Source organism: Lactobacillus sp. M0403 (assembly GCF_016101265.1).
GTDB classification, from domain to species: Bacteria; Bacillota; Bacilli; order Lactobacillales; family Lactobacillaceae; genus Lactobacillus; species Lactobacillus apis.
This window is the reverse complement of the sequence record NZ_JACFQV010000003.1, coordinates 1-218224: the sequence shown is the minus strand read 5'-3', so window position 1 is coordinate 218224 and position 218224 is coordinate 1. Positions and strand designations below refer to the sequence as shown.

Annotated in this window: 220 protein-coding genes, 2 tRNA genes and 1 other RNA gene; 34 read left to right on the top strand and 189 right to left on the bottom strand. The window is 36.1% G+C overall.

Annotated elements, in window-relative coordinates; genetic code table 11:
• Nucleotides 1-88: 88 nt before the first annotated feature.
• Nucleotides 89-973: a LysR family transcriptional regulator gene (locus tag H3T48_RS05680; RefSeq protein ID WP_198188831.1), complete on the top strand. Its 885-nt coding sequence runs from the start codon at nucleotides 89-91 to the stop codon at nucleotides 971-973.
• A 23-nt stretch (nucleotides 974-996) separates the two neighbouring features.
• Here H3T48_RS05680 and H3T48_RS05675 read toward each other — a convergent pair whose 3' ends face one another.
• The 28 genes from H3T48_RS05675 to H3T48_RS05540 form a co-directional block, all read right to left on the bottom strand.
• Nucleotides 997-1413 carry a GNAT family N-acetyltransferase gene (locus tag H3T48_RS05675; RefSeq protein ID WP_198188830.1) on the bottom strand — a complete coding sequence of 139 codons (417 nt, stop codon included), beginning with the start codon at nucleotides 1411-1413 and terminating at the stop codon, nucleotides 997-999.
• A gap of 512 nt (nucleotides 1414-1925) precedes the next feature.
• Entirely contained in the window at nucleotides 1926-2306 is a 381-nt protein-coding gene (locus H3T48_RS05670; protein ID WP_232349888.1) for a DUF1828 domain-containing protein, read from the bottom strand.
• Between the two features lie 23 nt (nucleotides 2307-2329).
• Entirely contained in the window at nucleotides 2330-4693 is a 2364-nt protein-coding gene (locus tag H3T48_RS05665) for an ATP-dependent RecD-like DNA helicase (RefSeq protein WP_198188829.1), read from the bottom strand.
• A complete protein-coding gene (locus H3T48_RS05660) occupies nucleotides 4686-5336 on the bottom strand; it encodes a tetratricopeptide repeat protein (RefSeq protein ID WP_198188828.1) in 651 nt (216 codons plus the stop codon). Before H3T48_RS05660 ends, H3T48_RS05665 begins: the two co-directional genes overlap by 8 nt.
• Nucleotides 5333-5992, bottom strand: coding sequence for a histidine phosphatase family protein (locus tag H3T48_RS05655; RefSeq protein WP_198188827.1), 660 nt, complete (start codon nucleotides 5990-5992; stop codon nucleotides 5333-5335). Before H3T48_RS05655 ends, H3T48_RS05660 begins: the two co-directional genes overlap by 4 nt.
• Before the next feature lie 142 nt (nucleotides 5993-6134).
• Entirely contained in the window at nucleotides 6135-7256 is a 1122-nt protein-coding gene (gene mnmA / locus H3T48_RS05650) for a tRNA 2-thiouridine(34) synthase MnmA (RefSeq protein WP_255534284.1), read from the bottom strand.
• Nucleotides 7257-7261: 5 nt separating this feature from the next.
• Nucleotides 7262-7603 carry a DUF1831 domain-containing protein gene (locus H3T48_RS05645; protein ID WP_046306739.1) on the bottom strand — a complete coding sequence of 114 codons (342 nt, stop codon included), beginning with the start codon at nucleotides 7601-7603 and terminating at the stop codon, nucleotides 7262-7264.
• Nucleotides 7604-7653: 50 nt separating this feature from the next.
• A complete protein-coding gene (locus tag H3T48_RS05640; RefSeq protein WP_198188826.1) occupies nucleotides 7654-8811 on the bottom strand; it encodes a cysteine desulfurase family protein in 1158 nt (385 codons plus the stop codon).
• Nucleotides 8812-8814: 3 nt separating this feature from the next.
• Nucleotides 8815-9510, bottom strand: coding sequence for a 5'-methylthioadenosine/adenosylhomocysteine nucleosidase (locus tag H3T48_RS05635; protein ID WP_109715422.1), 696 nt, complete (start codon nucleotides 9508-9510; stop codon nucleotides 8815-8817).
• 15 nt (nucleotides 9511-9525) lie between these two features.
• Nucleotides 9526-9885, bottom strand: coding sequence for a hypothetical protein (locus H3T48_RS05630; protein ID WP_198188825.1), 360 nt, complete (start codon nucleotides 9883-9885; stop codon nucleotides 9526-9528).
• 1 nt (nucleotide 9886) lies between these two features.
• A complete protein-coding gene (locus tag H3T48_RS05625; RefSeq protein WP_046306730.1) occupies nucleotides 9887-10450 on the bottom strand; it encodes an NUDIX hydrolase in 564 nt (187 codons plus the stop codon).
• Between the two features lie 15 nt (nucleotides 10451-10465).
• Nucleotides 10466-10672, bottom strand: coding sequence for a cold-shock protein (locus tag H3T48_RS05620; RefSeq protein WP_046306729.1), 207 nt, complete (start codon nucleotides 10670-10672; stop codon nucleotides 10466-10468).
• Nucleotides 10672-13461 (bottom strand): isoleucine--tRNA ligase, encoded by a 2790-nt coding sequence (gene ileS / locus H3T48_RS05615; protein ID WP_198188824.1) that lies wholly within the window; start codon nucleotides 13459-13461, stop codon nucleotides 10672-10674. Before ileS ends, H3T48_RS05620 begins: the two co-directional genes overlap by 1 nt.
• Nucleotides 13462-13682: 221 nt before the next feature.
• Nucleotides 13683-14462, bottom strand: coding sequence for a DivIVA domain-containing protein (locus tag H3T48_RS05610; protein WP_198188823.1), 780 nt, complete (start codon nucleotides 14460-14462; stop codon nucleotides 13683-13685).
• On the bottom strand, nucleotides 14429-15238 hold the full coding sequence (locus H3T48_RS05605) for an RNA-binding protein (protein WP_198188822.1): 810 nt from the start codon (nucleotides 15236-15238) through the stop codon (nucleotides 14429-14431). The genes H3T48_RS05610 and H3T48_RS05605 overlap by 34 nt, the downstream gene beginning before the upstream one ends.
• Nucleotides 15238-15540, bottom strand: coding sequence for a YggT family protein (locus H3T48_RS05600; RefSeq protein ID WP_198188821.1), 303 nt, complete (start codon nucleotides 15538-15540; stop codon nucleotides 15238-15240). Before H3T48_RS05600 ends, H3T48_RS05605 begins: the two co-directional genes overlap by 1 nt.
• Nucleotides 15540-15980: a cell division protein SepF gene (locus H3T48_RS05595; protein ID WP_187157865.1), complete on the bottom strand. Its 441-nt coding sequence runs from the start codon at nucleotides 15978-15980 to the stop codon at nucleotides 15540-15542. The genes H3T48_RS05600 and H3T48_RS05595 overlap by 1 nt, the downstream gene beginning before the upstream one ends.
• A 15-nt stretch (nucleotides 15981-15995) precedes the next feature.
• Nucleotides 15996-17324, bottom strand: coding sequence for a cell division protein FtsZ (ftsZ, locus tag H3T48_RS05590; RefSeq protein ID WP_198188820.1), 1329 nt, complete (start codon nucleotides 17322-17324; stop codon nucleotides 15996-15998).
• Between the two features lie 15 nt (nucleotides 17325-17339).
• Complete coding sequence (ftsA, locus tag H3T48_RS05585; protein WP_187157863.1) at nucleotides 17340-18698, bottom strand: cell division protein FtsA; 1359 nt, start codon at nucleotides 18696-18698, stop codon at nucleotides 17340-17342.
• 60 nt (nucleotides 18699-18758) lie between these two features.
• Nucleotides 18759-19610 carry a cell division protein FtsQ/DivIB gene (locus tag H3T48_RS05580; protein WP_198188819.1) on the bottom strand — a complete coding sequence of 284 codons (852 nt, stop codon included), beginning with the start codon at nucleotides 19608-19610 and terminating at the stop codon, nucleotides 18759-18761.
• A gap of 15 nt (nucleotides 19611-19625) precedes the next feature.
• Nucleotides 19626-20735, bottom strand: coding sequence for an undecaprenyldiphospho-muramoylpentapeptide beta-N-acetylglucosaminyltransferase (murG, locus tag H3T48_RS05575; protein WP_198188818.1), 1110 nt, complete (start codon nucleotides 20733-20735; stop codon nucleotides 19626-19628).
• A gap of 1 nt (nucleotide 20736) precedes the next feature.
• A complete protein-coding gene (gene murD, locus H3T48_RS05570; RefSeq protein WP_198188817.1) occupies nucleotides 20737-22116 on the bottom strand; it encodes a UDP-N-acetylmuramoyl-L-alanine--D-glutamate ligase in 1380 nt (459 codons plus the stop codon).
• Nucleotides 22117-22122: 6 nt separating this feature from the next.
• A complete protein-coding gene (mraY, locus tag H3T48_RS05565; protein WP_232349887.1) occupies nucleotides 22123-23085 on the bottom strand; it encodes a phospho-N-acetylmuramoyl-pentapeptide-transferase in 963 nt (320 codons plus the stop codon).
• Nucleotides 23086-23092: 7 nt separating this feature from the next.
• Nucleotides 23093-25258, bottom strand: a complete 2166-nt coding sequence (locus H3T48_RS05560) for a penicillin-binding protein (protein ID WP_198188816.1) — start codon at nucleotides 25256-25258, stop codon at nucleotides 23093-23095.
• Nucleotides 25258-25620 (bottom strand): cell division protein FtsL, encoded by a 363-nt coding sequence (ftsL, locus tag H3T48_RS05555; RefSeq protein ID WP_122035005.1) that lies wholly within the window; start codon nucleotides 25618-25620, stop codon nucleotides 25258-25260. Before ftsL ends, H3T48_RS05560 begins: the two co-directional genes overlap by 1 nt.
• 13 nt (nucleotides 25621-25633) lie before the next feature.
• Nucleotides 25634-26581 (bottom strand): 16S rRNA (cytosine(1402)-N(4))-methyltransferase RsmH, encoded by a 948-nt coding sequence (rsmH, locus tag H3T48_RS05550; RefSeq protein WP_198188815.1) that lies wholly within the window; start codon nucleotides 26579-26581, stop codon nucleotides 25634-25636.
• A gap of 8 nt (nucleotides 26582-26589) precedes the next feature.
• Nucleotides 26590-27021 carry a division/cell wall cluster transcriptional repressor MraZ gene (mraZ, locus tag H3T48_RS05545; protein WP_122035003.1) on the bottom strand — a complete coding sequence of 144 codons (432 nt, stop codon included), beginning with the start codon at nucleotides 27019-27021 and terminating at the stop codon, nucleotides 26590-26592.
• 172 nt (nucleotides 27022-27193) lie between these two features.
• Nucleotides 27194-27520, bottom strand: a complete 327-nt coding sequence (locus H3T48_RS05540) for a DUF3397 domain-containing protein (protein ID WP_122035001.1) — start codon at nucleotides 27518-27520, stop codon at nucleotides 27194-27196.
• A gap of 102 nt (nucleotides 27521-27622) precedes the next feature.
• Between H3T48_RS05540 and H3T48_RS05535 the strand changes: the two genes are divergently transcribed.
• Nucleotides 27623-27754 (top strand): DUF4044 domain-containing protein, encoded by a 132-nt coding sequence (locus H3T48_RS05535; RefSeq protein WP_122035000.1) that lies wholly within the window; start codon nucleotides 27623-27625, stop codon nucleotides 27752-27754.
• Between the two features lie 44 nt (nucleotides 27755-27798).
• Here H3T48_RS05535 and mreD read toward each other — a convergent pair whose 3' ends face one another.
• From mreD to ezrA, 10 genes are all read right to left on the bottom strand, one after another.
• Complete coding sequence (gene mreD, locus H3T48_RS05530) at nucleotides 27799-28332, bottom strand: rod shape-determining protein MreD (RefSeq protein WP_122034998.1); 534 nt, start codon at nucleotides 28330-28332, stop codon at nucleotides 27799-27801.
• Nucleotides 28332-29180, bottom strand: a complete 849-nt coding sequence (gene mreC / locus H3T48_RS05525; RefSeq protein ID WP_198188814.1) for a rod shape-determining protein MreC — start codon at nucleotides 29178-29180, stop codon at nucleotides 28332-28334. The genes mreD and mreC overlap by 1 nt, the downstream gene beginning before the upstream one ends.
• A 51-nt stretch (nucleotides 29181-29231) precedes the next feature.
• Complete coding sequence (locus tag H3T48_RS05520) at nucleotides 29232-30236, bottom strand: rod shape-determining protein (protein ID WP_187157856.1); 1005 nt, start codon at nucleotides 30234-30236, stop codon at nucleotides 29232-29234.
• 97 nt (nucleotides 30237-30333) lie between these two features.
• Complete coding sequence (locus H3T48_RS05515; RefSeq protein WP_046306698.1) at nucleotides 30334-30957, bottom strand: RadC family protein; 624 nt, start codon at nucleotides 30955-30957, stop codon at nucleotides 30334-30336.
• Between the two features lie 38 nt (nucleotides 30958-30995).
• Nucleotides 30996-31673: an HAD family phosphatase gene (locus H3T48_RS05510; RefSeq protein ID WP_198188813.1), complete on the bottom strand. Its 678-nt coding sequence runs from the start codon at nucleotides 31671-31673 to the stop codon at nucleotides 30996-30998.
• Complete coding sequence (locus tag H3T48_RS05505) at nucleotides 31663-32937, bottom strand: folylpolyglutamate synthase/dihydrofolate synthase family protein (RefSeq protein ID WP_198188812.1); 1275 nt, start codon at nucleotides 32935-32937, stop codon at nucleotides 31663-31665. Before H3T48_RS05505 ends, H3T48_RS05510 begins: the two co-directional genes overlap by 11 nt.
• Before the next feature lie 2 nt (nucleotides 32938-32939).
• On the bottom strand, nucleotides 32940-35579 hold the full coding sequence (locus tag H3T48_RS05500) for a valine--tRNA ligase (protein ID WP_198188811.1): 2640 nt from the start codon (nucleotides 35577-35579) through the stop codon (nucleotides 32940-32942).
• A gap of 278 nt (nucleotides 35580-35857) precedes the next feature.
• Nucleotides 35858-37075, bottom strand: coding sequence for a tRNA uracil 4-sulfurtransferase ThiI (thiI, locus tag H3T48_RS05495; RefSeq protein ID WP_046306689.1), 1218 nt, complete (start codon nucleotides 37073-37075; stop codon nucleotides 35858-35860).
• A gap of 6 nt (nucleotides 37076-37081) precedes the next feature.
• Entirely contained in the window at nucleotides 37082-38239 is a 1158-nt protein-coding gene (locus H3T48_RS05490) for a cysteine desulfurase family protein (RefSeq protein ID WP_074425725.1), read from the bottom strand.
• Nucleotides 38240-38453: 214 nt separating this feature from the next.
• On the bottom strand, nucleotides 38454-40169 hold the full coding sequence (ezrA, locus tag H3T48_RS05485) for a septation ring formation regulator EzrA (RefSeq protein ID WP_198188810.1): 1716 nt from the start codon (nucleotides 40167-40169) through the stop codon (nucleotides 38454-38456).
• Between the two features lie 420 nt (nucleotides 40170-40589).
• Between ezrA and rpsD the strand changes: the two genes are divergently transcribed.
• The 3 genes from rpsD (at nucleotide 40590) to H3T48_RS05470 (ending at nucleotide 43049) form a co-directional block, all read left to right on the top strand.
• On the top strand, nucleotides 40590-41201 hold the full coding sequence (rpsD, locus tag H3T48_RS05480; protein WP_046306681.1) for a 30S ribosomal protein S4: 612 nt from the start codon (nucleotides 40590-40592) through the stop codon (nucleotides 41199-41201).
• A gap of 73 nt (nucleotides 41202-41274) precedes the next feature.
• Nucleotides 41275-41745 (top strand): YueI family protein, encoded by a 471-nt coding sequence (locus H3T48_RS05475; protein WP_046306679.1) that lies wholly within the window; start codon nucleotides 41275-41277, stop codon nucleotides 41743-41745.
• Nucleotides 41745-43049: a replication-associated recombination protein A gene (locus H3T48_RS05470; protein WP_198188809.1), complete on the top strand. Its 1305-nt coding sequence runs from the start codon at nucleotides 41745-41747 to the stop codon at nucleotides 43047-43049. The genes H3T48_RS05475 and H3T48_RS05470 overlap by 1 nt, the downstream gene beginning before the upstream one ends.
• Before the next feature lie 69 nt (nucleotides 43050-43118).
• Here the strand turns inward: H3T48_RS05470 and H3T48_RS05465 are convergent, their stop codons facing one another.
• A complete protein-coding gene (locus H3T48_RS05465) occupies nucleotides 43119-53336 on the bottom strand; it encodes an SLAP domain-containing protein (protein WP_198188808.1) in 10218 nt (3405 codons plus the stop codon).
• Nucleotides 53337-54313: 977 nt separating this feature from the next.
• On the opposite strand from H3T48_RS05465, the gene H3T48_RS05460 reads away from it, so the two are divergent.
• The gene (locus tag H3T48_RS05460) at nucleotides 54314-54766 is read left to right on the top strand and encodes a universal stress protein (RefSeq protein ID WP_198188807.1); all 453 of its coding nucleotides are present in this window, start codon (nucleotides 54314-54316) and stop codon (nucleotides 54764-54766) included.
• Between the two features lie 56 nt (nucleotides 54767-54822).
• On the opposite strand, the gene H3T48_RS05455 is transcribed toward H3T48_RS05460, so the two are convergent.
• The 18 genes from H3T48_RS05455 to H3T48_RS05370 all read right to left on the bottom strand — a co-directional run bounded on the left by H3T48_RS05455 (nucleotide 54823) and on the right by H3T48_RS05370 (nucleotide 68811).
• Nucleotides 54823-56016 carry an FtsW/RodA/SpoVE family cell cycle protein gene (locus tag H3T48_RS05455; RefSeq protein ID WP_187157848.1) on the bottom strand — a complete coding sequence of 398 codons (1194 nt, stop codon included), beginning with the start codon at nucleotides 56014-56016 and terminating at the stop codon, nucleotides 54823-54825.
• Between the two features lie 16 nt (nucleotides 56017-56032).
• On the bottom strand, nucleotides 56033-56263 hold the full coding sequence (locus tag H3T48_RS05450) for a DUF2969 family protein (protein ID WP_046306667.1): 231 nt from the start codon (nucleotides 56261-56263) through the stop codon (nucleotides 56033-56035).
• Between the two features lie 8 nt (nucleotides 56264-56271).
• Nucleotides 56272-56565 carry a membrane protein insertion efficiency factor YidD gene (yidD, locus tag H3T48_RS05445; protein ID WP_187157847.1) on the bottom strand — a complete coding sequence of 98 codons (294 nt, stop codon included), beginning with the start codon at nucleotides 56563-56565 and terminating at the stop codon, nucleotides 56272-56274.
• An 18-nt stretch (nucleotides 56566-56583) separates the two neighbouring features.
• A complete protein-coding gene (locus tag H3T48_RS05440) occupies nucleotides 56584-57573 on the bottom strand; it encodes a rod shape-determining protein (protein WP_046306663.1) in 990 nt (329 codons plus the stop codon).
• Nucleotides 57574-57655: 82 nt separating this feature from the next.
• Nucleotides 57656-57886 (bottom strand): DUF1146 family protein, encoded by a 231-nt coding sequence (locus H3T48_RS05435; RefSeq protein ID WP_046306660.1) that lies wholly within the window; start codon nucleotides 57884-57886, stop codon nucleotides 57656-57658.
• 71 nt (nucleotides 57887-57957) lie between these two features.
• Nucleotides 57958-58395, bottom strand: a complete 438-nt coding sequence (locus H3T48_RS05430) for a F0F1 ATP synthase subunit epsilon (RefSeq protein WP_046306658.1) — start codon at nucleotides 58393-58395, stop codon at nucleotides 57958-57960.
• A gap of 11 nt (nucleotides 58396-58406) precedes the next feature.
• The gene (gene atpD / locus H3T48_RS05425; RefSeq protein ID WP_109715392.1) at nucleotides 58407-59846 is read right to left on the bottom strand and encodes a F0F1 ATP synthase subunit beta; all 1440 of its coding nucleotides are present in this window, start codon (nucleotides 59844-59846) and stop codon (nucleotides 58407-58409) included.
• Nucleotides 59847-59870: 24 nt separating this feature from the next.
• On the bottom strand, nucleotides 59871-60833 hold the full coding sequence (locus H3T48_RS05420) for a F0F1 ATP synthase subunit gamma (protein ID WP_074425480.1): 963 nt from the start codon (nucleotides 60831-60833) through the stop codon (nucleotides 59871-59873).
• A 10-nt stretch (nucleotides 60834-60843) separates the two neighbouring features.
• Nucleotides 60844-62355, bottom strand: a complete 1512-nt coding sequence (atpA, locus tag H3T48_RS05415) for a F0F1 ATP synthase subunit alpha (RefSeq protein WP_198188806.1) — start codon at nucleotides 62353-62355, stop codon at nucleotides 60844-60846.
• A 14-nt stretch (nucleotides 62356-62369) separates the two neighbouring features.
• Nucleotides 62370-62918, bottom strand: coding sequence for an ATP synthase F1 subunit delta (gene atpH, locus H3T48_RS05410; RefSeq protein ID WP_198188805.1), 549 nt, complete (start codon nucleotides 62916-62918; stop codon nucleotides 62370-62372).
• Complete coding sequence (gene atpF / locus H3T48_RS05405; protein ID WP_046306647.1) at nucleotides 62918-63430, bottom strand: F0F1 ATP synthase subunit B; 513 nt, start codon at nucleotides 63428-63430, stop codon at nucleotides 62918-62920. The genes atpH and atpF overlap by 1 nt, the downstream gene beginning before the upstream one ends.
• 41 nt (nucleotides 63431-63471) lie before the next feature.
• A complete protein-coding gene (gene atpE, locus H3T48_RS05400) occupies nucleotides 63472-63696 on the bottom strand; it encodes a F0F1 ATP synthase subunit C (protein WP_046306646.1) in 225 nt (74 codons plus the stop codon).
• A gap of 18 nt (nucleotides 63697-63714) precedes the next feature.
• Nucleotides 63715-64428 carry a F0F1 ATP synthase subunit A gene (atpB, locus tag H3T48_RS05395; protein WP_122034879.1) on the bottom strand — a complete coding sequence of 238 codons (714 nt, stop codon included), beginning with the start codon at nucleotides 64426-64428 and terminating at the stop codon, nucleotides 63715-63717.
• A 118-nt stretch (nucleotides 64429-64546) separates the two neighbouring features.
• The gene (gene upp, locus H3T48_RS05390) at nucleotides 64547-65176 is read right to left on the bottom strand and encodes a uracil phosphoribosyltransferase (protein WP_046306643.1); all 630 of its coding nucleotides are present in this window, start codon (nucleotides 65174-65176) and stop codon (nucleotides 64547-64549) included.
• Between the two features lie 84 nt (nucleotides 65177-65260).
• Nucleotides 65261-66265: an L-threonylcarbamoyladenylate synthase gene (locus H3T48_RS05385; RefSeq protein WP_198188804.1), complete on the bottom strand. Its 1005-nt coding sequence runs from the start codon at nucleotides 66263-66265 to the stop codon at nucleotides 65261-65263.
• Complete coding sequence (prmC, locus tag H3T48_RS05380; RefSeq protein ID WP_198188803.1) at nucleotides 66265-67113, bottom strand: peptide chain release factor N(5)-glutamine methyltransferase; 849 nt, start codon at nucleotides 67111-67113, stop codon at nucleotides 66265-66267. The genes H3T48_RS05385 and prmC overlap by 1 nt, the downstream gene beginning before the upstream one ends.
• On the bottom strand, nucleotides 67106-68194 hold the full coding sequence (gene prfA, locus H3T48_RS05375; protein ID WP_198188802.1) for a peptide chain release factor 1: 1089 nt from the start codon (nucleotides 68192-68194) through the stop codon (nucleotides 67106-67108). Before prfA ends, prmC begins: the two co-directional genes overlap by 8 nt.
• A gap of 17 nt (nucleotides 68195-68211) precedes the next feature.
• On the bottom strand, nucleotides 68212-68811 hold the full coding sequence (locus tag H3T48_RS05370; RefSeq protein WP_046306636.1) for a thymidine kinase: 600 nt from the start codon (nucleotides 68809-68811) through the stop codon (nucleotides 68212-68214).
• 147 nt (nucleotides 68812-68958) lie between these two features.
• On the opposite strand from H3T48_RS05370, the gene H3T48_RS05365 reads away from it, so the two are divergent.
• The 4 genes from H3T48_RS05365 to H3T48_RS05350 all read left to right on the top strand — a co-directional run bounded on the left by H3T48_RS05365 (nucleotide 68959) and on the right by H3T48_RS05350 (nucleotide 74707).
• On the top strand, nucleotides 68959-70311 hold the full coding sequence (locus H3T48_RS05365) for a Mur ligase family protein (protein ID WP_198188801.1): 1353 nt from the start codon (nucleotides 68959-68961) through the stop codon (nucleotides 70309-70311).
• A 208-nt stretch (nucleotides 70312-70519) separates the two neighbouring features.
• Nucleotides 70520-71347 (top strand): PRD domain-containing protein, encoded by an 828-nt coding sequence (locus H3T48_RS05360; protein WP_198188800.1) that lies wholly within the window; start codon nucleotides 70520-70522, stop codon nucleotides 71345-71347.
• A gap of 14 nt (nucleotides 71348-71361) precedes the next feature.
• Complete coding sequence (locus H3T48_RS05355; protein WP_198188799.1) at nucleotides 71362-73254, top strand: beta-glucoside-specific PTS transporter subunit IIABC; 1893 nt, start codon at nucleotides 71362-71364, stop codon at nucleotides 73252-73254.
• Nucleotides 73247-74707: a glycoside hydrolase family 1 protein gene (locus H3T48_RS05350; RefSeq protein ID WP_198188798.1), complete on the top strand. Its 1461-nt coding sequence runs from the start codon at nucleotides 73247-73249 to the stop codon at nucleotides 74705-74707. Before H3T48_RS05355 ends, H3T48_RS05350 begins: the two co-directional genes overlap by 8 nt.
• 218 nt (nucleotides 74708-74925) lie before the next feature.
• Here H3T48_RS05350 and H3T48_RS05345 read toward each other — a convergent pair whose 3' ends face one another.
• The gene (locus tag H3T48_RS05345; RefSeq protein WP_198188797.1) at nucleotides 74926-75597 is read right to left on the bottom strand and encodes a MucBP domain-containing protein; all 672 of its coding nucleotides are present in this window, start codon (nucleotides 75595-75597) and stop codon (nucleotides 74926-74928) included.
• Between the two features lie 339 nt (nucleotides 75598-75936).
• Between H3T48_RS05345 and H3T48_RS05340 the strand changes: the two genes are divergently transcribed.
• On the top strand, nucleotides 75937-76551 hold the full coding sequence (locus H3T48_RS05340) for a DUF3862 domain-containing protein (RefSeq protein ID WP_198188796.1): 615 nt from the start codon (nucleotides 75937-75939) through the stop codon (nucleotides 76549-76551).
• A 154-nt stretch (nucleotides 76552-76705) separates the two neighbouring features.
• Here H3T48_RS05340 and H3T48_RS05335 read toward each other — a convergent pair whose 3' ends face one another.
• The 7 genes from H3T48_RS05335 to H3T48_RS05305 all read right to left on the bottom strand — a co-directional run bounded on the left by H3T48_RS05335 (nucleotide 76706) and on the right by H3T48_RS05305 (nucleotide 86112).
• Nucleotides 76706-78844, bottom strand: coding sequence for an SLAP domain-containing protein (locus H3T48_RS05335; protein WP_198188795.1), 2139 nt, complete (start codon nucleotides 78842-78844; stop codon nucleotides 76706-76708).
• A gap of 322 nt (nucleotides 78845-79166) precedes the next feature.
• Nucleotides 79167-80018: a PRD domain-containing protein gene (locus H3T48_RS05330; protein ID WP_198188794.1), complete on the bottom strand. Its 852-nt coding sequence runs from the start codon at nucleotides 80016-80018 to the stop codon at nucleotides 79167-79169.
• Between the two features lie 27 nt (nucleotides 80019-80045).
• Complete coding sequence (locus H3T48_RS05325; protein ID WP_198188793.1) at nucleotides 80046-81452, bottom strand: glycoside hydrolase family 1 protein; 1407 nt, start codon at nucleotides 81450-81452, stop codon at nucleotides 80046-80048.
• Nucleotides 81453-81489: 37 nt separating this feature from the next.
• Nucleotides 81490-83421 carry a beta-glucoside-specific PTS transporter subunit IIABC gene (locus tag H3T48_RS05320; RefSeq protein WP_198188792.1) on the bottom strand — a complete coding sequence of 644 codons (1932 nt, stop codon included), beginning with the start codon at nucleotides 83419-83421 and terminating at the stop codon, nucleotides 81490-81492.
• A gap of 391 nt (nucleotides 83422-83812) precedes the next feature.
• Complete coding sequence (locus tag H3T48_RS05315; RefSeq protein WP_198188791.1) at nucleotides 83813-85426, bottom strand: ABC transporter ATP-binding protein; 1614 nt, start codon at nucleotides 85424-85426, stop codon at nucleotides 83813-83815.
• 535 nt (nucleotides 85427-85961) lie between these two features.
• A tRNA-Gln gene (locus tag H3T48_RS05310) sits at nucleotides 85962-86033 on the bottom strand.
• A 7-nt stretch (nucleotides 86034-86040) separates the two neighbouring features.
• A tRNA-Glu gene (locus tag H3T48_RS05305) sits at nucleotides 86041-86112 on the bottom strand.
• Nucleotides 86113-86341: 229 nt separating this feature from the next.
• Here H3T48_RS05305 and H3T48_RS05300 point away from each other — a divergent pair.
• Nucleotides 86342-87352, top strand: coding sequence for a serine hydrolase (locus tag H3T48_RS05300; protein WP_198188840.1), 1011 nt, complete (start codon nucleotides 86342-86344; stop codon nucleotides 87350-87352).
• A 37-nt stretch (nucleotides 87353-87389) separates the two neighbouring features.
• On the opposite strand, the gene H3T48_RS05295 is transcribed toward H3T48_RS05300, so the two are convergent.
• From H3T48_RS05295 to H3T48_RS05270, 6 genes are all read right to left on the bottom strand, one after another.
• On the bottom strand, nucleotides 87390-87563 hold the full coding sequence (locus H3T48_RS05295; protein ID WP_165775957.1) for a hypothetical protein: 174 nt from the start codon (nucleotides 87561-87563) through the stop codon (nucleotides 87390-87392).
• A 277-nt stretch (nucleotides 87564-87840) separates the two neighbouring features.
• Nucleotides 87841-89307, bottom strand: coding sequence for a hypothetical protein (locus H3T48_RS05290; RefSeq protein WP_198188790.1), 1467 nt, complete (start codon nucleotides 89305-89307; stop codon nucleotides 87841-87843).
• Nucleotides 89308-89554: 247 nt separating this feature from the next.
• The gene (locus H3T48_RS05285; RefSeq protein WP_198188789.1) at nucleotides 89555-89872 is read right to left on the bottom strand and encodes a PTS sugar transporter subunit IIB; all 318 of its coding nucleotides are present in this window, start codon (nucleotides 89870-89872) and stop codon (nucleotides 89555-89557) included.
• Nucleotides 89873-89883: 11 nt separating this feature from the next.
• Complete coding sequence (locus tag H3T48_RS05280) at nucleotides 89884-91302, bottom strand: glycoside hydrolase family 1 protein (protein WP_198188788.1); 1419 nt, start codon at nucleotides 91300-91302, stop codon at nucleotides 89884-89886.
• A gap of 2 nt (nucleotides 91303-91304) precedes the next feature.
• Nucleotides 91305-92579 carry a PTS sugar transporter subunit IIC gene (locus tag H3T48_RS05275; RefSeq protein WP_109715374.1) on the bottom strand — a complete coding sequence of 425 codons (1275 nt, stop codon included), beginning with the start codon at nucleotides 92577-92579 and terminating at the stop codon, nucleotides 91305-91307.
• A 168-nt stretch (nucleotides 92580-92747) separates the two neighbouring features.
• Nucleotides 92748-93758 (bottom strand): AraC family transcriptional regulator, encoded by a 1011-nt coding sequence (locus H3T48_RS05270; RefSeq protein ID WP_046306617.1) that lies wholly within the window; start codon nucleotides 93756-93758, stop codon nucleotides 92748-92750.
• A 149-nt stretch (nucleotides 93759-93907) separates the two neighbouring features.
• Between H3T48_RS05270 and H3T48_RS05265 the strand changes: the two genes are divergently transcribed.
• The 3 genes from H3T48_RS05265 to pgmB are packed head-to-tail and all read left to right on the top strand — an operon-like array spanning nucleotide 93908 to nucleotide 99083.
• A complete protein-coding gene (locus tag H3T48_RS05265; protein ID WP_198188787.1) occupies nucleotides 93908-95611 on the top strand; it encodes a glycoside hydrolase family 3 protein in 1704 nt (567 codons plus the stop codon).
• 15 nt (nucleotides 95612-95626) lie between these two features.
• Nucleotides 95627-98443, top strand: coding sequence for an alpha-L-rhamnosidase (locus tag H3T48_RS05260; protein ID WP_198188839.1), 2817 nt, complete (start codon nucleotides 95627-95629; stop codon nucleotides 98441-98443).
• Complete coding sequence (gene pgmB, locus H3T48_RS05255; protein WP_198188786.1) at nucleotides 98424-99083, top strand: beta-phosphoglucomutase; 660 nt, start codon at nucleotides 98424-98426, stop codon at nucleotides 99081-99083. Before H3T48_RS05260 ends, pgmB begins: the two co-directional genes overlap by 20 nt.
• Nucleotides 99084-99183: 100 nt before the next feature.
• Here the strand turns inward: pgmB and H3T48_RS05250 are convergent, their stop codons facing one another.
• The 10 genes from H3T48_RS05250 to H3T48_RS05205 all read right to left on the bottom strand — a co-directional run bounded on the left by H3T48_RS05250 (nucleotide 99184) and on the right by H3T48_RS05205 (nucleotide 110876).
• On the bottom strand, nucleotides 99184-100272 hold the full coding sequence (locus tag H3T48_RS05250) for a PTS sugar transporter subunit IIC (RefSeq protein WP_198188785.1): 1089 nt from the start codon (nucleotides 100270-100272) through the stop codon (nucleotides 99184-99186).
• 238 nt (nucleotides 100273-100510) lie between these two features.
• The gene (locus H3T48_RS05245) at nucleotides 100511-101836 is read right to left on the bottom strand and encodes a family 43 glycosylhydrolase (RefSeq protein WP_198188784.1); all 1326 of its coding nucleotides are present in this window, start codon (nucleotides 101834-101836) and stop codon (nucleotides 100511-100513) included.
• A gap of 69 nt (nucleotides 101837-101905) precedes the next feature.
• Nucleotides 101906-102745, bottom strand: a complete 840-nt coding sequence (locus H3T48_RS05240) for a PTS system mannose/fructose/sorbose family transporter subunit IID (RefSeq protein WP_232349884.1) — start codon at nucleotides 102743-102745, stop codon at nucleotides 101906-101908.
• Nucleotides 102738-103556, bottom strand: coding sequence for a PTS sugar transporter subunit IIC (locus H3T48_RS05235; RefSeq protein WP_198188783.1), 819 nt, complete (start codon nucleotides 103554-103556; stop codon nucleotides 102738-102740). Before H3T48_RS05235 ends, H3T48_RS05240 begins: the two co-directional genes overlap by 8 nt.
• Nucleotides 103557-103569: 13 nt before the next feature.
• Entirely contained in the window at nucleotides 103570-104055 is a 486-nt protein-coding gene (locus H3T48_RS05230) for a PTS sugar transporter subunit IIB (protein ID WP_198188782.1), read from the bottom strand.
• Nucleotides 104048-104458 (bottom strand): PTS sugar transporter subunit IIA, encoded by a 411-nt coding sequence (locus tag H3T48_RS05225; RefSeq protein WP_198188781.1) that lies wholly within the window; start codon nucleotides 104456-104458, stop codon nucleotides 104048-104050. The genes H3T48_RS05230 and H3T48_RS05225 overlap by 8 nt, the downstream gene beginning before the upstream one ends.
• A 118-nt stretch (nucleotides 104459-104576) precedes the next feature.
• Nucleotides 104577-107162 carry a sigma 54-interacting transcriptional regulator gene (locus tag H3T48_RS05220; protein ID WP_198188780.1) on the bottom strand — a complete coding sequence of 862 codons (2586 nt, stop codon included), beginning with the start codon at nucleotides 107160-107162 and terminating at the stop codon, nucleotides 104577-104579.
• Nucleotides 107163-107323: 161 nt separating this feature from the next.
• Nucleotides 107324-108712: an MFS transporter gene (locus H3T48_RS05215; RefSeq protein ID WP_198188779.1), complete on the bottom strand. Its 1389-nt coding sequence runs from the start codon at nucleotides 108710-108712 to the stop codon at nucleotides 107324-107326.
• Nucleotides 108713-108824: 112 nt separating this feature from the next.
• Nucleotides 108825-110171 (bottom strand): glucose-6-phosphate isomerase, encoded by a 1347-nt coding sequence (locus H3T48_RS05210; protein ID WP_046306607.1) that lies wholly within the window; start codon nucleotides 110169-110171, stop codon nucleotides 108825-108827.
• Nucleotides 110172-110252: 81 nt separating this feature from the next.
• A complete protein-coding gene (locus H3T48_RS05205; protein ID WP_046308099.1) occupies nucleotides 110253-110876 on the bottom strand; it encodes a VanZ family protein in 624 nt (207 codons plus the stop codon).
• A gap of 145 nt (nucleotides 110877-111021) precedes the next feature.
• Between H3T48_RS05205 and H3T48_RS05200 the strand changes: the two genes are divergently transcribed.
• Together H3T48_RS05200 and H3T48_RS05195 are read left to right on the top strand one after the other, a co-directional pair.
• Nucleotides 111022-113214: an LTA synthase family protein gene (locus H3T48_RS05200; RefSeq protein ID WP_198188778.1), complete on the top strand. Its 2193-nt coding sequence runs from the start codon at nucleotides 111022-111024 to the stop codon at nucleotides 113212-113214.
• 40 nt (nucleotides 113215-113254) lie between these two features.
• Nucleotides 113255-114121 carry an SPFH domain-containing protein gene (locus tag H3T48_RS05195; RefSeq protein ID WP_046306603.1) on the top strand — a complete coding sequence of 289 codons (867 nt, stop codon included), beginning with the start codon at nucleotides 113255-113257 and terminating at the stop codon, nucleotides 114119-114121.
• A 45-nt stretch (nucleotides 114122-114166) separates the two neighbouring features.
• On the opposite strand, the gene H3T48_RS05190 is transcribed toward H3T48_RS05195, so the two are convergent.
• The 7 genes from H3T48_RS05190 to glpK form a co-directional block, all read right to left on the bottom strand.
• Nucleotides 114167-115618, bottom strand: a complete 1452-nt coding sequence (locus tag H3T48_RS05190) for a HAMP domain-containing sensor histidine kinase (protein WP_198188777.1) — start codon at nucleotides 115616-115618, stop codon at nucleotides 114167-114169.
• Nucleotides 115619-115624: 6 nt separating this feature from the next.
• The gene (locus H3T48_RS05185) at nucleotides 115625-116362 is read right to left on the bottom strand and encodes a response regulator transcription factor (RefSeq protein WP_198188776.1); all 738 of its coding nucleotides are present in this window, start codon (nucleotides 116360-116362) and stop codon (nucleotides 115625-115627) included.
• Entirely contained in the window at nucleotides 116359-116754 is a 396-nt protein-coding gene (locus H3T48_RS05180) for an SdpI family protein (RefSeq protein WP_187157817.1), read from the bottom strand. The genes H3T48_RS05185 and H3T48_RS05180 overlap by 4 nt, the downstream gene beginning before the upstream one ends.
• Before the next feature lie 27 nt (nucleotides 116755-116781).
• Nucleotides 116782-117750 (bottom strand): mannose-6-phosphate isomerase, class I, encoded by a 969-nt coding sequence (gene manA, locus H3T48_RS05175; RefSeq protein WP_198188775.1) that lies wholly within the window; start codon nucleotides 117748-117750, stop codon nucleotides 116782-116784.
• Between the two features lie 419 nt (nucleotides 117751-118169).
• Nucleotides 118170-119357, bottom strand: coding sequence for an MFS transporter (locus H3T48_RS05170; protein WP_198188774.1), 1188 nt, complete (start codon nucleotides 119355-119357; stop codon nucleotides 118170-118172).
• A gap of 322 nt (nucleotides 119358-119679) precedes the next feature.
• Nucleotides 119680-121422: an FAD-dependent oxidoreductase gene (locus tag H3T48_RS05165; RefSeq protein WP_198188773.1), complete on the bottom strand. Its 1743-nt coding sequence runs from the start codon at nucleotides 121420-121422 to the stop codon at nucleotides 119680-119682.
• Nucleotides 121423-121454: 32 nt separating this feature from the next.
• Nucleotides 121455-122969, bottom strand: a complete 1515-nt coding sequence (glpK, locus tag H3T48_RS05160; RefSeq protein ID WP_187157815.1) for a glycerol kinase GlpK — start codon at nucleotides 122967-122969, stop codon at nucleotides 121455-121457.
• Nucleotides 122970-123118: 149 nt separating this feature from the next.
• On the opposite strand from glpK, the gene H3T48_RS05155 reads away from it, so the two are divergent.
• The gene (locus H3T48_RS05155) at nucleotides 123119-123997 is read left to right on the top strand and encodes a LysR family transcriptional regulator (RefSeq protein WP_198188772.1); all 879 of its coding nucleotides are present in this window, start codon (nucleotides 123119-123121) and stop codon (nucleotides 123995-123997) included.
• Between the two features lie 183 nt (nucleotides 123998-124180).
• On the opposite strand, the gene H3T48_RS05150 is transcribed toward H3T48_RS05155, so the two are convergent.
• Nucleotides 124181-124393 carry a hypothetical protein gene (locus tag H3T48_RS05150; RefSeq protein ID WP_198188771.1) on the bottom strand — a complete coding sequence of 71 codons (213 nt, stop codon included), beginning with the start codon at nucleotides 124391-124393 and terminating at the stop codon, nucleotides 124181-124183.
• Nucleotides 124381-124530 (bottom strand): hypothetical protein, encoded by a 150-nt coding sequence (locus H3T48_RS05145; protein WP_198188770.1) that lies wholly within the window; start codon nucleotides 124528-124530, stop codon nucleotides 124381-124383. The genes H3T48_RS05150 and H3T48_RS05145 overlap by 13 nt, the downstream gene beginning before the upstream one ends.
• Before the next feature lie 97 nt (nucleotides 124531-124627).
• On the opposite strand from H3T48_RS05145, the gene H3T48_RS05140 reads away from it, so the two are divergent.
• Nucleotides 124628-125647: an SLAP domain-containing protein gene (locus tag H3T48_RS05140; RefSeq protein ID WP_198188769.1), complete on the top strand. Its 1020-nt coding sequence runs from the start codon at nucleotides 124628-124630 to the stop codon at nucleotides 125645-125647.
• A gap of 767 nt (nucleotides 125648-126414) precedes the next feature.
• Here the strand turns inward: H3T48_RS05140 and H3T48_RS05135 are convergent.
• From H3T48_RS05135 to H3T48_RS04900, 49 genes are all read right to left on the bottom strand, one after another.
• On the bottom strand, nucleotides 126415-126780 hold the full coding sequence (locus tag H3T48_RS05135) for a hypothetical protein (protein ID WP_198188768.1): 366 nt from the start codon (nucleotides 126778-126780) through the stop codon (nucleotides 126415-126417).
• Between the two features lie 110 nt (nucleotides 126781-126890).
• A complete protein-coding gene (locus tag H3T48_RS05130) occupies nucleotides 126891-127409 on the bottom strand; it encodes a DUF2335 domain-containing protein (protein ID WP_198188767.1) in 519 nt (172 codons plus the stop codon).
• Nucleotides 127387-127584 carry a hypothetical protein gene (locus tag H3T48_RS05125; RefSeq protein WP_198188766.1) on the bottom strand — a complete coding sequence of 66 codons (198 nt, stop codon included), beginning with the start codon at nucleotides 127582-127584 and terminating at the stop codon, nucleotides 127387-127389. The genes H3T48_RS05130 and H3T48_RS05125 overlap by 23 nt, the downstream gene beginning before the upstream one ends.
• 403 nt (nucleotides 127585-127987) lie before the next feature.
• The gene (locus H3T48_RS05120) at nucleotides 127988-128173 is read right to left on the bottom strand and encodes a hypothetical protein (protein WP_198188765.1); all 186 of its coding nucleotides are present in this window, start codon (nucleotides 128171-128173) and stop codon (nucleotides 127988-127990) included.
• A 131-nt stretch (nucleotides 128174-128304) separates the two neighbouring features.
• The gene (locus H3T48_RS08910) at nucleotides 128305-128439 is read right to left on the bottom strand and encodes a hypothetical protein (protein ID WP_255534283.1); all 135 of its coding nucleotides are present in this window, start codon (nucleotides 128437-128439) and stop codon (nucleotides 128305-128307) included.
• 125 nt (nucleotides 128440-128564) lie between these two features.
• Nucleotides 128565-129335: a hypothetical protein gene (locus H3T48_RS05115; RefSeq protein ID WP_198188764.1), complete on the bottom strand. Its 771-nt coding sequence runs from the start codon at nucleotides 129333-129335 to the stop codon at nucleotides 128565-128567.
• Between the two features lie 83 nt (nucleotides 129336-129418).
• Nucleotides 129419-129964: a peptidoglycan recognition family protein gene (locus H3T48_RS05110; RefSeq protein WP_198188763.1), complete on the bottom strand. Its 546-nt coding sequence runs from the start codon at nucleotides 129962-129964 to the stop codon at nucleotides 129419-129421.
• Nucleotides 129964-130284: a hypothetical protein gene (locus tag H3T48_RS05105; RefSeq protein ID WP_198188762.1), complete on the bottom strand. Its 321-nt coding sequence runs from the start codon at nucleotides 130282-130284 to the stop codon at nucleotides 129964-129966. The genes H3T48_RS05110 and H3T48_RS05105 overlap by 1 nt, the downstream gene beginning before the upstream one ends.
• A 27-nt stretch (nucleotides 130285-130311) precedes the next feature.
• Nucleotides 130312-130614, bottom strand: a complete 303-nt coding sequence (locus H3T48_RS05100) for a hypothetical protein (RefSeq protein WP_198188761.1) — start codon at nucleotides 130612-130614, stop codon at nucleotides 130312-130314.
• Between the two features lie 12 nt (nucleotides 130615-130626).
• Nucleotides 130627-131016: a hypothetical protein gene (locus tag H3T48_RS05095; RefSeq protein ID WP_198188760.1), complete on the bottom strand. Its 390-nt coding sequence runs from the start codon at nucleotides 131014-131016 to the stop codon at nucleotides 130627-130629.
• Complete coding sequence (locus tag H3T48_RS05090; RefSeq protein ID WP_198188759.1) at nucleotides 130991-131143, bottom strand: XkdX family protein; 153 nt, start codon at nucleotides 131141-131143, stop codon at nucleotides 130991-130993. The genes H3T48_RS05095 and H3T48_RS05090 overlap by 26 nt, the downstream gene beginning before the upstream one ends.
• Entirely contained in the window at nucleotides 131143-131571 is a 429-nt protein-coding gene (locus H3T48_RS05085) for a hypothetical protein (RefSeq protein WP_198188758.1), read from the bottom strand. The genes H3T48_RS05090 and H3T48_RS05085 overlap by 1 nt, the downstream gene beginning before the upstream one ends.
• A 13-nt stretch (nucleotides 131572-131584) precedes the next feature.
• A complete protein-coding gene (locus tag H3T48_RS05080) occupies nucleotides 131585-131923 on the bottom strand; it encodes a hypothetical protein (protein WP_198188757.1) in 339 nt (112 codons plus the stop codon).
• Nucleotides 131924-131980: 57 nt separating this feature from the next.
• On the bottom strand, nucleotides 131981-132346 hold the full coding sequence (locus H3T48_RS05075) for a hypothetical protein (protein WP_198188756.1): 366 nt from the start codon (nucleotides 132344-132346) through the stop codon (nucleotides 131981-131983).
• A gap of 23 nt (nucleotides 132347-132369) precedes the next feature.
• The gene (locus H3T48_RS05070) at nucleotides 132370-134112 is read right to left on the bottom strand and encodes a hypothetical protein (protein ID WP_198188755.1); all 1743 of its coding nucleotides are present in this window, start codon (nucleotides 134110-134112) and stop codon (nucleotides 132370-132372) included.
• Nucleotides 134113-134126: 14 nt separating this feature from the next.
• A complete protein-coding gene (locus H3T48_RS05065) occupies nucleotides 134127-134675 on the bottom strand; it encodes a putative phage tail protein (protein ID WP_198188754.1) in 549 nt (182 codons plus the stop codon).
• Nucleotides 134668-135816, bottom strand: coding sequence for a baseplate J/gp47 family protein (locus H3T48_RS05060; RefSeq protein WP_198188753.1), 1149 nt, complete (start codon nucleotides 135814-135816; stop codon nucleotides 134668-134670). The genes H3T48_RS05065 and H3T48_RS05060 overlap by 8 nt, the downstream gene beginning before the upstream one ends.
• Nucleotides 135806-136267 carry a DUF2634 domain-containing protein gene (locus tag H3T48_RS05055; protein WP_232349883.1) on the bottom strand — a complete coding sequence of 154 codons (462 nt, stop codon included), beginning with the start codon at nucleotides 136265-136267 and terminating at the stop codon, nucleotides 135806-135808. Before H3T48_RS05055 ends, H3T48_RS05060 begins: the two co-directional genes overlap by 11 nt.
• A gap of 1 nt (nucleotide 136268) precedes the next feature.
• Nucleotides 136269-136592 carry a DUF2577 domain-containing protein gene (locus H3T48_RS05050; RefSeq protein ID WP_198188751.1) on the bottom strand — a complete coding sequence of 108 codons (324 nt, stop codon included), beginning with the start codon at nucleotides 136590-136592 and terminating at the stop codon, nucleotides 136269-136271.
• Nucleotides 136577-137626, bottom strand: coding sequence for a hypothetical protein (locus tag H3T48_RS05045; RefSeq protein ID WP_232349882.1), 1050 nt, complete (start codon nucleotides 137624-137626; stop codon nucleotides 136577-136579). The genes H3T48_RS05050 and H3T48_RS05045 overlap by 16 nt, the downstream gene beginning before the upstream one ends.
• The gene (locus H3T48_RS05040) at nucleotides 137623-138309 is read right to left on the bottom strand and encodes a hypothetical protein (RefSeq protein WP_232349881.1); all 687 of its coding nucleotides are present in this window, start codon (nucleotides 138307-138309) and stop codon (nucleotides 137623-137625) included. Before H3T48_RS05040 ends, H3T48_RS05045 begins: the two co-directional genes overlap by 4 nt.
• A gap of 20 nt (nucleotides 138310-138329) precedes the next feature.
• A complete protein-coding gene (locus H3T48_RS05035) occupies nucleotides 138330-141431 on the bottom strand; it encodes a tape measure protein (RefSeq protein ID WP_198188749.1) in 3102 nt (1033 codons plus the stop codon).
• A 205-nt stretch (nucleotides 141432-141636) separates the two neighbouring features.
• On the bottom strand, nucleotides 141637-142053 hold the full coding sequence (locus H3T48_RS05030) for a hypothetical protein (protein WP_198188748.1): 417 nt from the start codon (nucleotides 142051-142053) through the stop codon (nucleotides 141637-141639).
• Nucleotides 142054-142070: 17 nt separating this feature from the next.
• The gene (locus H3T48_RS05025) at nucleotides 142071-142559 is read right to left on the bottom strand and encodes a phage tail tube protein (protein ID WP_198188747.1); all 489 of its coding nucleotides are present in this window, start codon (nucleotides 142557-142559) and stop codon (nucleotides 142071-142073) included.
• Between the two features lie 15 nt (nucleotides 142560-142574).
• Nucleotides 142575-143996, bottom strand: coding sequence for a phage tail sheath C-terminal domain-containing protein (locus tag H3T48_RS05020; RefSeq protein WP_198188746.1), 1422 nt, complete (start codon nucleotides 143994-143996; stop codon nucleotides 142575-142577).
• A complete protein-coding gene (locus H3T48_RS05015; protein ID WP_198188745.1) occupies nucleotides 143993-144400 on the bottom strand; it encodes a DUF6838 family protein in 408 nt (135 codons plus the stop codon). Before H3T48_RS05015 ends, H3T48_RS05020 begins: the two co-directional genes overlap by 4 nt.
• On the bottom strand, nucleotides 144397-144837 hold the full coding sequence (locus H3T48_RS05010) for an HK97 gp10 family phage protein (RefSeq protein WP_198188744.1): 441 nt from the start codon (nucleotides 144835-144837) through the stop codon (nucleotides 144397-144399). The genes H3T48_RS05015 and H3T48_RS05010 overlap by 4 nt, the downstream gene beginning before the upstream one ends.
• Complete coding sequence (locus H3T48_RS05005) at nucleotides 144834-145199, bottom strand: hypothetical protein (protein WP_198188836.1); 366 nt, start codon at nucleotides 145197-145199, stop codon at nucleotides 144834-144836. Before H3T48_RS05005 ends, H3T48_RS05010 begins: the two co-directional genes overlap by 4 nt.
• On the bottom strand, nucleotides 145199-145558 hold the full coding sequence (locus H3T48_RS05000; RefSeq protein ID WP_198188743.1) for a hypothetical protein: 360 nt from the start codon (nucleotides 145556-145558) through the stop codon (nucleotides 145199-145201). Before H3T48_RS05000 ends, H3T48_RS05005 begins: the two co-directional genes overlap by 1 nt.
• Before the next feature lie 2 nt (nucleotides 145559-145560).
• Nucleotides 145561-146571, bottom strand: coding sequence for a capsid protein (locus H3T48_RS04995; protein WP_232349879.1), 1011 nt, complete (start codon nucleotides 146569-146571; stop codon nucleotides 145561-145563).
• Nucleotides 146572-146574: 3 nt separating this feature from the next.
• Complete coding sequence (locus H3T48_RS04990) at nucleotides 146575-147123, bottom strand: phage scaffolding protein (protein ID WP_198188742.1); 549 nt, start codon at nucleotides 147121-147123, stop codon at nucleotides 146575-146577.
• A gap of 112 nt (nucleotides 147124-147235) precedes the next feature.
• Complete coding sequence (locus tag H3T48_RS04985; RefSeq protein ID WP_198188741.1) at nucleotides 147236-147496, bottom strand: hypothetical protein; 261 nt, start codon at nucleotides 147494-147496, stop codon at nucleotides 147236-147238.
• On the bottom strand, nucleotides 147483-148982 hold the full coding sequence (locus tag H3T48_RS04980; protein ID WP_198188740.1) for a minor capsid protein: 1500 nt from the start codon (nucleotides 148980-148982) through the stop codon (nucleotides 147483-147485). The genes H3T48_RS04985 and H3T48_RS04980 overlap by 14 nt, the downstream gene beginning before the upstream one ends.
• Nucleotides 148960-150399: a phage portal protein gene (locus tag H3T48_RS04975; RefSeq protein WP_198188739.1), complete on the bottom strand. Its 1440-nt coding sequence runs from the start codon at nucleotides 150397-150399 to the stop codon at nucleotides 148960-148962. Before H3T48_RS04975 ends, H3T48_RS04980 begins: the two co-directional genes overlap by 23 nt.
• Nucleotides 150390-151640, bottom strand: a complete 1251-nt coding sequence (locus tag H3T48_RS04970; RefSeq protein ID WP_198188738.1) for a PBSX family phage terminase large subunit — start codon at nucleotides 151638-151640, stop codon at nucleotides 150390-150392. Before H3T48_RS04970 ends, H3T48_RS04975 begins: the two co-directional genes overlap by 10 nt.
• Entirely contained in the window at nucleotides 151624-152421 is a 798-nt protein-coding gene (locus tag H3T48_RS04965) for a terminase small subunit (RefSeq protein ID WP_370567529.1), read from the bottom strand. The genes H3T48_RS04970 and H3T48_RS04965 overlap by 17 nt, the downstream gene beginning before the upstream one ends.
• A gap of 83 nt (nucleotides 152422-152504) precedes the next feature.
• Nucleotides 152505-152993 carry a hypothetical protein gene (locus tag H3T48_RS04960; protein ID WP_198188737.1) on the bottom strand — a complete coding sequence of 163 codons (489 nt, stop codon included), beginning with the start codon at nucleotides 152991-152993 and terminating at the stop codon, nucleotides 152505-152507.
• A 39-nt stretch (nucleotides 152994-153032) separates the two neighbouring features.
• A complete protein-coding gene (locus tag H3T48_RS04955) occupies nucleotides 153033-153374 on the bottom strand; it encodes a hypothetical protein (protein WP_198188736.1) in 342 nt (113 codons plus the stop codon).
• A gap of 251 nt (nucleotides 153375-153625) precedes the next feature.
• Nucleotides 153626-153784: a hypothetical protein gene (locus H3T48_RS04950; protein ID WP_198188735.1), complete on the bottom strand. Its 159-nt coding sequence runs from the start codon at nucleotides 153782-153784 to the stop codon at nucleotides 153626-153628.
• A 126-nt stretch (nucleotides 153785-153910) separates the two neighbouring features.
• Nucleotides 153911-154300 (bottom strand): type II toxin-antitoxin system HicB family antitoxin, encoded by a 390-nt coding sequence (locus tag H3T48_RS04945; RefSeq protein ID WP_198188734.1) that lies wholly within the window; start codon nucleotides 154298-154300, stop codon nucleotides 153911-153913.
• Between the two features lie 20 nt (nucleotides 154301-154320).
• Nucleotides 154321-154536 carry a type II toxin-antitoxin system HicA family toxin gene (locus tag H3T48_RS04940; protein WP_198188733.1) on the bottom strand — a complete coding sequence of 72 codons (216 nt, stop codon included), beginning with the start codon at nucleotides 154534-154536 and terminating at the stop codon, nucleotides 154321-154323.
• 498 nt (nucleotides 154537-155034) lie between these two features.
• A complete protein-coding gene (locus tag H3T48_RS04935; protein WP_198188732.1) occupies nucleotides 155035-155514 on the bottom strand; it encodes an ArpU family phage packaging/lysis transcriptional regulator in 480 nt (159 codons plus the stop codon).
• A 31-nt stretch (nucleotides 155515-155545) separates the two neighbouring features.
• Nucleotides 155546-156031: a RusA family crossover junction endodeoxyribonuclease gene (locus tag H3T48_RS04930; RefSeq protein WP_198188731.1), complete on the bottom strand. Its 486-nt coding sequence runs from the start codon at nucleotides 156029-156031 to the stop codon at nucleotides 155546-155548.
• A 20-nt stretch (nucleotides 156032-156051) separates the two neighbouring features.
• On the bottom strand, nucleotides 156052-156282 hold the full coding sequence (locus H3T48_RS04925) for a hypothetical protein (RefSeq protein WP_198188730.1): 231 nt from the start codon (nucleotides 156280-156282) through the stop codon (nucleotides 156052-156054).
• A 14-nt stretch (nucleotides 156283-156296) separates the two neighbouring features.
• A complete protein-coding gene (ssb, locus tag H3T48_RS04920) occupies nucleotides 156297-156755 on the bottom strand; it encodes a single-stranded DNA-binding protein (protein ID WP_198188729.1) in 459 nt (152 codons plus the stop codon).
• Complete coding sequence (locus tag H3T48_RS04915; RefSeq protein WP_198188728.1) at nucleotides 156752-157534, bottom strand: DNA cytosine methyltransferase; 783 nt, start codon at nucleotides 157532-157534, stop codon at nucleotides 156752-156754. Before H3T48_RS04915 ends, ssb begins: the two co-directional genes overlap by 4 nt.
• A complete protein-coding gene (locus tag H3T48_RS04910) occupies nucleotides 157522-158004 on the bottom strand; it encodes a class I SAM-dependent methyltransferase (protein WP_198188727.1) in 483 nt (160 codons plus the stop codon). Before H3T48_RS04910 ends, H3T48_RS04915 begins: the two co-directional genes overlap by 13 nt.
• Nucleotides 158004-158189: a hypothetical protein gene (locus H3T48_RS04905; RefSeq protein ID WP_198188726.1), complete on the bottom strand. Its 186-nt coding sequence runs from the start codon at nucleotides 158187-158189 to the stop codon at nucleotides 158004-158006. The genes H3T48_RS04910 and H3T48_RS04905 overlap by 1 nt, the downstream gene beginning before the upstream one ends.
• Before the next feature lie 25 nt (nucleotides 158190-158214).
• A complete protein-coding gene (locus tag H3T48_RS04900) occupies nucleotides 158215-158400 on the bottom strand; it encodes a helix-turn-helix transcriptional regulator (RefSeq protein WP_198188725.1) in 186 nt (61 codons plus the stop codon).
• Between the two features lie 67 nt (nucleotides 158401-158467).
• Between H3T48_RS04900 and H3T48_RS04895 the strand changes: the two genes are divergently transcribed.
• Nucleotides 158468-159244: a DUF4393 domain-containing protein gene (locus tag H3T48_RS04895; protein ID WP_198188724.1), complete on the top strand. Its 777-nt coding sequence runs from the start codon at nucleotides 158468-158470 to the stop codon at nucleotides 159242-159244.
• Here H3T48_RS04895 and H3T48_RS04890 read toward each other — a convergent pair.
• From H3T48_RS04890 to H3T48_RS04860, 7 genes are all read right to left on the bottom strand, one after another.
• Nucleotides 159231-159398, bottom strand: a complete 168-nt coding sequence (locus H3T48_RS04890) for a hypothetical protein (RefSeq protein WP_198188723.1) — start codon at nucleotides 159396-159398, stop codon at nucleotides 159231-159233. The two genes, H3T48_RS04895 and H3T48_RS04890, sit on opposite strands and share 14 nt — an antisense overlap.
• Entirely contained in the window at nucleotides 159398-160174 is a 777-nt protein-coding gene (locus tag H3T48_RS04885) for a phage antirepressor (protein WP_198188722.1), read from the bottom strand. Before H3T48_RS04885 ends, H3T48_RS04890 begins: the two co-directional genes overlap by 1 nt.
• Nucleotides 160174-161061 (bottom strand): conserved phage C-terminal domain-containing protein, encoded by an 888-nt coding sequence (locus tag H3T48_RS04880; protein ID WP_198188721.1) that lies wholly within the window; start codon nucleotides 161059-161061, stop codon nucleotides 160174-160176. The genes H3T48_RS04885 and H3T48_RS04880 overlap by 1 nt, the downstream gene beginning before the upstream one ends.
• A gap of 8 nt (nucleotides 161062-161069) precedes the next feature.
• Nucleotides 161070-161912 carry an ERF family protein gene (locus H3T48_RS04875; RefSeq protein ID WP_198188720.1) on the bottom strand — a complete coding sequence of 281 codons (843 nt, stop codon included), beginning with the start codon at nucleotides 161910-161912 and terminating at the stop codon, nucleotides 161070-161072.
• Nucleotides 161912-162826 carry a DUF1351 domain-containing protein gene (locus H3T48_RS04870; RefSeq protein ID WP_198188719.1) on the bottom strand — a complete coding sequence of 305 codons (915 nt, stop codon included), beginning with the start codon at nucleotides 162824-162826 and terminating at the stop codon, nucleotides 161912-161914. Before H3T48_RS04870 ends, H3T48_RS04875 begins: the two co-directional genes overlap by 1 nt.
• 225 nt (nucleotides 162827-163051) lie before the next feature.
• Nucleotides 163052-163393: a DUF771 domain-containing protein gene (locus H3T48_RS04865; RefSeq protein WP_232349877.1), complete on the bottom strand. Its 342-nt coding sequence runs from the start codon at nucleotides 163391-163393 to the stop codon at nucleotides 163052-163054.
• Nucleotides 163393-163563 carry a helix-turn-helix transcriptional regulator gene (locus H3T48_RS04860; RefSeq protein ID WP_232349876.1) on the bottom strand — a complete coding sequence of 57 codons (171 nt, stop codon included), beginning with the start codon at nucleotides 163561-163563 and terminating at the stop codon, nucleotides 163393-163395. The genes H3T48_RS04865 and H3T48_RS04860 overlap by 1 nt, the downstream gene beginning before the upstream one ends.
• A 297-nt stretch (nucleotides 163564-163860) precedes the next feature.
• Between H3T48_RS04860 and H3T48_RS04855 the strand changes: the two genes are divergently transcribed.
• Complete coding sequence (locus H3T48_RS04855) at nucleotides 163861-164136, top strand: hypothetical protein (protein WP_198188717.1); 276 nt, start codon at nucleotides 163861-163863, stop codon at nucleotides 164134-164136.
• 31 nt (nucleotides 164137-164167) lie between these two features.
• Here the strand turns inward: H3T48_RS04855 and H3T48_RS04850 are convergent, their stop codons facing one another.
• Together H3T48_RS04850 and H3T48_RS04845 are read right to left on the bottom strand one after the other, a co-directional pair.
• Nucleotides 164168-164416 carry a hypothetical protein gene (locus H3T48_RS04850; RefSeq protein WP_198188716.1) on the bottom strand — a complete coding sequence of 83 codons (249 nt, stop codon included), beginning with the start codon at nucleotides 164414-164416 and terminating at the stop codon, nucleotides 164168-164170.
• Nucleotides 164416-164637, bottom strand: coding sequence for a transcriptional regulator (locus H3T48_RS04845; protein ID WP_198188715.1), 222 nt, complete (start codon nucleotides 164635-164637; stop codon nucleotides 164416-164418). The genes H3T48_RS04850 and H3T48_RS04845 overlap by 1 nt, the downstream gene beginning before the upstream one ends.
• A gap of 274 nt (nucleotides 164638-164911) precedes the next feature.
• Between H3T48_RS04845 and H3T48_RS04840 the strand changes: the two genes are divergently transcribed.
• From H3T48_RS04840 to H3T48_RS04820, 5 genes are all read left to right on the top strand, one after another.
• Nucleotides 164912-165262, top strand: a complete 351-nt coding sequence (locus H3T48_RS04840; RefSeq protein WP_198188714.1) for a helix-turn-helix domain-containing protein — start codon at nucleotides 164912-164914, stop codon at nucleotides 165260-165262.
• Nucleotides 165263-165670 carry a M48 family metalloprotease gene (locus H3T48_RS04835; protein WP_198188713.1) on the top strand — a complete coding sequence of 136 codons (408 nt, stop codon included), beginning with the start codon at nucleotides 165263-165265 and terminating at the stop codon, nucleotides 165668-165670. It abuts the gene before it with no gap.
• Between the two features lie 80 nt (nucleotides 165671-165750).
• Nucleotides 165751-166365, top strand: coding sequence for a hypothetical protein (locus H3T48_RS08860; protein ID WP_232349875.1), 615 nt, complete (start codon nucleotides 165751-165753; stop codon nucleotides 166363-166365).
• Between the two features lie 72 nt (nucleotides 166366-166437).
• Nucleotides 166438-166950 carry a hypothetical protein gene (locus H3T48_RS04825; protein WP_198188712.1) on the top strand — a complete coding sequence of 171 codons (513 nt, stop codon included), beginning with the start codon at nucleotides 166438-166440 and terminating at the stop codon, nucleotides 166948-166950.
• A 132-nt stretch (nucleotides 166951-167082) separates the two neighbouring features.
• Nucleotides 167083-168165, top strand: a complete 1083-nt coding sequence (locus H3T48_RS04820; protein WP_198188711.1) for a tyrosine-type recombinase/integrase — start codon at nucleotides 167083-167085, stop codon at nucleotides 168163-168165.
• Between the two features lie 103 nt (nucleotides 168166-168268).
• Here the strand turns inward: H3T48_RS04820 and ssrA are convergent.
• From ssrA to H3T48_RS04755, 13 genes are all read right to left on the bottom strand, one after another.
• Nucleotides 168269-168636: a transfer-messenger RNA gene (gene ssrA / locus H3T48_RS04815) on the bottom strand.
• A gap of 76 nt (nucleotides 168637-168712) precedes the next feature.
• Nucleotides 168713-169519: a Cof-type HAD-IIB family hydrolase gene (locus H3T48_RS04810; protein WP_198188710.1), complete on the bottom strand. Its 807-nt coding sequence runs from the start codon at nucleotides 169517-169519 to the stop codon at nucleotides 168713-168715.
• 446 nt (nucleotides 169520-169965) lie between these two features.
• A complete protein-coding gene (locus H3T48_RS04805) occupies nucleotides 169966-171150 on the bottom strand; it encodes an acetate/propionate family kinase (protein WP_198188709.1) in 1185 nt (394 codons plus the stop codon).
• 44 nt (nucleotides 171151-171194) lie between these two features.
• Nucleotides 171195-172196, bottom strand: coding sequence for a class I SAM-dependent methyltransferase (locus tag H3T48_RS04800; RefSeq protein WP_198188708.1), 1002 nt, complete (start codon nucleotides 172194-172196; stop codon nucleotides 171195-171197).
• A gap of 183 nt (nucleotides 172197-172379) precedes the next feature.
• Nucleotides 172380-172901: a ComGF family competence protein gene (locus H3T48_RS04795; RefSeq protein ID WP_198188707.1), complete on the bottom strand. Its 522-nt coding sequence runs from the start codon at nucleotides 172899-172901 to the stop codon at nucleotides 172380-172382.
• Entirely contained in the window at nucleotides 172861-173106 is a 246-nt protein-coding gene (locus H3T48_RS04790; RefSeq protein ID WP_198188706.1) for a hypothetical protein, read from the bottom strand. Before H3T48_RS04790 ends, H3T48_RS04795 begins: the two co-directional genes overlap by 41 nt.
• A gap of 16 nt (nucleotides 173107-173122) precedes the next feature.
• Complete coding sequence (locus H3T48_RS04785) at nucleotides 173123-173548, bottom strand: Tfp pilus assembly protein FimT/FimU (RefSeq protein ID WP_109715351.1); 426 nt, start codon at nucleotides 173546-173548, stop codon at nucleotides 173123-173125.
• Nucleotides 173538-173888, bottom strand: coding sequence for a competence type IV pilus major pilin ComGC (gene comGC, locus H3T48_RS04780; RefSeq protein WP_198188705.1), 351 nt, complete (start codon nucleotides 173886-173888; stop codon nucleotides 173538-173540). The genes H3T48_RS04785 and comGC overlap by 11 nt, the downstream gene beginning before the upstream one ends.
• Before the next feature lie 12 nt (nucleotides 173889-173900).
• Nucleotides 173901-174905 carry a type II secretion system F family protein gene (locus H3T48_RS04775; protein ID WP_198188704.1) on the bottom strand — a complete coding sequence of 335 codons (1005 nt, stop codon included), beginning with the start codon at nucleotides 174903-174905 and terminating at the stop codon, nucleotides 173901-173903.
• Nucleotides 174871-175845 (bottom strand): competence type IV pilus ATPase ComGA, encoded by a 975-nt coding sequence (comGA, locus tag H3T48_RS04770; protein WP_198188703.1) that lies wholly within the window; start codon nucleotides 175843-175845, stop codon nucleotides 174871-174873. The genes H3T48_RS04775 and comGA overlap by 35 nt, the downstream gene beginning before the upstream one ends.
• A 131-nt stretch (nucleotides 175846-175976) precedes the next feature.
• On the bottom strand, nucleotides 175977-177383 hold the full coding sequence (gene dcuC / locus H3T48_RS04765) for a C4-dicarboxylate transporter DcuC (protein ID WP_198188702.1): 1407 nt from the start codon (nucleotides 177381-177383) through the stop codon (nucleotides 175977-175979).
• A gap of 18 nt (nucleotides 177384-177401) precedes the next feature.
• Nucleotides 177402-178322, bottom strand: a complete 921-nt coding sequence (locus H3T48_RS04760) for a nucleoside hydrolase (protein WP_187157801.1) — start codon at nucleotides 178320-178322, stop codon at nucleotides 177402-177404.
• Nucleotides 178323-178665: 343 nt separating this feature from the next.
• On the bottom strand, nucleotides 178666-179391 hold the full coding sequence (locus tag H3T48_RS04755; RefSeq protein ID WP_198188701.1) for a YebC/PmpR family DNA-binding transcriptional regulator: 726 nt from the start codon (nucleotides 179389-179391) through the stop codon (nucleotides 178666-178668).
• Nucleotides 179392-179661: 270 nt separating this feature from the next.
• On the opposite strand from H3T48_RS04755, the gene H3T48_RS04750 reads away from it, so the two are divergent.
• The 4 genes from H3T48_RS04750 (at nucleotide 179662) to H3T48_RS04735 (ending at nucleotide 185741) form a co-directional block, all read left to right on the top strand.
• On the top strand, nucleotides 179662-181269 hold the full coding sequence (locus H3T48_RS04750; RefSeq protein WP_232349889.1) for an APC family permease: 1608 nt from the start codon (nucleotides 179662-179664) through the stop codon (nucleotides 181267-181269).
• Between the two features lie 119 nt (nucleotides 181270-181388).
• Complete coding sequence (locus tag H3T48_RS04745; protein WP_198188699.1) at nucleotides 181389-182201, top strand: Cof-type HAD-IIB family hydrolase; 813 nt, start codon at nucleotides 181389-181391, stop codon at nucleotides 182199-182201.
• A gap of 51 nt (nucleotides 182202-182252) precedes the next feature.
• Nucleotides 182253-182954, top strand: a complete 702-nt coding sequence (locus tag H3T48_RS04740) for an ABC transporter ATP-binding protein (protein WP_046306572.1) — start codon at nucleotides 182253-182255, stop codon at nucleotides 182952-182954.
• Between the two features lie 12 nt (nucleotides 182955-182966).
• Nucleotides 182967-185741 carry an FtsX-like permease family protein gene (locus tag H3T48_RS04735; protein ID WP_198188698.1) on the top strand — a complete coding sequence of 925 codons (2775 nt, stop codon included), beginning with the start codon at nucleotides 182967-182969 and terminating at the stop codon, nucleotides 185739-185741.
• A gap of 168 nt (nucleotides 185742-185909) precedes the next feature.
• Here the strand turns inward: H3T48_RS04735 and H3T48_RS04730 are convergent, their stop codons facing one another.
• From H3T48_RS04730 to H3T48_RS04710, 5 genes are all read right to left on the bottom strand, one after another.
• Nucleotides 185910-187814: a copper-translocating P-type ATPase gene (locus H3T48_RS04730; protein ID WP_198188697.1), complete on the bottom strand. Its 1905-nt coding sequence runs from the start codon at nucleotides 187812-187814 to the stop codon at nucleotides 185910-185912.
• A gap of 20 nt (nucleotides 187815-187834) precedes the next feature.
• A complete protein-coding gene (locus H3T48_RS04725) occupies nucleotides 187835-188203 on the bottom strand; it encodes a cupredoxin domain-containing protein (protein WP_122034784.1) in 369 nt (122 codons plus the stop codon).
• Nucleotides 188204-188707: 504 nt separating this feature from the next.
• The gene (locus H3T48_RS04720; protein ID WP_187157795.1) at nucleotides 188708-189490 is read right to left on the bottom strand and encodes an ABC transporter permease; all 783 of its coding nucleotides are present in this window, start codon (nucleotides 189488-189490) and stop codon (nucleotides 188708-188710) included.
• Between the two features lie 4 nt (nucleotides 189491-189494).
• A complete protein-coding gene (locus tag H3T48_RS04715; RefSeq protein WP_198188696.1) occupies nucleotides 189495-190292 on the bottom strand; it encodes an ABC-2 family transporter protein in 798 nt (265 codons plus the stop codon).
• Nucleotides 190285-191271 (bottom strand): ATP-binding cassette domain-containing protein, encoded by a 987-nt coding sequence (locus H3T48_RS04710; protein ID WP_198188695.1) that lies wholly within the window; start codon nucleotides 191269-191271, stop codon nucleotides 190285-190287. Before H3T48_RS04710 ends, H3T48_RS04715 begins: the two co-directional genes overlap by 8 nt.
• 318 nt (nucleotides 191272-191589) lie before the next feature.
• Between H3T48_RS04710 and H3T48_RS04705 the strand changes: the two genes are divergently transcribed.
• Complete coding sequence (locus H3T48_RS04705) at nucleotides 191590-192735, top strand: IMP dehydrogenase (protein WP_074425530.1); 1146 nt, start codon at nucleotides 191590-191592, stop codon at nucleotides 192733-192735.
• Nucleotides 192736-192788: 53 nt separating this feature from the next.
• On the opposite strand, the gene H3T48_RS04700 is transcribed toward H3T48_RS04705, so the two are convergent.
• From H3T48_RS04700 to murB, 12 genes are all read right to left on the bottom strand, one after another.
• Nucleotides 192789-193214 carry a MarR family winged helix-turn-helix transcriptional regulator gene (locus tag H3T48_RS04700; protein ID WP_187157792.1) on the bottom strand — a complete coding sequence of 142 codons (426 nt, stop codon included), beginning with the start codon at nucleotides 193212-193214 and terminating at the stop codon, nucleotides 192789-192791.
• A 3-nt stretch (nucleotides 193215-193217) separates the two neighbouring features.
• On the bottom strand, nucleotides 193218-194615 hold the full coding sequence (locus H3T48_RS04695; protein ID WP_074425531.1) for a DHA2 family efflux MFS transporter permease subunit: 1398 nt from the start codon (nucleotides 194613-194615) through the stop codon (nucleotides 193218-193220).
• 148 nt (nucleotides 194616-194763) lie between these two features.
• On the bottom strand, nucleotides 194764-196281 hold the full coding sequence (asp1, locus tag H3T48_RS04690; RefSeq protein WP_198188694.1) for an accessory Sec system glycosyltransferase Asp1: 1518 nt from the start codon (nucleotides 196279-196281) through the stop codon (nucleotides 194764-194766).
• Nucleotides 196282-196443: 162 nt separating this feature from the next.
• Nucleotides 196444-197964, bottom strand: coding sequence for a glycosyltransferase (locus tag H3T48_RS04685; RefSeq protein ID WP_198188693.1), 1521 nt, complete (start codon nucleotides 197962-197964; stop codon nucleotides 196444-196446).
• Nucleotides 197965-198172: 208 nt separating this feature from the next.
• Nucleotides 198173-198886 (bottom strand): hypothetical protein, encoded by a 714-nt coding sequence (locus H3T48_RS04680; protein ID WP_198188692.1) that lies wholly within the window; start codon nucleotides 198884-198886, stop codon nucleotides 198173-198175.
• Nucleotides 198887-198920: 34 nt separating this feature from the next.
• Nucleotides 198921-199358, bottom strand: coding sequence for a CopY/TcrY family copper transport repressor (locus tag H3T48_RS04675; protein WP_109715334.1), 438 nt, complete (start codon nucleotides 199356-199358; stop codon nucleotides 198921-198923).
• Between the two features lie 24 nt (nucleotides 199359-199382).
• Entirely contained in the window at nucleotides 199383-200198 is an 816-nt protein-coding gene (locus tag H3T48_RS04670) for a Cof-type HAD-IIB family hydrolase (RefSeq protein WP_109715333.1), read from the bottom strand.
• 110 nt (nucleotides 200199-200308) lie between these two features.
• Nucleotides 200309-202120 carry a glutamine--fructose-6-phosphate transaminase (isomerizing) gene (glmS, locus tag H3T48_RS04665; RefSeq protein WP_198188691.1) on the bottom strand — a complete coding sequence of 604 codons (1812 nt, stop codon included), beginning with the start codon at nucleotides 202118-202120 and terminating at the stop codon, nucleotides 200309-200311.
• Nucleotides 202121-202329: 209 nt separating this feature from the next.
• Nucleotides 202330-203682, bottom strand: coding sequence for a phosphoglucosamine mutase (gene glmM / locus H3T48_RS04660; protein WP_187157786.1), 1353 nt, complete (start codon nucleotides 203680-203682; stop codon nucleotides 202330-202332).
• A gap of 16 nt (nucleotides 203683-203698) precedes the next feature.
• Nucleotides 203699-204676 (bottom strand): YbbR-like domain-containing protein, encoded by a 978-nt coding sequence (locus H3T48_RS04655; protein ID WP_198188690.1) that lies wholly within the window; start codon nucleotides 204674-204676, stop codon nucleotides 203699-203701.
• Nucleotides 204673-205518, bottom strand: a complete 846-nt coding sequence (cdaA, locus tag H3T48_RS04650; protein WP_074425541.1) for a diadenylate cyclase CdaA — start codon at nucleotides 205516-205518, stop codon at nucleotides 204673-204675. Before cdaA ends, H3T48_RS04655 begins: the two co-directional genes overlap by 4 nt.
• A gap of 34 nt (nucleotides 205519-205552) precedes the next feature.
• Nucleotides 205553-206452 carry a UDP-N-acetylmuramate dehydrogenase gene (gene murB, locus H3T48_RS04645; RefSeq protein ID WP_198188689.1) on the bottom strand — a complete coding sequence of 300 codons (900 nt, stop codon included), beginning with the start codon at nucleotides 206450-206452 and terminating at the stop codon, nucleotides 205553-205555.
• A 99-nt stretch (nucleotides 206453-206551) separates the two neighbouring features.
• On the opposite strand from murB, the gene H3T48_RS04640 reads away from it, so the two are divergent.
• Nucleotides 206552-207085 carry a 3'-5' exonuclease gene (locus H3T48_RS04640; protein ID WP_046306542.1) on the top strand — a complete coding sequence of 178 codons (534 nt, stop codon included), beginning with the start codon at nucleotides 206552-206554 and terminating at the stop codon, nucleotides 207083-207085.
• A gap of 47 nt (nucleotides 207086-207132) precedes the next feature.
• Here H3T48_RS04640 and tsaE read toward each other — a convergent pair whose 3' ends face one another.
• From tsaE to H3T48_RS04625, 3 genes are read right to left on the bottom strand one after another with little or no spacing between them, the layout of a single operon-like run.
• Nucleotides 207133-207609, bottom strand: coding sequence for a tRNA (adenosine(37)-N6)-threonylcarbamoyltransferase complex ATPase subunit type 1 TsaE (gene tsaE, locus H3T48_RS04635; RefSeq protein ID WP_122034760.1), 477 nt, complete (start codon nucleotides 207607-207609; stop codon nucleotides 207133-207135).
• Entirely contained in the window at nucleotides 207609-208598 is a 990-nt protein-coding gene (gene pta, locus H3T48_RS04630; RefSeq protein WP_198188688.1) for a phosphate acetyltransferase, read from the bottom strand. Before pta ends, tsaE begins: the two co-directional genes overlap by 1 nt.
• An 8-nt stretch (nucleotides 208599-208606) precedes the next feature.
• On the bottom strand, nucleotides 208607-209302 hold the full coding sequence (locus tag H3T48_RS04625) for a uracil-DNA glycosylase (RefSeq protein WP_179853673.1): 696 nt from the start codon (nucleotides 209300-209302) through the stop codon (nucleotides 208607-208609).
• 201 nt (nucleotides 209303-209503) lie between these two features.
• Here H3T48_RS04625 and H3T48_RS04620 point away from each other — a divergent pair, with 201 nt between their 5' ends.
• The gene (locus tag H3T48_RS04620; RefSeq protein WP_122034756.1) at nucleotides 209504-210379 is read left to right on the top strand and encodes a Cof-type HAD-IIB family hydrolase; all 876 of its coding nucleotides are present in this window, start codon (nucleotides 209504-209506) and stop codon (nucleotides 210377-210379) included.
• Between the two features lie 10 nt (nucleotides 210380-210389).
• Entirely contained in the window at nucleotides 210390-210911 is a 522-nt protein-coding gene (locus H3T48_RS04615) for a hypothetical protein (RefSeq protein WP_046306534.1), read from the top strand.
• A gap of 131 nt (nucleotides 210912-211042) precedes the next feature.
• Here the strand turns inward: H3T48_RS04615 and H3T48_RS04610 are convergent, their stop codons facing one another.
• The 8 genes from H3T48_RS04610 to H3T48_RS04575 all read right to left on the bottom strand — a co-directional run bounded on the left by H3T48_RS04610 (nucleotide 211043) and on the right by H3T48_RS04575 (nucleotide 218135).
• Complete coding sequence (locus tag H3T48_RS04610) at nucleotides 211043-212272, bottom strand: MFS transporter (RefSeq protein WP_198188832.1); 1230 nt, start codon at nucleotides 212270-212272, stop codon at nucleotides 211043-211045.
• Nucleotides 212273-212539: 267 nt separating this feature from the next.
• Complete coding sequence (locus H3T48_RS04605; RefSeq protein WP_198188687.1) at nucleotides 212540-214108, bottom strand: ABC transporter ATP-binding protein; 1569 nt, start codon at nucleotides 214106-214108, stop codon at nucleotides 212540-212542.
• Nucleotides 214109-214265: 157 nt separating this feature from the next.
• The gene (locus tag H3T48_RS04600) at nucleotides 214266-214661 is read right to left on the bottom strand and encodes a MerR family transcriptional regulator (protein WP_074425549.1); all 396 of its coding nucleotides are present in this window, start codon (nucleotides 214659-214661) and stop codon (nucleotides 214266-214268) included.
• A 12-nt stretch (nucleotides 214662-214673) separates the two neighbouring features.
• On the bottom strand, nucleotides 214674-215528 hold the full coding sequence (locus tag H3T48_RS04595; RefSeq protein WP_198188686.1) for an aldo/keto reductase: 855 nt from the start codon (nucleotides 215526-215528) through the stop codon (nucleotides 214674-214676).
• 92 nt (nucleotides 215529-215620) lie between these two features.
• Complete coding sequence (locus H3T48_RS04590) at nucleotides 215621-216196, bottom strand: GDSL-type esterase/lipase family protein (protein ID WP_198188685.1); 576 nt, start codon at nucleotides 216194-216196, stop codon at nucleotides 215621-215623.
• A 68-nt stretch (nucleotides 216197-216264) separates the two neighbouring features.
• Entirely contained in the window at nucleotides 216265-216876 is a 612-nt protein-coding gene (locus H3T48_RS04585) for a hypothetical protein (protein WP_198188684.1), read from the bottom strand.
• A 192-nt stretch (nucleotides 216877-217068) separates the two neighbouring features.
• Nucleotides 217069-217476, bottom strand: a complete 408-nt coding sequence (locus H3T48_RS04580) for a hypothetical protein (RefSeq protein WP_198188683.1) — start codon at nucleotides 217474-217476, stop codon at nucleotides 217069-217071.
• A gap of 188 nt (nucleotides 217477-217664) precedes the next feature.
• The gene (locus H3T48_RS04575; protein WP_198188682.1) at nucleotides 217665-218135 is read right to left on the bottom strand and encodes an SLAP domain-containing protein; all 471 of its coding nucleotides are present in this window, start codon (nucleotides 218133-218135) and stop codon (nucleotides 217665-217667) included.
• Nucleotides 218136-218224 lie beyond the last annotated feature (89 nt).

Here is a 218224-nt window from a genome sequence, read left to right as displayed (position 1 = left end):
CGAGAAAGGAACTCCTTTTTCTAATGTTTTAAGAAATTAATTTAAGGAATTATTCATCCTTACACAAACTATTTTACGGTCTCAATTTATGAATTTAGATCATTTGGAAATTTTTATTGATTTAGCAGAGACACTTAACTTTCGTAAAACAGCCTATAGAAAAAATATTTCCCAACCTGCAGTATCACAGGCAATAAGTTCTATAGAAAACGAAATTGGAGTACACCTTTTTAAAAGATCTAGAAGTGGTGTCGAACTATTAGCAAAAGGAAAAATCCTCTATGAAAACATCAAGCCACTGATAAATACATACTACAAATCCATTCAAGAAGTCAGACAAAGTAATGGAGAAGACACCTTAATAACAATAGGATTAACTAATTCTCCGTATGAACAAAATTTCTTACCCGAATTACTACCCAAGTTTCAGTCTGCTCATCCACAAACTAAGATTTTTTTGCAAAATTATGACCACTTACAGCTCAAACGTCAACTTATTAATGGAGATTGTGATCTCATTTTAACTACTAAAGATGACATAACAGATATAAAGAACGTTGAGTTTAATGAAGTTATCACAGGAAGATTTTTTGCAGAAATTCCTAAAAAAAATATTCTTTCTAAACGTAAAGTTTTATCTTCCTCAGATCTTAACAGGCAAAGTGTTATTCTTTTAGATAATAATTGGTGTCCACCTGAGCAACTACGTTTGCAAGAAATTATCAGAAAAGGCAATTTATCAAACCAAATTTCTTACGTTAATAATGTTAATACTGCAAACATAATGAGTGAATCGGGACTAGGAATTACAATAGGGCCAGATTTTATTTTTGGTAATAAAAATAAATATGTTTCTTCAGTACCATTCGACTATGATGTTAAATTAGCACATGGAGCAGCGCACTTGAAAGACAACAAAAAAAGTATAGTTCAGGAATTTACTAGCTTCCTGAACTATACTCTTAATATTTAAAACTATGAAATTTAAATATAAAACTACTTTATTTCAAATTTATACAACCCAAAGCTCAGCCATTTCAGTAAATGACTGAATTTTTTTACATTAAATTTCTTTCCCGAAATTAAGATTGAGAAGGCCCCTCCATCATCAACTAGATAATTAGAAGTCTGCCTAAACCCATTTTTTTCATAAAAAGATAATCTCTTTAAGCGTTGCCTATAATTGAACGCTTTTTCATTCACTGGTTCAATGTCAATAATGATATTCTTGGGAGCAAAACGCTTTTTTAATTGAGTTAAAATTTTTGAGCCATACCCTTGATTTCTTTTGTTCGAAACTGTTGCCAAAAACATCAAATAAACTGCTTCACTGCTCTCTGCAAGAAATACTAAGCCAATAAAGTCGTGCTTGTCATAAACCGCTTCGAAATGAACTTGGCGGTGAAGTGACATTAAAACTAATTGCCATATTGAAAAGCGCTCATTTTTTGGAAAAGCGGTTAGATATAATTTTCTTACGGCAAAATAATTCTTTGTTCCCCAAACAACATTCTTAAATTCTAAAATAATATTCTAACTTCCTTTAATGCATGAACTACTCTATTAAGCATAATAAAAGCAGTTAACATCTTTTCATGAATATCAAACTGCTCTATTTTATATTAAGTTTTATTTTAAAAAGCGTCAAATGAACCATTTTTTCGTTCATACTTAATGCTATAGGAAAAAACAAAAGTAAGAAGCAAAGAAGATATTAAATTATTAAAAGTAAAGTACGACAAAAACATGTGACTATGCTTATGACTAATAACTCAAGCCAAACAATAATGTTTTCTCCAAGAATTTGAAATAGATAAATTAACCACAAAGGGTATGCAGATTGCATTTCACTTTCTAAGGTTCCTTCCCTCTCATCTATTTCAACTCCATTACTGCACGATTGAAAAGAAGATTTACTTACTGTATTAACCTAAATAAGATACGGCAACTACTAATTGGGTTAGCTTCATAATCGTTGCAATAACATTAGCTCGGCTTACTTCTTTCCAAATTTCTCCAGTATTGTAATCAAAATCAAAGCCTGCAGACTTAGCAACTTCTTCCGTCATAGCATACAATTCTTCATCACTTGCACTTGGGTCAATTTTAAACAATGTTCTACTGTCATCACCTATACGATACACATCATTACTTTTCTGGATAAAGCAGTATATTGTTTCTCCCAAAGAGTCTTTTTCACTAGTTGCAATTTCAAGTGTATCATCACTAATAAAGCAAACCTGAGTGTGATTAACTACCCAGTTTCCAATTTGATCTTTTATGATTTGCTCAATTTCTTTACTCATTATTTTTCTCCAAGCTATTTTGCTTATTGTTGAACACCTAATTTAATTCCTTGCATGCCAATCATTGGATCTATTTGACCTGAATAAATTAATTCTGAAGTTAAAACGTAATCTTCATCTTTTGGCAAGTCAGCGGTGCTACTTGCAAGATTACTATCTTCTTTTTCATCAACCACTTCTGTATTAAATTTCTTACCTAGCTGTTCACACAGTTTAGCACTTAAGCCAGTTTTACGGTCATTTCCTGGTGTATTAAAAGCCATTGCATATGCACGCGGGTCTCCAATTAACACAAGATTTTTCTCCGCTCGGGTAACGGCTGTATATAAAAGATTTCGTTTCAACATGACATAGTTTTGCATGGTCAAGCTTAAAATAACCAAGGGAAATTCAGAACCTTGTGCTTTGTGAATCGTAATCGCATAAGCTCTAGTAAGGTCAAACAGATCTTTCTTACTAAAGTTAATTTCACGTCCATCAAAATCAGCTGTCATACACTTTTGCGGAGTTTTTTCATCGATGGAGATTATTTTCCCTATTTGTCCATTGTAAATATCTTTTTCAGGGTTATTTTGCAGTTGTAGCACCCTGTCGCCAATTCGAAAAATTTCATCATGAGCTTCGAGAATTTTACTATTAGGTTTGGTTGGATTCATAATTTCCTGAATCACATTATTTAGGTTAGTTACGCCACCAGAACCTTGATACATTGCACCCAATACTTGAATATCATCCTGATCAAAACCACGTTTAAGAGCACGCTCAACAATTTGACTAACTACGTGATCAACTTCATGTGGCGGACAGGAAATGAAAGAATAATTCTTAGTTTTATTAAATAATGCGTCTTGATCCTGTCCCTCATTTATATCGTGGGCAAGCGTAATAATACTTGAATCGTCACCCTGACGGTGAATTTGCTTTAGAACAGTTGTTGGAAAAACATCTGCACTAATTAAGTCACTAAAAACATTTCCAGCACCAACTGATGGCAGCTGATCCTTGTCTCCAACAAATACAACGTGTCGTGTTTCAGCTATGCAAGAAACTAGTTCTTTAAAAAGAAACATATCAACCATCGACATTTCATCAATGATTAGAATTTCGCCGTTAAGTTCGTTGAGGTCAAGAGCATCACTATCGCCAATTCCTAGGCCCAGCATGCGGTGAATTGTTTTTGCTGTAATACCAGTTATTTCTTCCATGCGCTTTGCTGCTCGGCCAGTTGGAGCTGCCAGTAAGAATGGCGGATCACTACTATAAAGTGCTGATGCAGGAATATCAGCAAGTTCACGTAAAGCTAACAAGATACCATTAATAATAGTTGTTTTACCGGTTCCGGGTCCACCCGTTAAAATCGATATTGGATTAGTTAGAGCATTTTTTATCGCAAGTTTTTGTGTTTGGTCATATTTAATTTTTAGCTTTTTCTCAGCATTTTTTATAGCTTTGTCGATTGCCTTATCTTCGAAATGCTCACTTTCATCTTTACGATCAACTAAGTTTTTCATCATTAAAGCAATGTCATTTTCTGTTGCATAAATGTTTTGTAGTGCAGCATTCTCACCAGAAACCACAATTTTGCCTTCATGCTGCAATTCATTGACTGCATTGGCAATTGGATCAAAATGCTTAAATTGCAATAATTCGCTAGCTGACGTTAGAAGCTGTTCTAACTTGATATATGTATTTCCAGCTTGGCTAAGCTCATCCGTTAGAACCTGAAAAACTGCACCCTTAATTCTACGGGGATCATCAAGTGCTATTCCTAACCTATTTCCAATTTGATCCGCGCTTTTAAAAGCATAACCTGTCACTTCTGAAATTGCAGCATAGGGATCATTCTCTAATTTAGTTAAAGTATCACCATGATAAAGTTGGTAAAGACGTCCAGCAACCTTTTTATTTAAGCCAAATTGGGCAAGCTTAAGAACAATCTCTGAATATGAATCCATTGACTGGACCCCATTTAATAGACTATCCTTTTGCTTCTTAGTTAGTGGTAAAACTGATACTTTTTCAGGCTTTTCTTTTAAAACTGACAGTGCATCAACTCCTAAAACCGAAATAATAGAGTCGGCTGCCTTTTTACCAATTCCGGGGAATTTATTTGAACTCAAATAGCGCGTTAAACTACCCTTTTCGTGTGGGACTGATTGCTTATAGCTATCGCATCGAAATTGTAAACCAAACTTATTGTGAACAACGAGCTTCCCTTCAAAGCTATAAGTAGTATTTTCTTGAATTTCGCCAAAATTACCAGTTACTTTAATTTCCTCGCGATCATAGTCTTCCAATTTGCCAATGATTGTTACATCAAGGATTTTATATAAATCTTGATCGTTTTCGAAAACGATTCTGTTCACTTTTCCAACAAACTTAGTCATTTTTCTTTTCCGCTTCGTTAACCATTTTTAAAATTGCACCATATTGTTCCTGGGCTTGCTTAAAATATTTAGGATCTTTTTCTTTTGCATTTTTAAGATAACTAGTTGCTTTTTTACGGTCACTATCCAAAATACTAATCCCAAGCATAAAATAAACTTTTGCCGTCCTTTTGTTAGGAGAAATCTTTTCATAACAGGTACGAGCTTCGCTCAATTCACCAAGACTTAGCCAGATATCACCTAATAATTCTAGAACCTTATCATCAACTTGCTTAATCGTTAACGCATGAGCTAATGCCTTTTGTCCTTGACCAAGTTTTAAAAAAACTAGTGCTTTCTGGTATAAAACTAAATCATCATTAGGAATTTGATTAAGTAAGGTAAGAGACTTATCAAAATCACCTTGCATGTAGTAGCAAACTGCTAAATCATAGTCTAAGTCCTGTGGGTGCTTAACAAGACGTTTAGCTTGCTCAAGAAGTTGAGTTGCTTGAGCAAAACTTCCCTGCTCAATTAATTCTGTCGCTAATTTTAGATAATTTTCTGTTTTTTGTGGATTCTGATCTATTTTCTCGATTAACTTGTGTATACGCTGACTAACTGCAGCGTCCTCTTTCATACTTTTACTTTGTTTATCTGTCATAATGCATCAGTTCCTGAAGTATCCCTTTCCAAAAAGCTTGTATCATTCCACACAATTAACTTAAAGGTTGCACCTTGATCAAGTGTTTCCAAAATCGTCAAACTAGTATTACTTAATGGACCATTACACCTAACATCTTTTAATGGGTACCCTAGTAATCCCCCCATAATGGCACCCAAAGCAGCACCATGACTAACAGCAAGCACTTTATCGTCAACACCAGTAAATTGGCTGGCTTTTTCAGTAGCAAAGCTCTTTCCACGCGAAATTACATCTGGATAGTTTTCACCTTGAATGCTTTTACCATCATATTTATCAGGTCTATTCCAGATATCGTCAACCTGTTTAGGAAATTTTGCGCTCGCTTCATCAAACTTTAAGCCTTCCATTAGCCCCATGTCAAATTCACGTAGACGCTCATCTTTTTTGACACTTAAATCAGAAGATATAGCTTTTTTCACGCCATTAGCTGTATCAAAAGCACGTTTTAATGGACTAGAATAGATTCCATTGAAATTAGTTTCTTTTAAGTGATTGCCAAGTTTTTCTATATCATTTAAGCTTTCTGCTAACAATGGAGAATCACCATGTGCGCCCTGAAAACGACGCTCCAAATTCCACTCGGTTTTTCCATGTCTTACAAAATAAATCTGCATCTATTACTAGTCCTATTCTTTATTAGCATTACTTTTCTAGTTTATCATTTAATTAATATAAATGAAAAAGCAGAATCAACGGCCTGTAAATATATTTCAGAGTATAAAAAAAGAAAGAACTAAGTCTTTCTTTATAGCTATTCTAAACTAATTGTAATTTCCGCTCTTCCTGGTATGCACAGTCAATGTTGCCACCACCTAGACATTCTTCACCGTTATATAAAACTAGAGCCTGTCCAGGTGTTACTGCACGAGCTGGCTCATCGAAGTAAACAGTAGCTGAATTATTAGCAACATGATATTCAACAGTAACTGCAACATCAGGCTGGCGATAACGGAACTTTGCACTACAACGAATCTTGAAGTCACGGTCAGGCTGACCAGTGAAAAATGACATGCCGCTTGCTTCAAGCTTAGTAGCGTAAAGCAATTCACTATCATATCCTTGCTCAACAATTAATTCGTTCTTTTTCAAGTCCTTACCAACAACAAACCATGGAGCAGTTGATTGCTTAGTAGAACCTAGACCCAAGCCAGAACGCTGGCCAATAGTATAGTACATTAATCCGGCATGCTCACCGACAACGTTTCCATCAGGTGTGACCATTTTGCCAGACTTTGCCGGTAAGAACTCACTTAGAAACTTGCGGAAGTTTCTCTCTCCAATAAAGCAAATTCCAGTGGAGTCCTTCTTTTTTGCGTTAACTAAATTATTTTCAATTGCAATTTCACGTACCTGTGGCTTAGTCAAATTAGCCAATGGAAAAATCACCTTACTGATTTGTTTTTGGCTCAGTTGACTCAAAAAGTAAGTTTGATCTTTATTGCCATCTTTTGGCCGCATCATATGTGTAATACCATTTTCATCAGTAATCGTTTTTGCATAATGTCCCATTGCAATATAATCTGCATCTAAGTCCATTGCGAAATCCAAAAATGATTTAAATTTAATTTGGCTATTACACATTACGTCGGGATTAGGTGTGCGCCCCTTTTTGTATTCACTTAAAAAATATTCAAAAACACGGTGCCAATATTCTTTTTCAAAATTGATTGAATAATATGGAATACCAATTTGATCAGCTACCTTTTTGACGTCTTCATAATCTTCTGTTGCGGTACAAACACCCGCATCATCAGTGTCATCCCAGTTTTTCATAAAAACGCCAATTACATCATAGCCTTGCTTCTTAAGTAGTAATGCAGAAACAGAGGAATCAACTCCACCACTCATACCTACTACTACTCGACCCTTTTTTGCCAATTAACTCAGTCCTTTACAGCAACAATAATATTTCGCTCTTCTAAGTCTTTTAGAATATAATCTAACAGCTCCACCGTAGGTGCTAATTGTTGGTTTTTAAAAATATTAACCTTCTTAAGACCATTGCGGTCAGTCACAACCATTGTTAAATGACTCATTTCTTTGTCAATCGTCATTTTCAATTTGGTAGGAGCATTATATGGTGAATCATTATAAAGTGGATGTTCGTAATTAAAATTACCTTTAGCCGTTTTAACAAAGCCAGCGTCAATAAGCGCATACAGCTTCAAGTCAGGACTAAGTGTAAACTTACGCGTATCACCATTAATTTCTACAGTATTTGCCATAATTATACCTCACGCTTACTAATAATAAGTTAAATTAAATTAAAAAGCAACTATTTTTCTTTTTTCTGGACTTTCTGAGCAATTTTCACTAGTTGTTGAGCAAAGCTAGTAATTTCTTCATCAGTCGTATATCTACCAAATGAAATTCTAATTGACTCTAGAACACGCGGAGACTTTTTACCAAAGCATGCACATAAAACATGTGACGGTTCGAGTGAACCTGCTGTACAAGCTGAGCCACCTGAAACGGCAAAGCCAGCTAAATCAAGATTTGCTTGTAAAAGTGTTGTAGATATACCATCAATGCGCAGGTTCAAAATATGATGCGAAACATTTTCACCTAAACCTCCATTAACCTGATAAGCAATTTTTGCTTGATCAAGTTCAGTCAAAATTATTTTTTGGAAGTGATGATACTTTTCTTGCAATTTTTGCTTGTCAACTTCAGCAATTTCGCTTACAGCTTCGCCCAAACCAGCAATTCCAGGAACGTTTTCAGTACCTGCCCGTCGCTTCGTTTCCTGCTCTCCACCATAGACTAATGGTGGTAATTTCACATCAGCTTTTTCATACAAAAAGCCAAGAAACTTTGGGCCATTTATTTTATGAGCAGATGAAGATAGTAAATCGATTTTCATTTTAGCAACATCAATGTCAATGTTCCCTAATCCCTGAACCGCGTCAACATGAAAATATGCGTTACTCTTTGCGACAATTTCACCTATTTCAGCAATTGGATTAATTGTCCCTATTTCGTTATTGACTGCCATGATCGAAACTAAAATTGTTTCAGGAGTTAAGTTCTTTTTCAACTCTTCAAGTGAAATATGGCCTGTTTCATCAACATTAAGATAAACTACATCGAAGCCCTCACGTTCAAGTTGCATCATTGGCTGTAAAACAGATGGATGCTCAATCTTAGTAGTTATAATGCGCTTGCCTATATCAGATCTAGTATGAGCAGTACCGAAAATTGCCGTATTGTTACTTTCCGAACCACCAGAAGTAAAAATTATCTCGTTATCCTTAGCATTAATTGCTTTAGCAACCTTTGAACGCGCTTGGTCGACTACATGACGCGCTTTTCTTCCCAGCTCATAAGTACTAGAAGCATTACCAAAATCGTTCTTCATTTCTTCAGTAACCACATCAATTACTTTTGGAGACATCGGAGTAGTCGCTGCATTGTCTAAATAAATTTCTTCCATAAGCTATTTCACTTTGTCTAGATAGGCACAAATTAACTTTGCAGCTTTAGCGCCAACTTTTTTGGCAAACTGATCAAAATCTTCGTTTGCATTATCATTTCCATTATCCGAAATCGCACGTAACGCAATAAGGGGTTTAGCAAAATGATAAGCTACTTGAGCAAAAGCCGCACCTTCCATTTCAACACCAAGAGCATTAGCAAAATTAAGTTTAATTTCGTCCTTCTGCTTATCAGAACCGATGAAGGAATCACCAGTGACTACTAATCCTTCTTGATACGATACTCCTTCTTTATTTAAGAAGCTAATAAATTCATTTCTAGCAGATGAATCTAGTTCAAACACTGCTGGCTCACCGGGAATTTGTCCCTCTACGTAGTCCCCAGCAAGCGTATTATGAGCATCATGGTAAGCAAAAGAACTAGCTAAAACTAAATCACCTTTATGAACAGTTTGCTGTAAAGAACCTGCCGTTCCCGTCATAAAAATCAAATCAATATCTACACTACTCAATAAGCTTGCTAAGTTCATTGCAGCTTGTACTTTACCTATTCCACTCAATCCAATGTAAATTTCATTGCCGTTAACGCAAAAATGCTCGAACTGTGTAGATCCGAACATTTCTGTGCTACCAGAGTGAAAATACTTACGATAATATTCTGCCTCAATTTCCATTGGGACAATAATTGCTATCTTCATTTTCCCCTCGATTATTTATAAATGAAATAACGCTAATAATACCAAAACAATCAATACAATCACAATTAATATTGCAATGTTTAAACGCCTTTTTAGTCTTAAGCCCTTCTCTACCCAAGTCTTAGGCTGAGCTTTCTGCTTATTTTGATACTTGGAATTATTTTCATCACTAGAAGTTTGCGTTTCTCTTTGAGGTTCTCTTCTAGTTTTTGAGCTTTGCTCATCATTAAAAGGACGCTCAGTTGAGTCACGTGTAAATTCTGGATTTACATCTACTTCTTCCTCGTTATCAAAAGCCGATTTAATTGTCTTAAAAAAGCTGTTTTTCTTTTTTCGTTGATTCTTTTTTCGGTAATCAGATCGCTTTTCAGTCATTTTATTCCTTTGCGCTTGCGCCAGTTAACAACATGTTTTCCCAAACACTCATTGCGTACAACGTTTTCGCGTCAACAAGTTTACCTTGAGCAAAAAGACGCTTTAGTTCTTCCAAATTATACCAGTGACTAGTCAAAAATTCATCTGAATCTAATGGTCTTTTATCATCAAGCTTTGTCAAAGTGTCACAATAAAATAAATGTAGTTTCTCATCAGTAAAGCCAGGTGAAGAATAAAATTCGGTAATTTTTTCCCAATAATCGGCATGATAACCGCCTTCTTCATTCAGCTCGCGTTTCATTGCATCCAATGGACTCGCATCGGTCTCATCAATTAAACCAGCTGGAATTTCCAAGGTTAATTCTTTAATTGGTTCGCGCCATTGTTCAACTAGCAGCATTTCTTGCTTATCATTTACTGCAATCGCTGCAGCAGCAGGTTGATGTTTAACTACTTCTCTTGTTGCAGTTTCACCATTAGGCAATTTAATTGTTCTAACAGAGAGATCAACAATTCGCCCCGAAAAAATCTGTTTTGAAGAAATTTCAGTTTCTGTTAAATCCATTTATTCACTTTCCTATTAATTAGCTAGATATACATTCACACATTGCAAGCCATTTTTTCCTTGAGCAAGTTGGTATTTGACTTTTTGACCAACTTGAAGGCGACGATATCCTTCTTCTTTAATTGCAGTGTAAAAAACAAAATAAGATTTGTGGTTTTCGTCATCTTCAATGAATCCAAAACTACTTTTTGGATCAAATTGCTTTACTGTACCTAAACGCATTATTCTTCTAGTCCTTCTTGAGCTGTTTCTGGATAATCAGCCTTGACTATCTCAGCACAGCGTCCACAAAGCATTGGAAGGTCGTTATCCTGCCCAATGTCATTTCTAATCATTCGGCATCGTGGACAAACTTCACCCTCAGCTCGTTCAACAATGAAAGCACCATTTTGTAGTTTCTCAGCATTTTCAGGAGCTGGATCATCAGCGATAGTTAATTTAGAGACAATTAAAATCTGTCTGAAATTGGCATCTAGTGAATCTAAAACCGACTTCATTTCTTCAGTAGGATAAATCGTCACAGCTGCCTCAAATGATTTACCAATTAGCTTTTTGTCACGTGCTTCTTCTAGGACCTTTAAGACATCATCTCTTAATGACATGAACTTTTGCCATTTAGCAAGTAGCTCTTCACTATTTTCATATTCTTCAACTTCAGGCATATTCGTCAGTTGGATGTAGTCTTCTTTTTCTTTTAAGAATGACCAGATTTCTTCCATTGTGTGCGGAAGGATAGGTGTCAAAACCTTGGCTAATTTAACCGCAGCATCATATATGACCGTTTGCATTGAACGTCTTGCATGACTATTCTTGCCTTCAATGTATAAAACATCTTTTGCAAAGTCCAAGTAAAATGCTGATAAATCGTTAGAAATAAACGAAAAGATCTTTTTATAGACGTTATTGAAATCATATTTTTCATAACTTTCCAAACAGGTCTTAACAAGTTCATTCAAACGAACTTCAAGATATTGATCAATCGAATTAAGATCTTCATATGCAATACGGTCTTTTTCTGGATCAAAATCTGAAGTGTTAGCCAACATATAACGGAAAGTGTTTCTAATTTTACGGTAGCTTTCAGAAGTTTGCTGCAAAATGTCTTGGGAAACTGCTACATCTGAAGTTGCATCAACTGAAGCAACCCATAAACGAATTATCTCAGCACCCATCTTTTTAATTATATCGTTTGGTGCAATGATGTTACCAAGTGATTTAGACATTTTATGACCTTTATCATCTAAAACGAACCCTTGAGATAGGATGTTGCGATATGGGGCCTGACCAGTTGTTGCAACTGAAGTAATCAAACTAGAATTGAACCAACCACGATATTGATCACTCCCCTCAAGGTACATGTCTGCTGGAAAACGTAAATCTTCTCTTGCAGCCATTACTGCTCGATGTGAAGACCCAGAATCAAACCAAACATCTAAAATATCTGTTTCTTTTCTGAATTCTCCATTAGGAGAATGTGGAGAAGTAAATCCATCTGGTAAAAGTTCTTTAGCAGTGCGTTTATACCAAGCATTCGAACCTTCCTTGACAAAAATTTGCGCAATGTGTTCAATTGTTTCTGGAGTAACAATTGGAGTATCATCTTCTGCGTAAAAAATTGGTAGAGGAACACCCCAAGCACGTTGACGTGAAATTACCCAGTCGCCACGATCTTTGATCATGTTGTGCAAACGAACTTTACCCCATTCTGGCATAAAGTTAACCTGATCAATTTGTTCAAGAATTTGTTTACGACATTTTTCGATTGATGCAAACCATTGGGTTGTTGCACGATAGATAACTGGCTTCTTAGTTCTCCAGTCATGTGGATATGAGTGCGTGAAAAAGCTTAGTTTCAATAAGTTACCAGACTGCTTTAATTTTTCGCTGACAACTTTATTAGCATCGTCATAAAACATGCCAACTAATTCAGGGTCGGGAACTTCATCTGTATAGCAACCCTTATTATCCAAGGGACTAAAGACAGGTAAATCATAGCGTTGAGCAACATTATAGTCGTCTTCACCAAAGCCAGAAGCAGTGTGAACTAAACCAGTACCGTCAGCAGCAGTAACATGCATCGCATTCATTACCAAAACATCTTGTCCATATAGTGGATGTGAAGCAAGCATACGATCCATCTCAGAGCCTTTTACGTGTTGTACAACTTCATAATTTTCCCAATCAAGTGCTTTTGCTACTGCTTCAAGTCGATCAGTACCTACCACATATCTTTTATCGCCAACTTTGACTACTGAATAGTCAAAGCCTGGATTAACTGTGATTCCTTGATTAGCAGGTATAGTCCAAGGTGTTGTGGTCCAGATTACGAAATAAGTGTCCTTTGGGTCAATGATGCCCTTACCATCCTTAACAGGAAAAGCAACATAAATTGAAGGAGACTTTACATCGTGATATTCAACCTCGGCTTCAGCCAACGTCGACTCACTAGAAGGTGACCAGTAGACTGGCTTCTTACCCTTGTAAATGTATCCTTGTTCATACATTTTACCAAATACACGAATTTCTTCTGCTTCGTATTCAGGTTGTAAAGTAATGTATGGATGATCCCAGTCACCCATCACTCCTAAACGCTTAAAATCAGCTTTTTGTTTACTGATTTCTTTTTTAGCGTAGTCTTCACACAATTGACGGTATTCCGCACGATTCATTTTTTTGCGGTCAACGCCTTGTTTTGCTAATTGTTGCTCAATTGGCAAACCGTGTGTATCCCATCCGGGAACGTAAGGTGCGTAATAACCATCCATATTTTTAAAGCGAACAATAATATCTTTAGAAATCTTGTTTAACGCATGTCCCATGTGAATATTACCGTTGGCAAATGGAGGACCATCATGCAAGTCAAAACGAGGTTTACCCTCATTTAGTTTTAGTCTTTGTTCATATAATTTGTTTTCATCCCATTCTTTTTGCCATTCTGCTTCTCTAACGGGAAGATTTCCACGCATTTTAAATTTAGTTTTTCCTAAATTTAACGTATCCTTTACTCTCATTATTTATTCCTTTCTGCAAAAAAACCTCGTCCTGATTAGGGCGAGGTTTTATATCGTGGTACCACCTAAATTGAGCCAATTAAGCTCCACTTAAAGATTGCGTAACGTGCAATTGACGAAATAAACTGTATCACGATAGCTGATCAACCATCAAGCACTTAATACTAGTCTCACACCACCACTAGATCGCTGGATTGTCTTTCGGTTTTACTATCCGTTTATTAATCTCTTTTTTTATAATCCTCTGGAAAAACGATTGAAGTACCTGAAACTTGTACTTCAGGCCCCTCTTCATTATTCAGATCAATTGTTTCAGAATTTGAACTGTCACCAGCCATTGGCTGTGGATCATCTTCTTCATCAAAGTTTACTTCATAGTTATCATCTTTGTCAACTATTCCCGTATCCTCTTCATCGTCATCTTCATCAACAATTTCTTCTTCATCGGTTAAAGTAATTGGCTCTGCACCGTCTGGTGGATAAAAACGCTCTGTGCCAAAGTACTTATCAAGCGCCTTTTGCCAATCATCGTCATTGAGATTTTCAATTGCCTTTTGAAGCAAATCTTGAATATATGTACGATAACCAGCGACCTCTTTCTTAACTCGCTCATAATCATCTTTGATCGTATCCAATTGCTGCTTTTGGTAGTCAACATCTACTCTTGCTTGAGCAGTTTCGTTATGCGCTTGTTCTGTTGCCGTATTGATTATCTCTTGTGCACGAACGTGAGCATCAGCAAGTTGATGCTTAGCTGCTTCTTCGTTCTGCTCATATTTCGTAACTTTAGCTTGTAAGTCATTAACTTGCGTTTTTAGCCGAGCTACTTCATTTTTTAAATCAATTGTTTCATCAAGTGCATCACCATAGTCATCCACAACATGATCTAAAAAAGAATCAACTTCGCGACGATCATAGCCACTAAGTCCACGTTTTTTAAATTCCTCATTGTGAATATCCATTGGCGTTAATTTCTTTGTTTGTGTTTTTTTGTCTGCCAAAGTCTCAGCACCACCTTATATTTGCCTTTTCTCGTTGTTCTAATATCCTCAACTTTGCATCGACCAAAATGCCTTAAGCTGAGAACATCATCTACTTTTACTATTATATTAGAATCTTTGATACCATGCCAATTTAATTTAACCAAATTTGTCGAAATACTATTTTGAATTTGGCTACGGCTTTGGTTACTAATTCCTGATAAAATTGCATCAACACGAAGTGAAGTTACAACAATCGAAGTTTCACTACTATCATCTTCTGGGACTATGACATTTCTAAAGTCTATAGGTTCAACTTTAACTTTGACTCGCCCTATTCTAGTAATTTCTTTTTGAAAAAAATCAGTTAGTTCACTTTTCCCAAAAAACTGCCACTGCCCATTTCCGTCAGTAATGATATCACCAAATGTTTCAGTCTCAATTCCTGAATTGGCTAAGCTACCCAAAATGGCACTATGAGTTAATTTTTCAAACTTATTAGGATAGTTAATTGAAAATGCAGTTACACCATAATCGGACAAATCAAAATTAGTCCAGTCTACGGTTAGATAAACTCTTTTCTTCTCAGCGGCTTGATAACCACCAAAATCCTGCATAAAAAGATCATTTCCTGCAATTGTGCGTAAAATATCTCTTTGACCAGGATCCAAAAACTCAGTAAGCAATGGTTGCTGCTTAAAAAACACACTATTGAAAAAACCGGTCATTTTATCAATGACCGATTTTTCTTCAACGTCAAAATACGGATAAAATTTACTTGCTTGTCTCTTTTCCATTATGCAAAGATCCTAAACAAAATATTGAATAGCCATCCTATAGCATATTCTTGCACAAAATACAGTAATAATAAGGCTAAAAGAAATGAAAAATCTATACCAGTAGAATTTGATAACTGTTCGATTGGTCCTTTACGAAAAATACTCACATATGGATCAATGATGCGATTAATTATTTGCCCAATTGCTGAATCACGTAAAAAAGGTACCCAACTCATAATTGCATCTATAACCATCACAATACTGTATAACCAAATAATCCAATTTAGAATATTTTGTATATAATAAATTGCTACAAGCATTAACTTAAATTATCTTTCTTATCGACTAAATCGCTGATTTTCCCATTAGTTACGAATTTAGGTGGTGTTGCTAAAAAGATCTTATCACCTATACGTTGAATTTCACCATTTAGGGCATAAACCGTTCCTGTAATAAAATCAACAATTCGTCTCGAAGAAGCATCTTCCATGCGACTAAAATTGATTATTACAGCCTTGTTATTTAATAAATTTTGGGCTACATCTTTAGCATCTGAATATACACGAGGTTCATACAAAACGATCTTGCTTTTAGCAGAATTATTCCCAGACTTAATAGAAACTACCTTGTCATGATCAATTGCACCGACAGGAATACTGTTTTCATTTTCTTCCTGCTCATCAAGATATTCTTCGTTATCTAACATCTCGTCTTCATCATCAGAGACGCCAAAAAATTTACCTATTTTACTAAAAGCCATTTCTTTTACCTCCTATTAGTTTTCGCCACGGTGTCTAAAGAATGGAATGTCATCTGTATCGTCATCATCAAAAGCATTAGTTTCAATCTGAGAAATATTGCTTTGATCATCATCAAATGAACTTGGCTGTTCATTTTGCTCAACCTCGCTTGGAGTTGAACGACGATTAACTTGATTATCATTGTCTAAACCCCAAACACTTGTTGGATCAACCATTGTTCGATGCTTAGGTGCAGGTTCAACATCAGAAGCTTGATCAACAACTTGCGCTTCGCCAACTGGTTCAGCAACATTTTGGTTAGCTGGTTGGCTAGGTGCTTGCTTGTTCTGATTTGCCTTGACCTGATGACTTTGACCAGGTAATTGCTTTGAAGCCTCTTCTTCAGCCAAAGAGCTAATTCCAGTCGCAATTACAGTAACAACAACTTCATCGCCTAAGTTAGGGTTAATAGATGTACCAAAGATAATATTGACGTCATCGCCAGCAGCCTTTGAAACAATTTCAGAAGCATCTTGAGCTTCAAATAATGTTAAGTCTGGTCCACCAGTAATGTTTAGTAAGACTTGTTTTGCACCATCAATTGAAACTTCAAGAAGTGGTGAAGAAATTGCCAATTTTGTAGCTTCAACAGTTCTGTTTTCACCACTAGCACGTCCGATTCCCATCAAGGCAGCACCTTGATTTGCCATTACAGTTTTAACATCCGCAAAGTCTAAGTTTACGTAGTCAGTAGAAGTAATTAAATCAGAAATCCCCTGAACACCTTGCTTCAAGACATTATCAGCCTCTTTGAAAGCATCCATCATTGGGGTCTTCTTATCAACCATTTCCAGTAAGCGGTTATTAGCAATAATAACTAACGTATCAACATATTGCTTTAATTGGGCGATTCCTTCAGTTGCATTTTTCGAACGCTTAGGTCCTTCAAATGTAAATGGTCTAGTAACAACACCAACTGTTAATGCTCCCGTTTCACGAGCAATTTTAGCAACAACAGGAGCTGCACCAGTACCTGTACCACCACCCATTCCGGCAGTGATAAAAATCATGTCAGCACCCTTAAGTGCATCTTCTATTGTTTGCTCACTTTCTTCAGCAGCCTTTTGACCAACCTCAGGATGAGAGCCTGCTCCTAATCCTCTCGTTAGTTTTGGCCCAAGCTGAATTTTAGTTTCTGCTTTATTACTATTTAATGCTTGAACATCTGTGTTAGCAGCAACAAAGGAAACCCCTTGAACGCCGTCATCGATCATTCGATTAACAGCATTACCACCAGCGCCACCGACACCAATCACTTTGATGACAGCATTTTTATTGTCGTCTGAATCGAATGTGAAATCCATCTAATTAACCACCCTTTAATCAAAGAATTTTTTAAAGAAATTCTTTATTCCTTTTTCTTTATTTTGCGTATCTTTATTTGATTTACTTTGCGTTCTTCGTTCCCGCTTCAGTAACTCAGTTCTATTATATTCTTCTTTACCCTTTGTTTCATTACCGGTACCTGTTCTTTTTGAATTTTTATTATTTTTTTCAGGTAGCTCAGTTTTTTCTCCAAGTGTATTCTTGCCATAAATTGCACTTATTACCAAAAAGTCAATATCAGACATCCTATATGCATAATTGACAATACCATATGCAGCTGAATAAACAGGATTACGCATCCCAATTTGATCCGGTTGATAAATACGGGTTTTAATATTTAATTTTGTTGCAATAATATCATCAATTCCCTGTAGTAAACTGCTACCACCAGTAATAATAACACCACCAGGAAGTTTTAAAGCATCATGCTTAATTAAGCCCTTCTCAATCCGGTTAACTATTTGCATAATACGCGCATTAATAATCTGACTTAAGTAAACTTCATCTACCATCTGTTGCCCATTTGAGCCAACACTATTAATGGCAAACTTATTCTTCTCCGAAGCAAGCTTAGGCTCAGCATAACCGTAGTCAAGTTTAAGTTGCTCGGCATCTTTTTTGGAGGTACTTAAGACGGTTGAAATATCATTTGTAATGTCGCTACCGCCTTCAAAGTCAATATTTGCATATTTAATCTGACCATTATGAATAACAGTTGCAGTAGTTATGCCACCGCCCAAATCTAAAATAATAGAGCCAAATGTCCGTTCACTTTCATTTAAAGCAACACTTGCAATTGCTAGTGGCGTTGGAATAAAGAAATTATTTTGATAGCCTGCACGTTCAATTGCTTTTTTTATATTGTGCAATGGACTTGCAGGAGCAGTTAGTACTATACCTTGGACAGCCAACGAGTGGGCAATCATCTTTCGTGGATCGTCAACTTCATTTTTGCCATCAATTAAAAAACGGCTCGGTAAAAAAGCAATCGGTTCACGTTCACTTTTTACAGCAGACCTAATTGCAGCTCTTACGACGCGCCTAACATCATTATTGCCAACTTCTTGGCCATTATCACTAACATTGATTAAATCACTTGCAGTTTCTAGCTGTAGCATTCCAACTGGAATACCAGTTACAACCCGATAAATGTTAGCATTTGTCTTTTTACTTATTTCTTTTAGCGCATAACTGATTGCACTTGCGGTCTCATCAATATCAACGATACTACCGTGACGCATTCCCTTATTTGGAACTGCAACAGCTCCAATAACTTTTCCGGAATCAGCTACAACTGCTTTTACACTTGTAGTACCTATATCAAGTCCCACCAGTAAATTTGTGTTGTCCAAGATTAACCCCCCGTCGATGCCTTTTTGAAAATTTTAACATAAAACAATTACAAATACAGCTTATATTAAGCCATAAGCTCGCTTTTCGCTTGATGTCAGTGGGCGACTATATGCACCTACTTCTAAGTCAATCAAGCTATTTTTCTTTACTTTATTCTTTATTTCATTATAGTACTTTAATTTACTTTTGATTGTAGAAATGTTGCCAATTACTACATTTCCATCTTTCATTACAAAGATGACCTGCGATTTCCGACGGGTATTTCCACTCAATAGCTTAATTTGATCCTGGAATTCTTCAGGCAAACTATTAAATAACTGTAAATTGTTTTTTAATGAAACTTCATGGTTGTAACCAATAAAAACTGGCTTATCTTGATCTATTTTATTCCAAGAAATAAGCTGTGTACCTAGTTTACCATTTGATAGGATTTTACAATAGCCTTTTTCTTTTTTTATATAACCAATTGTTTTAAATTCAACGATATTTAAATTTAATTGATTGAAATGTTTTACTTTTATATCAACACTCTTAACTTCTGTGTATCTATTAGCTAGATCTTCATCTACATCATTCCAGTGTAGCAAATAGTCGATTACTCTATCGCTTGCCCTAATATCAGCAGTTTTAACCACTTCTTTAGCAGGTAAATCATCCGCTCCCTCAACCCTAACACTGCGAACATTTGCTAAGGGTGAAATGTAGTAGCCAAGGCAAATTAAGCAAATTATTGAGATAGTTATGATTAAGCCAAGCCTTTTAACCAACGCAGACTTACGCTCACTATGCAAATTTGAAAGTGAAGCAGAAATTTTGTTTTGGCTTTTTCTTTTTTTCTGATTAGATTGATGGTCTAAGTAGTGCGATAATTTTTCTTCCGGATCAATCTTAGTTATGCGTTTCTTGGTCAACTACCTCACCTGCTTTTATTTTTTGGCTATTTCTTCCATTACTTTAATAACCTGATCTGATGCATCTGGTACACCCAATTTCTTAGACGCTGCACTCATTTCATCAGCATATTTCTGATCTAGTAAAATATGATCAATCGAGGAAATAAAATTGTTAGGATTCAAATCATCTTCAGCAATAACTGTTGCTGCCCCAGCCTTTTCAAGATCAAGAGCGTTTTTCATTTGATGATTATGGGTAACATTGGGACTAGGAATCAAAATTGCTGGCACACCCAATGCAGTAAATTCTGCAATACTCGTTGCACCTGATCTTGAAACAACGCAAGTCATCTTGGGTAAAAGAGCTGGCATGTCCTCAACATAAGCCAGTACTTTGATGCTTGGACCATAGTTAAAGTCGGCTAACTTCTTTTGAATTTCATCATAGTAGTATGTACCTGTCACCCAGATCACTTGATACGGTTTTTTCATTAACTTGGTCAGTGATTTCAGCATAATCCGATTCAGAGCTAGTGCGCCCCTAGAACCACCGAAAACCAGTACTGTCGGTGTGTCAGGATTAAGTGCTAATTTACTTTGCAAGTCAACTTTTGTAGAAGCAAGGCCTAACACCTGTTGTGAACGAGGGTTTCCAGTTTTTACCAGTTTTTTCTTTTCGGTAAACTGAGCAGCTGCATCATCAAAGGTATAACAAATTTTATCAACATAATGACCCAAAAACTTATTTGCGACACCAACAACTGAATTAGATTCATGAATCATCGTAGGAATATTCATTTTAGCAGCAGCGTAGACCATTGCTCCGCTTACATAGCCACCCGTACCTACAACAACATCTGGCTTAAAATCAGAAATTATTGTTCTGGCCTTTTTGGTTGCCTTAATAAATAGGTTAACCGTTGTAAAGTTACTTAGTAAGTGCTTTCTAGTAAACCCCTGCAATTCAAGTGTTTTAAAGTTTACTCCAGCAGCAGGAACGATTTTTGCTTCGAGCCCTTTTTGCGTTCCGACAAACAGAATTTCGTCATCAGTTGCTAGATCACGCTCTTTAAGTCGTTCTATCAATGCCATTATTGGATAAATGTGGCCACCCGTGCCACCACCTGTAAAAATAATTCTCATTTTATTTAGTTTTCAGTTCCTTAACAAAATTTATAAAATAGTCGCCACGTTCTTCAAAAGTACGGAATTGATCCCACGATGCACATGCTGGTGAAAATAGTAAAACATCGCCCGGTTGGGTTAACTCATAGGCTTTGGGCACCGCCTCTTGTAAGCTGTTTTCAATCACAATATCAGTGATACCAGCCTTACGAGCAGCGTCTGCTAACAAGAATCTTGTTTCACCATAAAGAACAACTGCTTTTACGTGCTTTTTTAGTAATGGTACCAAGTCATCAAATGTAAATCCACGATCTAAACCTCCTGCGATCAAAACTTCTGGTTCTTGAAAAGATGGGATAGCAACTGATGCAGCCTCTATATTAGTGGATTTAGAATCATTATAAATCTTTCGACCATCAAGTGTCATGACATACTGTAAGCGGTGTTTAGCACCGGTAAAAGTTGCCAAGACTGCTTGAATGTCTTCATTTTCTGCCCCCATGATTTTAGCGATAGCAATTGCCACTAAGGCATTTTGTTGGTTATGGATTCCAGGCAGCTTCATTTGCTTAGTTGCCATAATCTTTTCGTTTTGATTCTGCAAATATCCGTCAGCGATAAAGTAATCTGCTGTTTCATCTTTTTCTGAGAAAGTTTGTATTTTGGCCTTGGTAATTGCCTTTTCCTTTTCTAGGATGTCTTTTTGATCAAAATTGGCTAAAAAATAGTTGTCTGCTGATTGTGTTTTCGTAACATTTAACTTAGCAGCCACGTAATTGGCAAAGGTTTTATGATAATCAAGATGAACATTATCATAAATATCAATAATTGCTGCAACGCGTGGATTTATATCAGTCACACCCATCAATTGGAAGCTTGATATTTCAACAACCAGAACATCATCCTTTGTAGCCTCAGTAACAACCTCTGCAATTGGTCGCCCAATATTGCCTACCGCATATGCATGATGTCCAGTTTTTACTAAATGATGCTCCAAAATTTGTTGAGTCAACATTACCGTTGTTGTTTTACCATTAGAACCGGTAACACAGACATATGGAGCTTCACTGACATTTAACGCAACTTCCGGCTCGGTAATAATTGGTAAGTCTAGTTTGATTGCTTCCTTTACCATTGGGTTGTCATATGGAATACCTGGATTTTTAACCAAATAATCAAAGTGCTCTTTTGAAAGCAAATCAACTGGATGTTGACCACCAATAACCCTTACACCAAGCTTTTTTAATTCTTGTGCATGAGGATTTTGATCGAGATTAGCCTTATCGTTTAAAGTTAATTTTGCACCAAGCTTAAGCAACAACTCACTTACAGCAAAGCCGCTTTTTCCTAATCCTAAGACTAAAATATTTTTATTCTTATATGTCTCAATCTGCCTCATTTTGTTTTATCCCCAAATAACTAAATATAAAATACTGCCAATTAAACCAGTTAGCCAGAAAATAATATCAACTTTCCATTCGGAATAACCTAACATTTCAAAATGATGATGAATAGGTGTCATTTTGAAAATTCTCTTACCCGTTGTTTGGAAAGAAATCACTTGTAAGATTACACTAGCCGTTTCACAAACAAACACGATTCCAACTAGTAACAATGACCATGGTCTATTTAAAAAGATACTTACGGCAGCTAAACCACCACCTAGGGCGAGTGAACCAGCGTCACCCATAAAAATCTTGGCTGGTTTGTGGTTGAAAATGAAGAAAGAAATAAGTCCACCAATTACACTCATACAAAAAATCAGTACGGTAAAGTTCTTTTGCTTTAATGCTAAATATGCGTACGTCCCGTATGCAATGATTGATAAACCAGTAGCTAAACCGTCTAACCCATCAGACAGGTTAACTGCGTTTGAAAAGCCAACCAACCAGAAAATAACAAAGATTGTAAACAAAATTGCGCTTGTCACAATGCCGATAAATGGAATATAAAGACCAAATTTGAAGTTATCAGTTGCTGCAATTAGCACAATTAAAGCTGCAATTAGAATCTGCAATGTGAACTTTTGCCAAGCTTTTAAACCTAAGTTTCGCTTATAAAACAGTTTAATTCCATCATCTAGAAAGCCAATAATGCCATAACCTAATAAACTAATTACCAAAATCCAAATTAATTTATTCAAGTGGTTTTGCCAAGCAGCTACCCATATTGTTGAAATAACAGCCGAAAGCACAAAGATGACACCACCCATTGTAGGCGTTCCCGATTTTTTCTCATGCCATTTAGGGCCTTCATCACGAATTTCTTGTCCTTCATGATGACTTCTCATGAAGATAATCATCCATGGAAGAAAAATTCCTGTTAATGCTAACGAACTAACTAATGCAATAATGCTAATGATAAGCATAAAAATGCTACTCCTTTAATTTGATTTTTATTTTAGTACCTGACTTAATAGTGACACCAGGTTTCACGCTTTGCTGACTAGCTCTACCAGTGCCTTGAATATCCAACTTCACGTCAGTAAGATTTTCAAATTGACGCAATTCTTCAATTGTCCAACCATTCATTTTTGGACATTTTATTTTACCGGAAGTCAAAACAAAAATTTTGTTACCTGCTTCTAGTTTTTGTCCTTTGGCAATTGACTGCCCGCTTATTTTATCACCACTGCCTACCTTAGCAAGCTTCAAACCTACTTGACGTGCCTTCTTCTCAGCTTCTAAATATGACATTCCTTTAAAATCAGGTGTTTTAATGATTGTTGTGTCATTTACTTCGTTTTTTGACATTAAAATGACGCGTTTCATCATCGGCTTAAAAATTGAAGCTAAGATAACTTCCGCAGGCTTGCTCATCCGTCGAGGCTGCTTCACGGTTATATAAATACAATAGCGTGGGTGTTTGGCTGGGGTGACGCCAACAACAGAAAATGTATAATTATTGTCGCCCTTAAGGTAGCCTCCACCCTTAGTATTTGCAATTTGAGCAGTTCCAGTCTTGACCGCAATACTTTCGCCCTTAATGCGGTAAACAGATCCTGTTCCAATTTTCTTATTTAATACACGTTGCATATTTTCAAGAACAACTTGTGCAGTTTCTTTTGAATAAATTGGTTCACCAACGTTTTTGATTTGATAATTGGTAATTATCTTACCTTCTGAATCTGTCACTTTTTCAACAAATTGTGGCTTTACCATTTGACCTTCATTAGCCAAACTACTAAAGGCTTGCATCATCTGCATAACATTAACATTTACACCTTGACCAAAACTTGTAACAGCTTGATCAATTGGTGATTTAAAAGCAATCAGTCCTGGTTGTTCTCCTGGCAAAGTTACACCAGTATTCTGACCAATGTGAAATTCATTCAAATATTTACGCCAAGTTTTTGCACCCATTTGTTGTTCAAGATGAACAAAACCAGTATTGCTTGAGCGAGGAAAAGCCTGTGAAAATGGGATGCTTCCCCACCCATGAGTTTCCCAGTCATGAATTACTGAACCGCTAACTGTTACCGAACCAGAATTGTAGTATTGATTTGGGTGATAATTTCCACTATTAACGGCCGCAGACAAAGTTAGTACTTTAAATACAGAGCCCGGTTCATAGGTATCTTGCACCAAAATGTTCCGGTATGATTTTTCCATTCCCTTTTTTGTTTGCGGGTTAAAAGTCGGTCTTTGTGAAGCAGCCAGGACTTTACCAGTTTTCATATCTTCTACAACGGCAGTAATTGAAACTGGATTAAAATTGCTTTGAACATACGATAAGCGATTTTCAAGGTACTCTTGCAATTGTGAATCAATAGTCAAATAAACGTTATTACCATCTTTTGGTGCCTGATAGTTTTGAACACTATTTGGCGTTTGAAAATTTGAAGCATCAACTGACGAAATTTGGTAGCCATCCTTACCTGATAAAACATCATTATACCAAGCTTCAAGTCCCATTGTTCCAATCAAATCTTGGGTCTTAGTTTTTTTGTTATATTCTGGTGTAGCCAAGCCAACAATATGAGAAGCGAAATTGCCATTAGGATAGAGTCTCGATTGAGTTTCAAAAAACTTAATTCCTGGTAACTTCATCTTTTCAATTCGTTCTTTTTCTTTTCGTGTCAACCCAATACCAGCAGTTCCAAATTGAACCTGAAAAGCTGGATGCCCCGGATTTAAATACTGCAAAATCTTGTCAGCAGAAAGCGGTAGGACTTTCGCTAATTTTTCTGCAGTTTCTGCTTTATTTACAACGTATTCGGGCTTATTTTTATAATTGATCGAAGATTTATCCAAAATTGCATAAATTGTATATAGATGAGAATCCTGAGCAACCGCAAGACCATTACGATCATAAATTGTTCCGCGAGTTGCCTTTAAAACCTGATTTCTCATGTATAACTGCTCAGTTTTTTTAGTCAAGTCTTGACCGCTAACTGTTTTAGATATTCCTATATATAAAAATCTGCCCATAAATACAAGAAAAACCAAAGCTACAGCTACCTGAAGGAATCTTCCTACAGTAAAACGGTATTTGTGAGCTTTGGATTTCTGTAAATTTAAATTACTAATGTGTTTTTTCATTAGTGAATAGTCCTAATATTTTTTTCAATCAAAGTTAGCCCCTTATCTTTAGCAATCTTGTTAAGTCTTGCACTTGAGGTTAACTCGCCTAATTCCTGGTGTAAATCACTTACTTGACTTTGCTTTTTAGCAACTGCACGTTGCACACTAGTAAGTTCATGTTGAGCTGAAGTAGCAGAAATGCTTGAGGATACTAACATTGTCATCAAGCCAATTGTGATTAAGGTGCCCACGGCAAGTAAAGTCCGCTCTAGCCCATTCCAAGCAACATGGCGATGGTCAAGAACTTGTCTTTTTCTTTTTTGGGGCTCTTCTTGATTATTAGGATTAAATTCTATTTTTCTTGCTAAACTATCAGCCATTGCTATTTCCTCTTCACAATTTTTCCGCAACTCGCAACTTTGCACTGTGTGAGCGGTTATTGTTTTCCAACTCTTCTTTAGAAGCAACAATTGGTTTCCGATTGACCAGGCGAAGTGTTGGCTTCATGCTATCTGGTATCATTGGCATTCCTCTTGGTACTTCAACTTCAGAATATTTTTTAAAAATATTCTTTACGATTTTGTCTTCATCAGACTGGAAGGTAATTACACTAATTCTGCCACCGGGCTTTAAGAGCTCAATAGCCTCCTCAAGTGACTCCTGCAAAACATCAAGCTCATGGTTAACAGCCACGCGTAATGCTTGAAATGTCTTTTTAGCAGGATGTCCCCCAGTTCGACGTGCAAACGCAGGAATTGCTTCCTTAATAACCTCTACCAATTCAAAAGTTGTTTCTATTGGTCTGTTCTGTCTTCTTTCAACGATTTTACGAGCAATTTGTCGTGAATATTTTTCATCGCCAAACTTGTACAAAATATCTGCTAGCTCTTTTTGGCTGGAGTTGTTCACTAACTGATACGCATCAAGACTTTGACTTTGATCCATACGCATATCCAATCTAGCATCAAAACGATAAGAAAAACCGCGTCCTGCTTGATCAAATTGCGGAGATGAAACACCCAAATCATAGTATATACCGTCAATGCCATTTTGATAACCTAGCTCAACCAGATTCTTCTTTAAATGACTAAAATTGTCGTGCACTAACTGTAGTTTAGGGTCACTATTTGGATCTAATAAACTAGCAAAGTTCAACTGTGCTGATTTTATTGCATATTCATCTTGATCAAAACCAATAAGCGTTCCATTTTCAAGCTTGCTCAGCAAATATTTTGCATGTCCGCCACCGCCAAAAGTTGCGTCTACGTATAGACCACCGTTTTGGGGATTTAAATTTTCAATTGTTTCATGTAAGAGTACACTGGTGTGTTTGAATTCCATAGTCATTTTTATAGTTCAATATCATCCAAATCTTCTGCGATATCATCATAGTTTTCATTAGCGTCTTCACTAAATTCTTCCCAGCGTTCCTTGGCCCAAATTTCAATTCGGTCGGATACACCAACGATGACACATTCTTTAACCAAGGAAGCGTGTTCCTTCAGTGTTGTGGTCAGATTAACACGTCCTTGTTTATCAAACTCGCATTCCATTGCACCAGAGTAAAACAATCGCGTAAAACTACGCGCATTCCTCTTAGTTAATGGAAGTTTTGCTAACTTAGCTTCAATTTTTTGCCACTCATCAAGTGTGTAGCCAAAAATACAGCCTTCCATCCCACGAGTAAATACCATCTTATCACCAATTTGAGTACGCAAACGAGCGGGAATTATTAAACGCCCTTTGCTGTCAAGATTGTGATGGAATTCACCCATGAACATGGTCTAGCCCCCTTCCAAATAATAATTTACCACATTCCACCACTTTCTACCACTTTTTAGTACATTTTTTCACTTTTTTATTTTTTCACGTTTAAAAATAAAAAAAGATTGAAATCTTTTTGCAAGATTTCAATCTTTTAAGCTTATTTTGCCGGTGGTGAATTATGCCCACTTAAATCATCAAAAATAATAAACCAACATACCAAAAAATGGTATTCATAGTTAAAAAGTCCCAAATTTCTCTCATTGTTCTACCCAATGAAATGTTTTTATTTTTTATTGCCTCACTAACTGCAATAATTATTACTAAAATAAAAAACACGAAAAAGCCATATGGCAAAAATTCTGGTCTCTTTTCTTGAACGACTATCAAATGACAAGCCGCAATTAAAAAAAACGGTAAAATGTCATAGCCTCTAAATTTTGCTTTTGGAAAAAACTTATTTAGTAAGACAGCTATTACTATTCCAATGATGGGTAACACAAAGATTAAAAGCATATTTGTTCTTCCTCTACTTACTTTGTTTCTATTTTATCCTATTAGCCGTTTGAAAAAAATAATTAAGTAGAATAAAATATTGTTCAAACAGGAGGTCAACAAATGACGCGAAGACGTAAAAAGAAAAAATCAGGTTTTGAAAAGTTAACTATTTTTATGGCATGGCTAATGGCTATTATTACTTTAGCAGCTGTTGTCGTTCAGGCATTAAGCCAAATCGGCTTTTTCGAATAAAAAACGTGAGAAATGATCTCACGTTTTTTTTGTTTACAGAGAATTTAAGAACGATAATTCTCTTGCTTTACCATAAATGGAAACTCTATGGCTAACCAGTTCCAAATCCAGTACGTAAGTATAATGAAAGCAGCTGACCATAAAAGAGTCGGTAGCAAGCCTTTTATTAGCATCCCTAGTGATACTTTAGTGATGCCAGTTAGGTTAAAGAACAGCCAATTATAAACATTTAAGAAAATTGTTCCAATTAATGTAAAGATAGCTCTAGCCCAAAACAATTCTGGTAAAAAACGAGCAACTTTTTGCAAAAGCCAGCAGACACACGGCAAACTAACTGTATATACACCAATGATACCAAAGAAAAAAATATCACTTACAATGCCTGTACCGAATGCTAGCCAAAGTTCTTTTTGGTTAATATCATCAATTAATGCAACTAGCATCATACCAATTGGTAGTAATAAATTTGCTCCATTATTAAAGCCAAACAATGGGTGCAAATATAATGAAAGACTACCATTTAAAGCTAAGGTGATGAATAAAGCAAATGCTAGTGTATATTTCTTTAACGAGCTCATCAGTCCACCGTCCTCTTAATTACGGTTACTGTTGTTGGGTCATTCAATTCACCAGCAGGATCTACTTTTATCAAGTCAGATAGCCCAAAAGAATCGTGAGTTGTAGCCGCAACTTTTCCAATTAGTAAGCCTTTAGGAGAATTACCTCCCATTCCACTAGTATATATCCTAGTGCCTTGCTTTAATTTCTTACTATCAACTGCTTGAGTAAATGCCAGTGTCTTATCTCCAATAACAGTGATAATGCCATGAACCTTTTTCCCGTTAGTCGCTTCAGCTTCCACGGCGAAACGGTTAGCCGACTTATCAGTAGTTGTGATTAATTCAACCTTTGCGGAAGCTGCATCTGCTTCGACAATTCGTCCGATAACACCACCGCCAGACATTACAGCCATATTTTTACGTAAGCCAGAAGTTGTCCCTTTATTGATAACCAGGATATCTGTCCAACTATCAGGAGAACGAGATATTACTGACGCATTAACTTGATCAAAATCAGTAAGAGTTTTCTTAAGTTTTAAAGCTGACTTCAGCTGCTTATTTTCTGCTTCAAGGCTAGAATTACGCGCTTTTGTTTGCTCTAGTTCAGACACACGACTTTTTAAGTAATTATTCTCATTTTGTGTATTTAGCAGATCATTAACATTGTTGAAGCCACCAGAAATTATACCGATTGGAAAATCAACAACTCTGGCACCAACTGCAACAATATCATTGCCTAAACTTTGAATTACAAGTGGAGTATTTCTCTTGTTACGTAAACTAACAGAGCCACCAATCACTGCAAAAAGAGCAATAACAACAATACAAACTGATAATAATTTTTTATTTTGTAGAAATTTCTTCATCTGGAATGATCCCTAAAGAAAAGCCGGCAAAAATAGCCGGCTTTTAAAATTTTATCTGCGACTTCTACGCATTATTTCAATGTTTTTGAGAGATTCACCTGTTCCAACTGCAACACAGTCCAGTGGATCTTGAGCAATGAATACAGGAACTTTTGTAGCCTCAGAAATAACATCAGGTAAATTCTTAAGTAAGGCACCACCACCGGTTAAGACAATACCATGGTCGATAACATCAGCAGCAATTTCTGGTGATGTTTGTTCAAGTGTTTCTTTAATAGCAACAATAATATCTTGAACAACGTCTTGAATGGCACGTGATACATCTTCTGCCTTGATATCAACTGATTTTGGCAAACCAGTAACCAGGTCTCTACCACGAATATTAACTGACTCAATATCTTTTGCTTTTTCAACTGATGCAGATCCAATTTGAATCTTAATATCTTCAGCAGTACGTTCACCGATTAGCAAATTAAAGTTGGAATGAACATAATTTACAATAGCAGCATTGAACTTATCGCCTGCTTGACGAATTGAAGTTGAAGATACAATTCCACCAAGTGAAATGGTTGCAACATCTGTTGTTCCACCACCAATATCAACTACCATTGAACCGGTAGGATCCATTACTGGTAACCCAGCACCAATTGCAGCAGCAAATGGTTCTTCAATCACATAAGCTTCACGCGCACCAGCTACTCGAGCAGCATCAATTACTGCTCGTTTTTCTACTTCAGTTACACCAGATGGAACACAAATCATTACTGAAGGCTTAGAATTACCAACGGTCTTCTCAATAAAATACTTTAGCATTGAAGCAGTTGTATCGTAATCGGCAATAACACCATCTTTCATCGGTCTAATTGCAACGATGCTTGATGGGGTTCTACCAATCATTTCTCTGGCTTCTGAACCAACAGCGATTACTTTATTAGTATGAGTATTTTTAGCAACAACAGAAGGTTCTCTTAAAACTATCCCTTTACCTTCTATATAGACAAGTGTATTTGCTGTACCCAAGTCGATACCAATATTTTTTGCTCCTAATCCAAACACGAAAATCTCTCCTTATTACTGCAGTCTCTAAATCTTGAATCATTATAGCATAAACTCAGACTTAAAAAAGAAGCGCAGTATAAACTTTAAGACGAACTTAAAACAATTGATGCTCGCGCATGCTTAAATAGTGCCCTTTTCCAACGATAAAATGATCCAAAAAGTCGATATGTAGCATATCACTTGCGCTGTGCAACAACTTGGTCAACTCTAAATCGCTTTTTGATGGCACTAATTTGCCGCTTGGATGGTTATGAACAACAAAAACACCAGCACATGCATATATCAATGCCCAACGAAAAATTTCACGCGGATGGGCCACAGACTTATCTAGTGTGCCTCTGAACAAACATTTTTCAGCAATTATATGGTTGCTATTATCTATATAAATAGCCCACAATTCTTCTTGCTTACGATTCGCCAGCTTGTCCGTTAAATACATCCCCACTTCATTACTAGAAGTCAGCACTGCATCACGATCATAGACAGCCATCCGTAAACGCTCAAGCACCATTTCGCCCATCACTGCAACTTTATCATCACATTTGAAATCAGACAAATATTCAAGTAAATCGTCAAAGCTAACAATATTCAACTGATTTAGTCTCTTAATTAACTGATCATAATCAGTTATTCCAACTTTCTTCAGCTGGTCAAACAGCTTAGTCAAAATCACAATATCAGTGTCTATCAAATAGTGTCTGGACTTAATAAATTTCATTAAATCATTCCTTTCACTATTTAATACGCAAAAAGACGTTAAACTTTTTTCAAGAAAGCGAAAAAGTCGCTGCAAACTTCTGCAGCAATTTCTTTATCACTATCGCTTGCTGGAATTAAATCAGGTACCATTACGCACTTGATTTCGGCAGCAACAGCAGATTGTAAGCCAGCTGATGAATCTTCAAAAGCCAAAATATTATTTTGCGGTATTCCTAATTTTTTAGCAGCTAGCAGATAAATATCAGGTGCTGGTTTAGGCTTTACATGATTTTTCTTTACATCATCATAATTCAAGTGAAATTGGAAATAATTTCTAATTCCCGTCATCCATAAATTCTGCTCTACCACATCTTCAGTATTACTTGTAACGACCGCCATTGGTATCTGCTTTTCCTGAAATAAATCAAGTGCTTGTTGGACACCAGGACGTAATTTTAGCTTTCCTTCATTCGTCCACTGCCAAACCAATTCATCAGTCCGCTTAATAAAGCGATCACGTTGCTCATCACCAGAAAAGTACTTTTGGTAAAAATCCTGCATATCATTATTGGTTGAGCCAACAAGTTTGAGATATGTGTCATCTGGAATGCCCAAATTTGCTTCTTTAGCAGCTTGAATGTTAGCCTTCCAATACAAATTTTCAGAATTAACCAGCAATCCATCCATATCGAAAAGGATACCGCTAATTTCTGCATCAATACCATTAATTTTCATTTTTGGCATTCTCCTCTAAATGTAAAACTTCGCCCACCAAATAAAACGATCCTGTTACTAATAGTATATCATCTGCTTGACTTTCAAGTTTTAATTGCTTGTAGGCTGATTGCCAATTTTCGTGGTATGGATACTTCTGCACAACCCAATTTGGAAAGTCTTCTTTTTTAGCGGCACGAGGATAATCAATCGTTGTCAATTCTATTTGATCTGTTGGCTGGAATAATGAGAAAACCTCGTCTAAATCTTTATCACGCATCATCATCATTAAAATGCGAACCGTGCTATGACGAAGGCGTGCTTGCTCATGAATAAAATTAAGCAAGTTCTGCATTGCTTGAATATTGTGAGCTCCATCTAAAATGATTAATGGCTCAGACTGTAATACTTGATAACGACCAGGAATAATTGTCTGATTAATCGCCTCTTCAATTTCATCAGGCGCTAAAGGCAAATGTAAAAGCGAAAATGCTTGAACCGCGACAGCAATGTCAAAGCCCTCAACTTCTGGTCTAAGATTGAAAGATAACTTTTTATTGTTATCCCTATAACGTATTTTTGGGTCATCCGAAACGAAAAAGTCCTTACCCAATTTTCTTATTGGAGCACTTTCTTCGCGAGCTCTCTCCTCAATAATTGGCATTACTTCCTTAGGTAGATTACCTAGAACAACTGGCCGCTTGGTTTTGATAACTCCACTTTTTTCACGAGCAATATCAAGTAATGTGGGACCAATTACATCTTCGTGATCAAGTCCGACAGTTGTAATGATGCTAACTTCTGGAGTAATAACATTTGTTTTGTCATGTTCGCCGCCTATTCCAACTTCAATCACGGCATAGTCACATTTAACTTGTTCAAAGTAAACGAAGGCAATGATAACTTCATATTCAAACGTCACTAAAGCAAAACTGGGATCTTCGACTCTAATTTGGTCGAGTGCTTTTTCAACTAGATTAGTAATTCTAACCAACTCAGAATCACTAATATTTTGGCCGTTTAACTGTATTCGCTCATTAAACTCAAAAATGTACGGTGAAACAAAAAGGCCAGTCTTTTGACCGGCCTTTTGCAACAAATTACTCAAATAATAAGAAGTAGATCCTTTACCATTTGTGCCCGTAACATGAATCGTTTTCACCTGATCTTGTGGATCTCCTAATAGTTTTAAGACGCGCTTAATATAGGTTAGGTCAGCTTTTTCATGTAGTTTAGGAAGTGAATATAAGTGCTTAATCACATCTTGAGCGTTGGTAAAAAACAATTTTATTCACCCTTCTTTAATTCTTCAATTCGTTGACGTACACTTTCGAGTTGACTTTCATAGTCCGCTTTCTTAGCTTTTTCTTTAGCGATTACTTCTTCAGGTGCATGAGCAACGAAGCCTTGATTGCCTAATTTCTTAGTTGAACGATCAACTTCAGCTTGAAGATTCTTTTCTTCTTTTTCCATCCGCTTAATTTCGTCATCAACATTCACTAAGTCAGCCAATGGGATAAAGACTTGTGCACCTGAAATAACAGCAGTTTTAGCAAGTTTCGGTGCAGCAATTTGGGTCGAAATAGTCAATTCCTTTGGATGTAAGAAGTTCTTAACGTAATCTTCATTATCAGTTAAAATTCTTTCATTCTTAGCGTCTTCTAGTTGAATCATAATGTCAATTGAAGATGATAATGGCGCATTTACTTCGGTACGAATATTTCTAACTGCTTTGATAATTTCAATCAAGAAAGCCATATCATGACGCGCTTGCTCATTTTCAAACTCAGCATGTGCCTCAGGATACTTAGCCACCATAATTGACTCACCATCGTGTGGCATTGAGAGCCAAAGCTTTTCAGTTACAAATGGCATAATTGGGTGTAGTAAACGCAAGATTTGGTCAAGAATCCAAATTAAATTATCTTGTTTTCTTGCTTTTAATTCTTCATCATTACCATTCAAAGCTACTTTGGCCATTTCGATGTACCAGTCACAGAAGTCGTTCCAAATGAAGTTGTATAATTCACGACCAGCTTCACCAAATTGATAGTCATCAAATAACCGAATAACTTCACTAACGGTATGATTTAGGCAATCAAAAATCCAACCATCTGCTAAATCAAATTTAGCTTTATCTGGCATATGAGCAGGTTGTGCATCTTCTGGTAAATTCATAATTACGAATCTAGCAGCATTCCAAATCTTATTGATAAAGTTCCAAGCAGATGCAAGTTGCTTTGGATTATAACGTGTGTCTTGGCCAGGAGCTGTACCATTAAGTAAGAACCAGCGTAAGGCATCGGCACCGTATTCATCAATTACATCCATTGGGTCAACACCGTTACCCAATGACTTACTCATCTTGCGCCCTTGTTCATCCCTGATTAATCCATGTAGAACTACATCATTGAAAGGTCGCTCGTTAGTAAAGTGCAAGCTTTGGAAAATCATACGGGAAACCCAGAAAAAGATAATGTCATATCCTGTTACTAAAGCATTTGTTGGGAAATAACGTTTAAAATCTTCTGAATTTTCATCTGGCCAGCCCATCGTTGAAAATGGCCATAATGCACTTGAGAACCAGGTATCTAATACGTCAGGATCTTGGTCCCAGTTTTCAATGTCCTTTGGCGCTTCTTCACCAACGTACATTTCACCAGTCTTCTTGTTATACCAAGCTGGAATTCGGTGACCCCACCATAATTGGCGTGAAATAACCCAGTCATGAACATCTTCCATCCAATGCTCGAGTGTTTGTTCAAATCTTTTAGGTACAAAGTTAACCTTATCATTAGTTTTTTGATTTTCTAAAACCTTTTCAGCCAATGGCTTCATCTTAACAAACCATTGGGTTGATAAACGAGGTTCTACTTGAACACCGGAACGCTCGGAGTGTCCAACCGAGTGAACGATTGGCTTAACTTTAATTAGGTAACCTTGCTTCTTTAAATCCTCGACTACTGCTTTACGGCATTCGAAACGATCCATGCCTTCATATTTACCAGCATTCTCATTCATTGTACCGTCATCGTTCATTACGTTGATTCGTTCTAAATTATGACGATTACCTACAGCAAAGTCATTAGGATCATGAGCTGGTGTGATTTTTACCAAACCAGTTCCAAATTCAGGGTCAACGTGTTGATCCTCAATAATAGGAATGTGACGTCCCACTAACGGCAAAACTAATTCTTTACCAACGATGTCTTTGTAGCGTTCATCACCGTGAGCAACTGCAACAGCAGTATCACCAAACATTGTTTCAGGACGAGTAGTTGCAATTTCAACAAAACCAGAGCCGTCAGCAAATGGATATTTAATATGATAGAATGCACCTTGATCATCCTGGTGGATAACTTCGATATCACTTAAAGCCGTCTGTAATTCTGGGTCCCAGTTAATGATATATTCGCCACGGTAAATTAAACCTTCATTATATAATTGAACAAAAACGCGACGAACAGCTTTTGACAAGCCTTCATCAAGCGTAAAACGCTCACGGGAATAATCAAGTGATAAGCCTAACTTAGCCCATTGGCTCTTAATTATTCCAGCATATTCATCTTTCCAGTCCCAAACTTGCTTAACAAAGGCTTCACGTCCCATTTCATGACGATCTTTGCCTTGTTTACGCAACTTAGCTTCAACCTTAGCTTGCGTAGCAATGCCAGCATGATCCATCCCTGGCAAATACAAAGTGTCATAACCTTGCATTCTCTTATAACGAATCAAAGTATCTTGAATTGCAGTATCCCAAGCGTGACCCAAATGCAGTTTTCCAGTTACATTTGGAGGTGGGATAACAATTGAATACGGATGTGCCTTTTTGTCACCCGATGGCTTAAACAAATCTTGATCTAGCCATTTTTGATATCTGCCCTCTTCAACCTCACGGGGGTCATATTTAGGTGCTAAATCTTTCATATTTTTCCTCCCAATAAAAAAGTCCTAAACAATTTAAAAATTGTTTAGGACGATCTAATTAACCGCGGTACCACCTAAGTTAGGTAAGACTAGGTCCTACCTCTCTTAAAACATGATAACGGCAAATCACCGGACTAGCTTACTACCAGTTCAGCTAATCAGTTTTCAATCAAGCTACCAACTAATCTTCCTTCGGTCTTTCACCAACAATGGACCTTTCTCTATTTATAAGATTAGTACCTCTTGATTATTACTTTGTTGCCATTATAGCATGTTTTTTACAGTAATGCAGTATCTTCCTCAGCTTTATTAGCCAGGAATTTCTCATCTGGGTAGATTGGTGTAACTTCAATACCATCAAGCGCACGTTCTATCAAACCATCGACATCCAGTCTAGCTTCATATTCACGTGCTTTATCCATTTTCGGTTTTGTCTTTGGACGTGGTGGTGCAAAAATAGTACAGCAATCTTCAAACGGTTGAATTGACAAATCAAAAGTGCCAATTTTTTCAGCTAAACTGATAATTTCTGTCTTATCCATTGTTGCAACAGGACGAAGGACAGGTGTAGTCGTCACATCATTAATTGCAGCCATTGATTCCAATGTTTGTGAAGCAACCTGACCAACAGATTCTCCGTTAAAAATCGCTAAATCTTTACGCTTCTCACGAATCAAATCAGCAAGTCTTAACATGAAACGACGTTGAACTGTCATCAAGTAGCCCTCAGGAATTTTTTCTTTAATAGTTTCTTGAATCTCAGCAAATGGAACAGCGATGAAGTTAATTCGACCAGCATAATTTGCCAAAATTCCAGTCAACTCTTTTGCCTTATTCAAAGCCTTCTCAGTTGTGTATGGTGGACTATAAAAATGAACCATTTCAATGTCAACACCACGTTTTAATGCTAAGTAGGAAGCAACTGGAGAGTCAATTCCACCTGAAAGCATCATTACTGCTCTTCCACCCGTTCCAACCGGCATTCCGCCAGCACCATGGAGCAATTCATCAGAAATGTAAACTGCATCTTGACGAACTTCAATTCTCAAAACAATGTCGGGATGCTTCATTTCAACTTTTAAGTTGGACATGTGATCAAACAAATAGTCACCAACCATTAAATTCAATTCGTTGGTATCATAAGTGAAATGGTGATCGCTACGCTTGGTATTAACCTTAAAAGTCATCCCTTCGTGATAGGTTTCCTTCATTAAGGCTAAGGCCGTTTCCTCAATATCCTTTAAAGTCTTCTCAGTCTTAATCGTTGGGGAATAGGTTTGGATACCAAAAACCTTTTTTAAGTGTTGATCAACTTGTTTAAATGGTGCACCATTTAAAACAATATGCATGCGATCATGCTTGGGATGAATTTCGACTTGCGGAAAGTCACGCAGAACTTTAGTTACATTTCCTGCTAAGCGACCAATGAAGTCCTTCCTATTCTTTCCCTTGGTTGAAAGCTCGCCGTAGCGAATCATAATTTCCGTATATTCCATTAAAAACTACTCTCCTAAATGATTTATCTGAGCGAAGTGACGATAAATTTGATCAAAAACTTTAATAAATTCATCTGCTTCATCCAGTGTATTAGTTTCATCAAAACTCATGCGGATTGCACTTGTAGCTATTTTGTCATCAACATTCATTGCAATCAAAGTACTTGCTTCATCCACTTTAGTTGAAGCACAAGCAGACGTTGTTGAAGTATAAATATCATGATCTTCGAGCGTGTGAACGAGAGTCTCACCTCGAATGCCTTCAAGCGAAAAGCAAAGAACATGTGGCGCAAAACCAGTTGAAACTGGTGAAAAAATTGTAATGCCTGGTTTATCTTGCAAGTAATTAACAATTTTTGCCTTAATTGCCTCTTCACGTGCTGCTTTTTCAGCTTCGTCAGCCAAAATCAGACGCATTGCTTTGGCCATTGCAGCAATTGCAGGCAAATTTTCAGTACCTGAACGAAGACTCTTTTCTTGTCCCCCACCATCATGGAGCGGAGCAATCATTTTGCCTTCTTTTTTATAAAAAACACCAGTACCACGAGGGCCATGAAACTTATGTGCAGATAAACTTGAAAAATCAACACGTGGTGTAAAAACACGTGACCAAATATTTTTACCTAATGCCTGCACATTATCAACATGAAACATGATATTTGGATAATTAGATAGTAAATCACTAATCTCTTCAATTGGTTGAATGGTGCCAATTTCGTTGTTAACACCCATAATCGAAACTAAAGTCGTATCAGAATCAATTGCATTACGCAGATCATTGACATTAACTCTACCTTCTTTATCCACTGGTAACCTCGTAACATTAAAGCCTAAGTACTCTAAAGTATTAAACGCATTGGTAACAGAAGCATGTTCAACACTAGAAGTAATTAAATGCTTACCAAATTTACGTTTTTGAAAAGCTGTTCCTTTAATAGCCCAATTATTTGATTCAGTTCCACCAGAAGTAAAGAAAATTTCATCTGCTTGCGTACCCAATAGGTTAGCAATCTGTTTTCGCGAACTCTCCAATAATTGAAATGCCCGGTCACCTAATTTGTGCAAACTTGATGGATTACCCCAGATTGTTTGCGCAACCTGATCATAAGTCGCTAAAACTGAGGGATCAATTTTAGTGGTAGCACTGTTGTCAAAATATATCACAAGCTTTACTCCCTTCCAAACCCAATTGGCTTGAATGTCCATTAACTAATAAATTGTAGCTTAAATCAAATCTAGCTTCAATGCAATAATTTAAATACAAGTCGCTCATCCCTAATTCTTCCGTTTAAATTACCAAAAGAGCCTCGCTATAAAACCATTTACAAGTAAAAAGCCGTATTTAGATAAATACAGCTTTTTATTTATATCAGATTGTCTAATTGTTCTTCTTGTCAGAATAATAAAGATTCTCAAGTCGTTGATATGATCCAGGCTCGACCTTTTCAATTGCTGTTGCAATCGTATCAAGTGCATCCTTATAGTTATAATCCATACTGTAAAGTTGCATTGTTTTCTTTTGTGCCTGTTTAATTGAATCATGATTAGAGTACTTGTTTGAATATTGCAAGGTTAACTCAACTAAGTCAGCACAATTGATAATTTCATCTGCTTCTCTTTTTAGTCGTTCAACGTCGTCTGAAATCTGAATTAACTCGTTAGAAATTTTTTCCATATTAATTCTAACTTCACTCAACTCTTTTGCAACATGACCAATTTCATTAACTACTAGCGTGTACATTTGAATAAATGTATCAGGATTACCAGGTAACTTCTTACGCTCCAAACGGCGATAGACTAACGAAACTTCTTGCTTAAAGCGATTGATTGAATCATTAGCTACGTTTTCAGCATCGTAAAGCCCATCAACGTCTTGTGACATTCTCTTCTGTTCATCGCTAATTTCACGTAATCGCTCTATCATGCTGAGCCAAGAAGTCTTGATTTCGGAATAAACGCCCTTTCCATCAGCAATATTCTGAGTATCTACAGTATATTGCCGATTCATATCGTTTACTTCTTGTTCCAGTTTTCGACTTTCAGCTAGTTCGCCATGAGTTAGCTCATAGCTTTCATCGATATGCCGCAATTTTTCAACTAGCTTTTTGGATTCAGCTTGTGCATGAGCAAGTAAGCGTTGAATTTTATCTTGATTCTTTTCAACAAACGGACGAGCTTTGTATTCTAGCGTTAAAACATCATATAGGCCATCTATTTCAGACTTAATTTGCTTAAGCTCCTTCTTGAGATCTGCCATTTTTAATTCAGCTAATAACTTTTCAGCATCATCAACTTGAACACGAATTTGTTTAATTTCTTCTAAAACATTTACCTTAGTAATGCAATATTTTGAAGAAGCCATTTTTTTGTAGGTATCAGTTAGTTCACTTAACTGTTCACGAAAAACCGTGTCAAGCTCATGCTGGGCCTCGCGAACTTCAGGTAATTTTGTGCCAATCGAATTAATTGCTGCTTTTATTTTAGATAAAACGCGCTTAGCTTCAACTTGATCCCCCTGCGCAGTTAAACTTTTGGCTTCAGTAAAGTCAGTTTCAATTGCACCAAGTTCAGTTTCAATTTGATCAAGTGCAACACCATATTTAAAGGAATCGGCTAAAACCTCTTTACGCATCTCCTGGTAGCTCTTATTCAAATCATCATATTCCATTTGATTTTCGCGATTTGACTCAAGCAATTCTGTAAAAACGTCTTTTGTGTTTTTGGCATCATCATAAGTTGGCTTCATAATTTCTTGAGCCTGCTTAATATTTTTGTTTGCCTTAAAAAGCTGATAATGTGCGTTTTGCTCTGCAGCTTGCTCTAGTAATTCCTGAACTTCCGGAATTTTCTTACTAGTTGCTTGTTCATAGTTCTTACGCCATGTTGTTAAAGTTGTTAGACTCTCCCCGGCAAGATCAATCTTATCAAGCTTAGCAATATCATTGCCCAAGTCCATTTTGTCAATCTTGGTAATCATATCGTCAAGCTCAATAATTTCTCGCAATTGCCTCCGATTAATGATGAGCATAAATGCTACAATAAGAATGATAATTAAAATTGCAATTATTACAATTATGGACTGAGTTGATGTCATATTTTTCCTCCAAAACTACCCTCAATTATACCAAACTTCTTTAACGGAGTGCGGATTGATTTGAAAGAAGTTAACTATCTTAATTGAATGCTAAAATCTACCATTAATATGACCTTTTCCTGACGTTTTTAATTTATCAATATAATAATTACCAAATTGGCCTAAATTTAACTTGTTTTTTTAAAAACCGCTTAGAAACATCCGGTTTTCCTTGCTTAAATAGCCCAAGGTAGCTATAATAGACTTCGTGTAAAATATTTGCAGCTATAAGTGGCAAGAACGTCAACATCTTAATACGTTTTAGTGAACGAGTAACCGACGCTGCAAGAGGCGAAAATGAAAATTAAGATGCACGAATGCTAAACTTATACGTAACTATTTTACTCCAAAAACTGTTATCAGATTTTATTGGAGGATTTTATGTCAAGATATACAGGTCCAAGCTGGAAACGTTCCAGAAGATTAGGAATTTCACTTTCAGGCACTGGTAAAGAACTTAGTCGTCGTAACTATGCACCAGGTCAACACGGTCCTAATTCACGTGGTCGTTTATCAGAATATGGTGAACAATTACACGAAAAGCAAAAGCTACGTTGGATGTACGGCTTAAACGAACGCCAATTTAGAACTTTGTTCAAACGTGCTGGTAAGATCCGTGAAGGTGAACACGGTACTAACTTCATGATTTTACTTGAATGTCGCTTAGACAGTCTTGTTTACCGCCTAGGTTTAGCTACTACTAGAGAACAAGCTAGACAATTAGTTAACCATGGTCACATTACTGTTGATGGTAAACGTGTTGATATTCCTTCATACGACGTTAAGGTTGGCCAAGTAATCGGTCTTAGAGAAAAGTCAAAGAACTTACAACAAGTTAAAGATGCACTTGAAGCAGTTGTTTCTCGTCCATCATTTGTTACATTTGATGACAATAAACTTGAAGGTTCTCTTGTACGTCTTCCAGAACGTGATGAAATGGAACCAGAAATTAACGAAGCTTTGGTTGTTGAATACTACAACAAGTTACTTTAATTTCTTTTATTCGCAAAAGCCCTTTCCTACTTGGGAAGGGTTTTTTGTTACTTGAAAGGAAAAAATAATAACTATGTCAGATGATTTAAACACACGAGTTGCAAATGCAGCCCAGGGAATCACCCCACAAACAAAGCCTGATGAACGTAGAAGATATCTCGGTTCACTGCGAGAGCGCGTCTTTGTCAGAATGAATAACACTGAAGTTAAAGACCCTGCCCTAACCCAATTATTTTTAACGCACTTCAATGATTACACTGGATTTTCGATCCTGATTAACGGTAATTTAAATGATGAATTTTTAAATCAGGTTGAGGCACAATGTGGAAAAACAAACATTCCTTTTACGATTGTTACTAACGAGACCGCTAAAACTGGTCCTGAGGATACGGCAATTTTAGTAGTTTCAAACACAGCAATTAACAAAATGCGAATAGAAATAGCCCAAGTTTACCCGCCCGAAATTCCTAAAACTGAGTTAACTCATGATGCTAAAAAAGATAAAAATGGTTTTTGGCATCGCTTATTCCATGGAGATAAATAATGAAACCATTAGCTTATCGCATGCGTCCACGTACACTAGATGAGGTTGTGGGGCAACAGCACTTAATTGGTCCTGGAAAAATTATTAGACGAATGGTTGAAGCCAAACTGTTGTCATCCATGATTTTATATGGCCCACCAGGCATTGGAAAAACTAGTATTGCAAGTGCAATCGCTGGTTCGACTAAATATGCTTTTCGCATGCTTAATGCTGCTACTGATAGTAAAAAACAATTGGAGCAAGTAGCTGCAGAAGGTAAATTAAGTGGAACTGTTATCCTTTTACTAGATGAAATTCATCGGTTGGATAAAACTAAACAAGATTTTCTTTTGCCTTTACTTGAGTCTGGCGAAATTATTCTGATAGGTGCGACAACCGAAAATCCATACATCGCAATTTCTCCAGCGATAAGATCACGTTGCCAGATTTTTGAATTAAAACCTTTAGCTGAAGAAGATGTTAATCAAGCAATTAACCGCGCACTTAGGGATTCAGAAAATGGCTTGGGCTCATACCATGTTGAGCTTACAGATGATGCAAGAAAATTATTAATTCAAAAAGGAAATGGTGACTTACGAACCACCTTAAACGGTTTAGAGTTGGCCGTTCGCTCAACTAAGCAAGAAAAAATTGCTGCGGGTAAAAATGAAGATGACCAACTAATAATTGACCAAGAAGAAATGGCAAATTCAATTCAGATGCGCAGCCAAAACTTTGATGCAAAAGGCGATGGACATTATGACTTAGTCTCCGCCTTTCAAAAATCAATTCGCGGTTCCGATACTGATGCTGCACTGCATTATTTGGCTCGTTTAATTGAATCTGGTGACCTTATTTCAATTTGCCGCAGACTGAGTGTAATTGCATATGAAGATATTGGCCTAGCAAATCCAGCAGCTGTGCAACACGCACAGCTTGCAATACAGGCAGCACAAAGTCTAGGCTTTCCTGAAGCGAGGATTCCCCTGGCAAACGCTGTGATTGAACTTGCACTTTCACCAAAAAGCAATAGTGCAATCAGTGCAATTGATCAAGCACTAGACGATGTGAAAAGTAAAAATTACGGTCCAATTCCTGATGACCTTAAGGACACCCACTATAAAGGTGCTAAGAAACTAGGTCACGGTAAAGGATATGCATACCCTCATTCATTTGCTAATGACTGGATTGCACAACAATATCTGCCGGACAATTTAGTTGGTACGCAGTATTTCAATCCTAAAGGCAATTCTAAAATCGAAAGTGGCCTTAAGAAGCAGTACGAAATTCTACATGAAATGCAAGAAAAAGGATTAAAAAAATAAAGAGTGACACAACTGTTATTTCTAACAATTGTGCCACTTTTATTTTTGTCTAAAAGTTAACTTTCTAATTTAAAAATTAGCCTTTTTAACATATTTATTTTGAGCAACGATATAATACTTTTTGTTCTTAATAGAAATAGGATCACCATAGGTCGAAATTGAATGGTTCTTTCTCAATACCTTTTTACCTAAACGATTACCATATTTGCTATAAAGATAAGCATTATGTCTCAGCTTTAAGTTCTTACCATCGACGTTACCTGCATTAACTAGTAAACCATTTTGCAAAATATAGTAGTTAGATCCACTAATTGCTTTTTGCCCGGTTACGCTAATTATTGAGCCAGCTAGATAAATCAATTGGTTAGCACGATGACCATTTTCATCATAAAGGTATGCATTGTGCATCAACGTTTTTTCAATGGTTGTCTCGGATTCTTCCTTAGGCCCATTAGCAGATATTGCTTCAACCTTTGCAGATTGATTAGAAACAATCACTGCGACATTTAAAGCTTTAACATAACGATTTTTATCAATGATAAAGTACTTCTCGCCACGAAGTTTAACACTATCACCATAAGTTTTAATAATACTACCCTTCTTTAGAACACCAGCTTTCTTTACACGCTGTCCGAATTTGTTATAAACATAAGCATTATGCTTTAACTTTTGCTCAATTGCCAATCCGTTGCCAACAGCAACATAATATTTCTTATTGTTATCATGTGTGTCAATTAGTACATAGTATTCATTACCTGCAATAGTAACAGTACCATAAGTTGAAAGAATTGAGCCGGCACCAAGTGTAACTTTGTTAGCACGCTTTCCTGAATTATCATATAGATAAGCATTATGCATTAAGGTTACATTAGTACTTTCGCCTAAATCATTTGCTGCACCATTTTCTTTATCAGTAGTTGTTTGCTTAGGTGGATTTGCAGGGGTAGAAGTTGTATCACCATTACCGTTAGAAGTAGAATTACCTCCACCATTGTTAGAATTATCATTATTGCCATTATTTCCGTTATTGCCGTTGTTATTGTTGTTGGCACTATCTTTAATAATTTTATCAATAACAGTTGAATCTGATGATGCCTTATTAATCGCTTCAATACCATCGTCACGCTTACCGTCAACATCAGTAAGAGTATTATTTTGATCAATCTTTTTCTGAGCATCTGCTAGAAGGCGGTCGATTTCAGTCTTAATCACAGCTTTTTCATCATCAGTATAGTTATCACCATTTTCATGCTTTATCTTGTTATTATCAATTTTCTTCTTAGCATTAGTAGCAGCATCAGAAACAGCAGCTTTGGCAATTTCCCGTATTCCAGTTATTCTATTATTTGAAACTTCATCGTAAGAATTACCAGATATATATTTATATTTATCATGCTCACTGTTTGTTGAATAAATCCATGCAGAATCACCAAAGTATTTTTGGTTCTGGGCAACTGCACCTTTGTACTCAGCCTCAATATCCCTATTGGCAGAACTCTTAACTGTGTACAATGCTTGCTGCATTAATTGATCAATTGCTTGCCTTGTCATGTCAATATCATGGTTCATCTGATTGGCAATATTTTCATAAGATGCATCAGCTTGAGCATCCTGAGTAAGCACAGTGTTGATACTTCCGTGTATGCCATCAAGTCTATTTTTGAAATGATCCCTATCTGGAGGAAGTAGACTATCTATATCATTAAGCGTGTCCTTTGCTTTATTAAACATATCATTAACTTGTTCTTTGGCCATTAGCTCATTATAAGCATTGATTCCTTTGCTATACGATTGGGTTGTAGAGCCAATATTTGTTGAATGCTTAATTGTATCAATTGCATCCTGGATAGCTTGAATATTCCTTTGATAAGCAGGATTTGCTTTTTGTTCTTCAGTTAACCCATTGTATCCAGCTTCTAGACCTGTTACTTCATTTCCAGCACCCTTTAAGGCATTAGTTTGATTATAATCAAACCATTCAGAAGTATTTTGATAAGTATCAGTTAGCTTAGTACCAATTTGATTTTCGTCAGTCGGAATTTTGTTGATATCAGTTTGCTGCTCTATGCTTGCTTTTTCATTTGCATATAGGTCATCAACTATCTTGTTTAATGCTTTCTTTTGATCGGCAGTTAGTTGAGATAACCCAATAATGTTGTGAGTTGTTGCATATTTTCTTTGTAAAATATCCTCTGCCTTTGCTTTTGCAGCAGCAAGATCAGTATCTTTTTCAACATCAGCAAATCCAGGAATGTGACTACCGGAATCACTATCAGAATATCCTTGAGTTGCGTTGCTGACAATCTGATCAACATCCTTTTGGATGTCATCAATAGAGCGATCATTTCCGTTCTTATCTGTAGTTGGAACTGCATTAATCTTTGCTTTGCTCTGATCGTAAATATCTTGGAGCTTCTGCTTTTGCTTTTGTAAATCAGAGTTTACTAAACCAGAACTTTCAAGCTTTTTATCAGCTTCTGCTTTTTGCTCAAGAAGATTATTAATGGCATTTTGCTTGATTTGATAGATTTCTTCTTTATTTTGAGCTGTTTGATAAAGTTGATTAATTCCAGCTTCACCCAAGTTGGTTGAGTGTCCTTCGCTATCCAATCCCTTTTCAATAGACTGCAATTTCTTTTTAGCATTTTCGAGATCAGTTGTTGTCGGACTGCTTGGTAAAGCAACTTTACTAATTTCATCCTTGGTCTTTTGAACCAGCTGATTAAGTTGATCCTGTAAGTCAGCCTTTTGTTGATCAGTTAAATGACTTGCAACCTGACTAATACTGCCCTTATCGTTGACATATTTATCAAGAGCGGCAATTTGCTTGTTCTTTTCGCTAAGTAAATTAGCTGGAATACCGGCCTGATCTATCGCAGCTTCACCAGCTTTTTCAACTTGATCTAATTTTGCATTATCATCAGCACCATATAAGTCACTAACACCTTTTTGCATCGCGTCATTTATTGCAGCTTCATTTTTGCTTATCTCAGTTGGATCAAGACCTAAACTTGGTAATTTTGCCTTAGCAGCTTCAGCATATTCTTTCAGAGTATTAATTTGTTTGTTCTTTTCCTCGAATCTCTGAGTTAAACCTGTAATTGCATCATTACCAGCTTGTGCTGCTTGATTCATTGCACTATTTGCATCTGTTGAATTGTTTTGAGCAGCTTGAATATTTTGGGCAGCTTTATCACGCTCTGACTTAATTCGGTCTCTCATCTGATCTGCAAGACTAGGATTATCTTTAGCAATCTTATCGGCAGACTCGTTTGCCTTATTAACTGCATCCTGCAACTTAGTCAATGCATTATTAACAGATTCTGCCTTGATAATTTCATTATTAGCTTTATCCAAATCAGCATTATTCTGATTTTTAGCGTCAGCTAATTGATCTTTATTTACAGTGGAGTTAATTCTTGACTCACCAGATTGCCGAACTTGATCAAGTTTATTCTTCAGGTCATTATATTGATCTTGACCTAGCTTTTTATTAGCTAAATCTTGATCAATTTGTTGTTGTAATTTACCAATTGAGTCAGCCAAATCATTCTTAGCAGAGTCTTTAGCAGCGTTCATGTTCTTATCGTTGACGGTGTCAATGATTCCTTTCATAATGTCGTGGCCCTCATCTTGGGCTTTTTGAACGTCATCTTGGTTTTTAGCCTTATCTACCTTGGCCTTTGCCTTATCCCGCTCGCTATTAATCATGTCCGCATCTCTAGGGTCATTTTGAATGGCTCCTTTAGCATACTCATCCAAAAATGAATTTGCCTTATTTTTAACTGATTGCAGTTTAGCATCGGCTAAAGCCTGATAAATATTGTTTAGACCAGCATTTTTCTCTGTGTCAATATTTTCTGCAATAGCACCATTAACGCTTGCAACGGCATGATTATAAGCATCTTGTGCTTGCTGCTTAAACTTAGCTAACTGATCTGAAGTTAAACTTGGTAATCCATTAATTTCTGGTAGAACACCGGTATCTGTTGAGCCCTTTCCAAGAGCTTTATCAAGTTCTTTAATTGCTTGATCTCTTTGGTTACGGATATCATCTGCATCACTCTTACTTGCATTTGTGATAACATTACTAATTCCCTGCAAAGTATTATTTTTAATCTTTTCAACTGTATCACTATCATTTGCAGCGTCAATATCTTTAAGGCCTAAATCAGCTACTTCAAAAACTGCATTTTGGTCTCGTGAATCATGTAGTTTATCGCGAGCTTCAAGTGCTGTCTTTTGAATCAAATCTTTAGCAATAACTTTATCACTAGCCAACTTTGCAGCTGATTCGACATCATTAATTTTATTTAATGTATCTTGATAAATCCCAGTTAATTGATCTTTATTCGTTGTAGCATCAATTTTACTGTTTGCATCTGTTGGGATTTTATCAAGTTGACTAATTGCATCATTAAATTTATCTTTTACTTCATTTCTTTGGTCTGTCGATAATTTGCTATATATGTCACTTAAACGACTCTTGGCACTGGTAGCAGCATTAGCAATACTATTCTTAATGTCGGTTTTAGATGCGTTGAAACCATTACCTGTAGCTTCTGCAGCATCAATAGCTGATTCACCTTTTTTCTCAGCTGTGTTAGCGTCGGAAATGGCATCTGTAGAATCAATTATTGATTTAGCATTATCACGTGCAGCTGTAATGTTATTAATAGTGGTTGTCTTGGTATCATTAGTAATATCCGAAGAATTATTGATTCGCTCAACCGCCTTTTGAGCATAATCATCAAGCTTTTGCTTATTAAGAATCTTATTAACATTTACATCACTAATCACATTGTCAATTAATGACTTACCATTTTGAACGATTTCATTAAGCTGCCCATTAGTAGTGGTGTTTTTATTATTAATTCCATTAACACCGATATCATATGTAGCATCCACTTTTGCACGTAAGTCTGCTTTGTTGGCACTTGTAATCTGATCCATATTGCCAATTTGTTCTTTAACTTTATTTCGCTCAGCCATTAAAGTTGCTAAAGCTTGGTCTTTTGCAGACTGCAAGTTAGCAGAAGTTTGAATGCTTGCTAAATCATTTTTACCTTTAGCTAGTGCTGCATCTATATCATCTTTATTTGCACCTTGAATAGCAGTTTGAGCTTGATTAAAGACACTTGTAATCTGATTATAGTAGTCGTTCTTTTCTGTTACTCCTAAATTAGGATCATTAGTAATTTGACTATTTGCGGAATCGCGCGCATTTTTTAACTTCTCGATTGCGGAATTACGTTGCTTTTCTAGAGCTTGGGCGTTGATATCTGATGAAAGAGAATTAATAACAGAATTAATGGCATCAATTCCTGTTTGAGCATCATCATTAATATCAGTTACTGTATGGTCATTAGTAATAGCTTGAATTGCTTGATCATATCCTGCATCAATTTGATCCCGTTTAGCTTGAACTGTTGCAGGATCAAGTTGTTCATTCTGCTGAGCATTTGTAAGAGCCTCTTTAGCTTTAGTTTTGGCCTGTTGTAATCTACTAATTGCCTGAGCTCTAGTGGCTGTAATCTGAGCAGCACCTAAATCTTTTAGAATATTATTTTGACCTTCTTGTTTAGCCGAAGTAATATCAGAGATACTTTGAGCCGAAGTGATTTTTGCCTTTGCAGCCTGTGCATCTTGATCAATTTGATCTTCATAATATTTCTTATTTGAGGGACTGAGTTGACTATCATCAATGTTTTCAATTTTGGTTTTTGCATCATTAACTGCTGTATCAATGTCTTGAGTTGCCTTTGTTCTAGCTTCTTCTATCTCCTTATCTGCAGTGCCTCGAGCATCGCTTACAATATTCTCAATACTACTTTTAGCATTAGTTACTGTATCAGCAATTTTTGAACTATCAACCTTGTTTAAGGTATCTATACTATCTTCAGCTACCTTACTGATTTGGTCATGATATGCTTTCTTTTGTTCATCAGTTAGATTGCTTGTTTGATCAATTCTTGAATTAGCATTAGTTTGCTCTTGTCTAATCTGCTTGATAGCATCATCTAAGGAGTTGTTACGCTCACCCTTAGCTTTAGCCGAAAGTAGCAGGTTGTTCAGAGCGGCAATACCATCATTTCGTGCTGAGTCGATTGCGGTTAAACTATCTGCTTGGTCAATGCGCTGGTTATAACCAAGAGGAGTTGTTGAATTATTGAGCAACTTCTGCGCAGCTACTACGCTATCGTCAATATCATTTGCAGATAAACCAGGCAAACTACGCAATTGGGTTTCAATATCGCTTTCAGATTTAGCTAGTTTAATCTTAGAAAGCTGTCTTAAAATTGACCTCTTAGTAGCCTCCTCAGTCGTTGAGACAGTTGCGGAATCGCTGGCTTTATCAACATTAGTCAAACCATCATTTACTGTTTTCTCTATATCAGAGTTTGAGGCGATCCCTAACGAATTTTCATTAGCGGTTGCATAGCCCCAAATCTCAGCCTTTGCAGCATTTTGATCAAAAATAGTTTGTGCAGCTGCTTCTCTTTGACTAATTACATTATTATCAGCAGTTCCGTATATCGACTTTTGCTTATCATACATAGAACTTCCTGGTTTAGCAGTTGCAACTTGGGCAGCCTGATCAATTGCGTCTAATAGAGGAACCTGCTGATCCGAACTAATGCCTGAGTTCTGTACTCGCTTTTTGGCAGCTTCAGCTGCAGCATTAATTTTACTTGCTTCTTGATCAGCATTTATATCCTTAATAGCCTCCTTCCCCTTAGAACCATCAGGATCATCACCAGTGATAATGTTGTGAACTGCTTGATTATAAGAATCTTTTATTTCTGCAGTTTTATCGGCATGGTTTTTAATTTCATCTTGAGCAACAGCCTGTAAGTCCTTTAGGGCCTGAATTGTTTTGTTAACTTGATCAATTATACCTTGAGCTTCTTTTTGGTGCCCATCCACTGATACTTGATCAAGGTCTTTTTCAATGTCACCTTCCGGTTGAGCGATAGCCTGAGCGCGAGACAAACGACCAGTTAGCTTTAAGACTTCGTCCTTTTCTTCTTTACTCAAGTTAGGATCGTTTGCAAGTTTGTAAGTATCGACATAGACCTGATCAATTTTTTGCTTAAGATCGGTTTCAATACTCTCTTTATAGCCATAAGCTGCTTGATCAATCGCATTAATACCATTCTTTTCTGCTTCTGTAATATCTTTATCAGCTTGAAAAGCTTTCACAGTATTAATTGCTTTATCACGTGCAGCATTAATCGCATCTACCATGGTAGGAAATCTCTTTGACTGCAATGTGGCTTCATTATTTAAATTCGTTATTGCACTATCGCGAGATGTTTCAATCGTTGAAGAACTTTGTGCTTGGCTTACGATGTTCTTAATCGCATCAAGGGCAGCATTCTTACGATTGTTAACTTCTGTTAGCGTGTTTGAGCTTGAGGCATAAACTGAAGTTTTTTCATTATTAGTATCAATTGTTTTGGATGCAGCGGCCGCAACTTTATCTAATTGCTCATTAAAGTCTTTAACTTGAGCTTCAGATAGGTTGTTAGGTCTATGAATTTTCGCATCACTAATTGCGTCAGTAATTGCCTTAGCAGCTTGATCTTGTGCATCAGACAAAGTTAAAATATCTAAGTTTTTAATAATTGGGCGACGTCCCATAGCTACGCTTGATGGATCGTAGCTAACAAAGTTAGCATTTGGCGCTAGTTCTACAGAGTAACCCTTATCAAACTTAATCGTTTGGTCAGCGGGAATAGTAAAACTAAAGGATCCGTCATCATTTACAATTGCCGCATATTGTGTTGGTAAAGGATTCAAAGAACTGTTGCTTGAGTCTCTTATAGTGTCTTTTGTTTGCGCATATGGATTATCAATTATGTTCTTACCATTTTGATCCTTTGGAGTCCATGCTGTCTTGCTACCCATACTATCAATCAAATTAGCCATAATGTATGCTTTAGTTGCAACAGGTAGAATTAAACTAAATGGGTTTTTCAAATTTTGTGGATCTGAATCAGGACCATCAACAGCAGAATTGTAATTAATTACACTACCTGGATCACCAGAAATTGTTTGTGAACCATCAGCATTTCTAGTTATTTGAACCTTACCGGGATCAATATCCAAAAAGCCACTTGGATTGGCTGGAACAAAACTAATGTTGTTATAACCAAAATTGTTTCTATTATTAAATGCCTTTTGAATAATATCTGAAAAGATTTGATCGTAAGTCCAACCGTTTTTAATACCATCAGCCAATGATGTTTGAACGTCTGCTGGTAACTTATCAAGTGAAATATTAGCTTTAGCTGCTTGCGCCTTAATTTCTGCTAATCTATCTGCAGTTAACTTCTCTTGGCCATTAAGCAATTCAATATTATCAACTGCAATCGTGCTATCAGTTTTCCTTACAGTTAAAACGTGAAACGGTGGCAATGTTACTTTACCTAGCCCACTTTGCGTCGAACTCAAATCAAACTGTTGTCGAACATTTGTTAAGGTAATTGGCATTGTACCGATAATACTGGTATTAGGATTGGTATTACCTTGGGCATTTAAAATTAATGAAGTAGGATTATTAACAACTAGTTTTCCACCTTGAACATCTACCAATAGTATTTGACCAGTACCGCCGTTTACATATTTGCCACTTGGATCTGGCTGACCAAGAACGATATTGAAACCACCGTTTTCTATATTAGCCGTACCCTTAATAAGAACTAACGTACCAGAATAGTCACCCATATTTGAACCGTTAATGTTTAGCGAACCTCGCGGTAAAATGTTAAAGTTACCGCCATCATAAATTAGGTTTCTGTTCCACCAGTTATTGGCTATATCGCCGTTAGTGGTAATATTGACTTTCGCATCGCTATTAATATTGAAGACAGAATTACCATCATTGATAAAGATTGCACTGGACTGATCATTATCGTATGTTCCATTATAGTGATCACTACCAACTACGATGTTTAATTCACCATCAACATTTACGGCTTCATTATTCCCCCGCATGGCGATAGCCAAAGGAAGACCAGTATGCTCAGCCGCATTTGAACCTAAACCATTATTAGGAAAATAGATTCGCGGCGAAAGTGTAACCTTAGCGTCCTTAGCAATATTAACAACGTTATTGTCGCCATTCATTTCAAGCACGTTACCACCAACAGTTTTACCGGTAAAAGTCCCGCTAAAATCGATTGAGTTATTTGAACCAGTAAATTCAAATAGTTGTTGAACATCACCACTTGAAATCGTAATCCCTGGATATGGTGTATGCGTTACTTCACCGTAGTTAGTTCCTGTGAAGTAAATTTTAGTATTATTACCACAGTGAACCATTTGCGATCCATGGAAATTAACATTATTAAAGGTGATTTTTGAAAAATGACCGTCCTTGTTGTAATCATCAGTCATGATGACGCCCCAAATATCAGCACTCCATAAATCAAGATTATCGTACGTAATATCCAAGTCTTTCGTACTTCCACTATTTAATTGAAGGTGATTACCTTTCAAATCAACTTTAAATCTGGTATTACCGTTGCCACCGGATTTAACCAACATTTTTCTTCCGTAAAAGTAGAAAGCTTGTGATCCATTCTCTGGTCCGTCTGTAATATCGTTCATGACGTCAATTTCTGAAATAGACTCATTCTGAAAAGCAGCTATAAGTTCAGTAAAGCTATGGACCTGCGCTACACTAGCATCCTTAGTTTTAATTTCAGTCTTTTTAGCAGTATCTGGAACTTTAGCCGCTGGATCAGTTGGATCAACGGGTTTAGTCGTCGTACCTCCTTTACCTGAGGTGTCAGTGGTTCCACCAGTTTGATTGGTATCAGAATTACCTGTACTAGTTTGGTCCTTAGAATCAGCTGTGTCAGAACTAGGTTCTTGATTAGTACTATTTTGCTGATCAGAGCCATTTGTTGCATTAGTCTTTCCTGTCTGACTAGTTGAAGAACTTGAATTAGTAGTTGGAGGCACACTGCCATCTCTTAAAAATGAGCTTAAACCTGAATAGGTACTTACATCAACCAAGTGATTAGCATTTTGAGTGTTATCATCTTGGGAGTTAACCTTTTGACTATCAGAAGTACTCAAACTATCTGTCTTCTTGCTAACTTCTTGAGCAGCATCTACCATGTCTGCTTTAGCAGTTTGGGTATTTAGGCCAAAAAAGGTAAAGCCCAATAGCACAGAAGCAGTACCAATTGTCAATTTTCGAATTGAAAAGTGGTCCTGCTTATCTTGCATTTCCATTTTCTTTAATCTTTCATTGTTATTATTTTTCCCTAGCATGATATTCCTTTCTCAAAATCTATGTTACAACTACATTGTATGACCACTATTAATAATTTGCTAATATAGTGCTTACACTTGATATACATTTTATAAATAATGAGTTAAGTGATTTTAAAAAAGGAAAATGAGGGGATGTTTTCTGCAGACAATTACTATTATATAAAGATTTGCTGATGTGCCTCAGGATTGATGCTTAATACTTCAAATAGAAAAAAGTGCATTTCATTTGACAATTACTTGTTTTCTTAAATTATATTTAAATAGCTTAATTATGTATAAATATTAAAATAATAATAAAAACAACAGTTTAATTCATAACATTGTGATTTTTTTGCAATACTATCTGCTTATTGTTTAAATCTTGACAAATGCTGTAATGGTGGGTAGTATAATAATTGATCTGAGTTGATCGACTAGCTTAATTGTATATAGTTGACCGGTCAAACATAAGACATGCGAGATTGTAAATAACTTTTGAATCGGAATACTATTACTTAGTTAATAGGATCCATATTCATTGCGATACATCTCATTTTTTTGAACACTGCGGGTTCAACAAGCATTCTTTTGCTATATTCGGTCGACTCGGATTTCTTTAGAAATTCAGGAAGCGGTCTATTGACCGCTTTTTTATTTGGAGACTTTTATGATCTTAAAAATTGTTATTATTCTGTATTTAGCCGTGCTTCTTCTAACCGCCTTCTATCTTTGGCATAACCGAGATAGACACTTTTTGGTTTTTAGTAGTAAAAGTAATACGAATTTCCGGCCTATCATGTCTTGGACAGCAATTATTTTATTGTTGGAATGCATTATTGGGATCATCATCTTATTCCAAAGTAATAAGTATTTGAATTTGGTTACCCTACTCCTTAGTTCAATTACTATTCTAATTTTTAGCTTATTAATTAATCACGAAAATGATTAATTGGCCAAAAGTTTGGTAAAATGAATGTATAAGAGAGGTGTTTTAAATGATGAAACAATATCACCGCATACAAGTCGCCGTTGATGGATCAAAAGAAGCAGATTTAGCTTTTAAAAAAGCAATTTTACTAGCTAAGGGTAATAATGCAGGCTTAGAAATTTTACATGTCATTGATACTAGATCCTTCCAAAATGTTTCAAGCTTTGACTCCGAAATGGTTGAGCAAGTTTCAAATGATGCTAAGGAAAAGCTGCAAAAATATTACAATGATGCAAAAGAAGCGGGAATTAACGATGTTCACTTTTCAATTGAATTCGGTTCTCCTAAGGCAATCATTGCACACGACTTTCCTAAAAAGCATCAAATTGATTTAATCGTAGTTGGTGCAACTGGCTTAAATGCTGTAGAACGAATTTTAGTCGGTAGCGTAACCGAGTATGTAACCAGAACCGCAGATTGCGATGTACTAGTTTGTCGTACCGCCGAAAATCAAAGTTAAAATAAACTGGGCATGCAAAAAGCACTTCTTTTAAAAGAAGTGCTTTTTATTTTTAATTAAAAGTCGCCTGCCTGGCTAAACATATAATCTTTATTATGAAACTTCATCGATAAAATCATACCAATACCAATCATATTCCCAATTAAGGCTGAACCACCTTGGGAAATAAATGGTAATGGTATACCTGTCAACGGCAAGAGATCAATACTCATTCCTATATTTTCAAAAACATGGAACAAGATCATCATAATGACCCCGGTCGATACATATGAGTAAAATGCATTTTTGGTATCAAATGTGATACGCACCATCTGAATAATCAGGTATAAGTAAAGCAAGATAACTGCTACACTACCAACAAAACCAAATGATTCACCAATTACTGAATAAACCATATCCGAACCACGGACTGGTACGTAAACACTTAGATTTCCAAACCCATTACCAAAAATCTGTCCAGATCCAATCGCTTGCATACTCTGCCACAACTGATATGCTGCTTTAGATGTATCTGTAGATGGATTCAGCCAAGACATGATACGAGCAAATTGATACGGTTGAAAAGAATGGCTTAGAATAACCTGGCCGCCTGGTGTAGTTACCATAAAAATCACTACCACACCTATAATTGCAACTATGATAAACATTGGTGTTATTATCTTCCAAGATATTCCTGAAACAATAATTACCCCACCAACTATAGCGAAAAAGACAAGCATCGTACCAAAGTCATTTTGTAATTTCAGTAGAATTGCAATTGGTAGCATCCAACCAACTATTTTACCAATTAAAACCCAGTCATTTCGAATTGTGTGTGCGAACTTCTGATTGTGCTCTCTAACTACTCTAGCTAACATTAGAATAAACGCTGGTTTCATTACCTCGGATGGCTGAAAGGAAATTGGCCCTAGCTTAAACCAACTTTTGGCACCAGCATCAGCAGCTATACTTCGATTATAAAAGAATAAAACTGCAATCAAAAGGACAATTCCTAGACCGTAGGCATATGGTGCAATTCGAAATAACTGCTCTGCATCAAATTGAATTACAAAAACAACTATTACTAAAGAAATCAGATACCAAAGCCCTTGCATTAAAACTGCTTTTACTGGACTTCCCATATGACTTGGATCATCTATTGCAGCAAAGTAAATCGAGTATAAACCAACAGCTGCCAGAATCAGCACAGGAACAACAATGTTCCAGGCTATTTGATCATACAAATCAGTTTTATTTTGTACTTTTACCATTAATCATCACTGTCCACTATTTTTCATGTAAAGCAAAGTACGATAGCAAGTCATTGATGCTACTTTCTAACGTCTTTGCATATAGAACACTATTAGTTTTATTAGTAGTTGCACGATAACGTCCATCAATTTTTTCAATTAAACCAATAGCTTTTTTCTTCTGTGGAATGACTACTTCCCAAGTCGGATTATCTTTTCCGTTGATTTCATTAATTTCAATATTAATATTCTCTGGTTTCTTTGACATAAATACTCCTATTTCACATCAGGATGAAATTTTTTAGCAATAATTTCATCTTCATATCTCTCTGGGTGGGGGTTACGGAAAATAGTAAACTTATCAGGTACCGGATCAACCCCTCCGCGAACAAAGGGATTGCACCGCAAAATTCTGCTAATACCCATAATTAATCCTAAAAAAGGACCAAATTTGGTCAATGCATCAATCATGTAAGTTGAGCAAGTAGGATAATAACGGCAAGACTTAGGTAAAGCCGGCGAAATAAATTTCTGATAAATTTTAACTAGATAAATTAAAATCTTACGCAAACCACACCTCCAGTTGAATTAATGACGTTGATGCTTTTCGATATTTTTAAGCAAAATGCCTGTTCCCAATGCAACAGCTTCAAGAGGATGATCAGCAGTCAAAACTGGAACCTTAAGATAGTACGAAATTAGTTTATCCAAGTTCTTTAACATCGCACCACCACCAGTTAGCATAATACCACGATCAATAATGTCGGCAGATAACTCAGGCGGAGTCTTCTCTAAAACATCTTTAGTTGCTGCAATAATTGTCATTAAACCATCATGCAAAGCTTCTTGAATTTCAGGAGCAGAAACAGTTGCCTGTTTAGGAAGACCATCCACTACATCACGTCCACGAACAGTAATCGTCTGATCCTTATCCGGTTCAAACGCACTACCAATTTCAATTTTAATTTGTTCAGCTGTTCTTGAACCAATAAGCAAATTATGTTTGTTTTTAATGTAAGAAACAACAGCTTGGTTCATATGGTCTCCAGCATAGCGAAGAGATTGGCTAGTAACAATTTCACCCATTGATAAAACAGCAATATCAGTAGTACCACCACCAATATCGATAACAATGTTACCTTGTGGCTTAAAAATATCTAGCCCTGCACCAACAGCTGCAACCTTAGGTTCAAAATCAAGGTAAACCTTACCACCACCTGATTTTTCAGCTGCTTGAATAATTGCTTTCTGTTCAATTGAAGTTACTCCAGTTGGAGCACAAATCAAAATGTTGGGTTTTGACATAAAGCCCTTAACATTTAATTTTTCAATGAAGTAAGATAGCATCGCTTCTGTAATGTCAAAATCGGCAATTACCCCATTCTTTAATGGGCGAATCACACGAATGTTACCAGGCGTTCTACCTACCATTTTGTATGCTTCAGTTCCAACAGCTACTACTTTATTTGTACTTGTATTGACAGCAACTACTGATGGTTCATTCAAAACGATTCCCTTACCAGAAACGTTAATGAGCACGTTGGCTGTCCCTAAATCAATTCCTATATCTCGTGCCACGATAATCCTCCATAAATATTCATTGTACATTTTACCATAAAGAAAGCTAGTTTGCTGCACTCTTCAGGCGTTTTAACAAGTCTTAAAAGAAATTACTTAATTGTAAAGAAGTATCTATCAGCGTAATGAAAAAATTCCCCACTAAAAAGCCTAACGCAATTGCTGCAAAAATCAGTAGCAATTGCGCTTCAAAAACCTTATTAGTTCTGATGATTTTTTCGATTCTAACACTCTTCATAATTTGAAATGATAGCCCTATTGTTATCAGGTAAATAATAATACTGATCAGAGCATGAACACCAAGTTGAAACATTTAATTTCCCACTTTTCTTTAGTCAAATAAAAAACGGATACACGCTTTTGTGTATCCGTTAAACTTTAATACTATTTACCTGAATTGTAAACACTAATCCGGTTGACAGCCCTTCTCAATGCAACTTGTGCTCTTTCGAGCGATCTTTGATCATGCGTTGCTTTTGCTTCCTTCAAAGCATCTTGAGCACGCTTTCGAGCTGCTTCAGCACGAGACACATCAATCTTATTTGAACGTTCCGCACTATCAGCAATAATCGTTGCTACATTATCAGAAAACTCAAAGTAGCCACCGCTTACTGCTATGTGATTAACAACTTCATTCATCTCACGACTTCTTTTAACCCTAATTTCACCAATTGAAAGTGGAGTTAAAATAGGCAAGTGATTATACATGATTGAGCGTTGTCCATCGATTGCACGCATCTCAACAATACTACAATGATGAGAAAAAACTACGCCATCAGGTGTTACAACATTTACCATGAAAAGTTTTTCTGGATCTGCCATTTGACATCACCCTACTTTTCTAATAATGCTTTTGCTTCAGGATCACTGGCGGTTACACCCATATCTTGAGCTTTTTTCAAAACATCTTCGATAGGACCCACGCTACGGAAAGCATCTTCTGGTAAATCGTCTAAATGACCATCCAAAATCATCTTAAAGCCTTTAATTGTCTCTTTGATTGGAACATATGAACCAGGTACACCAGTAAATTGTTCAGCAACAAAGAAGTTTTGGGATAAGAAGAACTGAATCTTACGAGCACGACTAACAATTACCTTCTCTTCATCAGATAATTCATCCATACCCAACACTGAAATAATGTCTTGTAATTCGTGGTAGCGTTGCAAAATGTGCTGTACACGTGTAGCAACTTCGTAATGTTCTTGACCAACTACTTCAGGATCCAACGCACTAGAAGTTGATTCCAATGGATCAACGGCTGGATAAATACCCTGCTCAACTAAGCTACGTTCCAAGTTGGTTGTAGCATCAAGGTGAGCAAAAGTTGTAGCTGGGGCTGGGTCGGTATAGTCATCGGCAGGAACATAAACGGCTTGAATTGAAGTAATTGAACCCTTCTTAGTTGAAGTGATTCTTTCTTGCAATTGACCCATTTCAGTTGCAAGTGTTGGTTGATAACCAACGGCACTAGGCATTCTTCCTAACAGAGCTGAAACCTCAGAACCAGCTTGAGTAAACCGGAAAATGTTGTCGATAAAGAGCAAAACATCTTGTCCTTCAACATCTCTAAAGTACTCAGCTAGGGTTAATCCAGTTAAAGCTACACGCATTCTGGCACCAGGCGGCTCATTCATTTGACCAAAGACCATCGCTGTTTTGCTTAAAACACCAGATGCCTTCATTTCAAAGTAAAGGTCATTACCTTCTCGTGTTCTTTCACCAACACCAGTAAAGACCGAAATACCACCATGCTCTTGAGCAATATTGTGAATTAACTCTTGGATAATAGTAGTCTTACCAACTCCGGCACCACCAAACAAACCAACTTTACCACCACGAACATAAGGCTCAAGTAAATCAATAACCTTAATCCCTGTTTCCAGAATTTCTTGGCTGGTAGTTAATTCATCATATTTTGGTGCATTTCGATGAATACTGTTACGAGGATGATCCTTATCAAATTTTGGACCATTATCGATTGGTTCACCTAAAACGTTAAAAACACGTCCTAAGGTATCAGAACCAACAGGTACTGAAATAGGACCTCCAGTATCTTGGACCTTCATTCCGCGCCGGAGTCCGTTGGTAGATTCCATCGCGATTGTTCTTAATACACCGTCACCGAGTTCAAGTGTAACTTCAAGAACAATTGATTCATCATCCGACTTAACGACGCGCAAAGCATTGTTAATATCAGGTAGGTTTTTGTCAAGTGGAAATTTCACATCGACTACAGGGCCGATTACTTGAACAACTTCACCTTCACTCAAAACATCTACCTCCTTTTCTCTTAATTATTTCAAAGCATTTGCACCACTGACAATTTCGGTAATTTCAGTAGTGATCTCAGCTTGTCTTGCACGGTTTAATTTTGTAGTTAAACTTGAAACCAAGTCATTTACGTTATCGGTTGCACTCTGCATTGCTGTCATTGAACTAGCATGTTCTGCAGTTTTTGCATCCAGAATTGCCCCATAAATAGTTGAACGGGCATATTGAGGAATTAGTGTAGTCAACACAGTATTAATGTCTGGCTCAATATCATATTCTAGATCTCGGTGTTCTTTTGCTTCTTTAAGGCCGATATCGATATCAACAATAGGAAGCATTTTTTCAACACGAAATGCTGATGATAAAGAGTTTATGTGGTGCGTATAACAAACGTACAGCTCATCATAAACTCCGTTTAAGTACATTTTGATTGCAGTTGAAACAATTGGTAAAACTTCGTCAAAAGTTGGCACATCGGAAATTGCAGCATTTTCATAAACAACATTCAAGTTGTTTTTCTTGAAAAATTCAGCTCCTACAGAGCCAACAGCAAGAATTTTAATATCTTTATTTTCTGCTTTTGCATCTTCAGCTAAGCCCATCATATTTTTAATGACGGCACTATTATATGATCCAACAAGTCCTCGATCACCTGTAATTACAAGATAACCAGTAGACTTTACTTCTTTACGAGCTTGAACCATGTCTGAAATGACACCTAGGCCAAAAACATTTTCATAGTCAATCTTACTGATGCTGTCTTCATCGATTGCAACATTTTCTTTGTGCAAGTGGCTAACCACTTGTGCACTCATCAAACGGGAAAGAGTTTGTCGAACATGGTCATTATATACCGTATATCCTTCATCTCTTTTTTCTGTTTGATTTAGTTTTGACGCAGAAACCATTCTCATTGCTTCTGTGATTTTACCAGTTTGCTTAACTGAAGCAATTTTCTTCTTCAACTCAAGTAAAGATGCAGGCATACGCTACCTCCTATTTATTACTTGGTGAAAAACTATCTGCAAATTTAGAAATTGCAGTCTTTAACTCACTTTCATCCGGCAGTTCACCTGTCTCACGGATGTGATCCAATAAGTCTGAATGTTGACTATCAAAGTTATCATACAATTCTTTTTCAAATCGGCCGATATCTTCAACAGGAACAGAATCCAAATAGCCATGAGTTAGTGAGTATAGTAAGACAACTTGCTTTTCAACTGGAATTGGGTCATGTAATGGTTGTTTTAAAACTTCAACAACTCTACGACCACGATTTAATTTAGCCTGGGTTGCCTGATCCAAATCACTGCCAAATTGAGCGAAACTCTCTAATTCATGATAAGCTGCCAAATCAGTACGTAACGTACCAGCAACTTTTTTCATTGCTTTCATCTGAGCGCTACCACCAACACGGGAAACAGAATTACCAGCGTCAATAGCTGGACGAGTTCCTGCAAAGAACAAATCACTTTGCAAGAAAATCTGACCATCCGTAATCGAAATTACGTTGGTTGGAATATACGCTGAAATATCTCCCGCTTCAGTTTGGATAAACGGAATGGCAGTCATTGAACCTCCACCAAGTTCATCACTCAACTTCGCACTACGCTCCAACAGACGGGAATGCAGGTAGAAAACGTCACCAGGATAAGCTTCACGACCAGGCGGACGACGAAGGAGCAAAGAGAGTTCACGATAAGCAACGGCTTGTTTGGATAGGTCATCAAAAATGACTAAAACATCCTTACCGTTGTACATAAATTCTTCACCCATTGCCGTACCAGCATATGGTGCTATATAAAGCATTGGGGCCGGTTCACTTGGTCCAGCTTCGACAACAATTGTATAATCCATTGCGCCAAAGCGTTTCAAAGTTTCTACTTGCGTTCTAACAGTTGACTCCTTTTGACCAATAAAGACGTAAATACAAATTACATCTTGTCCTTTTTGATTCAAAATAGTGTCAACAGCCAAGCTTGTTTTACCAGTTTTACGGTCACCAATGATTAATTCACGCTGACCTCGACCAATTGGAACCAATGCATCGATTGCTTTGATACCAGTTTGAAGTGGTTGATTAACTGATTGTCGTTGCATAACTCCAGGTGCAGCATCTTCAATTGGACGAGTCTTAGTGGTTTTAATTTCACCAAGTCCGTCAACTGGCTGACCTAGAGGATTAACTACACGACCAATCAGTTCTTCGCCAACTGGCACACGCATGATTTCACCGGTTCTTTTTACTTGGTCACCTTCGCGAATATCATCAAAGTTACCCAAGATAATGATACCAACATCATTTGACTCAAGGTTTTGAGCAATACCATATGAACCGTTGTCAAATTCCAACAATTCATTAGATAGAACATTGTCCAATCCGTGAGCCCGGGCGATACCATCACCTATGTAAGTTACAACCCCAACCTCATTAATGTCGAGTTTGTCATCATAGTGTTCAAGCTGTTGCTTGATTAAAGAGCTAATTTCTTCTGCTTTAATGCTCAATGGTTTCACCTCTTTTAATTTTTACTAATTAACTGCGCACGAATCTTTTTCAGTTTGTTCTTTACTGAACCATCGATAACGCAATCGCCAACTTTTAGAATTACACCGCCGATTATCTCTGAATCTACTTTGTTTTCTAGGGTAACACTGGATAAACCAAATTTTTTGGCATAACTATCTCCTAGAGCACTTAATTGATCTTCATCGAGTTTAACCGCAGTTATTGCAGTTCCAACCATTATTTTTTTGCTGTCATTATACAATTTATTAAAGAAATCGATAATATCAACAAGTTCAAGAAAATGATTATAATCTAGCAGCAAATTTAAAAAAGTTTGAACTTCTGTACTGAAGCCCTGTTCAATTGCTGACAACGATTTTTTCTTTTCATCACTGTTTAAAATTGGATCACTAAAAACACTAAGGATCTGTGGATTTGTACAAACGGCTTTTCTTAATTCACATAATTCTTCTTTAACAGTATCCAAAGCGTTCTTGTCTTGCGCATAATTAAATAGCGCAGTTCCATAACGTGCAACAATTTCTTCTCTACTTAAGGCCATTATTTATTCAGCCCCTTAATAAACTGATCAACCAAATCTTTTTGATCATCAGCAGATAAGTTTTTAGCAATTACCTTTTCAGCAATTGTAACTGAAATATCAGCTACCTGCGCACGTGCTTCATCTAATGCATCTGCTTTGGCTTGTGCAGCATCTGCTTTGGCCTTTTCATGAATCGAAGCAGCGTCATCGTTAGCCTCAGCTACGATTTGACTACTTGTCTTCTGCGCATTAGCTTTTGCATCAGAGAGAATTTGTGTTGCTTCTTGTCTTGAATTTTTCAAGGCAGCTTCACGTTCATTAGCCAAAACTTCGGCTTTTTTGCGGTTGTCTGCAGCTGAATCTAAATCGCTAATTACTTTTTGCCGTCTTTTTTCCATCATTTCGGAAACTGGTCCCCAAGCATAGTGCTTAACCAAGACAAGCAAAATTGCAAAAACAATCAAATACCAAATGGTATTACCAATGTAAATATGACCTGATGAGGCTGCAAATAAAGTTTGAAATGTCATTTACTGCCCTTCTCTCTTTTCAACTTAATTACTTTTAAAAATTAAAGGAAGAGAATCAGAAAAGCAACAACAATTGCCAAAATTGGAACGGCTTCAATCAAACCAACACCGATAAACATTGTTGATCTCAAGTTACCTGCACTTTCAGGTTGACGAGCCATACTTTCGACAGTCTTAGTAATAACTTTACCGTTACCCCAAGAAGCAGCTAAAGCAGCAATACCAGCGGCTAACGCTGCAGAAATATATTTAAATGCTTGTGACATATTTAAACCTCCGAAAAATTATTCTTTTGTAACTTTCTTACCAATATAAACCATTGATAAGGTTACGAAAACATATGCCTGGATAGAGCCAATGAAGACAGAGAAACCTTGCCAAATCATCGCAAGTGGGGCAGCTAAAACCATGGTTGTAATACCAAAGCTAGGAGCTAAACTATTTCCAATCAATGTCAATAGAACTTCCCCAGCATAAATATTGCCGTATAAACGTAAAGACAAAGTCAAAAAGTTAGTTATTTCCTCAATCATATTGATTGGGAACAAAAAGCTAACTGGCTCTGCATAATTGCGCCAATAGCCACCTACGCCAAATTTTTGCATTCCAAATGTGAATGATAGAAGCAAGGTCATCATTGCAAACGACATTGTCGTTACTGGATCAGCTGTTGGTGACTTAACAAACATATTGTCACCAACTTTGACTTCTAAGAAGAGTCCCAATTGATTCATGCAAAAGATAAATAGGAACAAAACAAAAGCATAAAGTGATAGATGCTTACGTGCATCAGGATCACTGACATTATCTTTAACAATGCCATCAGTGAAATCCAATAAATATTCAATCACATTTTGCTTCTTGTTCGGTCTCAATTCAACTTTGCGCGAGAGCCAAATGCAGACGAATAAAACCACTGCAGCCATTAAAGTTGAGCCAATCATCCCAGCGAGATCAAAGTTTAAACCCAAAAATTTAAAAACAAATGATTTCTCCATTACTTCGTGACCTCCCTTCTTGTGCCCAGTTTATCGAACACTCCTACAATATTAACACCAAACAAACCTTTTGTGAAAAATTGTAAGCGAATTCCGTATACTATTTGTAAAAATATCGCTATTTAGTGCCAAACAAGCGGTCACCGGCATCACCAAGACCAGGAGTGATGTAGCCATTTGGTAATAACTTCTCATCTTCTGCTGCGGCATAAATATCTACATCAGGATTTTCTTCCTGAATAGCTTTTACGCCTTCAGGTGCAGCAACTAAAACGGCAAGTTTAATGTCCTTAACACCACGTTTTTTCAAGGCGCCAATAGCCATATTAGCTGAGCCACCAGTGGCAAGCATTGGGTCAACTACTAAACACTCACGATCTGCTACATCCTTAGGCATCTTACAGAAGTATTCGTGTGGTTCTAATGTTTCTTCATCACGGTACATCCCAATGACACCAACTTTAGCTGAAGGAATCATTTCCATCACACCATTGAGCATACCAATACCTGCACGCAAAATAGGAACAATCGTCATCTTTTTACCAGCTATTTCCTTTTGCGTTGTTTTGCCCATTGGTGTTTCAATTTCAACATCCTTTAATGGTAAATCCCTAGTAATTTCATATGTCATCAATCCGCCAATCTCACCAACAATTTGACGAAACTCATTGGAGCTTGTCTCCTTACGTCTAATGATTGTTAACTTGTGTTGAATCAACGGATGATCTAACACTGTAAATTTACCCATTCTTTTCCTCCTATAAAACAAATATACTTTCTCGCTTATTTTAATCAAAAAAGCAGAGGGTTTAAAGCCCTTTGCTTTATTTTTTTACTTTCCATGAAAATGTTTCTCAGCCGCAGCCTTATTTAAGCGGTTCATATATGCCAAGGTGGCCTCGCTGCCACTAAAGCCTTGAACATAAATTTGATCAATTGACTGCTTATCATCAAAATAGCGCAATGCACCAAATAAGTTATGATCAGCATCTACCAGATTCTTACCCAAACTGAACTTATTTTGCTCTGGTACATTCAATCCAACTAAAACAGAATCTAAAGCTGCTACGCCAGTATGCTCATTAAACTCAATTTTTGCAAAATCACTCGTGTCATCGACAATTATTACTGGTTCACTTGGAGCATAATGACGATACTTCATCCCCGGAGCCTTTGGTACACCTTGGTCTTCTACTTGCCCACTGTTAATCAAGACCTTTTCACCAAGTACTTCGCTTAGCTCTTGTGGCGTAATTTCACCAGGCCGTAAGACAACTGGCGTTTCGACGGACAAATCAATAATGGTTGATTCCAAACCTACTCTGGTTGGCCCACCATCGATTATGCCCGCAATTTTACCATTTAAATCATGATAAACGTGCTGTGCAGTGGTTGGACTTGGTTTAGTAGAAGTATTCGCAGAAGGCCCAACTATTGGATAGCCCAGTTTAGAAATCAAATCGTGTGTCAACTTATCATCTGGGCAACGAAAAGCTACAGTATCTAACCCACCAGTAACAGCTTTGGGCAAAGCATTAGGTTTAACAAAAAGCAAAATGGTCAGCGGACCCGGCCAAAAATGCTTCATTAATTTTTGCGCACGTTCAGGAATTTCTTTCGCATAATCCGAAACCATTGCTTCATCTGAAACAGTTACAATTAATGGATTATCACTAGGTCTTCCCTTGGCGGCATAAACACTCTTCACAGCCTTTTCATTAGTTGCGATAGCGCCAAGACCATAAACTGTTTCGGTCGGAAAAGCCACTAATTTACCTGCTGCTAAAAGTTTAACGGCCTCGTCAATTTGGTCTTGCTGAAAAATTTTCGTTTCCATTACTTATTCCACTTCCCAAATACCATTCGTGGTTTACTTGCCATATCATCCTTAAATTCAATTGTAAAATCAGGTAATTCTTTCGCAAATAGTTCTTGTAATTGCTGTTTTTCGCTAAAGCCAAATTCTAAGAAGAATTCTCCACCTGGATTCAAATGTTCACGTACCTGCTTGGCAAATTTTTGATAAAATGCAATACCACTTTTACCACCAAATAATGCTTCTTTAGGTTCATTTTGTAAAACATTCTGATCCATCACATCTTTTTCAGATTCTTTGATATATGGTGGATTAGAAATTATCTTATCGAACTTTTCTAATCCAATTAAAACGTTAGCTTTGCGCACAGTGACATCTAAATCATAGACTAAAAAGTTTTCTTCCGCTGTTCTTAAAGCAGCGTCTGTCACATCAGAAGCAAACAAATTTAAATCTGTGATTCCTTTTTTAGCTGCTTCTTTTGCTAAAGCAACAGTAATACAGCCTGAACCAGTACCTAAATCAAGTACGGTCTCACCGCTTTTTAATTCTTCAAGCGTCCAAGCAACTAGTTCTTCAGTTTCAAAACGCGGAATTAAAACACCTTGTTCAACTAATATCTTGTAACCATAAAACCATGAATAACCCAAAATGTATTGAGGTGAAATTCCTTTAGCAAGTTTTTTGACATCTTTTTCGGCTTGCTTAATTTGAGCGTCGGTTAGCGCCATTTCTTGTTTTAACTCAAATTCGCTTGGACTTAGTCCAAGTCTTTCAGCTAAAAGAAAATCAACGTCTTCTTGACGCTGATCAGCAGCCGTTTCGGTTGCCCAAATACTTAAGTCCTTCAAAGTAGCAATTTTAGCCATTTTGATCAGCCAACTCCTCTAATTGCTTAGTTTGGTTATATAAAATCAATGCATCAATGACTTCGTCCAACTCACCATTCATAATTCGATCTAACTTGTTGAGTGTTAAACCAATTCGGTGGTCAGTTACCCGGTTTTGCGGATAGTTATAGGTTCTAATTCTTTCAGAACGATCCCCGGTACCAACCGCATTTTTCCTCTTTTCGTCATATTGATCACGATTTTCACTTTCATAGTAATCATAAACACGTGAGGTTAAAATTTGCATTGCTTTTTCCCGGTTTTGTTGCTGACTACGTTGATCCTGCATTGCCACCACAATTCCAGTAGGCAAGTGAGTCATTCTAACAGCACTAGAGGTCTTGTTAATGTGCTGACCACCTGCACCACTAGAACGGTAAACATCAACTCTGATGTCCTTTGGATCAAGCTCAAAATCAACTTGCTCATATTCTGGCATTACAGCAACTGTTGCAGTTGAAGTATGTACTCGTCCTTGAGATTCAGTTACAGGGATACGTTGCACACGGTGAGCACCATTTTCATACTTTAATTTAGAGTAAACTTTGTCACCTGTAATCATGATTGCAACACGCTTATAGCCACCAACTTCAGTAGGTTCACTATCAACAATGGAGACTTGCCAATTTTGTCGTTCAGCATACTTTTCATACATTCTGAGTAAGTCACCAGCAAAAAGTGAAGCTTCGTCACCACCAGCTGCACCTCTGATTTCCATAATGATATCTTTATCATCATTAGGGTCTTTAGGAAGCATTAAAATTTTGATTTCGTCTTCCAAATCAACTATTTCCTGCTCTAGACCACTGTTTTCTTCTTTAGCCATTTCAACTAAATCAGAGTCGCTTTCGCTTGAAATAATTTCTTTATTGTCTGCTATTTCTTTTTTATCTGCTTTGTATTTTTGATATTTTTCTACAACATCATGTAAGTCAGATGCTTCTTTGGAAATTTCCATATACCGTTTGGTATCGTTGATAACCTCTGGATCGGCCATCATTTCTTGTAATTCATCATAATGAGCCACAAGTCCTTCAAGCTGTGCCATAATTTTATCCATATTTTATCAGTCCCTCTCTATCTTTGTTCATTTGGGTGAAAATAATGAAAACGACAAACCGGATAGTAACTTTCATCACCACCAATTTGGACCTGCTCACCTTCATAAACTGGTTTCCCTTCGTGAATACGCAAGTTCATTGTAGCCTTACGTCCACAATAGTGGCAAATGGTTTTTATTTCGTTGATTTTATCAGCAACAATCAACAGATTTTTTGACCCTTCAAATAGGTTATTCTGAAAATCATTTTTTAATCCAAAAGCCATTACTGGAATGCTTAATTCGTCAACAATTCTAGCACACTCAAAAACATGGTGCCGTTCCAAAAATTGTGCTTCATCAACAAAAACGCACGCAATTGGACCATCACCAAGCTTTTTTTCCTGATCATTGATTTTTTCGATATAAGCAAAAATATCCATGTCATGCTCAATTGGAATAGCCTTGCGATGAAGACCTATTCGTGAAGCAACAGTTCCTACCCCACTCCGATTATCTACGCCACTTGTCATCAGCACAATTTTTCGACCCTGAGCCTCATAGTTATGTGCGTCTTTCAGAATTTCAAGCGTTTTGCCACTACTCATTGTGCCGTAGTGAAAAAATAATTGTGCCATTTTTGCTCCTTTGTATAATTATATCCACCTGACTTTATCTAGTATAGATGAAAATCAAAATAAGTGCAGTTAAAATAGTAGTTAAAAACTCGTTTTCGTTTGCGTGCTATGCTATAGTTGTTACAGATTTTAAAGCGAGGGATAAACATGAATCTAAAATCTGATGTTGCCAAATTTGCCGGAAAATCAAGTTACTGGTTTCTTCACAATGTACTAAAAGGTGGAACTAGCTTCCCAGGAAAAATTGCAATGAAACTTGATCCAGATATTTTGAACACACTTGCTCAAAATTACGAAACAGTTATTGTAACCGGGACAAATGGTAAAACTATGACCACTGCATTGATAGTTGAAGCCTTACGAGAAAAATACGGCGAGGTTTTGACAAATCCGTCTGGTTCTAACATGCAGCAAGGAATTGTTACTGCTTTTTTAGCAAATAAAAAGAGCAAAGCAAAGCGCCCTATTGCTGTTTTAGAAGTTGATGAAGCCAACGTCAAAATGGTTACTAAACTAGTTAAGCCGAGTGTTTTTGTTTTAACTAATATCTTTCGTGATCAAATGGATCGCTACGGCGAAATTTATACTACCTATAATAAGATTATTGAAGGTATTAAGTTAGCTCCTGATGCAACCATCATCGCGAACGGTGATGCTAGTATTTTTTCATCAGTTGATCTGCCAAATCCTAAAATTTTTTATGGCTTCAAACTTCCGAGTGATCATTCACAAAATGATGTTAAAGCTCCAGTTAATACCGACGGTGTCCTTTGCCCTGAATGCGATCATATATTACACTACCATGACCGAATTTACGCTAACTTAGGCGATTTTTTCTGCCCCAACTGTGGCTATCGCCGTCCGGAGTTAACATATTCAGTCAGCGAGATTATCGATCAGGATCCAAATCATCTTAGCTTTCGAATGGGAACTAAAGATTATCACATCAATATTGGTGGAACATATAACATTTACAATGCCTTAGCAGCCTATTCTGTCGCACGTCATTTTGATCTTGATGATAAAGAAATTGCTAGTGCCTTTGCCAAAAACAAACGCGTTTTTGGTCGCCAAGAGTTAATTCAATACGCTGATAAGGACATTGATCTCATTTTGGTTAAAAATCCAGTTGGTCTAGACGAAGTTTTACATATGCTTAACACCGAAAAGGATGACTATTCTCTAGTTACCCTACTTAATGCTAATCACGCTGATGGAATTGATACTTCATGGATTTGGGATGGTCAGTTTGAAGATTTGAATCACGAGCAAATTAAACAAATTCTAGTTGGTGGACAGCGTTGGCATGACATGGGATTTCGCTTAGAAGTTGCTGGCTTTTCACCAGAACAAATGACTACCTGTCCGGATAACGAAGCAGTAATTGAAGAAATTGCCAAGCTTCCAACTAAAAAGGTTTACATTTTATCTACCTACACTGCCCTTCTTTCACTCCGCAAGACAATGGCAGAGAAAAAGATAATTAAGGCTGGCATGTAATTGACATAATTAACAGCTAAAAACTATTTTTGTAAAGTTTTTAAAGATAGCGCTTGCAAAAAGATGATTTTTTTGTTAACTTTAAAAGAGTTAATGATAGCGCATGTTACTGGTAATGCAGGCAAGACTACATTGATAACTAACATTTTGCTTTTTTAAGTATTAGTTATTTTTGTCGTCCTGTCTGCATTTTTTGATGGGTACAAGAATGAATAAAATTAAAAAGATACTAAATGTTAATGTTGTAATTATTGATCATGATGGAAATGAATATATTGCTTTTGGTAAAGGGATTGGCTACCACGCCAAAGTTGGCAGCGAAGTGCCTGAAGAAAAAATTAGTCGGAAGTACATTCCGGTTGATGATAACAAACAAAACGAGCTCGTTCAGTCACTACAAAAAATTCCAGCCAAGATCATTGAAACAACAACTGAAATAGTTGAATATGCAGAGCGAAGTCTGCACGAAAAGCTCGATGCAAGTATTTATTATGCTTTGTCTGACCATTTATATTTTGCAATTCAACGTTTGCAAAATAACTTATCGTTAGGCAACCGTATATATCTGGAAATGAAAACTTATTATCAGCCTGAGTTCAAAGTAGGATTACATGCACTTGATATTATCGAAGACAATTTAGGCGTAAAGTTACCTCAAGAAGAAGCTGCTAACATTGCTTTTCACATTATTAATGCTTCCAGTAAGCAGGAAAGCAGCAATGTGCTTGAAGTTTCTCGACTAATTGATAATATCTTGCAAACTCTGCGTGTTCTTTGCCACGGTAACCTCGCAACAGAAGGCTTAAATTACGAGCGCTTCGTTACTCATATTAAGTTTTTTGCTGAAAGGTATATCAGTGATCAGATGCTTTCAAATGATCCAGAATTACTAGAACAAGTGATGAATCTTTATCCTGAGGCTAGTAAAATTGCCATGAAGCTTAAGCAAACAATTGAAATTATTTATAGTAAGCCTATTACTAAGGAAGAGCTTGCTTATTTAATTATTCATATTCACCGTGTGACCATGTATTGAAAGGAAAAGAACAAATGAGAAGTAACAAAGAAGTTACCGATATGATCGTCAAAAATGTTGGCGGTCCCGATAACATTTCTAGCTTTTATCATTGTGCGACGCGAATTCGCTTCACATTAAAGGATAAAAGTAAATTTAATGCCGAATTTTTGAAGCAACAACCGGAAATCTTGGGGGCGGTTCAAGCAGGTGAAGAATCGCAAGTTATCATTGGCGCAAAAGTTGGTGAATACTTTAAACAGATTCAGAGTGATTATCACATTTCTGGTGATAGTTCTTCGGAGCCTTCAACCGATAAGGAAAAAGTTGGCTTTTTCAGAAACCTAATTAATATTATCGTTACCATTATGGCACCAATCATCACGCCATTAATTGCTGGCGGTATGTTTAAAGTGGTTATTTCACTTTTAACTACTTTTAATCTAATTTCAGTCAAGTCCCAGAACTATGCTATTTTGAGCTTTATGGCTGATGCCGTCTTTTACTTCCTGCCGATGATGCTGGCAGTTAGTGCTGCAGAACACTTTAAGACAAATAAGTTTTTGTCAATTGCTATTGCAGGTGTGCTTTTACATCCCAACTGGGCAGCGTTAGTTGCTGCAGGCAAACCAGTAACTCTGTTTGGAGCACCAATAACTTTAGCTACATACAGTAGCACTGTTATTCCAATCATTTTATGTGTTTGGATTCAATCCTACGTTGAAAAATTCGCTGAAAAAGTCTCCCCTAACGTCATTAAAACAATGCTTAAGCCACTTTTGATTTTTATCATCATGGCTCCTCTTGCTTTAATTGTAATTGGACCAATCGGTTCATGGTTAGGTGACTTATTAGCATTATTAATCAATAGTTTGAACAAATATGCTCCTTGGCTGGTTCCAACTTTAATGGGTGCTTTCTCACCTCTTCTAGTTATGGTTGGAATGCACGTCGCTCTGATGCCAATAGCATCTTTAGGTATTGCCAGTCCCGCAAGAAGCGAGAATATTCTTGGACCTGGTATGCTAGCTTCGAATATCGCTCAAGCTGGCTGTTCATTTGCCATTGCCCTAAAAGATAAACGTTCACAAAATCGCCAATTAGCACTTTCTGCTGGTGTAACTGCCCTATCAGGAATTACTGAGCCTGCTCTTTACGGTGTTACCTTAAAGTACCAACGAGCAATTTACGCAGTTATGGCAGCCGGTGGATTGGCTGGCTTTTACGCTGGTATTACTCAAGTTGTTAGATACTCATTTGGTTCACCTGGTATTTTCACCATTGTTAACTTTGTTGGTAAACCAGGTAACTTCTTAAATGCAATCATTACTGCAGTTATTGCCTTTATTTTAGGTTTTATCTTCACCTTTATACTCGCAAAAGTTGAAAAAACTGATTCAAGTGCGTCAAAAACATCAGATACATTAAATTCATCTAATACTGAAAATTACGCTGAATTTGAAGCTGTTAACGCTCCAGTTGATGGTAAAGTTATTCCTCTAGATCAAGTTAACGATGAAGTGTTCGCAAGTGGATCGCTTGGTTCAGGTCGCGGGATTGACCCTGAAACTAACCTAATTGTTTCTCCTCTAGCCGGTAAAGTTACTATGACCTATCAAACTGGTCACGCAATTGGAATCACATCAGATAATGGTAATGAATATCTGATTCATATTGGAATTAACACAGTTAACTTAAAGGGCGAAGGTTTCGACGTTCAAGTTAAAGAGCAACAAGAAGTAAAACAGGGAGATCCTTTGGTTCAAGTTGACTTTGCTAAAATTAAGCAAGCAGGATATGATCCGACTGTTTTAATAATTGCGCTCAATAAACCAGACAACCAGTTAAATTATGACTCAGTAGATCAAGTAACTGTTGATGATCGAATCTTCAGCACTAGAATTAAAGGACAAGATGATAATGAGTAAAACTTATTCGTTCCCCAGAGACTTTTTATGGGGTGGAGCAACAGCCGCTAATCAACTTGAGGGTGCCTATAATGAAGACGGTAAGGGGTTATCCACGATGGATTTACTTACTGGTGGTGATCATCAGACACCGCGAAGAATCACACGTCAAATCGAAGACAACACCCTCTACCCTAATCATATGGCCGTTGATCACTATCATCATTACAAAGAAGATGTTAAGTTATTTGCCGAAATGGGTTTCAAAACATACCGCTTTTCAATTGCTTGGTCAAGAATTTACCCTAATGGTTTAGAAAACGAGCCTAATGAAAAAGGTCTGGAATTTTACGATAGCTTAATTGCTGAATTGAAAAAATATCATATTGAGCCGTTAGTAACCATCTCACATTTTGAAAACCCCATTGGATTAACACAAGAGTTCAATGCTTGGGCCTCTCGTAAAATGATTCCCCAGTATGTTAAATTTGCTAAGACTGTAATCAAACGTTATCACAAAGATGTTAAATACTGGCTTACATTTAATGAAATCAACATGCTTGCCAAACCGCTTGGGGCGTATATGGGTGGCGGAATGTACTTAGGTGATTCAGAGGTCTTCAATAATACTGAGGAAGACTCTACCCAACTACGTTATCAAGCATTACATTATCAGTTCTTAGCGAGCGCCGAAATTGTTGATTGGGCACATCAGTATGATTCTTCATTAAAAATGGGCTGCATGATGGCCTACCGCATGATCTATCCTCTAACCAGCCATCCTGACGATGTTCGCTATGCTCAATATATGACTGAAATCAATAATTTTTACTGTGGTGACGTGCAGGTTAAGGGAAAATATCCTTACTTTGCGCAAAAGTTCTGGAATGACCACAATCTTAAGTTAGATATCACTGACGATGATTTAAAATTGTTACAAAAAGGAAAAGTTGATTTTTATACTTTTTCTTATTATCAGTCATCTACTGTCACTGTTACCCAAGACGATGCTGAAAAAGCAGCTGGTAACTTCTTTAACGGTGTTAAAAATCCATATGTTGAACGTAGTGCTTGGGGGTGGGAAATCGATCCTGTTGGCCTTCGAACAGCACTAAATCAAATATACGAACGTTATGAAATTCCACTAATGGTCGTTGAGAATGGGCTGGGAGCAGCTGATCAACTAGTTGAAAAAGATGGCCAATATACTGTCGAAGATGATTATCGGATTGATTATCTTCATGATCATATTGTTGAAATGGCTAAAGCAATTGAGGACGGCGTTAACTTAGTTGGCTACACCTCTTGGGGTTGTATTGATCTTGTATCAGCAAGTACAGGTGAAATGACTAAACGCTATGGCTTTATCTATGTTGATAAAAATGATGATGGTACTGGAACTTATAACAGATACAAAAAGAAATCATTTAATTGGTACAAAAATGTTATTGCAAGCAATGCAATAGACGATTAACAACACAAAATAAAAGAGCTTCATAATAGTTGGGCTTCAATCTGGCTATTTGGAGCTCTTTTTTCATGAGCAAATATGCTAATGGTTTGTGAAATCTGCTAATCCGGATGCAACAGAGTAATTACATTTTTGAGCAAACTAAAATACACGATTCGGTTAAATCCAAATCGTGTATTTAAATGTTATTCAGTTATACAAATATTTTGCTGCTCAACAGACTAGATACGCTTTTTAAATGCTGCAACCATTCCTAGCAATGAAACTGCAACGACAGAAATACCAGCTAATAACATCTTCAAAGAGTTAGTCTTATCAGAACCAGTTTGTGGCAAAACAGCTGGTTTAGCGGCAGGATCCTTAGTTGTTGTATTTACATTGTCACTCTTGTTCTCATCTTTTTTGGCAGTATCAGTTGAAGCTGCTGGGTCCTTCTTACCTTTGCTAGGATCCTTTTGATCAGAACTTGTACCAGGTTTTTCAATTGGGTTTTGAATTTGTCCTGAATTGTCAGTTACATTGGTCTCATTTGAACCATTGTCCTTAGTATAAATGTAGATTACCTCTTTAGGTGTGTCTTCAAAGTAACCTTCAGTTGGTCCTTGCCAATCCTTTAAAGTGTATCCAGGAATTGCCTTACGCATTGTTCCGTAGCTAACTTGTGTATGGCCGGAAATAGTTTGATCGTCAGCAATCTTATTTCCTGCTTCATCTTGATAATGAGCAACAACTGTAGCAGTTCTTCCATCGTTAACTACTGTAGAAGCAGGATTGGTAGCATCAGCTTTAACAACATTAGTTCCATTAACACCAGCAAAAGCAAATACTGCTGCAGCTGCGGCAGTCAATAAAGCAGCGCTTTTCTTGATTTTTAAGCTTTCAATTTTCTTCATAATTACTCTCCTAATAGCGTTTTCTATTCTTTAATACAATTATAATATCACAACTTGTTCCCCATACCTAGAAATTTTCTAAGTCTAATTTAAATCGGTCATTTCTTAGTTCTTTATTATTTCAGGTATGAAAAATGTTCTGTCAAAAGCCTATCACTAGTGTTTTATTTTAATCATACCGTACGTAATATGATTAAAATGACGTAGATTTAGCGGTGCAAAAAATAATATCTTCCAAAAATTTAAATATACATATATAATAGCTACGGTCATATATTTTTTATTGTCCACAACGCCAGTGACACTAAACCTATGGCATATTTTTGAAGGGAGATCTTAATGATCAAAATAAAAAAAGTACTATCAGTTGTTGGAATCAGCTTTTTAGCAATTACATTGGCTGGATGCTCTTCTAATAACAAGTCGAGCGACGCCAACACACTCACTAAGACTGAACAGCAGAAGAAAGCTTTCAAGGAAAAGTATGACGAAATTAAACTTGGAGATATTTCCGAAAAAGGCAACGGCGGTGCTTCTATTACAGAAACTACTGAGCTTTTAGGAAAGCCAAAATCTACTGAAACAACTTCAGTCAACGGACTTAAAGTTAAAACCATAGGTTGGAAAACATCAGGTGCTATACTTGTTGTCCAATTCTATAATAAAAAGGCAATCACAAAGACCATTAATAATTTTAAATGGGAAAAAGCGCCTAATAAATTAACTCTAAAAACATATAATAAAATCAAAGAAAATAGTTCTTATACCAGTTTAGTTAAAAAGTACGGTCAACCGGATACGTTAAACGATAATATCGTAATGGGTAAAAAGAACAAAGTTGCTCTTTACCAAACCAAAACCAAGTCAAAATCCGATAACAACAGTAACCGTGCCACTTTTGTTTTCTCAGACAACAAACTTATCTCAAAAACTCAAGTTGAACTGGATAAGTAATTTAAAGTATGACCAAATAAACTAGCTTTAAACTCAAAATTTGAGCATTAATAATTATTCAATCAAAAAGGTCGCATTCCAACAATTTAATTGTGGACTGTGACCTTTTAATATGCTCTAATTATTTTTTTATGACAACATTGCTTAGTAGGACTTACAAAGTTGCTTTCTTTATAAAGCTGTTCACATTTACAATGTAGTATTCCTTATTCTTTATTCTAATAGGTGAGCCATAAGTCTTTACCAGTCTGTTTTGCTTTATTTTTGTTTTTGTGCGGTTGCCATATCGATTATAAAGATATGCATTATGTTTCAAATTAGATTGCTTTGCATCAATGTTTCCCGCTGCAATATACAAACCATTTGACAGTTCATAATAGCTTCTTTTATTATTTACCTTTTTACCGACAACTTTAACTATTGATCCAGCAGTAAGAATTAAACGATTAGCGCGGGTTCCATTTTTATCATATAAATAGGCATTATGCATTAGCAGTTTTCCATCAAAAATCTGTGGTGATTTTGATGCAGTTTTCTGAGTATTTACTAGTAAGTTGCTCAATTTGACGTAGCGGTTTTTAGCAATAATGTAGTATTTAATGCCTCGAATACGTACAGGTGAACCATACGTTTTAATGCTTTGCCCCCTTTTGAGCTTGCCAGTATTGTTAGCTTTTTCTCCATATTGATTATAAAGGTAGGCGTTTTGCTTTAGCTTTCTAACAACAGGCTGAACATTACCAAATCGAACATAGTACTTCATATTGTTGTCATTTTTATCGATTACAGTATAAAAATCGCGCCCATTGATAGTCTTCTCACCATAAGTTGTAATGACTGAACCGACTCCCAAAATGACACCATTAGTACGCTTGCCAGCATCGTCGTATAAATAAGCATTATGCATCAAAGTGTATTCTTGCATGTTACTTAGATTATCTTCATTCTTATCGGCTGCTTTATCAGTGTGATCATCAGGTGCAATCTCTGGGACTGGACTTTGACCTTGTCCTGAATTAACGGTGCTTGTATTATTACTGTCATTGCCGTTTGATGATGGTACAAATTTTTTCCAAGTATAGGTGCCAGGCTTAAGTGTGCCAGCTTGAGTTTTTTGAAGTAGTTCACTACTGGTAAGCTGCGGTTCATTGTCGTTTCCCACCATACGCCATTTATCGATATAATCGCTCTTGTTGGACAACTTAGTAGGATTAGGCTGGTCCAAAGCCACCTCACTTTTTAACTTAGTTTTCGGCCCTAACACTATCGTTGTGATACCAGGAAAGAACTGAGTAATGACATTGCCATTATCCATAACTGCAACTTTTACCACAACATCATTTGCCAGCATGTTTTTCATGCTAACAACATTCGTAGTATCAAATGAACTTAAATCTAAATAATCTAGACTGAGCATAAAACTTAGCATGTCATCCATATTAGTCACTTTTTCTGTATTAAAATGACTTAAATCTAATTCGGTTAAGTTATAAGCACCATGGAACATATTTTTCATTGAAGTTACAGAACTAGTGTTAAGGTTTGATACTCCTTCAATTTTACTCAAACCAACACAACCATTGAACATGAAAGTCATATCCTGAACATTCTTTGAATTTTGTCCAAACTTACCTCCAATGTTTATCAAACCATCTTCCCCAACTGCAAACATATCAGTAAACATGTAACTCATATCTGTTACAGAGGAAGTATCCCAGCTAGACAAATTCAGTGCTTTAATTTTACTTGCGTAGAACATACCTCGCATATTAGTGACTTGGGAAGTATCTACTTTATCTAACCCACTTATTTCCGTGAGATTCACTAACCGCGTATCTTTTACATATCTAAACCAGTACTGAAAATCGCCACTCAATTTTATCTGATCTGTAAACTCGATTTTTTTGACGTTTTTTAAAATGTCTTGATCAGCAAAAGCACCGTTACTATCATTTTCACCGGTAATTGTACCCCCGTTAATCTTTAAGCAGTCATTGCTGTCATAACTCCATTTTGGACCATTTTCACCCCACGTACCACTTTTAACAATAGTCGGTTCAGTTTGAGATTTAACCTGTTCACTTTGTTTTCCTAGATTATCAGTATTTTTGCTGACCTGCTCTTGCGTATTAGAAGTGGCAGAATTACCCTTGTCTGAACTCTCTTCGCTATTTGGCTGGTTAACAGGCAAACTATCGGCTTTAATCACATTATTATTTGTAAAGAGCAATAAGCTAAGTGCAGCCACAGTTAAGCTGCTACCTAACATTGTACTTTTTCTTCTTGTACTCATATATAGCGTCCTCTGCACTAGGCACTCTTAATTATTATCTTTACAATAAACTTAGCACAAACTAAGAAAAGAACCTTTAAATTAGCCTGTGATATTAACTATTAGTAAAATAGTTAATCAGCATTCTATAAAGATATAGGACTAAAAGCTCAATAATATATGTACATCTAAGAACTTTATAAGACAATATCTGCTAAAAATGTCACCTACGTACCAAACATGATTTTTCCTGTTCTACTATTACTGATTAGAATTTATAAGTCTAAGAAAAAAACCTCTGGACATTTTTAATCCAGAGGTAATAGATAATGTTTTTAGCCAATTATACTTTTTTGCAGTTTTCTTCAACTATTTTGTGCAAATGAACCAACAAGTATATTTTTTCCTGCTTAGTGATTTTTAAAGCAAACTTTTTATTAATAAATTTATCGAAAGCATCAATAATCTCAACTTCTTTTGGCATTTTTGCAGCCAAATCCTGATAAAGTCCTTCTTTGTCTTCATCTGAAAAAAGTTTGTTTTCATAAACTCTTTCACAAAAATAATTTAAATGTGTTAAAAAGCGAGAATAAGTGAAAGTGCTTTGATCAATCTTTCCTCCGATAACCCTTTGAGTTATTTTCTCAAGGCTACTTACCAGATTAGCTATTTTCATATTCTTCTGTTGATCACTATGATCAACTTCAGCATCTACAAAATGTAATCCTATGGCTGTTGCTTCACTATCAGGTAATGAAACATGCATTTTTTTATTGATTAAATTGACAGCAAACAAGCCTACCTGATATTCATCCCTATGATGGAGCAAAACGTCAGGATAGTTGAAATTTTCACCAATATTGCCTTCTTTAAATCGCTTTACTACAAAAGAAATATGGTCAGCCAAGGATAAATAAAGGTAGTCTTTCACTTTAATGTGATATTCTTTGGCGGCAAAATCTATTATTTCCTTGACCATATTTAAATAAACTTCGTCTATTGTACTAGCCAACTGAATAAAGTTTTTTAACATTTTATTATCAGTTAAAACAAAGATTTTCTGAATCTCTTCGTTTTTAACGGGATAACCAATTGCTTTGTGATAGCCAATTCCTTTTCCCATTAGGATACATTCTGCTCCCGAATCATCTAATGCCAAAATGAGCGAATTATTTAAAACTTTTAGTACTTTCATCAGCTCACCGCCTAATTGCATATTTGTTTAGTTGGCCAGTCCATTGTTTGCAATGACTTTTTGGTACCAATAAAAACTGTCCTTGGGAATCCGACGTAAATCTTTTAAATCATCATCAGTTCTGTTTACATAGATAAAACCATAACGTTTTTTAAATCCCTGGTGAGAACTTAGTAAATCCATAACTGACCATGGACAATAGCCCACTAGATTTACTCCGTCTTGAATGGCATCATAACAAGCTTGAATATGATCTGCAAGATATTTTATGCGATATTGGTCATGAATTTTGCCATCTTGTGCCAAAATATCAGGTGTACCCAAACCATTTTCAGTAATAATCATCGGTAGACGAAACTGACGATGATATTCATTTAATACGATTCTTAACCCCATCGCATCAATTTGAGCACCATATTCTGTAGCTGACAAGTTAGGATTGGGTTCAATTTTAAAATAGCCATACAAGTTAAAATCTACATCATTTTCCCTTGTACCATATGGGTGGTTAGAATCACTTGGTAAGTAACTAGCAACGAGCGTCCGATAATAATTAACTGCTATGAAATCTGGTTTTGCATCCCTTAATACTTGAGTATCATCTTCTTGTATAGATGGGAAAATGCCAGCTTTTTTAAGATAATTAATATAATAACCGGGATACTGGCCATTACAATACATCTCTAGTGCATAATTTGTTTTAAAATTATCATTCATTTTTGCTGCCCAAACATCTAATGGTTTGCTAGAAGCCGGATAAGTCATTGTAGACGAGACTGCAGGGCCAATTTTACTGTTCGGAATTAGTTTATGACAATCTTCCATAGCGTATGCACTTGCTACAAACATATTGTAGTCCATTTGTGCTCTGACACGCTCTTTATTTTTTTCTTCAATATGATACATGTTCATGCGTTCGTCAACACGAACCATAAGGTTTTGCTCATTGAATACTTGCCAATTTTTAACTCGGTCACCAAACTCCTTAAAACATATTTGGGCATATCTTCTAAAAGCTGAAATACAAGCCCTATTTTCCCAGCCATTGTATTTTTCCACCAAAGCTAGTGGCAAATCAAAATGATATAAAGTAACAAAAGGTTTAATTCCATTTTCGATTAAACAATCAATCACTTTGTTGTAAAAGTCTATGCCTTTCTGATTCACTTTACCGTCTCCATCAGGAATAATTCTCGACCAGGCAACGGAAAAACGATAAACTTTAAGACCTAGTTCTTTCATTAAAGAAATATCTTCTCGATAATGATGATAAAAATCACTGGCTACCTTTGTATCTGCTTGTCCGGGACCAGCATGGACAAAAGAATTATAGTCTGCTACTGATTCTCCCTTACCATCTTCATTCCATCCACCTTCAATCTGAAATGCTGATGATGACGCGCCCCACAAGAAATTAGGGTCGAATTTTTTCATATTTTGCTCCTCCGATAATTATGCTTCAGACTTAATTTTATGATTTTGACAAGAGGTACAACAACTGATCGTTATTAGTAACAGCATTTTTCTTTGTTGAACCAATGGCTTCATATTCTTTTGAATTAGTAACGATAACTGTAGTTGTTATGTCATACCCTGCCTGCTCAATTTTTGAAATGTCAAATGACACTATTGGCTGCCCCTTCTTAACATGATCACCTTCTTGAGCATGCTTTTCAAAGTATTGCCCATTCAGTTTAACAGTATCAATGCCAATATGAATCATCATTTCAATTCCGTTATCCAAAATCAAACCAATTGCATGTAAAGTTGGATATATCATGCTAACTGTTGCATCAGCAGGAGCCACAATTTTTCCTACTGTAGGTTGTACAGCAATACCTTTACCCAAAGCTCCAGATGCAAAAACTTCATCTGAAACTTGTGCTAGAGGAAGTGTCTTACCCTCAACCGGAGAATTTACAAACAAATCACAATCGTTTGTAACCAAACCTTCGTCAATCGTTTTAGTAGAATTTTCGTTCTGGTTATCTGCAACCTGTTTTATTTCTTTACTATTTTTGCCTTCAGGAACTGTATCACTAGGTAAATCATTGAAACCAAATATAACCGTTAAAATACATGCTCCAGCAAATGCAATTAAGCAACCTAAAATGTAGCAAATAAATGCCTTGGTTCCTGCAGAAGCATAAACTGGAATAGTTAAAACGCCTTGATTAGCAAAAGCATTACCGTAAGAGCCACCCCAGCCCATTAAGGCACCACCTAAAGCACCACTAATTACTGCGTACACCATAGGTTTTTTCAGGGGTAAGTTAGCACCATAAATGGCCGGTTCAGTTATGCCAAATAAGGCTGTAACTGTAGCCGAAGCAGCCACAGTTTTAAGATTCTTGTTTTTGGTTTTTAAGAAAACACCTAATGCTGCACCTGCTTGCGAAAAATTAGCTGCACCCGCAAAAGCAAGTAAATTTTGGCGTCCTGTTTTAGCAACATCGTTTATACCAATCGGAATAATTGCTCTGTGAGCACCAAAAATGACCAATACGCACCAAATGCCACCGACGAAGGCACCTAGTAAAATTGGACTTAAATTCATGATGTAGTGGTATGCCCAGTTAACTGCGTTACCAATGTAAATACCAATTGGTCCAAAAATCATTAAAGTTGCAGGCACCATAATAAGTAAAGACAGCGTTGGAACCATAATGATTTTCAGAACATCTGGCATTATTCTCTTAACAAATTTTTCAACGTATGCCAATACAAAAACTGCTATGATGATGGGCACAACTGAGGAAACATAATTTGCCTTGGTAATCCCAATCCCAAATAACGTTACTGCATTCTTTCCCGTCATCAACTCTACCAAAGTGGGATAACATAGCGTTGCTCCCAGCGTCATAGCGATGTATTCATTTGTTTTGAAAACTTTGGCAGCGGATTTAGCCAAGATCACCGGCATAAAATAAAATAGTGCATCCGAGGCTGCATTCAAAATGATATAGGTATTAAATGTCTTGATATCGACATGATACATATTTAATCCAATTATTGCAGCTATAGCTAAAATACCTTTTAACATTCCCGATGCAGCAATTGCTGGAATAGTTGGTGTAAAGATGGCTGTAACCATATTTAGAATCTTTGTTCCTATGCCAACTTTTTCTTCTTGCTCATCATTTTGGGCATCAGCATTAGCCCCAAGCATCGGCATAATTTCATCATAAATCGCCTCAACTTTATTACCTAAAACGACTTGAAATTGACCGCTTGCCTCTACAACCTGAATTACTCCTTCTATACTAGACACTTCTTTTTTGTTTGCTTTAGCTTCATCCTTTAAAACAAATCTTAGTCTGGTGAAACAATGCGTCAAACCTGAGACATTTTCCTTTCCACCAACTCCGTTCAGGATTTGCAGCGCAACTTTATGGTTATCCATTACTTTTTCCTCTTTTACTAAATAAAAAAGACCAAATATGCGTAAAATAGACCAATAATTTTGGGGCATTATTTACGTACATTTGATCTTGCCTGCATTACCAGTAACACGTCAAATAAAAACTATTTTTATTTATAATCTATAAATTTAACACTACTGTTTCTTTTATGCAAGCGATTACAGGAAATAAATCATTTAAACTATTTTTTTACATTTAACATGACGTTTGTACTTATTGAGCTAATGACAGAAAAATTCGAGAAAATAAAGAAAGAGACTAATGATGCTTCTATTTAGAAAATAAAGAAAGAGACTAATGATGCTTCTATTTATAAGATAGTTAATCCCATTTTTATTCAGAATTTCGGCATTATTAAATATGATTTCATAGTTATCTTATTCTTATATTTTTAGTTTTTTCCCCAATTTCAAGGTCATGACTAATGATTATAACTAGATTAGTTTGTGCAATTTTTTCCAATAAGCATAATAAATCTGATTGCAATTCAGGGTAAATATTAGCTAGTGGCTCGTCTAATAAAAAGCAGTGCGCTTTCTTTTTCAAAATAGCAGAGTAAAGCTTTACTAATTGTATTTCACCCGTTGAAAGCTCAGTCATTTTCTTATCTAACACTTTTTTTATATTAAATTGAGAAGAGCTAAATACTTTTTGGAAATATTGATCACCAGAAATACAGTTTTCTTTACTCTCATTTACATACATATCTAAATATTCTCTTACAAGACAATTTGGAAGAATCGTATCTTGGAATAAACAGCTCATATTATCTTCTCTCAATTTTTCCTTATTTATTAAATCAATATCTATATTGTTTATTAAAATTGTTCCTTTTTTTGCTGACGTATACAGTCCAATTATCGTCCTTAAAAAAGTAGATTTTCCTATTCCATTTTTGCCTCTAATAACATAAAAACCAGGATTATTAAAAGTACATGTAAGTTCTTTTGAAAATAAAGTATTTTGTGCATCCAAACTAATATTGAAATTATGAACTTGTATATTTTCAACCTTAGGAATGACTATTGCTCCGTCTACTTCATTCCGGATAGACATCAATTGATCAATTCTCATGTATGCAACTCGAAAAGACTCAAAGTTAAACAAAATAGAAAAGATTTCATCCACTTGTCCTAATAATTGATTAAAGTATTGGAAAAGAACTGAAAAAGATCCAATTGTCATACTTCCTGATATTACGGCCAATCCGCCATTAATAAACAATATTATCTGGAAAATCAATTGTAAGACAATTTCACAAGTAGACATACCTAAATTAAGAAGAAAGTTTTTTCTTGTAATATTTAAAAGAGAAACTTTGGTCTTTTTCCATCTTCTAGATTCTATTTCTTCCCGTTTATTACCTTTAATTTCAACATATCTATTCAGCCATTCAGCAAATCCAGAAAAGTATTCATTGTAAATTCGTCTTAATTCTAAGTTTATTTTGAATATTTTTGGTTTTAAAAAAAGGTACAAAATAATATAGGCTGGTAGCAAAATCATTACTAGCAAGAAAAAGTGAGATTTAGCTTTAATAATATAAATAAAAATTATAATCGAGGAAATAATAATTGAAACGATTTGATTTACTGTTTGAAACAAGAAATTTAAGATTTCATTAGTATCTTCCGTAATTCTATCTGCAGTTTGAATAGGATCAAGTTTTAAGACTTCTAACGTATCTTTTGAATAAAGCATCTTTATTATAATATCGTTTACTTCTATGTTTATTTTTCTGAACTTTAGAATTTGAATTTTGTTTATAAAAAAAGATAAAAACAATCTTATTAGGTTTAAAACTATTATCACTATTATATTACGTATAAATGATATTCTATCAGCCTTATATACTAGTGAATTTATTAGCATACCTTCCAAAATAACATTAGATGTCTCAATACATGTATTAATAATACTCATTCCTAAAAAAAGAAAATACTCAAACTTGTCCTTGCCATTAATCTCTTTTAGAACAGCACGCATAAAATCACCTACATAATTTAATTAAAGGATAATATCTTCTAAGGATTGAACTTCTTTTTCTAATTTTATTTCAGAGCCACTACTGACTGAGTTACTCTTTTTATAATTTGGCAAAAAAATACCTTCCAAAAAACATTAAATATTTTAATATTTAATTAAAATAAAGCTAATTAAAGACTAATTGAGCGACTTTAAATTGTCAATAAATTTTTATTTATATTATGAAATCTGAAAGTATCAAAACTAGCCAGAACCCTTATAGATTCTGGCTTTTTGGTGTCTAAGTCAGATTTAAACCTACTTGTTTTACATTAACCAACTGTACCGATTTAGCTAAATATCTAAGATTAGCCCACTTGCACGTCTACTTAAAAATATAAATAACTTGTCTTGAGCTAATTATAGAAAATTCGAGAAAATAAAAAGCTAGATGATTTATTCATCTAGCTTTTTTAACTTAGACATCCTGATGGGAATTTGATAGACAAACCAGCTTTTTAATTCGTTAAAAACTTGCTGTTAAGCCATTTTTATATTGGGATATCCGGGCTCGAACCGAAACATGCAGGAACCAGAAACCTGTGCCTTACCATTTGGCTATATCCCAGTGTTAATCACCCGTACGAGAATTGAACTCGTAACTCCACCTTGAGAGGGTGGCGTCTTAACCATTTGACCAACGGGCAAAATCAACAGTAATTATTATGCTTTATACAGCCCTTGTTGTCAAGTGCTTTTGACGCATTTACACCAAAGATTTTCAGCTTAAAAATCACATATCCCCAATAGTTTTTACTTTCTGAGTTTTGATAAACTTCTTCCTAGCATAAAAATACAATTATTGTCTTTTCGCTGCAATTTTATTACTTTAATTGTATATAATAGTAGGTAAAGTATTTTATGAAGGAATTTTTTATGCTTGATTATTCAACCACACAAAATTTAATTGAATCAATGGTTTCCGAACGGATTGTTCCAGGCGTTAACTACGCTTTTATTAAAGACAAGCAAATTTTTACTTCAACAATTGGTTTTGCTAGTACATACCCCAAAGTAACTCAACTCAGTCCATTTGCCCAATATGATTTGGCAAGTCTAACTAAAGTGCTAATTACTGAAAATATTTTATTAAAGCTTTATCAAAACGATGAATTAAACTTTACTGAGCCACTTCAAGATTTTATTCCAGAGTTTCAAGACCAACGAGTTCGCCTTTTTCATCTTCTCACCCATACTAGTGGAATTCGCGGTTGGATTGAGAATCGTGACCGGCTAAACCATGATGAGTTAATACATGCAATTATTAACTTACCTGTAACTGACGAATTTGAGCATAAAATGCGGTATGCTGATACCAACTTCATTCTTCTGGGCTTAGTAATTAAAAGAATCTATGGTAAGCCTGTTCAGGAAGTTGGAGTAGATGAAATTATCAGGCCAATGAAACTCACAGAAACCACTTTTTCGCCTGATAAGGATAACTGTGTTCCAACAGCAATGGTAAACGGTTCTGTCCTTCAAGGAGTGCCTCATGACCCTAAAGCAAGACAACTTGGGAGTGATTGTGGCTCTGCTGGCCTCTTTTCTACAATGTCTGATTTAATTAAAATTTCGAAAGGTTACATTGGCTTAGACGATAATATTCTTCCATATGACCAAGAAACCGTAACTAAGCTTTTTGAGAATAAAAATCCTGCCGGTATTCAGCCACGTTCTTGGGGTTGGGACTTACGCTTTGACCCTGAATTCAATTACCCAGTTATCTTACATACAGGTTTCACTGGGACACTAATTCTCCTAGATCGAGTAAAAAAATCCGGAATGATCGTTTTAACCAACCGTGTTCATCCCACGGGACATAACCAAGTTTTTCTTGCCATGCGGGAAAAAATCATTCAGAGCTTTTTAAAAGAAAACGATCAATAAAAAACAGCTTTTTTATATAAAAAGCTGTTTTTTAGTATTAACACTTCTTCTTTGGCCAGAAGTGATAAATTAGATCAACTAAGGCTTGAGCAAACATACCGCCTGCCATCCAATACATAGCCATCATCATCTTATCAGTAAATGTAAAGTAAGCAGTAATGCCATAAACAATTACCCAAACAATCTTAAAAAACAAATTATCACACATCATAGGTAAAAACCCCTTTCATTTATTATCCAAATTATACCTTTTTTCATAGTGAAAATGGGGCTTTTTTGGGTTATTTAATGGGCTTAACTTTAAAAATCAAAAATTTATTATAATTAGTGTTATCGTTTCAAAATGTTTACATTCGTAGGCAACAAGCAAACTTTTTTCAAAAATATATTTTGCTGTTACAAGACATCATTTATTTCTAGAGTTATGTAATTTAATTAGTATTTAAACAGCAAAAAGGCTTGAAACAAGTTCAAGCCTTTTTAAATCATTAATTAAAAAATTCTGGAATTGTAACAAATGCACATGAATGTGGTGGCATTTCGAGTGTCAGTTGTCCTTCTTTAATCTCAATGTTTTCTTTCTGCAATTTAGAGCTTTCTCTTAACTGATCAATTTCTGGTTGCTTAAGATATTCTGGCTTTCCAATTTCTTCCCACTTTTTCATTGGGTTGGCATGATTGGAATCAATTCGTTCTATCCAGGCATCATATGCATTATCTTTTCCTAAATCAATTTTAACTTCTTCAGTTTCAATTGGCTCACTTGGAACATTATGGTTATATGCTAAGACTTGTAAGTCGTTACCCTTTTGTGCGGCTAATACCTCGGTAGTACTACTTTGACCACTTTCCACTTTGATTCTCTTTGTTCCTAACTCATGGAAAATTTCAAATATGCGATAAACCGGCTTTTCAACTCCATCAACTGTTTGTAAACCAAATCCACCATGAAAAACACCTGGCTTTTGAGACTGTTCTTCAAAAATATCACTAAAAGTCCAAAATGAATAACCATCAACTAAGCCATCATTATCTGCCAAAGTTTTTGCGACCATTGCAGCAGCATATGGTTCATCATGAATTGTATCGCCAAGCATAGCCGAGACATTCCACTCAGTATAATATAAAGGATAATTTTTAGACTCTTGCTTTGTTCTAGCAGTCATTTCTTTTAAAATGCCACGATGATAGTCTGTCTCTTTTCCACCTGTTTGCTTAAAAAACTCTTCAATATCCAATCCACTCTTCCATACTGGATCATCTGTTGGATAATGATGTGTAGAAACAAAGTCAAGTGGAACATTGTTTTTCTCACAAAAGTCAATCATTTCAGGAATCCAAGAATTGTATGAAGTTGCTGGCCCTCCAAACCTAAGCTTACTATCAATCTTTTTAGCTGTTCTTGCCGTCATCTCATATAGGTGGAAATAATCTTCCTGTGAGCCAGAAAAGAATAGTGGCAAATTTGGTTCATTCCAAACTTCAAAGAACCAGGTTTCTACTTCTGATTCACCATAACGATCAATGATATGCTTGATAAAACGGCTAATCAACTCTTCCCATGCTTTATCAGACTTAGGCATTGAATTATTTCCACCATAGGCAAATATTCTACCATTGCCAGACACAAGACATGAAGGCATAAAACCCAATTCCAAAAATGGTTTCATATCTATTTGAAGTAGAAAATCAATAATCTTGTCAATATTAATAAAATTATACGTGATTCCCTGAGAATTACCTTCAAAATCAAAATTTTCGATGCATACACTCATTTCATCATCAAATAAGCCATGGAAACGAACATATTTAAACCCTAGTTCATTATGCGCTTTAATTAGCTGCTCGCGATAATCTTCTCGCAAAGCGGTATATGCATGACAACTCCCTACGCACACTTCCCAGTAGTGTGGAAAATTAGTTTTTTCATTCTGCTCTACTTTGAAATTTAACATGTTTTTTCTCCTCTTATTGAGCTAATATGCTCAAATTATCGATGTATCCGTTTTCAATTGTAAATTTATTATAAAGTATGAATTTAAAAGCAGACCATATCCAAAAAACAGGAAATAGCTGTTCTTTTCCCATCTTTCGGAATAATTCGTATAAACTAGAGTAGCCATTTTTTAATTCCAGCTTTTAAGCTAAACAAAAAAGGTTTGAACCTAGTTCAAACCTTTTATTAACTTCTAGTATATTTTATTAACTCATTAATTGATATGCTTGATCCAATACTTTGGCTCCATCCATCATACCATATGCCTGCATATCTATCACTGCTAGTCCAATGTTTTTACCATCAACTTTTTGCTTAAATTCGTTTTCCATATAACGAACCTGAGGTCCAAGTAAAATGCAGTCAATTTTGTTTTGCGCAAGGTTGTCATCTGCTTCCGCTGCAGGACAAGCAAAAATTTCCACATCTTTTCCTCGGTCTTCAGCTGCTTTTTGCATTTTAGTAACAAGTAAACTTGTGCTCATTCCTGCAGAACAGCATAGCATAATTGTTTTTTCAGCCATATTAAAACTCCTTATTTATCTATCTCTAATTTAGTAACATTTTTAGCGTTTGTGGCAATTACTTTTTGATAAAAGTAGAAACTATCTTTTGGATAACGCTTCATATCACGTTCAGAATTATTGTCACGATTAACAAAGACTAAGCCATATCGTTTATCCATGCCATCGTTAACACTTAATAAGTCCAAAAATGACCAAGGATTAAATGAAATCACATTTACCCCATCCTTAATTGCTTCACGTAACTCATAAATATGTCCGTTAAGGTACTTAACCCTCTTTGAATCGTGAACTTTTCCATCTTCAAGCTCCTCACGTTCTGGCCAACCACATTCTGTAATAATAATTGGAATGTTTGGATAACGATCATTAACCTTTTGCAAGGCAAAGCGTAACCCAACAGGATCATATGAAAAGTCCCATTCAGAGTTCATTAAACGATCGTCCCTAACCTTCTCGACATTAGAAATAACACCATCGAGCATTTTAGGGCTTTCTTCATTGCTTAATTTGAAAACTGAAGTTGAGTACCAGTTTAGGCCTAAGAAATTAGCTCTTCCATTTTGCAATATTTCAGCATCACCTTCATGTACATCAAGTGTTATATTGCTGTCCTTAAGGTAACGTAAATAATAGCTCGGTAATTCACCACGAAGAGCAACATCCATATCAATAAAGGAAATCATATCTTCCATTGACTTACTCTTTAATGCATTAGCAGAAGTATGATCGTAAGGGAAATTGGTCATATATGATACAGCTGGACCTATTTTGGAATTAGGAAACATTTTATGACACAGTGAGTAAACCTTAGCTTGAGCTAAAAACATATTGTAGTTTGAATTCTCGCCTTTTTCCCTTAAGCGATGCATATCGGTGTCGTTAATTCCATTCATCGCTGGTACATTGGCAATTAGAGACTGTTCATTGATAGTTAACCAGTATTTTACACGGTCGCCAAATTGTTCAAAAACAGTTTTAGCATAGCGGTAGTAATCATCAATGGCTTTTCTATTAGCCCATCCACCATATTGTTTAACCAAATCTTCTGGACAATCAAAATGGAACAATGTAACTATCGGCTCAATTTTATTTTTAACCAATAAGTTGATTAGCTTATTATAAAAATCAATGCCCTTTTGGTTTGGTTCCTCATCATTACCATGAGGATAAATACGTGCCCAAGAAATTGAAAAACGGTAACTTTTTAGGCCAAGCTCAGCCATTAAGGCTACATCTTCTTCAACATGATGATAATGATCAGCTGCAACTGAAGTATCTATATACTTACTTTTCTGTGAACGTAAATCAGCAACTGTAACGCCTTTACCGTCTTCATTAGCTGCACCTTCAACCTGAAAAGCTGAAGTACTTGCTCCCCACAAAAAGTCAGCTGGAAAATCGTCCTTGAGCTGCTTTTGAATGCTCATTTTTATTTACTTTCCTCCTCTAATGCTTGCTTGTCTGCAACCTTAAAGAATGGAAGATAGATTGCACACATTAATGCAAAGTTGATAATCCAAATAACTGCACCTTGCCAGCCCATAATCATAGCATCAGCAACTAATTTAGGCATTGTCCAAGGCATACCCATTCCTAAACTTGGATTGTAACTAGTAATGAAGCCAATTTTAACAGCTAATAAAGCTACACCACTAGATACAAAACTAGATAAAATAAATGGAATAAACATAATTGGGTTTAATACAATCGGCATACCGAAAATGATTGGCTCGTTGATGTTAAAAATATTTGGTAAAGCTGAAACTTTGAAAAATTCCTTGTAACGCTTAGACTTACCGAAAACTAACGCAACTAGAACTAAACTCAGTGTAGCGCCAGCAGCATCATTATTTGCAAATGAAAATACAACTAAATTACTTAAATATGGGATAGTTTTCCCAGCTTGATATGCTGGCGTACTACCTACCATCATTGAAATTACAATTGGAATAATAACCGACTGAATAGCAGCTGGATGAATACCAAAGGTAAATAATAGGTTAGATAACACCATAATTAAAATTAATGTAATTGGTGAACCACCTACATGTAATAATGGAGTTGTAATTAGCTTATTAACAAAGTCAAAAACATTTCCAAATGGTGAAAAGTCAAAAATAGCTCTTACAATAAATACGCCAACAAAAATAATAATTCCAATAATTAAAGGTTCAATAGATGAACTAACCATGCTAGGAACCGAATCAGGTAATTTGATTGTTAACTTCTTGTTTCTACTTAACTTAACATAGAAAACACCAATTAAAATTGATAGCAAAATAGCAACAATTATACCTTCACTGCCTAAATAGTTAATCTTAAACGCATTAATTGGCGTTTTGCCTGGAATAACTTGCGGCATCAAAATGAAAAAGCTGGCCAAACTTAATAGACCTGATACAACACCGTTTGCCTTAGACTTTTGAGCGTAGTCATAAGCAATTGTAAAGGCAATGAAAACAGCTAAAATGTTCATTGTCCCGTTAACGATAGCAGTCATGGATGGTGTAATACCAACTTTAGCAAACCAATCTGCTACAGGTTTAATTGGAAAACTGGCAAAAATAGAGAAAATAGACGCACCAATTGTCACTGGCAGTGTCATAACCATTCCAGATGAAATACTTTGTAGGACCTTATTTTGTCCTAGCTTATTTGAAAACGGAACTAGATATTTTTCTAGCCACTCTTGAAATTTTTTCATTTCTTAAATACTCCTTATCAGCTTAATCGCTTTCATTTTAAACAAAGTATATTCATATTGTTATCTCTTAACCATAGCCAAAAAACAGAAGAATTATATCCATTTCCCAGTTTTAGCAAAAATAACACATACAAAAAAAGCTGACAAGATACTATATCAGCTATATTCTTAACTATTTTTATTACGATATTCGGCAGGTGAAATTCCAAAATACTTCTTAAATATCTTATAAAAGTAGGAAGGATTTTCATACCCCACCTGATTTGCGATACGTTCAATAGGAGCTGTTGTATATGTGAGAAACTCTGCTGCTACGTTAACTCTTTGCAAGTGTACTAATTGAATAAAAGTCTTACCAGTTTGCTTTTTCAAATAGTCAGAAAGATAGTTTGGATTAAAGCCAAAGTTCTTAGCCATTTTTTGAAGAGTAATATTGCTATAGTTCTTTTCAATATATAGAAGTAATGATAGCAAATTATTATTCTTTTTATGATAATCTGTTACTTTTATTTCTGAGTTTGCAGTTTGTCGAATTAATCTTGAAAAAAGGGTCAACATTTCTAATCTAATAAGCTGATCTGACTGTATATCAGGATAGTAATATTCATAAATTATATCGTATACAAGCTCTTTGATTTTTGCATTATGCTTTGTTTTGAATAAACTATACCTTCCTTCACCATATTCTTCATCAGATAGCAATGAAAACAGAATATTCGAAATATTTGAACCATTTTTTTGATTTTTTAGATAATCCAGCTCATTTAGAGAAAAAGCCGAACTGCGCAATGCAATATTGACAACTATTCCCTTTTTACTAATAGGCTTAACTTTATGAATAGTTCGATTACCCATAAAAATCAAATCATCTTGGTTAACTTTTACTTCTGAGTGCTCGAGAACAACTACACAATCTTCATTTAGTGGAATCATGATTTCAATATAGTCGTGAACGTGGAAAGGCACAAATGATTCTGTTGGCTGAACAGCAATCGAAATTGAATTACTATTCAAGGTTAAATTATCTGAATATGTATCAAAAAAACGATATATTGGTTCTGTGCCTACATTACCAATTTTTTTTGTAAGATTGCCATTTTTCTTAACAGTTTCCAATACATCTTTCCATGTTTTAGGTGAATTATTTTTCCGAAGTACTTTTAAAACTCTTTCTTTCAATTCCGTTCCTCCAGTTCACAAGTACTTTGAAATAAACCTGTGAAATCAACATAGTATTTATGACTTTTGGCAATAGCTCAAATACCAACATAAGACTAGAATTAATTAATAGGATCATTTTTTATATTTATAACACATGGAGAAAAAATATGACAGACTTATCGAAGAAGCCCTATAACTTGTCTGCTTCACAAATCGACTTTGTAAAGCAAAAAGTAGCAAGTATGTCAACGGAAGCAAAAATTGGACAATTGTTTTTCGTTATTGGTGCAGACGAAGAAAACACAGATTTAAGAGAATTTATTAAAAAGTACCAACCAGGCGGAATTATGTACCGTCCTGACGCTGCCAAAAAATTGCAACATGAAATTGCCACTTCACAAGAAGCAAGTGATATTCCACTATTAATTGCCGCAAACCTTGAAGCTGGTGGTAATGGCTTGGTTAATGAAGGTACTTGGGTTGGGCGTCCACTTCAAGTGGCGGCAACTGATAATCCAGAAAACGCATATAACCTCGGTGATGTTTCAGGTTATGAAGCAAAACAAGTTGGTGGCAATATGTCTTTTGCACCAATTGTTGACCTTGACTTAAACTTCCGCAATCCAATTATGAACTCACGTACTTTTGGTAGTGACAAGGACCGCGTAATTAAAATGTCCGATGCAGAAATCGAAGGACTTAATGCTAATCACGTTATTCCTGTTGCTAAGCACTTTCCTGGTGACGGCGTTGATGAACGCGACCAGCACCTTTTAAGTTCAATCAACTCACTTTCTGCTGATGAATGGATGGAATCATACGGTGAAATATACCAGCACTTAATTGAAAATGGCTTACCAAGTATTATGATTGCTCATATTATGCAACCTGCTTGGGAACAAAAATTACAACCAGGAATTGAAGATAAAGACTTGCGTCCAGCCTCAACTTCTAAATTATTAATTGATGGCCTACTTCGCGACGTTTTAAACTTCAACGGTTTGACAATTACAGACGCTACGCCAATGATTGGTTATAATGCAATCATGCCACGTTCTGAAGCTTTACCAGCTACAATTAACGCAGGAATCGACATGATCTTATTCAACAAAGACATTGACGAAGATTACAAGTTCATTACTGATGCAGTGGCTAACGGTACCATTTCAATGGACAGAGTGGATGAAGCTGTTACTAGAATTATCGGAACTAAGATAGCACAAGGTGTTATGAACACTGATTGTGAACTTTGTGAACCTACTTCAAGTAACATTGACTTAAAGCTTGCTGAACATGAAAAGTTAGCTGCTAAAGTTGCAACTGAATCAGTTACCCTTGTTAAAGATCGTGACAACTTGTTGCCAATTACACCTAAAAAATATCCTCGTGTTCGCCTAGTAGTTTTAGGTGACAACGATGACGGTGGCTTTAAAGAAGGTGGCAAGGTTACTGCTAAATTTAAGGAAAAACTTGAAGAAAAAGGCTTTGAAGTTACTGTCTTTGATCGCCAACACTTAAACTTCCAAGAAGTATTTGCAGGTGGTGTTCAATACGAAAAAGACCAATTTGACTTAGCTTTTTACGTTGCTAACGTTGAAACTGCTTCTAATCAAACCACTACCCGCCTTGACTGGATTCACTTAATGGCTGCTGATGCTCCATGGTTCATGAAAGACATTCCAACTGTTTTTGTTTCAACTTGCAACCCATATCACCTCTTCGATATTCCAATGGTTTCAACTTACGTCAACGCATATACAGGTAATGACGTTACCATTGATGCATTGCTAAGAAAGATGACCGGCGAAGAAAAATTCATTGGTACTAACCCAGTTGATCCATTCTGTGGTCGTTTTGACACACGCTTGTAAAGGGAGCTAAAAATGATCGAAATTAGTCAAATTTCAATTAACCATATGACCACTCCACTTGGTTTTGACTTAGATAACCATTTACATATTGAATTTAGTGTAAATAGCTCTAAACCTATGACGGAAACCAAAAAAAGAGTCATTATAAAAACCGATGAAGTTGTTTACGACTCTGATTGGCAAAATTATGATAATAACTTTTTTGATTTTGCAATCGAGTTAGAACCGCGTACCCACTACTCAGTGTCTGTTTCCGTTCAAAATGCCGGTGATGAAATAGCTAAGGATAGTTTTTTTGAAACTGGAAAAATAACTGAACCATTTTCAGCTAACTGGATTGGAAACAGTAACAAAGATTTACAAAATACTTTGTTAAGAAAAGAATTTGCATCAGATAAAGAAATTGCTGATGCACGTCTTTACATGACTGGTTTAGGTGTTTACGAAGTTTACTTCAACAACGAAAAAATTGGTGACGAGTTGCTTGCTCCTGGTGTAACTGCCTATGATCAAGTAACCCAAGTTCAAACTTATGATGTCACTAGTTTTTTACAAAAAACACAAAAGCATGAATTATTGATTTCTCTAGGCGATGGTTGGTATAAAGGAAACTTCGGTTTTGACGGCGGTCAAGAAAATATTTATGGTGATCGTCAAATGGCCATTGCAGAACTGCATTTAACCTTTGCTGATGGGACTGAAGAAGTAATTAACACGGATGATTCATGGCAAACAACTTCTGGAAAAGTTACTAAGTCAGCAATTTACTACGGTGAGGACTTAGATGACACGATAGAAATTACTGGTTGGGAACCAGCAGTAATCATTGATCACTCTAAAGAAATTCTGCATGATCGTTTAAGCTTGCCACTTAAAGTTGAAGAATACTTACCAGTTAAAGAAATCATTCAAACTCCTGCTGGTGAAACTGTCTTAGATTTTGGGCAAAATCATGCAGGTTGGCCTGAGCTTTTCAATCATGAACCTGCAGGACAAACAATTGAACTTCAAGTTGGTGAGATTTTACAAAACGGTAATTTTTATCGGGACAACCTTCGTGAAGCTCGCGCCGCCTTCAAGTATACTTCTGGTGGTAAAGAAAAATGGGTTCGTCCCCACTTTACTTACTATGGTTACCGCTATGCAAAAGTTACAGGTAATACCAAGCCACTTAAGAAAGAAGATTTTCGCTCAGCAGTCATTTACTCCGATATGAAAACTACTGGCGGAATTACAACAGATAATGCTAAAGTCAATCGCCTTTTGCAAAACGTAATTTGGGGCCAAAAGAGTAATTTCTTTGATGTCCCTACCGACTGTCCTCAACGTGATGAACGTCTTGGTTGGACTGGTGATGCAGATGTATTTTCAGCAACAGCCGTTTTGAACATGGATACCTATGCATTCTTTAAAAAATATGCACGTGATATGCAAATCGAACAGAATGCTCATGATGGCATGCTCACAATGTATGCTCCAGCAATGGGTAATGGTAGCGGTGGCGCTGCAATTTGGGGTGATGCTGCAACAATTATTCCATGGACTGTTTACCAAGCATATAATGATCCTGCTATTTTGCGTCAAAATTACTCAAGCATGAAAGCTTGGGTTGAATGGATTGGTAAAAATACTTCAACTAAGAACCTTTGGACAGGCTGCTTCCAATTCGGTGACTGGCTTTCACTTGATGGTGAAAATCCAGCAATGCCAACTGGTAAAACTGATGAAGACTTCATTGCTTCTGTTTACTATTACTACTCTACTTCTATTGTCGCTGAAACAGCACAAATACTTGGTTTTAGCGATGATGCTGCTAAGTACTCAAAACAAGCTAAAGCAATTAAAAAAGCTATTTCTAACGAATATATTACTGCAACTGGACGTTTATCAATTGATACACAAACAGCTTATGCGTTGGCTCTAGCCTTTGATTTAGTACCTAATGAGCAAAAGCAACGTGTCGTTAAAGACCTAGTTACTCGCCTCGGTAAAGATAATAACCATCTAAAGACTGGTTTTGTTGGTACACCAATTGTTTGTCGTGTTCTTTCTGAAAACGGCGAACACAAACTTGCAACACAAATCTTCTTAAATGAAGACTTCCCAAGTTGGCTTTATGCAGTTAATTTAGGTGCAACAACAATTTGGGAACGTTGGAATTCAGTTATGCCTGATGGCTCAATGAATCCTGAAGGAATGAACTCACTTAACCACTACTCTATTGGTGCGATTATGCAGTGGGTTTACCAGCAAGTACTTGGAATCAGTTCTCAAACAAATGGCTATCAAGAAGTCACTTTGGCACCACAATTTGATTACCGTCTCAAGCATGTTCAAGGTCATTATGAAAGTTCATACGGTAATCTTCAAATTGAATACCAACTTGAAACTGATGAACAACACACAATCAAGCTCAACCTGAATGTTCCATTTGGTCAACAAGTAACAGTAAAATTACCACGTGCTACAGGTGAAGTTCAGCTTAATGGTGAAGCCACTAGTCTGCCACTTAAGCTAACCGGTGGACAATATTCCATCAGTTATGTTCCAAGTTCTAGCTATATCGAATACTACAACATTGATATGCCAGCCAAAGACCTTATGGCAGATTCTGAATTAGTAGAAAAATTGTCACCACTAAATGGTGTCTTTGGTTTCTTACAAGACCAAAACAACCTTGACACATTTGGTGGAAGTTCATTAATTGAAATGAATACAATGTTACCATTTGTTAATATCTCCGATGAAGATCTCGCTAACATTAAAGCTGTTTTAGCAGAAACTCCATTGGCTAGTGAAAGGAAGTTTTTAAATGAAGGGCGTACTATTTGATCTTGATGGTGTAATTGCCGATACTTCGGTTTACCACTTTCAAGCCTGGCGAAAACTCATCAAAGATCACTTTAATCGCGAATTACCTGGTGAATTAGAAGTCCAAACTAAAGGCGTAAGTCGTGCTGATTCACTTACTGCGATTCTGAACTACTTAGATATTAAAGTAACTGATTCTGAATTTAACAAAATGACTGAAGAAAAGAACGATGTTTTCCGTGAATTATTGGCCAGCTTAACCCCTGCCAATATCCTACCTGGAATATCTGAACTTATTTCTGAGCTTAAAGCACATAATGTTAAGCTTTCACTAGCTTCTGCAAGCTTGAACGGTCCTTATATTCTAGAGAAACTGGAGCTTATTAATACTTTCGATGCAATTGCAGACCCTAGCAAGGTTGCAGCAGGAAAACCAGCGCCTGATATTTTCATCGCCGCAGCTGATGCCATTAACTTATCTCCTAAAGAATGCGTTGGCATCGAAGATTCAATCGCTGGAATTAAAGCAATAAATTCTTCAGGTGCCTTTTCAGTAGGTGTTGGTAATGAAAATGAACTTAGCGAAGCCTACTTGCTCTATTCTGATACCTCCAAATTAAGCTATGAGCAAATAAATGCCGCATGGAAAAAGCATAATTAAAGCAACTTATATCTATCCTTTGAATTAAAAAACTAACTAAAAATCAAATCAAACAAAAATAGCCAATTTCCTTACCGAAATTGGCTATTTTCTTTAGTTTTTATTCACCTAAATAAGCAAAAACCACTTTTTCGTCATAAATGTGAAGCACTTTTTCAAATAAAAAGCGACAAATTACTGCAACAATTGCTGGAATAACAATCCAAACAAGCAGTGCCATTATGAAATTCAAACTGTACTTACCTGCATCCATTGAAGCCAGTGGTCCAACAATGCCTACAAGACCAAATCCTGCTGATGCAGGAGTCCCAGATACATGGAATAATGCGACAGGTATTGCAGACACAATTGCTGTGATTAGTGAGGGCAGAAGAATAATTGGATGTCTAAATAGATTTGGCATCATCATTTTCATTGCGCCTAACGCAATTGCAATTGTTACCCCTGATTTATTTGTGCGCCAAGAATGAACAACTAGCACAATTGTCGTTGCTGCTACACCCATAGCTGCAGCACCAGCTGAAAGCCCGTTTAATTGAATTGCCATGCCAATCGCAACCGTCGAAATTGGTGAAACAATCAAAATACTAAACATGCAGGAAATCAATATACACATTAAAATTGGTTGTAAATCAGTAAATGAATTAATGACGGTTCCTAACCAAGTGGTAATTTTACTTACATAAGGTAAAATTAATAACCCGATCCAGCCTGCGCCAACTCCAATAATAATCGGAGCAGCTACAATTTTCACTGATCCAAAACGTTCCCCTACCATTAATAGTAGAAAAACAGTTAGACCAGCAGTAATCATAGTATTAATCAAATCACCAGTTCCAGCAGAAACAAACACACCTTGTGCTTTAGTTGCTGGATTGACAATTTGCGGAACAAATTTAGTTACGCCTGATCCGACATATGCTGCTGCAGCTACAATAGCTACATCCAACGGAACCATTTTAAATTGGATTGCAATTAATGCCCCAATCAACAACGGTGTCGCACATTGGAAAATCAGTAATGCTTGACCAATACTGGCGGTAATTGCATTCTGCCCAAATAACTTTAAAATTGCGCTTACTACTGCATTAGGAATCAAACCAACAATGATCCCAGTTGCAGTTCCTGCCAGAATATTGTTAAAAAATGTTTTGATTGTTAATTTGTTTGTTGTGGTTGTATCAGCCATAAGAAATACTCCTTCGAATTAATTTTTAATGTTGATTGCATTTAAAAATAATTCGTTGCAAGTAAAAACGGCTTGAATTCAGCTGCATTCTTTTTTCCTCCCATTCAAAGATATTATCAATAGTTTAACATGATAAATTAAAAAATAAAGGAAAAATTAAAAATTAATTAGTCGAATCATAAAATTAGCTTGTTATGTAATAAAAACTAAGCTCTATTCAAAAGTTCAGTTTCATCACTTATTTAACTGTTACCGATCCATCAACAACAGCCAGTGATAACCCATGATAGTTATTTTTTTCAATACGACAGCTTAAGACTGTGCCTGCTATTTCCATAACTGCAACAGTATCATCCACAAATAATGACACTTCATAATCTGTTTCTGGCTTTAATTTAACTTGTCTCGTCAAACCAATATTAAGCATTTGATACCAACGTAAGTTTGGTGTTCTTCTTACAGATAGTTCTTGCCGCTTAAGATCAATATTAAACTCGTATCCTTCTCCGGTTTCTGGGTTCTCGCAAAAAATTATAGAAAAACTTCTAGTTGATGGTTTAAATGAAATTTTGTTTTTTAACAAAAAGCTTTTGGATGATATGCCACCAATTAGCGGTACTTCTGAGCGCCTAAATGGTGAAGAAATTTCTTGTTGATGAAATGACACTTTTTCCTTAACAGCTGCTTTTAACCTATGTGGCATTGCAACATCCAATTCACCAATCTTATTTTGCTTTACTTCTAAAGGTAAGAAAGTTCCACCCCACAAATAATTATTCTCGTCTTTTCCTGCCTCTTTTGATGGAACCCAGCCAAAAAGAAATCTTTCTTTTCCATTAGTAGCAGTTCTTGCAGCATAATATGCACGACCGCTAAAAGTATCTTGTTCTGGAATAATCCATGGTCCCATAATCTTTTTACTCATTACATAATGAGTAGTTTTTTCAAGATCGTATTCTGAATAGACTAAATACCACCAATCCCCTTCTTTAAAAAGTTGAGGCATCTCAATCATTGTATATAAATCAGGTGTCCAAAAATCCCCCTTGAATGACCAATCTTTACAGTCTTTAGAAGTATAATAAACTAGTCTACCAGTCTTTTTCTTAACATCAGATTTCAATCTTGTACCCAAAATCAAAAGATATTCATTTGTCTCTTCGTTCCATACAACATTTGGATCTCTCCAATTATCTGGATCATAACCTTCCTGTGGAGCTAATTTATCTGCTTTTCCCTCCTTAGTCCATGTAATACCATCGGTACTAGAAGCTTTCAGCAAAACTTGTGATGGTCTATTTTGACTAACAAAATTTCGATTATATCCAGTATAGTAAGCACTAATTTTATCATCAGGTTTTTCAAATACGCTACCAGCATAAATGAACTGATCTTCGGAATCTTCTTGTCCTTTTTTCAGAACTTCGCCATATGTTTTATATTTAACGAAATCACTAGTGGTAGCAAGTTCCCAGCCAAAAGGATCACCAAATGGAATAGGGCTTCTTGTGTCTTTTTGGAAATATAAATAAAATTGGTTGTCCTTCTTTTGATAAAAAGGCATGCAATCCCCAAAAAAGCAATTATCTGGTCTAAATAAGTATTGTTCCATATACCTTACCTTCTCAAATAACTAGAAAATCTTCAAAGCACTCAGAGCAAAAGATAAAATCACCATTAACAAAATTATTTTGTTTGCACTAACCTTTTTTCTTATTAGTAAAAAGGTCAAAAGCGTAACAGTTAATGGAATAATACCAAGCATAATTTGATCTAAAATTTGTTGTAAATTAAAGGTCATACTTCCCATTTTGAATTTCAAAATTGTCTTTAAAGTAACGGTACTATATGTCATGGCCCCCACCATGATCATACCTAAAATACCTGCTGCTTTAGTAATTATTTTCATCAAACCATTTTCATAAGCTTTTTGAATAAAGTCTCCACCAAGTTCATAACCATATTTCAAGCCATAGTATCTAGCAAGTAGATTTGGAATATTGTAAATAACTAGAAATAGAATTGGTCCAAGAATATTGCCTTCTTTTGCTAAGCTGATTCCTATTCCTGCTGCAATAACTCTAATTGTTCCCCAAAATAGTGAGTCACCTATTCCTGAAAGAGGCCCCATTAAACTTGCTTTTACTGCATTTATTGAACTTGCATCAAATTCATCTATCTTCTTGTTTTGTTCTTCCATACTGGCTGCAATTCCCATTGGAAAAGGAGCAATAGCAGGAGTAATATTGAAATATGCTAATCCTCTTTTTAATGCAGAAACACGCTGTGGCTTATCTTCTGGATTAGGATATAGCTTCTTAATAAATGGCAAAAGCATATATAATGCTCCAACACCAGCACCATTTATATAATTCCAAGATCCTTGTAAAAGAAATGATCGCCAGAAAATCTGTTTGAAAGTCTTCTTATCCATAACTTGATCTTGGCCAGAACTAACATTTTCTTTAGTCATTGAAAAAATCCTCCTCTAATGTATCATCTTCGTTCCTTTTTTCAGTAACTGTTTTTCTTGAAGTTACTAGATTTTTTACATCCAAAATATTCTTATCAATTGAAGACAGAATAACTGCTAGGATTATGCCAATAAGTGCAACGGCAATAATCGGCAATTTTAAGTAACAAGCTAATAAAAATCCTAGTAATAAGTAAATCATGTTACCTTTTTCGTAAATCATATTTAGTAATAGTGCAATTCCCAATGCTGGTAACATTTGTCCTAATACTGTAAGACCATTCATAATAACTGCAGGGATAGAATGTACTAGTGCTGAAATTGAGCCAGAACCAAGATATATACCTAAAAAACCAATAATGGCATATACAAGGGGGCCACCAATAATACTCAAGTACTGTAAGTGCTCAATTGCTTTGATATTATCTTCATCTGCATACTTTTCAAAGAAGTTTAATAAAAGGCCACGAATGAAAATAACTAATTGATTAACAAAAACTGCCAACAAACTAATTGGGACAGCTAAGGAAAGTGCGACTGCAACACCTTGATGGTTTAAGATTGCAAATGCTGTTCCAAATATCGATCCAGTCATTGAATCAGATGGCATTGCACCACCAATTCCACTAATGCCTAGGAAAATAACCTCTAGTGAGGCTCCCATAATAATACCTGTTTTTAGATCACCTAAGGCTAGACCAACAAGCATTGACATAACAAGTGGCCTTCTAATCATCGGGTCAGACATACCACAGTCGGAAAAATTTCCAATAAACATTATGAGGGCTACCCATAAAGCTGGTACTAACATAAAATTACCTCCCTTAAATTAAACTAGACAGCTGTACATCAGGATCACTTGGAGCAGGCTGAACGTTTACTTTTATATTAGTTGCAATTAAGTCCTTCAGTACTTTTTCGTCATCTTCTGTAACAAAAATATTCTTACTTAACTGTTTCTTGTTTTTCATATTTTCTGCTCCTACTCGTCCGTAATTGCCAAGGTTAATTAACGGTATATTAGGAACGCTTTGTGCAATTTTTAGTGCATCAGCTGGTTTATTGACTACAACCATAATCTTTAGATTCGCTGACTTCGGATTGTTCATCAATTTTATTCCTTGTTCAACACTAACAAAAAATGGTTTAACTCCATCAGGTACGGACATTTTTAAAGCCATTATTTGAACTTTATTATCCAAAATTTCATCATTGGCAACGATAATTCGATTTACGCCTAAATAATGACTCCATACAACAGCTACTTGACCGTGGATTAATCTGTCATCTACTCGTAATATACTAATCAAAAAAATCATCCTCCTGATCTTCTTCAACAATTTCTATCCTTTTTATAGTTGCTTTCCCAGCCTCAATGGCTTTATCAAGACAAACATCAATTTTTGACTGGCTTAACAGCAAATTAAGCACAAGCATTGAGTTCATCCCAGATATCAAAAAAACGTTATCACAATCCAAAAAATTCATTAACATTGTATTCACGCTTCCTCCAGGAAAATCTGAAACGAAAACAATTTCTCCTTTCTTATTTTGCTCAAGAAAATTCGAAATCTTTTCTTTTAAAATTGCTGGACTTTCTCCTTCCTGCATACAAAAAGCATACAAATTGTCTTGTTTTCCACTAATCATTTCAACGGAGTTTTTCACTCCCTGCGCTAATGACCCATGACTAACTAAAACAAACTTCCTCATTTTTTCACCCCCTGTTCTACTAATCCATTAGCAAAAGTCATGCCAACTCCATCAAGGTGCTGTTACATAAGCATTTATAAAAAAAGAAGTGCCTTTTTTAAGCACTTCTTTAAGCAGTTTATTTATTAAAATTAACTTTGAGCAACTCGTAAATTAATGATAGTTCATAATCATTCACTGTAATATTATATTTTTCCTCAATATCGCGAAAAATTTTCTTAGCAATTACATTAAAGTCTCTCTCATCTTTAGTAATGATCTTTTCATGCACATCACTTGTGTCTACTCCTCCTAGCATCAAACGTTCAAGCATCAAAGCAATATGCATGTACAAGCTCAATTTAAGCTTATTTGAAAAGTTAAGATGATAGAACTTTTCAAACTTGACAACAATCTCTTGGATTTCGGGAATCACGACTTCTGGATTTAAAAATCGTAAACGACCTTTAATACCACCAATTGTAAAAAATTTCAGCAGTTCTTTAATAAGGTTATCAATTGTTTTTTTATCTTCACCCATTTGCTTCAACAACTGTCGCAACTTCCAATCACCGTCTTCATCCATTACATCATACAAGTTCAAAACTTCAATTCCATTTTGTTTTGGCACATCATTTGTCGTTAAAATAAATTTTGTGTTTTTAAAGTAAGAATGATCATGTCTTTGTAAAGTACTCTTAAGATCGCGGTAATCCATTGTGATAACTTCGATATCACTTTTTAAAGTCACCTTCAAAATCTTTTTTACCTCTTCTGATAGTCCTACACCAGACATACAAGAAACGATAACATTTGATTTTTGTGAAATCCCCTCATAGTATTGAATTTTCATTGAGTCAGGATATTTCTCAGCTTTTTCAGCGATTTTCTTAAAGCTAGTTCCCTGCTGAATTTGTAAGCCTAAATCAAGGGCGATTGCAGTAGTTATATTATTAATTACTAATAAATCATTGTTTAATAATGCCTTTATATTTTTATACAAGGTTGCAAGTGACCCCATATCGAATAATAGAATTGTTCCATCATAATTACGATTTTGCTTCCTTATATAACAACTTATTTGAGAAACAATTTCACGATTAGACACATCAATAGGCATATCAAATGCTTCGAAAATATAACTTCCACATAGAGAATTAACTATTGAACAAATGTTAGATGCAACTGCTCCCCCATGACAAACCATAATACCCAACAATTTCTGCTTTTCAATTTCAGGTGCAATTTCATCACATATTACATATAAAAGAACAATAATTAACCAATTAGCGTCAATTTTTATATCAAGAGCATTCTTGACCTGGTTACAAATATAAGTGGTTCTTGGGTAATGCTGCTCTACTAATTCCCTCAATTCTTTCAGATCAGTTTTATTATTTTCCCTATGTAAAACTGATAGCAAAGAAGCAGCTTGCTCTATCTTTACCTTTTTTAAATCCTTTAAAAGTCCGTAGCGCAGAAAAACAGGTTTCAAAGTAGCTGTGAGCTTTTTATAAAGATAATTTTTATAATCTTCATCAACTATTAAAACAGAAAGATTCTCATGTAAATCGCGCAAAAATTGATTCATTGCTAAAGACTGATTTTCAATTCTTCGATTTATTTTCTCATTCTTTAGCAATGTTTTTACAAATGAAGCTAGTTTTACATTAATCTCATCACTTGAACTAAAGGTTAAGTTTATGTATTGGGAACTCTTAATTAACCAACTTCTATTATTTTCTTTTTCATTTTTACTAGAAGTGATTTTTAAAATTGAAGAATTGTCAGCTCGATTAAAGTTTTCTGCACAAAGAAGTTTAACTTGATTTTCCAGAGAACCAACATTCCCAATTAATTCAGACTTTAATAAATAATCAACCACATCAGTTGGTACCTCAATATCTCGATCAATTTTGATAGCTTCTTTCTTGAAGAAATTTTCTATTAACTTACAACGTTCAACAAGTGGGCGTTTAGATATTGAAGATAAGCTAACTTTTAAAGGAACACGTCTTCTAAAAGTTTTTAACAAATGATTAGTAATATCTTCTGTAGTAGCAAAAATAAATCGAACATTCACTCGTTTGAAGTGCTTACTTTCTCCCAAAGGGTAAAATTTTCCCGAATCTAGTAAAACAAAAAGCTTTTCTTGACTTTCTCTAGGCAAACGATGGATTTCATCGAGAAAAAGATAGCCTCCATCAGCTTGATCAACTAGTCCAAGATGATCTTGATCAGCCCCTGTAAAAGCTCCCTTTTTATAGCCAAACAACACAGAAGATAGTAGCTCAGGATTATTAGCATAATCTGCACAATTTAAAACCACAAAATTTGCGTTTTGACTAATTACACTAACCTGCTTAGCATATTCATAAATTAATGAAGCTAAAAAACTTTTACCAGAACCAGATGGACCTGTAATAATTAGTGGAAAACCATTTGGTGGGTAGTTGACCGCTGCTTTACACTTATCTATTACTTTTTTAAGACTTCCATCTGATCCTATCATTTTTGCAAATACATCATCATTTGAATTTAGTTGCCAATACACAGGTTTGGTACCACTCTTCAAAAGTAGTCCCTCCTGATATAATTGCGACAAATAAGTGCTAACAACACCACGTGATAGCTGCATTGCCTTTGCAACATCTTGTGTTGTTACTTTTGTTTTATTAGCCAATAAATTTTCAACTTTGCTTAACACTTGATATTTCGCTTTCATATTATCCCTCCTTCCTTAAAAGCGCTTTCCTTTATTTAAACATAATTATTCTTTATGCCCAAACTAATAATTAGTGAAGTCTCTGTCTGTTTTCTCACTAATAACATCAAAAAAGCCTTGCCGTTAATGACAAGGCCTCTACTGATTATAAAAAAATATTTCTATTTATTTCTTGCTTCTAACCTAAATAAATTTAGATAACTTAAGAAAATAATGACACTAATGATTGACATAACTAAGAAAGCAACCTGACTTCCCTGGGCAGTCAAAACAGAATAATTGCCTGGTTTCTTTTGCCAAGCCGAAATAATTGTGGCCATAACCGTTGTTCCCATTGAGCCGGCATACTGCTGACCAGTCTGAAAGACAGCTGTAGCATCAGTATGTAATTCATCCGGCTGCAATTTGGATGCTTCAGCCATTGTATTGTTGAACGCCATTTGTCGCCCAATAATCATAATACCGTAGAAAACTCCCACCATAACTGTTGAGATTTTCAAACCGAAAATGGTAAATAGTATACTTGCCGTAAAACAAAAGATTGTACCAGTTAAAAATGGAAGTTTTGGCCCTTTTTGATCATAGATATGCCCAAACCATGGATTCAAAAACCCACTTAAAATGCATCCCGGAAGTAAAACTAGTCCACCAATGAGTGAACTTTCATGATTAACAATCTGAACATAGTTTGGCAACACGAAACTAGTTCCAATATTAATAAACTGCAGCAATAAATAAGAAATCATTGCAAAAACAAATGGTTTATTTTTGAAAATATCCAAGTTGATTAGCTTCTTTTTGCTCTTCTTCGAGAGTTTGATAAAAAGGAATACAAGCGCTGCAACAACAATCATACTTAACCAAAAATATGGATCACCGAAGCCATTACTAATTCGATTAAAGCCCAAGTTAAAGATAATCATAGCCGCGGCAATCACAAAATAACTCACCCAATCAAAACTTGGATGCTTTTTTTCATGATATTGTTCAATTGACAAAGCACCGATGATTAGTACGATTACAGCAATTAAAGCAACAATATGAAAAATTAACGGCCAGCCAAAGTAATAAACAACTGTCCCACCAAATGTTGGCCCTAAAGATGGGGCAAGAATAACTACTAGCCCGGTTAATCCCATATAAAAGCCCCATTTTTCCTGCGGCATTAGTTCAACAACCAAATTAAACATCAGTGGAATTGACAAACCAGCTCCCACGGATGAAATGAGTCTCCCTGCAAGCAAAACCCAAAAATTAGGTGCAAGTCCAGCAACTACTGAGCCACCGATAAATGAAATAGCTGCAGTTAAAAATAGCTGTTTAGCCGAAAAGCGCTCATTTAAATATGAGCTTGCAACCATAATAACTGCAATTGTCAAAAGGTATCCTGTGGTGGTCCATTGAACAAGTCCCAGACCAATATGAAATTGTTTCATTAACGTAGGAAAGGTAACGTTCAAACTTGTTTCCGTTAAAATTGATACAAATGCCATCAGAGCGCAGCTAACTATTGCCAAAATATGTTTTGGTGTCTCTGCTTTTCTTTCCATTCTCTTAAACCTCCCAGTAATAAAAAAGAGTAAAAAGCTAATTAGCTTTTACCCTTTCCAATCCTTAATCGGTTTTCACCGATCAGATAACAATGTACAGGACAAATTATCCTTATTCTTGCTCAAAACGTGATACTAAGTTATCATGTAAAGCTTCGTAACCTGGTTTGTTTAATAGACCAAACATGTTACGTTTGTATTCCTCAACACCTGGTTGGTTAAATGGATTAATGCCATTGAGGTAACCAGAAATTGAAATGGCCAACTCGAAGAAGTAAATGAGGTAACCTAATGTGTGCTCAGTTTGATCTGGAATATTAACAGTCATAACTGGCACGCCACCATCAGTATGAGCCAAAACAACACCTTCGTATGCACGATCGTTAACAAAGTTTAAGCTCTTTCCTTCTAAGAAGTTTAGTTGATCTAAATTACGATCATCTGAAGGAATCTCTACATCATTTGCAGGATTTTCAACTCTAATAACTGTTTCAAACAAGTTACGTAAACCTTCTTGAATGTATTGACCTAATGAGTGAAGATCAGTTGTAAAGTTTGCACTTGCTGGCCAAATGCCCTTGTTATCCTTACCTTCTGATTCACCCATTAATTGCTTGCACCATTCGCTAAACATTCTCAAAGTTGGTTCGTAGTTTTCGACAATTTCAGTAGTGTATCCTTTACGGTACAAGATGTTACGTAAAGCAGCGTATTGGTATGGTGTTGCCTTTGATAAGTCAGTATCAGTGTATTCGCTACGTGCATCAGCAGCACCTTGCATAAGTTGATCAATGTCAGCACCAGAAACAGCGATTGGTAATAGACCAACAGCAGAAAGGACACTGAAACGACCACCAATGTCATCTGGAACAACAAATTCTTCATAACCTTCAGCATCTGCTTCAGTCTTAAGAGCGCCTTTAGCACGGTCAGTTGTAGCAAAGATACGTTTTTGAGCTTCTTCTTTACCGTATTTCTTAATTAACTTATCTTTAAAGATTCTGAATGCAACAGCAGGTTCTGTGGTTGTACCAGATTTAGAAATAACGTTAATGCTAAAGTCCTTATCTCCTAACCATTCAATCAAATCGTGAAGATATGAACCAGAAAGTGAGTTACCACAAAAGACAACAGTTGGATACTTATCCTTGCCCTTACCATAAAAAGCGCTATTTAAGAATTCAATGGCAGCTTGGGCTCCAAGGTATGAGCCACCGATACCAATACAAATCAAAACTTCCGAATCGGCTTGAATTTTTGCAGCTGCTTTTTTAATACGAGCGAATTCTTCTTTGTCGTAATCAACTGGTAAGTCAACCCAACCTAAAAAGTCACTACCTGCACCGGTACCTTCCTTTAATTCCTTAGATGCAGCATCAACCATTGCTTGCATTTCGCCTAGTTCATTTTCGTGAACAAATGGTGTTAATTTACTGCTATCGAATTTAATTAAACTCATAAAATACGCTCCCTTTATTGAATTAAATATCTATTTCACAAAACCATTTTAGCAATCTTATTTTATAAATACCAGCGCTTTTTAAATTGTTTTCAGCTTTACTCGTAATTGTTGAAAAAGCCAGTATAGTAAATAACCAAGGGCTGCCCCGCAACTATTAAAAAAGACATCATCAATATCACTCACACCGGTTGCGAGTAAAAACTGCATTGTTTCAATAAAAACTGAAAATAAGACGCCTGCTACTAACACCCTGATAAAAGTTTGCTTTTTTGAAAAAACAAATGGTGCTAAAAAACCGAAAGGTAAAAAGCAAGCCACATTACCTAGTGAGTTGTAAATAAAATCCAACCGACTCTGAGCATAGTACATCTTCCAAGTTTCTTTCATAAATACGAGATTAATATCACTTAGCGGTCGATGGAAATTGAAAGAAAGTTGCCATGGGAAATATGTTCGGCGAAATGTGGTTAACATTAAAATCAAAATTAAATAAAAAGCAAACAGCCATACCGTCGCTTCTGATTTAAGTGTTCGCCTTCGTCTTACCACCATTAACCAAAACAAACGCAAAATCATGAAAACCAAAAAATAAAAAATTGTCTTATCAAATGCCAACATAATTAACTTAATTAAGGCAAAATGATTAACTTTAGTTGCATAACTTTGAGCAATTAAGTTATATAGCGGTCCTAGAAATATCATTTTCAGTTCAAGTCCTATAAATTTAGTGTTCATCTAGATTATACCCAATCTTTGCCAAATTTTTCTTAAAAAAGGACTAACAATTCAGAAATGATTGTCTAAAGTGCGCGAAAATTCTAAAATAATTAAATAAGGAGAGTTCAACTTGAAAAAAAAGAAGCTGATTAATTTTATCCAGACCCGTACAGGCTTTTTTTGTCTGTTGGTTATTTTGTTTACATTAAAATATATTTTTGCCGCCTATCATGATTTTAACCTAGGCATTAATGATCCCTACCAACACATTATCATGTGGATCAGTCCTATCGGATCGGCCGCTTTATTACTAAGCATTGGATTTTACTTTTCTAAACCAGTTGTATCCTATGTCATCATGTTGATAATGGATTTCGCCAATACTGGTTTGCTTTTTGCTAACATCTTAAATTATCGACAATTTGCAGACTTCATTACTGTCAAAACAATGACTAATGCAGCTAAAGTAGCACCCGGTCTCGGAAAAAGTGCAGTGGCTTTACTAAAGCCCTCTGACCTAATTTTATGGCTCGACTTAATTATTGTGATAGGACTTTTGCTTGCTCATAAAATCAAAATTGACCAAAAATCATATGGGTTACTAACTCCATTTACGATCACAACGTGTGGAGCCCTAATTTTAAGTCTCAATGTTTTTTTAGCAGAATCGTCACGTCCACGCCTTTTAGGGACAACTTTTGATCGTTCATACATTGTTAAGTACCTAGGAATTGACACTTTTACCGTGTACGACGGCGTGAAAAATGAACAAACTGAGCAAGTAAATCGTAATGCTAACACCGCTGACTTAAACAAAATATTGGCTTATACACGTAAAAAAAAGTTACCAGTTAGCCCTCAGTATTATGGTGCTGCCAAAGGCAAAAACGTCATTGTAATCCACCTAGAGAGTTTCCAGCAATTCGTAATCGATCTCAAAATTAACGGCAAGGAAGTCACACCTTTTCTTAACTCAATCTATCATAGTCGTCATTCACTTAGTTTTTCTAATTTCTATCATCAAGTTGGAATTGGACGTACTAGTGACGCAGAAAACATGCTTGAAACAAGCACATTTGGTATCTCAGACGGTTCACTTTTTACTGCGCTAGGTAGTTCAAATACCTTCCAAGCCGCGCCACAGATTTTGCGTGAAAAAGGCAACTATACTTCAGCCGTTTTTCACGGCAATGTTGGTTCATTTTGGAATCGTGACGATGTCTACAAAAATATGGGTTATAACTATTTCTTTGATCAAAATTATTACAGTCACGATCAAAGCGATAGTATTGGTTACGGAATCAAAGATAAAGTCATGTTCGCTGAAAGTGTTAAATATCTTGAGCGCATGCAACAACCTTTTTATAGCAAATTTATCACCGTTACCAATCATACCCCGTTTGATATGGACGAAGAAGATCGCGATCCAAACTTTAAAACTGCGGATACATCTGACAAAGCTATCAACAACTACTTTGAAACGGCCCACTATCTTGATCAAGCAATCAGGGAATTTTTCGACTATTTGAATAAATCTGGTTTAATGAAAAACACAGTAGTAATGATTTATGGTGACCACTACGGCTTAAGTAATTCCGAAAATGAAACCTTGGCTCCTATTATTGGCGAAAGCTCGGATACTTGGAATAGTTATAATAATGTCCAAATGCAACGTGTGCCCTTTATGCTTTACTCCCCTAGCTTAAAGGGCAAGATTATGAATGAAGTTGCAGGAGAAATTGATGTTTTGCCTACACTACTTCACTTACTTGGCATTTCCAATAAGAACTATATTCAGTTTGGTAATGACCTGTTATCACCGAAGTACAAACCGTGGATTGTTTTTAGAAATGGCACAATTGTCAGTCAAAAATATGTTATTATCGGCGGAAAAGGTAAAAAAGGCACTGTTTACGATCGAATCAGCGGTAAAGAAATTATCAATTATACAGAAAAAGAAAACAAAGAAATTGCGGAACTAGCCAAAAAAGGAAAAATGGCTCTTAAGTACTCTGATTTGCTCAATAACCATAACCTTTTACGTTTTTACACCCCAAAGGGATTTAAACCAGTTGATCCAGGTCAATTCGATTACTTGAGTAACTTCCAGCAAATGGAAGCCTTAAGAGCAAAATTAAAGACCAAATCAACAGCACTAATCTCCACACATAAGCACTCCACTACTCGTTTTTATCGTACTGATGCCCCTGAATTAAATGGCCGCCACTACGAAATAACAGAAATTCCTGAATCAGTAGCAGAAAATCATTTAGATAAAAAAAGGGATAATGATAGCCAAAAGAAAAAAAGAGAATATAATTAAGACATAGTTAATCTTTTTATAATTTGAGGTGTTTTAAACTATGGTCTATTTAATTTTGGTTATTGTCGTTATTCTTTTATTTCTATCATGTTGCCGAGTTGTTCCTCAAAATAACGAAGGACTAATCGAAACTCTAGGTAAATACTCAAGAACAGTTAAAGCAGGCCTTGTGTTTGTCATACCTGTAATTCAAAGATTGCGACGCGTTTCATTAGCAATGTTTCCAGCAGAAATTTCTAAGTATTCAATTATTACTAAGGACAATGCTGAAATCACCACCAGTTTGACGTTAAACTATTTAGTAACTGATTCATATAAGTACTTTTACAACAATACCGATTCAGTTAAGTCGATGGTTGAATTAATTAGAGGACACTTACGCGATATCATTGGTCGGATGGACTTAAACGATGCCCTTGGTTCAACTAGTAAAATCAATTCACAACTTGCTGATGCAATTGGCGATTTGACAGATTTATATGGTATTCGTGTGGTTCGTGTCAATATTGATGAATTACTTCCTAGTGTTGAAATTCAAAAGGCAATGGATAAACAACTAACTGCTGATAGAGAAAAAATTGCAGCAATTGAAAAAGCCGAAGGCGAAGCTAAAAACATTGAATTAACCACTAAGGCCAAAAATGAGGCATTAATTGCCACTGCAAAGGCTAAAGCTGAAGCTGTCAAAACTGAAGCCGATGCTGAGGCATACCGAATTAATCAGCTACAGGCAAGCTTGGATAAAGCTTCAGATGGTTACTTTAGAAACCAAAGCCTAGATAGCTTTAACAAGCTTGCTTCTGGTCCTTCTAACCTAATTGTAGTCGATAAAGATGATATGACTAACTTAGGTGCAGTACCTGCTACAGCAAAAATTTGGCAAAAATCTACTGACAAAAAAGAATAAATTTTAAGAATAAACAAAAAGCACTTCAGTTGAAGTGCTTTTTGTTTATTCAGATAGATACTGTTCAAATCCTTCATCAAAGAAAGTGATTGTGAAAATAGCTCCTTCGTTAGGACTCGAATCTACGCTAATTTTGCCACCATGCTGCTTAATTAGCGAAGAGACAATTGAAAGGCCAAGACCAGATTCACCAGTTCCTTGACGAGCCCTTGACGGATCAGCTTTGAAAAAACGATCAAAGATATACTTCATTTGTTCATCGCTCATTCCAATTCCGTTATCCATAACCACAATTTCTGTAGCATGGTCTTTCCTTCGGCCACTAATTACTATTTGACCATTTTTGGTAAATTGAATTGCATTTTGAACCAAATTGAAAATTATTTGGGTAAAGCGATCCTTGTCCGCATAAACTGACAAATCGCCAGGTGCAGCAATTCGAATCTCATCATGTTCCTTTTCAGCGTTTTGTGAAAGCTGCATTTTCACATCTTCTAATATCTTAGTTGCATTAAATGATGTTTTAACCAACAAAATCTGATTATTGCGAATTTTTTCAAAATCAAGATTTTCATTGACTAATCTGATTAGCCTTTTAGTTTCTTTTTTCATTAGTGAAATTGACTTAGGCTTAGCTTCTTCAGGAATCGCATCATATTGCAATCCTTCCAAAATTCCGTTAATGGTTGTTAGAGGCGTTCTCATTTCATGAGCAGCGTCAGCCAGGAACTGATCCCGCCGTTTTTCTTGATTCTTGATTTCTTCATCAGACTGTTTCAGCGACCGTACCATTTGGTTAAAGTTATCGGCTAGCTGATCGATTTCATCGTTTCCCTTATAATTGAGCTGCACATCAAAATTACCGGAAGTAACCTTCTTGGTTGCAATCGAAAGGCGCTTAATTTTGCTAGTAGTGTAATATGACAAAGCTAAACTTAAGGCAGCTCCGACAGTTAACGCAACAATAAAAGCATTTACCAAATTTTGCTTCGCCATTGCTATTGGTCTTTCAACATTTTTTACCCTAGCGCCAAGCCAAATTGCACCAATCATCTTGTGCTCACTCATCCAAGGAACAAGAACACCAGTACATGGATCATTAGTGTGGCCCATATAAGAATGAGAGTCGTTATTATTCTTAATACGAATTTCTTGCCCTTGTTTCAAAATACCATATATATCAGAAGCAAGGTGCAAGTCTTTAGCAGTCTTGGGATAAATTTGACGGCCATCTGAATCAAAAATACGAAGATGAAGATCATCACCACGTAAGACAAATTCCATTTGCTTTAGGAAATTTGCATTTAACATTAATGTGCCATTCTTTTTATCCGTAGCTGCCAAAGAACCCAATGAAGACGCATAGTCTTCCATTCGCTGATAGTTTTGCGAATATGACTGGTTTGTTACATAAGCAATTTCGGAATAGCCAATAATTGCAACAGTTGTTAAAATAATCAGCAAAAAGCTAAGCATGTGCTGATAAATCAATTTCATAATTTATTAAACCTGTGAATCGTCAAATTTGTAACCAATTCCCCAGACCGTTTGAATGATGTTTGCTCCAACTTTTTCTAGCTTATGTCGTAATTTCTTGATATGTGCGTCGACTGTTCGTTCTTCGCCAAAAAAATTATAGCCCCAAACATAGTCAATTAATTGGCTCCGGGAAAAAACCTGCTTAGGTTTTTCTGCCATTATAGCCAACAAATCAAATTCCTTTGGGGTAATATCTGGTACTTTTTTGTTATCAAACAAGATTTCACGTCTGTCTTTAGAAATTTTAATATGTTCTGTTTCAACATCAAACTTTTCTTTTACTTTATCAGCTTCGGCTTTAGCTTTAGCTCTACTTTGGCTTTCTTCTATATCAATTCTTCGCTGAAGAGCCTTGATTCTTGCAATTAAAGCTAATGGACTAAATGGCTTGGAAACATAATCATCTGCACCTACGCCTAGGCCCAAAATCTGCTCTGCTTCACTATTTCTCGCCGTCAGCATAATAATTGGAATAGTTGGCGATTTCTCTCTAATTTCTCTAGCAACCTGGATCCCGTCTTTTTTTGGTAAATTCAAATCCAGTGTAACTAAATTATACTGATCAGGATTAGCAGAAAATTTTTCAACCGCTTGCTCCCCATCAGTAGCAACCTCCATTGTCCAACCCTCTTTTTTGATGAACATTTCCATCATCTCTGCAACGGACTGGTCATCCTCAACCATTAAGATATTTAATTTCATTTTCGGTCCCTAAATCCCTTAGTTCTCTCATGCTTTACGTCATCAGGATTAACGTAATCATGTGGCAATTCATGGCGATCGATCAAAAACTTCTTTAAGCTTTTCTCAGTTGCCATAATTGGAAATACAAGAAAAAGATAAAATGTGAGTAACCAAATTAGGAAATATCGATCCCAATTTAGCAAATGGACACCGATTCCAATTAGCAACTGTATTCCGCCAAAAAGGATAAAGTAAAGACTAGCCTTTTTTTGAGCAAACTTAAAACTAGTCGAATTAGTCTGAGCAAGGTATGAATAATATCCGTAAAGTGGATGCGGTTTTCGGGGAGGATTAATTAGCCAGATAATTCCCACAACCATAATAACTGATCCACAAGCGATATATATCATACTTTTCCCTCTTTTAATTTTGAAAATCTATTCGTCATTTCCTGGAGCAGAAATAACCATTTTCATTTTACCAGTGAAAGTGAATTTTTTCATCTGATTAGGAATGATCAGATTTGTACCCTTTTTTAATTGGTATGAATCAGATTCAGTTTCTAACTGACCAGATCCATCAATTACAGTTACTAGCAGATACGGGTGTTCATTTAAGCCCGTTCTCCACTCACCATTTAAATCAATTTGCCATAGATAAAAATGTGGTGATACAGGTGGAGCAACCAAGGTCGTAATTTGTGCATCTTGATCTTGTTCAATCTTGCCGTTAAGCTTAGGATCAACGTGAGGAACGGTAGTAACATCGATAGATTTCTCAGTATGTAAATCTCTCTTTTGTCCAGTCTTGTCATCGATTCGATCATAGTCATATAAGCGATACGTAACATCACTTGATTGCTGGGTTTCAATTACCATGATTCCTTTAGTCAAGGCATGAATTGTACCTGCCGGAACGTAGAAGAAGTCACCTGCTTTAACTGGAACTTTCCGCAAAAGCTTATCCCATTGGCCTTTGTTAATCATATCAGCCAATTCTGCACGTGTTTTTGCAGTATGACCATAGATTAAATAAGAACCAGGATCAGCTTGTAATACGTACCAACTTTCAGTTTTTCCACGATCATTTTCTACTCTTTCAGCATAATCATCATCTGGATGAACTTGGACAGACAAATCATCATTAGCATCAAGAAATTTCACTAATAGTGGAAATTCCTTACTTTTCGGATTACCAAAAAGCTCAGGGTTTTCTTGATAAATCGAACGCAAGCTCTTACCTTTTAATTCGCCGTTTGTTGCCGTTGAGGCATCATCCTTATAACCTGAAATAACCCATGCTTCTCCGACTTTTCCATCAGGAATATCGTAGTTAAAGATTGTTTCTAGCTTACGGCCACCCCATATTTTTGATCTAAAATACGGAGTTAAAAAGATCGGTTCCATTCCCTATCACCTCATATATAAGTTTAAACTTTTACACATTAAAATTAAAACAAATTTTCAAATATGAAAACAAGTTGTTGTTACAATAATAATATTTTTTTATAAATCGTTAATTCAAAAATACAGCCTAATTTTAAAAAATAAAAAAGAAATCCTATCGCAACAAGCTAGATAATTGATAAGTAATATTTTGCAGTAACTTTATATTGTTTTTCTTTATATGTTTTTATTAAGCAAATTTGTGTGCTATTTGAAATAACCAGTATAAAAACCTATCATACTATAATTTTAAAGCAATCCATAAGCAATTTTTACTAGATGTGGTTAATTACTAATCATGGATTGCATCACTTATATGTTATAAAGTAAGTCTTGTTTTTTCAATAACAAATTAACATTTGTTTATAAAAAGTTGCAGACTATAGTTCTTTTAGATTGTTTAAGCCACCTACAAAATTGAGTATGACGGAAGCTACTAAGCAAATAACAGCTACGATAAAAATCAAATGTACTTCACAATTAACTAAGACTCCACTTACTAAAGACATGATTGGTCCTATTATTCTAGTTAAAGATGTAGAAACTGCTGTAATTGTTCCTTTATATTGAGTTGGCGTTTTTGCTTGAATAATCGTAAAGAAATTTGCTTGAGACCATACACTACCAAACGAAACAAGTGCGTAACCACCAGTTACCATTATAAAGGACTTGGTATTAAGCATAATTGCAAAACCTAATGCAATTAACAGACCGATCATAATTAGTTGAAATCCTATTTTGAACTTTTTATTTAAATGTAAATAAGCAAAATTTCCAATGATGCTTGCAACCGCTGAGACCGTAAAGAAAATACTGACCATATTTACACTTAAGTTCATAGCTTGCTTTAATACGAAAGTTAACATTGGTATAACTGCTTGAAAACCGATATTAGCAACTAAAAAGCTGATTATTAACCATTTTATTGTATGTTGTGAGAACAGGAATTTTATACCATCTTTTGTACCTTTTTTGAAAGAGCTCTGTGCAGTAGCAGTTTTCTCTTCATGCAGTGGTTGGTAGTTTCTAATTACTAAAGCAAGGTAGCCGAAGCTAAGTGAATCAAGTAGGAAACCACCCATATAGTTAAGCAAATTAATAATAATTGCAGAAATCCCTGGACCAAACGTTTTTTGAATAGATGAAATTAATCCAACTTTACCTGAAACGCTTGATAATTCTTCTGTATCGACAGATTCGGCAATAAATATCTGATAACCTGTCCATGAGATCAGATCAAAGCTGCCTAGCAAAAAGACAATAAGAAGTATTAAATAAATTGAGATATTATTGGCAGTCAAAATTGGAACACAAAATATTAGCAACATTTGCATCACTAGTGAAATAAGCATAATTCTTTTTCTTGGATAAATATCGTAAATGGGTCCTATAATCAAGCCGAACAAGGCAGTAGGAAGATATTCAACTGCTGTTAGCAGTCCCATGATAATTGAAGAATGTGTTTTAGACAGCATTAGCAATGGAATTGCAAAAATGTAAAATTGATCACCCATTCCTGAAATTGCATATCCCAATAAAAGCTTGGATTCTTCTTTTAGTTTTTTCATCCCTACAATGCTCTTTCTAGCTAAAAATCAAAGTAAATAAAAAGCTCTTAACCATAAAAATAGCTAAAAGCTTTGATTTAAATACAAATATCCTATTATTTTCTTTTTTAAAAATAGTCACACGTTTAACACTTTAAAAGTAAAATTACTTATTTTATAGGTACTTAGCTATTAATGATATTTTTAGATTTTTCTGCTACTTTAACTATAGCACTAATTAGACCGTTACAATTAACTGCATTAATGAGAAAAACCTGCCAGATTGTTCTGACAGGTTTTTTGAGGAATAATTCACAACTAGTTTCATTATTACTTTATTATATTAGTTTTTACTTTTTAAATCTTCCAATCGTGATTCTTCTATTTCATTCCTTAATTCAGTTTCATACTCTTCTCTTTGCACTTTATCCCAGCCGTAGTAATCAGCCATATGGTTAACAACACCAGTTTTAACTTCATTCAACGTGTCACTCTTGAATAAAATGTGGTAAGTGCGACGTAAAAGATAATCAACAGGTGTCAGTGTCATTTCTTCAGCTAACGAATAGTCAAGTGCGGCAGTTTCGCCCAGACTTAGCCCATCTGCTGGTTTAATTGTACGAGCATAATCATATATTTGTTCAGCTTCTGAACCAAATAAATTGGCAATTTCTGTCGCATCTGCTTTTGATAGACCAGCTTCTTCACCCTCTTTAGCAATACGGGCAAGTTCTTCTTCAGCATTGTCAGAGTCAAAGTCGCCACCTGCAACTTTAATTTCGGCTGAATCTTGTAAGGTAAAGTTCTTTGAAAACTTATCGTGCAGTTTTTCCAAAATCTTATCCATTGCTCCATTTGCCATAATACGATAATCAGTCAACTTACCACCAGCTAAAGTGATTAATCCATCTTCTGCTTCAGTTAATGAACTACCACGTGACACAGCTGATGGTGCCGAAGTACTATCAGAAACACTGGCACCTGTTGCGGCATCAGCTGCTTCGTTTCCTTCAACTTCTACTTCAATTAATGGACGAACACCAGCCCAACTAGCTTCTACATCATCTATAGTTAAATGAGCAGAAGGATATTTCTTATTTATAATACCTAATAAGTAGTCAACATCGCCTTGCTCAACTGTTGGATGAGCATAGTCACCTCTAAAGTCAGTGTCTGTAGTCCCAAAATAGGTCTTGCCTTCCCGAGGAATAGTAAAAATCATACGACCGTCATCGGTACCCGAACCGAAATAAGTTGGTTGTGGTACTGTCAGACGTGATTGGTCAACAACCAGGTGCACACCTTTAGTAGGACGTAAACGTGGTTTCTTGTAAACTTCTTTATCTGATTGTCTTACCAAATCAGACCATGGTCCAGAAGTATTAATAATTACGTCCGCATGAATTTCAAAATCTTCACCAGTTAAATTATCATGAACACGTACGCCGTTTGCTTGCTTTTGGTCATCATGCAAAATTTCAACACATTTTAGTCGACTAACAGCCAAACAACCTAATTCGTGTGCCTTTTTAACGTTTTCTAGTACCAGACGTGAATCATTATTTTGATAATCTAAATAAACTCCTGCTCCTAGAAGATTTTTACTATTTAACTGTGGCTCACGTTTTAAGGTTTCTTCCTTATCCATCGTATAATTAGCATATTTGGTCAAAGGAGAATCTCCTTCAATGCCAGCTAGATGATCATAAAGATCCATTGCAACCTTGACGGAAAACATAGTAAAGGCTGCACCAGGTTCGTCATAAATAGGTAAAATCATTGGATCAGGCTGAGTCATATGTGGAGCAATATGTTGAATAACTGCACGTTCCTTAACTGTGTCGGAAACTACCTGAACATCAAAAGTTTTAAGATAGCGAATACCCCCATGAACTAATCTAGTCGAGCGTGATGAGGTACCACTACCAAAGTCTTGCATATCAATCAAGCCAGTTTTCATTTTAGCTGCACTAGCTTGCAAAGCCACACCTGCTCCTGTAATACCACCACCGATTACTAGCAAATCTAGTTTCTCGTTTTTTAAACGTTCAATTTCTTCTTTTCTTGTTTTAATTGAAAATGCCATGATTTATTCTCTTTCTTTGTAAAAAACACTACTTACTTCTTTAGGTATGGTTTGTATGAAAAGCTTTGAGCTGCCTTAACCGCTGATTTCCAGCCTTCGTAAAGGTGTTCTCTTTCCTCATCACTCATTTGGGGTTCAAATGTCTTACCTACTTTTTGAATTTTCTTAATTTCATCAAGACCACTCCAGAAGTTGATTGCTAAGCCTGCCAGAAAAGCTGCGCCAAGTGCTGTAGTTTCAAGGTTAGCTTCACGCTCTATCTCAGTTCCTAAGATATCTGCTTGGAATTGCATCAAATAGTCATTGTTTGCTGCTCCACCGTCAACCTTCAACTTAGGAATATCAATCTTTGTATCTTCATGCATCGTATCAATTACATCGCGACTTTCATACGCTAATGACTGCAAAGTAGCTTTAGTAAAATCATTCTTGGTAGTACCGCGAGTTAAGCCAAAGACAGCCCCGCGTACATTAGAATCCCAATATGGAGCACCTAATCCAGTAAATGCTGGAACAACGAAAACTTCGTTATTATCCTTTGAATTTTGAGCTGCCTCTTCTGATTGAGATGCGTCATCAATAATTTCCATCTGATCACGTAGCCATTGAATTGCAGAACCTGCTACATAAATACTACCTTCTAAAGCGTAATTTACTTTGCCATTTATTCCGTAAGCTACAGTAGTTAACAAGTTATTAGAAGAAAACTTTGGCTTTTCACCAGTGTTCATAACTGTGAAAGCACCGGTACCATAAGTATTTTTAACCATGCCTGGTTCAAAAGCTAGTTGGCCAAACAAAGCTGCTTGCTGGTCACCGGCCATTCCAGCTATTGGCACTTCACTACCATAAAAATGGTATTCCGCTGTAGTACCATAGACTTCAGAATTAGACCGAATTTCAGGTAGTAATTGTCTTGGAATGTTCAACAGCTTAAGAATTTCATCGTCCCAATCAAGTTTGGTAATGTTAAAGAGCATTGTCCGGCTAGCATTCGTATAATCTGTCACATGAACTTTACCACCTGTTAATTTCCAAACCAGCCAAGTGTCAATGGTGCCAAATAATAATTCGCCCTTTTCAGCCCGCTCTTGAGCACCAGGAACATGATCAAGAATCCAGCGTATTTTAGTTGCTGAAAAGTAAGCATCAGGTATTAAGCCAGTTTTCTCATGAATCATGTCTGAATAGCCATCGGCAATTAACTTGTCAGCTATATCTGAAGTTTGCCGTGATTGCCAAACTATTGCATGATAAATCGGTAATCCGGTTTTTTTATCCCAAATTACTGTCGTTTCACGCTGATTTGTAATACCGATACCAGCAATTTGATTAGGTTTGATTCCCGAATTAATAAACGAATTGGCAATTGTAGATAAGACAGAATTCCAAATTTCATTGGCATCGTGTTCTACCCAGCCAGGTTTAGGGAAATATTGATTAAATTCTTTGCGTGAGTCAATTACTTTTTTACCATCATGGTCAAAGATAATTGATCGAGTACTTGTAGTACCTTCGTCAATCGCTAAAATATATTTTTCAGCCATTTATACTTTTTCTCCTTTTTAGTCACAAAACTAATTTAGTAATGGTAACCGTTTTTACAGATTTAATTTTACCCTCGCTTTTTAGAAAGCGCTAACATATAATGATAATAACTTATTAGGTAAAGTTATAAGCAAAAGGATAAAACGTGATGAAATACAGTTTATTAGCATATAAGTACTTTATTGATGTAGTTGAAACTCAAGGATTTACTCCTGCTGCAAAAAGAAATTTTGTCTCTCAAACAGCGATCAGCAATGCGATTAAAAATTTAGAAGATGAGTTAGGTGTCCAACTAATTGACCGCTCAACTTCACACTTTAAGGTAACCGTGGCAGGAAATAACCTATACAACTGTGCAGTACCTGTTTTAAAAAATTACTACGAATTCAATGAAAAAATCAGTCAATTAAACAATTCATTTCAAATTTTGAGAATACACTACTTACATGGCTTTGATTATTGGACTGTAAAATTAGCTGACTCTTTGACCAAAAATAGCCCTAGCCTAAAAGTACAACTGGATACTGAAAATTTTTCAACAAGTATACCTAAGCTTGATGCTGGAGACTATGACGTACTGATTGGCTTTTCTACTGCTGTCAGTAAAATTAAAAATATCCATGTTAGAAAGGTTGGTACTGCTAGTTTTGGCATTTTATTGAATCAAAATTCTTTCGATTCAAACGGGAAACTTAAGAAAAACATACTAAAAAAGCACCCCCTTTTTTTACAAAGATGGAGTGCTACTGATAATAACGACGTACAAACAAAAATCAAAAATACTCTGGAAAAAATGCATATTAGTTATGAAGAAATTGATTATTTAGATAGTTTCGACTCTGCATTATCAAATGTTGTGTTAGACCATGGTATGGCAATCTATCCAGAGGAACTATCATTACCAAAAATTTATGATAGCCGTGTTACTTTTTTACCTGAGCTACCGAAATTAAAATATGATGTTGTTGCAATATATAAGAACCCCGCAATCTCTAATATATTAGAGCGTTCTTTATCAAAAGACTAAGTGATGTACTTTTTCCAAAATTTTATGATCAATCATAGACAAAATGTAACAAGTCGGCGACCATTTGACGACCACTAATGATAAAAAAGCCTATAACTACAAAGGTTATAGGCTTTTTTAGGGAGATGAGGGGAATTTATAATAGCATTTTAAAAACGACTGATAATAGTAGTTTATGAAAAGTTAGTCCATGTGGTTCTCTATGTCATTATTGTTTTCTAATTCATTTCTTTTTTCGGCAATAATCTTTTCCAAGTTGTCTAAATCTTCAAGAGTCGCAAATTTATTAACGAATCTTTTATCTTGAGACCTAGCCGCAAGATAATTCATTCGCTCTTTATTTTTTTGATTCCATTTTTTATTTGCTTCTTTTTTTGCTTCAGTTAGCTTAGCCATTTTGTCACGCTCCAAATTATCGCAATGATTGCTACTACAATTATAACTGTTTTAAGGATTGTTCTAGGTCTTAAATCTATTTTTGTCTTGATTGTCCAATTACCTTTTTGCTTTTTAAAATTATATACTTTGTTCACTGCTTTTGCTCCTTCCTAATTTTTCCTGAAATTTTCTTTTTTCTTGTCTACAATAAAGAATATAAATAATTTATTGTTAGATAAAAAGGAGAACAACATGATAAATACAAAAGCCTTTACTAAAATTTCTTCGGGACTTTTAATTGGCTTAGGACTTATAACTATACAGCAAAGTTCAAGCCCTGTTTTGGCTGCCTCTTCACCTAGAGTTCAGTTAAGACAGAATTCCTATGTATATTCTTCAAAGGGTAGTAGAAAAAGTAAAGTTTCATTAAAACGAGGAACATATCTTAAAACTTATGGGAAAAAATCTATAAAAGGAAAAGTATATTACAATATTGGTAACGGACGATATGTAAAGAAAATTAATACGGTCATTCCCCCTAAGGAAGACAAGGATCCAGTTTTATTTACGGTTTATTTGAAATATGACGCTGAGTTTTATACAAAGCCTAACGGTGAAAATTCACTTTATACACTGATTGGAAAGCAAAACGTCTATGAAACATATACAGACAGTGATGGCCATATATGGTACCGACTTAAGTATCATAACTGGGTTAAGGCAAGTGACACACAAAAGTCAAAACCAAAAGAAGATAAAGATATTCCAACTTCTGATAATTGGGATGATCCAAATGATAATACTAGTATCGAAGAAGTGAAAGATGAATTAAGCAGCATTCCTACTGGAACTGCTTTTGATAGGTCGACTATTGTAGAAACTGCAAATTGCTTTGAAAAATTGGTTAATGACTGGCGCGCTTCTCAGGGAGTGGACACTAAGATGTCATATACAGATAAACATTTTGACTATGATGTTTCTCGTTCAATACATGATGCTCAGCATTTTGATGCATATCATGATTCAGACAGGCATCAAGGCTCTTCCAATTTTTATGGAGAACTTGAGGCCTTGGTTAAAGAAGGAACACCTCAACAAATGGCTCAAGAAGCATTCAATAATTTTGTTTTTTATGATGGAAGTGCCAACTTTGCTCATAGAGATCACCTAAAACGTAGATCATGTACCTCATTCGGACTTGGGCTAGCTTCCACTCACAAAAACGGTTTCTACGTAAACGGGGTCAGCTTTGTCGTTGTAACTAACAATTAAGAGTCAAATCCCCACTGTTTTTATAACTAAGATAATAAAAGCATACCTTCCCTTTCAGGAATGTTTGCTTTTTTTGTTTAAGACCAGAGTTTTTTAATCCTAGTAAGTAAAATAGAATGGTTTATATAAATTGTTAAGCAGCTGCAATATGAAAAACATTTTTTACAAAGCCTTTCATAGGATGTTATATAAAATTGCTATAGCAATTTAGTTCAATAAACGGGGAGCTAGCATTTTGCTATAACACACTCGTGTATTAACTGTCTTTATAGCAATTTGCTAGAATGAAAAAATGCTATTTTAACTGTATCTTTAAAGATACAGCTATAAAATTGCTATATCTTGTTATCTACCCTTCCTAATTGCTAGCAATATACTGTAATCAATTTAGCTTAGTTAATAGTTTAAATAGAAAAAGAGGTTATATTTTAAGACAATTAAAAGCAAAAATATGGTAGCGTCCGTTGATTTAGTCTACGGAGAAATTAAAGCTAACCTTGATGGTGAATACATTGATCAATAGTCAGTTGTTTCAGAAGTTAAGCAAGTATCTAATGATCCAATCATACTATGTTTATAAAATTTTTTTCGAACTTTTATATCAAAAAAGACTGATAAACGTTGATTTATCAGTCTTTTTCTTTTTATTTATGGAGATGAGGGGAATTTATAATTGAAATCATTAATAAATATCAAATATAAACCTTGATATAATAGCATTTTAAAAACGGCTAACAACAGTTGTTTTTAAAAAGTTAGTCCAAAAGTTAGTCCATGTATTCCTCTACATGATTGATATCTTCTAACTCAATCCATTCGCCTGAAATAACTACATGGTCAACTTGATAACCGTCTACAGTACCAACTATATCAGGTAGGAATTTATCATCGATATCAACCTGCTTCAATTGCACCGATACTAATCTATGATTAGCATAAGCAATCATCAATATTTCACTGATTGATTCAAGAGACATTGGTTTCTTTTTTTCATAAACCTGTGCGCGCTTTTTATCAATCTTACTAACGGTTGATGTATAGTCGCTTAGCATGAAGCCTTGCCACTTCTTCATGCCACGGTCTTGATATGTCCTGAAAAAATCCGTTACTTTTTGGTCAGATTCTTTGCTCATGTTATCTCCTTTGCAAACACAAGTTTTAGGATAACTATTATAAAGCAAAATGAAAATAGCTTGCAATTAAAAAAACTCCCCAACGAATTTTCAGTGGGAAGTTATCAAAATTAATTTAAATTATTGTGATCTTTATTATTAGTCAAGTCATCATTTCCTGATAAAGTTTCAACATTATCAGCTACACTACCTAATAGAGTTATAAGTGCAACGAACCCAGTACCTGACCCAATGTATGGATGTCCTTTCATCACTAAATATACACAAGCGATAAGAGCTCCAATAGCGAAAGAAGCAACAATAATTAGACTAAACCAAGCCATCTTGGCACGACTATTTTGTCGACGAGCTTCTAGTTTTCTTCTCTGCTCAGATTCTGCAAGAGCATTATCTATTATTCTTTGAGAGGAACCCTTATTTACAGCTTCATAGCCAGCTAATAAAGTTGGTGTAGGAATGGGACCAGAATACATAGACAGTGTTCCGATAATAGTTTCTTTTTCTTTAGAAGGTATATCTGAATTTTCAACCTGCTTGATTATTTCTTTATCAAGTTTTTGCTTTTCGCTATTTGCGGCTTCTATCTTTTCGTTTATTTCTTTAGAATTACTTGAGTTTTGAGCTACCATATTCTAGAATACCATGCCTTAAGTCATTACCTACATTAATCCAGTCTTGTTCAGTAAATCCACCAAAAGTATTATTTGAAGGCGCTATTTGATGCTTCGGTTGTTCAATTTTTTTATAAGGAATTGATAGAATTTTTGTGACTTTTTTCATCACTATGGTTATTTCAGTAAACATATCAAATCTTCCTTTCTTACGATTTATTTTACCATATGACTGCTTTTTGTGTTTTAAAAATTATTTTAGTTGCTATATAAATCAAAAAAGCTAATCTTTTAAAAATCTCTTGTCATCATAATTTTATTTTACATTATTTGAAAGCTAAATGTATGACTTTTCAAATCAAACAATGATGGTATAATTGTCTGCAGTTAAGATAATAATTGTGCGACAGACAACATACGTGCAATTTTAAAGGCAGCCTTTTGCTCAAGGTTGTCTTTTTTGTGTCAGATAAATGCTGAGATTGCAATTCTACAATCGTTTGAGCACAAGAAGCTTATAATTTTGCTAAATAAAAACACCCTTGTTCTATTTAGCTTAAGGGTGTTTTTGAATATATCGTATTTTTCTACCAGCATTATTTGCTTTTGAGGTCATCTCTTCGCTGTTGAATATATTCTAGTGTCTTGTCTAAATCTTCTTCAGTAGCATACTTCAAAATAAAATTTTTTGCGTCCGATTTTCTCCTAAAGTAAGTCATTTTATCTTTATTTTTATCATTCCATTTTTGGTTTGCACGTTTTTTTGCATCACTTAACGTCATATTAGCGCTCCTATTGAAAATAACAGTATTCCTAATAATATAGCAATCATTGCTGATTTATAGTACTTTTTTTCTTTATCAGTCATGTTATAATGGATAGCAAAGAGTGGAGCTAAGCTCCACATCTTTGGTTATTTACAAAAGGCTTTAACAATGTCTTGAATCAAGTTGATAAGTGCGGTTGCTGGAACAGCCCACGCCGCTATTGCGGTGTACTTAGCAACTTTTTCATCTGACTGTTGAAGTCTTTTTTTATTTCTTGCCATCCATGTTTCACTTCCTTACATATATTATAATACACTTACGTATGTGTAATATCAATTATTTTTAGGAAAATAAGTATTTTGTTTGCACAAAAATAAAGCCACCTAGAACTTAGTCTAAGTGGCTTTTATTTGTTTTTGTAATGAATTATTTTATATTCTATTTTCGCTGTTTTTCTATTTATCTTGTTTTTCATCATTTCTATCTCTTTTTTAATAGTCTGTAGCTCTTTTTTATCCATTTCATATTTTTGTTCATCCAATTTTTCTTTCTTTTCCTCATCTACTTTCTCTTCCTCTTGCTTATCAAATTCGTCAATTTCTGAACGTACATAAATATACATATCAATAAATGGGTAGGTAGTATTTACTATGATATTAACAATTTGGTAAATCACTTTTAAAACAGTATTTTTCGGAGAAAGAGACAAAATAACTACAGTACCCGATAACCAAACCAGTAATGAGGCTAGTATCGACTTAATAGCTTTCATACAAAAAACGTGCTTATTCTGTTTTATGTCATTAAGCGCATTTATGCAGCGAGCCAAATAGATAAGCCAAAAATATAATGAATAGAAAAAGATTACTATTATCGCAGTAATTCCATATAAAGTATTAGGTTGAGAATATAATCCTTCCATCAATAACACAAACACCAAAACAAAAAAGTGTAAACAAAATATTGATAAAGAATCTAAATTAAACTCTAATTTTCCATTAAAAAAATCTAGGATTATGTATACCAAAGCTGACGCAAAAATTAAAAAAACAGTAAAATAGACTAAAGTGTTAGACAATGAGTATTTAGTTTCTAGCATATATAAAATGCTAAATACTACAGTAAAAATAGCTGCTGACGCAGTAGCCAGAGCTTTTTTCTTTTTATTTGAATTCATATATATTTACCTCTTTTCTATTTCTAAAATAGAATATCAAAAAAGCCACCCCAGAGCAATGCTCCAAGGTGGCCTATTAATTATTATTTAGTATTTTTGATGTTTTTTCCGCTGAATCCCTTTTTCAAGTCTTTAGCAAATTGCGCTTTACTAATGCCAAGTTTGGTCAAATAACCCCATGGATCAGTGTGGTTAGTGTTACTGTAACCATGTTGGACTAGCCATGCATGCGTCTTAATGCCTGTTGGCTTGTCGTTGTCTAAAGTTAGAGGGATACCATATTTTTTGGCACCCCATCGTAACCAATTGACATAGTGCTTGTATGCTTTCATCGCGCGCTTATGGTTGGTAAACTCACACAGCTCAATCTGTACTGGCGACATGCTGTTAGCTGGCATACCTGCACCCCATGCGTCATAGCCAACTTCACCAACTTGATAAATATTTTCGTCATCAACTACAAGATGCGTATATGTTTGACTGGTGTTAATGCCAGTCTTCATATTGCGAGCTACTGCCCACGCTTCACCGTTAGGTGTTGCGGTTGAGTGGGCAACGATAAAGTTAGGTGTTGCTTTGTGTGAACTACCTTCATGATTAGATAATGCATATTTATAATTTCTTTTCATTATTTGTTCTCCTTTTTAATCTTTGCTACTTCCTGTTCAGCAAATGCTTTAATCATCTCTATTACATAGTCTGGCACTGGTAAGCCTTGTTCTTTCAAGGCTTGCGTCACCATATCGATAACCTTTTGCATTTTTTGGTTACCAGTTAAATCGGTTGTTTCAGCTAATCGTACAAAACCAATAGTTAGCTTTTTAACTGTTTCAACGTAGAGACTAATTGTATTAACTACATTGTTCTTTGACGGGTGCTTTTTAAAATAAAGTGACCATGCACCACATGCTAATAACACCAGCCCAACAATAATATATAAATTTGTCATCTTAATTCCTTTCAATCAAAAAAGCACCTATTGGTGCTTTCTTGGTTCATCATATTTTGCTTTTAAAATATCGTATTTCGCTTTTAAGTCATTAAACTTCACACTTAACTTATCTAGTTTTACTTCTGCCTCTAAACGCTTGTCCCTTTCAGCGTGATAGTACTCTTTGAATTCCCCCTTTTCAGTTTTTAGTTGTGTAATAAGCGTGTCTTTTTCCTTTATCAGAGAGTGATAATCTGCCCTGTTGGTCTTATGTGACACTGCTAATGCAGTTGCAATTGTACCAATGGCACCGGCTAACACTTGTACCCAGTTGTTAAAATCGTGCAAGTGATCGCCCCCCTAATTTTTGTATGCACACCTAATTAGCAGAGTTAATAACCCTGCATCTAAAATTACCGCCATTATCATTTCAACTTTATGTGCGCCCAGCACATGCCATACTTGCTCAGCCAACAGCATTGCTACTGCAGCACTTGCTAAAATCAGCAAAATACTCTGAAACTTTCTGCTGCGATTGCCGGTTAATGCCGTAAAAAGCAGGCACACACCTAAAATGACAAAAATAATATCCGACCATTCACTGTTCATTAGTGGACGAAGTTGAGGTGGCCAAAAGAAATAATTTTTATCAGCCCACAAAAAAATGCCAATCAATATGATTAGCACCCCTATTAGCATTTGGTTAAAATTCTTATCAGCATTTTTAGTTAGCTGCTTGAGTTTCAACATAGTCATCACCTGTAATCTCTTTATACGCAGCAGCATCAATAGTCTTGCCAACAAAGCTAGCAACTTTCTCCTTATTATATACACCAACTTTGTATAGATATTTATAGAGCGATTCAAAAGCTTTCATTATTTATCACTCCCTTTTGTTACGTCCTCATCTTGTTCAGGAACAATGCCTGATGAAATCAAGCCAACTAATGTTCCAAGCTGCTCATTAATGTTGTCAATGTCATCCTTGGATGCTGTGCCATTAGCTACATCATCTTTTAGCTTTTTAATAGTATCTGCCATATCACTAAGTTTTTGCGCCTGTGTAGCTTCATCCATGTCAAACCATTTATAATTTACAAAATCAAATTTAGGCTTTTTCAAGCTTGCATCAGGAGGAATCTGCGTATAAGGTCGGATAATTTCTGCATCCCTTGGCGCGAACCAAACCTCGCAAGGATTTTCATCAGTTGATTTATATACTTGAATGAAACCTTTCACATCATCTTTAGGTGCTACATCAGCACCGCTATTGTCTTGATTAACTGTATTCGTTGTTTCTATCATTTTTTTACCTTCTTTATTTTAGCTTTACATTACTTTTTGGAACCCAACCTTGACCACAGCCCGGTCCTGACACAACAGAACCATGCCAATCTGCTCCCACATTAGCTATATAAAACATATCTTTATAGGCGGATAATATATCACATTGGTCTCCTGCTACAGCTGTCGGTATAGATCCATTAACTTGTCCCCAATCCCCAGATCCATCTGTATTAACACGATTATAAAGATATATATTTCTGACATTATTCGTAGAGACAAGCGTACCTCTTTTTCCCACGTAACTCTTGTCAAATTGTTCTCCACTAACAATCAAGTGATTAACTTCTTTGCCATTCATTATTAGAGACATGAAGGAGCCACCTCCCTCATATCGTCCAGTTTATATATTATTAGTAAATAGGAGGGCTTATTTACCCCCCAGATTACTTTGGATGACTACGTCCGACAACCGCATATAACATGGCGTTGAAGCATAGATAACCCTATTTACTTCACTCGAAAAACTAATTTGAACTTGAATCCAATATTCTCCGTCCTCAGGCTTAGCTGTTTTAGTCAAAAATAGGCATTGTTTAACTGGCACTATTTCATCTTTGAAAACAGAACCAATTGAAAGTCGTCCTGTTGCAGATGATGCAACATCGCCAACATAGTATACTTTTTGCCCTTTTTTAGTTTGGACATTAGCCCCAATCAAAGAATTTTTAACAGCTGAAAACTGTTGTCCGGCAAAAATCAGATTATTAACTTCTTTCCCGTTCATTAACAACATGGATCAATCCCCTTTCTATTATATTAAGGCGTTGCAACGATGATATTTGGATTTGCCTTTGAGTATGCAATTCCACTTGTTAAATCTGCACATTGATGCACTACTTCTTTGTCATCAACGTAACCAATGATATTCTTGTAATCAATATCAGTGATTAATCTTTGAAAGTTAGGACGATATTTACCATTGCCATAGATGCCTCTTGTACTAATAGTAAAATCTGGAACTGTCCGTCCTGTATAGATCCGTAACTCTTGCGTAATGTTGGCAGCATCGTGCTTATAGACAACCAAATATCCTGTATATGTTGTACCGTCTGTGTTTCCTGGCACCGCACTAAGCGCATTTTTGTTAATTGAACAGATTAATGTCGTATCCATCAACGAGTAGATGCCTGGTGTAGTGGCTTTATCAACGTCAAGCGTGTCTTTGTATTTGTAAACGAAGTCGGGATTCTCGAATGAAGACAAATTGATATTGCCTTTGTCATCAGGCTTCTTGCCACCAATAGTTTTAATCGAACCTGCATTAGCAATCGCTGTTTGAAGATTGGCAATATCTTTGGCAAAGCTGAAACTGTTGAAAGCTGGGAAATCATTGGTTTTAACAGATATTTCGCGGAAATATATACCACTATTAATCACTAGCAGTTGATATACAGCATTACTGGTTGGGCTGTCATCAAAATTCAAATTAAATAACCATCCCCAGTAAAAACCTGAAAAGCTATAGCCACTGTTAGCATCTTTCGGGTCTGTCACGTCATACTTGGCATTGATTTTAGTGCTACTGATACGGTGCACGCCTGAGTCCACAACATTATCGGGATTAAAGCTCTTATTTTCATCCCGAGCAACCACGTCCTTAGCATCTCTTTGCGTTAAAGGGAAGAATTGAGCGTGGTCTTTTATTGTAGATAACCTTGCAAAATCTTCTGTGCTAGTTCCATTTACTTTTGACCTTAAGAAATACATTGCACCTTGGTTATATACAGTATTGGCTATATACACAATCTGAATATAGCTAGCACCATCGTTGCTGTATATGTTAAAAATCCAACCATTAAGTCCAGTGGTCGACTGGTCAAATGCCTGCATGTAACCTGCTGACGACAACTGTGCATTTTGGAATTTGGTGATTCCTTTTGTTGTGAAAGTATCCAAGTTAATTGTCTGATTGGATACTATGCTATCAGGATTAGATAGTACTGCTAAATCATTACTGTCCTTACGAACTTTTGCTAAATCTTCTTTAGTCGATAATTTAGCAACAATGTCGGACAACTGTTGCTGTGTAACTACACCATTATCTGTAACATTGACTGATACATTATCAGTTTGGCCAACTACCACAAACATGGTCATGTTGAATTTGAACAATACCTTATCTTTAAAGTCAGGCATCGTTTCAGGCTCAGCCGCAGTAGTTAATGCGTAAAGAATCTCTTTGTTGCTGCCATCTTCTTTAGCAAAAAGCCCAATAGTGTTGACATTGTAACTCGTGGTCAAGTCCTTGTTGTTAAATACTAGCTCTGTACCAATGACAATGCTCTTGTCTTGTGCAGAATCCGCTACATTATTAATCTCACCGTACTGCATCAAGCTTGGCAGTGTGGTAAGTTTTTGCAGCTCACTAATACTCTTAGAAACTAGTTTTTCAGTTGAAGTAGCTGCCCTAGTAATTGTGAACTTAGCTTTACCTGAATTAGCCTTAGCAGCTAAATCAAGTCCAGCATTGGTTAATATAGTTTTGTTATATTTTGACAAATTACCACTCCTTTCTAATTAACAAATTGAGATACATTGGCTTGCGCTATAGTTGTTGCTTCAGACCACATTCCAATGCCAATCTTGATATCATTTGATATTTCTGCCCTATTTAACGCCACTCTAATCTCGTAGATCATGTTAGCAGGCAGATAGATGTTAAGCAGATACTTAATATTTTCAATCTGACTACTATCAATTTCGGCACTTTTAGCTTCTACTATTGCATCCCTCTGAATAACTGTGATTGTCGCAGGTATCTTCAAAGTCGCAAATAAATCACGCAAGTAGCCAATTGTGATTGGTCTTGGCGGCAACAAGCGCATCAGCACTTTGTTTTGCCTTGTCTCTAAATCATCATTTGGGGCGGGCTTAATCCCCACCTGGTCTTCAAAAACTGAAATTCCCTTGGCATCTGTTTGCGTGACGAACTGATTTAAAAGCAGTCGAAACTGCTCACCTTCTGCCCTGTCTAAGACGTCACCCTGAGCATGCATGATAGCTTCCATTTCATAGACGCCATCGTAATAGTCGGGTAGATAGTCCATTAAATTGTTAGCCATCAAGCACCACCTCGCCTAGTATCGGTAATTGTGAAGTTTGATTGTTAAACACTAGAGCAATATCTTGGTCGGCACCGTTTAGCGTTGGTACAGACGCATTGATTACCCCGTCAACCATCATAATTTGTGACAGTATTTTTGAACGGTAAATCGTCTGTGAGTAACCTCGACCAGTTTTAGCATCAATGTTGTTCCAGCTTTGTCTTAACAGCTTAAAATACTCTTCAATCGCGGTTTTAATCTTAGCTTTAACTATATCTGCTCCATGCGTGCCATCAATGTTGACTGTCGCTGCTATATTAACCGTTAAAGGTGTTGGTGCAACGACAGTTACTTGATGGTCAATTGGTGCTAGACCATAGCCTTGACTTTCGCTATCAACAGGATCAATTATGTTCTTTACTTTTTTGACTAGCTCCGCACCGGCTGGCATTAGGTTATTGTCAACAATAACCAATTTAACCGTGCCTGCACCATTCCACACCGGATAGACCTGCCCAGCGCCAACTTCGCTTATTTTGCTGAGCATAGCTAAATAGTCTGTAATATTGCCACCGTAAGCAATCCAGTCATCTGCTCTCAACAGCCTGTCACGCAAGTGGTCATCTGTTTCTTCATCACGAGCAGGAGCCACTATTTCAGTGATTTCAGCCCAGGATAGGCTGTCGTTACTGGTTACTGGCAGTACTTGACCTATATAGGAGTTTGCTGCAGTCCCTAGATCATCTGCAGTTAACTCGCCTGTCAAATCATCATTGATTTTTTGCACGGAATAAAAAATAGGCGTTTCACCAATGCTTGCGAATTGGTCGCCTATCTGTACGTTATTAATTGGATTACCATCTGAATCTAAAAACTTAGCCTTAACTTCTGTTTGTGTAGCTACATATCTGGCTGTGCCATGTTCAGCCGCTCTGTAGTCAAGAAATTGCCCTTGCGCAGTCTTGATATAAGTCTGCCTAATTATATTTGCTAATGACAGTGACTGTTGTGCCATTACCATAGCTGCTGGAGCTACTGCATCATATATAATTGAGCCCACCCGCTGGTCAATATCATCTGGCACATTATCCAACATCAGATTAAGCCAATATTCAAAATCTTGCGCCATATAATTAGCAGCTAATTCATCAGGATTCATCAACGCTCACCTCACTATCTATATTAATTTTTCCGAAAACTGTGAAGCATGTTCCCTTGACCTGCAAGGTATCGCGGTTAATCTGCTCTATTTCATCAATTTGCACTTCAGTAATACGGTCGTCAGCTAGTAATGCCTCTTTCAACATTCGGTCAACTTCAACTTTGGCATAACCCATATTTTTCCCAATCAAATCACTAAAGTCATTACCATATTGCTCAGAATAGATAGGATAGACTGAACGTTCAGTTTGTAATATCTTATCGACCGCTTGAACCATAGCTGCTTGTTCGTCAACCTTGCCTCGAATTCGTCCATTTTCGACCTTAAACGTCAAAGTTGACTCATCTTCCAGGACTTCATCGTCATCTTCTGTGTCAATATCGTTGTCCTCTAGTTCAGCGTCATTATCATCATCTTCAGTAACAATGATGTTGCTGTCATCGTCCATTCTATTCCTCCTCTCTCTCAAACAAGTAAAATTGCTGACCACCATCCATGCGAATCATGGTCACTTTATCGCCTATTTTTAAACTGTTGTCAATTTCTAGCCCTTTAAAACTAATCTTTTGGCCACTAACTTCGCCTTTACCAGTTACCTTGTATTTACCAATGTGTCTACCTAAGACAATAAAATTGTCATCAATAACCATGTTGTTTGATAGTTGTACTTTCAACGGCTTATCACTGATTACTTCGCCATAGACAACATCAGCATAATCACTGTCTTTGCCACCGCGGTTTTTTAGCATTTCAATTATTAGTTCTCCAGCCATGAAGCACCCACTTTCATCGTTAAATGACACGTATAATCAGTGCCAAAGCTATGCTCTGCCTTTAATATTGGGCAATTCTTCAAAGTCTTATTAATATCCTTAATTTTTATTGTTACTGCATTACCGGCAACAAGGTCAACATTGCCAATACAGTCAATGGTCAATGTCTTATTAGCTCGATTACGCTTAGAAAGCTCATCTTTTGCTTGCTTAACCATTTGGGCATGATTAGCCTTGTTCTTTTTGTTTACAGTAACCTGCAATTTGCCCCATTGTTCAGTGGATTTCCCTTTTGCACTAGTTGATTTAAAACTGGTACGTTTAGGATCATCCTGCTTGGCAGTGGCTGATTTGGATTTGGATTTTTTCGTGTCTTTCTGAATAACTTTAACCACATTTGCCGTGTTGTTGATATCCACTGCATAAGAAAAGCCGGTCATGGCCGACTTACTACCAATTATGATTTTCAGTTTCTTATAGGGTGCACGCCGTAGCTCTACAGTATCGTAATTACAATACACATAGTACATGTGCTTAGTTGCTGTCTTTGTCTTAGTAATAGCACTCTTGAGCATGTCAAAGTATGTTTTACCGTCGCATACTTCAGCTGCCACCTTGTGAGTGGGCTTATTGACTACCTTATGTTTAATGCCAGCTCGCTTGCATACATTGTTAAAACGGTCAGCAATAGTGCCAGCTTGCCATACAATTGAATCCTGATTTTTTAAGTAGCGCTCTTTGTCATAGCATGTGACACTGACTGTATTGTCGTCTTTGACCGCATATTTAAAAACATATCCGTAAAAAATTTTGCTACTGTCCCATTTGAACTTAATAATGTCTCCTGAGTATGGAATTATCGGATGAGCATTTTGGATTAAGTCAAAAGACAATTCACCAGCACTAAAGTTAAGATCGGTTATCCATTTAACGTTTGTCACTACTTCACGCATATCATAAGTAGTCCCTTTGCCGTTCTTTTTAGACTTTCGATAAAGATTGCTGCGCCGCACTAACTCAAATATTGTTATCATGCTTTCTTCACATCCGATTTCTTAACCCAGCCACGTGCCGCACCGTTAATGCCAACACAGATAGGATACTTATGTCCCGTAGCAATGTTGATTACTTGACGCTTAGCATTTTTCTCATAAGCTCCAGGTCCATTGCCGTTTGAATCCATATACAATCTGCCATTAACTACAACACTTGATCCAACCCCAAATTTCTTAGGTGGCGCAATCCTTTTTTTGCCTTTTTTGGATTTTTTCTTCTTTTTCTTGGACTTTGAAACTTTAGTAGCTGCAAACTCACGATATTGTTTTAAGTCAAGCGTATAAACATACTCTTCGTCATATCCATTTTCAAATCCATATTCAAAATTTTCAATAGTCATCGGCATGCTGATTTTCGTATTAGAAACAACAAACTGCATATGCCCCTTTGCTTTTTGAATTTTCTTAATAAAGTCAATATAAAATTGAGGGTCTTGCAAATTATCATCTGCCAAATATGTTGTTGTATCACATGGAAGTGTGCTTTCTATTGTTGTACCAACCAACTTTAAGTTGCCCAGCCGATTAATCTCACCAAGGTTAACAACTGATTGACTAGAGTTGTCTCCTTCGTATTTGAGCTTTAATTCAGCCGGGTTAACCGGCAATTGGATAGTTTTACTCGTCTTATAATCTGTCAAGAAAATACCAAAACCATCCATTAATATCACCTTCTATCTTTTTAACTCAGAGCTTTTTCGCTTTGAGACATTATTCTGTTTTCAATTGCTTCTAAAAGCATATCAGCATCATATTCAGCACTACCAGTACTATTGATTTGAATAGCCCCACTTTCAATTGTTATGGCCGAACTGTGGTCATCGGTGCTTGAACTATTTCCGCCAAATTTAGTTCCAATTAAACTAGAACCATTAGTGTCGCTACTGATTGAAGCATCAAATTGATCTTGTTCATTAATACCTATACCAGCTGTAGTGCCATCCAATCCACTTAGTGCATTGGCAACACTATTTACAGCTGTTGCTGCTCTATCAAAACCATTTGCAAGTAAATCACCTACATTAGTTTTGCCAATTGATAAAGGGTTAAGTGTTGGCGTCATATCTGAAGCTGCTGCTACAACTCCCGCTGCCATTTTGGCAGAAGCATTACTTGCCAAATCAGCATCACGTTTTAATCCAATTGCTAGCCCTTGGTCAACCCAGCGACCGTATTGGTTAAATAGTTTAGACGGTGAACCGATATGCAATATGTTCTTAGCTGCACCAACAACTTTACTTGCTACACTCGAAACAGCATTAACTGCTGCACCAACCATAGATTTGATACCATTGACTAATCCTTGAATTAGGTCACGACCTACACTTACCAATGAGCCTGCAAAGCTTCTAGCGGCATTAACTGCATTTGAGACACCGCTTCTAACGCTATTTACAACATTACTCATTGCACTCGTGATAGCTGTAACCATCATGGTTCCTGCCATGATAAACATGGTTACCAGTACCATCACAGCTACACCCACGGCTATCAAACCAGCTGCAACAACTAACAAAGCAGCACCAACTACCAACAACCCTGCGCCTAGGATAATTGCAGCTACACCTAATAGTAATGCGCCAACTGCGGCAATCATCATCAGTGGAGCTGCTATCATTAATGCAACTGCAAAAAGCATTAGGCCCAGTGCGGCTACTATTCCAACTGCTGCAATTAGAGTTATACCGACAGCCATCATAATCAAGCCTATTGCTGCAACTATGGATGACGCGGCCAAAATCATTACACCTACAGCTAACAGTGCAACGCCCACCGTGGCAATTATTGCACCGATAGCAACAGCAATTAAAGCAGCTGCAAATAGCAGTCCACCAATTGCTGCGACTCCCATGCCAACTGCTAATACTACTAGGCCAACTGCCAATGCAATCAAACCAACTGTAGCAATTATTGCACCCAAAGCAAAGACAGCCATTGCTGCTGACAATACCAAGATGTTAAATGCTGCTTGAAGCCCATATTGTGCTATTGTTGGCAATTCTTTAGCTAGTAATGACAAACCAAATGTTGCTGCCAATATTCCTACACCTGCCAAAAGTGCTGCAACACCGATTGCGAAAAGTCCAACCGCTGCAATGTCTAATGGTTTTGAAAGTGCCGCTATTGCTACTAATATCACGATAATTGCTACGCCAACACCTATCAAGATGCCTATTGCTGTTGAGCCACCTTGTGCAATGGTTTTAATGCCATACGCAAGTAAAGCAAAACCAGCACCAGCTGTGAGAGCCGCCGCTCCTAGTTTCATCATTGCACTGCCCATTGTTGCAAATGTTGAGGCAGCGTTGCCACCAGATTTAGGGGCTTCAGGCAATGCCGGTAAATTAGGAGTTTTAGGTGTACGTTTAAATATTTTACCCAAAGCACCAAGACCTTTCAGACTACTGAAAACATCTTTAATGCCTTTTAGAACCTTGAATGCAGCAAAGGCAATTGCTAAAGCCGTCACTGCTTTTGCAAGCGACTGTAATTGACTTGGATTTAACTTATTCAAGGCCTTAAGCCCAACAACAACTGCTGTTAATACCAGACCCTTAGTTCCTGCTTTTAATACAAGTAACGCAGCACCTAAGGCTTTCAATGTACCTGGGTCAAGCTTACCCGTAACACTCGCCAGCGTTCCAATAAATTTTGCTAGTCCTCCGGCCATATTGCCTATAGTCGTGCCGATTGAGGAATAGATACCACTTCCGCTGAATGTGTCGGTTAAATTACTTGCTGAATCTGCAATTTGCTGAAACATCTGACTGATTTCAGTACCTGCTCCTGTATCATTAAAACCATCAACAACATCTTGAATTCCTAATTTAACCTTGTCTAATATTGGTTTGACGTAATTAACTGTGTTCAATAATCCGTCAGAAAATGGCTTAAAGTTGACATTACCTAGTTTGTCAGTAATACCACTGATTGCTTTAATTCCGATGTCACTCAATTTTTTAAACTGGGGTTGAACTTTATTAGCCATAGTTTCTTTCAGACCATCTAAAGCTTGCCCAACAGTTTTATACTGTGTTGCCATTTTTGAGAAGTTTGCATTAGTACCAGTTTTAGCGATGGCTGCTAGAAAGTCCTCAGTCTTGATTTTGCCATCTTGTACTGCTTTAACTAATTGCTTAGTGTTCATACCCATGGTCTTGCCGACTGCAGCCATACCTGCTGGTGTTTGTTCCAGCATTAATTTGAAATCTTGCCATTGCACCATAGGCTTAGCAGCCATTTGCGTAGCCTGCTCCGACAAGGTTTTCATAGCTTGTTGTGGATCAGTCGCTGCTGCTGCTAATCCACCAAAACCTTTAACTAATTTAGTAGTATTTTTGGTACCTACTGCAGCCAATTGGCTATATGTTTGAGCCATATCAGATGAAGAATAAATGGTGTCTTGAGCGAATTGCTGTAGTGATTTTTTTGCACTAGCAATTGCAGCTGGACTTTTGCCAATTTGATGCATATTACCTTCAAATGTTGACCATGCCTTAGTAGATTCATTTAGTTCGCCGACAAAGGCACGGACACCTGTTCCAGCAACACCCATTGCGGAACTAATTACACCACCAATTGCTGAACCTGCAATCAACTCTTTCATACCAAGATGAGCGGACCCCAGACCTTTATTCAGTGAGTTAATGCTGCTGGAACCTCCTGACATTGCGGCTTTAAGACGACCAGTCATTTCTGATGCCCTAGTTACACCAGCATTAAAGCGGTTAAGCGTGTTGCTGAATGCATCATTAATACGTAATGTTCCACTAACAGTTGCCACGTGTTACCTCCTTTCTATATATGTTTAGATTTTGCCTTACGCTTAGCTTCACGTTCTTGCTTCTTTTCTTCCTTTTGACGAATTTGAATTGAAGCTATTACTAGTGCCTTTTCTTTTTGGGACAATTGAGCCCATTGTCCTGGAGTCCAATGGTATTCATTCAGACAGTAGTAATATACGCTGAAGTCCCCATAGGACTCTGTAATTAGTTTTTTGCTTGTTCTACAAAATTATCAATGCTATCAATATCAAATCCTGATAACTCTTGGATTGCATTACCTAAGTCAGTATATTGACCAGCATTTAACATTTTTTTCAAAACACCAGCTGGGTCGGCAATGCATCCCCAAGATTTTTGCAGTTTCTCATCATTTAAATCTGGCTGAATAACTGCTTTGGATATCATTAAATCAACTAATTTGTTTTGATCCGATTCTTGAACGCGTTGGTGCGTTTTTTTATTAATATAACTAGTAGTAGCTTGCTTTTGTAAGTCACTAAACTCATCTGCCGTCAATGCCTTTATAACAAAAGGTGATTTAAAGCCGTCAAATTTTACATTCTTAGTCTCAACCTTGCTCTTTACGTTTTCTGCCAAAAAATCTTCTACATTATATGCCATGTTCTTTTTCTCCTATATTAAATTTCAAATCCATCAAATGGTGTAACTAGGTTTACTTGTTCGAATGTGAAGTCTGATTCCCAATCCATTACTCCATCATCTGCTTCAAAGTCTGCAAATGGTATGTCATCTAGATTTACCTCGCCAAAATGTAGTGTTTGTGTTCCTGCACGGCTAGTTGGATCGTTGATTGTTAGCGTGATTTCAAAGTATAAATCTTTGCCACCATTAATATAAGGCAGGGCGTATTTAGTCCAATTTGAACTAATTAGGTAACCTCCAAGTGTTCCAGTACCTTCTACCGAAGTTACTTTCTTGTGCTTCCAACGACTTCCTAATGTCTGAACATCCTCTTTGTTTTTTTCCAACTTTGCACTAAATTTTTTGCATTCAATTAATGGAATAACTTTACCCTCAATTGTGACGTATACTTTGGCATCTTTTGTTGAGATAGTGTCTCTTCCGTTTAAAAAACTGCCAACTGTGCTTACTGTTTCATCTGCCATTATTTTTACCTCCTATTATTGGACAACCATTGTCATGTACAATTTTTCCATCGAATCTAATGGAGTAATTGCTAAGTTAACCAAAATTGAGTCACGGTCATTTCCAGCTTCTACTGTGATGTCATCTTCCTTAAAATCAGTGATTACACCGGAACTTGACAACCCCTGCAAATAACTGACTATGTTTGCCTTGAACAAATCACGTCCAGCTGCATTATTAGTGATTTTTCCAATAAACATATCTTCAAAAGTTCGTTTAGCATATGTAACAACTGTGTCCATAGTGCGGACTACACGGTTTTTACTGAAAAATACTGGTTTTTCTGCAGTTACTTTGGTCAATGAATTAATATCTTGCTCAATTACAACTGTCTCATTGCGTTTGGTTGTGAAAACTATTTCGCTATTCTCTAAAGCTTCAATTGTGCGGTCGTTGCTGAATTTAGGATATGCGCTAATTGCATCTGGATATTCAACGTAGGTCAATGATTTGGCTGCATTTGCAGAACTTGATGCTCCTGCAAAGAACCCTGCAGCTACTGTGGCATCTAATTCTGTGCCGTCCCCTAAAACAACACCATTCGCCACGGTAGAAATACCTTCATAATTAACCTTGTCACCGGTATATGGAATAACACCACGAACCTTAATATCGTTGTCCTCACGAAGATGTTTAATCTCATCAACTAATTGCTTGTGTAGCGGACTATCAACTGGAAAACCTGCCGTAGTAGCTACGTCATAGTCTTCTGTTTCAAGTACATCGTTAAGTAAGTCGCTAATCTTAACTGGCGTAGTTGTTCCACCTGTCAAATCAACAGTTACGTCACTTGATAACTGGTCTAACTTAGACGCCATTACCACTGGTGTCTTGCTTGCTCTAGTAGTTTTACCACCATCACTACCGTTGCTATCACTCCCTGATGATGGTGGCTGCGGTGTCATTTCACTAGTCAACTCAAAACCAACATAATCGTTGTCAAATAGCGTATTGGGCTTATCAACACCAATTACTTGTTGGTCAACCACCTTTGTGCCGAACAGTGTTGATACAGTCACCTTACTATCATTTTTTTCAACAGTTACATGCAAGTTGTTGCCTAGCGTACCGGGATACTTAGCAGTCATTGCCCATGGTAGTGTGGCATCTGTTGCCTTAGCAGCAGTACCATCATTGTTATTTAGCAATAGGACTGTATTGGCACCCTTAAGCACTTCATGGAGTGTTTGTAGTTCTGACTCATCAATATCATGGCCAAGCAACGCCTTGAAATTTGAGTCACTGTTTAGCTTGATGATGCCTTTTGCTCCCCAATTAAGTTGTGTACTAACTGGTAGCAGTGTCCGTCCAATGTCTGCGCCATTATTGTTATTGCCTTTACCCACAACATTAATGTAGGCACCAGGACGGCGTTTATTTTGTGTTTTCCAACTCATTTAATTTGTCCTTTCACTTCTTGATTTTGTAATTTAATTTCGTCCTTTTTGTCTGGGTAGAATCTTCCCCAGACTTCGAATTGATAAATCAACGTATTATCTTCTTGCTGAATTATTTTTTTGTTTCGAAGTGGTGCATAGTCCTTTAGTTCTAATAATCCACTTAGCAAATAGTCTTCCATTAGTTCCATATCCGTTTTAGGATTGTCGGGATTAGGAAAATAAACCACCTGGTAGGCATACTTACGTGACTGCCTGTCAAACAGTTCTGATGCCGAAGATGTATTGATTTTCTCAATAAAAAAAGACGGTTGATTAAAACCGTCCGATTGATTTTCTGTGTAAATGGTTGCATCAGGGAATAGCCGTGCTATCTCGTCAGCAATCCTTTCAATTATCGTCAATCCATTAACCTCCGTAAAATGTCATTCATCACAGGAGTAAGCAGTTGCGGAACCTGTCCTCTGGTTTCGTCAGTTGCCTTCTGCAAGAAATGCTGACCAGGGACCCAACTAGCTTTTAGCTTCTTACCAATCGCAGGCACATATCTACCAGGTGTCTGCCTGTGACCATTTTCAACAAATGAAGCGTAGTTTTTACTGTTTCTCAATTCCACTGTAATATCAGAACCTGCAAAAAACGGTCCTTTGAGTTGCCAACTACGCCTTAACTCACCTGATTGAACTGGTGTCCTGCTTTCAGCATTGCGTTTATATGTTTCTCCAACATTTCTCACACTGTTTTTGACTTCATTTTTAAGTTGACCGCCTGATATTTCTGCATTGATATGCCTAGCAAATTCTTCGAATTCTGCGTTGTCAAAATCTCCAAACGCACTCATGATTTCTCATCCCTTGTCATTGCGATTTCTTGGTGGCTCACATAACCAGAATAGCCTTTGCTGCTACGCTTATACTTAGTCGTTTTGCCATTAACATCAGTAACAATAATAGTCGCACCTGCTGGCACATCTATTCCTGTTCTTATTAATAGCGTTGCATCGTATTCATCAGTGCCATAAAACGACTGTTCACTGGCTTTTAATCCTTTGAGTATAACCTTAGCTGGTTCATCTGAGACGACCGTCACAGGCTCACTCGTAGTTATGTGGTGTTCATTAACTACCTTCTTGGTAGCTTGAATAGTTACCTTATCAGTCCATAGCATTGGGGCCAATTCTTTCAACTTGTTAAAGGCATCAATCATTGCGGTAGCCTCCGAAAATGAATTAAATCACTGATGAAGTCATCCGTAATAGGATTAAGTTTCTGCACTTGAGCATATATTTCAGCCGGTGAACCGAAGTTAACCGATACATCTCCTTCACTGATTGAATTGACTACCTCATTGTTAGTCCACTCGTGTGTTTGAATTAGCTGTAAACACATTGCTGTGATGGTGCTATCTATTTCTGATGGCAGTTCATCAACGGGAATGTTAGTGAAGTTTGCCACCGACTGAATTACTCTATCCACGCTGAAATCAATCAGATTGGTGTTTGCTTTATCACCCAGTAATTGGGTGACCTTATTTTTAATCTCTTTTTTACGTTCGTCATTCATTGCTACTTCCCGCTTTTAGCTGCTGTCTTAGTTGTTTTAGTTTCCTTAGCGCTGTCTGCATCATCAGCAGATTCATCCACTGCAGCTTTAGTTGCTGGTGTTTGTGGAGCTGGTCTGTCCTTAATAACGAATTGAATACCAGCTGTCTTAGTCTTTAACAGAAGCACATCGTTATATGATTGTTCATAGTAAAGGTAATTACCGTTGGTAGCTGCACTTGGGTCATCAAAACCAGCAAAAGAGTATTTTTCTGGCGCAATTTGAACGCCGTTATAAATCAACATCATTTCAATTTGCTTAGAATCATCAATTGTCTTTGCACCTACAGTAAAATCATATGCTGTGTGCATTAAATCTGATGGGATAACTACGATTGTAACTGAGTCTAAGCTGTAAACTCTACGTTCAACAGAATTAGGGTCTTTAAGAACCAATTCTCTATTCATTACTTCGGCACGCTTTAAAATAGCGTTAACTTCTGGTGTGACATATAAAAATCTATTTTGTGCAGGGATACGTGCTTCATCAAAATCAAGCATCATATTATCAAAAGCAGTTAAAATGTTTTTCTCATCAAGAGTATCTGTTGTAATTCCCTTGCCACTATCCAATTGCTCTTTTTCTTTGAACAATTTACTAAACATAAACTTGTCCATTTCAGGCATTTTTTCGTCGATATTGAATTGACGAGTAATGTTCGCCATTGTAGTAACGTAATTAGTTTCATCAACATCTGATGGATCAACTAAGGTACTCCAGTAACGTTCATTTGTAATTTCATAGGAATCCCAATCATTGGTGTAGTTTGCTCGGATATCTTCAATCGTTCTACGTTTTCTATCACGTCGACCTTCTTCAATGGTCAATCTTGGAAGCTTAATGTGTTTAGCACCGTCAAAATCAATCAAACTATTACTTGGTGAATTCCATAAAGGTGAAGTATATAAGTATCCATCATAAAATGCTTGTTGTACTGCTTTCTGATATTGTTCTGCGTAATTAACTGTTGCCATATTTTATCTATCTCCTTTAAAAATATTAGTCATGATGGCTACTGGATCAGGGTCTGTATTGCCGTCACCACCTTGCGGTTGATACGGTTCTTTACTTCCCTGGTCAAACAGATAGCCATCTGATTTTTGTAATGAATTAATTTGATTATCTAAGCCTTCAAGCTCGCCCTTGTCATTGATCTGTATATCGTCCATATTCAAAAGAGCTTTAGCTGCCTTGGTATTACGAACCTTAGCTTTACCTAATGCACTGTCTACCGCGCTATTGAGCTTGGTTTGTTGCAATTCTTTTGATAGATTTTCTGTGTCCTGCTTATACTTGGATTGCAAATCTTTGAATTGGTTAGTAAGTTCCTCGTTATCACCTGCCTGCTTTTTGAGTGACTTCAAATCTTTATCTCGTTCAGCAATTTGTGATTGCAGAGACTCATTGGTCTTATTCAGTTCGTCAATCTTGGACTTTGAGTTTTCAACATCGGCACCATGTAGGCTCATTACTTTGTCAATTTGTTCATCTGTTAGATTCAGTTTTTTAAGTTCTTCACGTTTCATTTGTTTGTCCTCTCTCGCTTTTTTTACGTGTGGCGAACACAAATCAAGGCATAAAAAATAAGCCTTTTTACGCCATGCTTGGGGCAATTAAAAAAGCAGCTGTTACGCTGCTTTAATTTTGAATCAATAATTCTGCTTTTTTAATGATTTTTTTCAAATCATTTAGCCATATGTCTTTTTTTGTTTCATCGTATGCTTCCGTAAACTCAGGAATAACATCATTTAAATAATCTTCCATTTTAGGATTATCTATTGCCAGTTGATCCGTTTCATCTGCAAAATAATCTTGAATAGTAAACACATATGTTTCTAAATCAGTATTATTAAAAGCCCTATTCAGTATATCTATTGCTTGCTTTTCACTTTTTTTCAATTTTATCCCACCTACTTCCTGGCTTTCGTTGACGAATTATAGTAACCACTTTACCAGTAGTTGATTCTTTAATTATTGCTATTTTATCATAATACTCTATTAATCTATTATTTCTTGTGTCAATATAATTGGCTGGCATTTTTGCCACCCTCTTAATAGTTTCATAATTATATAAGAACCTTCCATTTTTCTTCTGTTGCATACGAGATGCATATTGCAATGCTGCATGTCCAGAAACTAGAATACCGTCATTTTTAAAGGAAAAGTAAGCTTCTTCAGCAATATTCCTTTTAGTTATGGACTGAGTTTCTGTTTTCGATTTTCTTATATAATCAATAGTCTTGATATCATTACTTAGCTTTTCATATTGTTCACTTTTTCTATTTAAAGAAAACAATTCTCGCTTTTTAGGTGCATGTTCGCCAAGCAAGGCTTTAATTTTCCTGTATTTAGGTTCATCTACATACTGTTTCTTCCACTCGTTGAAGGTCATATTTTCAACATATTCACCCTTACCAATTTCAGGATCACGAGCCCTCCTTTCAGAACTGTCTGGCAATCCGTCAATGTATGGCATTGTTGTACATCTACAGTATGGATGTATTAGGGGATAATTTAAGCTTTCAACTTTGTCTTTTAATTCAAATACTTGGCCATCTAAATGAGCACATTCTTCGCACGTATGTGCCTCCAGTGTCGCTAAATATTGGTATTGCTCAACTCCTTCTTCTTTGTATGCTTCGGCTGTTGCAGTTTCAGCTACGTGTCCCATCTCGGTAATAACAAGCCTATGCAGTTGATAGTCTTCAACGTCTTTTAAGCGTTGGCGCATCATCTTGAATATCTGCTCATGGGAATGACCCAACACAGAACCACGTAACAGTACATCGCCTAGCTCATTTGGCAGTGTTTCCGTGTATCTCTTCCAGATACGTTTTGAGAAATCACTGCCACGCCATGGCTTGTGCACAATTGCTTTTACCTGGTACTCATTAACATTTGCAAAGTTACTAGATAATTTAGCTTGCTCTAATTGTGTCAAATAGATGCTATGCATGTACGTTTGCTGAAACTGATTAATTAAACTATTCTCCAATTTATTTGTTTCAGATGTAGCGTATTGAGCTAACAGGTTAGTTAATTGCTCGTCTATGTTCTCTAGTCTTGATAATTGGCTGCGGAAATACTCAGCGTCTAATTCCTTATCAAATCCGCCAGCTTTAGCCTTGGCTTTGAATTCTTTCAACGTCATATGCCAGTCGCGTGTGCCAATGGTTGACAGTATTTTACGCGCGTCTTTAACGGTAATTTCCTGATTAGCTGCATATCGTTTAAGCCAATAATCAACTTCTTGCTCCAATACCTGCTCGACTTCTTTTAGTCTAGCCCGCATTGCCGTTTCATATTCAGCAGTGTTCTGAAGTTGCTGTTCTTTTTCATACAAAAAACGACGTTTCCAATAATCAACTTCTCTCTTGGTCGTCATTATTGTCACCGCCGCCGTTTAGGTTGTCTGGATTACCATACTCATCATTACGATTCTTAAGGTCTTCCTGTTGGTCTTTCAACTCTTGTTGCCAATCTTCAACAATTGGATTTGCCTTAGCAATCGCCTCTTTGCTAGTCCAATTTGCCAACTGACTGACCACTTGAGCTTTTTCAACGTCATTCTGAATAGCTGTTCTAGTCCAAGTTTGTTCGATTGGTCTACTATCAGCGTCAGGCACATGTAGCCAATTCATGATTGCACGTACTAGCTCTGTAAGTGCGTCCCTGAAATATGCTTCTGTTTTAGCTGCTTTTAACTCAAGGTGAGAATACAACATCTTAATTGCCGTACCTGTGGCATTGTTGGTCTTAAAGTCAGTTGGGTCAATTCCCTGTGCATGAACAAAGATGTTAGTCTTAGTAGTTTCAAGCATTGAGTTGCGGGCTTCAGTTGGTATGTCAACCGCCAGTTGATCAACTCCTGAATCATCTCCGGCACCCATACTTCTTATTTTAATGGACTTATATCTGAGTAAATCTTTCCTGAATTTATCCAGGTCTTGTCCATCTAAATTTTTCAGGATTAAAAATACCTGCTGAATATCATCTAAATCGTTAACATAGCCATTATAGATTTTGTCATAGACATCTATCAGACCTTTATAGTGGTATAAATCAGGCTGCTTTTCTTTGTTTTTAGGAAAGGCAATAAACGGTATCCTACCTAGTCCATGATGGTTGACACTCGATGTACCAGTTTCTACGCCTGTCGTTGCATCATAGATTGCAAATCTATCGTCCAACGGTTGAAGGTCAGTAAATTGTTCATCTTTCGATTTAAAAGCTGTAACTGTATCCTTGTCCCAATACTCATGCACCCAATGATACTTGGCTGTGTCTGGATTTAACTCTTTATATGAACGCCTAAGTTCAACTAACTTACGATTTAAATCAGTAGAATAGATAGGCGTAATCTGGTCAGGTGGCACAATTGCATATCTGAATTGACCGTCTATATCAATCCAATAGTGCAACCATGCTATACCTGCATTAGCTGCATCCACAACTAATTCATTAAGCCTTAAACCAAAGTTATCGCCTAATGTGTTTTTGATTTGCTGATTTAGTTTATCGTCATCAACATCAATAGTTGGCGGCTTGGTAGCTAAATAGCCTGCTTCTTGATCAACTAACAACTGGTGGAAGTTTGAGCTTACTCTGTTATCAGCTGCTCTAAAAGGATTTTTGCTTTCTTTACCAGCATCTTCTTCTTTAGTTTTGGATTCGCCATTGTTCTTTAGAGTAATATCATTTTCATTCAGATAATATCTTTTAGAGGTACTATATCGTTCTATAAAATTTTTACGTCTTGCTTGCGTATTTTGCAGCAGTTTCTTCATAGCTTCTACTTCCAAGGTTCGAAACCTCCTTTCTGAATTAATCTTTCAAGTGCATAACGTGTAGCGTCCATTGTGTGATCATTGCCATCTGGGTATCCAGATTTGTAGTTACCGTTCAAATCAAGCTCAAATTCATAGCCCGTAAATTCTCTCCACGCATCAGGACACCTGACTGGATCAATGACAATTTCTCGTAAGTCTTCAAGCCATTTATAGCCGTGGTCGCGTGAGCCTGGTCCTTTGCGAGCACCGTATATGTTCAAGCCTAAATCACGGTACTCGGCAATTGTTCCGGGTGAAGCTGAATCAGCAATCACCGGTTCGTTAAGCGGATTGCGTTGCTTAATCATCTCAACGGCATCACGGTTCTTTAAACCTACACGTTCGAATTCATCGAAAATAAAAATGCGACGTCTTGCCGCATCCCAATATATTTTTACGTAAGCTGTAGGGTCATGAGCGAAACCGAAGTCCAATCCGTGATAAACCTTGTCAAAGGTAGCAATCTCATCATCAGTAATGGCACGTGTCGTGATATTATTGAACACCTCCGCACCAGTACCGGTTACTTCTCCCAGATATTCATGTCGATAGGCTTTCTCATTATCCTTTTTTAGCTGCTCTGCATCTGCTATAAACTCAATACCCAGCCATGCTTTAGGTACCGAGCGGTAATCAGATAAGTTAACCAACGTATCATCACGCATCTGCTCACTGTCTACTGCCTGATTTACCCAGTTAGATTGCCTAGCTGGTGGATTGTAAGAGTAAAACGTTATGATACCGGAGCCACCACGTCCTAACGACTGGTTGATTGAACGGATTTCTTCCATTCCTTTGAATTCCGTAACTTCTTCGAAATGCTTGAATTTCGTGTAACCTTGCCTAAACGTTTGCGACTTTATCTTACGTGGGTCGTCTGCACCCTTAAATCTAATCTGTTGACCGGTTGGTTTAAAGGTTAATTGCATCGGACTAACTGACGATTGCCAGTATTCATCAACATGCAATAGGTCAATCGCCCACAGATACTGCTCAAATACAGAATCACGTAACGTGTTTGCAACCTTACGTAAAACAATCGCATTGGCATTCTTGTCTTGCATCACGCCTAAAACAATCATGAGCGAAATAAAAGAGGACTTGGTCGAGCCACGTCCTCCTTTGAGCCAATAATTAGCATGCTTTTTGTTATTGATATCCCAAAACAAGTCATAAAATGCAGGCGATACGTTCTGTTTAAGACTTACTTGCATTGCTATCCTCCTTTGGAATATCAAAATTGATGTTTACTGAAGTGTCACCATCATTGTTTTGCTCCTTGAGCCATTCAAGTAGCTTGTCACGTGCTTTCGTCTTGTCGTACAGCTCAATTGTTGCACCATCTTTACCCTTGGTTATCTTCTTGATTAAGGAAGTGTCCACTTTGTCTTTATCTTTGAAGTACAGATAGCTGTGATGAATAACAACCTGATTGCCGTCAGTATCAACAACCGGTTTTGGTTTTTCTTCACCGTATTGCTTTTTTGCTAGGTTCTCCGCCCAACTACCAAATTCAAGGTAGTTGCCAATATCTGCTTTGGCTTCCTTTGCTACGTCTTCAATTAGGTCTAAGGGTTCAATTGCTAGTTCTTTTAGCTTAGCCTCACGAATTTGCTTTATCTGTTTTTGAACGTGAGCATTTCTCAGCAATCTAGGACCATTTGTTTTTGCTGTTTGATAATCAACTTCATAAACATTAATGTAAGCCTGTGCTGCATTAAAAAGGCGTAAGTACTCTAGTACAAACGCCTTTCGTTTATCTGTTAAATTACTTTCATTTAGTTGCTCAATCGCTGCACTTGTTGGTGTTTTTGGGTGCACCCTTTTCGGCTTTTTAGTGCACCCTTTTTTTGCATCTTTTCTTACCCAGCCATATCGAGTGCGCCATGACTTTACAGTGTTAAAAGATACACCATATTTCTCGGCAATGTCCTTATATTTCATGCCCAACTCATAGTCATGTTGCGCGGCTATTCTTTTTTCAGAATCAGTCACATCATTTCACCACCTCCTTATAAGTTATTTCATTTAGTTCAAAAATTTATATAAATAATAATCTTTTTTCTGCACAAGATAATCTAAAGTATCCAGCATAGAAACTCTTGACTTTTTTCTAAATTCACATGATTAGCTTTCCCTATTACTATTTCTAAATATTCCTTATCTATTTCCATAAATTCATCTACAAGTGTAGTTAACTTAATTCTATTTTCTTCTTCAAATAATGAGCGATTAAGGTTAACTAAATTAGAAAACTCTGTAATTTCTTTGTCCAGTTCTTTTTCTGATTCATTGATTCTTTCTATAACTGTTGATGGTATATCTTCTGAAACAAAAAGTTCCATAATATTATTTAAATGATTAATGTTTCTATACATACCCAACAACAAATGATAAAGCCTTTCAAAAGTACGTGAATTTTTTAATGCACTTTGCCGATTATTTTGTTTCCTTGTTATTCGTGCATTTGCCCTCACAGAAACAAAATAAGATAATACAGCCGAAATTACAGCTGAAATAACAATAGGCCGTAAAGCAGAAACTAATGTTGACATAATTTTTGGCATTTTCTCTTTCTATACATAAATTTCGATAATTCAGTTAAACTATTTTTTTCTTAAGAATATTTCTTCCGGACAAAACCAAATTCCATCATATTCATCTTTTTCTAAATGTATTCTCTTCTTATCGGCATCCCAGCATCTAGTGCAGTAGGGTACTTCTTCATCCTTATAATAATAAACCCCCTCAGTTAATTTGATATTTTTGGCAAAATCTTCATCATCTTTTTGCTTACTAAGTTGATCTTTAAGGTCTATGTTCTCTTGTATCAAATTCATAGTTCTATTTTGCAATTCTAAGATAACATTTGTTAGCTTATAATCTTTAGCTTTCTTTGCTAAGCCTATAATATCTTTAAACAGTTCTGAAAAATCCGCATAGTTCATAATAAAATTTCCTTTTTTCGTAACCAAATGTCCTTTTAAATATAATTATCACTTTACCATTATATTATACGCAGAGTGCACCATAAAATTAAAGACAATCACTCTCGCGGCATGTTTATTTCAGTAGTATAATTATTAATGTAAATATTATATCTGACATGGTAATCACCCTCGGCTGATTCAATCCAATGCAATTGGATTATAATCAAGAGAGGTGATTACCTTTTTTTGTTTAGCCAGCACAAAAAGCCTTAATCCAAGGGATGCATTTCGTGATAACTGTCAGCAATAACTCGAATAATTATAGTAATAAAGAAACCACCGACCTTGCCAATTGCCCAAAGATTAAATACAGCAACCGTGAATAGCCACACACTATTCGATAATGCATTCCAAATATTGTTAAACATTGTTTCTAACTTCCTTTCGAATATCAATATAAATCTTGGTTGATAAGCAATCAGCAACTTATAAAATTAGAGCAAACAAAAAGACACATCTATGTCTATAAAGCGGACATTTATGTGTCTTTGTTGTTAATGCATCATTTGTATTAAAGCTTGAGTTACTACTTTTGAGACATTGATTGAGTTTTCTTTAGCCCAATCATTGAGTCCCTCTGGAATAGTAACATTTCGTCTTACCGTTTTTCCATATCTTGCTTGCCATTTAGTCATATTAACATTTACCCAAGATGTCTGTTGATTATCCTCTAACTTCCATTTTTTAGGATCTTGAACTTTTGGATATTCTTCATCATCTATAGCTGTAGCAATTGCATCGCTAGCATTTTCCAATGCTTCCGCTATGCTGTTACCATCTGCAACTAATCCTTGAATATTGGGTGATGTTACCACAAAATAATGACCAGATTCATCATTGTATTCAGTTAAAATAACTGGATAACTTAAAATAACCTGTTCCATCTCTACTCATTCCTCTTATTCTATTTTTGTTCATATTTTATTCCTGCTTGCGAATATATAGCTCTTTCAGTACCGATTTTAACATCTGCCCCTAAATTATGAGCAGAAACAATAACTGTTCTACCAGTTTTTTCGTTAAAATATTTAATATGGCTCCCACCATTATTTTTCTTTGGCTTAAAACCATTTTTTTCTAAAACGCGAATAACTTCGCGCCAATTTTTTGTCTTGCTCATTTAAGAGCCCCCTTTTTAAAAAAACGCCTACTTTTCTGCCCATTGTGTGTACCTCTTTAAAAAAACTATTTTTATACCTTTTAGATTATTCTCTTACTAAATTTCTTTTATTCCTTTTAAATTATATCTTTTATTATACACACTTTAATGTGTATTTCAACCTTAATGCTTTTTAATTGAAATATATTTTTAAAAAATCAAACCCACATCAACGTTTTTGAAGATTGTTGTTTATTACGGCACCAGGAATCGAACCTGATTACAACCATTGCCGTAGCTCTTAAGTTAATTTATTGATTAATTTAAGGAGGAATTAATTCATGAACAAAACATTCAAAAAAGTTTGTAGTAGTTTAGCGTCATCTCGGACGATCAATTAATAGCTGTTAAGAATTACCCTTAATTCTCGACAATACCATAATAACCTTATATGTCTCTGATTAACCTATGGTCATTCTCTGATGATTTTATGGTAAAACTCTGATGAAACTCTGATTTTCAAATTACCTTTGCTTCATCAAAAACTCTCAAGTCTTCAATAGACGCATGGTCAATCTGCCGCCAATAATCTAACCGCTCGGCGAACTCGACCAAGGCAGCATTTTTTAAATCATAATATCTAGCTGACTGATATCCCAATCGCTCGGCTATTTTGTTATCCGGGATTTTTTTAATGAAATACAGATACAGAATTGTGCCAGATGGATAACTGCAGCTGCTAATAGCGTGGTCAACAGCCTTGACACAGTTTTGCGCATCAAGATTAACCACCATTCGTTCATCTTGATGGTTAAGTCCGTCATGACCACCAACATTGTTAGGGTCAAGTGTTGGACTAGATATATCGCTAAGATGCTTATTTGCCAGGTTCAAGTAATGATTGAAATCGTCTGCAAAAAATCTCTTAACTGCTTCAGCCGTTTTACTTTTATTTATTTTTGCTTTGCTAAACAAGGTAAACTCCACAACTCCAATCATTATTTTTCACCTATCAATTTTTAACTAATAACTATCCTTTGTCGTCATCCCACGTAGCCGTAATCTCTACCCTAGGCTCATCTGCGTACCATTTTTCTACCCTAAGGTCTATTACCTGTCTGTCGTCCTGATAAAGCCCCTCGTGGACGCATACAGCCTTGTGCAATCTATGGTCCACTTTCATCTTAGGATTTAGTCCGTCAAGCACAATCTTTGCAATGTTGTCACTATCGGGCTTTTTTGTTGGACGTTCATCCCCTGCTAGACACATCTCTTTGCGTTTCTTCGAATATGACTTCGGTATACTGAAATATGCTTTAATCTGCAGTCGCATCTGCTTTGCTATAGGCTTAAGGCCATACTTTTGACGTTCAGCTAATGCGTGATATCGCACTAACTCTTCATATTTAAGCGTCTTGGTCGGCGTGTATGTCCTTACTCCTTTGGCTGTCCTAGAGAACCTTGGCCGTGCCTTACTTGCAGGCTCCCTTGGGATAATAATCGTTAGACTACTCACACAATTGCTCAATCCAATCTCTATTCATTTTTATTCTCCTCATCGCTTAGTATTTTTTTCAGCTTAAAGCAAGCAAGGCATAATTTTGTTAGCGATAGTACAAAGAAAATCACTGTTACTGATAAAATGAAAAATGCTACTTTTGTCTTCCAAATAAAAGTTGCAGCGGCTGCTATTAGTATTGCAACAAACCAGAACGTACAGCTGCCAACTTTATCACTGATTTCTTTCTTCAAATCATCTTTTATCACTTCTGTGCCCCTTTCTAGAACGGCAAATCGTCATCACTAATGTCTACCGTATCTCCACTACCAGCAAACGGGTCTGGCGCTGTAGCAGTATTAACATTGCTGCTATTGCTGTAGCCATTACCGGTGTTTCCTGCATTGTTAGTTTGATTCTCATTTTTTGACTCAAGTAACGAGAAACTGTCTACCACTACTTCGGTGACAAACACCTTCTGGCCGTTGTTATTATCGTAACTTCTGGTTTGTAATCGTCCATCAATACCAATCAATGAGCCCTTATGAGTAAATTTGCATAGGTTCTCTGCCGATTTTCTCCAAATCACGCAATTGATAAAATCTGCTCCACGATTGCCATTAGCGTCTGTGAATTGCTTATTTACAGCAATCGCAAACGATGCCACCGATAGCCCGTTTTGCGTTGTTTTTAATTCAAGGTCACGTGTTAAGCGTCCTGTTAATACCACTCTATTAATCACTGATTTGCTCCTTCTTCAATCTCAACTATTGCTTTAAAAATAGGTAATATCTGTTCTGGCATTACTGCATTACCTACGCATTTAAGTCTGTCCATCCCTTTGGATAGCCCATCATCATTTCGCCGAAGTCGGCTGCTTGATTGGCTGAGTATCCTTGCACCTGCAGATAATACGTGTACCTGGTCTGTCCATTCCGTTTTCCACTCTTGGGCGTCAAAGACCTCTGGATACTGCCTATTACATCTGTCTGACTTACTTTTATCCAAGCTTGTCCGTCTCCTGCCATTGGCGTTGGCCACAATGAATGTTCGCAATCTTTGATGTGGGGCACCGACGGCTGTAGCTGGTAGTACAAACGTCCTTGTTTCGTAGCCTTCGCTCTCCAAGTTAGATAACGTTCTGTCGAGTTCCATGTTGGCGAAGTTAGCAACATTCTCTCCAACAACCCAATCTGGCCTGATTTCTTTGATAATTCTAAACATTTCAGGCCAGAGGTCACGGTCATCTTCCTTGCCTCTGCGCTTCCCGGCTGTACTAAATGGTTGGCAGGGGAACCCTCCTGAAACAATGTTAATTGCGTCTGCATCTATGCCCTCCTCTCCTAGTGTTTCTTTGTTGATTTTCCTTACATCTTTCAAAATAGGTACATTCGGAAAGTTTTTTTCTAGTATTTTCACTGGGTATTCTTCAATTTCGGATAGGCCGACAACTTCTATACCAGCCATCTGCTCGGCCAAAGCAATACCGCCAATACCTGCGAAAAGTTCTAAAGCTCGCATTTTTCTTTCCCCTTAATAAATACCGACCACCGTGTTCTTCCCCTACGGTCACCCAATATAGGTTTCTGGCCAATTGCTTTAAATACATCACTGAAAGATATTTGATCGCTTGACCATTTAAAAAGTAGCGTACCTGTGGGTTTTAAGACTCGCATACACTCAGCAAAGCCATCACTAATGTAGCTTGGCCAATCATTCTTAGGTAACCGACCATACTTAATTTTTAGCCAGCTGTTATCGCCTGCGTTTATCAAATGCGGTGGGTCAAAAATCACTAAATCAAATTCGTTGTCCTCAAAGGGCAATTTCCTAAAATCGCCAATTATATCTGGATCAACTACTACATTGCGGATATAATCACGGTCTTTAAATTGGCCAACTTCTGAACGGTTATCCATGTAAGTTGTGTGTGGCTCGTGCTTGTCATACCAGAACATCTTAGAGCCACAGCATGCATCTAGTATCTTCATTAGCCATTTGCTCTAACTGATAAAATGTTGTTTATGTTAATCCAAACTTTGCCATAATCCGATTCGGTTAATTCAAGGAACTTATCGCCTTTACCTTGCGTGGATCGTATAAGGTCACACACTCGACCATAATTTTCTTCGACATCGTATTGCGTACGGCTGTCATCCATTTTTATTGTTGTCATTTACTAGCTCCTTTCAGGCTAATGGTTACCTTAATTCATCTAAACTAATGCTTAACGCATCAGCAATTTTACATACTTTACTAAAGCTAGGTTCCTGCCCAGCAAATTTATATTTTTTCAATGTTTCATAATTTACATTAGATTCCTTGGCTAACTTTGCTAAAGACCAATGCTTTTTGTTCAAAATAATTTGTATTTTATTCCACAACATCTTGTGCCTCTCGTGTATAATAGTACATATATTTAGTGTCTGATTAATTTTTAAAAGGAGATTTTTTATGGATCCAGAAAACCTACTTAGTTATTTACCTCAAAGCACTATAGAAAAACTACTAAATCCTACTGCTAAAAATATTGGTGACACCTTAGGTGAGATTTCAAAATTTTTATTATGGCCAGTAAACATAGGACCATCATGGGCTAATGCACATATAGAAAAATTTAAGCAGTCAATTATTGATAATGTAAATAAAATTCCTGTGGAGAATAAAGATCTTTCTAAAGCAAGCTTAGCTATGAAAACTATAGAGGATTCTAAATATCAATTAAGTGACGATAACTTGAGAGAAATGTTTGCTAAACTTGTTGCTGCTTCTATAGACAAAAGGAATAATCAAGGATTATCACCTAGATTTTCAAATGTTTTATCGCAATTTAGTCCAGAAGATGCTGAGTTTCTTATGCAAATTTCAGCTAATATTTTGGTTTCTATACCTACTGTTATATTTTTTAGCCGAAAGGATGATGGCTCAGGCCGTAAATATGGAGATCATTTTATTGCTCCAGATAGATCAACAGCTTCTTGGTTTCAAAATGAACTAAGTTTAAATAATCTTGTATCGCTAGGGATAATTAATCAAAGCGATGACGCTTATTCGACTCATGATACAGATAAATCATTTTATGATTCTGCTAAAAAATCATCTGAATTTTTAAGTTGGAGTAATAATTTAGTTACTTTCTCAATTACAACCTCTGAACCCACTATTAAAAAGGGATTTATAGAATTCACAACTTTTGGGAAAAAACTAACTCAAATCGTTATACAGAATTAATTAAAAATTTGATTGCTTCGACCTGCTCAGCTGTAAAAACTGTATGTCCAGCAATAGAATCCTCACAAACCAATTCTTTATGTTTATCCATTTTAAACGTACCAATCTTATCGGATTGTGGCGTTTTTTTATTTTCAATTTTTCGTTTTCCCATTACGCTACTTCTCCGCGCTCAATTGTTGGTAGTATGTTGTTTTGCTTTAGTAGCTCATAGATTCCTAAACGTCCCTTTTGCGTCCATTTCGTGTTGACTACTGCTTTCTCTGTACCGTTAGTGCACTTTACCATGTGTGTTTCTGAATGTGTCCATCCTAGTCGCTGATACTTGGTGTACAGTAACCAAATGTTGCCCTGCTTGTACTGAACGCCTAGGCTATGTAGTTTCTTGTTCATTTCAGCGCCACTCATGCCATAATCCTTGGCAATGACTGTTATTGTCATTAATGCCGGATTAGCTAGTATTGTGTCGTAGTACGTTGCTTTAGGTTTAAGCTCATTAACTTGTTGTTCAGCAATCAATCTGCCTTCACGCTCATTTTTAAGCTGCGTTGCCAACTCTATGATTGTGTCAGGATCAGTTAGCACTTCTTCGATTTTCTTGTCAGATAAGTAAGCCTCATGCTTACGTAACGAAGGCAATACTTCACTGGTTACCCAACGTTTGAATTTTTTAGCGCTCGGAAGCTTGCTGCTTAAAATTAAGCTGTAAAGTCCTGACTCGTTAATCATTGTCGTTCTTTGCTTTCCACCGGGGGTGTCCAAAATGGACCCCCCTTTGTCTTCTTCGTCAACGTGCGTTCTGATTGCTTTTGTAGGATTACCATATCCTAAGATTATGGCTACATCCTTGCCGGCAAAATATGGTTCACCATCAACAGTCACTGTTCTTACTTTCTGATTTTCGAAAGTAAATAATTGCATGTCGTTCATTACGTACCTCCATTGTGTTTTTCTTCAAAGTTTCTAAAAAAGTTCTTCAAATCATCCGAGCTAACATTTGTTTCTGTGCTTGCCTGATGCTTCGACCAGTCCGTTCCCTTTTCGACTCGTTTAGTGCCATATTTTTGATATTGACTTGGATTAACTGATTTTTGATTAAGATAACTCTCAAATTTAGGCCCAAATAATGTTGTTGGCCTTAAGTACTTCGACATCTCTGGATTGCTAATCCACTCCGCTACTTTTTTATCAATCACAGCTATAAAGTCAGCTAGTGTATATCCTTCTTTTAGTCGAGCATCAATTACTCTCTTTGTTGCATTAGCATTGTGTTTGTAATGAACACCTGCTTTAGAATTTAGGTAGTCAATTATTTTCTTATGAACACCGTCTGACGAATTAGATGTTTTAGGCTTGTCTAAAACATTATTATTATTATCTGTAGTAATCTCTGTGTAATCTCTGGTATTGGTTTGTTCATTTTGAGCAGCTCCATCTGCTCGTTTTGAGCAGTCCGTCTGCTCATTTTGAGCAGCTCGTCTGCTCATCAATTTATCTAATTTTTCTGTGTTGATTGTGTACCATTTAGTCTTGTCAAAACCTGCTTTGTTAAAGTTTCCAGTTTCAACGATTCCCATTTCCTCCAACTTGGTAAAAGACCTCCTAATAGTTGCCTCTGACCAAAATGGAAAACTATCACGTTGCCAATTTTGATAAGTGTTATATACCCATTTTTTGCCGTTAATCAGTTTGGCTGACTTGGTGTTAATCCAGTAGTTAAGCTGTTGTGCAACAATTGACTCGTTCAGACCAATTTCAGAGGCTAATTCCATATCAACTACAATTGGGTGTTTGCTGTACAACCATTTTGATTTCATTTTTCCCCCTAGAACAAGTCGAATGCTTCTTCCTCTGACGTACTTTCAGGCGTTTCACTCTGATTATTACCGTCAACCAACTGCTTAATTTCATTTTCATTATTTGAATCGTTATGCTTGCTCTCCGGCTTTGGAGTTTCTTTTACAATTGGTTTAGGTTTCGCCTTATCTTTTTCGACCATAATGTCGTTAATCTTCTGATTAATGTTGTAATTGTCTAGCAGCTGTTTAATAGCTTGCTTAGTCTGAGGATCTCTTTGAGTGGTTAACCAGTGTTTAGTTTCTTGGTCATGGTTTTCAATGTAATCGTTCCAAACATCTTTGAGTAGGTGACTATGACCATATACAACAACTTCATAGCTATCTAGTTCTTTCTGGTCAAGTATCCTGACAGTAGGCTTATCAGGCTTAAGATTTTGAGCGTCATTATCATCTTCACTCGCTATACCGAAGGCTGCGCTTAAGCTATATCGCTTAGCGTAACTAATTAAACTAGCTGTCCGTTGTGCATCGCCAGCGTAACTGTTTTTGAACCAGATTCTATCGCTTAGCATGCTCCCACCAGATGCATCTACCATTACCGTCTGTACTGTTACCCCTTCTTGACTATTGTCAATGTCGAAGTAATATCCAAACACTACATTGCCATCTTTGTCCGTTACACTTCGACAAGCATCCATTACTGACTTGTCCACGTCAGCTAAATCAGCATAACTATAGCTATACGTTCCGCCATTTTTTGTGGCAACTTTAACGGTCTTAGTTCGCTTTGGCTGTTTAATCTTACTTTTAACTTGAATGAAGTGTTGGTTCCAAATAGCACGGCATTCATCTGTTCCGATAAATTCCATTAGCCTTGCACCCTTTCTAACTTGAAGCCCATGTCTTTGAGATACTTCATCAATTGATTGAATTGATACTGTGTACCGCCCAATTTAATTTTGGTCGCTCTAGTAACCAACAGAGCTGTATGATAGTCTTCCTTAATTTCGCCGGTGTTCTTATCGATAGCCTTGCCATTTTGTTCGACTATGTTTTTATTCGCTTCCGTTTTAGCCTTTTTGTCACGCTCGGCGGCTTTTTTTACATCTTCTGCGTAATTATCCATCTCTAGCAAAACATTGCTTAGAGGCTCGTTATTTAACAATTCCACCCAGTGTTGATATGGGAGCTTAAGTTGCTCCGCTTTAGCAGTAACGACTTTGATATTTTCAGCAAGTTGTTGTTGCTGCTGTTGTAAAGCATTAATTTGTTGGGCTACTTCATTTTCTGTCGCCGTAAAAGATGCAGTCTTGTTCAGCCATTTGGAATTAAAGATGATTTGCGATGGGTCAACACCTGCTGCCTGACACCACTTATCAATCTCCCCTCGTATTCTAACTTCACGCTGCTTTTTGGCATTATCTTCGTATTCGTTAATCTGATTACTGATATGCGTTGATGCTTCATCAATTTGATCAGTTAATTTTTTGATTTGAGACTTAAACTGATCGACTGGTTGGTCCATGTCCTTAACGATTGCTATTTTTTTATCGTTTAACGCCTTTTTCAGCTTGTTAAGTTGAGCCCTAGTTTCCTTTGCTGATTTTAAGTTTTCCGTGGTAACGTCATACTGAGTGTATTGGATATTAAAAGCTCCAACTCGTGCTTCCAATTTTTCATATTCTGGAAAATCAATTTTTGCCGGGTGGTAAGCAATACCATAGTCGTTATCCGCTAAAGTGATGATTTCCTGTTTTTCAGAATTGTTAACTGCATTATTCATATGCTATAATCTCCTTATACTATCTTTTAATTTAACTATGAAGTCCGATTGCCGTCGGGCTTTTTTATGTTCCTGGTAATCGTTCTGGCAGGCTTAAAACGATAATCGTTAATACCAGTCCAGCAATTGCTACAATTAATGAGATTAGCAGTGAGTTTTTGCTTTTCAGATTTATGTCTGTGTAGGTATCTAATAGGTGCTGCCATCTTTTTAAAATCCTTTCCACTACTGTGGTAACTTTGCATTCCAATCAATCTCACCTCGATGTTGTTCCATCCATTCAGCGGCTGGCTTTTCAAAAATAATTGTTTTACTACCTTCTTCCGTTCTTCGAGGATTGACCACCCAACCACCGTTTTTTACATTGACTTCGGGATATTCATCAAAAATAAACAATCTAATCCAATTGGGAGCCTTCTTACCACAGTACTTCTCAGAAAATTCCTTCATTTTAATCGTTTTTCCTACTAGAGATTCTGCAGGAACATATCCTCGCTTTAGCATAATTTGGTCAACAGCTTCACTTAAAGCTTCAACCGGTATTGGTAGGTCTATTACATTTGCCATTACTTATTTACCTTCTTTCTGAGCTCATCTAAGCTAATGTTTAGGGCATCTGCTATTTTGCACGCATTTTTAAATGACATTTCTGATCCATTTTTATAATTTCCAATGGTGCTCCAAGGTAACCCTGTTAACTTAGCCAGTTTGTAAATACTAATTTCTTTTTTGTCCATTATTTTTCTAATTTCATTCCACATATTGTGTATCTTTCTATTTGTTATTACTACATATAGTGTTATAATTACTTCTGAATTGCCCCTTGATATAGTGATGTATCATGTGAACCGAGTGAATTCAGGGGAAACCTAAGTCATATGTTGATATGGCAACCCTGAGCCAAGCTTAATTGAAGGTGCAACGCATAGGACTTAGTCCCACGAGCGCTCGGCAACTCTAAGAGTTGAAGATATATGCTGAACTACTAGGAAACTAGTAGAAGCTAAGGATAAAAAGTCTTAGCGATAACAAAATTGAAGTCTGCGGTTGGCGGAAGAAACACAATTGCAAGAGCAATTGCAAGTTCTAATAATTTAACAAATATTATTGCCACGCAGCCTGCATTGGCTGCGGCCAAAACATTAAACAAATTTAGTGGTTTTAAATATACTCTAGATTCAACTAATGTATTAAAGAAAGAGGGGTTGCATGCTATGAAGAATGGATTAGAAAATTCAATTACTAAGGTAGCAGCAACTTCTTCAAACAATAATTTAAAGGCGGCAGTTCAAGGTAATTCAATCAATTAAGTCATCCTTTAGGGTGGCTTTTTATTTTGCCTTAGTCATATCTAATTTCATTTGATAATTCCTTAATTTCGTCACCCATTACATACCAATCAGTTGCAATTAAGTCATCCAAAGTCGGCATCCATCCGGCATAAGCTCTGTTTGGATCACTTTTGGGAATAACAAAAATCCCTTTAGTTAAATTAGTGCAAATAAAAACTTTAGGTCGTGGTCCATCACTTTTTCTAGCAATGCCTCGACCTAGTTTTTGTGCTTCCAAGGCTGCCTCCCTAATATTCATTAGCTATTTCTTTCCTCCATTCCTAAAATCTGATAAATTCTCTTTCTGATCTCAACATCCCTAGGTGTTGTTCCCCCATGAATTGCTGAACTAACAGTTGGACGATTTATATTTAATAATTCAGCTAGACTTGTTGTTGTATACCCCCTTTTATTCATTTCAAATTTAATTTCAGCAAAAATCTTCCGTTTAGCATTAGCTAAAATTTCTTCGGTTGGCATTGGCTCGCTTCCTTTCTGTAAATAAATGTGTAAATAAAAGTGTCAATAATTACCTAATTTTTGTTGACAGATATTAGGAAATATCCTAATATAAGAACATAGTAAATAAAGCAATTGAACTGTATCCCCATACGTATTCAATACTCTTTTTGTTTACTTAAAAGTGTAAGTAATTTTGTTGACAATTTAATATTACGAATATTTCCTAATAATGTCAAGTAATATTTTAGGAAATATCCTAATATTTTTTATTTAGGACGGGAGAGCCCCTAAAATGAATACTTTTGAGAGAGTTAAGCAACTATGTGCTCAACGGCATTTAACACTTGCTCAAGTTAATGATAGAGCAGGAATGGGAAAAAACTCTATATATAGTTGGAAAACTAGCAAACCAGGTATGGAAAATCTGCAAAAAGTTGCTAAAGTGCTGCATACTTCAGCAGATTACCTACTAGGCAATACTAACGATTCATCTCCTGTACATAAAGACAATGACCACCCCTATGTAGACATTAGTGACGATGAAACTATCTATTCATATCGTGGCAAGCCTGTTCCTAAGGAATATCTTGATGTTATACGTAATCTAATGGATAGTGATATTAGAAAGGGAAAAGATAAATAAATGGATGATTTAATCACCTATCTCCTTCAATTTGCTTTTGATCATGGTATTAGTTGCGCATTTATTTGGAAAAGTGAAGCTTATCAATCTGTTGCTTTGCCCGAAAAAGATTTAATTGTTATTAATCAAAACTGTAGAAATAAACAAGAATTACCTTTCATTATTGGACACGAAATAGGTCACATAATGAACGGAGATTCTAGTACAGCCTTCTATAGTGACAAGCCAATTAACTCTGAAGAACGTTCAGCAGATTTATATTCTTTAAATCTCATATTTGATTATGCTTCAAATCAGTTTGATGTTTTTGAAGAACCAATTCAGTTTATTTATGAGTACGGCATCCCTATTAGGATGCTTGATGATGCGACTGAATTATATAAGAAGAAAAGCACACTTTGCTTTTAAATTGTCCAACGCGCCAGCGACATTAAACCTATGGTTAATTTTGAAGGAAGATTTTTAATAAAAGAGTCTAGGAGTAAGCAATGAACATAAATAAAGTGTTTTTCTTGAGAAAACCAGATACAAATGAAATTAAACAGATATATCTCGGCTATGCTTGGCCAGCAATTATCTTCAACGTTTTCTATCTTCTTTTTAAAAAGGATTGGAAATGGGCTGGAATCTTTTTTGTTCTCGATCTTCTAGCAGCTTGGCTACCTGAAGATTATATTAACCTCGCTATTTTTTCAGTCGGTTTAATTATTTGCTTTTTTTATAACAAAATAAAACTTAAAGAACTTACAGCTAAGGGATGGGTTCTAACTGAAAATTCTGAAGATGTTCTTAACCAATACAGAACCCAAAAGGCTGAAAAAGCTCAGGCTAGAAAAGAAAAGAGAAAGGAAGTATACGAAAATCTCGCAAAAATTGAATCCAACGGTGGTATATTTCAACGACAAGTACGCTGCCCAAGATGTAGATCAACTAACGTTCAAGTAGTTGGCCAACATAAAAAAGGGTTTTCGGTTGGCAAAGCTGCTACTGGAGTCGTATTGACTGGCGGAATTGGAAGTCTTGCTGGTTTTGCTGGTAAGAAAACAAAAAAAGTAGATATGATATGTATGGATTGTGGAAAGCAATTTAAATACAAAAAATAAGATTTCTTTTAGGAAGTTTGTCCACCACACCAGTGACGTTAAACCTATGGTTAAGTTTGAAAGGAGACTTTAATGAATAAAAAGTTTTTAGTAATAGCTACAACTGTTTTGGCAGCAATATCACTAACTGCATGTAGCAGTTCTAATAATGACACTCAAGGCGGAACGAAGGTAACCAAATCTGCCAATAAAAAAGCACAACCTAAAATCAAGTTTTACAAAAAAGGTGATACTGTAAAAGTTGGTAAGGTGGAGTATACTCTAAAATCTGTCACACCAACCGCTGAACGGAATGAATTTGAAGACAGCAAACCAAAGTATGTTGTTAAAGTTGTATATCATGTTAAAAATGATAGTAAAGAGGACATCCCAATCGGTGGCGACGCAGATGCATATGGCCCCACTAACGAAAAGCTAAAGACTTATCCGGTCAGCGGTTCAACCTTGGATACAATTGCACCAGGTAAAGAAGCTGATGTTATAGATGGATTTGGTAGTAAAAAATTAGGTGCTTTTGAACTACACTTTAGGCCATCAACTGACTTTGAAGCAACAGCAGCAAAATTTAAAGTTAATGTTAAGTAATTGCTCTAAATATATAGCAAAAAAGCCTTCAAGAATCAGGTCGGCAAACTCAGTTCTTAAAGGCTTCGAAATTAGTAGACAAAGGTCTATGGCCTTTCGTCTACCCTATTATAGCATAGGAGATATATTGGTATGGCAACTTTTGATAAACGCGGCAAAGTTTGGCGTGCTCGAGTTAACTTTAAACAAAACGGAAAATATCATCAAAAATCAAAAAGTGGTTTTAAAACAAAGCAACAAGCTCAATTATGGGCATCTAAAATGGAAGTGCAAAAGTCTGAAAACATAATTGTAGCTGAGAATCCTAGCTTTGGTGAGTATTATAAAAAATGGTCTGAAACATATCGAATACCTGGTAAAAGCACTAATACAGTCGGACGTTACAGACATATCAACGTTTTAATTGAAAAGTATTTTGGTAATGAAAAGTTGAATAAAGTTAGTCGTATGGACTATCAGAATTTTTTAAATGATTATGGTAAAACTCATTCTAAGAATTCTATTCAAAAAGTACATGGTACCATTAGTGCTTGCGTTCATGATGCAATAATTGATCATTTGATTAGCACAGATTTTACTGCAAGAGTAAATTTGATATTTGATAAAAATCGAACTAAGGATGTTCAGTACTTATCAGTATCCCAAACTAAAAAGTTAATTGAACAAGCTGAATCCGACCTTAACCCTCGATATAATAGTCGATATATGATTATTACGGCCATTTATACTGGTATGAGAATTGGTGAAATCATGGCTCTTAAATGGTCGGACATTAACTTTAAGTCTAAAACCATCGATATTACAAAAAGCTATTCCTACGCTTCTCAAAAAATTAAAGAGCCTAAAACTCCGTCATCTATAAGAACCATTAGGGTCAATCAAAAACTCCTGAACGTATTACAACAACTAAAAAAATACAATCATGAATATGTTTTTGGAACTTCATTTGAAACTGTCCCAACTCCAACGGCATGTAATAAAGTATTAAAAAAGCTTCTGAAGCAATGCAATATAAATATTCCTGGATTCCACTTTCACAGTCTGCGTCATACTCATACTTCTATATTGCTATACAAAGGCGTCGACCTATACGCGATAAGTCAGCGACTAGGTCACTCTAACATGTCAATTACCGCAAAAGTTTATGCTCATATGATTGACGAATTAAAAGCTAAGACTGATAACCGTATTGAAGAAATACTAGATACCTTATAAATAAAAAATGGACTAAACAGTACTCAAGATAAGTACCGTTTAGTCCATTTTTAGTCCACCCATGTATTAAAATGCTGTAATATCAGCATTTATAGCATAGATTCTATGGAGATGAGGGGAATTGAACCCCTGTCCAAACGCATTCCGTCACTGACATCTACAATCATAGTTATATTACTTGAATTTCACTAATCCAAAACGCCATATAACAGGGCTAGAATGGACTAGCTAATCTGAAATGACTCTTTTTAACTATTCAGATGAGGTAGTTAAACGTAACTCACTAAGTTGATACTTTCTACCAGACGTGAGTAATCCGATAAAAAGCAACACATGCGCTTAAATTAAGCAGCTAATGCGTAAGAATTTTCTTTATTTGCAGTTATAAAACTGTTGACGTTGTTAACGCAGACGTGACCTACGGATCGCAGTCAATGCGAATCTACGCCTGTCGAATCCCAAAACATCCCCAAATAGGATAGAAATAGTATAGCATAATTTACACTAACTTACTATCCAATAGCTTTCGCGTTACCACATAAAACTTTTACAAAACAAATTTATTAAATGCCTGTTCAATCCCATCTTCATCATTTGAAGCAGTTACATAATCTGCATGTTCCTTTGCTGCAGCAGAACCGTTTTCCATTACTACTGAAGTTCCAGCCACTTTAAACATTGGAATATCATTGCGCTCATCCCCGATAGCCATCACTTCAGCAGTTTCTAATCCTAGTTCTTTTTTCAAAAATTCTAGTGCTACTCCCTTGTTAACATCTGGATGCATTATTTCTAAAAAGTTAGCTGCTGCGCGCACCACGTAATTTTCTTTTCCAAATGTTTTTACAACATCAGCTTCAACTTGATCAAGCTTATCTTTTTCATCACCAAAAACAGCCTTAATTACTTGATCATCTTCAGGTAATTCATCAGGCTTTCTGATTAAGACACCTGCACTGTTTTCCCATGCCTGGACAACAGTAATTCGATTAACATTTAAATTACTTGTAATGATTGCACTATTCTCATCAACGATATTGTAATCCACGCCATGTTCTTTCGAATATTGGTCAATCTTTTCATAAGTTGCTTGATCAATTCCAGATTTTTGTAAAGTCTTACCTGTCACCGTTTCAATAACAGCACCATTAAAAGTAACAACATATTGGTTATCCTGAACTATTCCTAGCTCATTCAAAAAGTGCTTCACACCAGCTAATGGTCGTCCAGAGCATAGCACAACCTTAATATCACGCTCTACTGCTTTTTTAATTACTTCAATAGTAGATTGAAGTAACCTTCCCTGACTATTTAATAATGTGTCATCAACATCTATCGCAACTAATTTAATCATTTATTTTTCCTTTACTATTTTATTCAAGTTTTAAGTTATTTACCGTTGAATCCGACCATGCTTTTGTGAATTATATTGATAGTCAAAATCAATCTAATAATGCGAATCATATAACCAAACTGGTTTGGCTAGTCTTTCGGGTTCCTCAGTTTGAAATCTGGGAAAGACATGTGTGTGCAATAAATTATTCATATTGGTCAAAATGTCATAATTAATTCTCTATGGCTGTGAGACTTGAAAAATTGAATTGCCTAATAGTGCTATAACAGTCAAAAAAACTATTCTCTCTTCTAAATCGTTTAATGACGACACATTTCTTTTAGGAAATAACACATTTTTTCCCTATGTTACAGCATTATTTCCAAATACTATAATATCAAAAATAAACAAAAAAAGTCGCTAAGTTTTTCCTTAGCGGCTTCTTTATTTAATTACACGTTTTATCGTTAACTCAAGTGAGCTAGACGAACAACATCACGTTCAATCATCAATTCTTCATCAGTTGGAATAATCATTGCCTTGATTGCTGAATCAGGCTTAGAAATGAACTTCTCACCATTAGATTTATTAGCTTCATAATCTGGCTTTAGTCCCATAAATTCAAATGACTTCATGATTTCTTCACGAACGCCTGCATCATGTTCACCGATTCCAGCAGTGAAAATAATTGCGTCAACACCCTTTAATTCAACAATGTATGAACCAATATATTGTCTTATATGGTTAACAAAAATCTTACGTGCTAATGCAGCTTTTTCATCTGAATTATTTTCCAAGTCACGCATATCAGAAGAAATGCCGGAAATACCTAATAAACCAGATTGATCATTCAAAATGTCAATCATTTGATTAATATCAAGGTTTTCCTTATTCATAATATATTGCAAAACGGATGGATCAACATCACCAGAGCGAGTACCCATAGTAACACCAGCAAGTGGTGTGAAGCCCATTGATGTATCATATGATTTGCCATTCTTTACTGCAGTAACAGATGCACCAGAACCTAAGTGACATACGATTAATTTCAAGTCTTTGGCATCACGATCAAGCATTTCTGCTGCTCTACCAGTAATGTAGCGCACAGAAGTACCATGCGCACCATACTTACGCACACCATATTTTTCATAATATTTATAAGGGATTGAATACATGTAATGCTCTGGATCCAATGTTTGATGGAATGAAGTATCAAAAACCCCTACTTCAGGAACATCAGGTAGTAACTTCATAAAAGCTTCAATACCCTTTCCCTCAGCCGGATTATGTAATGGGGCATATTCTTTTAAATCGTAAACTTTTTGCAGCTTTTCCTGATCAATAATAGCTGAATCAGTAAAATCTTCACCACCGGCAACAATACGGTGACCTACTCCAGCAATTTCACTCAAGTCTTCAACAACTTTATATTCTTTTAAAGCCTTTAATAACAAATTGACAGCTGTTTCTTGATTGGGAATTGCAACCTTTTCTTCGTGCTTTTCACCATTGGCTAACTTAATTTCAAAAGATGAGCCATCAATACCAACTCGATCAGCAATCCCCTCTGCCAATACTTTTTCTTCAGGTATAGCAAATAGCTTATACTTAAATGAAGAACTTCCTGAGTTTATTGCTAAAACTTTTTTCATAAATGAGATTCCTCCATACACTTTAATTTGACTTTTTTCACAAGTTAATGAATATTTTTAGTATACCACTCATTTAGTTTAACATTAAGCTTGATTAGGTCCTCTTCTTTTTTAAGTGTATCCAACTTTGTGAGAAAAACCTCACTACTTTTAGCATTTTTACCATGATTTTGGAAAACTAAAACGGACTTTTGATTAAATTTATTTTGGAACGCATTATCTGGCAGCTCAATTATTGCTCTTAAATAAACTTTTTCTGATAACCATGGCATAAAGTCACTTCCAGTTTTTCCAGACAAAATGTCCTTAGGAACAACAAGGAAAGCATATCCACCCTGCGCCAAATTCTTAATTATCTGTTCAATAAACAAAAGATGAGCAAATGAATGACCTTTTTCAGCCTTGGTTGCAAAATTTGCTGCATTTTCATCAATTGGATAATAACCAATTGGTAGATCACTCACAACAACGTCTGGCTCAGAACAAAACCATGGTGTTAACGCATCTTGGTTGAATAGCTCTATTTCAAGACCATTTAAATGCGCGTTAATATCGGCAAAGTTCAACATATCTTCATCGTTATCAATGCCAAATAAGTTAAAATCTGCTTTTGAATGATTCGCAATTTTGAGCTGATTCACCACCGAAAATAATAAATTGCCTGAACCAATTGCAGGATCAATTATAGTTAGCCCTTGATCCGGTAATAATTTCTGCATAAACATCGCAATAATAGTTGATATCACTGGCGGTGTTGGCATCTGATTAGGATCTAAATCGTCCTCATTAATAGCCTTAAGTGTTAAAAAAGTAAATATTTGCACTTTTGACTTTTGTGAAAGATCTTCATAATGCAATTGTTGGTATTTTTCACTTAGTTGGGCCACTGTTTCTTTATCAGGTGCACCTAATTCAACCTTTATCTGCTCATTTTCCAAATTATCAAAAGTCTCTGTTAATGCTTCACTAAATGATACGTTTAGAGCATTCTGTAATACCTCAACGCAGTCAATAAATTTATTAAATAAGTTTTCAATTTTATCCACTTTGATACCCCGTTTCTTCTAAACATTTTAATAGAAATCAGGTAACAAGCGCAAGTAAATCAATACCGACATAAATATTCGATTAATAGTGTATTGTTTTGCATACTGCTACAATAGGTTTCTTGATAAAACTGTAAAAAAAGCAAACAGGTAGTTAAAACTAAAACGCTACTTAATAAAGCGCTAGCTTTTAATTTCATCATTTTTTCTCTTTTCATTTTTTGTTGCTTTAGGTTTTGCATCCAATTTGAAATATATTTCAGATGATCGCCCATCTTTTTCGACGACATTAATTTTTATTTGTTGGTCTTTACTAATAAATGAGGCTTTTTTAACGTTTAACAGTAGTGGCATATGCCCTCCTTCAGGTGTCCTCATTCTAATCATGTCTTTATATGAAGCTAAAATATAAACCTGCGTTTTACCGCTTTGATTGACTTTTTTGATAGCAACTTGACGACTGTTTGTTCCAGCTGGAAAAAGATAAACGGTTTTAGCATCTTCTTTCAAAAAATGATCAAATTGAACATAAGCAAATACTATGTCATCGGTTCGATGATGTGCTTTATCGGCCGTCGCTATACTCTTTAACATATTCTGTAAAGTTACAACTGCTAGCAAGGTTACAAAAACAGCAAATACAGCATCAGCCAATAAGAAGCCATTACTTTTTAGCCTTGTACATTTGTTTTTTAGTTGCATCATAAATTTTTGAATCACCTATCATTTGATAAACATGATCATGAACAATAATTTGCTTAATTCCATTTTCCTTCATTACTCGAATAGCATAAGTACGATCAACTTCTTGTTCATTTTCTCGTTCAAATGATCTACTTTCGCTCACAATCAATGAAATACTGACAATTCCTAAAAATGTAATAAAGAGTGCGACACAACTTTCAGCCATTAAAAAACCACCTATTTTATGCTGCATCGTCAATCACTCGTCCCCACATCATTTGCAGCCTGATTGTCTTTCTTTCTTGACGATTGGCAATCACAATTGTTCTCGGTGACATTGAGCCGCTTGACGAAATCCATAAATCTGATAATTTATAAATCTTTATTTGGGGTGCAATTTTAACAACTTTTCTATGGCCTGCTCTGGTAACCGTCAACATATTCGAATTAGGATAATACCTGATGTAGCTTGCAACATGTTTAATGGTAGAAATTGTAGCAGCCTGTTCGATTGTGCTTTTAACTTCTTTGGTAGTATTATTTAACATCATTTTTTCACTATAACCGTCAAGACAAACTGTACCCAGCATAATTACTCCGATTGAAATTGCTAAAGTAATTACCATTTCAATAACTGTAAAGCCACGTTGGCTTGCTTTAGTTTGCATTCTTTTGAACAACACCGTTAGTTACTGTATAATCTTGTGTCTTATCAAACTGTTTCTTAGTTAAATAGCCGTCGTCAAACATATTTTTAAAGGAAATTTCCTTACCGTCGCGCTCTTTGTCTTCTTGATATAAATCTGCCTGAGTTTGGAGTGTCGTTTTAAATGCATCATTAGCTTTGTCATTTGCACTTTGCTTTTGTTTAGTCAAATTAGGTGCAATGATTAGTAACAACATAACGATAATAGCAACGACTACTACCATCTCAATCAAAGTAAACCCTTGTGCTTTTCTATTTTTTGCTAGTAAACCCAATAGATATCTTTTTTTTGCTTTTTTCATTTTTATATCCTCCTAAATACTTTGCATCATTGCGTACATTGGTAGTAATAACTTTAAGTACATCCCGATAATGCATAATCCAATTAAGATAAAGCAAAACGGTTGAACATTAACAATTAACTTTTCAATTTTGTTGGACAAATTAGTAAACAGTGTCTTCCCTAAAAGCAAGCAGCGCTTGCTTAAATCACTCTTTTTTGCACCTGTTTGCATTAGCAATAACAGTTCATTTGGTAAAAAAGGCTCTTTCTTAATAATTTCTTCAAGGCCCTTCCCAGCTCTAAGCTGGTTACCAACTTTTGCACCAATCACTTGTTGTAGTGACCCTGTTTCTTGTTTAGCAGCATACTCACACATCTTTTGTAGTGAAAACCCACTTGCAAGCAATAAACCAGCATCATAAACAAGTAAGTAATTAACATATAATTTAATAGTCGAACCAATGATTGGATAGTGTCCTAATTTAACCAAAGAACGATAGTCCTGTTTCTTCAATAAGGTGGTAACTTTAACTAAAAAATAGATAAAAAGTAGACCCATATCAAGTAAAACAAATAGCATAATGTCTCCAGTATGCTCTCCAGTATTTGCAAACTGACTAGAAACGAAAGTTTGCATGAATACGAGCAACAAAACCATCATTACAGCTAAAACAAATGGGTAGGACATTTCGGCTTTTAATTTCTTTATTTGTTCATTTTTCAATCTACTCAATGACGCAAGTTGGCCAAGGCATTCAACTAAGTTGCCTTGATTCATTGCTAAGTCGATCTGGGTAACAACAGTTTTTGAAAAGCCTAGTCGTTCCATTTCTTTGCTCAATTTTGTTCCAGACTGAAGGCGTTTGTTTAACTTTCCAAGGATTTTTTTCTGCTTTGGCCAAACAATTGGCATTAATTCCAAACTTGTACCAAGAGAAAAACCGTTAAGTAAACTATTTTGTAAGTAATCCAAAAAGAGAAATCGTTCTTTACTATTTAGCTTACCCCTGCTTGAATTGCTCAAATATTGCCGCACTAATTTTCTCCTCCTGCTTTAACTTCGATAGATTATCTTGCCAGTCAACATAATCACCACGTTGAGATTTCAAGACACTTTTGTGTAAAAAATTCCCACTTGCAATGTCCATTAGACAAGAAAAACCATCTTTTGTTGGCAATAAACGTTGATAACAAACGGCAGTAAGACAGTTTACCAATTCACTTTTAGTAATGTTCAAACTTTCTAGTCTTGAAATTGTTTGCAGTGTGCTTTTTGCGTGAACCGTTGCAAAAACTAAGTGACCACTCAAGGCTGCATCAATTGCCAAACGAGCAGTTACTGCATTTCTGATTTCGCCAATAATTAGAATATCTGGACGATGTCGTAAAGCTGCTTCAAGTAATATCGGATATGTAATGGCTGCCTCTAAATTAACTTGTGTCTGTAAAAAACTAGCTTCATGGATTTCCACCGGATCCTCAATTGTCATCACCATCCTGTCTTGACCAACATACTTAGCAAGTTTGTACATGGTGGTCGTTTTTCCCGAGCCCGTTGGACCACTAGTAATAATAAGACCACGTTTTTGCGCTAAGCTTTTCAGTAATTCAAGTTGCTGGTTAAAGAAATACTTTCCTTCACTTACACGGTAAATAATTCTGATAACCAGTGACTCGCAGTCAGTATAATCACCAAGACTGGATAAGCGCAGATAATATACTTGCTTATTGTACTCAAAATCAAATGCCCCAACTTGCGGTCGTCGGTGTTCAGCAATATCCATTTGAGCCGCAAACTTTAAATAATTAATCAACTCCTTTCCTTCGTTAATCGAAAAATTCGCTTGATTTGCAATTCCATTAATTGTTCGAAAACTAACCACTAATTTTCCTTTTTGGGTTAAAAAGAACAAGTCGCTGGCATGACAGTCAATTGCTTCTTGAATTAATGAACTAACCGCTTCTTTAATTCGCATAAATACCTCCTTTTTGCCGCCAATAATAATTACGCAAAAAGCTGGAATTTTTTTGTTAAAACTAAATATTATTTTGAATAAACAAAAAAGCAGCACTTAAAGTACTGCTTCTTTATTTTGTATTTAGTTTTTTATAGCAGACAGAATGACAAGATTAGCATAATGACTACACCACCAAGCATTGGTACAGAAGTCCGCTTGATAATTTGAGCTGTATCCAAGTGAGTTGCCTCGGAAACGATTAGGACAACTGCCGCAACAGGCGAAACTGCTCTTAACAAATTAGCCGCTAATTGAATTGGAACAGAAAGTTGCTGCGGAGCAATTCCGGCAGATTTTGCTAACGGTACAATCAATGGAATTAATGCAAAGATTAGTGCGATACCACTGCCACTCAAGATAACAATTACAGCAGTAAAAATTACCATAATTATTGGCAAGAGGGTTCCGGCACTTTTAATATCTGTCATTGAATTTTGTAGCATTGTCATGATACCAACAGCATTTAGTCCTTGGACATAAGTTTGAGCAGCAACTAAAAGTACGACAATACTCATTGCATTGCCCATCCCTTTAATGAACACATTGCTGTCTTGCAAAACTTGTTTAGCATCTTTGGTATTAATTAGTTCAACGATAATGGCAATAATCCAACTGATAAGCGTCACTTCCTGCACACTCATGGTTGTAGTTACGCCTCTAACAAGATTATAGATGAAGTCAACTATCAAGATGATAATTGGTGCTAAAGGCAAGAGGCCGTATATAAAGCGTACGAATTTTCCACCTTTAACCTTAAGTTTCTGGGTACTCTCTTCTTTTAACCCATATTTCTTTAATTCTTCTTCATAGCTAATTTCCTGTCCATCTTTCTTATCTTCATGTTTTTGCCAGAAATATTGAATTACAGCAATTAAAAGTAAGGTCGGAATTGAAATTAAAGCGTGGTAGCCAAAAACATATTGTGTAGTTGACAAATGTAGGGCTGAAGCCAATGCCACATTATCTGAACCTAATGGTGTTGGAATGATTGTAGCTGAAGTAGCAATCAAAGCAGCAGAAGTTAATCTACTCATTCCTGTTGCTCTTAAAACAGGATACAATGTTGCCAATAAAATAATTGCTAAGTTTGAAGCACTTGGAACTACAAGAGAAAGGATGTTTGACATTAAGAAAACAATCGGAACTAATAGATAAACCGATTTAATTCCCTTCATTGAGGAAGTCAAAGCACTTACTGTCACATCGTTTGCGCCAATGTGACTCATGTAGGCACTATACCCAGCTAAAAGCAGAATTACAAATCCTGCTTGTGACAGTGTCGAAGTAAATTGATCTATTATAACCTGTATAGGTTTTAAAAATTGGTTCGACACTGGTGCTAAAACGGTTATCTTATTGCCCATTAGAACTGCACAATACAAAAGTACAAGTCCTAAAGCAAATAGCACAATTTTAATATCCATTTTCTTGGATAGCATGTATACCAAGATGATTACAGACAACAAAGTTAATACGATTGCGATTAACTGATTCATTAAAAATTCCCTTCTAATCTAACAAGCTTTTTTGATTGCTTCGATGAACCAAGCAATAAATTCATCAACATTAACAGACTTACCAATTAAGGCATTTGCTGGTTTATTCAATTTATTATTGAAGTCCATTAAAGAAGCACCGTTTGTAGGACCTTGATCGGTTATGATATCCACATAGGCCTCTTCAAAATCAAACATAGTTGGATTTAGTAAAATTCCTGCCGCAAGTGCATCGTAAATTTTCAATCCAGTATTGAAACTACCGCCACGGTAGCGTTTAAATAGGCTATAGAACATATCACCAACGCTGCCAAGTGACTTGATTTGCTCACTTACTTCTGGCTTAACAAGTGCTTGGAAGCCAAGCTCTAACGGTGCAACGCGAATCTTGAGTCCACTTTCAAAAACAATTTTTGCTGCTTCAGGATCGCCGGCAATATTAAATTCGGAATAAATGCCGTAATTTCCGCGACCAATGCAGCCGCCCATCAATACTAATTCTTCAATATTAGCTAAATCTTCAGGATATAGCCGAATGTAGAGTGCAAAATCTGTTAATGGTGCAATCCCCACCAAAGTAACTTTTTCACTTGAATTAGCCACTACCTTGTGAATAGCTTCGGGTGCTGTTGTATCTTTTAATAGTAAATCTAAATCAGGCTCTGGAAAGTCATAACCATCCATGCCACTTTTACCATGAACGCTAGCCGCATCTACTGGTGCCTTAATTAAAGCGCGTTTACAGCCCTCTACAACAGGAACTTTTTTGCCTAAAAACTTTTCAAGCTTTAACACATTGTTTAATGTCTGTTCAATTCCCACATTACCAGCAGCTGCCGCAATTAGCTTTACATCTACTTGCGGATCAAATAATAGAATTGAGATTGCAACTGCATCATCAATTCCAGGATCCGTACTTAAAATAACGGGTTTTGTCATCTTAACTCTCCTACTCATTAAAATGTCTTGTAATAAAGAATCTAATTAATTCCAGTAAAACAGTATACTACTTGTATACCTAATATTCCCAATAAATTTGTGATTTATTACTCAAATTTATAAATATCTTTTACTAACTTTGTAAAATAATGCCATGTTTACTAGTACCATTATGATAAGACGCTATTTATTTTTTTGTGAAGCAGTCAACTTTATTTAAAGCAAATCAGATTCTTTTATTAGCCTGATCCTTGCACGAATAGTTATTACATAGTTAAAATAACTAATTATGGCAAATAAAAAACCTTCCAGAATAAATCTGGAAGGTTTTGGCTTTTATTAATTAGTCTTCTTCAGCTGCAGTATAAACGTTTTGAACATCATCATCGTCTTCAAGTGCATCAACTAAGTTATCAAATTGTTCCTTCTTATCTTCAGGAACAGGTGTTGTATTTTCTGGAATCATTGTTAATTCCGCATTTGCCAACTTGTAGCCTGCTTTTTCTAAAGCATCACGAACTTGAGCAAATTGTTTTGGATCAGTATAGATTTCAAACGCATCGTCACTGGTTTGTAAATCATCACCACCAGCATCCATTACGTCAAGAAGCATCTGATCCTCATCTGCGTCAGTAGTAGTACGATCAATTACAATGTAACCTTTGCGATTAAACATGTAAGCAACTGAGCCACTAGCACCAAGAGAACCACCATTACGAGTGAATGCAACACGAACTGCAGAAGCTGTCCGATTTTTGTTATCAGTCAGAGCTTCAACAAATACTGCTACACCACCTGGTGCATAACCTTCATATGTAATTTCATCGTAGTGCTCATCTGAATTACCTTCAGCCTTCTTAAGCGCACGATCAATATTGGTTTTAGGCATATTATTGGCACGTGCCTTATCCATCACCATACGTAGGTTAGGATTCCCAGAGGGATCAGGACCACCAGTCTTTGCAGCCATATATATTTCACGAGATAACTTTTGAAAAATTTTACCTCTCTTTGCGTCTTGCGCATTCTTGCGGCCTTGAATATTGTGCCATTTTGAATGTCCTGACATAAGAATCCTTCTTTCTCTGCTTAAAATATTAACGATATAATCTTAACGCACGGTTTAAGAAAATTCAATACTATCAAGTTAAGCCAAGTAATTTTCTTCCAGTCTAATATAATTACTTACCATAATAATACAGACGAATTTATTAATTATTCCCTAGTCTTTTTCATTTTTAATGCGTAAAATGTAAATAATTGTTTAAAAAAGGAGAGAACTTTTGTGGAGGAACTAGATTCTAATAAAAAATATATCTCGTGGCCTGTTTTAACCCTAATGGCTTTCTGTACGGTTATTGGCCTCGATGATATCATGTACAATTTCCAAAATCAGGGAATGCCAGTTGTCACCTCATGGATCATAATGTGTCTTTTTTATGTTATTCCATATTCATTAATGGTTGGACAATTAGGCTCAGTCTTTAATCAGGAAGGCGGTGGGCTTTCCTCATGGGTACGTGGAACCAATGGGGAATTCCTTGGTTACTTTACTGCATGGACATATTGGGCTGCATCTATCCCTTATGCCGTCGATTCAGCTAATGAGATTATTGTCGATATTGGTTGGGCATTAACTGGTTCAGAAAAGTTTCAGAGTCAAATATCTAACACCAAATTTGCTCTCATGACTTTTGCCATGTTTATTATTTTCATCATCATTGAACACTATTTCTCTCGTTCAATGGAAATCCTGTCGACCATCGGCGGTGGCTTGATGTTAATCATGACACTAATGTTTGTTTTCTTAGCTTTCTTAGGTTTAGCTAAATCAGGTGGCCACATGGCAACTCATCCATTTACTTGGAAGACACTTATTCCTAAGTTTGACATGCATTATTGGACTACTATTGCCATGTTAATTTACGCTTTAAATGGCTGCGAGTTAGTAGCACCATACGTTACTAAAATGAAAAAACCAAAGGCTGATTTTCCTAAAGCAATGGTTGCTTTAGCAATTATGACCATTTTCTTAACTGTCTTTGGCTCATTCGCACTTGGTATTTACTTTGACGGTTACCATATTCCAAAAGATTTAAAGATGAACGGTGCCTACTACGCATTTGATATGGTCGGTCACCAATATGGTATGGGTAAAACATTACTTTACATTTGGGCTTGGACCTCAGTCTTTTACAACGCTGCCCTTCTGGCTGTTCTACTGGATGCAATGACAAGAATGTTAATTTCCGATACTGGTGACAAATACATGCCACACTTTTTGCAGAAAAAAGATAAAAATGGATTACCAATTAATGGTTATGTTCTAACTGTCGGTCTTTCAGCTTTCATTATGCTTTTAGGAATTTTCCTTCCTGATATGAATGATATTTTCAACTGGCTCTTAAACCTTAACGGTATTATTTCACCAGGTGTTACCTGCTGGATTTTCTTCTCATTCATGCAAATCAGGAAGAATTCACAGAAATTCAAGTCCGATTATGTCTTTATTAAAAACGACAAGCTTGGCTATCTGGCTGGACTATTTTTATTGATTGTTACTGCAGTAGCAACAGTACTCGGCATTGCGCCACAAGACATTAAGCAGTTCAGTGGCTATTGGTGGTATGAACTAATTATTAACATTGTCGCAATTGTAGTATTGATTGGTTTGGGTGCGATTCTACCAAGTATCAGGAAACGTGAAGAAGAATACGGAATTGCTTTCAATCGTGGTCAATGGACAACTATGGGTGTTCTAGTAATTGGTTCAATTATTTTTGATTTATACTTAGGAGAAAGAAATCACTTATTTAATGGCGCCACACTTAGTCTTGGACAGGTTAAACTGGGCATGAACATTGTATTAATTCTGATTGAAACAGTGTTTGCAATTCTGATTTGCTGGCTAGTTGGCAGAAAAAAACCTACTTCAGCTAAAAAATAGTTATCAAAATTTTAAAACAGGTTCATCGTTAAATGGATCTGTTTTTTTGTTAAATAAAGAAAAAACCAATCTATCTAATATATAATAATATAGAGGATTTTAGACGAAGGAGAACACAGATGACACCAATTCCATTTAAAGCAGTTGCCGTAGATATGGACGGTACTTTTGAAGATGATAATAAGCAGTTTGATCATTACCGGTTTGAACAAGTTTTAACCAAATTACGTGAGCAAAAAGTTCATTTCATTGTCTCTAGTGGGCGCCCTCTTTCGCGTTTGCGACAAGATTTTTTTGAGTTTCTGGATCGAATCGACATTATAGCTGATAATGGTTCAATTCTTACCAAGGATAATCAGGTCATCGCTAGACATGTTTTTACTTATAAAACTGGCATTAAGCTAATTAATTTCATTCAGACTAATTACCCCCAAATAGAAATTGTTGCGAGTGGTTTGGATAGTGCCTACTTAAATAAACGTGCATCCACCAATTTTAAAAAATTAATGCACTTTTTCTATCCCAACATTGATGAAATCGCAAACTTACTTGACCTTCCAACCAGCGACAGCTTAACCAAGCTGACACTAAGCTGCTCTTCTGAACTAGCTAATGAAATTGAAAAGAAATTCAACGCAGATAATACTGAGCGAATTCACTGCACAACTAGTGGTTTTGATAATATCGACATCATGCCAGTCAACGTTAACAAGGGGCAGGGAATCAAATTCTTTTTACGCTACTTTGGAATCGATCCTGAAGAGCTAATTGCTTTTGGCGATGGAATGAACGATAAAGAAATGATCGAACTTGCTGGTTACAGTTATGCAATGGAAAATGGTGATGAACGCTTAAAGAAAATTGCCAAATTTGAAGCCCCTAGCAACAATGAAATGGGCGTTTTGCAAGTGTTAGAAAAGTATTTAGGCTAAAATCAAGTTAAACTAAAGGCAAAAAACAGATTTAATAAGGAAAAATTATTTATGAGTTATATTGAAGTCAAACACAATTTTAAACGTTACCAAACCGGTGATACTGAAATTTTAGCTAATAACGACGTCAATTTTTCCATTGAAAAAGGCGAATTGGCAATTATTTTAGGAGCTTCCGGTGCTGGTAAGTCAACTATCCTCAATATCTTAGGCGGAATGGACACCAACACCTCTGGTGACATCATTATCGATGGCAAAAATATTGCAAATTATAATAAACGCCAATTGACTACGTATCGGCGTAATGACATTGGTTTTGTTTTTCAATTCTACAACTTAATTCAAAACTTAACTGCAAAAGAAAATGTCGAACTAGCATCAGAAATTGTTGCCGATTCACTTGATCCAGTTCAAACCTTAATTGACGTTGGCTTGAAAAATCGAATTAACAACTTCCCTGCTGAACTATCAGGTGGTGAGCAGCAAAGAGTTGCTATTGCACGTGCTATTGCTAAAAATCCCAAGATACTCTTGTGTGATGAGCCAACTGGAGCACTTGATTACCAAACAGGAAAAAGCGTCTTACAGACCATTGCCAAAATGAGCCGTGAAAATGGTGCAACAGTAGTTATTGTTACGCACAATAGTGCACTGGCACCAATTGCAGATCGCGTGATTCATTTTCATGATGGCCAAGTAACCAAAATTGAGCAAAACGCTCAACCAGAAGATATTACAAATATTAAGTGGTAGAAAAGGCAGATCATGAAAAAAATAATTTGGAAAGATTTTTGGCAGTCAATTAAGCACACCAAAGGACAATTCTTGTCAATTATGGGCTTAATGATGATCGGAGCATTCGCTTTGGTCGGGCTTTTTGTTACTGGGCCTGATATGCGTGATACTGGTAATCACTATGCGCAAAAGCTTAACACTGCTGATTTAACTGTAATGTGTAATTATGGTTTTGACAAAAAAGATACCGAAAAAATCAAGCAAACAAAGGGTCTTGAAGAAGTTGAATTCGGCTATATGACTGACACCGTTTTAAAAAATACCGATGAAAGTTTTCGCGTTTTTTCAAAGCCTAAATCTGTCGGCAAGTACGAAGTGCGCCAAGGTCGCTTACCTAAAAGTAAAAAAGAAGTTGCACTTGCTGAGCACTATCATAATCGCTACAAGATTGGTCAAGAAGTCAGTTTTACCGAAAAGAAGAATCTGCTTGGCAGTACCCTTCTAAAAAGAAAGACATTTAAAGTTGTTGGATTTGTCCGCTCAAGTCAAATTCTATCTAATGTTAACTTAGGTCAAAGTAATAGTGGTACTGGGGAACTTAAAGGATATGCTGTTGTTTTGCCAAGTGCTTTTAACCACCAAGTTTACACTGTTGCCAACCTTAGATATCACAATTTACGTAACCTTGATTCATATGGCAAAGTTTATACAGCCCGAGTTAGTGATTACAAAAAGGTATTACAACAAACGCTCAAGAAAGATGCCAAGCAACGCCAAAAACGAATTTATGCTAGCTTTAATCAAGTAATAAAGCCAAAGGAACAGCAACTTACTGACGCCAAAAATAAAATAGCCGATACTAAAAAGCAACTGTTACTTGCCGAGCAAGAATTAGATGAGCAGAAAAATGCCTTAGCTGCTCAAACTTCGAATGCTACTACACCGGAAGCAAAAATGCAGCTTCAACAGGCTCAAGCAGAATTATCTGCCAAGGCAAAAGTTTTACAAGCAAAAAAGCAAAAAGCAATGACTGCTTCAGCAAGTGCTGAAAAAACAATTGCAAAGAATGAGCTTAAATTAGCTAAAGCAAAAAAACAGGCCAAAAAGTTATCAGCACCAAGTTATAGTGTTTACAATCGCCGCGAAGTGCCTGGTGGTGAAGGAAATCTTGTCTATACTACGGTCGCAAGAGTTGTCGAAGACTTAGCGAAAGTCTTTCCTATCTTTTTGTACTTTGTAGCTGCTTTAGTCACTTTTACCACTATGAATCGTTTTATCGATGAGGAAAGAATCAATTCTGGAACACTGAAAGCATTAGGCTATAGTGACAATGTTGTTATCAGCAAGTTTGTCTTTTACGGTTTTCTTTCAGGAACCATCGGAACAATTATTGGTGTTTATCTTGGCCATACTTTAATGCCACAGATTGTTTACCATGCTTACTACAAGTCTCTGACGATTCCACCAATTGAAGAACACTTTTACTGGCAGATTAGTCTAATTGCCCTTGTTTTATCGTGGATCAGTTCCGTTCTACCCGCTTATTTAACTGCAAAAGCTGAATTCCGTGAAAAACCAGCTGCATTACTTCTGCCTAAGCCACCTGCAGCTGGTTCAAAAATACTTCTTGAAAGAATTCCGTTTATTTGGAATCATCTTAGCTTCACCCACAAGGTAACTGCCCGTAACATCTTCCGTTATAAAAAACGAATGTTAATGACAATCTTTGGTGTTTGTGGTGCAGCTACTCTTCTTTTTACGGGTTTTGCAGTAAAGAACTCTATCAGTAATATGAACAATCGTCAGTTTTCAGGATTAATTCATTACAACATGATAGTGGCTCAAAAATCCCCAATTTCAGCTAATGACCAAGCTACACTCGATGATAAGCTAAAAGGAAGTAACATTAAATCCGAACTACCTATTTATTATGAGTCCATGTCAAAAACTGCTGGTAAATCTGGTGACACGCAAGACATTACTTTAATTGCGCCAAAATCAGACCACAAACTTGATCAATATCTTTATTTAAACGATCGTCGCAGTAAAAAGAAGATTACCTTAACTAATGGTGGTGTTGTCATTTCCGAACGCCTAGCCAGTCTCCTAAACGTTAATAAAGGTGACTATATGACTTTGACTGATAAAGACAATCATCGTCGAAGAATGAAGATTGCTAATATTACTGAAATGTATATGGGCCACTTTGTTCTAATGAACTCAAACCAGTATGAAAAGATTTTTGCTAAAAAGTATTCTACTAACGCTCATCTGGTTAACTTAAAGAACAGTTCTAATAAGAACACCAAAAAAGTAGCTGCAGAGTTTATGAAGCTTAACGGTGTCGCTGGTGTCGTTCAAAACACAGCAATTAGTCAAGAACTAGACGTCGTTGTGCAATCCCTTAACATGATAATGGTTGTTTTAATCATTGTTGCTGGTTTGCTGGCAATTGTTATTTTGTACAATTTGACTAATATCAACATCGCAGAACGAATTCGCGAACTATCTACCATCAAGGTATTAGGCTTTTACAACAATGAGGTCACAATGTACATCTACCGCGAAACAATTTTGTTAACGGGTATTGGCATTCTAGTAGGATATTTGACCGGTGATTTGCTTTATCGCTACATCCTGTATGTTGTTCCACCTGATAATGTCATGTTCAATCCAGCTCTTTCCGCCTCAAGCTTCTTGTGGCCATTAGGTGTAATTGGATTAATTACAATTATTTTAGGATTTATCGTCAACAAAAAGTTAAGAGATTTAGATATGCTAGAAGCATTGAAATCCGTTGATTAATATCCTTTGAATAGTAAAAAAGTCGAGCTATTATGCTCGGCTTTTTTCAATAGTTTTTTGTAGTCAAATTAAAACCACTTTATTTAAGTGAAAACATCGTTACAAATAACTAATGCTCATACAGAATAAAAAAGGATAGTCGACTGAATTTCGACTATCCTTTTTGCGTTAAATTTTAGCTTTTCCTAGTAAAACAGAACTTATTACAACTGATAATGAGCTAAAGGCCATTGCAAGACCAGCTATTTCAGGGCTAAGAGTAAAACCAATTCCTGCAAATAACCCCGTAGCAATTGGAATTCCTAAAATGTTGTAAATAAATGCCCAAAACAGATTCAGCTTAATTCTTTTAAAAGTTTTTTTACTCAATTTAAGTGCACGAACAACATCTTCTAAGTCATTTTTGATTAGAACAATTCCGCCTGCATCAATCGCTACATCAGTTCCAGAGCCCATTGCTATCCCAACATCTGCTTGTGTTAATGCTGGAGCATCATTAATACCATCGCCAACAAAGGCAACCTTATAGTTATGTTGCAACTTTTTAACTTCGTCAGCTTTATCAATCGGTAAAACTTCCGCAATTACTTGATCTATTCCTACTTGTTTAGCAACTGAATCTGCAACTTGCCTATTATCACCGGTAAGCATAACTGTTTTTAAGCCTTCCGCTTTTAAGTCGGAAATCGCCTTAGCAGCTGTTTTCTTTGGAGCATCTTGAATTGCAATCAAACCGATAACCTTATCATCCATAGCAACAATAACAACGGTCTTTGATTCTTTTTGCAGCTTAGTTATCGCATCAGACATTTTGATTTCAACAGTATACTGGTCAATTTCGGGTTTACCGACAAAGGCAGTTTTCCCATCGATTATCCCCTCTATTCCGTGTCCCTCAATCGCCTTGAAGTCAGTTACATCTTCCATCTCAACATTTTCAGTTTGGGCAGCAGTTAGAATTGCTGGTGCAAGTGGATGCTCTGATAATTTTTCTAGGCTTGCAGCTACTTGCAATACTACTAATTTATTCCCAATGACGTCCGTTACTTGCGGTTTTCCTTTAGTAATTGTGCCTGTTTTATCAAAAACTATTGCAGTTAAATTATTAGCAGCTTCAAGAATTTCACCATTTTTAATCAAGATTCCTTTTTTAGCGCCCAGACCTGTTCCGACCATTAAAGCGGTTGGCGTTGCTAATCCTAAAGCACAGGGACAAGCAATTACCATTACGGAAACTGCGTAGTTAAGAGCTGTTGGTACGCTCTTATTTAAAAAGACAAACCAAACTAGAAATGTGATAATAGCAATAATTAAAACAGTTGGAACAAAAACGTTAGCAACTTTATCGGTTAGTTTTTGAATCGGTGCATGGCTATTCTGTGCTTTCTTTACAATTTCAATAATTTGGGCAAGCATCGTGTCATTGCCAACTTTTTCGGCTTCAATGACAAAAGAGCCATTTTGATTAATTGTTGAACCAATTACTTGATCTCCAGCTTTTTTGGCAACAGGCATGCTTTCTCCAGTAACCATTGATTCATCAATATTTGAAGTTCCAGAAACTATTTTTCCATCGACAGGTACTTTTTGTCCCGGTAAAACTTGTATTAAATCACCTTTTACAACCTGACTTATCGGAACCTTCACAAACTCAGTTCCGCGTTTTACCAAAGCCTCTTTTGCCCCCAGGTTAACCAGCTTACTAATTGCACTCGAGGCATTACTGCGCATTTTTGCTTCCAGGACTTGCCCTAAGAGAACAAACGTAATTACAAACGCTGCTGTCTCAAAAAAGACTGGCCTTCCCGTGAACATGGCATAAATGCTGTAAAGGTAAGTGATCATGGTTCCCAGTGCAACAAGGGTATCCATGTTGGAATGATGCTTTAGGAATGCTGACCAGGCGCTAGAAACGAATGGACCCGCAGAAATCAACATAATAACTGTCGTAAACGCCAGCATTGTCCAATTACCACCTGGTAACATCCAGCCTGTAAAGGGATGGATTATCATCTCAACAAGCATTGGCAGGGAAAGCACCAATGAGGTCCAAAAACGTGTCGTTATCTTCATATACTGATTCCTTTTCCTAGTTACTTAACGATTACCTTGCCATGAAACATGTTCATACTGCATTCCCAGTCATATTCACCTGCTTTAGATGTGTCAATCTTGACTTGCTCGACTTGACCTTTTGGTAGTTCTTGATTAATTCCCAAGTCAGAGAAAATGACATGATCTAAGCAGCTAGAAGAATCTAATCGCTTAAAATTCAAAGTTGCAGGAACGCCCTTTTTTAGGACAACTTTTTCAGGTGAATAGCCACCCTTTACTTGAATGTTAACCGTTTGATTAGTAGAATTCACTTTTGCTTGCTCAACACTTGCATCATGTTTACCTAAGAACCACCAAGCAATAAAAGCAATAGCCATAATTCCTATAATTAATGTAATAACCTTCATAATTAACTCTCCTTCAACTTATTTTTTATTTGTTTTATTCTTTTTAATGTCTACATTTGTAAACTATAATTAATTTAACACTTAAATTTACATTTGTAAACATAAACGAATTAAAAAAACCACTAACTTTCGTTAATGGCTGTTGCGATTTTTACTTTGTCTATCTGACTTATCGATCCTCCAAAATCGATAAAATCGACTCGTGCGTAAAAATTATGTCGCATCCGGACTATCAAATTGCGCATAAGCAGCAGGTTAAGCATTATTAGCATTTGATACGCTTTTATTTACTCCATTGCTTTCTAGCGTGAAGCTACTCAACTATTCAGTGATCAACTTGTTTAAATAAAACTTTTGCCTTTCATTTCATTTTCTATCCCATCTTTTAGACTTGGTCAAAAAACCGCAGATCATCAGTCTATGAGGATCCGTAATATCTTTCAAGAAATACTCGCTTACTTCAGTGGTTCTTTAGAAAATCTTTTTAAAAAACATGCGTTATCCTTACCTTCCAGCACCATCGTATCGTTTAATTCCTAATTTCCAAACTACTTGATCGAGTACTAAAAAAATCAATGAAATTATTAGCTGATAAATTAAAATGTGAAAATGCTGAGGCTGTAGCAATAAAATAGTTGCTGGACAGGCAATTAATCCAAATGGCAATAAAAAGTTAAATATGATGTTTCCAATTCCGTGATAAATTACAGCAGGATATCTACTCATCTGTATCATGCTTAAGAACAAATCATTTCTACCAAAGTTTGTAGGAAACCAAAAGGCTGAAATTGTCCACAGATACCATAGTGAATAGTATAATATGCAGCCAAGAAAGCATGAGCAAACAAAAGCCAGTATTTGTAACCAGCTAAAAGAACTGCCATGACAGGCATATAGTATAATTACAAACCCAAGAGCAGAATTAATGAACTGCGTAAATTCAATCGATCGGAAAAAATAAAATAGATGAGGATTTATTGGCTTTAATAGAACTGTGTCAAGTGTTCCTTCACGAATATCTTTTTCCAGCATCGGCATAGATTTAACTAGAAATGCCATCATCAAGCCGTCTATCATAGTATAGACTCCGACTAAAAGCAGACATTCTTCATATGTCCATCCACCAATCGTACTGACATTCAAATAAATGACTTTAAAAAAGATAATTGGGATTCCTAACCAAAGAACAGAAGATAGTATCCCAAATAAAGTATCAAGTCTGAAACTGACACTATCTAGAAAGGCAATTTTGATTAACTCTTTAATTAGCTTAAGTTTATCTTTCATTTATCTAACCCATTACATCAGAATATTTCTGAAGCCCTTTTTTATTTACAATTTCAAGTAACATCGATAGAGCGACTATCCATATAAATTCAATTAATGTATTTTTAGTCCATATTGACAAAGATAAATTTTTAACAAGCGTATCAATGGGGAACGAACTGAAATATTGAAAAGGTAAAACTTTGAAAACCTGTAATAATCTATTAGGAAGAATTTCTAATGGAAAATAATAACCAGAAAGCAGATTAACTACCACTTCTTTTACTAATAAAACAAAAAAAAGATTGTTAAACCAATATGCAGCACAGCCAATAATGTATGAAAATAGAAACCATAATACCATCGCTAAAATTATACTGACAATAAGCTCGATTGCTTTCAGAAAAGAAACAATCAGCAAGTTTTTTCCTATGATAAAAGCTAATCCAATCAAAAGAAACGGAAGTAGCATAAGTAAATTAGCGAGGCGATCACCAATCATCTTAAAAAAATAATAACTTTGGATTGAAATGGGACGGTGAATTATATTTGACAATTCTCCTGAATGAATATCATCATTTAGCTCCCAATCAATTGCATACCAGACAAAAGAATTGATTAGATTTACACCTAGATAATAAATGATCAACTGGCTCTTATTAAATCCCCCAACTGTTTGACCATCTTTTAATATGACAGACCATAAATAAAACATTACCAAGCTTGGAATCAGAGCTTGCAAAAGAAGAATGACAATACTACTTCTATTTGCAAAAATTGATTTCAGAGAGATTTTAATAATTGAAAGATAAGACTTAATCATTATTTTTCTCCTCCTCAAAAAGTTCAAGAATTATGTCATCAAGCTTAAGATCACTTATTTGATAATTAGAACCTTGTCCTTCTCGTGCTAACTCTGAAATTATCTGATCAATTTCATTTGCTTTAACTTTAACCGTAATTGAAAGATCATCTTCATCAATTATCTTTGCCAGAACTTTACTTGCTTTAAAAGTTTCTGACTTAAGAAAACTGATATATTTATAATCAGCAAACTTATTAAACAACTCTTCTTTTTTGCCGTCCCACATTACTTTACCTTTGTTCACTATAATCAGGCGGTCACAAACTGCTGCAATATCTTCCATGTCGTGCGAAGTAAGAAAGATTGTTAAATTGTCTTTCTTATTTATTTTTTGAAGAAATTTTCGAATATCTCTTTTAGCTAAAACGTCTAAGCCAATTGTCGGTTCGTCTAAAAACAGAACTTTCGGATTCGTTGAGACACCAGCTAAGAATTCAACCTTCATTCGTTCACCTAATGATAATTTTCGAGTTTGTGTGTCAAGCTTAGCTTCAACATTCAAAATTTTGGCAAGTTCATGAACTGTATGGTTAAATCTTTCATTCTCAATTCCATACATTGACTTAAGCAAATTCAGATAATCGCGAGGTGTCAAATCAGGAAAAAGTTGTGACCGATTTCCCATTACAACAGAGATGGATTTTTTAAAGCTGTCTTGCCTTTTAGTTGGATCAAATCCGTTTACTGAGCAAGAACCTGATGAAGGAAATAGTGTGCCTGTTAGCATTTTAATTGTTGTCGTTTTGCCAGCACCATTTTGACCAATAAAGCCAACTGTCTCACCTTCTCTAACGTGAAAATTCAAAGAACTAACCGCTTTAACGACTTCTTTGTCTGGTTTAAAAATATTTTTTACAGTTGCTTTTAAGGTATCACCACGTTTCGCTACGACGTATTCTTTAGAAAGATTTTTCGCTTCAATAATGTTGTTTTCCATAGCCATGCCTCTATATCTTTAAAGCATAAAAAAGCAAATTTGAGGGAACATCCCTACAAAATTGCTTTGCTTAAACCTTATTTTTAATTAACTATACTGCTAATGTTACTTTTTAGTGTAGCATTTACAATATTCGGTAACCCATTCTATCATAATTTAATATTATTTTAAAATTGTTTTTATGATTAAGTCTTATTGCTCCTAATTTACTAATTAAATAAAGAGATATTTTAATTCTACCTTGACCAGCTCCCCAATCACTAGTAAAGTAAAATCAATTTATAATTTATCTATAGTTAAACGAGGAGCGTGCAGTAAATGTCAAATTGGTCAACAAAATTTGTAAAAGAAGGATTAACTTTTGATGACGTCTTATTAATTCCGGCTGAAAGTCATGTATTACCCAATGAAGTTAATTTACATACAGAATTAGCACCAAATCTTAAACTTAAAATTCCACTAATTAGTGCTGGTATGGATACAGTTACTGAGGGTGCAATGGCAATTGCAATGGCACTTCAAGGTGGATTAGGTGTTATTCATAAGAACATGTCAATCAACGCCCAAGCTGGCGAAGTCGCAAACGTAAAAAATGTTATTGTACCAAGTGACGTTTCTAAAGCAGCCGTCGACGAGAACAATCGTTTATTGGTTGCAGCTGCAATTGGCGTAACTAGTGATACGTTTGAACGTGCTGAAGCACTACTCGAAAACGGCGCTGATGCAATCGTTATTGATACTGCACATGGACATTCCGCAGGTGTATTACGTAAAATTAAAGAAATTCGTGATCATTTTCCAAATGTTACTTTAATTGCAGGTAATATTGCCACTGGTGATGCGGCAAGAGCACTTTTTGATGCTGGCGTCGATGTCGTAAAAGTTGGTATTGGACCCGGATCAATTTGTACAACGAGAGTTGTCGCTGGAGTTGGAGTTCCCCAAATAACTGCAATTTACGATGCCGCAACAGCCGCTCGTGAATATCACAAGCCAATTATTGCCGATGGTGGAATGAAATACTCCGGTGATATTGTAAAAGCCCTCGCTGCTGGTGGTAATGCTGTAATGCTAGGAAGCATGCTTTCTGGTACAACTGAAGCTCCTGGAGAAATTTTTGAAAGTGATGGCGAAAAATACAAGACCTACCGTGGAATGGGTTCTGTAGGAGCAATGGCACAAGCACATGGCTCATCTGACCGTTACTTCCAAGGTGGCGTAAATGAAGCCAATAAACTTGTTCCAGAAGGTGTAGAAGCACGCGTTGAATATAAAGGTGATGTTTCGGATATCATTTTCCAAATTATTGGTGGTTTACGTTCCGGAATGGGATACGTTGGCGCATCAACTATTTCTGAATTAATTGAAAATGCTCAATTTGTTAAAATTACTAATGCTGGTTTGAGAGAATCACATCCTCATGATGTTCAGATCACTAAAAAAGCACCTAATTACGAAAGATAAATTTTAAATATCAAGTTCAAAAAAGGCTAGTTACACAAGCGTAACTAGCCTTTTTATTTCTCAGATAATACTTGATTTAATTTAAGCAGATTTTGTATCAGCTCTTTTTTTACCTCAGAACCCAAAATTTTCTCAGTTTCTTTTTCAGAAGAAACAAAATATGAAGTTATTTCAGGTTCCAATTTTTTGGCTTTATCTGTCAACTGGATTACCTTTAAACGCGTATCCTTATGATTAACTTCCTTTGTAATTAAATCTTTTTGCTCCATCAGATGCAAAATATTAGTTGCAGTCGACTTTCTGATATTGAACTCATGCTCAATATCCTTTTGATAAATATAGTGCTCTCCAGAAAAGGATGCTAAATATTCAATAATTAGCATTTGCATCCCTGTCAGACCTAATTGTCTAGCAAAATGATCTACATTACGGTTAAAAGTGTTTTGGGCGCGTTGTAAAGCCAAACCCAGTCTTTCCATTAATTATTCTCCTGCTTTAACAGCCTTTGTAGCTTTATAAAGCAAGTATACACCAATAGCAACTAAAATCAGCAAAAAGATTAAGCCAATTTGAGCAGCATCAACCAGTCGGCCAGCTGCAGTTGTTCTAGTACTCATTTGTTGAACAAATTGCATAATTGCTGAAACAATTGAAGTACCTACCGCACCAGCAAATTGCTGCGCCATATTGAATAATCCATTACCATCAGTATGTTCTTTTTCAGTTAAAACATTTAGAGAAGCTGTCATGATATTGCCCATGATTAAACCAGTTCCAAGCATTGTCACTGTGTAAAACAGGATAATTTCAAGTGAGCTAAAGTTAGAAGCAAAAGCACAGAATAATGCACCGCCAATAAACTCTAGAATCGCACCAGTCATTACTGGTTTTCTGGCACCGTAGTTATCAAGCAAACGTCCACCAACAGGAGATGCAATCGCACCTACAATTCCACCAGTCAAAAGTAAAAGACCAGCTGTCATAGCTGTTTGCTTGTTAGCAATTTGAACATAGTTTGGCAGAATAAATGATAAACCTAACGTGTTAATTTGAAATACAAAGTATGCACTCAAACCTTGAGTAAACTTGTTTTTCTTAAATACTCGAATATCGATCAATGGATTTTCCACTTTTAAAGAGTGCTTAATAAAAATGATCAATCCGATAATTCCGATTACTAATGGAATAATAAAAGTAAGAGGCTTTTGCATAACCGTTGCTAAGTTACTAAAAGCAAAAATCAAAGCAATAAAAGTTACTGCAATACTTAAAAAGCCAACAAAATCTAATTTAGTGTGCTCAATCTTTTCTGAATCTTTAGTAATTGAGCAAAGACCCATAACTAATGAAATAATCATTACTGGAAGCATGAAGATGAAGATGTAGCGCCAACCCATCGTATTCACAACTAAACCACCAAAAGTTGGTCCAAGTGCTGGGGCAACTGCAGTAATCATTGTTCCAATTCCCATTAATAAACCAATTTTGTCTAATGGGGATTTTTCTAGAATAATGTTAAACATCAATGGAATAGCAATTCCAGCTGCTGCTCCCTGAACAATTCTTCCTATTACCAAGAACATAAAATTCTTAGCAACTACATCAATTAAAAGACCAACAATAAACAAAACTGAAGCTGTAATAAACAGTGCACGTGAACTAAAATTACGTTTTAAATACGCCGAAAGTGGCATAACGATTGAGGCAACCAATAAGTAACCTGTTGTCATCCATTGAACCATTGACATATTAACGTTAAATTCGCTCATTAGGACTGGAAAGGTAACATTTCCTGCCGTTTCAATCAAAACCCCCGAAAATGACATCAATCCTGCTGCAAAGATTGAACAAATCAATCTCGCATCTAATTTCCTTTGCATAAAATTCCTCCTTCAATTTTAGTTAGCAAGCTAACGATTTACTATCGTAACCTAAAAAATTTTAAAAAGCAATTAATAACGTTTTCAAAACAAAAACCCATCTAAAAAGATGGGTTTTGCTTAATCATTTTTTAACTTACCAGCAAGATTAAGCATTAATAACGTACTTTTCCCAGTACTTCCATACGTTGTCACTGGAGAAGCGCTTTGCACTTTCGTATGCACCTTCATTTAACTGCTTCATTAGTTCAGGATTAGCAAAGTACTCTTCAATTTTGGCAGCCAAGTCGTCTACATTTCCACTTGGAACAAGAAAACCACTTTGACCATCCTGGATTATGTCAGAAGGACCATAATTAATGTTATAAGAAATGACTGGAACACCATGTGATTGCGCTTCTAAAACGGCTAACGAAAAGCCTTCATATGTTGATGTTAATAACAAGAGCTCAGCACTATTGTATACACTATCTGTGTCCTGAGTATAGCCCTTAAACTGAACCACATTTTGCAAATTAAGGTTTTTTACAAGCTGTTTTAGCATATTTTCTTCTTTATAGCCATCGGCACCATTACCATAACCGTAAATGTCAAAGCTTAATGTCGGATTTTCTTGATATGCTTTTGCGAATGCGTTGATTGCATCAGCTAAGCGCTTTTCGGGAAAAAGTCGTGCTATTGCTACAATTTTGCCTGGGATACGTTCACTTATTGGAATATGCCGAGCATTCAGTTGTTCATCTGGAACAATTCCCACTGGGATGGCCACAATTGGCACCTGAGTCCTTAACCGTTTCTTCATATCATCAGCTTGATACTGTGATGGCGTAATAATTAAATCTGTCTTACTCAATAGTTCGGTATTAGAAATAGACGGATAGGTCAGAGGAGAACTTGGATCCCAATAATCTCGATAATGAATACTATGAAAATGCTCAATTTTACGAGCTCGAGTTTTCATGTTAATCATTGGAACATTTACCAAATTGCTCCGATCAGAAATAAAGGTCGACATTTCATCACCGTCTTGCTCATTTAACTCGTCAAGCATAATTGTGAACGCTAGACCTGTATTCATTAGCGAATGCGTTCTACCTTCTACGTCAATTAACTGAATATTTGTTGCAGGATAAGAATTTGGCCGCTTTTCATAAGAAATTTCAAAATAAACTGTATTATTGGGGCGATAAAATTGTTCATATACAAGGTGACCGTCAGCTGTATCATAAGTTTTGGTTGAGCTCTTAAAGCCACGTGTATCATAAAAATCTTGCTTTATAAGATTAAGGTCACCATTATAGTAATCAACCGTATCAACGCTACCATTAGGAAACATACTAATTCGCATGGTTTTACGACTACCATCATAAACTTCATAGCTGGTATTTACAGCTTTTATTTGATAATTGACTGGAATCGGTAAGTCAGAAATGGTTACCACTCTTTCTGGAAACGTTACTGTGCCAGCAAAAAAGTCAAACATATTAACATAGTCATCATCAGTTAACTCATATAATGGCAAATTTCTATGCGCAAAGCGATTGTATTCGCACATTACAATTTTTGCAGGTACCCCTTTTTGCTTAAATAATTTTAATCGCTTAATTTGTGCATGCTCAATGCCAGAGCTATTAACACTTAATCCGCCACTTAGAAAATAATACATCTCTTAATCCTTTACCTCATTACAATGTAGACCTTTAATTCAATCACAAACGATATTGCTTTTTTCAACAAACACCAATAATAAAATAAGCCCCGAAAGTCTGCTAACTTCGGAGCTCATTTCGTATAAGATAGGTTTTATTTCTTAACTAATTAAGAAAAATTAGGCATTAATAACGTACTTTTCCCATTCTTTCCAAATGCTATCGCCAGAGAAGCGTTGTGCATTTTGATATGCACCTTCATTTAACTGCTCCATCAACGCTGGATTATCAAAGTACTCTTTAATTTTGGCAGCCAGATCATCAACATGTCCGCTCGGAACAATAAAACCACTCTGACCATCTTGAATTAGATCAGCCGGACCATAGTTAATGTCATAAGCAATTACTGGTACACCATGTGATTGTGCTTCAACAATTGCAAGAGGAGCTCCTTCATAGCGTGAAGATAATACTAAAAGCTCCGCTGTATTGTAGACAGTTTCCATATCTTGAGTATAGCCTTTAAATTGAACTACATTTTCTAAACCAAGATTTTTAACAAGCTGCTTAAGCATCTTTTCTTCCTTAAGACCATCACGTCCGTTACCATAACCGTAGATATCAAAGCTTAGCGTTGGGTTTTCTCTATATGCTCTTGCAAATGCATTAATCGCATCATCTAGACGCTTCTCATAAAATAAACGTGCCACTGCTACAATTTTGCCTGGTGTACGTTCGCTCATTGGAATATGTCTGGTATTCAACTGCTCATCAGGAACGATTCCAACTGGAATTGACACAATTGGTACTTGTGTACGTAAACGTTTCGTCATATCATCAGCTTGACGTTGAGACGGGGTTATAACCAAGTCAGTCTTGCTTAATAACTCATTATTAGAAATTGACGGATATGTTATAGGAGAACTTGGATCCCAAAAATCTCTGAAGTGAATATTATGAAAATGTTCAATTTTTCGAGCTGGAGTTTTCATGTTAATCATCGGAACATTCGAACAATCACTTCTGTCAGAAATAAAGGTCGAAATCTCGTCACCATCTTGCTCATTTAACTCATCGAGCATAATTGTGAATGCCTGTCCAGTGTTCATCAACGAGTGCACCTTACCGTGCGTATCAGTCAATTGAATATTTGTTGCAGGATAGGAGTTAGGTCTTTTTTCATAAGAGGTCTCATAATAAACAGTATTATTAGGGCGATAAAATTGTTCATAAATAAGGTGACCATCTGCCGTATCATAAATTTGGGTCATACTCTTGAAACCGCGAGTATCATAAAATTCTTGTTTTGTATGGTTGCCATCACCATTAAAGTAATCAATTGTATCAACACTACCGTTAGGAAACATAGTAATCCGCATAGTTTTACGATTACCATTATAAACTTCATAACCGTTATCTACTTCTCTTATTTGATACTCATCCGGAATTGATAAATCAGAAACAGTTACCACTTTCGCTGGAAAAGTTACTGTACCAGCAAAAAAGTCAAACATGTTAACATAATCATCATCAGTCATTTCATACAATGGTAAATTTCGGTGAGCAAGACGATTATATTCACACATAACTATCTTAGCAGGTACACCCTTTTGCTTGAATAATTTTAATCGTTTAACTTCTGCATGCTCAATACCAGAGCTATTAGCATCTAATCTGTTATTTAGAAAATAATACATCATTTACTCCCTTACCTTGTTAAATTGTAATTCGCACTCTCAATTTTATCACACCAATATTACAATATTGCTTGTTTTTATAAAAAAGGCTAATAATATCGTACTTATTAATTGTAAATAGTACTATTGCATTTAGTTCCATTGTTATGAAATTTTGAGCATAAAAAAGCACCGTCAGTATAGTCACTTCTATAGACGATGCTTTTTTTAATTATTCTCTTTTTTTAGTTATTTTTAGGATCACTGGCCAAATAAATGTGAGCACCAATCCCATGGCAAGCCCAAGCCACAAAACAGACGAAGTGGTCAATGAAATTCCATGATAAAGCTCTGTTTGCAAATTTTGGGTTAGCTGATTTAAGTAATATTGCAGTGCGCCAAACGATCCTACAGAGGCGATCAATAAAACTATCGAAGCCCAAGAACTACCGAATAGTACAAGCAGAGCTGCAATAGCAAAAAGCAAAATAGCTGCGAAAAAGAAATAATGGAAAACATTAATGGTATCATTGACTTGCTTGCCGTTGTTTTTGAGCTCTTTATTTAACCGATCTAAAATGACGTAATTGACAGCCTTTTGAACCTGATTCTTTTCAGATAAATTCAAATTTTGCGCTGTAACTTCACCATTTTCTTGGTAACTCACACTCAAATTATAAAGGTTAATATAAGACAAATCGCGATGATACTTTTGTGGTAATTGCTCAAAAATCTTATCTTCAACACCAAAGTCTTTTGCTAACTGTAGCGATCCCTTTAAATTAGCATCCCCAGTCTTATTAACATTCTTATCAATTACCGTTTTCGCCATTTTGGGAAAATTCTGAACATTAATTGTTGCAGCGCCCTCAAATAAAAATAACCCTGATAGACAAACCAATGCGGCAAAGATCAACCGTAGAAAAATACTAGTAAACTTCTTCATTAAGCTTACCCCCTTAGGTAGATTAACTATTGTTCTAGCATTCGTGTTGACCTGAAACTAAGCAGTTGCATTTAATTACTGCAGGCGCCTTACTCTCCTTACCAGCAAGCTCATCCTCAATTGTCGAGATATCTGATTTAGATAATGGCATATCTTTCAAAAGTTCAATTAGAACTTGTCCTTTATGCATATCACACATGTGATCCATCATTTCTTTTGAAACCTGAATCATCATCTGCACTTGAGTAACAGTTGCGGAGTAAGCATACCGATGTCCATCTTTTCTAGTCTTCAGCAAACCTTTTTTAACTAGTCTCCCAATCAATGTCTTGATTGTTGATTCTGACCAGTTCTTTTTAGCTTGTAATTGCTTAATGATATCACCAGTATGAATTTCACCAAGTGTCCACACTATCCTCATGACTTCCCACTCGGCTTCAGAAATATTATGTTCTTTATTTTTTTCTACCATAATAATCAACCTAACTTTATTCTACTACAAAACATATTTTTTTAATGCTTTGGCAATTCCGTCATGGTCATTATCATCAGTTACATAGTCCGCACTATCTTTAATCAGCTCGATTGCGTTTCCCATTGCAACTTTTTTAAAGTTTGGATTGGAAAACATCGAAATGTCATTCCCTTGATCGCCAAAGACCATTACTTGACTCTGATCAATCTTCAAGCGATCAGCAAGTACCATAAGAGCGTTACCCTTAGAAGCATCTTTAATGTTGATTTCAACATTAGTCGAAAAGCTTCGAACAATATCATACTTGGCAAAAGCCCACTCGGGAATATTGTTCCATAATTTTTCAACCTCGTTAACATCTTCAGTCATGCTAAAGCCAACTTTGTTAAAAGCAAAATCTTGTGGAATTTCCTCTGCCTTACGTACTTTAATCATGTTATTAGTCATTGCGGCATTCACTGCAAGATTAGCCCCTAAATCGCGATCACAGGTCCAAAAACATTCTGGCGTTTCAAAATGTAAATTAACATGAGCAAGTCTTTGAAGTTTGCGCATATTGGAAAAATCCTGATAGTTCATTTCTTGATTCATCAAAACATCGCCTGCCAAGTTTTGAATGACCGCGCCATTAAACACAATATTATATTGCTTCTTTCCAGCAAGGCCCAATTGCTTGTTAAAAGGCATTACCCCAGATAAAGGTCGACCTGTTGCAAGAACCACTTGAATTCCTTCGCTAATCGCGTTTTTTAAAGTCTTTTCTGTTTCTGGCAAAATCGAGTTAGTACTACTAAGCAAAGTACCGTCTAAATCAACAGCAATTAATTTTATTGACACAGTATTTTCCTCCCACTGCTTTTTGCATCGTCCCCTTTATTATACAAAAAGTCGTAATTACTTACGACTTTTTTCGGTATCTAGTTGTTTTGCTAGTTCTAAAAAAATATTTATTCAACAGTAACACTTTTAGCAAGGTTACGTGGTTTATCTACATCTAATCCCTTAGCTTTAGAGGCATAATAGGCAAATAATTGAGCGGCAACAACACTAACAAGTGGAGTTAGATAATAATCAATATCTGGCAAAATGATATCGTCGTCAGGTTTTGCCAGTTTCTTACTTGCAATGGTAATCACACTAGCACCTCTTGAGACAACCTCCTCGATGTTCCCTCGCATTAGGTCTGCTGTAACCGGATCATTAATTAGGCCAATTACCGGTGTATTCTTTTCAATTAACGAAATTGTGCCATGCTTTAATTCGGCTGCCGCAAATCCTTCTGTTTGGATATAAGATACTTCTTTCAGTTTGAGTGCAGCTTCAAGAGCAAGTGGATAATCAATTCCGCGTCCAATATAAAAAGCATTGCGTGACGGTACTAGATATTCTTTAGCTAATTGCTCAATTTTTTCTTTACTGGAGATTACTTGTTCTACTCCCTCAGCAGCTAAAGCTAAATTTTCCTTTAGAGCAAAATTTTTCGCTGCGTCATTGCCAGTTCTTTCTCCCATTGCTTTTGCTAGTATTGCCTCAACTACCACCTGAGCCGTATAAGCCTTGGTTGAAGCAACAGCAATTTCAGGTCCCGCTTCAAGTGACATTGAATAGCTTGCTTCACGAGCAAGTGTTGAACCTGGAACATTTGTTAATGTAAGGGTGGGTATATTACGCTTAATTGCTTCTTGTAAAACGACACGTGAATCTGCCGTTTCCCCAGATTGCGATAAAAAGATAAATAATGGTTTTTTCGACATCATTGGGAAATGATAACCAGCCTCTGATGCAAGTCCAACTTCTGTCGGAATATTAGCAAACTTTTCAAACAAAACTTTGCCAACCAAACCAGCATGGTAGCTGGTGCCTGCCGCAAAGATATATAAACGATCTGCTCGTGTCAGTGCATCAACGATTTCTTGATCAACTTTTGGCTTACCGTCTTCATCTAAATAGTATTGCGCCAAATGCCGCAAAACACTTGGTTGCTCGCATATTTCTTTTAACATATAAAATTCATAAGTGCCCTTAGAAGCAGCGTTAGGATCAATATTCACCTCATAAGGCTTGGCTTGAATTTTCTCTCCAGCAAGATTTTCTAGTACGTAATTATCCTTAGTGATATCTCCAACTTGACCGTCAGCCAAATCAATAAAAGTCTTGGTTTGATCTAATACTGACAATGCATCTGAAGCAATTACATTAAAGTCTTTTCCTAGTCCAAGCATTAGTGGCGACTTATTTTTAGCAATAAAAATGTGATCAGGAATTGTATTGTCAACTAAAAGTATTGCGTATGAGCCTTTTACTTCTGCCAGTACCATCTTTAAAGCAGTAAAGGTATCGACCTTTTTGTCATTAACTACCTTACTAATTAATTGAACGATAACTTCGGTATCTGTATCTGATTGAAAATCAACGTCACTTAAATATTTTTCCTTTAGTTCTTGATAATTTTCAATTACCCCATTGTGAACCATGTAAAAACGATTTGTCTCATCAAATTGTGGATGTGCATTAGCTACAGTTGGCTTGCCATGTGTTGCCCAGCGCGTGTGCCCAATTCCAACAAGTCCATCCTCATCCTGCGTCATCTTAGCACGTAAGTTCTTAATACGCCCGGTAGTTTTGGTTAAGTATTCTCGCCCATTTAAGTCATTTAAATAAATGCCCGCTGAATCATATCCCCGGTATTCCAAGTTTGCTAAACCATCTAATACGACTTCTTTAGCCGATTTACCGATAATTCCAACAATTCCACACATATTATTCTCCTTTGGTATAGTCCATATTTTATTTTTTGGACTAGTTAAAGCTTCTTTGTTACGTATGGAATGATAATATTTATTTAAAAATTGGTCAAGTAATTAGTATGACAATTGGTATATACTAAGTCTGATAAGTGCTATTGTATACACAAAAAAGGCAGGAAAAATATTTTCCTGCCTTTTACTTTTAATTGGACTAGTTGAATTTAGACGCCCATTTCTTTTTCAACTACATCAGTGATGCGTTTTACATAAGCATCAGTTTCCTCTTGTGTTGGTCCTTCGGCCATCACCCGTAAAAGCTCTTGCGTACCTGAAGGTCTAACTACGACACGACCATCACCATTCATATCATCTTCAACTTCCTTGATAACATCAAGAATTGGTTGATGCTCTTTCCAGCTCTTCTTATCCTTTACAGGAACGTTAACAAGACATTGAGGGTAATCCTTGAAATCTTCAAGTAGTTCACTTAGTGATTTACCAGTCTTCTTCATTACTAGCATTAAATGCAAACCTGTTAGCATCCCATCACCAGTATTATGGTAATCGCTCATAATTACGTGACCAGACTGTTCCCCACCTAAGTTATAACCGTTTGCCCTCATTTCTTCGGAAACATAACGGTCACCTACTTGAGTACGAATGTTTTTAATGCCCTTTCTCTCAAGTGCTTTAGTAAAACCTAAGTTACTCATTACAGTAGTTACAATCGTGTCCTTCTTTAGACGGCCACCATCTTCCATGTAGCTGCCCAAAACGTACATAATGTGGTCTCCATCAACTTCATTACCATTTTCATCAACAGCAATACAGCGATCAGCATCCCCATCAAAAGCGAGTCCTAATTGGGCACCTTGTTTAACTACTTCTTCTTGTAACTTCTTTGTGTGGGTTGCACCAACGTGATCATTGATGTTTAAGCCATTTGGATGAGTTGCAATCGTAGTAAAATCAACACCACAATCAGCAAATAGACGAGAAATCAAGTTGCTAGCAGCACCATTAGCACCATCAATAACAACTTTAATTCCATCTAAATCAACTGGAATAGTATTTTCAATGAATTGGAGGTATTTTGCACTACCTTCGTGAAAATCAGTTACTGAGCCTAAACCCTCAGCTGAAGGACGAGGTAAGGTATCTTCTTTAGCATCAATTAGCTTTTCGATTTCTTCTTCCATTTCATCAGATAGTTTCAAGCCATCGCTACCAAAGAATTTTATTCCGTTATCTTGAACTGGATTATGAGAAGCGGAAATTTGTACGCCGGCATCTGCACCTTGCGCTCTTACTAAGTATGACAAACCTGGAGTCGTAATTACACCAACTTCTAAAACTTCAATTCCAACTGATAGCAAACCAGAAATCAGCGAATATTCTAACATTTGACCAGAGATTCTGGTATCACGAGAAACTAAAACTTTAGCTTGCTCATCTTTATCCTTGTTCTTGGTTAAAATATAACCTCCGTCACGTCCTAATTTAAATGCTAATTCTGGTGATAAATCTTGATTTGCTACTCCACGAACACCGTCGGTGCCAAAATACTTCAACATCTAAAATACCTTCCTTTTACTTAATTTTTTCACTTTTTACATTTGAATTTGCTACTTTGATGTCTATTCCAAGTTGAACGGGATCAGACTTAACTACACCCGCGGGCAAGTCTAGTTTAACCACTTTGCTTGTCGACACTGCAATTTCACTAAGGTCGACTGGAACTTTTAGCTTACTTATTTTGGCTAAATCTTCCTTTGCCCCATATATAGTAACATAGTCCGGTTTAGCCGTTAGCGAATATATTTTTCCGCTTTGCTCACTTTTTGGTTCTAGCTTAACCCTAACTCGTTTATGAGCGACTGAAACTGGTATTGTTACCTTAGCTGTAGCAGGTTCAATGACCACATTAAGCTGCCTTTTTTTATGATCTAAGGCAATAAGGCTAACTTGCCGTTCATAGTCATGCTTCATTTCACTTGGAAGAACGACCTTTGCGACTATTTGGTCAATTTGTTCAACCTCACTCCGTGCTCCAGTAACCTCAACTTGTTGCGGATAAACGCTTGGATGACCAACCGTATAACCATGAGCTACAGCGTTCTCATTATACTCTATTTGAACAGGCATTGTTGTTGATTTTCTTTTCTGAATATCAACATGAACAACTTTTGGATTGATTGAATACGAAAGTTGCCTGCTAATGCCGTTAACGTGAACTTTTACTTCATGACCACCGATTTTCTTCTTAGTCAAATCAATATAGGCCCGAAAGTTTTGCGTATTAACAGTTGATGTCACTAGTGCATTAGAGCCCTCTAATGTAATGCTTACTTTTTCAGGATAGCCGACAACGTAATACTTATCTGTATCAACTGAAACTTGCAAAGGAACACTAATCGTTTGTGTTTTGTTAGCAGTTTGTTTCGTCCGACTTGACTGTCCCTGAGTTAAAAAACCACCCTGTGTGTCATTAACATAAATTACCAATAAAATTGCAATCAGTAGTGAAACTAACCGAATGAACCAAGATTTTTTCCAAAAGTTTTTCATCGGTCAGCACCCCACTTCCAAACCTTACGAGCAATTTTTTGATACCATTTTTCTGCTTGGTTTTTCTTAGGAACAAGTTCAGCAGTCAGGTATTTCATGTACTCATCACGAGTCATATCAACTAGAAAACGCCCATTCCGCGTAATTGTCACACCACCAGTTTCTTCGGAAACAACAATTGTAATCGCATCGGTAACTTCTGAAATTCCGACAGCAGCACGGTGACGTGTCCCTAAACGCTTCGGAATCATACTATTATCCGAAAGAGGCAAATAGGCTGCCGCAACGGCAATCTTATGATCATTATTAATAATGACAGCACCATCATGTAACGGGGTATTAGGAATAAAAATATTAATCAATAACTCACCAGTTACATCAGCATTCAACTTAATACCAGTTTCAACATAGTCGTCTAGTCCTGTTTCTTGCTGGAGAGTGATTAATGCTCCAATTCTTCTTTTCGACATATATTGAATTGCCTTATCAAGTTCATTAATAAACTTGATTGATTCAGTACGTTCACTGTCTTCTCGACCAGCAAAAATTGGCAAACGCCCTAAGTGCTCCAGTCCACGCCTAATCTCGGGCTGAAAAATAATGATAATCCCGACCACCGACCAAGAAACAATTTGATCGATTAACCAGGTCGTGGTATGCAATTGCAAAATTCCAGCAACTATTCGCACCACAAAAATCAGGACAATTCCCTTGGCAAGCTGAACTGCTTTAGTACCTCGGATTAAAATGACTAAATGGTAAACTAAAAACCAAATGATCAAAACGTCTAAGATAGTTGAGAAGTTCGCCCAAGTAAAAATATGTATTCCGTTAGACTGCATAGATACTCCTTTCTATTATTGTAACAAGCAAAACTTAATCACTCGGCTTACCAATAATTCTAACTTCAGTCTCTAAATCAAGACCAAATTCCTCTTTAATCTTCTCTTGAATTAAATGAATTAAGTCAAGATAGTCCGTAGCTGTTGCTCCTCCTTTATTAACAATAAAGCCGGCATGTTTAGTGGAATCCTGCGCACCACCAATTTGTTTTCCTTGAAGACCCGCTTTAATGATCATCGGACCAACAAAATGACCAGCTGGACGCTTAAACACGCTACCACAAGAAGGATATTCTAATGGTTGTTTATATTGTCGCAATGCATTGAGATAGTTCATCTGCGCTAAAATTTCACTTTTCTGGCCTTTCTTTAATTCAAAGGTCGCAGATAAGACAATATCATCAGTGTCTTGAACAAGTGAATGTCGGTATGAAAAAGCCATTTCCTCATTTGTATAAGTTTTAAACTCACCTTTTGCAGACATTACGGTAACCGACGCAACAGCCTCACAAGTTTCACCGCCATATGCTCCTGCATTCATAAAAACAGCGCCACCAACACTACCAGGAATACCAGCCGCAAATTCCATTCCACTAAGTCCATGGTTGGCTGCCATAAAAGCAGTATCAATAATTCGTGCACCTGCTTGAGCAGTAACTGTCTGACCTTCAACGGTAATCTTATCCATTTTGGTTAAAATAATGACAAGTCCATCAATGCCGCCATCACGAATAATTAGATTTGATGCATTACCAATAACAGTTAGCGGTATTTGATCAGTATTAGCTGCTTCAACCAGTTTTTGAAGCTCTGTTTGATTTTGCGGAAAAGCCAAATACTCTGCTGGACCACCAGTTTTTGTAAACGTATATTTGCTAAGCGGGACTTGTTGCTTAATTTCTATCCCTTCTTTTGCTAAATCAAATAACTTCAAAGTTAAAATTCTCCTTATTAAATCTTTTGTTTATTTTACCGCATTCAGTGAATTGCTTCATCCTATGTTATACTAAAATTAAGTTTTAAAGGAGAGAAAATGAATTTTATTGCAATGGACTTTGAAACCGCCAACCGCCATCCAGAAAGTGCATGTTCTCTGGCATTAGTAATGGTTCGCGACAATCAAATTGTTGACCGGTTTTACACAGTTATAAACCCCCAAATGCCGTTTGATGCGCGAAACATTCAAATTCATGACATTACTGCAGATGATGTAAAGGATGCGCCAACAATGGCAGAAGTTTGGACTCAAATCAAAGACTTGTATCAGCCTGGCATGCTAGTTTGTGCGCATAATGCACGTTTTGATACGAACGTAATGAAGCAAAGTTTAGCGCGTTACGATATTCAAGAACCGCACTATTTTGTAATCGACACCCTACAAACAAGTAAATTATTTGAACCTAATCTAGCTAATCATAAACTAGATACTGTATCCGAAGCATTAAATGTTGAATTGTGGCACCATCACAATGCGCTTAGCGATAGTGAGGCCTGTGCAGGTATTCTTATCGCCCAAAATAAAGAATTTGGTGATGAACCAATTAAAAACCTTGTTTACCAAATCTAATAAACAAGTCAAAAAAGCAGAACTGATTAATCTCAGCTCTGCCTTTTTTATTGCAATTTATTCATGATATCTTTTACCCACAGTTCATTGCGCTTTCCCTGCGGTCTAAATTCTAATGTCCTCTTAGTGGAATCCCAGCTATCATCCACTCTTCTAATTACTACCTGCAAATATTGATCTGGTAGATAGCCCTGAATAACTTCTGGCCATTCAATAATAACCAATCCTGGCTCTGACAGATAACTATTTAAATCGATTGATGATAAATCGCTGTTTTCTAAACGATAAAAATCCATGTGATAAATTGGTAGTTTTGCCTCAGCATACTCACGGACAATCGTAAAGGTTGGACTTTTCACCGGACGTCTTACCCCAAGCGCATAACCAATCCCCTGTGTCAGTGTAGTTTTACCAGCTCCCAAATCACCATTTAGTAAAAGCAAATCGTGTGGCTTAGCCGTGGAGGCAATCGCTGCACCAATTTTCTTCATTTCAGCAGCTGAGTTAATCTCTAATTTAGTCATTATTCTTTGTCCTTAAAAAGTGCTTGAGCTGCTGTTAAAACAGCTAAGTCGTAGACATCCTGGCTACTTGCCCCACGTGATAAATCGTTAATTGGTTTATCAAGTCCTTGCAAAATAGGTCCAATTGCTGCAAAGTTACCCAAACGTTGTGTAATTTTATAAGCAATATTGCCCGATTGTAATTCAGGGAAAATAAAAATGTTTGCACGCCCTGCAAGTTTAGAATCAGGTGCCTTTTTTGCAGCAACTTCCGGAACAAAAGCAGCATCAAATTGTAATTCACCATCTGAAATAATATCAGGGTGCTCTTTAGCAAAAATTTCAGCAGCCTCGACAGTTCTAGTAACCATTTCGCCTTTTGCGGAGCCCTTGGTTGAAAAGCTAAGGAAGGCTACACGTGGCTCAAGGTCAATCATTTTGGCTGTTTCAACAGTTTGATAAGCAATTTCTGCTAACGTTTGACTATCAGGTGATGGATTGATTGCACAGTCTGCAAAAAGATACTTTTCTTTCCCTCGCTCCATAATAAAGCTACCAGAGACGCGATGCATGCCTTCAGCAGTATGAACAAGTTGTAATGCTGGACGAACAGTTTCTGCCGTCGAATGAACTGCACCAGAAACCATTCCATCAGCAATTCCCATCTTAACCATCATTGTGCCAAAATAATTGGCATCCTTTAGTGCTTCACGCACCTCGGATTCAGTAATTTCTTTACCACGAGCTTGAATGAAACTGACTACCATTTCATTCAGGTTCTCGTAATTATCAATGTCAATTAACAAAAGATCATCGAGTGAAATTCTTTCTTGCCGTGCAACTTGTTTTATTTGTTCTGGATCACCCAAAATAATTGGGCTAACAACATTATCGTCTTTAAGTTTTCTAACAGCTTTTAATATCCTAGGATCATTTCCTTCAGGGAAAACTATGCGATATTGCTTACTAGAATTTTTTACTTTGCTCTTTAATAATTCAAAAATACTCATTATTTCACCTATGCTAAATCAGATTCTGTGACTTGTTGCGGCAATTGCCAATCAATTGGTGTTTCACCAAATTTTTTTAAGGCCTCATTACAGCGTGAAAATGGTCGTGAGCCAAAGAAGCCGCGATCTGCTGAGAAGGGACTTGGATGAGCTGATTTAATCACATAATTCTTCTCTTGGTCAATTAATGCGATTTTATTTTGCGCATATTTGCCCCATAAGATAAAAACAACCTGACCACGATCGCTCAGGGCTTTGATTGCAGCATCTGTTACTTGCTCCCAGCCTTTGCCCTGATGTCCATTTGCATGTCCATATGGTACCGTTAAAACTGCATTCAGTAGAAGTACACCCTGATCAGCCCACTTTTTCAAATAACCATGTTGAACCGGAACACAACCCACATCATCATAAAGTTCCTTATAAATGTTCTGTAGGGATGGTGGTAATTTAACCCCAGGCATTACGGCAAAACTCATTCCGGTTGCCTGCCCTGGATTATGGTATGGATCTTGGCCTAGAATAACTACTTTAGTCTTAGCAAATGGGGTTAATTTAAAAGCAGTGAAAATATGGTACATATCTGGAAATATCCGCTTAGTTTGGTATTCTTTTTTCAAAAACTCATGAAGCGCATGGTATTCATTACTTTCAAATACAGGAGCTAATACTTCATCCCAGTCATTGCCAATAAACTTTTTCATTATCAAGACACCCTCTCTTTCACAGCCTATATGGTATCATGAAACTAATTCTGATTGAAAATAACTTAGACAATTTTAACGATTTTTACCATAACAAAGCGCATTTATTAAAAAAATAATAAACGGCATGTTCTCTACTTATGTTAAGATGATTATGAAATAATAAAACGCTTCAGTTACGAAGGAGGCTCATCTCTTATCTTGATTAAATTAGTAGCTTGTGACCTTGATGGCACATTATTTAACAGTAATATTACCGTCTCAGACGAAAACGTAGCCGCAATTAAAGCGGCCCAAAAAAGTGGAATTGAGTTCTTGGTGGCAACCGGACGTTCACCTGAACAATCGCGTAAAGTAATTAAAGATTTTGGTATTAACACAGGTTTTATTAACATTAATGGTGCACTTGTATTTGATGCAAATGGTAAGCTACAGGTTAAAAATCCGTTGCCACCAACCAAAGCGAAACAAGTAGCGGACATTTTGGACCGTCACCACATTTATTATGAGCTTGTAACCTCAGACTTGATTTTTTCAAAAGACATTAGCCAACGAGTAGTTAATTTAGCCCGTGCATTAACTGCGCTTAATCCGCGCCTAAGTTTTAAAAAAGCAGTAGCAACAGCAGCAGGAAGTAATGCAATGTTAAGCATGACTTATGTTGACAGTTTTACTGACCTATTAAACGATCCAGAGCTTGAAGTAATGAAGATAATTTCCTTTGATGGACATGGACCTGAAGCTTTTGTTGAGGCAAAAAAGGAAATCATGGCTTTAGGAGACGTGGCAGTGACTTCAAGCTCCCCAGCTAATATCGAGATTAATGATGCTAAGGCACAAAAAGGTCCTGCATTGATGGAATATGCGAAAAAGAAAGGCCTGAAGCGAGAAGAAGTTGCTGCAATTGGCGATAACCTTAATGATGAGAGTATGATTAGGGATGCCGGTACAGGTGTAGCTATGGGCAACGCGGTTCCAGCAATTAAGAAATTAGCCCAAGTACAAACAAAAACTAATGATGAAAATGGAGTAGCTTATATTTTAAAACAGTTTATTAGCGAAAATGCTAAAGAATAGAGGTGCTTAAATGCGCTATTTACTAGAACTAACTCAAAAGCAAGAATACGGTCAAATTCCCGTTGCAAATGAAAAAGGCAAAATCAAATACTTAATTCAAGGTAATCTTGATAATCCTAACCATACACTTTATTTGAAGACGTATAAGCAAACTGAAATTGGTCGTCTTTATACTGATGGTAATGGCATAATTTCATCCTATACTATTGACGTTGTCAATCATTCTTTAGTTAAAGTCAAACGCTTTAACAACTCTGTGTCGAATCTTTTTTATATTACTAGACTTAATTACTTAGTTACAGGTAGTATCAAAAACGGAAAATATCGCTTTTTGTCTGGGGTTAAAACAGTGGCTACGGTTGAAACGGATATCAAGAAAAATGGAGTCGTTTTAACTTGTAATATTGCTCGCCCAGAAGATGTACCGTTTATTTTACTGTGTGCCACCCTCTTTACACAATGGCATACAACGCCTCTGCGATTACCAACATTCCCACCTATTGGACGTAAATATAATGTTAAATTCAACTAAGCAAAAGGAGCACTACTAATTGTAGTGCTCCTTTCGTTAATCAACCTTTTTCTCATAAGCCAACTTTTCATTTTCAAATGTTAGAAGTTGGTCATCAAAATAGGTATATTTCAGCCAAATCAAAAAATGAGTTATTTTAATCTTTTTCTATATCTTGTTACACCAAAATAGTAGATTGAACTAACTAATAATGCTACTCCATAAACGTATTGTGTACTTATTGAGCCGAATTTTTCTATAATCCAACTTCCCCCAAATGTACCTAGCGGTATCATTAGCGAAAGTATACTGTCATTGATAGTATCAATTCTACCTAAAATTGCTGATGAAAAGCTTGTTTGAACTAGAGTTTCAAAATCAATGTTCATCATTGTAATCCATAAAGAAGAGATTGCAGAGCTGATCAAGGCGAAAATCACACTAGTTTTTACAGTTAATGGAACCAAGAGTCTAAATATTCCCGCTCCCAAGAAGCATAAAGTAATAAAAGCTTCCATATTCTTTTTTCCTAACTTAAAATGCTGTATAACAAGAGCTCCTAGTATGCTTCCTATGGAGGATACCATCAGCAATCCTCCATAGCCAATCGCCGAATCATGTATATAGCTTTCCGCGAAATAAGGCAATCCAACATCATAAATGCCAAAAAAGAAGTTAACCACGCATAACGGTAATATTAATTCAATAATATTACTCTCACTTTTCAAAGTAACCCAACCAACTTGTAAATCTTTTAAATAGGAACCTGTAAAGTATTCTTCACTTTTTAGTACATCTTTTGCGAGCATGTCAATTTGTACTCTTGCATAGATAAAGAGCGCTATGGTAAAAATAACCGCTGATATAATAATGGTTATACTGATGGATGTTGTAGCAATAATAAAGGTGGTTATACCGTCTAGTACTAAGTCCAATATCTTGTAGCTTACCTGAAAAAGGCCATTAAAATGCAAGAGATCCTTCTTCTCAACAAGCACGGGCAACAGCTTATATTCTGTTGGATAAATAATTGATGATAATATTGTTGATATACCAAATAACAGAAGTAAAAATATGTCAATGATTACATTATTTTGCTTAAGGTATAGTACACATGCGATAATAACACTAATTACAATTTGTATAAGAGTTGAATATTTTAGCAATTTTTCAACGGACAAACGATCAATTAGCGGACCAAATCCAAACGAAATTATGTCAATTCCAGCTTCAATTGAAAAAATTAGCGCTACCATTAATGGTGAATGACCAGTTTCTTTAAAGTACCAAAGAATTGCCATATAGAATAAGCTATCAGCAATATTAGTTGCCACCCGTCCAGCTAGTAATTTATAAACATTTAAGTATTTCTTTTTTATCATCACTTTTCCATCCTTAAATTTTATCCATCTTCTTTTTTGACTCTTCAATATTATGTTGCAAACTATAGTTACAGTTGACCTCTCAGGGAAAAAGAAATCTAACGCTTGGATTAGCAATAGTTCTTTTCCTTAATAAATGTCCTCCATAGAATCCTGTGATTTGAGCTGAATGTATTGCTTCTGAAATTCCAGATATTGGTATAGTTACATTTCCTGCAGCAAATAGCCCAGAAATCTTCTTTTTTGCTAAATCATTTGTTCCAGCTTTTACTTTAAAGTGAGATTTTTAACTGGAAAATCGCCAAATTCATTATTCCGATGAGAAACTAAAATTATCGTTTTACAATCTTTCAAAAACATTTGAAGTAAATCCTGCGACGATTTCAAATCAATGCTTGAAAAACTTTCATCAAGTAAAACAAGCTTGTTAGTAGAATCAATGAGACGAGCTAATGCAACTCGTTGTTTCTGCCCTCCAGAAAGAGAATTGTATTGCCATGAATCATCAATTCCAAACTTTTCTTTTACTGAGGCTAATTTTTCCAAATTAACTTTTCGTCCTAATGAAATATTATAGTTAATTGAGTAAGGGAAAATTGTAATCTTTTGAGGTAAGTATATAATTAACTCGTTTATGACTTTTTGTGGGACTTGATTAATATTAATTCCATTTAAAAGAATTTCACCAGAATTTGGTTTGAGCTGACCAGTTGCCAACTTAAGCAATGTTGATTTTCCCCTGCCAGAATCACCATTTAGTTTATAAAAATTATCCCTAGTAAAGGCATAAGAAAAATGACTTAATATTGTTGTTCTAGAACCAGGATATGAAAACGACACATCTCTAAATTCCAGTGTCTTAAATTGCATTGGAAAGGATGCCAGATCAAACTTTTGATTACTTGGAATAACAAGATTTTTTAGCTTAGAAAATTTTGCAAAAATACCTGAAGTTGAAAGTAATTGAGCTAAATAGCGATTAATTATTCCAGCTGAATCAAAGACTTTTGTCGCTAATTCTGCTGTTGACAAAATAGCTCCAGCACTCAAAACACCCTTGAAATGTAAAAATCCAGTAATTCCTAAAATAATTAGCTGACTACCAATATTTACTACACTAGTAATAATGTCGACAATCGATCTCCTAATAGTGTTATGAACATTTGCTTTCTTCAATATACTAGAGCCCGTATCAACGAGCTTTTTTATCTCTGACAGGGCATTAAAAACAAAGAGGGTCTCATAACCGTGTAATCCACTGCTAGTATACTTAAGAAATTTTTCGTTAGCTTTAGATATCTCTTCCACTCCATTACTAAGGTATTTTTTACACAACCGCGGTACTAATACAATTAAAACTACTAAAAAAATAGCAGTAATGAACAAAATTGGACTATATAGATATAATGCAATTAAAGCAAAAATTGCATTACCACTGAAGCGAACAATCCTGAAAAAGGTGTTTACACCTTCTCTTTGAATGAGATTAACATCGTTTTGCAAATACGATTCGTAATAGTCCACTGGATTATTCTGAAAATCACTCTCTGGCATTTCAGTTAGCGCTGTTGCAATATCATTTCTAATATCAGTTAAAATGTCTTGAGTTGCACTTTCTTCAATATAGCTTTCAAAAAAGGAAATAATAAAAGAAATAAACCATAGTAAAAAAATCAGCATCAATAATTGACCAAAAAGATTTATATTTTTCGCAATTAAAGCATTAGCTAAATCTGCCATTTTGGTAGCAGCAAAAACTTGCAGGAATGAATTGGTTAACAACAATAAGCAGGCACACCCGACGGAAAATAAATGTTGCTTAAGATATTTGTACATGTTGTGCCTCCTATATACAATCAACTTTTTCATTTAACTCTAATATTATTCACTTATTCTGTCAATTAGTAAAATATGCTTGTTTATGTTCAGTTTAAACTTCAAGAAGATAGCAAAAGACATTACCGGGCTACAGGGGGGTAATGTCTTTTGCTAATTAATCAACCTTTTTCTCATATGCTAGCTTTTCATTTTCGAATGTCAGAAGTTGGTCATCAAAATGATCAATTTTATAAGTTAGATAGTTAATTGTCTTTTGAATATCATGTGTTTGCTTTATTAGTTCGTCACGTTGCATTTCTAATAATTCACGACGCTTTTTTCTGGTTTGTGGTTCATGCAAATATAGTGCAACAAATTGCTTCAGCTTTTTAACCGGCATCCCAGCCTTACGCAAAACTAAAATATAAAAAATCCAGTTTTGATCGTATTCACTATAAACGCGATAACCATTTTGATCACGCTTTATCGCAGGTATTAATCCTTCTTTTTCCCAATATCTTAATGTATCTTTTGGTAAACCAAACTTTTTGCTCACTTCATTGATATTCAAACTTTTATTTCCTTAATCAACATTTCGTACTAGATCATGGATATTTTGAACAGCTGCTGGATCCCGATGATCAAAAAACTGACTTTTATTTTCATCTAGTGTTTTAATTTGTGCCATTTCTGCTTGAGTCAATTCAAAATCAAAGACTTGGCTGTTTTCAACTATTCTATCATGATGAACTGATTTTGGAATCACAACAATCTTTCTTTGAAGTAGCCAGCGTAGAATAACTTGCCCTGCGGTCTTATGATACTTCTGTCCAATTTCAGCAATCAGTGAATTAGTAAATATTTGCTGCTTTCCTTCAGCAAATGGAGCCCATGCTTCCGGTTGAATATTGCGCTCCTGCAAAAAAGGAACATCATCTTTTTGTTGCATCCAAGGATTAACTTCAATTTGATCAACAGTGGGACAAATCTTATTGTATAGCTCTAAATCCAAAACACGGTCTGCTGTAAAATTCGAAACACCAATTGCTCTAATTGTACCTGCTTGATATGCTTCTTCCATTGCTCGCCAAGAGCCGTAAACATCGCCATACGGTTGATGAATTAAATATAAATCTAAATAGTCTAACTGAAGTTTCTTTAAAGAAGTTAAAATTGCTCTCTTTGTTGCTTCATAACCGGTGTCCGATACCCATAGTTTTGTTGTAACAAATATATCAGCACGATCAACTTCACTATTTTTTATTGCTTGTCCTATCGCCTCTTCGTTGCCATATGAAGAGGCTGTATCAATTAAGCGATATCCTGATCTAATTGCATCTTCTACTACCTGTTCAGCTAAGGTCAAATCAGTAATTTGAAAAGCACCAAACCCTAAAAGGGGCATCTCTACTCCATTATTTAATGTTATTTTCTCCATTTTTAACTCTCCCAAAAATTCTTTTGTTAGAGTTAGTATAAACGTTAGAGTTAACTCCATAGCAAGGTTAAATCTACTATTTATTGCCAATTTTAGCTATTATTATCAAGTTCTTTAATAATTAAGTCAGCCAATAACTCATACCCTGCAGCACCAAAATGTAAACCATCATCTAATTGGCCTTGACAAAGAGTTATTAAGCTTCCTTGCCTAACCATTTTTTCAAAAAGGTTAATAAAATGTATTTTATAATTATTTGCTACTTGTTCCAATTCTACTGTATAAGCAGCAACTTCATCATTAGTTCGCTTTTCCTGTTTATGCTCATCAACTGCAGGCGGAGAAATCATTATGACATTATTTGGATAATATAAGCAAATGATACTGGAAATAATTAATGCCATGTTTTGCTTAAACTGCTCCAATGGAACCTTTTTATGCAGCGCCAAATCGTTTGTTCCAAGTAATAGAATCAACTTATCACAGTGGTCCATCTTAAGGACAAGGTCAGAAATCAAAGCAAAAAATGCACCTGAGTTAATTCCTGGTACTGCGGTATTAATCGTCTCTATATTAGAGTTTTTCTTCTTTAAAGTGTAGTCAAGTCGTGGCCCTTTCAAGCCTTCTTTTCTAGCAATGATGCTATCACCTGTTAAAAGCAATTTCATTTGAAGCTTCTCCAATTAAAACCAATAAAAAAACTGTAGTTACAGTTAAATTGTAACTACAGTCTATTTTAATTTCTAGGATTTACTTTACTATACTTCATATTCTTGAATTCATGAGCAGCATATTTTTTAGCTAATTCTTCAGTTCTGAAGTATTGGTTAGTAACTTCACCCACTTGAGGATGTGATTGGAATAAAACAGATTCTTTCTTTCCATCAATCACTTCAGTTTTTACAGTAAAAGCATAACCCATCTTAGTTGACTTTTCATCGACTGGACTCACAATTGTCCACTTGTCGCCGTTCATTGTCTTAGTTGTTACTCTTGCATACTTAGCAAATAAATCAGCGTTCTTTGACTTCCAAGCTCTGGACATTTGCCAAGGGTACTTTTTCGTTCCCTTAACTGTTCCAACTTCAACAGCCTTAACATGGTCATTTGCCCATGGCGTATCGAATGAATTCTTTTGAATATTCATTGGATTAGGTGTCAAATTGTTGGTGCTGTACCACTTACCACGCCAAGTTTTGGGGAAAGTATATAGTTTGTTAAAACCATATTTATTTTTCTTAACAGTGGCAGCTTGAACTTGAGCTGGTTGATTTACTAGTGCTGGTGTAGCAGTAGTTAAAGCAACTGTTGCGGCTGCAAGCATTGTTAAAATCTTCTTACTTTTCATTTTTTCGGCCTCCTGAGAACCTGAGATAATTTAATATTATATCAGTTATTTTCAACAATAAAAGTGGCTTTTGTGATTTAAATATATAATTATATATATTATTCCTGTTAACTAAAACAATTCCAAGTAAAAAGCCTCTGCAAATAGCAGAGGCTTTCATTTTAAACATAAGAAAACTTACACAAAAATAATTTACCATTGAGCAAATGTTTTTAACTCTTTTGGCTTTGTCCCACCATACATTCTAGCTAACTTAGCCGAGCGCCAATAAACGTTAGTTATTCTATAAGAAGATAAAGTTCTTTCAATTAAAACGCGGTGTCCTTTGTAATGATATAAACCTAAACTCCTACCTGATGCAACAGGACTAAACCAAGGAAACGTCGAGATATATTTTATGTTTTTGTCCTTTTTAAAAGTTACAGGATAAAAAGCCTTTACCCAATTTCTGGTTTGTTTAGTATTCTTAATTCCCTTAGCATTACTATCTTGTCTATGTAATTCATCAGAACCGATTTTATGCACTTTTACTCTTAATTTATCAATTGTGTTTGATTTATAATTTATATCAAAAGCTTTGCCATACCAGGTACCACGCATCTTCTTCGGTGTAGTCAGTTTTCCTAAATTACCTTTTACATGAGCTGCTTGAACAACCGTGTTTGTATTGAAGAAGTTACTATCATTACTTTTTCCTACAAATAATCCAAGAGCTAAAGATGTAGTTATAGCAATAAGTATCTTTATTTTGCTGTTCTTTATTTGTTTATTCAGTATTCTTTCCCTTCTTATTTAATAAAAGCTGACTTTTTGACAAACTTTCCACCTTTTACCGTATAGTACTTTTTATCTAAGTAGCCTGTGACCGGTAGTCCATATGTCATTACTCTAGTATGCTTTTTTAACCTTCTTAATTTTCCGCCATCTACGAAAATAACATACGCATCTTTCTTTAATTTGCGTCTCTTACCTTTTAGGTTAGTAGCCAAAATAAACTTACCATCTGAAATTTCATCAAAACTACGGCCGTTTGAAATTATAGAAGAAAGTAAACTTACTTTTGTTCCTTTTTCTACCCTTCCTTTTGTACGCACATATGCAGATAGTTTTTCATCTGGCACGTAGATCGTGGACTTTTTTGCAACAACAGCTGTATTACTATTTTCTGATGCAAAAACTGTAGCTGTCGAACCAAGACTTATAAAAAATAAAAGTAAGGTGCTTAAAAACAAACTTAAATTAAACTTATTTAGTTTCATTATTTTGAGACCGTAAAATAGTTTGTGTAAGGATGAATAATTCCTTAAATTAATTTCTTAAAACATTAGAAAAAGGAGTTCCTTTCTCG

Coding starts and splice junctions, on each gene's coding strand:
- H3T48_RS04900 (WP_198188725.1), bottom strand. CDS start 158,400: ATGTTGTGGAATAAAATACAAATTATTTTGAACAAAAAGCATTGGTCT.
- H3T48_RS04705 (WP_074425530.1), top strand. CDS start 191,590: ATGTCAAATTGGTCAACAAAATTTGTAAAAGAAGGATTAACTTTTGAT.
- H3T48_RS04875 (WP_198188720.1), bottom strand. CDS start 161,912: ATGGAATTTATCGGAACAGATGAATGCCGTGCTATTTGGAACCAACAC.
- ftsZ (WP_198188820.1), bottom strand. CDS start 17,324: ATGGATTTCACATTCGATTCAGACGACAATAAAAATGCTGTCATCAAA.
- H3T48_RS05320 (WP_198188792.1), bottom strand. CDS start 83,421: ATGGATAACCATAAAGTTGCGCTGCAAATCCTGAACGGAGTTGGTGGA.
- H3T48_RS05680 (WP_198188831.1), top strand. CDS start 89: ATGAATTTAGATCATTTGGAAATTTTTATTGATTTAGCAGAGACACTT.
- H3T48_RS05110 (WP_198188763.1), bottom strand. CDS start 129,964: ATGAAAAGAAATTATAAATATGCATTATCTAATCATGAAGGTAGTTCA.
- H3T48_RS05675 (WP_198188830.1), bottom strand. CDS start 1,413: ATGTCACTTCACCGCCAAGTTCATTTCGAAGCGGTTTATGACAAGCAC.
- comGC (WP_198188705.1), bottom strand. CDS start 173,888: ATGAAAAAAGCAAAAAAAAGATATCTATTGGGTTTACTAGCAAAAAAT.
- H3T48_RS05055 (WP_232349883.1), bottom strand. CDS start 136,267: ATGGACGATGACAGCAACATCATTGTTACTGAAGATGATGATAATGAC.
- H3T48_RS05040 (WP_232349881.1), bottom strand. CDS start 138,309: ATGGATGGTTTTGGTATTTTCTTGACAGATTATAAGACGAGTAAAACT.
- H3T48_RS04590 (WP_198188685.1), bottom strand. CDS start 216,196: ATGAAATTGCTTTTAACAGGTGATAGCATCATTGCTAGAAAAGAAGGC.
- H3T48_RS05075 (WP_198188756.1), bottom strand. CDS start 132,346: ATGTTGTTAATGAACGGGAAAGAAGTTAATAATCTGATTTTTGCCGGA.
- H3T48_RS04850 (WP_198188716.1), bottom strand. CDS start 164,416: ATGAATATTAGGGAGGCAGCCTTGGAAGCACAAAAACTAGGTCGAGGC.
- H3T48_RS04795 (WP_198188707.1), bottom strand. CDS start 172,901: ATGATGCAACTAAAAAACAAATGTACAAGGCTAAAAAGTAATGGCTTC.
- cdaA (WP_074425541.1), bottom strand. CDS start 205,518: ATGCAGTCTAACGGAATACATATTTTTACTTGGGCGAACTTCTCAACT.
- H3T48_RS05330 (WP_198188794.1), bottom strand. CDS start 80,018: ATGAAAGTACTAAAAGTTTTAAATAATTCGCTCATTTTGGCATTAGAT.
- H3T48_RS04685 (WP_198188693.1), bottom strand. CDS start 197,964: ATGATGTATTATTTTCTAAATAACAGATTAGATGCTAATAGCTCTGGT.
- atpE (WP_046306646.1), bottom strand. CDS start 63,696: ATGTCACAAGCATTTAAATATATTTCTGCAGCGTTAGCCGCTGGTATT.
- H3T48_RS04675 (WP_109715334.1), bottom strand. CDS start 199,358: ATGGTAGAAAAAAATAAAGAACATAATATTTCTGAAGCCGAGTGGGAA.
- H3T48_RS05670 (WP_232349888.1), bottom strand. CDS start 2,306: ATGAGTAAAGAAATTGAGCAAATCATAAAAGATCAAATTGGAAACTGG.
- H3T48_RS05475 (WP_046306679.1), top strand. CDS start 41,275: ATGTCAGATGATTTAAACACACGAGTTGCAAATGCAGCCCAGGGAATC.
- H3T48_RS05150 (WP_198188771.1), bottom strand. CDS start 124,393: ATGGCTAAGCTAACTGAAGCAAAAAAAGAAGCAAATAAAAAATGGAAT.
- H3T48_RS04945 (WP_198188734.1), bottom strand. CDS start 154,300: ATGGAACAGGTTATTTTAAGTTATCCAGTTATTTTAACTGAATACAAT.
- H3T48_RS05185 (WP_198188776.1), bottom strand. CDS start 116,362: ATGAAATTAAATATCTTAATGGTTGAGGATGACCAGTCCGTTGCAGAG.
- H3T48_RS05155 (WP_198188772.1), top strand. CDS start 123,119: ATGAAATACAGTTTATTAGCATATAAGTACTTTATTGATGTAGTTGAA.
- H3T48_RS05225 (WP_198188781.1), bottom strand. CDS start 104,458: ATGAGGAAGTTTGTTTTAGTTAGTCATGGGTCATTAGCGCAGGGAGTG.
- H3T48_RS05340 (WP_198188796.1), top strand. CDS start 75,937: ATGATCAAAATAAAAAAAGTACTATCAGTTGTTGGAATCAGCTTTTTA.
- H3T48_RS05465 (WP_198188808.1), bottom strand. CDS start 53,336: ATGCTAGGGAAAAATAATAACAATGAAAGATTAAAGAAAATGGAAATG.
- prfA (WP_198188802.1), bottom strand. CDS start 68,194: ATGGATAAAATTATGGCACAGCTTGAAGGACTTGTGGCTCATTATGAT.
- H3T48_RS04970 (WP_198188738.1), bottom strand. CDS start 151,640: ATGCAAGTAAGTCTTAAACAGAACGTATCGCCTGCATTTTATGACTTG.
- H3T48_RS04715 (WP_198188696.1), bottom strand. CDS start 190,292: ATGATTAAGTCTTATCTTTCAATTATTAAAATCTCTCTGAAATCAATT.
- H3T48_RS04980 (WP_198188740.1), bottom strand. CDS start 148,982: ATGACGACCAAGAGAGAAGTTGATTATTGGAAACGTCGTTTTTTGTAT.
- H3T48_RS04740 (WP_046306572.1), top strand. CDS start 182,253: ATGAGTTATATTGAAGTCAAACACAATTTTAAACGTTACCAAACCGGT.
- rsmH (WP_198188815.1), bottom strand. CDS start 26,581: ATGGAATTCAAACACACCAGTGTACTCTTACATGAAACAATTGAAAAT.
- H3T48_RS05190 (WP_198188777.1), bottom strand. CDS start 115,618: ATGAAATTGATTTATCAGCACATGCTTAGCTTTTTGCTGATTATTTTA.
- H3T48_RS05300 (WP_198188840.1), top strand. CDS start 86,342: ATGCTTGATTATTCAACCACACAAAATTTAATTGAATCAATGGTTTCC.
- H3T48_RS05000 (WP_198188743.1), bottom strand. CDS start 145,558: ATGAATGACGAACGTAAAAAAGAGATTAAAAATAAGGTCACCCAATTA.
- H3T48_RS05240 (WP_232349884.1), bottom strand. CDS start 102,745: ATGACTAAAGAAAATGTTAGTTCTGGCCAAGATCAAGTTATGGATAAG.
- H3T48_RS04995 (WP_232349879.1), bottom strand. CDS start 146,571: ATGGCAACAGTTAATTACGCAGAACAATATCAGAAAGCAGTACAACAA.
- H3T48_RS05030 (WP_198188748.1), bottom strand. CDS start 142,053: ATGGCATATAATGTAGAAGATTTTTTGGCAGAAAACGTAAAGAGCAAG.
- H3T48_RS04585 (WP_198188684.1), bottom strand. CDS start 216,876: ATGAAAAGTAAGAAGATTTTAACAATGCTTGCAGCCGCAACAGTTGCT.
- H3T48_RS04915 (WP_198188728.1), bottom strand. CDS start 157,534: ATGCGAGCTTTAGAACTTTTCGCAGGTATTGGCGGTATTGCTTTGGCC.
- H3T48_RS04655 (WP_198188690.1), bottom strand. CDS start 204,676: ATGAAAAACTTTTGGAAAAAATCTTGGTTCATTCGGTTAGTTTCACTA.
- H3T48_RS04870 (WP_198188719.1), bottom strand. CDS start 162,826: ATGAATAATGCAGTTAACAATTCTGAAAAACAGGAAATCATCACTTTA.
- H3T48_RS04700 (WP_187157792.1), bottom strand. CDS start 193,214: ATGGAAAGACTGGGTTTGGCTTTACAACGCGCCCAAAACACTTTTAAC.
- glmS (WP_198188691.1), bottom strand. CDS start 202,120: ATGTGTGGAATTGTTGGAATTATCGGTAAATCGGCTAAAGAAGTCGTA.
- H3T48_RS05350 (WP_198188798.1), top strand. CDS start 73,247: ATGAGTAAAACTTATTCGTTCCCCAGAGACTTTTTATGGGGTGGAGCA.
- manA (WP_198188775.1), bottom strand. CDS start 117,750: ATGGAACCGATCTTTTTAACTCCGTATTTTAGATCAAAAATATGGGGT.
- H3T48_RS05660 (WP_198188828.1), bottom strand. CDS start 5,336: ATGACAGATAAACAAAGTAAAAGTATGAAAGAGGACGCTGCAGTTAGT.
- H3T48_RS04790 (WP_198188706.1), bottom strand. CDS start 173,106: ATGGCTGAAAGTTGTGTCGCACTCTTTATTACATTTTTAGGAATTGTC.
- H3T48_RS04580 (WP_198188683.1), bottom strand. CDS start 217,476: ATGCGTGGTACCTGGTATGGCAAAGCTTTTGATATAAATTATAAATCA.
- H3T48_RS05275 (WP_109715374.1), bottom strand. CDS start 92,579: ATGAAAAAATTTCAAGAGTGGCTAGAAAAATATCTAGTTCCGTTTTCA.
- atpH (WP_198188805.1), bottom strand. CDS start 62,918: ATGGCCTTAAGTAGAGAAGAAATTGTTGCACGTTATGGAACTGCGCTA.
- H3T48_RS05420 (WP_074425480.1), bottom strand. CDS start 60,833: ATGCCTGCATCTTTACTTGAGTTGAAGAAGAAAATTGCTTCAGTTAAG.
- H3T48_RS05645 (WP_046306739.1), bottom strand. CDS start 7,603: ATGGCAAATACTGTAGAAATTAATGGTGATACGCGTAAGTTTACACTT.
- H3T48_RS05335 (WP_198188795.1), bottom strand. CDS start 78,844: ATGAGTACAAGAAGAAAAAGTACAATGTTAGGTAGCAGCTTAACTGTG.
- pta (WP_198188688.1), bottom strand. CDS start 208,598: ATGAGTATTTTTGAATTATTAAAGAGCAAAGTAAAAAATTCTAGTAAG.
- H3T48_RS05195 (WP_046306603.1), top strand. CDS start 113,255: ATGGTCTATTTAATTTTGGTTATTGTCGTTATTCTTTTATTTCTATCA.
- atpF (WP_046306647.1), bottom strand. CDS start 63,430: ATGACATTTCAAACTTTATTTGCAGCCTCATCAGGTCATATTTACATT.
- H3T48_RS04960 (WP_198188737.1), bottom strand. CDS start 152,993: ATGCCAAAAATTATGTCAACATTAGTTTCTGCTTTACGGCCTATTGTT.
- tsaE (WP_122034760.1), bottom strand. CDS start 207,609: ATGACTAAATTAGAGATTAACTCAGCTGCTGAAATGAAGAAAATTGGT.
- H3T48_RS05125 (WP_198188766.1), bottom strand. CDS start 127,584: ATGTTTACTGAAATAACCATAGTGATGAAAAAAGTCACAAAAATTCTA.
- H3T48_RS05325 (WP_198188793.1), bottom strand. CDS start 81,452: ATGAAAAAATTCGACCCTAATTTCTTGTGGGGCGCGTCATCATCAGCA.
- H3T48_RS05135 (WP_198188768.1), bottom strand. CDS start 126,780: ATGAGCAAAGAATCTGACCAAAAAGTAACGGATTTTTTCAGGACATAT.
- H3T48_RS04910 (WP_198188727.1), bottom strand. CDS start 158,004: ATGAAGATACTAGATGCATGCTGTGGCTCTAAGATGTTCTGGTATGAC.
- H3T48_RS05620 (WP_046306729.1), bottom strand. CDS start 10,672: ATGCGTTTAGGTACAGTAAAGCAATTTGATCCAAAAAGTAGTTTTGGA.
- H3T48_RS05370 (WP_046306636.1), bottom strand. CDS start 68,811: ATGGCACAATTATTTTTTCACTACGGCACAATGAGTAGTGGCAAAACG.
- H3T48_RS05205 (WP_046308099.1), bottom strand. CDS start 110,876: ATGATATTTCTAGGACCGCTATATAACTTAATTGCTCAAAGTTATGCA.
- H3T48_RS05180 (WP_187157817.1), bottom strand. CDS start 116,754: ATGATATATATCGCTTGTGGATCAGTTATTATGGTTGTGGGAATTATC.
- H3T48_RS04895 (WP_198188724.1), top strand. CDS start 158,468: ATGGATCCAGAAAACCTACTTAGTTATTTACCTCAAAGCACTATAGAA.
- H3T48_RS04820 (WP_198188711.1), top strand. CDS start 167,083: ATGGCAACTTTTGATAAACGCGGCAAAGTTTGGCGTGCTCGAGTTAAC.
- H3T48_RS05045 (WP_232349882.1), bottom strand. CDS start 137,626: ATGATAACAATATTTGAGTTAGTGCGGCGCAGCAATCTTTATCGAAAG.
- H3T48_RS05355 (WP_198188799.1), top strand. CDS start 71,362: ATGAGAAGTAACAAAGAAGTTACCGATATGATCGTCAAAAATGTTGGC.
- H3T48_RS05595 (WP_187157865.1), bottom strand. CDS start 15,980: ATGGCTTTTAGTAAAATAGGTAAATTTTTTGGCGTCTCTGATGATGAA.
- H3T48_RS04680 (WP_198188692.1), bottom strand. CDS start 198,886: ATGAAGAAGTTTACTAGTATTTTTCTACGGTTGATCTTTGCCGCATTG.
- H3T48_RS05470 (WP_198188809.1), top strand. CDS start 41,745: ATGAAACCATTAGCTTATCGCATGCGTCCACGTACACTAGATGAGGTT.
- thiI (WP_046306689.1), bottom strand. CDS start 37,075: ATGGAATATACGGAAATTATGATTCGCTACGGCGAGCTTTCAACCAAG.
- H3T48_RS05345 (WP_198188797.1), bottom strand. CDS start 75,597: ATGAAGAAAATTGAAAGCTTAAAAATCAAGAAAAGCGCTGCTTTATTG.
- H3T48_RS05430 (WP_046306658.1), bottom strand. CDS start 58,395: ATGGCAGATCCAGAAAAACTTTTCATGGTAAATGTTGTAACACCTGAT.
- atpB (WP_122034879.1), bottom strand. CDS start 64,428: ATGGAGAAATCATTTGTTTTTAAATTTTTGGGTTTAAACTTTGATCTC.
- H3T48_RS05450 (WP_046306667.1), bottom strand. CDS start 56,263: ATGTCAAAGAAACCAGAGAATATTAATATTGAAATTAATGAAATCAAC.
- H3T48_RS05385 (WP_198188804.1), bottom strand. CDS start 66,265: ATGGAAACGAAAATTTTTCAGCAAGACCAAATTGACGAGGCCGTTAAA.
- H3T48_RS04750 (WP_232349889.1), top strand. CDS start 179,662: ATGGCTTTCTGTACGGTTATTGGCCTCGATGATATCATGTACAATTTC.
- upp (WP_046306643.1), bottom strand. CDS start 65,176: ATGGGTAAATTTACAGTGTTAGATCATCCGTTGATTCAACACAAGTTA.
- H3T48_RS04810 (WP_198188710.1), bottom strand. CDS start 169,519: ATGATTAAATTAGTTGCGATAGATGTTGATGACACATTATTAAATAGT.
- mreD (WP_122034998.1), bottom strand. CDS start 28,332: ATGAGCTCGTTAAAGAAATATACACTAGCATTTGCTTTATTCATCACC.
- mreC (WP_198188814.1), bottom strand. CDS start 29,180: ATGAAGAAATTTCTACAAAATAAAAAATTATTATCAGTTTGTATTGTT.
- H3T48_RS04905 (WP_198188726.1), bottom strand. CDS start 158,189: ATGACAACAATAAAAATGGATGACAGCCGTACGCAATACGATGTCGAA.
- murD (WP_198188817.1), bottom strand. CDS start 22,116: ATGAGGCAGATTGAGACATATAAGAATAAAAATATTTTAGTCTTAGGA.
- H3T48_RS05600 (WP_198188821.1), bottom strand. CDS start 15,540: ATGCTTGTAGCAATTTATTATATACAAAATATTCTAAATTGGATTATT.
- H3T48_RS05365 (WP_198188801.1), top strand. CDS start 68,959: ATGAATCTAAAATCTGATGTTGCCAAATTTGCCGGAAAATCAAGTTAC.
- H3T48_RS04615 (WP_046306534.1), top strand. CDS start 210,390: ATGCGCTATTTACTAGAACTAACTCAAAAGCAAGAATACGGTCAAATT.
- H3T48_RS04805 (WP_198188709.1), bottom strand. CDS start 171,150: ATGAAAAAAGTTTTAGCAATAAACTCAGGAAGTTCTTCATTTAAGTAT.
- H3T48_RS04825 (WP_198188712.1), top strand. CDS start 166,438: ATGAATAAAAAGTTTTTAGTAATAGCTACAACTGTTTTGGCAGCAATA.
- H3T48_RS04760 (WP_187157801.1), bottom strand. CDS start 178,322: ATGACAAAACCCGTTATTTTAAGTACGGATCCTGGAATTGATGATGCA.
- H3T48_RS04860 (WP_232349876.1), bottom strand. CDS start 163,563: ATGGACAAAAAAGAAATTAGTATTTACAAACTGGCTAAGTTAACAGGG.
- H3T48_RS05245 (WP_198188784.1), bottom strand. CDS start 101,836: ATGCCTTTTTATCAAAAGAAGGACAACCAATTTTATTTATATTTCCAA.
- H3T48_RS05235 (WP_198188783.1), bottom strand. CDS start 103,556: ATGTTAGTACCAGCTTTATGGGTAGCCCTCATAATGTTTATTGGAAAT.
- H3T48_RS04885 (WP_198188722.1), bottom strand. CDS start 160,174: ATGAACGACATGCAATTATTTACTTTCGAAAATCAGAAAGTAAGAACA.
- H3T48_RS05060 (WP_198188753.1), bottom strand. CDS start 135,816: ATGAATCCTGATGAATTAGCTGCTAATTATATGGCGCAAGATTTTGAA.
- H3T48_RS05560 (WP_198188816.1), bottom strand. CDS start 25,258: ATGAAAAAACACATTAGTAATTTAAATTTACAGAAATCCAAAGCTCAC.
- H3T48_RS05025 (WP_198188747.1), bottom strand. CDS start 142,559: ATGGCAGATGAAACAGTAAGCACAGTTGGCAGTTTTTTAAACGGAAGA.
- H3T48_RS05640 (WP_198188826.1), bottom strand. CDS start 8,811: ATGGAAGAAATTTATTTAGACAATGCAGCGACTACTCCGATGTCTCCA.
- H3T48_RS05455 (WP_187157848.1), bottom strand. CDS start 56,016: ATGGTAAAAGTACAAAATAAAACTGATTTGTATGATCAAATAGCCTGG.
- ftsL (WP_122035005.1), bottom strand. CDS start 25,620: ATGGCTGATAGTTTAGCAAGAAAAATAGAATTTAATCCTAATAATCAA.
- H3T48_RS05360 (WP_198188800.1), top strand. CDS start 70,520: ATGAATAAAATTAAAAAGATACTAAATGTTAATGTTGTAATTATTGAT.
- H3T48_RS04880 (WP_198188721.1), bottom strand. CDS start 161,061: ATGAAATCAAAATGGTTGTACAGCAAACACCCAATTGTAGTTGATATG.
- glmM (WP_187157786.1), bottom strand. CDS start 203,682: ATGTTGAAGTATTTTGGCACCGACGGTGTTCGTGGAGTAGCAAATCAA.
- H3T48_RS05250 (WP_198188785.1), bottom strand. CDS start 100,272: ATGGCTGATACAACCACAACAAACAAATTAACAATCAAAACATTTTTT.
- H3T48_RS05280 (WP_198188788.1), bottom strand. CDS start 91,302: ATGAGCATTCAAAAGCAGCTCAAGGACGATTTTCCAGCTGACTTTTTG.
- H3T48_RS05220 (WP_198188780.1), bottom strand. CDS start 107,162: ATGAAAGCGAAATATCAAGTGTTAAGCAAAGTTGAAAATTTATTGGCT.
- H3T48_RS04940 (WP_198188733.1), bottom strand. CDS start 154,536: ATGAGCAAGACAAAAAATTGGCGCGAAGTTATTCGCGTTTTAGAAAAA.
- H3T48_RS04735 (WP_198188698.1), top strand. CDS start 182,967: ATGAAAAAAATAATTTGGAAAGATTTTTGGCAGTCAATTAAGCACACC.
- H3T48_RS05665 (WP_198188829.1), bottom strand. CDS start 4,693: ATGACTAAGTTTGTTGGAAAAGTGAACAGAATCGTTTTCGAAAACGAT.
- comGA (WP_198188703.1), bottom strand. CDS start 175,845: ATGCGAATTAAAGAAGCGGTTAGTTCATTAATTCAAGAAGCAATTGAC.
- H3T48_RS04950 (WP_198188735.1), bottom strand. CDS start 153,784: ATGTTTAACAATATTTGGAATGCATTATCGAATAGTGTGTGGCTATTC.
- H3T48_RS04890 (WP_198188723.1), bottom strand. CDS start 159,398: ATGGGAAAACGAAAAATTGAAAATAAAAAAACGCCACAATCCGATAAG.
- pgmB (WP_198188786.1), top strand. CDS start 98,424: ATGAAGGGCGTACTATTTGATCTTGATGGTGTAATTGCCGATACTTCG.
- H3T48_RS05090 (WP_198188759.1), bottom strand. CDS start 131,143: ATGAAAGCTTTTGAATCGCTCTATAAATATCTATACAAAGTTGGTGTA.
- H3T48_RS04990 (WP_198188742.1), bottom strand. CDS start 147,123: ATGAAACGTGAAGAACTTAAAAAACTGAATCTAACAGATGAACAAATT.
- H3T48_RS05435 (WP_046306660.1), bottom strand. CDS start 57,886: ATGTTTCAACTTGGTGTTCATGCTCTGATCAGTATTATTATTTACCTG.
- H3T48_RS05605 (WP_198188822.1), bottom strand. CDS start 15,238: ATGGAAAAGAGACAAGCAAGTAAATTTTATCCGTATTTTGACGTTGAA.
- H3T48_RS05460 (WP_198188807.1), top strand. CDS start 54,314: ATGATGAAACAATATCACCGCATACAAGTCGCCGTTGATGGATCAAAA.
- H3T48_RS05095 (WP_198188760.1), bottom strand. CDS start 131,016: ATGTTGAAACTCAAGCAGCTAACTAAAAATGCTGATAAGAATTTTAAC.
- ileS (WP_198188824.1), bottom strand. CDS start 13,461: ATGAGAGTAAAGGATACGTTAAATTTAGGAAAAACTAAATTTAAAATG.
- glpK (WP_187157815.1), bottom strand. CDS start 122,969: ATGGCTGAAAAATATATTTTAGCGATTGACGAAGGTACTACAAGTACT.
- H3T48_RS05210 (WP_046306607.1), bottom strand. CDS start 110,171: ATGAGTTTAATTAAATTCGATAGCAGTAAATTAACACCATTTGTTCAC.
- H3T48_RS04865 (WP_232349877.1), bottom strand. CDS start 163,393: ATGGCAAATGTAATAGACCTACCAATACCGGTTGAAGCTTTAAGTGAA.
- H3T48_RS05295 (WP_165775957.1), bottom strand. CDS start 87,563: ATGATGTGTGATAATTTGTTTTTTAAGATTGTTTGGGTAATTGTTTAT.
- prmC (WP_198188803.1), bottom strand. CDS start 67,113: ATGGCTAAAATTGCTACTTTGAAGGACTTAAGTATTTGGGCAACCGAA.
- H3T48_RS05535 (WP_122035000.1), top strand. CDS start 27,623: ATGACGCGAAGACGTAAAAAGAAAAAATCAGGTTTTGAAAAGTTAACT.
- H3T48_RS04610 (WP_198188832.1), bottom strand. CDS start 212,272: ATGATAAAAAAGAAATACTTAAATGTTTATAAATTACTAGCTGGACGG.
- H3T48_RS05265 (WP_198188787.1), top strand. CDS start 93,908: ATGACAGACTTATCGAAGAAGCCCTATAACTTGTCTGCTTCACAAATC.
- H3T48_RS04745 (WP_198188699.1), top strand. CDS start 181,389: ATGACACCAATTCCATTTAAAGCAGTTGCCGTAGATATGGACGGTACT.
- H3T48_RS05080 (WP_198188757.1), bottom strand. CDS start 131,923: ATGTCTCTAATAATGAATGGCAAAGAAGTTAATCACTTGATTGTTAGT.
- H3T48_RS04955 (WP_198188736.1), bottom strand. CDS start 153,374: ATGAACTATGCGGATTTTTCAGAACTGTTTAAAGATATTATAGGCTTA.
- H3T48_RS05540 (WP_122035001.1), bottom strand. CDS start 27,520: ATGCTTTTAATCTTTGTGTTACCCATCATTGGAATAGTAATAGCTGTC.
- H3T48_RS04730 (WP_198188697.1), bottom strand. CDS start 187,814: ATGAAGATAACGACACGTTTTTGGACCTCATTGGTGCTTTCCCTGCCA.
- H3T48_RS05170 (WP_198188774.1), bottom strand. CDS start 119,357: ATGAAAAAACTAAAAGAAGAATCCAAGCTTTTATTGGGATATGCAATT.
- H3T48_RS05140 (WP_198188769.1), top strand. CDS start 124,628: ATGATAAATACAAAAGCCTTTACTAAAATTTCTTCGGGACTTTTAATT.
- H3T48_RS05050 (WP_198188751.1), bottom strand. CDS start 136,592: ATGGCTGGAGAACTAATAATTGAAATGCTAAAAAACCGCGGTGGCAAA.
- mraY (WP_232349887.1), bottom strand. CDS start 23,085: ATGCTTATCATTAGCATTATTGCATTAGTTAGTTCGTTAGCATTAACA.
- mraZ (WP_122035003.1), bottom strand. CDS start 27,021: ATGTTCATGGGTGAATTCCATCACAATCTTGACAGCAAAGGGCGTTTA.
- H3T48_RS05020 (WP_198188746.1), bottom strand. CDS start 143,996: ATGAGTTGGAAAACACAAAATAAACGCCGTCCTGGTGCCTACATTAAT.
- dcuC (WP_198188702.1), bottom strand. CDS start 177,383: ATGAATCAGTTAATCGCAATCGTATTAACTTTGTTGTCTGTAATCATC.
- H3T48_RS05130 (WP_198188767.1), bottom strand. CDS start 127,409: ATGGTAGCTCAAAACTCAAGTAATTCTAAAGAAATAAACGAAAAGATA.
- H3T48_RS04710 (WP_198188695.1), bottom strand. CDS start 191,271: ATGGAAAACAACATTATTGAAGCGAAAAATCTTTCTAAAGAATACGTC.
- H3T48_RS05315 (WP_198188791.1), bottom strand. CDS start 85,426: ATGCGTGCTGTTCTAAAAGAGATTAATGGCAAGGACAAGTTTGAGTAT.
- H3T48_RS05120 (WP_198188765.1), bottom strand. CDS start 128,173: ATGACGTTAAGTGATGCAAAAAAACGTGCAAACCAAAAATGGAATGAT.
- H3T48_RS04595 (WP_198188686.1), bottom strand. CDS start 215,528: ATGGAGAAAATAACATTAAATAATGGAGTAGAGATGCCCCTTTTAGGG.
- H3T48_RS05510 (WP_198188813.1), bottom strand. CDS start 31,673: ATGAAAATTAATGGTATTGATGCAGAAATTAGCGGTATCCTTTTCGAT.
- H3T48_RS04720 (WP_187157795.1), bottom strand. CDS start 189,490: ATGAAAGATAAACTTAAGCTAATTAAAGAGTTAATCAAAATTGCCTTT.
- H3T48_RS04575 (WP_198188682.1), bottom strand. CDS start 218,135: ATGAAACTAAATAAGTTTAATTTAAGTTTGTTTTTAAGCACCTTACTT.
- H3T48_RS04835 (WP_198188713.1), top strand. CDS start 165,263: ATGGATGATTTAATCACCTATCTCCTTCAATTTGCTTTTGATCATGGT.
- H3T48_RS04785 (WP_109715351.1), bottom strand. CDS start 173,548: ATGCAAACTAAAGCAAGCCAACGTGGCTTTACAGTTATTGAAATGGTA.
- rpsD (WP_046306681.1), top strand. CDS start 40,590: ATGTCAAGATATACAGGTCCAAGCTGGAAACGTTCCAGAAGATTAGGA.
- H3T48_RS05290 (WP_198188790.1), bottom strand. CDS start 89,307: ATGTTAAATTTCAAAGTAGAGCAGAATGAAAAAACTAATTTTCCACAC.
- murG (WP_198188818.1), bottom strand. CDS start 20,735: ATGAGAATTATTTTTACAGGTGGTGGCACGGGTGGCCACATTTATCCA.
- H3T48_RS08910 (WP_255534283.1), bottom strand. CDS start 128,439: ATGGCAAGAAATAAAAAAAGACTTCAACAGTCAGATGAAAAAGTTGCT.
- asp1 (WP_198188694.1), bottom strand. CDS start 196,281: ATGTATTATTTTCTAAGTGGCGGATTAAGTGTTAATAGCTCTGGCATT.
- H3T48_RS04625 (WP_179853673.1), bottom strand. CDS start 209,302: ATGAAAAAGTTTATTGGCAATGACTGGGATGAAGTATTAGCTCCTGTA.
- H3T48_RS05115 (WP_198188764.1), bottom strand. CDS start 129,335: ATGAATTCAAATAAAAAGAAAAAAGCTCTGGCTACTGCGTCAGCAGCT.
- ezrA (WP_198188810.1), bottom strand. CDS start 40,169: ATGACATCAACTCAGTCCATAATTGTAATAATTGCAATTTTAATTATC.
- H3T48_RS05165 (WP_198188773.1), bottom strand. CDS start 121,422: ATGGCATTTTCAATTAAAACAAGAAAAGAAGAAATTGAACGTTTAAAA.
- H3T48_RS04840 (WP_198188714.1), top strand. CDS start 164,912: ATGAATACTTTTGAGAGAGTTAAGCAACTATGTGCTCAACGGCATTTA.
- H3T48_RS05515 (WP_046306698.1), bottom strand. CDS start 30,957: ATGAAATTTATTAAGTCCAGACACTATTTGATAGACACTGATATTGTG.
- H3T48_RS05630 (WP_198188825.1), bottom strand. CDS start 9,885: ATGACTGAAAAGCGATCTGATTACCGAAAAAAGAATCAACGAAAAAAG.
- H3T48_RS04845 (WP_198188715.1), bottom strand. CDS start 164,637: ATGCCAACCGAAGAAATTTTAGCTAATGCTAAACGGAAGATTTTTGCT.
- H3T48_RS04605 (WP_198188687.1), bottom strand. CDS start 214,108: ATGTACAAATATCTTAAGCAACATTTATTTTCCGTCGGGTGTGCCTGC.
- H3T48_RS04695 (WP_074425531.1), bottom strand. CDS start 194,615: ATGCAAAGGAAATTAGATGCGAGATTGATTTGTTCAATCTTTGCAGCA.
- H3T48_RS04725 (WP_122034784.1), bottom strand. CDS start 188,203: ATGAAGGTTATTACATTAATTATAGGAATTATGGCTATTGCTTTTATT.
- H3T48_RS05655 (WP_198188827.1), bottom strand. CDS start 5,992: ATGCAGATTTATTTTGTAAGACATGGAAAAACCGAGTGGAATTTGGAG.
- H3T48_RS04935 (WP_198188732.1), bottom strand. CDS start 155,514: ATGATTGGAGTTGTGGAGTTTACCTTGTTTAGCAAAGCAAAAATAAAT.
- H3T48_RS05105 (WP_198188762.1), bottom strand. CDS start 130,284: ATGACAAATTTATATATTATTGTTGGGCTGGTGTTATTAGCATGTGGT.
- H3T48_RS05085 (WP_198188758.1), bottom strand. CDS start 131,571: ATGATAGAAACAACGAATACAGTTAATCAAGACAATAGCGGTGCTGAT.
- H3T48_RS05635 (WP_109715422.1), bottom strand. CDS start 9,510: ATGAAGATAGCAATTATTGTCCCAATGGAAATTGAGGCAGAATATTAT.
- H3T48_RS05625 (WP_046306730.1), bottom strand. CDS start 10,450: ATGGATTTAACAGAAACTGAAATTTCTTCAAAACAGATTTTTTCGGGG.
- H3T48_RS04755 (WP_198188701.1), bottom strand. CDS start 179,391: ATGTCAGGACATTCAAAATGGCACAATATTCAAGGCCGCAAGAATGCG.
- H3T48_RS05065 (WP_198188754.1), bottom strand. CDS start 134,675: ATGGCTAACAATTTAATGGACTATCTACCCGACTATTACGATGGCGTC.
- H3T48_RS05215 (WP_198188779.1), bottom strand. CDS start 108,712: ATGGAAAGAAAAGCAGAGACACCAAAACATATTTTGGCAATAGTTAGC.
- H3T48_RS05285 (WP_198188789.1), bottom strand. CDS start 89,872: ATGGCTGAAAAAACAATTATGCTATGCTGTTCTGCAGGAATGAGCACA.
- H3T48_RS08860 (WP_232349875.1), top strand. CDS start 165,751: ATGAACATAAATAAAGTGTTTTTCTTGAGAAAACCAGATACAAATGAA.
- H3T48_RS05500 (WP_198188811.1), bottom strand. CDS start 35,579: ATGAAAGATTTAGCACCTAAATATGACCCCCGTGAGGTTGAAGAGGGC.
- H3T48_RS05010 (WP_198188744.1), bottom strand. CDS start 144,837: ATGAGTGCGTTTGGAGATTTTGACAACGCAGAATTCGAAGAATTTGCT.
- H3T48_RS04640 (WP_046306542.1), top strand. CDS start 206,552: ATGAATTTTATTGCAATGGACTTTGAAACCGCCAACCGCCATCCAGAA.